Raw genomic sequence first — 224,894 nt, 5'->3', positions numbered from 1 at the left:
GATGGACCAGCAGGACGAGCAGCAGGCGACCATCTCACGGATCACCACCGGGATGCCGGTGATCGACTCAGCCGGCACCGAGGTCGGGACCGTGGACCTCGTCCAGCGGGGTGACCCGAACGCGGTGACCGTCCAGACATCGACCGCCGACCCGGGCAGCAGCCTGGACGAGCTGATCGAGGCGACCGCGGTCGAGGAGCCCGACGTCCCGGCCGATCTGGCGGCGCGGCTGCTGCACAGCGGCTATCTGAAGGTCACGACCGACCTGACCCGTACCGGCGCGGTCTACGTGCCGGCCGACCGGATCGGGTCGGTGGCCGACGGACGGGTGCTCCTGGCCGTCGGTGTGGCCGACCTGCCGCCCGAGGAGTGACCCCACCGCCCTGATCGACCCCGGGTTCACGGAAATCGGGGCGTCCGGAGCCTCGGGACAACCCGACGTCATGAAACCCGAGTGGATCTCTCCGGCGCCGCGGGAGCGGGCTGGTCTGGCACCGCGGGAGCGGCGTGGTCCGGCGCGGCGAGGGCGGGCTGGTCCGGTGCCGTGCGGGTGGGCTGGTCGGGCGAAGGTGGGGCGGGTGGGCGGCGGTGGAAGAGCAGCAGCATCAGGCAGCCCGCGATCAGACCCCAGAACGCCCCGCCCACGCCGATCAGGGTCACCCCGGAGGCGGTCACCACGAAGGTGACCACGGCGGCCTCCCGGGTCGCCGGATCGGTCACCGCCGCGGCGAGCGCGGTGGCGAGGGCGCCCAGGAGGGCCAGCCCGGCCACCGCCTCGATGAGGATCGGCGGGGCGACCGCGACCAGCGCGGTTGCCACGCCCGCACCGAGGCCGAGCAGGGCGAGCCCCGCACCGGCGGTGACCGAGGCGACCCAGCGGCGCTCCGGGTCCGGATGGGCGTCCGGGCCGGCGGCCAGCGCGGCGGTGATCGCCGCGAGGTTCACCGCGTGCCCACCGGCCGGGGCGGCGAGCAGGCCGGCCAGGCCGGTGGCTCGCAGCGCGGCGCCGAACGGCGGCCGGTAGCCGTAACCGGCAAGCACCGCCATGCCGGGTACGTTCTGCGCGGCCATGGTGACCAGGAACAGCGGTAGCGCGAGGCCGACAAGCGCCGACGCGTCCCAGGCCGGCGCGGTCAGGGTGATCGACGGGGCCAGCGCGGCGCCGGCCAGTCCGGCCGGCGGCGCGGTCAGCGCGATCGCGACCACCGCCACCAGCAACGCGCCGGGCACCGCCCAGCGGCGGGCGAACCGGTGCAGCAGCAGCCAGCCGATCACCACCGGACCCGCCACCCGGGGCAGCTCCACAAGTGCGCGGACCGGGGCCGTGCACAACGGGAGCAGCACCCCGGCGAGCATCGCGCCGGCCACCGGCTTGGGGATGGCGGCCACCGCACGGCCGAGTGGCGGAAACAGCCCGGCCGCCACGATCAGCGCACCGGAGACGAGGAAGGCGCCCACCGCGACCGGCCAACCGCCAGGCGGCGCGCCGGTGGCCACCAGCAGCGCCGCGCCCGGCGTGGACCAGGCCACGCTCATCGGTATCCGGTGCCGCCAGCCCAGCCAGGCTGCCGCGAGCCCGCACGCCACGCAGAGGGCGAGCAGGCCGGAGGCGGCCTGCGCGTCCGACGCGCCGGCCGCCCGGAGCCCGGCCAGGACGACTGTGAACGAGCTGGCGAAGCCGACCAGGGCGGTCACCACGCCGGCCAACACCGGTTGGACGCGTCCGGCCATGTCCACCCTCCCGGAGTGTTCCGTTTACGGAACAACAGTCTGTAGCACGATAGCCGGGTGCCGCAGCCACCACCAGCCCGCCGCCCCGGCCTCGACGTGGATCCCGCCGTCGTCGGCCGCCGCGTCCGCGCCCTGCGCGAGGAGCGGGGGATTTCGCTGTCCACCCTGGCCCGGCTCGCCGGCATCGGAAAGGCCACCCTCTCCGGCCTGGAGCACGGCACCCGCAACCCGACCCTGGAGACGCTCTGGGCGGTTACCGCGCAGCTCGGCGTACCGTTCACCGCCCTGCTGGCCGAGCCGACCGCCGGGCCCACCGCGCAGGGCACCGCGGTCACCGCCACCCTGCTGGAGGTGTTCACCGACACCGACGCGACCTACGAGCTGTACCGGATGCGGGTCGCGCCCGGCCCCGGGCAGGTCTCCCCCGCCCACCAGCCCGGGGTCACCGAGCACGTCACCGTCTTCGCCGGGGTGCTGCGCGCCGGTCCGACCGACGCGCCGCTGACCGCGCCTGCCGGTGGTCACCTCCGTTGGGTGTCCGACGTCCCGCACAGCTACGCGGCGGTGGGAGACGAGGAGGTCGCCGCCAGCCTCCTGCTGCGCTACCCGCGGCGCTGAAGGCTCGGCCGATCGGTCACGCACCGTTGGGTTCGTCGACGAAAATCGCAATCATTTCTCGACGCACGCAGGAGGCGTAGAGACGAAGGCGGGGTGTTCTTGGCAAGCTTGACCCCATGACGCTGATCCTCCGCTCGGTCATCCTCAACGACATCGGCCTGGTCCGCACCAACAACGAGGACTCCGCCCTCGCCGGTGACCGCCTGATCGCCGTCGCCGACGGCATGGGCGGGCTGCCCGCGGGCGAGGTGGCGAGCGAGATCGTGATCCGGATCCTGGACGAGCTGACCCCGCCCACCGACCCCGACGGCGCCGCCGACGCCCTGCGTGCCGTGGTCAGCACCGCCAACCAGCGCATCCACGCCGCCATCACGGTCGACCCGAGCCGCGACGGGATGGGCACCACGCTCACCGCGGCGCTGCTGGCCGGCGAGACGCTGGTCCTGGCCCAGGTCGGCGACTCCCGCTGCTACCTGTTGCGCGACGGGGAGCTGACCCAGCTCACCCGGGACGACACGTTCGTCCAGGCCCTGGTCGACCAGGGCACCCTCGCCCCGGAGCAGGCCCGCCACCACCCGCAGCGGTCCCTGGTGACCCGGGCCGTGCAGGGCGCCGACACCCCACCGGCGGTCGGTGTGCTCGCCGTGGTCCCCGGCGACCGGCTGTTGCTGTGCAGCGACGGGCTCTCCGACTACGTCGAGGACGACGCCATCGCGGCGACGCTTGGCATGTACGCCGACCGCCAGCAGTGTGGCGAGCAGTTGGTGAAGCTCGCGCACCACGCCGGCGCACCTGACAACGTCACGGTCGTGGTCTCCGACGTCGTCGCCCGCTGACCGGGACGGCTCCCTCGGCGGCTCACCCGAACCAACCGGTTCGGGTACCGCCGGCCATAGTAGGTAGTTGTGCCATCTAGCTTGCACCGCTACTGTCCGACGCGTGGATTCCGACAGGCGCGGGCAGTGGCTGCGGGGGGTGCTCGACATCTGCGTGCTGGCCCTGCTGGCCGACGGCGAGTCCTACGGCTACCAGCTCGCCCAGGCGCTCGACGCCGCGGGCATGGGGCCCATCCAGGGCGGCACGCTCTATCCCGTGCTGCTGCGCCTGCAGAAGACCGGCCTGGTGACCGCGCGGTGGCGGGAGGGCAGCGCCGGTCCGGCCCGCAAGTACTACCGGCTCACCGACGACGGGTACGCGGCACTCCGCGCGGGCGGCAGCGCCTGGCTCACCTTCGTCCAGCCGGTGAACGACATCGTCACGAAGGGGGTCACCCGGTGAACGCCGACGATTGGCTGCGAACGCTCACCGCCGAGCTGCACCAGCGCCGGGTCGCGGCGGACGCCGCCCGGCACGTGGTCGCCGAGGCGGCCACACACCTGCGCGAGGGTGGTGGCGACCCCTGGGTCGTCTTCGGCCCACCCCAGCAGTACGCGGGCGCGGTCGTGGAGAGCATCGGTACCGCGCCCGGACCACGCCCCGGACCGGTCCGGCTGCACGCCGAGGGCATCACCAAGCGGTACGGACGACAGACGGTGCTGCACGACGCCACGCTCACCGTCCGGGCCGGACAGATCGCCGCCGTCGTCGGGGCGAACGGCTGCGGCAAGAGCACCTTCCTGCGGATCTGCGCCGGCCTGATGTCACCCGACGCCGGCGAGGTGACCGTCTCCGGCCGGCTCGGCTACTGCCCGCAGTCCGGTGGCACCGCCGACTTCCTGCTCGCCGACGAACACTTCGTGCTCGTCGGCGCCGGTCGGGGCGTGGCCCGCGGGCCGGCGCGCCGGGCCGGTCGGGCGGCGGCGCGGCAGCTCGGTTGGGAGGCCGGCGGGGACGTGCAGGCCCGCCACCTGTCCGGCGGCACCCGGCAGAAGCTCAACCTGACCATGTCCACCCTCAGCGCCCCGGACGTGCTGCTGCTCGACGAGCCGTACCAGGGCTTCGACCAGGGCACCTACGTCAACCTCTGGGACCAGCTCAGTCGGTTGCGCGACGGCGGCGCGGCAATCGTCGTGGTGACCCACCTGCTCAACCAACTCGACCGCGTGGACCTCGTGCTCGACCTGACCCCGACGCAGGAGGCCGGGTGGCACGCGCCACGTGTCCAGGGAGGCCGCCGGTGAACCGGCTCGTCGTCGTCGCCGAGATGACCCTGCGGGAGCTGCTGCGGCGTCGGGGCGTACTCCTGCTGTTGTTGTCGATGCCGTTGACCTTCTACCTGATCCGGCGGGACGCCTACCTCGGGCAGTCGGTCCGCTCGCTGCTGCTGGGCGTGGGCTGGGCGGTGAGCACCGCCGCGCTGTTCGCCACCACCGCGGCCCGCGAGTTGGAGCCGAGGCTGCGGCTGGCCGGCTACCGGCCACACCATCTCTACCTCGGCCGGGTGCTCGGCCTGTGGACGGTGGGGCTGGTCATCTCCGTGCCGTTCTTCCTGCTTCCCATGCTCGACGGCGCGGACCTGCGGTACGGCGGTCTGGCCGCCGCGCTGCTCTGCTCCGTCGCGGTGGCGGCGCCGTTCGGGATGCTGATCGGCGCGCTGCTGCCCCGCGAGATGGAGGGGACGCTGCTGCTGCTCACCGTGGTGACGGTGCAGATGTTGATCGACCCGGCCGGGTCCGGGGCGAAGCTGACGCCGTTCTGGTCGACCCGGGAGATCGCCACCTGGGCGGTGGACCACACCGACCAGGGCTACCTGTCCCGTGGCGTGCTGCACGGTCTCGCCGTCACCGCCCTGCTCGTCATCGGTGTGGCCGCGGTGGTCAGCATCCGCCTGCGCCGCCGCCGGCACCTGCGGCACCTGCCGGTCGGATGACCGGCGCGGATACCGCGAATCCGGTTGCCGGGGCCTGCACGGCAGGTTGAGATGGGCGGATGACCATCCGCCGGGTTACCGCCGACGAGCGTCTCACCACCAGCTTCCCGCTGGCCGCGTACGCCTTCGAGTCGTCGCCGCTCGGTGCTGCTCGAACCGAGGAGTTCCGCGACTACCTGCCCTACAACCAGGGCAACCGGACGCTCGTCGCCGAGGAGGGCGGCGTCACGCTGGCCGCCGTCTCGTCCATCCCGATGCGACAGAACCTGCGCGGGGCGGTGTTGCCGATGGCGGGCGTCGCCGGGGTCGCCACCCACCCGCTGGCCCGCCGGCAGGGGCACGTACGGGCGCTGCTGCACCAACTCCTCGACGAGGTACGCGACGAGGGGCACTCCCTCAGCGCGCTCTACCCGTTCCGGCCCAGCTTCTACGCCCGGTTCGGCTACGTCGGGTTGCCCAAGGCGCGCAGGGTCACCTTCTCCCCGGCCCACCTGGGCTCGCTGCTGCGCGTGGACCTGCCCGGCGAGGTGGGCTGGGAGCGCATCGCCGCCGGCTACCCGGCGTGGCGCGCGTTCACCGAGCGTTGCCTGCGGGAGCGGCACGGCTTCGCGCTCTTCCCGGACTACCGGGCGAACGGAATGCGCGACCGGGACGAGTACTGGCTGCTGACCGCCCGCGTCGACGGCGAGGTCACCGGCGCGGTGACCTACCGGATCGACGAGCACGGCGGCACAGTGCACGGCAACGAGCTGCTGGTCAGCGATCCGCTCGCGCGCGTGCTGCTGTTGCAGTTCTTCGCCCGGCACGTCGACCAGGTCGAGCGGGTCACCGTCCAGATCCCGCCGGACGAGCTGCCGGAGCTGTGGTTGACCGACCTGGACGTGCACGTCGAGGCCAAGACAGCGATTCCGGGTTCGTCCGCCCCGATGGCCCGGCTGTTGTCGCTCGACGCATTGAGCGGGTTGCCGGCCGGTCCCGGTCGGGTGCGGGTCGAGCTGACCGGGGACCGCTGGCTGGCCGGCACCCATCTGCTCGACGGCACGACCGGCGCGCTGGAGCTGGTCGCCGACACCGCCGGCCGCGCGCCGACCGCCACCCTCACGGCGGCCGGGCTCTCCGCCCTGGCGTACGGGGTGCTCGATCCGGCCGAGCTGCCGTTGCGGGATCTGGGTGTGGTGCCGGTGGACGCCGCCGCGGAGTTGCGCAGCATCTTCCCCCGCCGCGTGCCGTACCTCTTCGCCGACTTCTGAGTCACCCTCACGATCGGGTTTGTCGGCCCGGCGGCCGTGGGTAGGGTCCCGCGAATGCCGGAGTGGTTACAGGCGGGTGGGTGGGGGCTGCTGGCCGGGTCGGCCCTGCTGGTCGGGGCGGCGGTCGGTTGGTTCGCGCGGGTGCCGCAGCGCGTCATCGCGTCGATCATGGCGTTCGGGGCGGGGGTGCTGCTCTCCGCCGTGTCGTTCGAGCTGATCGCCGAGGCACACGCGCAGGGCGGGCTGCTGCCCACCGCGCTCGGCGCGGGCGGCGGCGCGCTCGTCTACACCCTGGCCAACCTGGCCCTCGCCCGGCACGGCGCGCGGCACCGGAAGCGCTCCGGCGACCAGCAGCCCTCCGAGGGTGAGCAGCCCGGCTCGGGGTCGGCGATCGCGGTGGGCGCGCTGCTGGACGGCGTACCGGAATCCGTGGTGATCGGCGCGAGCCTGCTCGGCGGCGGCGCGGTAAGTCTGGTCACGGTGGCGGCGGTCTTCCTCAGCAACGTGCCGGAGGGGCTGTCCAGCGCGGCCGGCATGCGTCAGGCGGGCCGATCCCGGCGGTACGTCTTCCTGCTCTGGATCGGGATCGCGCTGGTCAGCGGGGTGGCCGCGCTGCTCGGCAACACGTTGCTGGGCGGTGCGCCGCCGGAGGTGCTGGCCGGAATCACGGCGCTGGCCGCCGGGGCGATCCTCGCCATGATCACCGACACCATGATCCCGGAGGCGTTCGAGAACGCCCACCTGCTCGTCGGTCTCATCACGGTCGCCGGCTTCCTGACCGCCTTCGCCCTCTCCCACGCCTGACCGCCGGCCCCGGCCCCCCGGGGTCCGGCCAGTTCTGCTGAAACAGGCCTTAGCATCACGGGGTGCGCATGACGTCGGTTGCCGCCCTGCTCGTCCTCGGTGTCGCCACCGCGACCCTGCCCGCCTGCGCGTCGCCCGCCGAGCCGGCCCCCGCCCTCCAACCCGGCTCGTCTGCCTCGCCGGTGGTCGCGCCGACGGTTGCCCCGACCGAGGTGCCGCAGACCCGCGACGGCCTCGGTGGCCCGGGAGCCAGCGCGAGCCCGAAGCCCGCCGCGAAGGTGCTCGCGGCCGGTAACCCGAACGGCAGGGCCACCGTGCCGGCCGAGGCGCGGGCGGTGGACACCTCGAAGCCGACCCGGACCATCGGCACCGGCACCCCGGCGAGCTGCACCTCCGCGGCGGTCGTGAAGGCCGTCGCGGCCGGCGGTGTCATCACGTTCAACTGCGGACCCGCCCCGGTGACGATCAAGATGACCGCCACCGCGAAGGTCCGCAACGCCAACGGGCCGAAGGTCGTGCTGGACGGCGGCGGCAAGGTCACCCTGAGCGGCCAGGGCCAGCGCCGCATCCTCTACCTGAACACCTGCGACGAGGCCCAGGGCTTCACCACCTCGCACTGCCAGAACCAGGACCACCCGCAGCTCACCGTGCAGAACCTGACCTTCGCCGACGGCAACTCCACGGGCGAGAAGGCCGAGGGTGGCGGCGGCGGGGCGATCTTCGTACGCGGCGGGCGGTTCAAGGTGGTCAACTCGCGCTTCGTCCGCAACCGCTGCGACCGCACCGGCCCCGACCTGGGCGGCGCGGCCATCCGGGTGCTGAGCCAGTTCGAGAACAAACCGGTGTACGTCGTGAGCAGCACCTTCGGCGGCGCGTCCGGCCAGGGTGGCTCCTGCTCCAACGGTGGCGCGTTGAGCAGCATCGGCGTCTCCTGGGTGGTGCTGAACAGCGTGCTCAGCCACAACGAGGCGATCGGCAGCGGCGCCAACCCGGCCAAGTCCGGCACGCCCGGCGGCGGCAGCGGCGGCGCCATCTACTGCGACGGCAACGAGTTCACCGTACGAATCGCCGGCACGATCATCGAGAACAACAAGGCCAACGAGGGCGGCGGTGCGGTCTTCTTCGTCAGCAACAACCGCACCGGCACGATGAGGATCGAAAGCTCGACCCTGCGCCGCAACCCCAGCGGGAAGTTCGAGACGCGGGGCTTCCCCGGCATCTTCTTCCTGGGCGCCCAGAACCCCACGGTGACCGGCTCCACGCTCTCCTGACCGGAGAGGTTAGTAGGGGTTCCCCTCGCCGGGCGGGCGGGCGTGGAGGAGGGCGGCGGGGCGGCCGGGCAGGTCCCGTGCACCTGACATCGGTGGGCTTGCCGTGTGGTCGCCGTCGGCCATTCCGGCGAAGAGTTCCTGGAGCGCCGTCAGCGCACTGATCCTGGGCTGCCAACCCAGCTCGGTCTCCGCGCGCTCGCTCGACATCAGCGGCGCGTTCAGACCCAGCTCCACCCAGCCCGCGTCGACCGGCTGCAACCGCGCCCGCCAGGTCAGCGCCGCCGCCACCCGCAGCACCGGCGCGGCGACCGGCACCGTCCAACCGTGGAAATGCCGAGCCACCAGCTCCGGGGTGAGCACCGGGTCCGCGGCGACGTTGAAAGCGCCGCGCACATCACTCACGACCGCCCGGGCGTACGCGTCGGCCACGTCGTCGGCGTGCACCGCCTGCATCCGCAACCGGCGGTTCGTCGGCACCAGCGGGATCCGGCCGAAGCGCAGCAGCCGCACCGGCGCCAGCGGGCCGAGGAAGTAACGGGTGATCTCCGCACCGGCGGCCCGCTGGAAAATCAGCCCGGGTCGCATCCGCACCACCCGCAGCGTCGGGTGATCACGCTCGATCCCGTCCAGCAGCGCCTCCACCTCGGCCTTGTGCTCGCTGTACGACGAGCCGGGCACCCCCGTCGCCGGCCACCGCTCACTGATCGGGTGGTCCTTCGGGCCAGGGGCGTAGGTGCCTACCGACGAGGCGTACACCAACGCCGGCACACCGGCCCGGATCACCGCCTCGAACACCGCCCGACTGCCCTCGACGTTCGTCCGCCGCAACACCCGCTGGTCGTGGCTGGGCTGGATCTGCCAGGCCAGGTGCACCACCGCGTCCGCACCCGAGAACACCTCGACGAGCTGCGCCGCGGCGCCCGGTGCGCCGACGTCGCAGGAGTGCCACCGCACCTGGTCGTACGGCTCCGCGGCATCCGGGGCGGGCAACCGCCGGACCACCCCGGCCAACTCCACGTCCCGCTCCTGGCGCAGCCGCCGCAGCACCGCCGTACCGACATTGCCGCTCGCCCCCACCACCACGATCCGCATACTCGACCCCGTACCCGCCCAGCAGCCGCTCAATCGCCCACGCCGCCCGTGCCGGCGGCCTCGCGAGCGCCTCGCGGGCGGCCCGCGGCTTGATCCACTCGGCTTCCGGAAAGTCGCGGTGTCACGGCGGGCCGGACAGCCCGATTTCCGGCATCGCGAGTCGATCAAGGGCGAGGGGAGCCGTGCCGTCCGGACCGGCCGGGCACAATTGGGCCGTGGAACGTCACGAGTTCGGTGCCGCGGTGCGCCAGTTGCGGGAGAGCACGGCGCCTGCGGCTGTCGGGCTGCCGATCGGTCGTCGCCGGGTGCGGGGGCTGCGGCGGGAGGAGCTCGGCGAGCTGGCGGGGATGTCCGCGGACTACGTACGCCGGTTGGAGCAGGGTCGCAGCCATCCGTCGGCCGGGGTGGTGAACGCCATCGCCCGAGCGTTGCGGATCGGGCGGGCGGAGTACGAGCGGCTCTGCGCGCTGGCCGGGTACGCCGCCGCGGACGGGCAGGTGCCGAACGAGATCGGTCCGGGTGCGCTGCGGCTGCTGGAGCGGTTCACCGACACTCCGATGTTCGTCTCCGACGCGGCGATGAATCTCGTCGCCGTGAACAGCGCGTTCCTGGCCCTGGGGCACTGGGATCTCACCGGGCGACCCTGGGAGTGGAACATCGCGTGGCGTACGTTCTGCGAGCCGTTCCATGGCTTCGAGCAGTCGACGGATGACGCGACCGATCATCAAGCGATCCTCGCGGCCCGCCTGCAGGGCGCGCTGTTGCGCTACCCCGCCGACGCGTCGCTTGCCGCGCTCGTGGACGAGATGCGGAGCCGAAGCCGCCTGTTCGACACCCTGTGGCGCGCGCCACGACCGGTGGCGGCCTACGAGAGCAGCGCCGCGTTCATCCATCCGGACGGCGGAGCCGTCACGCTCGTCGGCAGCCTGCTCGCCATCCCGGGCGACGACCTGGCGGCTCTGATGCTCACCGCCGCGCCCGGCTCGGCCGACGCGGCGCGTCTGGCCGAGATCGTCGACGTTGCCGGGGAACCGACGATCACCAAGGTGGGCCAGCCCGGCCCAGGCTAACCGCGCCGGATCCTGTGAGGGTGAGTGACGTCTGAAGCACATCAACGGCGCTCACAGAGGCAGGTTCAGCGATGAAGGCAGTACGTTTCCACGAGTTCGGCGGTCCTGAGGTCCTCCGCTACGAGGACGTCGAGCAGCCCACCCCCGGCGCGGGACAGGTCCGGATCCGTGTCGCCGCGACGTCGTTCAACGGCGTCGACGGCAACATCCGCGCGGGCTACATGCAGGGCCCGATCCCGGTGGAGCTGCCGCACACTCCCGGTCTCGACGTTGCCGGCACGGTCGACGCGCTCGGTGACGGCGTGGACGACGTCGCGGTCGGTGACCGGGTCGTCGGCTTTCTGCCGATGACGGGGACCGGGGCGGCCGCGGAATATGTGATCGCGCCGGCGGAGATCTTGACGGGGGCACCCAGGAACATCCCGTTGGCCGACGCGGCGGCGTTCCCGCTTGTGGGTCTGACGGCGTGGCAGGCCCTGTTCGACCACGGCAAGCTGACCGCCGGTCAGCGGGTGCTGATCAACGGCGCCGGTGGAGCGGTCGGCGGATACGCGGTGCAGTTGGCCAAGGAGGTCCGTGCCCACGTGATCGCCACGGCCAGCCCACGCAGCGCCGAACGGGTCAGGGCTGCCGGCGCCGACGAGGTGATCGACCACACCACCACCGACGTGACCGCGGCGGTGACCGAGCCGGTCGACCTCGTACTCAACCTCGCGCCCGTCTCCCCGGACCAGCTGGCCGCGCTGGTCACGCTGATCCGGGACGGCGGCACCCTGGTCAACACCACCGTCTGGATGCCCGCCCCCTCCGACGAGGCGCGCGATGTGCGTGGCGTGGACCTGTTCGTCCGCAGCGACGCCGACCAACTCGCCGACCTGGCCGCTCGGATCAGCACCGGTGAGTTGCGTGTCGAGGTCGCCCAGCGGGTGGCGCTGGCCGAACTGCCCGCACTCCACGCGCGGGCCGGCGCGGGCGAACTGCCGGGCAAGACCGTCGTCCTCACGCCCACGGCCTGACCCACCCGATGACCGACAGCCGCACGAACCCGTCAGGCACTCCGGCCATACCGCTGCTCATCAGCCCGACCGACCGCACGGTTTCGATCACGGTCCAGCAACGCACCCGGGTGGCGCCCGCCACCGCGTTCCGGGTGATCGCGCCGATCGACCTGCCGAGCGTCTTCCACCGGGTCGGGCCGTTCCCCGGCGTCAGGGGCGTGGCCAACCAGACGGAGGCCTGGGATCACGTCGGCCCCACCCGTAACCCGCAGTTCGAGGACGGGTCACAGGCCAACGAGCAGTTGACCGAGTACACGGAGGGTTCGATCTTCGCGTACCAACTCACCGGGTTCACGAACGTCCTCTCTCGCCTCGCGGCCGGAGTGCGGGGCGAGTTCAACTTCAACCCCGACGGGGACGGCACCCTGATCCGCTGGACCTACGAGTTCAAGCCGCTCCCCGGCCGGCGCCCCATCCTCGCCGGTCCCTTCGCCCCCCTGTGGCGCCGGTACATGGTGGCTGCCCTGCGCCGGTGCGTGCAGGTGGTCGAGGCGCAGCAGCCGCAGCGGTAACAGTCCCGGCCAGCCACCGGAAAGCACGCGAGGTGGCGGGCTCTCCACGAGGATCAAACGAGCGGCCCCGTCGAATTGCCTCCGTGGCACGCGCCGTTGCCCACCCGATCGAACCAACCGACCGCACACCCCAGGAGACGATCACGATGATTCCCGACGACGATCCCACTCGCTCGCTGACCGTGGCGAACCCCGACGATCCCGACACCACCTACATCTCCCTGGTGGGGAACACCTACGGCATGTTGATCACGGGCGAGCAGACCAACGGCGCGTACTGCCTGATCGACATGCGCGTCCCCGACGGCGGCGGCCCGCCGCCGCACCGGCACGACTTCGAGGAGATGTTCACGATCCTCGAGGGCGAGATCGAGTTCACTTTCCGCGGCGAGAAGCACGTCGTGCGGGCCGGCTCCACGATCAACATCCCGGCCAACGCGCCGCACAACTTCCGCAACACCTCAGGTGCGCCGGCCCACATGCTCTGCATGTGCACCCCGGCCGGGCAGGACGAGTACTTCACCCGCATCGGCGACGTCGTCGCGGGCAGGGACGCACCGCCGCCGCAGCTCTCACCTGACGAACTCGCCGAACGCCGTCGCCGCGGGGCGGAGCTGGCCTCGACCTATCGCAGCGAGTTCCTGTGAGCGGCCAACCGCCGGCGCTCTGACGATATCGAGCCCGAGCAGCAGCACCCGTCGGGCTGACTGCGGAAGGGGTCCGAGCCGCAGGTATGCGGCTGGGACCCCTCGCGGCCTGCGTTTTCCCAGTTCACCTGGCGTTGGTGGGCCGCCTGGGACTCGAACCCAGAACCTAAGGATTAAAAGTCCTCAGCTCTACCATTGAGCTAACAGCCCTCTGCGCTTCAGGCTACCCGACCACCTGTGCCCGGGTTGATGTCCGCCCCCGGTCCAGACGAGCGAAGCTGATCTACGTTGGCCGAGGTTCGTAAGCGATGATGACGGGCAGCCGCGCGCCGGGATGAGGTGCGGATGACCCTCGCCGAGAAGCACGCCGCAGTGAGGGACGAACATCGCCGCTACGTGACCGCCCTCAGTCATCCCCGTATTCGTCCACGTCCAGCTCGGCCCCGGTGCGCTGGAGGAACGCCACGGCTCGGCGATCGAGGTGCCAGCCGAGACGTTGATGCTGGGCGCCATCGTCGTCACCGAAGTAGCGCACCACCTGGAGTGTCGAGGTTAGGCCCTCCCCCTCCGACTCGTCGATCGCTCTGACGAGGGCCGCGATCTCATCAGCGATAGGCTCAAGGCGGTCGATCAGGCGGTCGACCTGCTCATCGACCGTCAAGCCGCTGTCCCGACACACCACCCTCCACGAATGGACGCGCGGCACCGGGGGGTTCGCCCTCCTGCTCCCCTTGACGCTTGTCTCGTCCGGCTCCATGCCTAGCCGCGTCGCCATCTCGCGCGCGGAGAGCTGGTCCGAACGCAACGAGAAGTACGCGTACTGGTGTACCCGCATGACTTCGCCTACCAGCCCTTACTCTCGCCTCGTGGCCAGGCGGCGAGCGCCGCTACGACAGCACAGAGCATCAGACAACTGAACCCGGCGCAGAGAAACATGCCGAGTCCCCGCAGGGTCCCCTCCATTTCGACGATGGTAAGCACTCGATCAACAGTCGCCCGGCAGCCCTGCTACTCGGGAAGCTCGTCGCCGGGTGGCCGTTCCACTCAGGACCCGCGCCGGTCGAGGGACGCCGACCAGGCCGGCGACCGTAAAGGCGCGCGTCGGCCCGTGCCCACTACTCGCTGCCGGATGCCAGCCAGGTGACGATGAACGGCGCGGCGGCGGCCACCAGACCACCGAAGAAGGCGACCACGCTGGCGGCGACCCCGATCCGGCGTCGCCACGAGCGTCCCTCCGACGTTCGCCGCAGGTACGCGAGCGCCGCGGCACCGAACAGGACTCCTCCGAGCATGAACCAGGGACCCCAGAACATCGCGTACCAGCGGAGTTCGGTGGTCATCGTCTCACCCGTGAACAGGGCGCTCAGTCCGAAGCCAACGAACGTGCCACCGTGGGCCAGCAGCAGGGCGGAGGCGCCCGAGCTGGGCACGAGCAGCAACCAGTTCGGGACCCGTCGCTTCGCCAGCACCGGCACCCACTGCGGAAACACCAGGCCGTACGGACGCACGAGCGCCAGGCCCAGCACAACGCCGAACAGCTCCAGCACCACTGTCATCCACAGAGCCGCGAAGAGCATTCGGTCGCCCTGCGCGTGCAGGTCCTTGATCCCCTCGGAGAGGGTCGCGAGCCCGACGCTGCCGCCGAGCGCCCAGTAGATGCCGCGAATGGCGAACAGCAGGGCCCAGATCGCGGCGGCATAACCCGCCCAGACCGACCTACGGCGAGTGGGAGCCTCAGTGCCAGTCGTCGACTGAGTCATCGAGCGTCGAAGCTCCCGGTGCTCCGGTAGACGCCTGGCTCGAATTCCTGACTCACGACCCCGCGCCCGGTCAGGACGACTTCGGTGGGCTGCTCGGCCACGACAGCCACATCCTGCGGCTCCTGCGCCGCGGGCACCGAGGGCGATGCGGGCACTGCGGACGGTGCGGGCGCCGAGGGCGGTGCCGGCGGCGCGGACGGTGCCCGGCGCGGGTAGAGATTGCGCAGGTACCTCTCCACCGGGTGTTCGACCCAGCGGTAGCAGGCCCAGGCCAGGGCGATGCCCAGCACCGTCCAGATCAGGAGGACCTTGAGGTTCGTCCAGCTCGCGGGGCCGGCCTTCACCGTGCCCATCAGCCAGTGGATGACCGACAGGTGGACCAGGTAGAAGGCGTAGGACCAGGCGCCGAGGGCGACGAGTGGTTTGCTCCGGAAGATCGAGGGGCGTCCGGAGATGTCGCGGATCGCTGCCGCGAGCACCACCAGTACGCAGGCGGGCACCAGGCCCTGCTGCGACCAGTGCGCACCCCACCAGCCCAGCTGCGCACCCCACCACAGCAGCAGCACCGAGGCGGGCACCGTGGAGAGGGCGACCCAGAGATTGAGTTTCGGTCGCCAGCCACGGAGGAGTGCGGCGGCGGCGATCATTCCCAGCAGGAATTCGATGAATCGGATCGGCGGGAAGCGGAGGAACCAGGAGAGCTGGATCCAGTACTCCTTCGGGTCGATCAGATCCTGCACGAAGAACCAGTACGCCCACTCGACGAACAGGCCGGCCGCCGCGATGATCGCGAGCGCCGGCAGCCGCAGCCGTAGCAGCGGCCGGATGACGAACGGGAAGAGCAGGTAGAAGAAGGCCTCGCAGGAGACCGACCAGGCCACCGGGTTGGCGACGAGATGCGCCGCCGGCGGGAACCACGACTCGGTCAGCGACAGGCTCAGCAGGGTGCGCTTCCAGGAGTCGTGCCAGACCTGGTCGAAACTGACCCAGGCGATGGCGGTGCTGACCACGAGCGCGGGCCAGACCCGGGCGAAACGGCGCCAGTAGAACGTCCCGGTGCCCACCGTGGGAGAGAACGACCAGGTCAGCACGAAGCCGGAGAGAACGTAGAAGAACGTGACCCCGGCGTCACCGAATCGGAAGAAGTCGCCGAGCTTGATGCCGTAGACCGTGGGCAGCTTGATGATCTGGTTCGCGTGGAACAGGAACACGGCGAAGGCGGCGAACCAGCGCAGCCCGGTCAGTGACTCGACCCGAGGCATGCGTTCTTTGTGAGAATTCATCGTGATCTGGCACCTTTTGGGCATCGGCCTGACCGAGGGTCGGCTGGCGCTCCAGGCATAATGCCAGGCTTCCATCTGCCGTGGCAGAGGGGCCGGTCCGCGACCCGGCCGTCGAGGAAGTCGACCAAAAGCCCTGACGTGCGGAGGGTACGCGCCAACCGGGCGGCACGCTGGTCGCCGCGTCCCGTACCGGCGTTGACGCAGTTATCCTCTTCAGGTGCTGGTCCGTGTGCGGCGCGCTGACACGGGTCCGGCATTTCGAAGGGACTATCGACATGCCCCGTGTGGTATCGGCGGTCATCCGCGCACTCGACATCCTCGAACTGTTCCTGGACCATCCCCAACTGTCGGCCCGTCAGGTGATGGAGCGGCTCGACCTGCCCCGCACCACAGTTCACGAACTGCTCGTCACGCTCGAGGCCCGCTCGTACCTGATCTCCGTACCGGGCCAGCCGGTGCAGTATCGGCTCGGCATGCCGCTGTTCCAGCTCGGCGCGGCGTTCGCCGGCCGTCTTGATCTGGTCCGCGAGGCGCAGTGCGTCGCGCGGGACGTGGCCGCCGCGTGCGACGAGGCGGTCCACGTGGCCGTGCTCGACGGCGCCGACGTCATCTACCTCGTCAAGTTCGACAGCACCCACCCGGTCCGGATGGTCTCCGCGGTCGGGCGGCGACTGCCGGCGCACTGCACGGCGGTCGGCAAGATACTGCTGTCGGGGCTCGATCAGGCCGCGCTGGACGAGGTCCTGAAGAAGGGCGACCTGCCGGGCATGACGCCGGACAGCATCACCGACCCGGACCGCCTGCGCGCCCATCTCGAACGTGTCCGGGAGGAGAGCGTCGCGGTCGACGTCGGCGAGTCGGACAGCGCCATGCGCTGCGTCGCCGCGGCGATCCGCGATCATTCCGGTACGACGATCGCCGGGATGAGCCTGTCCGCGCCGATCATCCGCTGGACACCCCAGGCGCACGTGCGGTGGACGGGGTTGGTTCGCGAGGGTGCCGCCGCGCTGTCCGCCCGGATGGGCTACCGGGCTCAGCCTCGATAGCCAGCCTCGCGCTTTCGGTTCGAAACACCATCGAAACATTGACATCTGTCAGAATGCTGCTCTAGCGTCGCGACCACTCGATACGGTATCTCGAACTCAGTTCGAAATCTCGAACGGTGGTGGTCCCGTGGCCCGACCGAACTGGAACGTCATTGCCACCTTCTCGGCCCGGTCGCCGACCACCCCAACCCCGACGTGCCACCCGGCGAGCGGCACGCGACATCTCTCCCGCGGCTCGCTCGGACGCGCACGCGGAGCGTGCACGAACGGACTTCCGACGGTGAACGGCGGCACGGGCGGGCCCGACGCCACCGTGGCAACCCCACCAGCTCCGACGACGAGTACGCGATCGCACTGATCGATGCGGCGACGTGCCCGCGGTCGCCGACCAGAGACACACCTTGGAGCACGAGCATCGCACTGTTCGCCATGCACTCCTTCGGCGTCCAGCGGTGCCGAAACGAAGGAGGCGATGGTCCATGGAGGACAACCCGGCGTGGTCTCGGCGCGGCTTTCTCGGGATGGGGGTGGGGTTGCTCGGCGCGGCCGGTCTGGCCGCGTGTGGGGGCGGCTCCGAGTCGAAGAGCAAGGTGCAGCCGGAGGTTCCGCAGGAGCTGATCGACGCCGCGGCGGCGATGAAGGGCTCCTCGATGGGGATGCTGTCGCAGAAGCTCTACTCGACGGCCGCGAACGAGGCACTCGACAGCTCGATCAAGAAGTTCGCCGACACCACCGGCACGAAGATCGAGAACAGTCTGGTTCAGGCCGACGCCGGTGACGTGGTGGCCAAGATCGACGCCGAGGTCAAGGGCGGGGTGGCGCGCGACCTGGCGTTCATGACCGACTCCCGGTTCGTCGCACAGTTCCAGGCGCTCGGTGACCTGGAGGACGTGACGGACGTCGTGACGGCGCTGACCGCCAGGTACGGCGAGCCCTGCGCCGAGGCCAAGAACTACTGCGTCTTCGACGGCAAGTGGTTCGCGATCCCGTACCACTTCATCGGGATCGGGTCGTTCCTGCGCAAGGACTGGATGCAGGACAAGGGCATCACTCCCAAGGACATCTACAGCTGGGAGGAACTGCGGGATCTGTGCCTGGAGATCTCCGATCCGACCAAGCGCCGGTTCGGCTGGGGCATGACGGTGAACCGCTCCGGTGACGGCAACGGCATGATCGAGGCGCTGATCAACGCGTACGGCGGGTCGATCGCCTCCAACGACGGCCGGAAGGTCACCTTCAACTCCCCGGAGACGGTGCAGGCGGTTGCCTTCCTCGGTGACATCTACACAAACCCCAAGTACAAGCCGATGTTGCCTCCGGGGATCGCGAGCTGGACCGACACCAGCAACAACGAGAACTGGCTCGCCGGAATCCTCGGCTACACCCGCAACCAGTTCAGCGTCTACGCGGACTCGCGGACCAAGAAGAACCCGGTGCACGCCAACACCCACGTGTTCTCCGACTGCATCGGGCCGGCGACCGACAATCCGCTGCTCCTCGGCCAGTCGCAGGGCTTCGTCGTCTTCAAGGGCGCCAAGAACCCGGCGCTCGCCAAGCTCCTGGCGCAGTACCTGGTCAGCGCACCCGCGCTGCTCGGGGTGGCGAAGGAGGCGCCCGGCCTGGTGATGCCCGCCTGGGAGAAGGTCTGGGATGCCGACCCGTTCTTCACCAGCGGCGACGCGGCGTTCCCCATGCTGCGCAGAATCACCGAACTGAAGCTGCCGCTGAACACGAAGAACGGCCTGGCCTTCCCGCAGAAGGCCAGCGCGGGCCAGCAGGCGGTGGGGTCGGCCTACGTCCTCACCGACATGATGCAGCAGGTCGTGCAGGGAGCGGCGCCGCAGCAGGCCGTGACGGCCGCCCACGCGAAGATGGTGCAGATCTTCAACCAGCAGGGGCTGCGGCAGTGAGCTCGCTCCGTCCTGCGCGGGTCCCGGCGGCGCGGAAGTCCTCGCCGCCGGGGCCTGGCTCCCTCACGGCGGTCCAGCGGCGACTGGGGCGTGACTGGCGGCTGGCGGCACTGTTCCTGGCACCGATGGCCGTGCTGGTCGGCGGGCTCGTTCTCGTGCCGATCGCCCGGTCGATCGTGACCAGCACCACCGAGCGGCACGGGCAGGACAGCGTGTTCGTCGGCCTGGACAACTACCTCGCCCTCGCCGGCGACGAGCAGTTCCACACCGGCGTGGTGAACTCGTTCGTCTTCACCGCGTACGCCGAGGTTTTCAAGGTCGTGCTGGGATTGGCCGCGGCCCTGCTGCTACACCATCGACGCCGTGGGCGGGCCGTGCTGGCCGGGTTGCTCCTGGTGCCGTGGGTGGTGCCGACGGTGGTCACGGCGTTCAGTTGGCGCGCGCTGCTCGACCCGATCTTCGGCAGCGTCAACACGCTGCTCACCGCCACCGGGATCGGGCCGCTGCTGGCCAGCGCGCACCTGGTCGACAGCTGGCCGGCGGGCTGGCTGTCGGACCCGGAGCTGGCCATGCCCTCGGTGATCCTCGTCAACGTCTGGAAGGGAGTGCCGTTCTTCACCGTGTGTTTCCTCGCGGGGTTGAAGGCCATCCCGGCGGACCTCTACGAGGCGGCGACAATCGACGGCGCCTCGGCGTGGCAGCGGTTCAGAAACGTGACGCTGCCCGGACTGCGTCACGTGATCACCGTGACGGTGACCCTGTCGTCGATCTGGACGTTCAACAACTTCGACCTCGTCTGGTTGCTGACGCAGGGCGGTCCGGGCGACGTGACCGCGCCGTACGTGCTCATCGCCTACTCGAAGGCGATCCTGCAACTCCAGTACGGCGCGGGCGCGGCGGTCACGCTCGTCATGCTGCCGATCATCGGCGGGCTGGTGTTCGTCCTGGTCCGGTTGTTGCGCCAGGACACCAACATCAAACTGCCCCGGCGGCGCCGAGGGACAGCACTGTGGATCGGGACCCGGCGGTGGGCTCCGACGGCGCGGAAGGCCCTGCCGTGGGTCGTCGCCGCGCTCGTCACCGGTCTGCTGGCCTGGGCCTCACCGCAGATCTTCTGGAAGGCGGCGGTGGTCCTCGGGGTGATCCTGCTGATCGCCGCGGCGGTCGGCCGGGTCGTCTCGACCCTTCAGTCCCGAGGCGGTCGCCGGTCGTCGTCAGTGGTGTCGGGCCTGGGTTCCTGGACCGCGCTGGCCGGGTTGCTCTTCTTCGTGCTGGGCCCGCTGTACTGGATCGCCGTCACGGCCTTCAAGTCCGAGGGCCAGGTCGTCATGCGTACCGACGACCTGTGGCCGACGCCCTGGACGCTCGAGCAGTTCGGCGCGCTGTTCGACAACCAGCCGTTCGGCCGCTGGTACCTCAACACCCTGCTGGTGTCCGCGGCGTCGACAGCCGTGGCGCTTGTCTGCGCCGCCCTGGCGGGCTACGCGCTGGCCCGCCTGCGGTTCCGCGGGGCGCAGGGCTTCACCGTCACGGTGCTGCTCACCTACGTGATGCCGGGCGCGCTGCTGTTCATCCCGCTGTACCAGATGCTCATCGGCGCCCGGCTGACCGACTCGTTGTGGTCCCTGGTGGTGACGTACCCGACCTTCACGCTGCCGTTCGCCACCTGGCTACTGGTGGGGTACTTCTCGTCGATCCCCGTCGAGTTGGAGGAGGCCGCGCTCGTCGACGGTTGCAGCCGCATCCAGGCGTTCGGCCGGGTGGTGCTGCCGCTGGCCAAGCCAGGCCTGCTGGCGGTCGCGCTCTTCACCCTGACCAACGCCTGGAACGAGTTCCTCTTCGCATTCGTGTTCATCACCAAGGACGAGTACAAGACGCTCCCCGTGGGGATGCAGTCGATGATCGCCGGAGATGTGGTGCCGCAAGGCCAACTCGCCGCCGCGTCGCTGCTGGTCAGCATCCCCGTGGTGGTCATGTACGCCTTCGGGCAGCGCTTCCTCACCGAAGGGCTCACCGCAGGCGCGGTGAAGGGCTGATCGAGCGTACGAACGGGCCGCTGGCGCCGATCGGGCACCAGCGGCCCGGCACCGGAGACCCACGACGGCTCCGCCTGCGGCGGATCAGCGAGTGGCGTCGCCCGTTTCGACATCCGTCCCGATCATCGAAAAGACGGCCAGGTCGCCGCCACTCACTGCCAGGCCATGTTGATGGCCCGTTCGAAGTTGACGTAGCCGGCGCGGGCGAACGCCGCCGCCATGGGCACGTTGCCCAGGTCGGTGGCGGCGCGAATGCGGGGGACGTCCTCGGCGGCGAGGATTCGGGTGCCCTCGGCCAGGAGGCCGTCGACGTACCCGTGGCCCCGGTGCTCCGGTACGACGCCGAGGTAGGCGATCACCGGGTGGTACGCGTTGCGCGCTGGGATGACGAACCCGACCGGCTCACCGTGCTCGCCCACCGTGCCGATCCGCCACCATTCGCGAGGACTGGAGTACGTGGCGAGTTCCTGCTCGTAGTGCTTGACCGCGGCCTCGTGCGGCGACATCAGCCCCAGGTCGGTACGGCTGTGCGCGTCCAGGGTGCCGTCCAGCGCACGGGTCATCAGCGCGACCAGCTCGTCGGTGTCGAGGGCCGGACGGAAGGCCAGGCGCGGGTCGGGTGCGGGCAGACCGCTGTCGGGACTCCACTGGAGGCGTAGTCGTTCGACGGTCAGGCGTGCACCGGTGCTCTCCAGGACGCTCATCCTCGTGCGCACCGCCCGGTGGGTGTCCGGGTCCGCACGCCAGTCCGCCGGGATGAAGCGGCCGTACTCCGGTGGGGTGCCTCCCGCTGGCAGGACCTGCTTCGCGGCCGTCTCGTACAGCGCCCGCGCCACCTCGGTCAGGTCTTCGGCGCCGTCGTCGACGTCGAGGATGTCCAGGAGCAGCGGGCTGCTGTCGCCGTCGCGGCCCCACCAGGCGACCCTGGCGAGCAGGCGGTCCCCGTGCAGCGCCACCCACATCCACTCCGGTCGGCGGCGGTGCGCGGCGAGGTCGTCGGCGAGTTCGTGGTTGATGGTGTACGGCAGACGGTTGAACAGCGCGATCTCGTCCGGCCCGGTGATGGGACGGATCGTGAGGATGTCGGGGAGTGTGCTCATGCGGACTCGTCTCCGGTCTGGGCGTGCGTGTAGGTGAGGAAGAGCGCGCCACTGTCCAGGACGGTGTGGTCGGTCAGACGCCAGGTACGCGGTGCGAAGGCGGCGTCGCGGCCGAAGAGCGGGATGCCGGCGCCGATGGTCAACGGGGCCAGCTTGACGATCAACGTGTCGATCTCGGAGTAGAGTGCACCGGCCAGGGCCCCGCCGCCGATCACCCAGACGTCCTTGCCGTCGTGCCGCTTGAGCTCTCGTACCGTGGCGATGGGGTCGGTGGCCAGGACCTCGACGGCCGGGTCCGGGCTGTCGCCGAGCGTGCGGGAGAACACCAGGTGGCGCAGGTGCGGGTACGCGTCGGTCATGCCGGCCCGCAGACCCACCTCGTAGGAGTGCCGCCCCTCCAGGACGGTGTCGAAGCGGCTGCCCTCGTCGGTGATACCGAACGCCTGCCGGGCCGGGCCGGGCAGGGTCTCCGGATACTCGGCGACGAGGTGGTGCAGGTAGTCGTCCGGGATGGGCCAGAATCCGTCCGGGCCGGTGGGGTCGGCGCCGTCCGGACCGGCGATGAAGCCGTCCAGGGTGGCGGCGATGTAGTAGACGAGCTTGCGCACGAGCATCTCCTTGGCTGAGGCGTGTTCCTCGCTCCGACGTCGACAAGCCTGCGCGGTGACAACCTCGTCCACAAGATCAATTCTGGTAAGGTGCCATAACCCTTCGCTAATTCACGAGACGAGATGAGCGGTGGAGCTTCGGGACATCGAAATCTTCCTCACCCTGGCGGAGGAGCTGCATTTCACCCGCACCGCGCAGCGACTGCACGTGACGCAGGCGCGGGTCAGCCAGGCGATCAAGAAGCAGGAACGGCGGATCGGCGCCCCCCTGTTCGAGCGGAACAACCGACGGGTGGCACTGACACCGATCGGCCAGCGACTCTTCGACGACATCCAGCCGATGTACCGGGGCCTGTGCGAGGGGATGGATCGGGCCAGGCGCGCCGCCCGCGGCAGGACCGGGGTGCTGCGGGTCGGCTCGATCGCCGTCAACCTGCACGACTTCCGGGAGTTGTTCACCGCGTTCGCACAGGGCCACCCCGAGTGCGAGGTACAGCTCCGGCACGTCGACTTCGGCGACCCCTTCGGTCAGCTCCGCGCCGGCGACATCGACGTGCAGATCGTGTGGTTGCCCGTCCAGGAGCCGGACCTCACCGTCGGCCCGGTCATCTACACCGAACCCATCGTGCTGGCAGTCGGGGCGAGCCACCCGCTCGCCGCCCGTGAGTCGGTCTGCTACGAGGACCTGGCGGACGTGACGGTGATGGGCGGGGCCCGGCCGGACTACTGGCGGGAGATCCTGGTGCCCCTGCGCACACCGAGTGGGCGTCTGATCCGCATCGGCCCGTCCGTCTCCAACTTCCAGGAGATGATCCCGATCCTCGTCACCGGCGAAGCCGTCTCACCGGTCCACGCCCAGGCCGCCCGCTACTACGCGCGGCCGGACATCGCGTACGTGCCGATTCGCGACGCCCCGCCCGGCCGGTGGGGCCTGATCTGGCGCACCGGCAACGAGACGGAGCTGATCCGCTCGTTCGCCGACACCGCACACCGCCTCAGCTAGCTTCATCTGCTTCTCGAAAGGCGAGCGCTACCGGTTTGCCACGAGGAAGTCCTCCAGGATCTCGGTGAACCGCACGGGCTGCTCCTCGGCCACGTAGTGGCCGCAGTCGTCGACGATCACGCCGGTGACGTCGTCGGCCGCCAGCCGCATCGTCTCGGCGGGCGCCGCGCCGCTGTACCGCGCCCCGCCGACGGCGAGCACCGGCAGCGTCAGCCGGGTCTTCCTGCGCTGCTCGTTCTGCGCGATCGTCTCGTCCAGTGCCCGGTAGTACCCGAAGCTCGCCGGCAGCCCGCGCGGGTCCGCGACGATCGCGTCGACGTAGACGTCCACGGCGTACGCGGGGATCGCGTCCGGGGTGGCGGCCTTCTTGGCGAACTGGTAGCCGAAGAAGAGTTGCTCCCGCCCCCGGACCAGTTCCTCGTTGAGGTCGGTGAGCCGGTTGAAGCCGAAGTGCCAGAGCCGCTGGTTGACCGCTGCCGGGCTGAAGACCGACGGGGTCGGCGTGAGGCCGGGGATGATGGCGTCGACGACGGCGAGCCGGTCCACCCGTTCGGGGTGATCGGCAGCGAGGGCGTATCCGGTCCACATGCCGATGTCGTGGCCGACCACGTCGAACCGGTCGTGCCCGAGCGCGGCCATCAGCGCGACCAGGTCGGCCGCGAGGGTGCCGGCGTCGTAACCGTCGTCGGGCTTGTCGGAGAGCCCGGCGCCGCGTGAGTCGACGGCGACGACGGTGTGCTGGCGGGCAAGCGCGGGCATCACGTGCCGCCAGGCGTACCAGGTCTGCGGCCACCCGCCGACAAGCAGCAGCGGCGGGCCGTCCCCGCCGGTGACGGCGTGCAGCCGCAGCCCGTTCACCTCCACGAGGCGACTGGTGAAGACGTCGGTGAACCCGTCGGGCAGCCGTAGCGAACTCAGGTATGTCATGTCGGCCACCCTACGCATGTTGGAACGATCAGTACAAGACCTTTGGAACGATCGGTACAAGATGTGTAGGCTGACGAACCATGGCGGGCCGCAAGCAATTCGACGTGGACGAGGCGCTACGACGCGCGATGCACGTCTTCTGGCGCTGGGGCTATTCGGAGGCGTCGATCGATCGCCTCACCGAGGGCACGGGCCTGGGTCGGGGCTCGCTCTACGGCACCTTCGGCGACAAGAGCACCCTCTTCCGCAAAAGCCTCCAGCGGTACGCGCAGACCTACCACCCGCTGTACGAGCAGGCCCTGTCCGGCCCCCACCCGAGCCCGAGCGCCGTGGTGGCCGCCTACCTGCAGGTCACCCTGAACCGCATCGCCGACCCGTCGGTCCCGGACGGCTGCCTGCTCACGGTGTCGGCAACGCAGTTTCCGGCCCTCGACGCGGAGGGTCAGGCGATGGTCCGCTCCATGATCGACGGTTTGCGGGCGATGCTGCGGCAGGCGTTGCTGGCGGCGGGGGCCGGTGAGCAGGAGGCGGCAGAGTTGGCGTTGTGCACGCTGGCGACGAACAAGTCCCTGGCGGTGCTGAGCCGCACGGGCTTCTCGAGCGAAGACCTGGCAACCGTCGCCGCAGCCGCCGCCCGTAACCCCTCCCCGGCACCCGCTGCCACTGATGGCCGGGGGTCGCATGAGCCCGGAGCCCATCCGTCTGACGTCAGTCAGGATTCTTGATCCGGCGATAGGAGCGGATGCCGGCGTGGTCCAGGACGACCACCGTGAGCACCACCCCGGTGGCGACCGCGCTGACCGCCAGCAGCGGCAGCCGCAGGACGACCGCCGCACCGGACAGCACGAACAGGGCGGCGACCCGGGGCCAGGAGAGTCGCCGGTGGATCGCCACCGAGAACAGGGTCCGCCCGAGAAGGAACAGCGTCGGACCGCCCAGGATGACGACGGCCGAGGTCAGGTCACTCGCCTCCGTGGGGTGGGCGATGCTCAGTTCGGCCCCGACGGCGGTGACCACCAACCCGGCGACCATCACGAGGTGCAGGTAGCCGGTGATGACACCGAGCCGGGCTGGGTCGGCGCGCTCGAGAGCCGGGCCCAGGCGCTGACCGGCGGGCGTCACGTAGAGCAGACCGATCAGCACGGCGGCGGCGAAGACCAGCAGGAAGGCGGCGGTCTGCGGGGGGTCGAGGTGGGTACCGGAGTACGAGAGGCCGGCGACCAGGACGAGTTCGCCGAGCGCGATGATCATGATTTGCTGGTACCGCTCGGCGAAGTGTTCGCTGGCGAGGCGCAGTTCCGGCCGGGACGTCCGTCCCAGCCGGGGAGTGGGCCAGCCGATTCGTGGGCCGGTGAGGTCGATCGCGAGAGCGAACAGCCAGAGCGGCACCCGCCACTCCGGCCGGAGCCCACCGACCAGCCACGGCACGGCGGAGACGCTGAACCAGCAGAGGATCCGCAGCGCCCTCTTCTGTCGGGGGTGACCACGCAGCGCGAACGCGGTCACCGCGCCCCGGGCGATGTGGACCGCGACGTACGCACCGGCGAAGAGCAGGCCCCGCCCGTCCAACGCCTGCGGAATCGCCACCCCGGCCAGCAGGCTGCCCAGCGAGGCAGCGACCAGCAGCCACCGGACCCACGGGCTGTCCGGGTCGTACCAGTCGGCGAACCAGGTGGTGGTCACCCAGATCCACCACACCCCGGCCAACAGCAGGGCGGTACGCAGCGCCCCGGGCAGGGTGAGGTCGTGCAGCAGATGCTCCGCGAGCTGACTGAGGGCGAGCACGAACGCCAGGTCGAAGAACAGCTCCAGGAACGAGGCGCTCAGCGGTGCGTCATCGCCCCGGAGCACCCGTTCGGGCCTGCTCGCCATCGGCGCTCCTCCCGGTGGCCCGCCCTGCGTCCGTCGTACCACCTCGGGTGGGCCGCCGGAGGCGAAAGCGGGTCAGCGGGGACGACCCGCCGACCCCTCGTGTCGTTGATCCGGCAGCGCCCACAGTCGTCGCTGACCACGGTGGGGGCACCTACTCAACGAGGGGGACGACGATGACCGCTCAGCGGGAGACCGTGCATGTCGACCACGACCTGTTCCGCGCGGTGTACGACTCGCCCGCGGCACTGCCCGGCCGACACCGCTGGACCACCCCGGAGTCGGACGTCCGGCGGCTGGAAAAGCTGCTCGGCATGCCGGCGCGCAGCATCGGCGCCCCGCTCTGGGTCAGCGGCGACGAACCCGACTGCCCGAAGTGCGGCCGACGGATCACCTGGTACGACATCGTCTCGTCGGCGGTCTCCGGCCTGCACGACAAGGCCATGATCGCCACCGTCATCCTCGGTGAGCGCAAGTACGTCAACACCGAGATCCCGGCAGCCATCGCCGGCGTGCGCTGCTCCGACTGCCACACCGCGATCGACGGCCTGCGCAGCTTCAAATGCCACAACTGGGCGTACGCCTTCGAGGCGCTGGAGGCCGTCCGCGAGCGCATGGCCGGCCACCCCGGGCCGACCTGAGCCTTCCGCGCGAACCCGGGCCGGGCCGGCGTGACTCAGCCGGCCGAGCGGCGGGTGGGGCGGCGACCGGGCGGGGAGAGCGGCTCCGGCCCGGGATCGGCCACCTGCGGCATCGGCCGGGTGACCGGCTCGGCCTCGGTGATCCGCAGCGACTCACCGTGGTGCCACAGCTCGACCTCGGCGTCCGGGCCGGCGCCGGGCAGCTCGTAGCGGGCCTCGGTCGGAGTCACAGTGACTCGCAGCCGGTGGCCACGCCAGCGCAGGCTGAACGCCAGCCGGTCGATCTGTCGCGGCAGCCGGGGGTCGAAGGAGAGCACACCCCGGTCGTCGCGCAGCCCGCCGAAGCCCCGCACCAGCGCCAGCCACGCACCGGCCAGCGACGCCAGGTGCAGCCCGTCGGCGGTCTTGTCCCCCAGGTCCGCCAGATCCTGCAGGACCGACTCGGCGAACAGGTCGTACGCCAGATCCAGATGCCCGACCTCGGCGGCCAGCACCGCCTGCGGGGCCGCCGACAGCGACGAGTCCCGGACGGTACGGGCCTCGTAGTAGGCCAGGTTGCGGGCCTTCTCGGCGGCGCTGAACTCGCCGGGGCAGAGCTGCATGGCGAGCACCAGGTCGGCCTGCTTCACCACCTGCTTGCGATACAACTCCAGGTAGGGGAAGTGCAGCAGCAGGGGATAGTCGTCGTCGCCCGTGTTCGCGAAGTCCCACTCGGGCTGCTCGGTGAACCCGGCGGACTGCTGGTGCACCCCGCGCTCCCGGTCGTACGGAACGACAACCGCATCGGCGGCGGACCGCCAGTGCGCGATCTCGTCGCGGTCCACACCAAGTCGGCCGGCCAGGTCGGGGTGGCGCTCGGCGGCGTCCGCCGCACCCCGCAGGTTGCGCCGGGCCATCAGGTTCGTGAAGACGTTGTCGTCGACAAGCGCGGCGTACTCGTCCGGGCCGGTCACCCCGTGCAGGTGGAAGCGCGAGTCGTCCGACCAGTGCCCGAAGCCGTGCCAGAGCCGGGCCGTCTCCACAAGCAACTCCAGCCCCGCCTCGGCGAGGAACCGCTCGTCATCCGTGGCGGCCAGGTAGCGCAGCACCGCGTCGGCGATGTCGGCGTTCACGTGCAGCGCGGCCGTGCCGGCCGGCCAGTAGCCGGAGCACTCCCGGCCGCCGATGGTGCGCCACGGGAACGTCGCGCCGGTCAACCGTAGTTCCGCGGCCCGCTCGCGGGCCTCGGGCAGGTGGGCGTGCCGCCACCTGAGGGCCGAACGGGCCACCGCCGGGGCCAGGTACGTGAGCACCGGCAGGACGTAGGTCTCGGTGTCCCACAGGACGTGCCCGTCGTAGCCGTTGCCGGTCAGCCCCTTCGCCGCGATGGTCCGGTCGGAGTCCGGGCGGCCGGCCTGGATCAGGTGGAACATCGCGAACCGGACCGCCTGCTGAAGCTCCGGGTCACCGTCGAGCTGCACGTCGGCGACCTGCCAGGCCGCGTCCAGGGCGGCCCGCTGGTCGGTGAGCAGCGCGTCGAAGCCGTCCGCCCGGGCCGCGTCCGCCTCGGCGGCGACCAGGGCCGCCAACTCGTCGGCCGAGGTGGCGTCGACCGCCGCCCACTCGTACGCCGCGAACTTCGTCAGCCGCAGCCGCTCCCCCGGGCGCAGCCGATCCGCCACGGTCAGCCGTACCCGGTCCGGGGTGCAGTCACCGGTGCTGGTGACCGTGCTCGGCCCGTCCACCAGGTGACTGACCGCGACCGCGACACGCTGGCCGCTGCGCTCGGTGCGGTGCACAAGCAACCCGTCGAGATCATCCGCCCGGTACGCCTCGGCGGTCAGCGGGTTGTCGGGCACCGAGGCGGCCCGGGGATCGTCCGAGCGCTCCGGCACCGTCTCGTTGGCCAGCAGGTCCGAGCAGACCCGCACCTCGACGGGACCGTCCAGCGGCTCGACCTCGTACTGGACGGCGGCCACCGGGCGGCGCGGCAGGGACACCAACCGGGTGCTGCGGATGCGTACTCCCCGCCCGGCCGGCGAGATCCACTCGGTCTCCCGGCGCAGCACACCGGCGCGCAGGTCGAGCACCTGCTCGTGCCCGCGCAGCGTCCCGGTGCGAATGTCCAGCGGCTCGTCGTCGACCCAGAGCCGGATCAAAGCGGCGTTCGGCGCGCTGATCACGGTGTCGCTGGCCTGCGGAAACGCGTACCCCTCCTCGGGATAGCCCAGCTCGCGCCGCTCGTGGAAGCCACTGACGTAGCTGCCCGGCATCCCGCACGGCGCACCCTCGTCGAGAACGCCACGCCAACCGACCCACCCGTTGCCCACCGCGAAGATCGACTCAGTCTCGCCGAGCCGGTCCAGGTCGGCCTCCGTCCGTCGGATCCGCCAGGTCTCGTCGTACGCCGTTCCACCGGCGGGCGGCGGCTGGTCGGTGGCCGAACTGGTGTGCACGAAGCCTCCCGTGAATGCCGACGTCCTGGACAAGCCAAGCAGATCCGGCTGAACGAACCCTGGACGAAGGTCGGGAGACCCGACCGACCTTCGACTGCTCCGCTACCCGCTGCCGCGTTCCTAGGGTGTCCCGGAGATGAACAAGGTATGAACGTGAGGTGAGGTGATGCATGGCCGCCAACGGCAGCATGGACGTTCCGGAGATCAGTGCTGAGTGGTACCGCGATGTCGTCGACGCCGCCGCCAGCAGCCCAGAGCCGGTGCAGTGGTTCGTCGGGCACGCCACCGAGGGGGTGATCCTGCTGCTCGGCGCGCTGCTGGTGCTGGCCGCGCTGACCCGTCGGTCCGGCGGTCCGCACGACCGGGCCCTCGCCCTGGTCGCGCCCCTGCCGGCGCTGCTCGCGTACGCCGGCAGCGAATGGCTCAAGACCGTGGTGGACGAGGAACGCCCCTGCCGGACCGTCGGGCGGGCGATCATCGCGGGCGCCTGCCCACCCCCGGGCGACTGGTCGTTCCCCAGCAACCACGCCACGATCGCCGGCGCACTGGCGGTGACCACGCTCCTGCTCTCCCGCCGACTCGGCTTGGTCGCGCTGCCGTTGGCCGCGCTGGGCGCCTTCTCCCGGATCTTCGTGGGCGTGCACTACCCGCACGACGTGATCGCGGGCGTGCTGTTCGGCGCGCTGGTCGCCGTGCTGGCAACCCCGCTACTGGCGCGCCCGGCCGCCGAGGCGCTACGCCGTCGGACCGACCGCGCCGAGCGCCCGGTCCCGAAACTGGCGAGCCGCACCCGCCAGTGACCCCCCGCGCCGTCCACGATCACGCTCGATCCTGGTTGTCAACGCCGTTGCGTCAGCGCCGTGGCCGACAGGTCAACACGTGCTGGATACGGGACTCCTGAAGAGTGCAGCTAGATCAGAGTGCGTCTCGCGAGAAGTTCACGCGATCTTGCAGTTTCGGTTGTCGATATAGATGATATGCCCCTTTATGTCGGGACAGAAAGTACAAGATCGCCGAGCGGAGGCAGTCCAGACCCGGCAACCACCTAGTCCTGGTGCCGGGTTTGGGGCCTCATAGGCGTTCTGTTGCACGCCACAACTCCGTGATCGGCAAGGCAGCGCGGTTGACGAGCAATGGTTCCGCCCACAGCAACGGCGTTGTCCTGGATCTCCACGTGGTTGCGTTGGCGCTGCGGCCGGCCAGGTACGACCTCGATCACCAACCGCCCCGTCGGGCAAGGTGCACGAGTCGCCCGTCCTTTGCTCTGCACCCCAATAGGCACCGGTCACAGACCGTAGCCGTCGCACCCACGGGTGCAGAGCAAAGGACCTCCGACCACCCCCGGACACGCAGAGCCTGCCCCGCCAACCGGCACCCCACGCACCCCTGGCCGATCAACCCGGGTCGGGGGACAAGACCACCCCGGCACAACAGCATGATCGGCGAGACAGTGCCCATTGACGAACAACCGCTCGCCCTAACGCAACGACGTTGTCCTGCTTGTAGTGGCCTCCGGTCGCCGCGATACCACTCGATCCAGGATCGAGCACGATCTTGGAGGCGAGCGGTAGGCGGCGGGCGGCGAGCACGCAGCGGCGGGCGGCGGGCGGCGTCAGCCGGTTAGTAAAAGCGCGCCTACCGTGCCGAGCAGCAGGAACGGGCCGAACGGCAGGTGCGTGCTCCAGCGGGCCCGACGCGTGGCCAGCAGGCCCACGCTCACCAGCGCGGACAGCCCGAAAGCGAGCAGTAGCCCGAGCAGCAGCACCGGCCAGCCGTACCAGCCGAGCAGCGCCCCCACACCGAGCGCCAGCTTGGCGTCACCCAGCCCGAACCCGCGGCGGCCCAGCAGCAGGGTGGTGCTGGCGAAGAACAGCGCCAGCCCCGCGCCGCCGACGGCAGCCCGCAGCCACGGCCCCGGCTCGCCGGCAAGGGCGGCGGCGACGCCGAGCAGCAGCCACGTACCGGCCGCCGCCGGCAGGGTGAGCCGATCCGGCAACCGGTGCACGGCCAGGTCGACGAAGACCGCCGGGATCGTCCAGCCGAGCCACCAGGCAAGCGCCGGCAGCGCCCCGCCCGACGGGCCGACGAGTGCCAGCAGCAGCACCGCGCCGAGCCCGGCCAGCTCGACCGTGCCCGGCGGTGGGCCGACAGGTGCGCGGCAGCGTCCGCACCGGGCCGCCGGGCCCAGCGCGGGCCAGGGTCGGGTCAGGCTCACCGGGGCGCCGCAGGCGTCGCAGCCGGTCCGGTCCGGCAGGCCCGGGGGTACGGCGTAACGCAGCGCGGCCATCCGCAGTAGCGGGCCGACCGTGAGGAACGCGAGCACGGTCGGGACCCGGACGCGAGCCACGGCCGCGGCGGGTGCCGTCAGGCCACCGGACGGCGGGGACGCCAGGCCACCGGACGGCGGGGACGCCGGGCCACCGGACGGCGGGGACGCCGGGCCACCGGACGGCGGGGGCACCGGTCTCCGATCGGGTGGGTTTTCCCGACCGGGGACGGCCGCGGGGGGGCCGGTCAGCGCCATGTCCCCGCCATTGCGCACAGGGGTCGCCCCGGGATGGCGAACACGGATCGTGACGGAACGATCGCTGCGGTGTGGCGGATGGCGCGGAAAGCGACCTGCCCACCCGACCACCGCACGGCACCCTCCGCCGGATCGGGGCCGGGCACTCCGTCGGGCGGGGCCTGTCGTCGACAGGTCGACAAACCCGCCGGGATGCCGGGATGAGGCCGCGATGTCCCACTCCCAGGGTCGGTGACGAGACTCCGCCGGGCCGATCCGGCGCGACGCCGCCCGGCCACTGACGATCGCTCGCACCACAATTGCGCCGGACGTAGCGCGGGCACCTGTCACCACCACCCATCATCACGCAGAGTGTTCGGTTGAATTGCCTCTGTTGCATCGGCGAGCGTCAGCCTATGCTCGCCCCTTGGGTGTGACGCAAGCCTCACCTTAACCACCCGAGGACATGGGACCTGCATTTGTAGAAGATCCGTAACGGTGAATGCGGAAGCGCAATGATCGGCTCCGGATGTGCTGATCCGGGCGCGCTTCCGCATGCCCTGCGGCGGTGATCCGTCACCACGCCGGGCGACCACGAGGAGGCTCGACGGTGCGCGGACGGCAGCTCAGACGAGCGGCGATCTGCCTGCTGGCGGTCGTGGCGGCGGCGCCGGTCACCGCCTGCGCCAGCGGGCGGGAGGCCGTCGAAAGGCCGGCGGCGGCCCAGGACGACGGGCAACAGGCAACTCCCGACGGTGAACGACACGCTGCCGAAAAGGCGGCGCTCGACGCGTACGCCGGTTATCTGGCGGCCTCGCGGACGGCGAGTGGACGCAGTGATCCGCGCGCGCCGGAACTGTCCCGATTTCTCGCTGATCCACTTCTGACCCGTGTGCAATTGTCCATTCGCGACGCTAAGGAGCACGGTGCCGTGCGTACCGGGACGTTGAAGTCGGACCCGACCGTGACCGCCGTGAGCCTGGACGCGAACCCGGCCACCGTCGAGATCCAGGACTGCCTGGACCTGACCGGCTACCGGCTGGTCTACGCCAAGGACAAGCGTGTCGTGCCGGGCAGCGGGGGCGGCAGGCACCTCTCCACCGCCACGGCGACCCGGTATCCCGACGGCCGCTGGCTGATCAACTCGGGCGCGTTGCACCGGGAGCAGCCGTGCTGACCCGGGCCGGAGGGGACGTTCTCACCCGTACCCCCCGGGCCTCGACAGCTCGGCGGGCCCTCGCCGGGATCGGGCTCGCGCTCCTCCTGGTGGTCGGCACGACCCTGCCGGCCGCCGCCGCTCGGCGCGCCGGCCCGGGGGCAAACTGCCCGCCCGACCAGCCCGACTGCAGCGTCTGGGACGACGAACCCGGCAACCCGGGCGGCGGCGGCGACAACGGCGGTGGCGGCGACGACGATGACGGCGGCGGTGGCGGTGGCGGTGGCGTCTGCCGGTGGGAAGGGCGGACCGTGCCCTGCTACGACGACCTCAAGGGCTGGTTCAACAGCGCCGACGGCTGCTACTACGAGCTGGCCGAGCCGCAGAACGAGGCACCCGAGGGTCAGCACTGGTACGTACAGACCTGCAACGACGGCACGGACGTCGGCAACATCACCGTGGTGCTGCGGGAGGAGCCGCCCGGCTTCGGCGCGCCTCCGAACCCGGCGGAGTTGGCCCGACGCGCCCTGGCGAAGATCACGCTGGAGCGGGCGCCGCTGGCGGTCGCACCCCGCAAGAAGAACGGCCCCGGCCTGGTCGGCCTGCCGGTGTGGATGTGGTCCGAGCAGAAGACCGCCTACTTCGGCCCGCTTTATTCCGACGAGACCGATCGGGACGTCAGGGTCGACATCACGGCGGAGGTCAGCGAGATCGTCTGGGACATGGGCAACGGCGATCACGTGTCCTGCCCCGACGCCGGCACCCCGTACGTCGCGACGGACAAGGACCTTGCCGGCCGCACCTCCCCGACCTGCGGCTACCACAAGGGCTACCAGAAGGCCGGTAAGTACGACGTCACCGCCACCACGCACTGGAAGGTGACCTGGAACGGCGGTGGGCAGAGCGGAGAGATCCCGGTGACCCGGAACAGCGGCGTCGTACCGATCCAGATCAACGAACTCCAGGTGGTGACCCGATGAGCCTCGCGACGCGCAACGGAACCGGGTCGGTCGACGCACCCGTCAACCCGCCCAAGGTGGTCCGGCAACGTCGGGTCCGCCCCGGGTTGCTCGGCCTCGCCGTACTCCTGATCGCCCTCGGTGGGCTGGGCGCGGCGTTCGCCGTCACCTCGGTCCGGGCCACCGGCAGCTATCTCGCGGTCGCCCGGCCGGTGGAGGTGGGCCGGGAGGTCAGCGCCGCAGACCTGATCACCGTGCAGGTCGCCGGCGGCCACGGGCTGCGTCCGGTGCCCGCCGGCCGGCTCGACGAGGTGGTCGGCAAACGGGCCGCAGTGAAGTTGGTCCCGGGCACCCTGCTCACCCTGGGGCAGGTCACCGCCGATCCGCTGCTCGGCCCCGACCAGCAGCAGATCGCGCTCGGCCTCAAGACCGCCCAGGTGCCGGCCCGGCAACTGCACCCCGGGGACAAGGTGCTGCTGATCAGCACCCCGGACCGCAGCACCAACGGGGACCCGGCCGCCGTCAGCACCAGGTTCCCGGCCACCGTGATCGACATGGTCAGCCCGGCCAACGACGCCAAGGTGCTGTACCTGGCGCTGCCCACCCGGGACGTGCCCGCGGTGGTGGCCCTCACCGCGCAGGCGCGCATCGCCGTCGTGCTGACCGAAGCGGCCTGAGCATGGCGATCATCGCGCTGGTGTCGGCGAAGGGTTCGCCCGGCGTCACGACCTCCGCGCTGGCCTGCACACTGGCCTGGCACCGACGGCTGGTGCTCGCCGAGTGCGATCCGGCCGGCGGCTCGATCCTCGCCGGCTACCTCGGCGGCCAGTTGGACGGCCCCCGCGGCATCGGTGAACTGGCCGTGGGGGAGCTGCGCGACGGCAACCTGGAGACCGCGTTCTGGTCGCAACTGGTCGACCTGGACGCTCCCCGCCGGGAACGACTGCTGCTGCCCGGGCTTGTCGACCCGGCCCAGGGTGGCAGCGTCACCCCGCTCTGGCAGCGGTTCGCCGACTACTTCACAGCCCTCGACCGTGGCACCCCCGGCTACGACGTCCTGGTCGACTGCGGCCGGTTGCACGTGACCGGACCACCGTGGCCGGTGCTGCGGGCGGCCTCGGTGGTGCTGCTGGTGACCCGGGCGCACCTGCCGGACCTCTCCGGCACCCGCGCGGTGGTCACCGCGATCGAACGGGACTTCGCCGAGCACCGGGTGCCGCCCGGCACCCTGCGGCTGCTGCTGGTCGGCGCCGGACACGGGCGAGCCGAGATCAGCCGCGCCCTGAAACTGCCTGTCATCGCACGGCTGCCACACGATCCGCGTACCGCCGGGGTGCTCGCCCTGGGCGGGACCGTGCGGACCGGACGGCCGCTGATGCGCGCGGCCGCCGCGTTGGAGGTGCCGATCGGCGCGCTCCTGGACCGGCGGCAGGCCCGGTTGGCGTGGCCCGTGCAGCAGGGGGTCCCGGATGCGGTTTGAGCCGGTCTCCACGGATCCTCGCCAACAGCCACCGGGCGCGACCTCCACCGAGCCGCCGCTGGCCGGGCCGAACGGCCGGCACCAACAGCCCGTGCCGATGCCGCAGCCGACGCCCGCCGCCACACCGCCGACGGCATCGGCGCCGCGGCCCCGGATGGACTTCCAGGTGGTCCGGGAGCTACGCCGGGAACTCACCGAACGGCTCACCCTGTGGCAGCGCGGCCGGGAGTTCACGGCCGACGAGGAGGACACCGAACGGGCCCGGCTGGCCGTCACGGTGGTCGCCCAGTACGCGGACTTCGTCCGCCGGGCCGGCACCCCGATGGCTGCCGGTGACGAGCGTCTGCTGCTCGACCAGGTGACCGCCGAGCTGGTGGGGCTCGGTCGGCTACAGACGCTGCTCGTCGACGACACCATCGAGGAGGTGCACATCCTCGGCTGCGACCAGGTGCGCATCACCAGGCACGGCGGTGGGGTGGACTGGGCCGAGCCGATCGCCGACAGCGACGCCGAACTGGTGGAGATCCTCCAGGCGGCAGCCCGCCGGGCGGGCGCGACCGAGCGGTCGCTGTCCACCGTGAAGCCAACCCTCGACCTGCAACTGCCCGACGGCAGCCGGCTGGCGGCGGTGTTCCTGGTCAGCCACCGGCCGTACGCGGTGATCCGCAAGCACAACACGCTGGACGTGAGCCTCGACGACATCGCGGGCACCCGGGGTGACCTCGACGAGATGATCGATCCGCTGCTGCGCGACTTCCTGCGCGCGGCGATGCGCGCCGGGTTGAACATCATGGTCGCCGGGTTGGCCGGCGCCGGGAAGACCACGATCATCCGGGCGTTGATGAACGAGATCCCGCCCGACGAGCCGTACGTGCTGCTGGAGGAGAGCCGCGAGTTGTTGCCGGCCCGCCGCCGGGAGCGGCACCGGGCGGTGATGAGCTTCGAGGCCCGGGAGGGGCACGGGGAGCGCGGCTTCGACGGCCGTCCGGCCGGTGAGGTGACGATCGCCGACCTGATCCCCCTGTCGCTGCGGATGGGCGTGTTGCGGATCATCGTGGGCGAGGTGCGGTCCCGGGAGATCGTGCCGATGCTGCAGGCGATGACCACCAGCCGGGGCTCGATGTGCACCATCCACGCCCGTACGGCCGCCGGGGTTGGCGAACGGATCGTCGAGCTGGCGTTGGCGCACGGCCGCGAGATGACAGTCGACCAGGCCCGCCGGATGGCCGGCAACGCCCTGGACCTGATCGTCTACGTCACCATCGAGGACGAGACCGCCATCGGCGGGCGGAAACACCGGTTCGTCTCCCACGTGGAGGAGGTGATCGGGGCCGGTGAGGCCGGTCGGATCACCACCACCACGGTCTTCGGGCCCGGCCCGGACGGTCGGGCGGTCCCCCGGCACCTGCCGGAGCGGGTCCGCGACCAGTTGCTGCGTGTGGGTTACGACGTGCGGTTGCTGACCCGGTGGGTGGAGGCCGGCGCCGGCGCGTGGCGACGCCCCCGGCAGACCCGACTGGCCCGGCGGTGACCTGATGCTGGCCAGCCTTGAGTTGATCGCGGTGGTCTCCGGGGCCGCCTGTGTGGCCGGGTTGCTGTTGGCCGTGGTCGCGCTCGTCGGCACCCGCCGGCCACCCGGGCCTCGTCCGGGAGCCGGGCCGGGTCTCGGTCGACTGTGGCGTGGGCCGGGCGCCACCGTGGCCGAGCAGCGGGCCTACCAGACGCTGCTTGTCGCCGCGCTCGGTGCCGGCGCGTTGGCGTTCCTGCTGACCGGGCTGCCGGTGGTGGGTCTGCTGGTGGCGGTGGCGGTGCCCGGCACCCCGTGGCTGTTCGGGGTGGGCAGGGCCGAGCAGAGGGCGATCGCCCGGATCGAGGCGGTGGGCGAGTGGACCCGCCGACTCAAGGACGTCTCCGGCACCGGGCAGGGCCTTCAGCAGTCGATCATCGGCACGATCGGCAGCGTGCCACCCGGCATCGAGGACGAGGTACGACTGCTCGCCGCCCGCCTACAGGCCGGCTGGCTGGCCCGATCCGCGCTGCTGGCGTTCGCCGACGAGATCGCCGACCCGGTCGGTGACCAGGTGGTCGCGGCGCTGATCCTGCACCTCTCGGACCGGGGCGAACGGCTGGGTGACGTGCTGGGCTCCATCGCCGGCGCGGCATCCGCCGAGGTGGCCACCCGCCGGGAGATCGAGGCCAAGCGGACGCAACCCCGGTTCGCGGTCCGCTTCCTCACCGGAATGACCCTGGCCACCCTGGCGTACGGGCTGCTCAACGCCGAGTACATCGAGCCGTACGGCTCGCCGGTGGGTCAGGTGGTGATGGCCGCCCTCGGCGCGGCCTTCATCGGCCTGCTGGCCTGGGTGCGGTCGATGAGCCAGCCGCAGCGGCCGTCCCGGTTCCTGCCGGCGCCCGACCCGGACGAGGTGATCGCGTGAGCGCGAGGAGTGCAGCGCAGCGGAGCCCCGCAGTCGCGAACGAAAGGCGGCTCCCATGATGCTGAACTGGCAGCTCGCCATGGCGGTCTGTGGTGGTGCCGGCATCGGGTTGGGCGTGTTCCTGGTGGTCCGGGAGTTGGTGCCGGCGACCCCGGCGCTCGGGCCGGCGCTGCGCCGGCTGCACCAGCCGCCGGGCACCGGCCGGGCCGCCACACCCGCCTCTCGGCGACTGGACTCGCTGACCGGGTTGTCCCGCTGGTTGCGACCGCCGCACCGGCAGCTCGCCCTGATCGGCCAGACTCCCGAGCAGTACGCGCTGTCGGTGCTGCTCTCCGCACTGATCGGGCTGGCCACGCCGACCCTGCTCGGGGTGGCGCTGCTGGTGCTCGGCGTCTCGTTCCCGCTCGTCGTACCTGTGCTCGGCAGCCTCGGCCTGGCACTGATCGGCGGGCTGTTGGCACACCGGGCCGTACTGACCAAGGCCGAGGCGGCCCGGGCCGAGTTCCGCGCCGCCGTGTGCACCTACCTCGACCTGGTGGCGTTGCAGCTCTCCGCCGCGCACGGGCCGGTGCAGTCGCTGGAGCGGGCCGCGGCGGTCTGCGACGGCTGGGTGTTCGATCGGCTCCAGGAGTCGCTGCGGATCGCCCAGATGCAGATGCACGCGCCCTGGGACGAGCTGCGCGACCTCGCCGACAAGATCGGCATCCCGGAGCTGGGCGACGTCGGCGCGATCATGCGCTCCTCCGGCAGCGAGGGGGCGCAGGTGCACGAGACCCTGCGCAGTCGGGCCGACTCGTTGCGCGACCAGATCCGCACCGACAACCTCGCCCGCGCCGAGGGAGTGACCAGCCGACTCGACATCCCGGGCGCACTTCTGGTCTTCGTGCTGCTCGGCTTCGTTCTCTACCCGTTCGTCGCCCGTGTTTGAAACCCTCCCCCTGAAGGAGAACGCCATGTCCATCCTCAGCTACCTGCACGTCGTGCTGACGACGCGCCTGGCCGAGCTGCGCCGCGACGGTGAGCGCGGTGACAGCCCGGTGCCCACCGCGGTGATCATCGCCGGCCTGGTCGCCGTCGCCATCGCCGTCACCGCCCTGGCCCTGACCAAGGCCGACAACTGGATGACAGGTATTCCGAACCACCCAGGCACCGCCCCCGGCGCCGGCGAAGGCGCGGGCGGGTAGCCGGGATGCGCCGAGCCCTGTTCCCCGGGTGGCGCCGGGTGGTCACCGCCACCCGGCGCCGCCTCACGGGCGGTGACCGGGAGCGGGGCGCCAATCCGGTGGAGCTGGCCGTGATGATGCCGCTGATCCTGGTGCTGCTCTTCGCCTCGGTCCAGGTCGCGGCCGTCTTCCTCGCCCGCTCGACCGCCCTGCACGCCGCGCAGAGCGGTGTCAACGCACAACGGTCGTACCAGGCGCCCAACGGTGCCGGCGTGGACAGCGCGACCCACTTCCTCCAGGTCGCCGGCGGCTGGCTGGTGGGCTGGGACAGCGCCGGCCCGACCTGCGTGATCATCGACGAGATCGAGGTCACCTGCACGGTGCACGGCAGGTCCCTGTCGGTCGTGCCGGGCGTGGACTTCGCGATACGGCAGACCGCCCACGGAACGGTGGAGCGGGTGACCGAGCCGTGAACCGCACCGCCGAGCGGGGCTCGGTCTCCATCGAGGTGGCGGTGCTCGCCCCCGCGTTCATCGCGCTGATGGTGCTGGCCGGCGTCGTCGGGCGTACCGCGGTGGCGGCGGAGGCGATCGACGCCGCGACACACGACGCCGCCCGCGCCGCGTCGATCTCCCGGGACTCGGTCACGGCCCGGCAAGCCGCGCTGAAGGCCATCCAGGATCAGCTGGACTGGCGTGGGTTGGCCTGCGCCAACGATCTGGAGCCGGAACTCACGGCCAGGGTGGGCGGCAGTCCCACCCCGTTCGACGACGCCTTCACCAGCGGGATCGGTGCGGACGCGACGGTGACGGTGACACTCGTCTGCCTGGTGTCGTTCCGGGACATCTCGCTCGACGTCCTGCCCGGCATGCCGGGCGAGCGGCAGATCGAGGCGACCTTCACCTCACCACTGGACCGTTACCGGGGCCGGGAATGACCGCGGATGTCCGGCGCCCCCGCTCGGGCGAACACGGCCGGGTGAGCATCTTCCTGGCGGTGACGATGATCGGCGTGCTGGCCATCGTGGGTCTCTCCTTCGACGGCGCCGGCCAGCTCCGCACCCTGCAACATGCCGAGAATCTGGCCGCCGAGGCGGCCCGCGCCGGTGGTCAGGCCATCGACCGGGCGGCCGCGATCGATGGCCGGCCGACCCGGATCGACAGGGACGACGCGGTGGTGGCGGTCGCCAACTACCTGACCGCCGCCGGGGGCACCAGCGGCCACACCGTGAGCTTCCCCGAGGTCGCCGGGGAGACCCTGATCCGCGTCACCGTCACGATCACCTACAACCGCTCGATGCTCGGACCCTTCGTCGGCGACAAGTCGGTCACCGTCACCGGCGATGCGACCGCGCGCGCCATCACCGCAGCAGCACCGTAGGAAGGAAGGCAGCCATGCCCGTAACGGCTGGGTCCGTCGTACGGCGGACCGGACGCGTCCTCACCGGCCTCGGCGCACTGGCCGTGCTCTGTGCGCTGCTGGTTGGCGCGCCGATCGCACTGCTGGCCTTCGCCGGCAATCCCCTCCCTGATCACCTTCCCACCGTCGCCGAGATCGGCACCACGCTGACCAGCAGAGACGACGGCCAGCTCTTTCTGCGGGCACTGGCGGTGGCCGGCTGGTTCGGCTGGGCCACGTTCGCCTTCTCCGTCCTCGTGGAGTTGGGGGCGCAGACCCTGCGCCGCCCGGCGCCGAAGCTGCCCGGGATGAGTCGCCAACAGAAGGCCGCCGCCGCGCTCGTCGGCTCGGTCGCGCTGATCCTCGCGGCCAGTCCGGCCGCCGCCAGCGCCGCGGCCGTCTACGGCGCCCCGACGTACGCGAGCACGAACGCACCGGCCGCCGCCACCCTGGCCGCGCCGACCCGGGTGGGCGCGACGCCCGACACGGCGGCCCCGCTGGCGCAGAGCGGGCTGATCGGCAGGGCCGAGACGGGGTTCGCCGCACCCGGTGGCACGAGCGCCAACGACGGGGCCGCGCCTGTGTACCGGGTGGCCCGGGGCGACTACCTCGGCGAGGTCGCCGAGCGTTACCTGGACGAGTTCGGCGACTACCGGCAGCTCGCCAAGCTGAACAAGCTCGACGACCCGGACCGCATTCGCCCTGGTCAGCTGCTCCGACTGCCCACGGAGGCCACCGACCAGGGTGCCCGGCAGCACGCCACCGGACGGCTCGTCGACCGGCCGGCGGCACCGAAGCCACCCGCGCCCCGGCCGGCGCCCGAACGGGCCGCACCGCAGCGGCCGGCCCCACCACCGAGCAGCGGTACGGATTCGGCGGGCCAACCGCCCGCGATGACCGTCGGCGCGGCCCGAGCCGGCACCGAGGACCGGGTGAACCGGCCGCTCGCCGTCTCGGCCGTACTGGCGGTGGCGAGCATCGTCGGCGCGCAGATCGGCGCGGTCCTGGGGCTGCGCCGCCGCCCGGCCACCGCCGGCGCGGCTCCCCGGCTGGCCGCGTCCGCCCGCGGTACCCGGGGCGGTGCGGCCCGGAGCGCCGGCGCGAGCACGAGCCGGGGCGGCAGCGCGGCGCGGACCGGTGGGTCGGCGGGAAGTGGTGTCGCCTGGGCCGCCAGGCGGGCGGCCGCGGCCCTCGAAGCGCCAGCGACGCGTGACAACGGCACGGCACCGACACATCCTCGCGACGGCGGCGCCGCACCGAACGGCAGCGGGATCGCACCTCCCGGCAGCGGGACAGCGCACACTGGCGCGTCGGGCTGGGGTGGCGACGAGGGCTGGGCCGGCCGCAGCCCCGACGGCGGGTTGTTCGACGGCGGGCACGGCCTGGACTCGGTACCGGACGGGCCGTCGGTCGGTCGACACCGACGCGGCTGACCCGCACGTCGAGCACGAGCTGTCGGGAACTGGGCGACGGCGGTCGCGGCGCAGCGGCATCGAGCCGGCGGTTCAAAGCCGGCGGTTCAAAGCCGGCGGGTCAGGGCCGGCGGGTCAGGGCCGGCGGGTCAGGCAGGCGGGTCAGGGCCGGCGGTTCAGGGCCGGCGGTTCAGGGCCGGCGGGTCAGGGCAGGCGGGTCTGGAGCACGCCGTTCTGGATCCGGGTGGGCAGGATCTGCTGGTCGTTGCCGGAGGGCCCCTGCATGACCTCGCCGCCGTTGAGCCGGAACGCGCTGCCGTGCCACGGGCAGACCACGCAGGCGTGGCCGTCGATCTCCTGCACCTCGCCCTCGCCGAGCGGACCGCTCTGGTGCGGACAACGCTCCAACATCACTGTCACCTCGTCACCGTGCCGGTAGAGGATGACCGAGATGTCGTCGTCCACCTCCCGGGTGATCAGGGTGCGCTGCGGCAACGTCGCCATGTCGGCGAGCGAGTGCCAGCCGTCGGTCATCCGATGCAACTCGGAGACGCTCTGGTTGACCTGTGCCCCCTGCTTGTACGCGAGGTGACCCCCGACGTACGCCCCGAGGCTGACGGTCGAGAGCCCGAGGAAGCCGAGCGCGCGGCCGACGCCGTGCCGACCGGACAGCCGTGCGGCCAGCGAGCCGGCGTACAGCGTCAGGCCGACGGTGTTGGCGGCGGCGTGCACGAGGCCCACCCGGCGCTGGTCCCGGGCGAGTGCCGCCCAGTCGTTCAGCCCGGCGACCGCCGCCGGCAGCGCGCTGACGGTGCCCAGGCCGACAAGCACGGTGGCGGGTCGACGTTGCCCGGGCATGAGGTCCAGCACCGCGGCGCTGATCCACGCGCCGACCGGCACCTGCACCATCGCCGGGTGTAGCGGATGCCCGAGGGTCACCCCGTGCAGCAGGTCCCGCAGCCGCCGCGGACGCAGCGTCCCCAGGACGACCTTCTGCAACCGGTCACCCGCGCGGTCCAGCCGGGCGTCCTGCTCAACTTTCGTCAAAAGTGCTCGCACGGGTACCGACTTCCCGGCGATCGCCGTCGCAAACCGGTCGGCGGGAACAAACCTGCCGGACCGCCCACACCGCCGATCTTGCAGTTTCTGTCCCGACAATCCGGGGCACAAGCCGCGAACCGGCAACCGAAAGTGCAAGATCGACGGAGATCGACGGAGATTGTCGGGGGTGGGGCGGGGCGGGCATGCTGGCGGGATGGGTGTGCGGGTGGAGCGGGTCGGGGCGGTCAGCACCGTGGTGCTCGACCGGGGGGACGTTCGCAACGCCGTCGACGGGCCCACGGCTCGGGCCTTGGCGGACGCGTTTCGGGCCTTCGAGGCCGACCCGGACGCCGCGGTGGCCGTGCTCTGGGGGGCCGGTGGCACGTTCTGCGCCGGAGCCGACCTCAAGGCCCTCGGTACGCCGAGCGGCAACCGGGTCGAGCCGGAGGGGGACGGCCCGATGGGCCCGACCCGGATGACGCTCAGCAAGCCGGTGATCGCGGCGATCTCCGGGTACGCGGTGGCGGGTGGGCTCGAGTTGGCGCTCTGGTGCGATCTGCGGGTCGCCGAGTCCGACGCGACGCTCGGGGTGTTCTGCCGCCGCTGGGGGGTGCCGCTGATCGACGGTGGCACCGTGCGGTTGCCCCGGTTGATCGGCGAGAGCCGGGCCATGGATCTGATCCTCACCGGCCGCCCGGTGCCGGCCGAGGAGGCGTACTCGATGGGGTTGGTCAATCGGTTGGTGCCGCCCGGCCAGGCGCGGGCCGCGGCCGAGGAGCTGGCGGCGGCGATCGCCCGGCACCCGCAGACCTGCCTGCGCAACGACCGGGCGGCGGTGCTGGCCGGCGCCGGACGGCCCGAGCCGGAGGCGCTGGCTACCGAGTTGGCGTACGGGATGGATTCGCTGGCCACCGACGCGTTCGCCGGTGCGGCCCGGTTCGTGGCGGGCGAGGGCCGACACGGCACGATGCCGCCGGGAGGGGTGCACCTCCCGGCGGCATCCGGTGCTGGCTAGATCAGTTGCGGTTGATGGTGAAGGTTGTCGTGGGGTTCTGGATGTCCACCGCGTTGTTGCTCAGCCGCAGGTTGGTGAAGGTGACCGACCCGACGGCCGGCCCCTGCCCGGCCTCCGGCATCGGGTTGGCCCAGACGGCGAAGCCGGACTTGGCGTCGTAGGCGTCACCGCTCTTGCGCGCACCGCTGATCGAGACGTTCGTGAAGACCGTGTCGGTGATCGGGTTCTGCGGCTGCCCGCCGACGTAGTTGGTCTGGAACATGATGCCGCTGTAGGTCGGATCGACGATGTCGACGTCGCTGACCCGGATGCCCTGGAACACCTTCGAGGCGGAGAAGACCCAGATCGCCGGGAAGGTCTGCCCACCCCAGAAGTGCCCACCGGCCCGCACGATCGAGATGTTCTCGAACCGGGTCGGCGGGTTGGCGCCGAAGCCGTTCATCGGGTAGCCGAAGTCGAGCGAGCTGATGGTGATGCCCGAGTAGACCAGGGTGTCCGCGATGTAGATGTTGCGGAACGTGTTGCCGTAGCCGCCGTAGACGGCCACACCGGCGGCCCGCCAGGTGAGGGTCGAGGTCAGGTTCTCGTAGACGTTGTCCTTCATGTCGGCGCCGCCCGCGTCGATCGCCGAGAACAGCGCGAAGCTGTCGTCGCCGGTGGCCCGGGCGTCGTTGTTGCTGACCAGGTTGTTGGTGCTGCCGTTTGTCATGTTGATGCCGTCGGCGAACATGTTGCGGATCCGGGAGTTCTTGATCGTCATGTAGTCGGTGTTCGCGCCCCAGTAGAGGCACACCATGTGCTCGTTCCAGATGTTGTCGATCACGATGTTCGACACGTTGGAGAAGTCGAACACCTTGCCCGGACCGTCGATCCGCGAGGTGTAGTTGCCGAAGTAGGCGAAGTTCTTGAAGGACGAGTTCGCCGCCGAGTTCTCGGCCCGGAAGCCGATGTCGGTGTTGTCCTGGCCCGACGGGGCGTTGAACCGGGTGTACCAGGGGCCGGCGCCGGTCACCTGCACCGCCTTGCCGTACACCTGGAACTTCGACGAGGTGGAGTAGTTACCGGCCGGCAGGTACACGCCGACCAGGTTGCCGGTGGTGTCCATCCGCACCCGGTCCAGGGCGTTCTGCACGTCCTGGTGGGTGAAGCCGCCCGGCGTGGTGTAGCGCGTCGGGTCCGGGTTGGCGATCGGCGACACCTGCTCGGTGTTGATGAAGTCGATCGCGTAGTTGGTGGTGTTGGCCGCGTCCTTCTGGAGGCGGATCTTGCTGCCGGCCGGGACCGTCGAGTTGAGCATGACGTTGGCTTCGTCGTAGATGTGCCGCGGCCCGCCCGCGCTCGGCGAGTTGCCGGGGCTGGCCTCGCTGCCGTAGAGCCAGGCGTACCGGGACGTCAGGTCGATGGCCTTGTGGAACGTGCCGTTGACGTAGACGTTCAGCGTGGAGTTGATCCCACCCCCGCCCGGTGCGTCCGGGATGGAGAAGCGGGTGACAAGCGTGTTGGTGCTGGCCCGGGTGGTGAACTCGACGTAGCTGCCGGTCGAGTTGAGGGTCACCGCCCGCCGACCCGACGCCTCGCCGGCCAGGTCGCCGATCTCCCGGTTCGGTCCGACGACGCTGGCGCCGCCGCCGACCGCGCCGTCCTCGGCCTCGTACATGTCGTACGGCATGTTGGCGCCACGACCGACGAAGAGCGGACGGTCGCTCGTGTTGTTGCCCTGCTTGACCGGCAGCTCGTTGCCGTCGGCCGCGAGCACCACCCGCACGGTGTACTTGCCGTTCGCGGCGGTCCAGGTGCCCAGGTTGACCGGGCCGACCGTCGCACCGGCGTTGATCACACCGGAGTACGAGCCGGTCAGGGTACGGACCACGGTGCCGGACTCGTTGAGCACGGTGAGCGTGATGCCGTGCGAGCCGGACGCGGACGCCACACTGCCGGCGTTGCGCACCGACACCGAGAAGGTGACCGTGTTGCCGGCCGACGGGTTGCCCGGCGACCAGGCCACCGACGAGGCGACCAGGTCCGACGTGGCGACCGCGCTGACCACCAGTGGGCTGGGGTTGGAGTAGCTGTTGTTGGTGTCGTCGGACTCGACGACGGCGTTCGACTCGTCGACCTTCGCGCTGAGCGGGTAGCTGCCCGCGTCCCGGGTGCCGATGCTGGCGCTGACAGTTGTCGACGCGCCGGCAGCGAGGCTGCCGACCGACGCGGTGCCGACCCGGGTGGAGCCCAGGTAGAAGGTGACGTTCGTGGCGCCGGAGGCCGTCGAGCCCGCGTTCCGCACGGTCGCGGAGAGCGTGATGGTGCTCGTCTCCACCGGTGCGGACGGGCTGAACGACATGCCGGTCACGGTCAGGTCCGGGTTCGGCGCGGGGGTGCCGAAGACCTGGAACTCGGCCACCTGCCCGGCCGGGGCGCCGGTGTTCGAGGCGATCGAGAGCCGGACGTCTGCCGCCGCGCCGGAGACCGGGATGGTCACCGTGTTGCCGCTGCCCGGGTTGAAGGAGTAGTTCGCCGCGCCCACGAGCGTGGTGAAGGACGACGAGCCCTGGTCCCGGCCGAGCACCGTGATGTTCTGCGTACGGGAACCCCAGGCCGAGTCCGGGTTGAGCTTCACGACGACCTGGCTGAGGCTGGCGTTCGCGCCGAGCTGCACGGTCAACGTGCTCGGGTTGCCGTTGCCCTCCCAGTAGGTGGCCACGTTGTTGTCGTTGGCGTTCGTGGCCACGAACGTGTGCACGAACCCGGAGGCGGTGATCGGCTTGCCGACCGCCAGGTTGCTCCCGGTCGGCGGGTTGCCGGTGCCGGTCCGGGTCACGGTGTTGCTGTTCGCCGACTGGTTGCCGGCCGCGTCCCTGGCCCGCACGTAGTACGAGACCGTGGCGCTGTCCGCCTGGCTGTCGGTGTAGGTGAGCGTCGAGCCGTTGACGCTGCCGCGCAGCGCGCCGCCCGCGTACACGTCGTAACCGGTGACCCCGACGTTGTCCGAGGACGCGGACCAGGTGAGCCGGATCTGCCCGCTGGCGGGCTGGGTGTAGGCCAGGTTGCCGGGAGCGCTGGGAGCCTGGGTGTCGGTGCTGCCGGTGGCCCCGTACACCTCGACCTCGGAGAGCTGCGCGGCCGGCCAGCCGGTGTTGCCGGTGACCTGCACCCGCACGTAGCGGGTGCTGGCGGCGGTGAAGCTGACGGTCGCGGTGTTACCGCTGGCCGGGTTGAAGGTGTAGCCGGCGGACGCCTTCAGGGTGCTGAAGGACGAGCCGTTGGTGGAGCCGAGCACCGACAGCGTCTGGGTGCGGGTCTGCCAGTCCGACGACGGCGGCAGCTTGAGCACCACCCGGTCGACGTTGACGGTGGCGCCCAGGTCGGCCTGGATCCACTGCGGGAACGCGTTGTTGGCGCTCTCCCAGTAGGTCGACGCGTTGCCGTCGTTGGCGTTGCCCGCCACGTAGTTCTGGTTGTAGCTGCTGGCGGTCATGGTGGCCGAGAGCCCGGCGAGCAGCGCCGCGCGGGCGGACCCGGCCGGGGCCGGAGCCGGCGTGGCCGCCGGTGCCGCGGTCGCGGGGGTGAGGGCGGGGACCGCGGCGAGGAGCAGTCCGGCGAGCGCGCCGGCGACCAACCGGCGAGGGGCCGGCAGCCGGCCGCCTCGGGGGACGGGACCGGGCGAGCCGGTACGTGGGGTGCCTCGGGTGGGGCCGTTTCTCGACATGGCTGGCTACACCTCTTTCGGGGGTGGTGTGGGTGCGTTGCCCGGTGACGGGTGCAGGGGTACGCCCGTCGTGCCGCGACAGGTGGGGGACGGTGCGGTGTGGGGGACGGGGTCGGCGGGCCGGGGCCGCGTCGCCCCGGACCGCCCGGATCGGGTGGCCCCCGCCCTGGGCGGACGGGGGCACCCGAGCTAGCTGGAATAGACCTCGAACTCGCTGAGCTGACCGGCTGGCCAGCCGGTGTTACCGGTGACGGTCAGCCGCAGGTACCGCTGGCTGGTCGCCGTGAAGGTCACGGTGACCGTGTTGCCGCTGGACGGGTTGAAGGTGTAGCCGGCGGACGCCTTCAGGGTGCTGAAGGACGAGCCGTTCGTGGAGCCGAGCAGCGCGAGCGTCTGCGTACGCGTCTGCCAGGCCGACGACGGTGGGAGTTTCAGGACGACGCGGGACACCGTCCGGTTGGCGCCCAGGTCCACGGTCAGCGACTGCGGGAAGGCGTTGTTGGCGCTCTCCCAGTAGGTGTTCGCGTTGCCGTCCACCGTGTTGGCGGCGGCGTACACGTCGGAGTGGCTGGTCTCGGTGACCGACCTTCCGGCCGCCAGGTTGCCGCTGGGCGGCGGGGTCGTGGGCGGCGCCGTGGTCGGGGGTGCGGTCGTGGGCGGTGCCGTGGTGGGCGGCGGGGTGGTCTGCGTGCCGCCGTACACCTCGACCTCGGACAGTTGGGCCGCCGGCCAGCCGGTGTTGCCGGTGACTGTCACCCGGAGGTAGCGGCGGTCACCGGAGGGCAGGCCGATCGACACGGAGTTGCCCGAGCCGGGGGCGAACACCCGACCGGCGGACGACGCCAGGGTGGCGTACGAGGATCCGTCGGTGGAGCCGAGGACGGACAGGGTCTGGGTGCGTTGCTCCCAACCGCTGGGCAGTTTGAGCACCACCCGGTCGACGGATCGGGCCGAGCCCAGGTCGACGGTGACCGACTGCGGGAAGGCGTTGTTGACGCTCTCCCAGTAGCTGGCCGCGTTGCCGTCCACCACGTTGGCCGCCGTGTAGCTCTGGTTGGTGCTGGTCGCGGTCGCCGACCGGTTCAGCGCCAGGTTCCCCCCGCTGGTCGGCGGCGGCGTGGTGGGCGGCGGCGTGGTCGGTGCCGCCGTGGTCGGTGCCGGACTGGTCGGCGGCGGCGTGGTGGGTCCGCCGCCCCACTGCGGGTCCGGCCACGGGCCGCAGTACGGGGTCGACGTGTACCAGCCGGAGTTGCCGCTGCCCTGGGTGATCTGGAAGCCACCGCCCACGCAGTTGTGCATCGGGTTGCTCTGCGCGATGTTCGTGGCCCGCACGTTCGTGAAGGACACCTGGCTGGGTGCCTGCACCTGGAGCGCGTACGTGCCGGCGCCGTCGATCCGCACGTTCGTGAGGTTGATGCCGCTGGTCTGGCCCTCGATCCAGTGCAGCGCCGCGTACGAGCTGTCCAGGATGTCGGTGTCGGTGATGTTGATGGTGGCCTGCTGGAACGACTCGTTGAGGGCGGAGAACCAGATCGCCCCGACGCCGAAGTTCCAGTTGTAGTCCGAGTTGCCGTTGCGGATCAACGTGTTCCGGGCGATCGTCCAGGTGCCCCGGACCGCGGTGTCGCCCTGCACGCCCGGATAGCGGTTGGCGACGTGGATGCCGCCGCCGTTGGTCAGCGAGTCGGCCGTCACGTTATCGGTGATCTTGATGTCCCGACCGCCGTAGCTGACCAGGTGGTTCGCCAGCAGGGTCACGCCGATGGTGTTGTGGGTGAAGGAGTTGTTGACGTTCGGCACGCTCTGCGCCCACATCGCCAACGCGTCGTCGCCGGTGTTGCGGACGAACGTGTTCGTCACCGTCGAGTTGGTCACGCCGGTGTGGAAGTTCACCCCGTCCGCGGTCTGGTCCAGGATGCGACTGTTGCGGATCGTGAAGTTGTCCATCGGGCCGTCCATCCACGCCCCGACCTTCGTGTTCTCCAGCCACAGGTTGTCGACCACCGAGTTGGTCATCGCCCCACCCAGGGCGTTCACCTGGTCGTCGTCGATCCGCTCGCGGATGTCGCCGATGATGGCGAAGTCCCGCAACGTGACGTTGCGGCTCGGGCCGTTCGCCTCGTGCGCGCGGACCGGGCCGGTGTAGCCGCCACCGGGGACGTACTTGCCGTAGATGCCCACCGACCTGTTGCGCTCGGTGGGGTGCCGGCCGCCGAGCACCGAATACCAGGGGCCCGCGCCGCGCAGGGTCACCCCGTCGACCACCACGTGGTCCCAGAGGGTGAACGTGCCGGTCGGGATCCAGACCGCCCGGCCCTGGGCCTTACCGGCGTCGACGGCCGCCTGGAACTTCGCGGTCGAGTCGGTCGCGCCGCTCGGGTCGGCGCCGAAGTCGGTCACCACGTCGAGCACACCGGAGGGCTTGCTGATCGCCGGGGCGACCAGCTCGAAGTCGGCCAGGTCGATGGTGAACGAGGGCGACTGGGCGGTCGAGGAGACCTGGAACCGGATCTTCGTGCCGGCCGGCTGGGTGCTGCCGAACATCGCCCGGGTCTCGTCGTAGAAGTGGTGCGGGTTCGTGTCGCCCGGGTTGTTGTTGAACGGGTATCCGCCGTAGTACCAGCCGTACCTCGACGTCACCGGGACCGACTTCAGCAGCGACCCATTGGCCCGCAGGTCGATGGCGGCGTCCCGGCCGGTCCCGGACGGGCTGTCCGGCAGGCTGTACCGGAAGGTGACCGCGTTGGCCGGAGCGGTGAGGGTGAACTCGACGTACTCACCGACGCTGTCGAGGGTGACCGCCTCCCGGCCGGACGCCTCGGACGGCAGCGTGCCGTAGCGCCGGTCCGGGCCGATCTTCGAGCCGTTGTGGGCGGCCTCCTCCGCCTCCTGCTCGACGAACGGGACGGTGGCGCCCCGGCCGGAAATGTCGAAGGGGGACAACCCGGCCGCCGAGGCCGGAGTCGCGGTGCCGGTGACCGCGAGGACTGTCACCGAGGTGGCGGCGAGCAGGGTGGCGGCGATGGCGGCCAACCCTGCCCGGGTCGGGTGTCGGAGGTGGTGCGGGGTGCCGGTGGTGTGGTTGGCCATGAGCTGCGCTCTCCCTTTCGTCAGGCAGGCCAGATCCCCCCGTGTCGGTGCGGTGTGACGCGTTCCCCCCGGTCCTCCTTTCCGCGGGTGAGGTGGTGCCGGCGGCCGGGACGAGCCGCCGGCACCACGGCGAGCAGAGTCAGGTCAGGCCGGGCCGTCCGCCGCGCGCGGCACGTCGGTGGATTCGGCGGTACGCAGCCAGACCGCGGTGTCCGACGGCAGCAACCCGTCGTCGAGTGGTCCGCTGGCCAGCAGCAACTCCCCCTGCACTGGCATCGGCACCGCCTCGGCGGACAGGTTGACCAGGCAGCTGAAGCCACCGCCACGGCTGAAGGCGAGCACGCCGTCCGGGGCGGGCAGCCAGGTCAGCTCACCGTCACCGAGCGCCGGGTCGGCCTTCCGCGCCTGGATCGCCGCCCGGTACAGCTCCAGCATCGAGGCGGAGTCGCCGGTCTGCGCGCGTGCCGTCCGGTCCTTCCAGTCGGCCGGCTGGGGCAGCCAGGGCGCCGCCGCGCCGGCGGGGCTGAACTCGAACGGCGGTTCGTCACCGGCCCAGGGCAGGGGTACGCGGCAGCCGTCCCGGCCCGGGTCGATCCGGCCGGACCGCTCCCACATCGGGTCCTGCCGCAGCGCGTACGGAATGTCCTCGACCTCGTAGAGGCCCAGCTCCTCGCCCTGGTAGACGTAGGCGGCTCCGGGCAGCGACAGCGAGAGCAGCGCGGCGGCGCGGGCCCGACGGGTGCCCAACTCCAGGTCGGTGGGGGTCCCCTCGCGCTTGGCGGCGAAGCTGAACCGGGTGTCCGCCCGACCGTAGCGGGTGACGTGCCGGGTGACGTCGTGGTTCGAGAGCACCCAGGTGGCCGGTGCGCCGACCGGCGCGTGCGCGCTCAGCGTCCCGTCGATGCTCTCGCGCAGCGCCGAGGCGTCCCACGCGCAGCCGAGGAAGTCGAAGTTGAACGCGGCGTGCAACTCGTCCGGGCGCAGGTAGTTGGCGAAGCGCTGCCGGTCCGGCAGCCACACCTCACCGATCAACGCACGGTCGGCGTACTCGTCGGCGACCCGACGCCAGCCCCGGTAGATGTCGTGCACGCCGTCGAGGTCGTGGAACGGGTGCGGGTGGTCCGGTCGGACCTCGGGCAACTCGCCGTCCTTGACCAGGAGCCCGGCCGAGTCGATCCGGATGCCGTCCACGCCCCGGTCGAACCAGAACCGCAGGATGTCCTCGAATTCCGCACGTACCCGGGGGTGGTCCCAGTTGAAGTCCGGCTGCTGCGGGGCGAACAGGTGCAGGTACCAGTCACCGGGGGTGCCGTCCGGGTTCGTGGTGCGGGTCCAGGTCTCGCCGCCGAACTCGCCGACCCAGTCCGTGGGCCGCTGGTCGCCGTTCGGGCCCCGGCCCGGCCGGAACCAGAACAGGTCTCGTTCCGGCGCTCCGGGCCCGCCGGCGAGCGCCGCCTGGAACCAGGGGTGCGCGTCGGAGCAGTGGTTCGGCACCACGTCGACGATGGTCCGGATGCCCAGCGCGTGCGCCTCGGCGATCAGCGCCTCGACCTCGGTCAGGCTGCCGAAGACCGGGTCGATGTCGCGGTAGTCGGACACGTCGTAGCCGGCGTCGGCCATCGGCGAGGGATACCAGGGACTGAACCAGATCGCGTCGACGCCGAGCGCGGACAGGTGGTTCAGCCGGGACCGGATGCCGGCGATGTCACCGATGCCGTCGCCGTTACCGTCGGCGAAGCTGCGGGGATACACCTGGTAGATCACGGCTCCACGCCACCACGGACTTCTGTCAGCTGTGGACACGAGCACCTGCTTTCTGCGTCAGTACGTCGGCGGGTTCGCCGGACCTGGTTATGTGTCGGGCGAACTGTCGTTGTTCGCCGCGCGGGAGGATGCGGTGCCGGCTATCCCTTGATGCTGCCCGTGGTCAGACCGGACATGATGTTGCGTTGGAAGATCAGGAAGACGATAACTGTCGGGATCGCGGCGATGACCGACGCGGCGATCACCACGTTCTCGGGGGTTCCGCCCGCGAAGGAGTAGATGCCGACGCTCACCGTCCGGGTCTCCGGCGAGGGCATGACCAGCTTCGGCCAGAGGAAGTCCTTCCAGACTGCCGTCATGGCCAGAATCGCGACGACGCCGAGGATCGGGCGGGACATCGGCAGGATGATCGACCAGAGCGTACGCAGCGACGTCGCCCCGTCCACCAGGGCGGCGGCCATCAACTCCTCCGGAATCGAGTCGAAGAACCGCTTCAACAGGAAGATGTTGAATGCGTTCGCCACCAGGGGCAACCAGATAGCGAACGGCGAGTCGAGCAGGTTGAGGTGCACGATCGGCAGGTCGATAACTGTTACGTACTGCGGGACGATGAGAACCATCGCCGGGATCATCAGCGTGCCCAGCATCAGCGCGAGAATCACGTTGCCGAAGATCGGCCGGAGCTTGGACAGGGAGTACGCGGCTGCCGCATCGAAGACGAGCTGGAACAGCACCGCGCCGATCGCGTAGTAGAACGTGTTGAACAGCAGCTTGGCGAGTTCCAGGTTGTTCCAGGCGTCGATGTAGTTCTGCGGCTGGGGGTCCTTCGGAAACAGCGTCGGTGGGGTCTGCGCGATCTCCTGGCCGGACTTGAGCGCGCCGGTCACCATCCAGTAGAGCGGCCCGAGGAAGACGAGAGTGAATCCCGCCACGACGACGACCAGCAGCGTCCAGTAGATGATCCTGCCGCGCCCCCGACTGAGCTGGGCATGGGAGATGAGGGTCCGGGTGCCGGATTCCTGTGCCATTCCTCGCCGTCCTAGTCCTGTTTCGCACTCAGCCGCAGGTACACGGCGGAGAAGCCAGCCAGCACCACGAGCATGATCACGCCCAGTGCGGCGGCGCCGTTGAGGTCGTTCTGGAAGAACCCGTGCTGGTAGATGAGGTACGCCACGGTGGTCGCGGAGTCCTCCGCGCCCGCACCGTTGGCGAGGATCAGGGGCTCGATGAAGAGCTGCATCGTGGCGACGATCTGGATCATCGCCAGGAGCGCGAGGATCAGCCGGGTCTGCGGGATCGTCACGTGACGGATCCGCTTCCAGATCCCGGCGCCGTCGAGTTCGGCCGCCTCGTAGAGCTCACCGGGGATGCCCTGCAGGGACGCCAGGTAGATGAGAACGGCGCCGCCCATGTTCATCCAGGTCGACGCGATCACCATCGCCGGCATCGTCATCTCCGGCGACTGCATCCACTGCGAGGTGGGCAGGTGCAGCGCCTTGAGGATCGCGTTGAAGAGCCCCGCCTCGCTGGGGTCGTACGCGTAGAACTTGAAGAGGTAGAGCGCGGAGGCGGGCGGCAGCATCACCGGCAGGTAGACAAGGATCCGCAGGTACCCCTTGGCGTGCCGGAACTCGTTGAGCAGGACCGCCACGAAGAACGGCACCACGTACCCGAGGACGAGCGCGAGCACCGTGAAGTAGAAGGTGTTCTGCCAGGCCGTCCAGAAGCTGGGGTCGTCGATGATGCGGGAGTAGTTGTCCCAGCCCACCCAGGTCGTCTCGCCGCGCCGGGTCCGCTGGAAGCTCATCACGACGCCGCGGACCATCGGGTACCAGGAGAAGACGACGAAGCAGAGCACCGCGCCGATCAGGAACGCGTGCCCGGTGAGGTTGTCCCGTACCTTGCGGCCGAGGCTTGTGCGCTGCGGCCCCGCCGAGTACGGCGACGGCGGGCGGCCCGGTTTCCTGGGGGTCTCCGGGACGGTGGTGATCGCCAAGGCAACTCCTGGTTGAGTCGGTGACGTCGACGACGTGGTGCGGACGGTGTGGGGGCCGGGTCGGCGTCCCGGCCCCCACACGATCGGTCAGCTCTCCGCGGCGAGGAGCTTGTTGACCTTCTCCTCGGCGGTCTTGAGCAGCGCGTCGATGTTCGCGTTCGGGTTGGTCAGCACCCCTGACATCGCGGCATCCAGCACCGCGTAGACCGCCTGCGCGTTGCGCGGCTCACCCTTGATCGGCACCGGGGTGGCCTCGAAGAGCGCGAAGTTCGCCGTGTCGACGTTCGCGTTCGCCTTGCGCAGCTCCAGCTCCTGCTTCTGCGCCGCACTGCCGTTGGCGAAGAGCAGCGGCTGGGGCAGACCCACCGGGTAGTTCTGCGGCTTGGCCCGCACGTAGTCGAACTGACCCTTGCCCGGCGTCAGCTTCTGGTACGCGATCCACTTCATGCCGGCCTTGACCTGCTCGGGGGTCAGGTCCTTCTTGAAGAAGTAGCCCTCTCCGCCGCCGAGCGTCCCCTTCGCCGCACCGTCCTGGCCGGGCAGCGGAGCCATCGCCCAGTCCTGGAACTTGCCCTGGAACTGGCTGACGATCGCCTGGGTGGCGTCCGGTGCGCCGATGAACATGCCGACCTTGCCCGCGCCGGCGTTGGTGAGCAGGTCGCCCCACTGCAGCAACTGACGGGCGCCCATGCTGTTGTCGCCGTACCGCATGTCCTTGATGTTCTGTAGGACCTGCTTGCCCTGGGCGTTGTTGAAGTCGGCCTTCTTGCCGTCCTCGGTCAGCACCCGGCCGCCCTGGGAGTAGAGCAGCGAGGTGAAGTGCCAGCCGCCGGTGTTGCCGGCGCTGTACTCCGAGTAGCCCGCGATGCCGTTGCCGAGTGCGGAGATCTTCTTGGCGGCGGCCCGGACGTCGGCCCAGGTCTTCGGCGGGTTGTTGACGTCGAGCCCGGCCTGCTGGAACAGGGCCTTGTTGTAGACCAGACCCATCGAGTAGTTCTTGACCGGCACGGCGTAGAGCTTGCCGCCGTCGGTGAAGACCTCCTTGATCGCCGGGTCGACGCTGTCCCAGGTGGAGATCGTGTCCTTGTTGGCGTACTGGGTGATGTCCATCGCCTGGCCCGAGTCCAGCACCTGCTGAAGGTCGGTCATGTAGCCGTAGAACACGTCGGTCACGGTGCCGCCGGCGAGGCGGGCGGTGAAGTCCGGCGGGTTGTTGCACTGCTCGCCGACGCTGACGCTCTTGACGACGATGTCCGGGTTCTGCCGCTGGAACTCGACGACGTCGTCGTTCCAGTTCTTCAACAGCTCTTTCTGGGCGCCGACCGGCTGGCAGTCGACCGTGATGGTGACCTTGCCGCCGGCGGTCGTGTCCTTGTCGTCGCTCTTCGTGGAGCACGCCGTGAGACTGAGCCCCAGGCCGGCCACGAGCGCAACCGCCGCAGCCTTTCGGTATTGCGGTACGGACATCTGTCCATCCCTTCGGGAACGGGTGACTCCAATGACCTTCGCTGATCTGCGGTGATACGACCTGACGCCCAGTAGCTGCGTCGGAGCCAGGTGTGAGTGGAGTCACTGTAGCGAGGAGGACTCATTTCGGCAAGGTATCGACCCTGTTCCGAAAGGACACGACGTGATTACGGCAGATGTTGGCAAGCTCGTGAAAGCAGCCGGATATGACGGCTTTTGATCCCTTATGGCGGGCCATTCGGGCAGGTCGATGCTGCTCGCCGTACGCAGCGACGAAAACGGCCGCCGACCGCCTGGAGCGGTCGACGGCCGAAGCGTCGGGTGGAACGGGGGGCGGTGGTCGCTAACGACCGGGGGCGGGGGCGGTCGAGCCGCGGACCACCAGCTCGGGCTCGAACAGCAACTCGTCGTGCAGCACGCCGGCACCCTCGATCTGGGTGACCAGCAGGTCAACGGCAGCCTGCCCCATCGTCTCGATCGGCTGCCGCACAGTGGTCAGCGGCGGGTCGGTGCACGTCATGAACGCGGAGTCGTCGAAGCCCACCACCGACACGTCCGCCGGCACCGAGCGCCCCAACCGCCGGGCCGCCCGGATCGTGCCCAACGCCAGGACGTCGCTTGCGCAGATGATGCCTGTCACGCCCCGCTCGACGAGTTTCGTCGCGGCGACCCGCGCACCCTCCATCGAGAAGCTGGACCGCTCGACACACTCGGCGTCGGCCTCGTCCCAGCCCGCGGCACGGATCATCGCGTCCAACTTGCGTCGGGACGGCACGTGCCCCTCCGGGCCGAGCACCATCCCGATCCGTTCGTGCCCGAGCGAGCGCAGGTGCCCGTACGCCTGCTCGACCGCGACCGCGTCGTCGGTGGAGACACGTGGGAACCCCAGCTCGTCCACGCCCGCGTTGACGAGCACGACGGGAAGGCCCCGGTCGGTCAGTCGACGGTAGTGGTCGTGTCGTGCGTCGGCGAGCGCGTACGAGCCACCAGCGAAGATCACCCCGGAGACCTGATGGTCGAGGAGCATCTCCACGTAGTCCATCTCGGACACCCCGCCGATGGTCCGGGCGCAGAGAGCCGGGGTGTAACCACGCTGGGCGAGCGTCCCGGTGACGACCTCGGCCAGCGCCGGGAAGATCGGGTTCTGCAACTCGGGCAACACCAGCCCGACCAGCCGGGCGCGTTCGCCACGCAGCTTGGTCGGCCGCTCGTAACCGAGCACGTCGAGCGCGGTCAGCACGGCGGTCCGGGTCGTCTCGGAAACCCCGTCACGGCCGTTGAGCACCCGGCTGACGGTGGCCTCGCTGACGCCCGCCTTCTTGGCAACTTCAGTCAACCGCTTGGTCACGGTCGCAATCGTACGTCACCGCACTGAAAGAAATGAACAGCAAAATGCGCAGCGATTGCCGTCCGGCTGCCGCAATCTTCCGTTCGTCGTACGGGGGGCATCGGCCGACGAGGCCCGCAAGCTGGTCGTACGCCAGATGCCACCGAGCGCGCCACGGCTTTGCAGGGTCGGGGCAGGCGACTGATGGTGCTCCACTGTGTGAGTCGGGGTGCCTGCGCCATCCCAGCTCAGGGCTTTGTCAACGCCCGGGATGACCGCGGGCCCGTTACCCCCGGCACCGGGGGTAACGGGCTCATCTGCGAGCTGGTCTACCCGAGACAGATGGCGACGGCCGTCAGGTTCTGAGCCGTCGTTCCCCGGTTGGAGCCTCGTACCGCCCAGCCGTTGCCCGACGCGAACGAGTCAGTGAGGAAGATGTCGAACCCGGATGTCTGTCCGCCTCCTCCGGTGATGATCGTGCCAGCGGGGCAGGTAGCGAAGGAGATGTTGTTCGCTCCCGCCAGCACTGTTACGGAAGTCCCTGTCGTTTGAGACAGTGCAGTCATCCCGGACGGCTTCTTACTCGAGGCGGGACTGGTGTCAGCCGCGTTCGCCCCGCTCAGAGGAACGACCAGCAGAAGACCACTGACCGATATTGCCGCTGCGCTGCTGATGAACAACTTCTTCTTCTGCACGCCTAGTTCTCCCATCGATTGCTGAACACGAGAGACATTCGACCGGACGGTCCGCAGCAGACTACTAACAGTCAGTGATCAGTTGCATCGTCAGATGTAGATCTAAAGATGGGCCAAAGTTCGACGCATGACCCCGGCAGGCAACAAAGACGTGACAGGCCTCGACCTTCCACCCACTCACCGACTTTGGCACCGGGGCCGGATCCGGCGCCAGCATCAGATCCACCCCGCCGCAGCGGAAGCCCGAGAGTCGATGTGCGACCCCGGCGCCCAGGTAAGGCTCCCAACTCCACGACCCGCACGCGCCCGGGTACACCCCCCGCATCAACTGCGCCACTCCGGGCTGACCCATCTGGCTGCCAAGGCTGGCGCCCAAGATTCGCAGCAACATCAGGGATGTTGCTGCCTCACGCAGGCCGGAGGCAGCAACATCCGGGAAGTTGCTCGGATCTTGGGCGAACGGCGCGAGGCGCACGGCGCACGGCGGGCGTCAGGACAGGTCGCGTAGTGCGGACTCGATGGCGCGGTGGAAGGTCGGGTAGGCGTAGATCATGTGCCGGAGCTGACTCAGCGGCACCGCCGCGTGCACCGCCACCACGAGTGCGGAGAGCACCTCGCCGCCGGCCGGGCCGACCGACGTCGCGCCGATCAGCACGCCCTGGTCGGCGTCCGCGACGAGCTTGATGAAACCGTCGTCGCCGACCCGGTGGATCCAACCTCGGGTGGAGCTGCCGAGCTTCGTGAAACCGACCTGCACGTTGATGCCCCGCTCGCGGGCCTGCCGCTCGGTGAGCCCGACCGCGCCCACCTCGGGATCGGTGAAGGTCACCCGGGGAAGCGCACGGTAGTCGGCTCGCGGGACGGTGCCGGCCGAGCCGCTCGACCCGCTTGCGGCCAGTGAGCTGGACGCACCCATCGCGCCACCGACCACGCTTGACGTGCCGCTGGCGTCCGCTCCCGCCGCTGCCTGTCGGGCGCGGGCCAGGATGTCGGCGATCACGATGCCCGCCTGGTACATGGCGATGTGGGTGAAGGCGCCCTCGCCGGTCACGTCGCCGACCGCCCAGACGTCGTCGGTGACGTGCAGACGGTCGTCGACCGGCAGGTAACGCTGGCCGGCGTCCACGCCTATCGTGTCCAACCCGAGTTCTTCCAGGTGGGCCTTGCGCCCGGTGACCACCAGCAGCCGGTCGGCGGTGAACTCGACGCCGCCGCCACCGTGCAGGGTGAACCGGGTCCCGTCGTGCGCGACCCGCTCGGCGCGTACTCCCGTGTGGATCTCCACGCCGTCGGCGCGCAGCGCCGCGGCGGCGACGTCGGACGCTTCCGGCTCCTCGACGGCCAGCACCCGGTCGAGTGCCTCCACGACGGTGACGCGTACCCCGAAGCGGGCGAAGACCTGGGCGAGTTCCAGCCCGATCGCGCCGCCGCCGAGCACCAGCAGGGACTCCGGCAGTCGGTCGGCCTCGATCGCCTGGTGGTTGGTCCAGTACGGGGTGTCGGCCAGGCCGTCGATCGGCGGCACCGACGGACGGGTGCCGGTGCCCACCACGACCCCGTGCCGGGCCTCGAACACCTGGTCGCCGACGCGGACCCGGCGCGGGCCGTCGAACCGGCCGCTGCCGCGCACCAACCGACCGCCCAGGCCCGTGAACCGGTCGGCCGCGACCGTGTCGTCCCAGGTGTCGGTGGCCTCCTCGCGGATCCGCTTCGCCACCGGCGCCCAGTCCGGCTGGACCTGCGCCGTCCCGGCCAGGCCGTCGACCCGACGGGCCTCGGCGAGCGCGTTGGCGGCCCTGATCATCATCTTGCTGGGAATGCAGCCCCAGTACGGGCACTCCCCACCGACCAGGTCCCGCTCGACGCCGACAACACTCAGGCCGGCCTCGGCGAGTCGCTCGGCGACCTCCTCGCCGCCGACCCCGAGTCCCACCACCACAACATCCACCAACTCCGGCTCCGCCACCGCAACAGCATCCCCCAGCGACACCGCCGCAACCACCGGGGCGGACGAAAAGTCGGCGCGCTCACCGGTCCGGGGCGCCTACGGTGACGGGATGCACGCACGCTTCGCTCCGGTCCGGGACTGTTTCCACGACCTGTTCACCTCCGGCCGGGAGACCGGCGCCGGCCTCACCATCTGGTACGACGGACAGCCGGTCGTCGACCTGGTCGGCGGTTTCCGGGCCGGCGCCGGGCCGGACGGCGAACCGTGGCGGCCGGACACACGTGCCAACGTCTACTCGGTCGGCAAGCCGGTGGCCGCGCTCTGTCTGCTGATGCTCGTCGACCGGGAGCGGGTGGACCTCGACGCGCCCGTCGAGCGGTACTGGCCCGAGTTCCGCACCCCCGCCACCGTGCGCCAGGTGTTGTCGCACACCGCCGGGCTGCCGACCTTTCCGGTGCCCCGGCCCGCCACCGCGGTCGCCGACTGGGCGCTGCTCGCCGGCGACCTGGCCGCCGCCGACCCCGAGTGGTCGCCGGGCTCGGTGGCCGGCGAGCACGCCTGGACGTACGGGCACCTGGTGGGTGAGCTGGTCCGTAGGGTCGACGGGCGGTCGGTGGGCCGGTTCCTGGCCGAGGAGATCGCCGGTCCGTGGCGGCTCGACCTCGGTTTCGGGCTGGCCGAGGCGGACCAGCGCCGCTGCGCCGAGATGCGCTACGGCGACCCGGGGTGGCCGGTTCGGAAGCTCGGCGAGCCGGGCTCGCTGCGGGCGCGGGCGATGGGCAACCCGGCCGGTGGACTGGACGTGGCCGTGCTGAACAGCCCGCTGTGGCGGGGCGCCGAGATGCCGGCCGTCAACCTGCACGCGACCGCGTCCGGCCTGGCCCGCCTCTACGCCGGCCTGCTCGCCGGCGGCACCCTGGACGGCGTTCGGCTGTTCGGCGCGGAACTGGTGGCGGAGGCGACCCGGGTCCAGTACGACGGGCCGGACCTGGTGCTGGACCGCCAGGCCCGCTGGACGCTGGGCATGCAGTGGGAGCCGGACGGCAGTTGGGGCATGGGTGGCCTCGGCGGCAGCAGCGCGTGGGCCGACCCGGAGCGCGGCTACACCATCGCGTACGCCACGGCGCAGCTCGCCGAGCACGACCGGGTCGACGAACTGGCCGAGGCGCTGCACTCGGTGCTCTGATCAGCGCAGCCAGACGGGGTCGGTGCCCGGCACCGCGAGCGGCGGCGGATAGTCCAGGCCGCGCCGGAGCTGCTCGGGCAACTTCCAGGGCTGGTGGATGGCCTTGCCCTGCACGGTCGCCAGCTCCGGCACCCACCGGCGCACGTAGTCGCCGGCCGGGTCGTACCGTTCGGCCTGCCGGACCGGGTTGAACCCCCGGTACGGCTTCGTGTCGTTGCCGGTGCCGGCGACCCACTGCCAGTTGCCGGAGTTGTTTGCCACGTCGCCGTCGAGCAGCCAGCGGAAGAACACCTTCACCCCCGCACGCCAGTCCTGCCCGAGGTGCTTGGTCAGGTAGCCGGCGGTGATCAACCGGGCCCGGTTGTGCATCCAGCCCTGCGTACGCATCTGCCGCATCCCGGCGTCGACGATCGGCATCCCGGTCCGTCCCTCGGTCCAGGCGGCCAGCGCGTCGTCGTCGTAGCGCCACTGCTCGGTGGCACCCCGCCGGTACGCCGCGGTGGAGATCTCCGGGAAGGCGGCGGTGACCTGGTAGTAGAAGTCCCGCCAGCAGATCTGCCGGACGAACGGCCCGGACCGGTCCCCGGCGCGGTTGGCCACCGCCAGCGGGGACACGCAGCCGAAGCGCAGGTACGGGCTGAGTCGGGAGGTGTCGTCGCCGGCCATGTCGTCGTGCTGGTCGCCGTAGCGGTCCAGGTCGGGCAGCCAGTCGGTGAGCCGCTGCCGGGCGATCCGCTCGCCGCCGGCCGCCGCGTCCGGCGAGTCCCCGGCCGGCGGCTTCGGCAGGCTGCCCACGCGCACACCGCCGGGCAACGTCACCCGGCGCGGCGCGGCCAACTCCTCGCGCCACCGGTTGGCCGCCCAGGCCCGGTGGTACGGGCTGAACACCCGGTAGTGGTCACCGCCGCCACCGGGCCGCAACGCGCCGGGCTCGACCACGGTCAGCCCGGGAAACGATCGCAGGTGCAGCCGGTGGCGCTCACACTCGGCGCGCAGCCGCCGCTCCCGACGGCGGGCGTAGTTGCTGACGTCGGCGGAGAGCGCGACGGCTGTGGCACCGACCTCGCCGGCCAGCCGGATCGTCTCGGCCACCGGGTCACCGTGGCGTACCACCAGGTCGCCGCCGCGCTCGCGCAGCTCGGCGCGAAGGTCGGCGAGGGCCTGGTGCAGGAACCGGGTGCGGTTGGCGGACAGGTCGGCCAACTCCGGGTCGAGCACGTACAGCGGGACCACCCGGTCGAAGGCCGCGCAGGTGGTGGCCAGCGCCGGGTGGTCGTGTACCCGCAGGTCGCGGGTGAGGAGCACGATGGCGGTGCCGGCGGTCACCGGGCCTCCGGGTCGACGGTCGGCCCGGGGATGGTGACCGGCGTACCGGTCGAGGTGAGCAGGGCGCGTGCGGCCACCGCCATCCGTCGCCGCTGCGGCACCACGGCGCGCCGGGCGAAGACGTCGTAGTCCTGCGCGGCGACCTCGTCGAGGATGCCGCCGTAGAGGGCGTACGCGGTGCGCATGCAGGCCTGCGAGGCCGGCGCCAGCATGGTGATGCCCGGCGCGGCGGCCGCGTAGTGCGCCTGGGCGCGGGTCACCTCGTACTCGATCAACTCGCGGGTCCGGGGCGTGCCGCGGCCCCGGGCGCGGGCCTCGACCAGTTCGTCGCGGGTGACCCCGAACTTCGCCAGATCCTCGTCCGGCAGGTAGGTGCGGCCCCGGTCGAGGTCCTCCGCGACGTCCCGGATGAAGTTGGTGAGTTGGAAGGCGAACCCGAGCTGTCGGGCCGGCTCCCGTGCCGCCGCCGGGTCGGAGCTGCCCAGGATCGGCAGCATCATGGTGCCGATGACCGCCGCCGAGCCCTCCATGTAGTCGAGCAGGTGGTCGTAGGTCGGGTACGCGGTGACGGTCAGATCCATCGCCATGCTCTTCAGAAACGACGCAAAGTCGTCCCGGTCGAGATCGAAGACGGCGATCGTGTGCAGCACGGCCGGCAGCAGCGGGTCGACGACCGACGCGCCGCGCAGGCCGGCGACGAACTGGCTGGCCCAGTCGTCGAGGCGGGCGGCCCGCTCGGCCGGCGGCAGGTCCTCGGTGCGGTCGACGATCTCGTCCGCGTAGCGGGTGAACCCGTAGAGGGCGTGCACATGTCGTCGTTTCCATGCGGGCAGCAGTCGGGTGGCGAGATAGTAGGTGCGGCCGTGACGTTTGTGCAGCTCACGGCACCGGTCATAGGCAGCGGTGAGATCAGTTTCCACCGGCCCTCCCTCATTTATCGACGCACCAATCGACGCAACTCGTAGCCTAGGGTACGCTCAGCCGCATGGCCAACGACGCAGTTGCGGGCAATGCGACTCGTATGGCGGCGGCAGCGCAGGCCGACCGGGACGACCCGGTCCGGGCCGTGCTGGCCGCGTACACCCATGAGCTGGTCACCGCGGTCGACGAGACCCTGACGGCCTTCCTCGACGCCGAGGTCGACTCCCTCACCGAGATCGACACCTCGATGGGCTCCTTCGCCGCCTCCGCGCGAGAGGCAGTCCTCCTCGGTGGCAAGCGGATCCGGCCCACGTTCGCCTACTGGGGATGGCGCGGGGCGGTCGGCGGCGCCGAGGCCCTGTCGCCCGTGCTGCCCGCGCTCGCCGCGCTGGAGTTGCTGCACACCTTCGCCCTGGTGCACGACGACGTGATGGACGCCTCCACCACCCGTCGCGGCCGGCCCACCGCACACGTCGCGCTCGCCGACCAGCACGTCCAGGCCGGCCACCGCGGTGATCCCGGGCGGTTCGGCGAGGCCGTGGCCGTGCTCATCGGCGACCTCTGCATGGTCTGGGCCGACCAGTTGCTGGCCCACGCCACGGTGCCGTCGGCCCGACTGTTCGAGGTGCGGCGCTGCTACGACCAGATGCGGGTGGAGACGGTGGCCGGGCAATATCTCGACGTGCTCGGCGAGAACGACCCGGCGAGTTGGTCGGTCGACCGGGCGCTGCGGGTGGCCCGCTACAAGACCGCCAGCTACACGGTCCAGCGCCCACTGCTCTTCGGCGCCTGCCTGGCCGGGGTGCCCGCCGACGACCCGCTGGTCTCCGCGTACACCCGCTATGGCCTGGCCGTCGGCGAGGCGTTCCAGCTCCGCGACGACCTGCTCGGCGTCTACGGCGACCCGGCGGCCACCGGCAAGCCGGCCGGTGACGACCTGCGCACCGGCAAGCCGACCGCGCTGCTCATGCTGGCCCGGGAGCTGGCCACACCGGCCCAGCTCACGGCGTTGGATCGGGCCGCCGACGGACCGGTCGACACCCTCGCCGAGCTGGTCGCCGAGACTGGCGCGGTGACCCGGGTGGAGCAGATGATCGCCGAGCGGGTCGGCGACGCGCTGGCCGCGCTCGACGCCGCACCCGTGGACGAGACGGCGCGGACCGCGCTGACCGGGCTGGCCACCGCCGCTGCCAACCGGCGGGCCTGATGAGCGACTTGGACGAGGAGGTGGTCACGTGCGGACGGTGACAGGACGGACGGACCGGGTGGTGGTCGTCGGGGCCGGCCTGGGCGGGCTCGCCTGCGCGCTGCACCTGGCGGGCAGCGGGCGACAGGTCACCGTGCTGGAGCGTGAGCCGGTGCCCGGCGGGCGGGCCGGCCGGCTCGCCGTGGACGGCTACGAGTTCGACACCGGCCCGACCGTGCTCACCATGCCCGACCTGATCGCCGAGGCGCTCGGCGCGGTCGGCGAGGAGCTGCGCGACTGGCTCGACCTGACCCCCCTCGATCCGGCCTACCGGGCGTACTACCCCGACGGCTCGACCCTGGACGTGCTCACCGACACCACGCGGATGGCCGCCGAGATCTCCCGGGTCTGCGGGCCGCGCGAGGCCGACGGTTACCTGCGCTTCGTCGAGTACGCCCGGGAGCTGTGGCGGCTGGAGCGGACCGACTTCATCGAACGCAACCTGGACGCGCCCACCGACCTGATCACCGGCAACCTCCTCAAGCTGCTCGGCGGCGGGGCCTTCCGACGCCTCCAGACGAAGATCAACCAATTCTTCCGGGACCCGCGTACCCAGCGGATCTTCTCCTTCCAGGCCATGTACGCGGGCCTCGCGCCGCACGACGCGCTCGCCATCTACGCGGTCATCGCGTACCTCGACTCGGTGGCCGGGGTCTACTTCCCGCGCGGCGGCATCCACGCCGTCTCCAAGGCCATGGCGGGCGCCGCCGAGAAGCACGGCGTGCAGATCCGGTACGACACGACGGTGACCCGGGTGGAGACGGTGAACGGCCGTGCCACAGGTGTGCTCACCGCCGACGGCGAGCTGGTGCGGGCGGACGTCGTGGTGCTCAACCCCGACCTCCCGATCGCCTATCGGGACCTGCTCCCCGCCGCGCCACGGCGTCGCCTCACCTACTCGCCGTCCTGCGTCGTATTGCACGTCGGGTCCCGACAGGCCTATGCGAAGATCGCCCATCACAACATCCATTTCGGACGCGCGTGGAAGGGCACCTTCGATGAGGTCATCCGGCGGGGCGAGTTGATGACCGACCCGTCGCTGTTGGTGACCAACCCGAGTCGGACCGACCCCACCGTGGCCCCACCGGACCGCCACACCTACTACGTGCTCGCCCCGGTGCCCAACCTGCACCGGGCCCCGTTCGACTGGCGCGGCGACCTGACCCAGCGCTACGGCGACCAGCTGATCGGCACCCTGGAGGAGCGCGGCTACGTCGGTTTCGGCGCCGGGGTCGAGGTGCTGCGGGCGATCACCCCCGCCGAGTGGGAGGAGCAGGGGATGGCCGCCGGCACCCCGTTCGCCGCCGCGCACACCCTCTTCCAGACCGGCCCGTTCCGCCCGTCGAACCTGCACCGCGACCTGCCGAACGTGGTCTTCGTCGGCTCCGGCACCCAGCCCGGGGTGGGCGTGCCGATGGTGCTCATCTCCGGCAAGCTCGCCGCTGGCCGGATCACTGGGGAAGGCCGATGACAAGCCGCGAGGAGCACCTGGTCGAGCTGGTCGACGAGACCGGCAAGGCCCACGGCGAGTTGACCGTCGCGGCCGCACACCAGCCCCCGGGGCACCTGCACCGGGCCTTCTCGGTGCTGCTGGTGGACCCGGACGGCCAGGTGCTGCTCCAACGCCGGGCCGCCGTCAAGACCCGGTTCCCGCTGCGCTGGGCCAACTCCTGCTGCGGCCACCCCCGGCCGGGCGAGTCGCTCGCCGAGGCGGCCAACCGGCGGCTGCGTGAGGAGTTGGGCGCGGGCCCGGTCGAGTTGACCGAGGTCGGCGTCTACGTCTACTACGCCGAGGATCCGGCCACCGGTCGGGTCGAATTCGAGTACGACCACGTGCTGCGGGGCGATTTCCTGCCGGCGGCCCCACTGCTGCCGGACCCGGACGAGGTCGCCGAGTTGCGGTGGGCCGACCCCGCCGCGCTCGAAGCCGAGCTGGACCTCGACCCGCGGTCGTACGCGCCCTGGCTGGGCGGGGTGGTGAACCGGCTACTGCACCCCTCGGGCGCCGCGTCGGGCGTACCCGGTCCGGCCGTGACCCCGCCCGGATCGTCGGCGGATGACACGGCGGAGCGGTCGGGTGGTCGATGAGGCGCTGAGCGCGGGCGCGGTCGCACGCCGGCTGGGGGTCGCGGTGACGACCCTGCGCACCTGGCATCAGCGCTACGGGCTCGGGCCCAGCGAGCACATCCCCGGTCACCACCGCCGGTACACACCCAACGACCTGGCCCGCCTCGAGATCATGCGACGGCTCACCGCCGAGGGGGTGAGCCCCGCCGAGGCGGCCCGCTGGGCCCGCCAGACACCGGATCCGCTGCCCACCGACACCGTCGCCCCCACCCGGATCCAGCGACCGGGCCGGGACGGCGGCGGCTCCATCCCGGTGGGCCGCGCCGGACCGGCAGCCCGCGGGTTGGCCCGCGCCGCCATGCGGTTGGACGCCGCGGCGATCAGCGAGACCATCGCGCACGCCCTGGCGGCTGGCGGGGTCATCACCACCTGGGAGGGCCTGCTGCGCCCGGTCCTCGCCGGCATCGGCGAACGCCACGCCGCCACCGCGGGCCTCATCGAGGTGGAACACCTGGTGTCCCGCTGCATCTCGGAGGCGCTCGCGGCGGCCAGTCGGGCCACGGTTCCCACCGGGCCGGCCCGCATCCTGCTCTCCTGCGCGGACGAGGAGCAGCACACCCTGCCGCTGGAGGCGTTGGCCGCCGCGCTCGCGGAGGCCGGGGTCAGCTACCGGACGCTCGGCGCCCGGGTGCCGGTCGCCGCCCTCCTGGAGGCGGTCAACCGGACCGGACCGGCCGCCGTGGTGCTCTGGTCGCACACCCGGGCCACCGCCGACCCGGGTCAGCTCAGCGCGCTGCTGGCAGCACCCCGCCGCCCGTTGCTGGTGCTCGCCGCCGGCCCCGGTTGGCGCGCCGACACCCTGCCGGCCGGGGTGGTGCGGCCGATCGACCTGGCCGAGGCCGTCTCGCTCGCCGTCGCGGTCCGTGACTCGCTGGATCAGTCGAGGCGTGACTGACCGCACTGTCGCCCGAGAGACGGCGTGAACTACCGTCGGGGTTTCCGCCTACCCCCGACCCCTCCGGGAGCAAGCAGATGCAAGCCCGCGCCGTTCTGGCGTCCGTTCTCGCCATGGCGCTGGTCTTGTCCGGTTGTGCCCAACCGGACCGCACCATCGCAGCCGCCGGCTCACCGCAGCCGGTGGAATCGATCACACCCAAACCGTCGCCGCACCCCACCGTCGCCAAGCCGCCCAAGGCTCCGCTGCGGCCGCTGCCGGCCAAGCTCCCCGCCGGCCTGCGGCGCAACACCGGCGCGCGCCCGGTGGTCCTGACCTTCGACGACGGGCCGAACCCGGCCTGGACGCCAAAGGTGCTCGACCAACTGCGGGCCTCAAAGGTGACGGCCACCTTCTGCGTCGTCGGTCGCGAGGTGCAGCGTCACCCGGAGCTGGTCCGCCGGATCGTCCGCGAGGGACACCAGCTCTGCAATCACAGTTGGCGGCACGACCTCGACCTGGCACGGCGACCGGTCGCCGAGATCAGGGCCGACCTGGACCGCACCAACAGGGCCATCCAGGCGGCGGCACCCGGGGCGAAGGTGTCCTTCTACCGGCAGCCGGGCGGCCGGTGGACGTCGGAGGTGCTCGGGGTGGCGAAGGATCTCGGCATGCGCCCCCTGCACTGGTCGGTCGACCCACAGGACTGGGACAAGCCGAGCGCGGCCACGATCGGCAAGCGGGTCCACGCCGCGGCGCGCCCCGGAGCCATCGTGCTGCTGCACGACGGGGGCGGCGACCGGGCTGCGACGCTCGCCGCCTGCCCCGGTCTGATCGCGGACCTGAAGCAGCGCTTCGGCGTCGCCCAGCTCCACTAGACCATCGTTGACCTGCGGTTATGACCCGATCCAAGCCCCTGCCGATACCGATTTTGTTGACCGACCAGGCATCACGTATGCTTTCCAAGCCTCCGGCGGGGCCGGATGGGAGCAAGTCCGCTTGAAGTTGCAAATGTGCAATGATGGCGGGGCCGCCCTCATCGTCTAGCGGCCCAGGACGCCGCCCTTTCAAGGCGGTAGCACGGGTTCGAATCCCGTTGGGGGCACGACCGGCGCAAGCCGGAGCAACACAAGCTAGGTCCTGTGGAGCAGTTGGAGTGCTCGCCGCCCTGTCAAGGCGGAGGTCGCGGGTTCAAGTCCCGTCAGGACCGCAGCGCTAGACGCCGCGCCTCGCGCGGCGTTCTGCGTATCGGAGCATGTCTCCCTGCCGCCGGTTCGTCCGGTTGTTGGGTAACATGGGCCGAGCGACACGGCCAGGTAGCTCAGTTGGTACGAGCGTCCGACTGAAAATCGGAAGGTCGGCGGTTCGACCCCGCCCCTGGCCACATAGCCTTTCGCCGGGCTACAGAGGTCCCCACCAGCGGAAACGCAGGTGGGGATCTTGCTGTTCTGGCGCCTTTCTCGCCGGCCCGCCGAAATGTGATCCACTCGACTTCCCGGATATCGCGGTCTCCGAGTGCGCGGGATGCCACGAGATTGCCAAACCCGAGTCGATCACGAGTTGATGTCGGGTCCGGATGCCCGGCCGTTCAGTCGTCGCGTCCCTGCTGGCGATGCTGGGCCATGCCGCTCTGGATCGCCTCCCACACGCTGCGCCCGGCCTGTCGCAGCGTCTCCCCCGCCTGCTCGGCGAGCTGAGCCGCGCTCTGCGCCGCGGCCTGCGCCCCACCCAGGGGGCCACTACCGCCGTCACCAGCACCGGACGGGCTCGGCCCGGTGGCGGACGGCTGACCGGGTCGGTTGCGGGCTGGCCCGGTCGACGACCGCGCCGGGCCCTCGGCGCCCCGACCCGACCCCGACGACGACTCCGCCCGGCCCTCGGCGCCCCGACCCGACCCCGACGGTCGCTGCCCATCGCCCGGGCCTGCGAGTCGCTGCCCATCCGGGTGGTGCCGCTCCCCGTGTCGCCGGCCTGTCGGGTGGTGGCCCTGCGTACCGTCGGACTCCCGTCGTGGCTGGTCGCCTGGCCCACTGCCACCGGCTCGGAACCCGGGTCCCCCGGCGCTGGGTCCCGGGCCACCAGCGTGCGGCTCAGGGCCTCCCGCAGGTGGCCCCGAACCCGGCCGACCCGCTCCCGGCCGACCAATACCCGGCCGACCCGCTCCTGGCCGACCCATCCCCGGTCGATCGGCACCCCCTTGGTCGCCACCCGACCGATCGCCACCCAACCGATCGCCGCCGGACCGATCGCCACCCAACCGATCGCCACCCGACCGATCGGCTTCCGCTCGGACCGGGCCGACGACGGTGCCGGTGGAGCCCACCTGCTGGTCCGACCCGCCGGGTCCGCCGCCGGAGCGGCGCGCCGACGCCTCGACCGCCCCGGCCCCCTGGGCCGACTGCTCCGCGCCGCGGTTCACGTCGTCGAGGGTGGTGACAGCCGTCCGCGCGAGCGCCTCGATGATCTGGGGGTTGTGGTCGAGGGTGTCGAGCGCTCGCCCGAGGATCCTTGTCAACTGCTCCAACCGCACGCGTAACTGCGCCTCGGCGTGCACCCCGTTGATGTCCAGCTCGCCACCGCTCAGGTGCACCCGTACGCCGGCGTCTACCTGGATCAGGTTGGCCACCCGGGCCCGCAGCGACAGGTCGGCGTCCAGGCCGTCGACCGCCAGCCGGATCGAGTCGACGGAGACCTTCGGAATGTCGAGCAGGACGTCCGGGTCCACCCGGCCCGGCTCCCGCTGCTGCGCGCTCTCGCTCATGCTCTCCCGCCCGCCTGCACACCGGCCCGGTCGTCCGTGCCGTTCGGCGCGGTTACCCGCTTTCCGGCCGGGCATCCCGTCCGTGGCGGATCGACAACGGCCTGTCCGGAAAGCAGGCAGGGCACGAAGCTGCACACGCGGGCATCAGACGGTATGGTCCGGTCCTATGGGACAGGAAGAGACTGATCCGGCCGACATCCGGCAGGACGTCGACCGGTTCTCCTTACGGTGCAGCCTCCACGTCCCGGTCTCCGCCGAGCGCGCGTTCGCGGTCTTCACCGACGAGCTGACCGACTGGTGGGTCACCGAATACACCTGGTCCGGCCCGGATGCCCTCGCCGAGTTGGGCATGGAGTCGCGGGCCGGCGGGATGCTCTACGAGATCGGCCCGTACGGCTTCCGCGCCGACTGGGGTCGGGTGCTCACCTGGGACCCGCCGCGCCGGTTGGTCTTCGTCTGGCAGATCGGCCCCGACCGGGCGCCGGTGCCGGATCCGGCGCGCGCGAGCGAGGTCGAGGTGCTGTTCCAGGCCGAGGGGCCGGAGCGCACCCGGGTCGAGCTGGAGCATCGACACTTCGACAGGCACGGCGAGGCAGCCGAGGGATATCGCGAGGCCCTCACCGCCGGCTGGCACGAGTTGCTCACCCGCTACGTCGCGACGGTGTCACGCCACCAGCCCACCACCCCCGCCTGACCGTCGCCCCAAGGGTCGTCAGAGCCCGAGCCCCCGACCACCGAGCCACCGGCGGTCAGCAGCGGCCTGGGCACCGGCCCTGAGGGTCACGCGGACGTCAGTGGCCGAGTTGCCGTGCCGGTCTGGTGGTGCCGCCGAGGTCCCGACCACCCAGGTCCGCGTGGCGGCCGGCCTCCGCACCCGACCCGAAGCCGGTGCCGCCCAACCTGCGTGGCGGTGCGGTGCGCAGCCGTGGGTACTGCTCGGCGAGCCGCCGCTGCACCCGGTCGGACCGGTCGGCAAGCACCAGCGCCACCGACGGGGCCCCCGACTCGCTGGCCGCCGCCGTCTCCGCCGCCCAGAGCCGGCCCCCGATCACCTCCGCGAAACCGGCCAGCCACGACCGGCGGAAGGCGGCGGGATGGTCGTCGGCCGGTACCGCGGTTGCGGCCAGGCCGTGCGCCGCCTGCACGAGCAGTGAGGTGAAGAGCAGGTCCACCCGTTCCAGATCGCTGGCGAAGCCGAACAGGTGCAGCGCGAAGCCGTTGTCCTGCCGGCGGCGGACGCAGCGGCAGCGCAGTGGTTCGGCGACCGCGGCGAGCAGGCCGACCTTGTCGCGGGCGTACGGGGCGACGACGTCCAGGACCCGATCGCCGACCGGGTCGGTGGTCGGATCACGGGCGGCGAGCAGCGCCCGGTCCACGCCGTAGCGGGCGATCAACTCGGTCGCCTTGGCGGTGAACGCCTCCGCCTCGGCGGGCGTGCAGGCCGGGTCCTCGGCCTGGGCGAGCAGCTTACGCACCTTGCTCAGCATGGCCTCGGACATGACTACAGAGCTATCACACGGGTCGGACACCACCGGGGCCGCGCCGCGATCGATCAATCACCATCATCGTCACGATCAATGATCGGTCCTGTACGGACAGTCAACCTCCCACCCAACTCGGGCTGGACCACGGTGGCGACGAACGTCCGGGACGGCGTGAACTTCCAGGTCCGCTTCGAGAACCTGCGGTACGAGTACGAGCCGCTGATCGCGTACCACGCGTTCTGAGTCACGCCGCGCGGGCGCGGCGTCCGTCCCGCCGGACGTCGCGACCCGACGGGTGTCACTCGGCGCGGCTGCGCAGGGTGGCGATCGTCGAGCCGGCGAGGGTGAGCAGGCAGTCCGGGAGCAGCCCGTCGGCCGCCGCTGCGCCGAACAGCGCCTCTCCGGTCGGTTCGTCCCGATTGGCGTACGCGCTGACGAAGCGGGCCACCCAGCGGGTGTCGTAGTCGGCCTGATCGATGCCCGGGAAGTCGAGCGCCGCCCCGCTGGCGGCTGGCGCGTCGCCGACCATCGTCGCGGCCAGGCACCAGGCCACCCCGTACGCGCCGCTGAGGCCAGCTCGGTCGACGACCGCGTCGAATGCTCCCACCACCGCGTCCCCATCTCCGGTCAGCGCCGAGCGGAGCACGGCGGTCGCGTCGTCGAACGTCTGCTGTGGTAGGTCCGTCACGCAGCGCACAGTAGGACGGGCGGTCAAGCGACCCCGGCGCTCGTCACTGTCCGTGTTCAATGCGAGCTACCTGCGCTTTACGCCACCTCCACGGTCCCGCCGATGGCCTCGGCACGCTAATGTGCGCAGCGGACCTTCGCCGGAGGAAGGACGACCATGTTCGTATCACGCCGCTCGCGGGTAGCCTCACTGGCTGCCTGCGCGACGATCCTGCTCGCCACAAGCGCTTGCGGGGATGACAAGGCCAAGGAGTCAAGCGCCCAACAGGTGCGCCTCTATGGCACGGACGGCAACATGCTCAACTCCTACCCCGCGGAGTTGAAGGATCGCGCAAGTCTCGTCGACGGGATGAAGGGCACCACGCCACTCGTACCGCTGCCCGACGATTTCAAGAGCCGACTGAAGGCCGTCAATCCGGCGCTGACGGACTACGTGTACTCCGCCGAGACGTACGACGCGGTGGTTGTCGCCGTGCTCGCCGCCCAACTGGCCGGCAGCACCGACCCGGCGGCGATCGCGAAGCAGATCGTCGCCGTGACCAACGACGGTCAGCGCTGCGAGGACCCGGCCAGTTGCCTGGCGCTGGCCCGCAACGGGCAGGACGTCGAGTACCGCGGCGTCTCGCTGACCCGAGCGGGCTTCACCGACAAGGGCGAGCCGGCCACCGCGAGTTACGCCACGCTGACCTTCGACGGGCAGCAGATCAACGACGGCAAGACCGAGTTCGTCGGCGCGGGCATCGAGTCGGCGGCGAGCACCAAGACGCCGCCGAAGCCGAAGAAGCAGCGGCCGACCGTGGACCCGGACCAGCCGCCGCTGATCCTGGGCGGCCTGTTGCCGAAGACCGGTGACCTGTCGATCGCCTACCCGCCGATGGCGGCCGGCGCCGCGCTGGCGATCCGGGAGATCAACGCCGCCGGTGGCGCGCTGGGCAAGCCGGTGACGTGGGTGGAGGGCGACGACGGCACCAACCCGGCGGTGGCCAAGGCGACGGTGGCCAGGCACGTGGCCGGGGGCGTCAGCGTGATCATCGGCGCGGGCGGTTCGGGCATCTCCCGGGCGGTGCTGCCGGACGTGGTGCAGGCCGGGAAGATCCTCTTCTCCCCGTCCAACACCGACAGCAGCCTGACCGACGTGGACGACGGGGGCCTCTACTTCCGCACCGCGCCGCCGGACAGCCTCCAGGGCCGGGCGCTTGCCGATGTCATCCTCCGCGACGGATCGCAGAAGATCGTCATCGTCGCCCGCAAGGACTCCTACGGTGAGGGCCTGCAGGGCACCGTCCGTGACGAGTTGGAGAAGGCCGGCATCACGAGCGACCGCCTCAAGCTGCTCAACTACGAGCCGCCCGCCGACGCCAAGGCTCCCCCGGTGGACTTCACCGCTGGCGCCAAGGAGATCAAGGACTTCGGCGCGGACGCCGTACTGATCATCGGCTTCGTCGAGTCGGCCTCGGTGATCCGTTCGCTGGCCGACAGCGGGGTGCAGATCCGGCAGTAACACCACAGGCGAGAAACGGCCGCACCGGCGCGAGCGTCGGTGCGGCCGTTTCGTTTCCGGGAGTCAGCGCGGCCGGCGGCGCTCCAGGAACTCGGTCATCCGCCGGTGCTTCTCCTCGTCCTCGAAGAGCACCGCCTGGCTGACCAGGTCGAGATGTGGGTGCGCGGCGGCCGGCGCGTCCACTGCCAGCTTGGTCAGCCGCAGCGCCAGCGGGGAACCCAGGGCGATCTCGTCGAGCACCGCGTGCGCCACCGTGAGCAGCTCGTCGGGCTCGTCCACCACCCGGTTCACCAGACCGATGCGCAGCGCCTCTGCGGCGTCCACGCGGCGGCCGGTGAAGAGCAGTTCCTTGGCCCGGCCCTCACCGATCAACGCGGGCAGCCGGTGCGTCGCGCCCGCGCCGGCCAGGATCCCCAACCGCACCTCCGGCTGACCGAAGACCGCCCGCGCCGTGCACACCCGCAGATCACAGGAGTACGCCAGTTCCGCGCCACCGCCCAGCGCCGGGCCGTCGACGGCGGCCACCGTGGGCATCGGCAACGCCCGGATCCGCGCGAAGGCGGCGGAATTGATCGCGGCCAGGGCGTCCGTGCGGCCCCGCTCCCGAAGCTGGGCGATGTCGGCGCCACCGGCGAAGATGCCGGCCGTGCCACCGGTGAGCAGCAGCAGCCGGGGGTGCGCCTCCAACTCGGCGCAGACCTGGTGCAGCTCGGCGATCAGGTCGGCGTCGATGGCGTTGCGCTTCTCCGGCCGGTCCAGGGTCACCACCAGCCGGTCCGGCCGCTCCTCGATCCGCAGCCCGCTCACTGCGCCCGCCTTCCGTTCGCGACTGCGGGGCTCGCGAGCTCACTGCTCGCGCTCACTGCTTGACCCCGTCGTTCCACACGTAGAAGCCGTGCCCCGACTTCTTGCCCAGCCGCCCCTCGTCCACCATCCGCACGAGCAGCGGCGGCGGCGCGAAGCGGTCCCCGTAGGCGGCCTGGAGGGTACGGGCGATGTCCAGCCGCACGTCGAGGCCGACCAGGTCGGTGAGTTCCAGCGGGCCGATCGGGTGCCGGTAGCCGAGCACCATCGCCTTGTCGATGTCGGCGGGGCTGGCCACCCCGTCGGCGACCATCCGGATCGCCTCCAGCCCGAGGGTGACCCCGAGTCGGGAGGTGGCGAAGCCGGGCAGGTCGCGTACGACGACGGGGTCCTTGCCCAGCCGGCCGGCGAGCGCGACGGCCGCGGTGGTGGTCTCCTCGGCGGTGGCCGGGCCGACCACGACCTCCAGGAGGGCCATCGCCCAGACCGGGTTGAAGAAGTGCAGGCCGAGGAAACGCTCGGGCGCGTCCAGCCCGGCCGCCAGCTCGCCGATGGCGATGCTCGAGGTGTTGCTGGCCAGCAGCGCCGGGCGCAGCGCCGCGGCGTCGCGCAGCACCGCCCGCTTCAGGTCGAGCCGCTCCGGCACCGCCTCCACGATCACCTCGGGGGCCGGGGCGACCTCGGCGAGCGTCGGGCGCAACGTGACCCGCTGCCGGTGCGCGGCGGCCTCGTCGGCGCTGAGCTTCCCGCGTTGCACGGCCCGTTCCCACAGCTCGGCGAGCCGGTTCAGCGCGGCCCTGCCCCGCTCCGGGTCCACCTCGACGAGTTCGACCGTGTGCCCGGCCCCGGCCGCCACGTACGCGATGCCGAGCCCCATAGTGCCGGCGCCGACGACCACGAAACGTTCGCTCATCACGCCTCCCTGTCCCGCCGGCCGGCGCGCGGGGTCCCCGCCACACCGAGTCGGCTGTTTCGCCCGCTCCGCTCCCTCATGCTGCGACCCTAGACAGCCGGAAGATCCGGCCCATGCTTGGGGGAGCGCGGGATCGGGTAATGACGGCCCGACAATCGAGGGAAGGACCAGTCGACATGAGCCAGGCACCGGAGAGCGTCACCGACTCCGCGATCGTGGAGACCCGGGGCGACGAGCGGGTCGAGCTGCTGCGCGCGGACACCAACAACGACGGCAAGACCGATGTGTGGGTGGTGGACACCGACGGCGACGGCAAGGCCGACCTGTTCCAGTTCGACACCGACGGTGACGGCAAGGTGGACATCACCATGGTCGACATCGACGAGGACGGCCAGCCGGACGAGGTGGTCGACGGCGACGGCGGTCTCCCGCCCGAGCAGCTCCCCCCGACCGTCCAGGTCTGAGCGGTACGACGACCCCTGCGCTCGCTGGCGCAGGGGTCGTCGCTCACTCGGCGAGGCGCAGGGTGGCCAGGTAGTAGGGGGCGTCCCGGTCGTCCACATCGGTGAGCTGCCAGCCGGTGCCGTGCACGAGCGCGGCGAACTCGTCGGCCGAGCACACCAGGTAGTCGAACCATTCGGTGCTCAGCTCGCGGTAGCGCAGCCGGAGCCGGAGCTGACCCCCGAGCCGGCCCCGACGGCGGTTGCGCTCGTGGTAGCTGGTGTGCAGCGGGTCGCGGGTGCCGTACGGGTCGGTGCCGTGCGCGATGATCTGCGCTCCCGGTCGGGCCAGCGCGGCGAGCGCGGCCAGGAACCCGGGGGCACGTTGCGGGCCCTCGAACAGCCCGAGGTTGTTGCCGAGCAGCAGAAACGTGTCGTACCGCCGACCGTCGGCGACGTGGGTGTCGACGGTGCCGTGCACCAGCCGCCGGACGCCACGACGCCGGCTGACCGCGAGCGCGCCCGCGGAGGTGTCCAGCCCGGTGACCGGTACGCCGCGCTCCTGCAACAGCAGCGCGATCCGGCCGGCGCCGGTGCCGATGTCCAGTGTCTCGCCGCGCGCCCGGTCCACGGCCCGGTGGTCGTACGGCTGCCACTCCTGCGGCCCGTCCAGGTAGTGCGCGGCCGGAGCGCCATTGATCAGACCGTCGTCCCGCTCGATGATCTCGATGACCGGCCGGGGTAGTCGGCCGCCGACGAGCGGTCGAGGGCCCACCCCGGTGGCCACGGCAAGCGTGTCCCGCAGCAGTTCGCCGATCACGTCACCGATTTGAGGCTCACCCGTCACGACGTTCACGCTATCCGGCCACTGGGTGGCCCGCAGCGGTCGTATCCTGGCGGGCGTGACCGTGTTGGACCGGCTGTCCGCCGAGAAGTATCTGCTGCTCACGACCTTCCGCAAGGACGGTCGAGCGGTGCCGACCCCGGTCTGGGCGGTCCGTGACGGTGAGGCGTTGGCGGTCTGGACCCGAGCCGACTCGGGCAAGGTCAAACGGATCCGCAACAACGGCGAGGTGACCCTGGCGCCGTGCGACGTGCGGGGCCGGCCGCATGGCGCGGAGGTGCCGGCGCACGCGACGATCTGCGGCAGCGGAGACACCGGTCGCATTCGCGACCTGCTCAAGCACAAATACCGGGTGATCGGCCGGTTGAGCCTGCTCGGCAGCCGGCTGCGCCGCGGCGAGGGCGGCACTGTCGGCATCCGGGTGACGCCGGTCGAGAGCCGGCGCTGACGCTGGCCGAGGGCCGGCGCTGAGGTCGGTCGGACCTCGCCCCCGGTCATGGAAAGGGGCGGCGGATCGAGATCCACCGCCCCTGACCGGAAAAACTTATGCCGCTCAGTCGCCCTGCCGCTGCTGCGGGATCTGACCCTGCAACAGCGCCCTGACCTCCGACTCGCGGTATCGACGGTGACCACCCAGGGTGCGGATGGCGCTGAGCTTGCCCGCCTTGGCCCACCGGGTCACCGTCTTCGGGTCGACACGGAACATCGACGCCACCTCGGCCGGCGTGAGTAGCGGCTCTGGTTCGTGCGTTCGCGATGCCATCGGTCACTCCTCCACATGTATAGACATCGGCCGGGGTCCCGCCGGCCGACGCGTCTCCCATGGTCCGGCTAGTCCCCGATGTCCGACATGGGCCGAACGGATGAAGGTCCCTAGACGGACGGATGAACCATGCCCGATTTTTACGACTTTTACACGGCAGAATCTACCTTATTCGGACTCATGATCACGGTTCGTGATGCGTCAACTACGAGCACACCTCACCTTGGGAGCGCTCCTACGACCATTTGTCCTAGTTGCACCGCTCCAGCAGCTGCACCGCGCGCCACCGGGCCACCAACGTGTCGTACGCGGCGGACGCCTCCTCGGCCTCACCCCGCGAGAGCCCCGCCAGGCCGGCGGCGACCAGCTCGGGCGAGTCGTCCGCCGCGAGAGTCTCGTCGGAGAGCAGGTCGACAAGGCCGCCGTAGTCCAGTTCGACAACCGACCGAGGATGGAACTCCTCCAGCCAGCGAGCCGCCTCCTCCACCGCCTCGGTGATCGGCGCCTCGCCCACCGACTTGCGCAGCACGGACAGCGCCCGGGACGACCGCCGGCGGGCCTTGGAGATCTCCGTGCGGTAGCGCAACCACCGCCGGCCCGGCTGGGTCACCAGGTCCCGCTCGGCCGGCTCGAAGAGCACGAACCAGCGCAGTGGCACGCCCCACGTGGCGATCTGCTCGTGCACCCGGGGCACCCCGTGCTCCAACACCCGGGCCCCGCTGCGCCAGTCGTCGATCACCGCCCTCGCCTGCCCGGCGAGCACCGGCGGCACGAAGGCGTCGGCCAGCACCGAGGGCACCCCGTCTCGGGCGCTGAGCGCCGCCTCAGCGACCCGGATCCGCAGGTTCCACGGGCAGACCAGCAGGCTGTCGTCCGTCTCCAGGACGTACGCCTCCTCCGGCAGGTCCGGCAGCCGGGTCCAGCCGGCACCCAGCGCCTCGATCACCGCCGTCCGCTGCCGGCCGGGACCCTCGACCGGGGCCACCGCCCGCCCCTCCGAGACATAACGGCGCCAGTAGCTCTGCCGGTCTCGGTCGAAGGCGGTCAACGGTTCGTACACGCGCAGGTAAGAAGCGAAGAGCGACGGCACGGCGCGATCCTCCCACGAACCGCACCCGTACGCGGTCAGCGGCCGGACCACGCGCGCCGCAACGTGGGACGGCGGCGGCGCGTCGAGCACTCGTACGGCGGCCGATACTAGGCTCGATCACACCGGCAGCATCCCGCCGGCGTCCAGCAGGTCCGCGTCCCACAAGGGCGCACACCACTCCAGGAGCCAACAATGGGTGTATTCGCGAGCACCGACGACCCGATATCGACAGGTCACGAACAGGTCGTGTTCTGCCAGGACAAGCAGAGCGGCCTGAAGGCGATCATCGGGATCTACTCCACCGCGCTGGGGCCGGCGCTCGGCGGCACCCGCTTCTACCCGTACGACAGCGAGGAGGACGCCCTCGCCGACGTGCTCGACCTGTCGCGCGGGATGGCGTACAAGAACGCGCTCGCCGGGCTGGACCTGGGCGGTGGCAAGGCCGTCATCTGGGGTGACCCGGAGCAGATCAAGAGCGAGGCGCTGCTGCGCGCGTACGGTCGCTTCGTGGAGTCGCTCGGCGGCCGCTACTACACCGCCTGCGACGTGGGCACGTACGTGGCGGACATGGACGTCGTGGCCCGGGAGACCCGCTACGTGACCGGGCGCAGCGTGGAGCACGGCGGAGCCGGCGACTCGTCGATCCTCACCGCCTGGGGCGTCTTCCAGGGCATGCGGGCGGCCGCCGAGCACGTCTGGGGCACGCCGAGCCTGCGGGGCCGACGGGTCGGGGTGGCCGGGCTGGGCAAGGTCGGCAAGTACCTCACCGGGCACCTGCTCGACGACGGCGCCGAGGTGGTCGCCACCGACGTCAACCCGAAGGCGCTGGCGTGGGTGCGCACCAACCACCCGCAGGTCACCCTCCTGGACGACGTCAGCGCGCTGGCCGCCGCGGACATCGACGTGTACGCCCCCTGCGCGCTGGGTGGCGCCCTGAACGACGAGACCGTGCCGGCGCTGCGCGCCAAGGTGGTGGCCGGCGCGGCGAACAACCAGCTCGCCCACCCGGGCATCGAGAAGCTGCTCGCCGACCGGTGCATCCTCTACACGCCCGACTACGTCGTCAACGCGGGCGGCGTCATCCAGGTGGCCGACGAGATCGAGGGCTTCAACTTCGACCGGGCGAAGCTGCGGGCGACCCGGATCTACGACACCACGCGCGAGATCCTGCGCCTGGCTGACGCCGAGGGCGTGCCGCCGGCGGTGGCCGCCGACCGGCTGGCGGAGCGACGGATGGCCGACATCGGCCGGCTGCGCTGGATCCACCTGCGCTGAGCGTTCCCGGAGGCGGGTCGACGGGATCCGCCTCCGGGCCTCCGTGGCCGGCTCGGCTGGGTAAGCTGAAGTCGGGTCAACTTTGATGCGGTTTGTCCGGTGTCACGGGTGCTAACCGTTCCGCTCCTTACCCGGTACACTGGGTGACGGCCGGATCGACGCGACGCGCAGAGCCGGCTGACGGTAACCCGAGGTGCCGAACGATGGCATCCCCATGTACCGTAAGAGCCACGAGAGATGCCTGACGTCATCGGGGCCCGCCTTCGGGCTGCCCCGCATTCTGTGCGAGGGGGTCGAGCCATGGGGCGCGGCCGTGCTAAGGCCAAGCAGACGAAGGTGGCGCGGGAGTTGAAGTACCACTCCCCGAACACCGACCTCACCGCCTTGCAGCGCGAACTGGCGGGTGCTGGTAAGTCTGAGCACCACTTCGACGACGACTCGAAAGAGTCCGTCGACGACGATGATGAGGATCACGCGGAGGACGACCCGGATCCCTGGGTCCGTCCGACCCGCTGACCTCTCGACGCAACTGAGCACGCGGTAAGTCCGCGTGCTCACGCACGTTCCGTGCAGGTGTAGTAGCCGACGATCAGGGGCCTGACCCCGACCGGAGTCAATCCGGTCGCTCGACAGGCCCCCGGTCGTGGCTCGACTCAGCGTGGGCGATTGTTCCAGTTGTAGAACGTCGGGATGTTCTCGAAATGGTTCCAGGCGCAGACCGCGCTGGCGCCGTCGCTTCCCGAAACCTCGGAGCGCAACCTCCGCGCGTCTTCGGCCTCCTGCAGCAGCGCGACGAGCGCGGGACCCGCCTCCCGCACCCGTTCGGTGACGCCGTCGTCCGCTTCGCGCTCAGGGCGCCGGTGACCTGTGGTCTCGGGCATGCTCCAACACTCCCTCCAATAGGCGGATCTTGCTGTTGCGGCAGTGCTCGGTCTCGGTACCGTCAAAACGCCCCAGCTCGAAGTAACGGTTGGCGGCATGGCCGCCACCGCAGAAGCCGAAGTACGGGCAGGAGACCCGACACGCCTCCACCCCGGCCAGAAACTCCCCGACCCACGGCGTCGCCGCCGCGCCGGCGAGAATCTCCGCCAGCGGGGCCCGCAGCACGTTGCCGCTGCTGAAGTCGCCGTACCGAGGGTCGCTGAAGCCGGCCAGCTCCGGGGACAGCACGATCACCGAGCCGTCGTGGCCGATCGTCGGGATGGGGTCGAGTTGGCGGGGCAGCACCCCGTCCGCCGAGTCGTCGAGCACGGCCGCGGCGTAGCGCAGCGACCACTCGATCTCGCGCAGGTGGATCCGGGGCTCCCGACGCCAGGCCGCGACCAACTCGGCCCAGAAGCCGGTCACCGCCGCCGGGTCGTGGCTGTTGTCGCGGGTGTTGACCCCCTCGGTCTCCTCGATGTTGACGCCCAACACGTCGCACCCCAGGTCGAGGAAGTAGTCGTACAGCTCGGTGGCGAGCCCCGGCTCCGGCCGGGACACCACGGCCAGCGCGGAGAACGGCAGGCCGTGCCGACGCAACGAGGCGACACCCCGCAGGATCCGGTCGTACGCCGGCTGGCCGCCCCGGTTGACCCGGTCACCGTTGCGCGCCCGGGGCCCGTCGACGCTCACGCTCACCCGCATCTCGTGCCGGGTGAAGAAGTCACACCAGTCGTCGTCGATCAGGGTGGCGTTCGTCTGCACGTGATGCTCGACCTCGGGCCCGAACGGGGCCATCAGGTCGGCCAGGTGCTCCCGGCCGGCCGCCAGCGGCTCCCCGCCGTGCCAGACGACCGAGAACCGGCCTGCGGCCGCCCAGGGGTTGACCGCCGCCGCGACCGCCGCGGCCACCGCCACCGGCATCCGCTGGTCGGTGGCCCGAAACGGCAGGTAGCAGTATGTGCAGTCGAGGTTGCAGAGGGTGGTCGGCTGCATGACGACGTACGACGGGACGGCCGCCAGACCGCGCATCCCGCTGAACGTCTGTCCCCGAGCAGCCATCGCCCTCCTCCGCCTAGCCTGAGCCCTTCAGGCTAGGCGGCATTGGCCACTCGGGTGAAGCCCTGATCAGGTGCCCGTACGATCACCAGCGCGTGATCAACCGCGGGTGTGCTGACCGACCATCTGCACGTTGCCGGTGCCCTCGATGATCTCGCCGGCCTGCCACGCCTCGACTCCACGGCCGGTCAGGGTGGCCAGCGCGCGGTCAGCGTCCTCGGCCGAGACGATCGCGAACATGCCGACGCCCATGTTGAAGGTCGACTCCATGTCCTGGTCGTCGATGCGACCCTTCGACTGGATCAGGTCGAAGATCGGCTGCGGCTTCCAGGTGGACCGGTTGACCACGGCGTCGACGTGCTCCGGCAGCACCCGGACCAGGTTGCCGGGGATGCCACCGCCGGTGATGTGGGACAGCGCCCGCACCTCCGCCTCGGCGATCAGCTTGAGGCAGTCCTTGGCGTAGATCTTGGTCGGCGTGAGCAGCTCTTCGCCCAGGGTCCGCTGCCGGCCGAAGTCGTCGATCACGATGTCCAGTCGCATCCGGGCGGCGCCGAGCAGCACGTGCCGGACCAGCGAGTAGCCGTTGGAGTGCAGGCCGGACGAGCGCATGGCGATCACCACGTCGCCCACCTCGACCCGCTCCGGGCTGAGGATGTCGGCTTCCTCGACCACGCCGACGCCGGTCGCGGAGATGTCGTACTCGTCGGGGCGTAGGACGCCGGGGTGCTCGGCGGTCTCCCCGCCCAGCAGCGCGCAGCCGGCGTAGCGGCAGCCGTCGGCGATGCCCGCGCCGATCTCGGCGACCTTGTCCGGCACGACCTCGCCGGTGGCGATGTAGTCGAGCAGGAAGAGCGGCTCGGCACCGCAGGCCACCAGGTCGTCCACGACCATGGCGACCAGGTCGATGCCGACCGTGTCGTGAATGTCCATCTGCTGAGCGATCACCAGCTTGGTGCCCACCCCGTCGGTGGAGGACGCCAGGATCGGGCTCTTGTACTTCTTCGTGTCCAGGCGGAACAGGCCGGCGAACCCACCGAGGTCACCCATCACCTCAGGGCGACGGGTCTGACGCACCTTCGACTTGAGCAGCTCCACCGCGCGGTCGCCCGCGTCGATGGAGACTCCGGCGTCGGCGTACGAAACCGAACGCTTGCGGGCCTGCCGGCTGGTGCCGGCAGTCCAGGGCTGTCGGTCGCCGCCGGCGCCGGTCGGGCTGCTTCCTGCGCCGTTGCGCTCGGACACGTGCGTCACGGTTCTCCCCTTTGGTTCTCGGTGCCGCGCCGACGGTGGCCGGGCCGCGCCGGTTGGTGCTACGGGCGGTTTGCGGTAACGCCACCCGGAGTGGCGACGGACGTGCCGTTTGTGTGCGGGGCTTCCGGCGTCGAGTTCGCGACCCGTCGACCCACCCCTTCGAGCACGTGCTTGCCGATCAGGTTGCCGGCCGGCAACTCGATCGGGTACTCCCCATCGAAACATGCCCGACACAGCCGGGTCTTCGGCTGCTCGGTTGCGGCGATCAGGCCAGGAAGGGAAACGTAACCCAGCGTGTCGGCGCCGATGGAGCGCCGGATGCCGTCGTTGTCCAACCCGTTGGCCAGCAGCTCCGCCCGGGTGGCGAAGTCGATGCCGTAGAAACACGGCCAACTCACGGGCGGGGAGGAGATCCGGACGTGCACCTCAAGCGCCCCCGCCTCACGCAGCATCCGGACGATGGCGCGCTGGGTGTTGCCCCGGACGATCGAGTCGTCCACGACCACCAACCGCTTGCCCCGGACGTTCTCCCGCAGCGGGTTGAGCTTGAGGCGGATGCCGAGCTGACGCAGGGTCTGCGACGGCTGGATGAACGTGCGACCCACGTACGGGTTCTTCATGAGGCCGGCACCGTAGGTGATGCCGGACGCCTCCGCGTAGCCGATCGCGGCCGGGGTGCCGGACTCCGGCACCGGGATCACCAGGTCGGCCTCGACCGGGTGTTCCTTGGCCAACTGCCGACCGATCTGCACGCGCGCCGCGTGGACGTTGCGCCCGGCGATCGTGGCGTCCGGGCGGGCGATGTAGACGTACTCGAAGAGGCAGCCCTTCGGCTCGGGCGCGGCGAACCGGGTCGAGCGCAGCCCGTTCTCGTCGATCGCGATCAGCTCGCCCGGCTCGACCTCACGGACCACGCTCGCGCCGACGATGTCCAGTGCGGCCGTCTCGCTGGCCACCACCCACCCGCGCTCCAGGCGGCCGAGCACCAGCGGGCGGACGCCGTGCGGATCGCGGGCCGCGTAGAGGGTCGACTCGTCCATGAAAACGAAACTGAACGCGCCGCGCAGTTGCGGCAGCACCTCCAGTGCGGCCGCCTCGACCGACAGATCCGGTCGGCCGGCGAGCAGCATCGTCACCAGTGAGGTGTCGTTCGTCGAACCGTCCGCGACGAGGCCGCGCTCGGCGACCTCCTTCTCCAGCTCGGCGGTGTTGACCAGGTTGCCGTTGTGGGCCAACGCGATGGTCGTGCCGGAGGTGGTGGACCGGATCGTCGGCTGGGCGTTCTCCCAGTTGGACGCGCCGGTCGTGGAGTAACGGGCGTGCCCGATGGCCAGGTGGCCGCGCAGGCTCGCCAGGGTGGGCTCGTCGAAGACCTGGGCCACCAGGCCGAGGTCCTTGTAGACCACCACGCCCGAGCCATCGCTCACCGCGATGCCCGCCGCCTCCTGGCCGCGGTGCTGCAGGGCGTAGAGGCCGAAGTAGGTCAGGTTCGCGACCTCTTCGCCAGGCGCCCAGACGCCGAAGACACCACAGGCGTCTTGGGGGCCAGGTCGTTGGGGGTCAAGGTCGTGGCTCAGCCGGCCGTCGCCTCGGGGCACCTACCGCTCCCTCATGCTGGTCTGGACCGGCTGGGCGGGATCACGGGTGGATCCACACTCGTCTGCCGGGACCACTCTCATCGCCTGACAGTGTACGCGAATCGCCATCGACACAGATAGTCACGTCTTCCATGCTGAGCGTCACGGGGAGTGGGACATCGGACGATCAGAGGGGCAGATAGGCCGAGAGGTCCGCCCGGACACCACTCATCTGGACGCGACCCTCGGCGACCGCCTCCGCCCACCCGATCCGCCCGGTGGCCAGCTCCAACCAGGTGTCGGCGGCCATCTCGACCACGTTTGACGGGTTTCCCCTGGTGTGTCGAGGTCCGGGTACGCACTGGATCGCCCCGTATGGTGGTACGCGCACCTCCACCGATCGGCCGGGGGCGCGCTCCGCGAGGATGGCCAACAGCGACCGGACCGCCTCTCGGAACACCGGCCGTTCGGGTGTACGCCCCTCGTCGAGCGCCGACAACGCGGCCGCAACGGCAGCGGACTTAATGTGCGGAGAGGACACGAAGGGACGATACGACCCACGGGCCGAGCACCTGACGTTGGCCCTGGGTCGCGCCGATCCAGTCGGACAAGGCATAGTTGCCGACGGCGTATTCGAACCGTGATGATCCCCGGCCCGGCGCCCCGCCGGTCAGAGGGAAGTCAGCCCGGAAGGCGGTGGACGTGTCAACACACCGACGTGCCTGGAACCAGCGGGCCGGTGTGGTCGTAGCGCTGGTTGCCGGCGCTCTGCTCGCCGTCCCCGCCACACCAGCAATGGCCGCCAAGATCAGCACAGCCGACAACTCGGTCACGATCGACGCGGGCAAGAGCAGCACCGTCAACGTGGTCGTCCGACCGGACCAGGACGAGAAGTCCGCGGACATCGACGTCACCGACCTGCCCGACGGCGTCACCTGCGGGGGTTGCGGACCGATCAACTTCGGCGACTCGACCGAGCCGAAGTCGGTGACGTTGACCCTGACGGCCGGGGCCGGCGCGCCCGCGGCCAACGGAAGCTCGGCGAAGATCACGGTCTCGGGAGACGGTAACTCCCGCACGCTGCGGGTCACCGTCAAGGCGGCCGCCGCGCCACCACCGCCGCAGACGCAGACCGTGCAGTCGGTCTCCGGCAAAGTGGTCAGCCAGGCCGACAGCAAGGCGGTGCCGAACGCGGTGGTCATCCTGCTGGACAGCACCGGCAAGCGCTTCGACACCACGAGCGACGGCAGCGGCAACTTCCGTATCACCGGCAGCTCGGGCAACCCGATCACACCGGGTCGGCTCGACCTGGGTGCCACGTTCGACAACGTGCAGGCCCGCAAGACCCTGAACGCCGCTGCCGGGCAGGCCATCACCGGACAACGGATCAGCCTCGCGCTCAAGGTCGAGGTGTCGCCAAGCGTCACGCCGTCCACCACCGCCGAGGCCACTCCCAGCGAGGACCCGGCCGATGAGGGCGCGGCCGACCAGCCCACCGACGGCGCCAGCGCGGGCCCTCCGGCGAACGCCTCGAAGACCGACGAAGGCGGCAACGGCGCGGGCTCGTACCTGATCATCCTTCTCGGTGGTCTGCTGGTGGCCGCCGGTGTGGGCACGATCGTCCTGCTCTGGATGAAGCGCAAGGAGAACGGCGGCGACGACGACGCCCCGGCCGCGGCCGGTGGCGGCGCTGTGGTGCCGCCGTCGCGGGGCGGTTTCCGGGGCCCCGACGACCAGACCCGGATGGCCGGTGGCCGGCCCGTCGGCGGGGCGGACCCGACGATGGTCGGCGGTGCCGCGCTGAGCGAGGCGCCGACGATGATGCACCGCCCGGTGGTCGACGACGTCCCACCGGACCCGTACGGCGCGCCGGCACAGGCCTACGGCGGCGCGGGGCAGCAGGGTTGGGGCGGTGCCGGCTACGGCGACGAGCCCGCACCTGGCGGCTACGGGGCCGGCGGCTACGGCAACGCTCCCGCCTCCGGTGGCGGTTACGGCAACGCCCCCGCGTCGGGTGGCGGCTACGGCAACGCTCCCGCGTCCGGTGGCGGCTACGGCACCCCGGCAGGCGCCGAGGGCGGCTACGGCGCCGGTGACGGCTACGGTGCGGCGCCCGGCTCCGGTGCTGGTTACGGCGGCGCTCCCGCCCCGGCTGGCGGCTACGGCAACGCGCCCGCGTCCGGTGGCGGTTACGGCAACGCGCCGGCCTCCGGCGGTGGCTACGGCAGCCGCGACTACCCCGCCCAGGGTGGGGGGACCGCCGCCTACCCGCCGGCTCCCGCTGGTGGAGCCGCCTACGGCGAGCGGTACGACGAGCCGACCGGCCGGTACACCGGCGACAGCACCCAGTACCCGGCACCGGCCGACCCGTACGCCACAGGCGTCTACCAGCCGGAGCAGGGCCAGGGGTACGGCCAGCCCGACCAGGCCCCGTACGGCGGCCGGGCCGCCGAGCCGACCTCCGGGTACGGCGGCCAGCAGGCCGGTGGCTACGAGCAGGGCGGCTACGGCCAGCCGGCCGGCGGATACGAGCAGGGCGGCGCCTACGGCCAGGAGCCTCCACCGCAGCAGCGCGGCGGCTACGACGACCGGGGATACGAGCAGGGCGGCGGCTACGGCCAACCCGCTGGCGGATACGAGCAGGGCGGCGCCTATGGCCAGGAGCCTGCACCGCAGCAGCGCGGCGGCTACGACGACCGGGGATACGAGCAGGGCGGCGGCTACGGCCAACCCGCTGGCGGTCGTCCCCGCCCGGAGACCCCGCCGGCGACCGACCGGGGCGGCCGACGTCTCGACTGGCTGGACGACTGACCGACCACAGCGCACGGAAACGGCCACCCGCACCTCCGGGTGGCCGTTTCGCATTCAGGATCCACCCGTAGTCAATGAAGTCGCGGTGTCCCGCATGCCCGGACACCCCGACTTCAGGCAAGCCGGGTCGATCACCGAAGGCGCGGCCCAGCGCGCGGCCCGGCACGGCCCCGCGCGGCCCAGCGCGCGGCCCGGCACAGCCCCGCGCGGCCCAGCGCGCGGCCCGGCGCGGGTTGAGCGTCGCTCAGGCGGCGGAGAAGACACCCTGGTTGAGCACCGGCACGACGTCCGACACGCCGACCCGGACGGCGATGTTCACGTCCTCGGCAAAGCCGCTCTCGGTCAGCTCCCGCCCGGAAACGCTCCCCCGCACCGCGGCGGGCACGTCCGGAGTGCTCGCCAGCGCGGCAAGCGCCATGGCGGCCTCCACGGACAGCCCGCCCGGGACGCCGGAGAGGGCGTCGAGCACCGAGGCGGCACCGAGTTGGTCCTCCACCGACGGGCGCAGCGACCCGTCCGGCCATCGTTCCCCGGAGGCGATCACGCCGATCGGAGCGTCCACCGTGCCGTACCCCTGGCGGCGCAGCCAACCCCCGACGGCCCGTGCGTTACGCAGGCACGCCGCCACCACCGGCAGGCCGGTGGCACTCGCGGCGGCGCTGATGGCGGAGCCGTTGGGCGAGGGTAGGACCAGATCCGCGACCACCGGTGCGGTGCTCAGTGCGGCGGGCGAGAGCGACCACGGATGGTCCGCGCTCACCCGCCGTCGGCCCACCGCGGCGACCGCGCCGACGCGCACGGCGTACTCGGCGGCCTGCTCACCCCACGGGAACGGGTGCACCCGCATGCCCCGGGCGACCGCCACCTCCACGGCGGTGGTGAACGACAACACGTCCACCACCACCAGCGCCGCGCAGACCCGGCCGAGCTCGGCCGCCCCGGTCAGCCCCCAGTCGAACCGGGCACCGGAACCGGGTTGGCCGTAGACGGCGGCCGCCAACGCCTCAGCGCTCGTCAGGCGACGGTTCGGTGACACCGGTGTCAGACTCGGACGACCGCCCGGGCTGTGCCGGACCGATCGGCTCGACAGCGCCAGTCTGCGGGGAAGGCCCCGAAGTAGCGATCGGCTCGGAGAGCACCTCAGCCGGGTCGATCCGCTCGGCCTTGGCGACCGGCAGGGGGACGGCCTCGACCGCGCCCGCCACGCCGGCGGCCGGCGCGGGCACCTCGACGGCCGCCGAACCCCCGAAGAGGCGCGGCAACGTCTCGGTGTGCGCCCTGCGCAGCTCGTCCAGGTCGATCCGGAACTGACCGTGTACCTCGAGTGCGCCACCGGACGGGTCGGTGACACCGATCAACTCGAACGGCACCCCCCGCTCGGCGCAGAGCGCCGCGAACGCCTTGTCGTGGCCGCGCGGCACCGACACCAACGCCCGCGTGGCGGACTCGCTGAACAGGTAGACGAACGGCATCGAGCCCTCGGCGAACTGCTCCGGCACCGCGACCCGGGCACCGACGCCGCGCCGCAGGCAGGACTCGACCAGGCTCTGGGCGAGACCGCCGTCGGAGAGGTCGTGCGCGGAGGCCAGGTGACCCACCCGGGCCGCCTCGGCCAACAGGTCGGCCAGGGCCTTCTCGCGGAGCAGGTCGACCTGCGGCGGGATGCCACCGAGGTGCTCGTGCGTCACCCAGGCCCACTCCGAGCCGGACAGCTCCACGTTCGTCTCGCCGAGCAGGTAGAGCTGGTCGTGGTCGCCACCGGCACGCGGGACGAAGCCCATCGGCACCCGGTCGGCGACGTTGTCCAGCACACCAAGCACACCGACCACGGGGGTCGGGTGGATGGCCGCCGCACCGGTCTGGTTGTAGAAGCTGACGTTGCCGCCGGTCACCGGAATGCCCAGCTCCAGGCAACCGTCCGCCAGGCCGCGCACGGCCTCGGCGAACTGCCACATCACGCCCGGGTCCTCCGGGGAGCCGAAGTTGAGGCAGTTGGTCACGGCGATCGGCTTCGCGCCGGTCACCGCCACGTTCCGGTACGCCTCGGCCAGGGCCAGCTTGGTGCCGTTGTACGGGTCCAGTCGGGCGTACCGGCCGTTGCCGTCCAACGACAGCGCCACACCGAGACCGGTCCGCTCGTCGATCCGGATCACGCCGCCGTCCTCCGGCTGGGCGAGCACCGTGTTGCCCAGCACATAGCGGTCGTACTGCTCGGTGACCCAGGTCTTGTCGGCCAGGTTCGGCGACGCGATCATGCGCAGCACGGTCTCCCGCAGCGCCTCCGGGTCGGCCGGGCGGGGCAGCGTCTCGGCCCGGTCGGCCTGGAGCAGGATCAGGTCGGCCGGCTCGCGCATCGGCCGGGCGTAGACCGGGCCGTCGTCGACGAGCGAACCCGGCGGCACGTCGACGACCAGGTGGTCCTGCCAGGTGATCGTCAGTCGACCGGGGCGGCCGTCCGGCTCCGGTGCGGTGACCTCACCGATCGCGGTGGCGAGGACGCCCCACTTCTCGCAGGTCTTGAGCACCGCGTCGAGCTTCTCCGGCTCGACGACCAGCAGCATCCGCTCCTGGGACTCGCTGGCCAGGATCTCGTGCGGGTCCATCGACGGCTCGCGCAGCGGCACCCGCTCCAGCCAGACCCGCATGCCGGTGCCGGCAGCGGCGGCGGTCTCGGTGAGCGCGCAGGTCAGACCGGCGCCACCGAGGTCCTGGATGCCGACGACAAGTTGGCCGTCGTACAGCTCGAGGCACGCCTCGATCAGCAGCTTCTCGGTGAACGGGTCACCGACCTGCACGGCGGGCCGGCGGGCCTCGCTGCCCTCGTCGAAGGTGGCGCTGGCCAGCACCGAGACGCCGCCGATGCCGTCGCGGCCGGTCTTGGCGCCCATCAGGACGACAACGTTGCCCGGGCCGGCGGCGGCCTTGTTCTGCAGCCGGCTGACCGGCAGCACACCCAGGCAGAGCGCGTTGAGCAGCGGATTGCCCTGGTAGGAGGGGTCGAAGACCAGCTCGCCGCCGATGTTGGGCAGGCCCAGGCAGTTGCCGTAGCCGCCGACGCCGGCGACCACGCCGGTGAGCACCCGGGCGGTGTCCGGGTGGTCCGCGGCACCGAAGCGCAGCGGGTCCATCACCGCGACCGGGCGGGCGCCCATGGCCAGGATGTCCCGGACGATGCCGCCGACACCTGTCGCGGCGCCCTGGTACGGCTCCACGAAGCTCGGGTGGTTGTGCGACTCGACCTTGAAGGTGACCGCCAGCTCGTCGGAGACCTGCACGACGCCGGCGTTCTCGCCGATGCCGGCGAGCATCCGGTCGCTGTGCGGGGCCTTCTCACCGAACTGGCGCAGGTGCACCTTGCTCGACTTGTAGGAGCAGTGCTCGCTCCACATGATCGAGTACATCGCCAGCTCGGACTGCGTGGGCCGGCGGCCGAGGATCTGCCGGATCCGGTCGTACTCGTCGTCACGCAGGCCAAGCTCGGTGTACGGCTGGAGCTCGCCCGGGGTGCCACCGGCACGCGGCACGGTGTCGACGCCCTCGGTCCACACGGCGGTGGCCAGCGGGGCCGGAGCGGCCGGCTGCGCCGGGCTCGGCTCGGCCGGCTGCGCCGGGGCGGAGTACGCCTCGGGCGTGTCGCGTACCGGGTCCGGATGGGTGGTCATGACCTCTCCTCGCTGCGCTCGTGCCCGCCAGAGATGCGGTTGAGCAGACCGATGATCGTGTCGCCGGTCATGCCGGCGCCCCCACCAGGTGCTTGAGGACCGACGTGAAGAAGCCGAGGCCGTCCAACGAAGGACCGGTGAGCGCCTCCACCGCATGCTCGGGGTGCGGCATGATGCCGACCACGTTGCCCGCGGCGTTGGTGATCGCGGCGATGTCCCGCTGCGACCCGTTGGGGTTGCCGCCGATGTACCGGGCGACCACCCGGCCCTCGGCTTCGAGCTGGTCCAGCGTCGCGGTGTCCGCGACGTAGCAGCCCTCGCCGTTCTTGACCGGGATGAGCACCTCCTGGCCGGGCTGGAACGCGTTTGTCCACGCGGTGCCGGCCGACTCGATGCGCAGGACCTGGTCCCGGTTGCGGAAGTGCAGGTGCTGGTTGCGGGTGAGCGCACCGGGCAGCAGGTGCGCCTCGCACAGGATCTGGAAGCCGTTGCAGATGCCGAGCACCGGCAGGCCGCCCTGGGCGGCGTCCACGATCGTCTCCATCACCGGGGCGAACCGGGCGATGGCACCGCAGCGCAGGTAGTCACCGTAGGAGAAGCCGCCGGGCAGCACGACCGCGTCCACCCCGTGCAGGTCCGGGTCACCGTGCCAGAGCCGGACCGGCTCGGCGCCGGCGATCCGGACGGCCCGGGCCGCGTCCCCGTCGTCGAGCGAGCCAGGGAAGGTGACGACACCGACCCGGGCGGTCACGAGCGGGCGTCCGCGGTCTCGTCGGCCTCGACCAGGCGAATGGTGAAGTCCTCGATGACCGGGTTGGCGAGCAACTTGTCGGCGATCTCCCGAGCGCGGTCCAGGTCCGGTTCACCTGTGAACTCGATCTCGATCCGCCTGCCGATCCGAACCGAGGCGACGTCACCGACGCCGAGCCGGGGCAGCGCGTTTGCGACGGCCTGGCCCTGCGGATCAAGGATCTCGGGCTTGAGCATGACGTCGACGACGACGCGAGGCACTGGGCACTCCTGACTGTGTACGCAGTTGGGTGCCGACCCACAACGGGCGAGCGCAGCCAGCGTACCTGGCAGATATCGCCACGGGCGCACCGGCCGGGTGCAGTTCAGGCAGTGATCGACATTACCGGCACCCAGGGTGGCCCGGGGAGCGCGACAGGCGGCCTCAGCAGGACATATACGGCGCTTGCGGTAGCCGAATCGTTACATTGATCAATCCCGATCACAATCTTGATAACGATGACCTCGGGCCCTATCGTACATCGATGCAAGTCGATTCGAGCGGTGGCGGGAACCCCGGCTGCCGCCCTCCCGCACCCGGCGACCCCGGGTCCGCCCGCCCAAGGAGCCCACCCGATGCGCATCCGCCGCCACCGTGCGGGTGACAAGCAACAGCGTCACCGACGCGTACGGCGGGCAGGCCATCCGCAGCACCGAGATCAGCGGCAACGTCTGGCGGGGCGACTCGGGCGGTCCCCAGTTCTACAACGGCCAGCAGGTCGGCGTCGCCTCCACCGCCGACGGCTACCGCATCCAGAACTACGGCAGCGTTGCGTACAACCGGGCCTGGATCACCTCGGTGGCCGGTGTCTGACGGTTAACACCCCGGGCGGCGCGGATGGTCGGCCCCGGGTCGGCCGTCCGCGCCGCGCTGTTTTGCAGCATCCGATCAGGTGAACAATGCACCCGATCGGGTCAGGCCACTCCTGACAGCATCGGAACCGTGCTGGTCGTGACGACAGAGCAACTGCCCGGCTACGAGATCCGCCAGATCCTCGGTGAGGTCGTGTCCTCGATGGCCCGGACCCGCAACCCGTACCGCGAGGGGGTCAAGAACCTGCGCGGCGGCGCGTACGACCCGATGGCCCCGGACAACCTGACCCGCTGGCGTACCGACTCGGTGTCGCGGCTCGGCGAGGAGGCCCTGCGGCTCGGCGCGAACGCGGTGATCGGCATGCGCTTCGACAGCCGCGACTGCGGCGAGATGTGGATGGAGATCTGCGCGTACGGAACGGCGGTGGTCGCCGTACCCAAGATGCCCGAGGTCATGCCGGCCGACCAGCCGGCGGTCGCGGCGGAGACCGCGGAGGTCGCGGGCTTCACGGAATCGCCGGGCGGAATCGCCGAACCGGCGAGCGCCCCCAACCTCCGCACATCCGCCGAAACCGCAACCGGCGACTAACCCACCCACCCCTGCCCACCCTCCCAGCCCCGCCCTCCCCACCCTCCCAGCCCCGTTGATCATGAGGTTATTGCCCACCACCTCGGCGTGTCGTGGCAATAACTCCATGATCAACGGCAGGCAGGGGGAGGGAGGGGTGGGGGTGGGGCAGGGGTTAGAGGATTGGGGGTGGGGAGTAGCTTGCGGCGTTTGGGTGGGTTTGGACTACCTTCGTGATTCGGCGGGTGATCGCTTCTACCTGTGCGGCGGCGGCGCCGACGAAGGCCGAGCGGTCGGCGACGAGCGCGTCGATGTCGGTGCGGGACAGGCCCAGCCGGCCGTCGGCCGCCAACCTGTCGAACAGGTCGTTCTCCGGCGAGCCCTGCTCGCGCATCGCGAGGGCCACCGCGACCGCGTGCTCCTTGATCACCTCGTGGGCGACCTCCCGGCCGACGCCGCGCCGGACCGCCGCCACCAGGATCTTCGTGGTGGCCAGGAACGGCAGGAACCGCTCCAACTCCCGGTTGATCACCGCCGGGTACGCGCCGAACTCGTCGAGCACGGTGAGGAACGTCTGGAACAGCCCGTCGGCGGCGAAGAACGCATCCGGCAGGGCCACCCGGCGGACCACCGAGCAGGACACGTCCCCCTCGTTCCACTGGTCACCGGCCAACTCGCCGACCATCGACAGGTAACCCCGGATGATCACCGCGAAGCCGTTCACCCGCTCGGACGAGCGGGTGTTCATCTTGTGCGGCATCGCGCTGGAGCCGACCTGACCGGGCTTGAAGCCCTCGGTGGCCAACTCCTGGCCGACCATCAGCCGGATCGTGGTGGCCAGCGACGACGGCGCCGCGGCGGTCTGCGCCAGCGCGGCCAGCACGTCGAAGTCCAGCGAACGCGGGTAGACCTGCCCGACGCTGTCCAGCACCCGGGAGAAGCCGAGGTGCTCGGCGACCCGCCGCTCCAACTCGGCCACCTTGTCGGCGTCGCCGTCGAAGAGGTCCAACTGGTCGGCCGCCGTGCCCACCGGGCCCTTGATCCCGCGCAGCGGGTAGCGGGCGATCAACTCTTCCAGCCGCTCGTATGCGATGAGCAGTTCCTCCGCCGCCGACGCGAAGCGCTTGCCCAGCGTGGTGGCCTGCGCCGCCACGTTGTGCGAGCGGCCGGTCAGGACCACCTCGGAATGCTCGTGGGCCAGCCACGCCAGCCGGGCGAGGGTGGCCACCACCCGGTCCCGGATCAGCTCCAGCGAGGCGCGCACCTGAAGCTGCTCGACGTTCTCGGTGAGGTCCCGCGAGGTCATCCCCTTGTGCACGTGCTCGTGCCCGGCGAGCGCGCTGAACTCCTCGATCCGGGCCTTCACGTCGTGCCGGGTGACCCGCTCCCGCTCCGCGATCGAGGCGAGGTCGACCTGGTCGAGCACCCGCTCGTACGCCTCGACCACACCGTCCGGCACGGCCACGCCCAGGTCGCGTTGGGCGCGGAGCACGGCGAGCCAGAGCCGCCGCTCCATCCGGACCTTCTCCTCCGGAGACCAGAGGGCTACCAGTTCGGGCGAGGCGTACCGGTTGGCCAGCACGTTGGGGATCGTCGTCACGTACCTCATTGTCCCGCACCCGCTGGTCGACGCCGGGACCGGGCCGGGCTGCCGAGGCGGTCAGGGGCGGCTGACCTCGTAGACGGTGACCGAGCCGGCGACCAGCCGAACCTGAGCCAGCCGGGCCAGTTCCGGCGACACCGCGCCCGCCCTGGTGTCGGCGAACAACCACCGGACCCGGTGCCGTGTGCGGAGGCGGTCCAGGTCGGCGACGGTCGGCGCGGTGAACACGCCGTCGTTGAGCGCGAGCAACTCCGGATCGGGGAAGCTCTGTCGGGCGTACCCCAGGTTGTCGACGCCGTGCGCGGCCACGACCGCGTCGGTGTAACCCCAGCTCTCCACCACCGTCCGGTGGCCGCCCAGAGCGGTCACCCAGAACGCCCGGGCATCGCAGTGCGGGGTGGTCCGCACCGGCCGACAGTGCACGTTTGTCGCGACCACGTCGTCGTCGGCGGCGTGCTCGTCCAGCCACAACGCCGCGCGCATCTCGTCGACGGTCAGCGCGTACGGCTGCGGCCCGGTCGCCGGCACCGGCTCGGTCAGCACCGAGCGGACGACCCCGCCCACGGCGACGGCACCGCTGGCACCGAGCATCGCGGCGGTGACCCCGGCCACCGCGATCGTCGCCGCCCGCCGACGACCCCCCGGCGACCGGACGCGCCGCCGCCACAGGGCTGCCACCCCGACGGCGAGCGCGGCGGCCACCGCCACGAACAGCACGTACCGGAGGGCCGAGGCGCCCAGCACCCGCAGCCATCCCTCGATCGTCGAGGTGTAGGGGGTGCCGGGACGGGCGATCCGCGGCCACGCGAAGCCCGGCACCGTGCCGGCCGTGGCCAGCGCCGCCAGCGCACCGGCCACGGCGGTTACCGCCAGCGCCGGCCAGGGTGCCCGGGCCGCGGCGAGCGACCAGGCGGTCAACACGGCGCCGACCGGGATGACACCCATCCAGAAGTAGATCTGGCTGATCGACGGGTGCTGGAAGACCCAGGTGGTGCCGGCTCCGGCGAGCACCGTGCCGGCGAGCAGCCAGACGGCCGCGTCGGCCCGGTGCTCCCGCTCGGCCAGCAGGGTCATACCCACCCATCGCGGCGCCTGGCCCAGCACCCACCAGGCGACCACGGAGAACGCCAGCAGCCAGCCGAGGGCGCCGCCGTCGTTGATGCCGGGCGGCAGCGGCGCATCCGGCCAGATTCCGTCGCCACCACCGAGCGTTTCGGAGTAGGGGCCGATGAAGTGCAGCAACGCCAACGCCTGCACCCGCAGCGTGGATGCCCCGCCGCCGGCGAACAACCGGAAACCGAGCGTCATCGCCGCCACGAGACAGGCCAGCGCCACCAACGCGGGTCGCGGCACCCGCCGCTCCCGCCACCAGAACACGACAGCGGTGAGACCCAGGCCGGCGATCAGCGGGGGCAACGCGCTGGACTTCGCCCCCGCACAGACCAGGCCGAGCACCGGGACCAGCGCCCAGGCCAGGCCGAGGGACCGCCCTCGCGCCACGTCGACACAGAGGCCGACGAGCAACAGCAACGGCACCAGCACGTACGTCTGCGACGGGCTGGCGTAGGCCAAGGGCATCTCACCGGACGCGCCCACGGCCGAGCCGAGCGTGACTGTCGTCCCGACGAAGCCCGCGACGGCGACCACCGGCCCGGCCCACACGGCACCACTCAGGTCGCGGGCGAGCCCGGCCGCGAGCACCACCGCCGTGCCGACCACCGGCACCAGCCAGAGTCGCAGCAGCACCGTCGCCGGCGGGATGTCGGTGACCATGCTGGCGCTGGCGATGTGCGCGTCGGAAAGGTAGTGGTAACGCAGCCCCTCACCCGCGACGTGCGGCAACTCGAACGGCATCGCCCGGGTCAGCTCCTGCACCAGCCCCAGGTGGTAGAGCAGGTCCTGGTAGTAACCGCCGGACACCGGAGGCAGCGGCACCATCCGCCACTGGATGTAGCCCCAGGCCACCACCACCAACAGCGCCACGCCCATCGCCCAGTGCCACACGACCGGCAGCGGACGGCGCTCGCCGAGCCGCCAGTGCCGGCGTAGCCGGGGGACGGCGGCGAAGGCGACAAGTACCGGCAGCGGCCACCAGCGCAGCAGGGACTGCTGGCCGGTCGCCGCGGCCAACGCCCAGGCGACGATCTCGAGCAGCAGGCCGGTGGCCGCGCCGTAGGCGAGATCCTCCGGAAGGTTGCCCCGGCCGCCGCGCAGTGCGCGGTGCACAAGGGTTCCGGGGAGCACCAGGGCGAACACCCAGTACGCGGAGAACCGGGCAAGGTCGGGGGCCGGCACGTCGCCGCGTGCCCAGACCACGAGCAGGGCGGCGATGGCGAGCGCCCACGGGAGCGTGGTGAGGACCGGTAGGAGGGCGTTCCGACGTGCCGCCGGGGCCGAGGTGTCGATCCGCTCGGCCAGCAGGGTGTCAGCCACGGGCGTTGACCACCGGTCCGAAGTCGGCCCGGCTCTCCGCCACCGTCTCGGCGGCCGGCACCTCGTCCCGTGAGTCGAACCCGACGTGGAAGGCCGGCCGGTTCTGCACGGTGGCGTAGATCCGCCCGACGTACTCGCCCAGCAGGCCGAGGCAGACCAACTGCACCCCGCTGAGCAGCAGCACCGCGACGAACATCGAGGTCCAGCCGGGGATCGTGGCACCGGAGACGTGGACGACGACGCCGAACACGATGAGCGCGAGGCAGAGCAGGAAGCTGGACATTCCCAGCCAGGTGGCCAGCCGCAGTGGCGCGGCGGAGAAGTTCGCCGCGCTCTCCCAGGCCAGGGCCACCATCCGGCGCAGCGGATACTTCGTCTCACCGGCGGCGCGCGCCGCGCGGTCGTAGCGCACCTCGGCGCTGGGGAAGCCGAGCGACGGCACCAGCAGCCGGTAGACCGGGGCGCGTTCGGGCAGTCGGCGCAGCACCTCGACGACGTCGCGGCTGAGCAACCGGAAGTCACCGGCCTGGGCGGGCAGGTCGGCGCCGACGAGCCGGCGCATCAACCAGTAGTAGCCGCGGGCGGTGTTGCGCTTGAAGACCGTGTCGGTGCTGCGGTCGGCGCGGACGCCGTAGACCACGTCCACACCGTTCTCGCGGGCCACCCTGAGCATCTCGGCGATGGTCTCCGGTGGATCCTGAAGGTCGGCGTCGAGGCTGATCACCCACCGGCCGACGGCACGGTGGAGGCCGGCGGTCAGCGCCGCCTGGTGGCCGCTGTTGCGCCGCAGCCGGAGCACCCGCAGCTGCGGCCAGTGCCGAGCGTGGTCGAAGAGCACCGACACGGTGTCGTCCCGGCTGCCGTCGTCGACGGCGACCACCTCGTAGTCGACGCCGAGTGCGTCCAGCACCGGCCGCAGCCGGGCGACCAGGGCAGGGATGACAGCGGTCTCGTTGAACATGGGGATGACCACCGAAAGGATGGTCGTCCGTGGCAAGACGGACTCCATGGTGTTACGGCCCCGTTCCGCACGCAGGAGCGATCGATGACGCGCCCAGGGCGCGGTAAGGATCACCATCACGTGGTAAACCCTCCACCAGCGGGCCGGCTCCTGAACGAGCCGTTAACGCCTGCTGGCGGACATTCCCATAAGGGGCGATCCGCGCGGTCAGCGCTCCAGGATCGCGGTCACGCCCTGGCCGCCGGCCGCGCAGATCGAGATCAGCCCGCGTCCGCTGCCCTTCTCGGCGAGCAGCTTGGCCAGGGTCGCCACGATCCGCCCGCCGGTGGCGGCGAACGGGTGCCCGGCGGCCAGCGACGAACCGTTGACGTTGAGCCGGTCGGTGTCGATCGCGCCCAGCGGCGCGTCCAGGCCGAGGCGGTCCTTGCAGAACTCCGGCGACTCCCAGGCGGCGAGGGTGGCCAGCACCTGCGAGGCGAACGCCTCGTGGATCTCGTAGTAGTCGAAGTCCCGCAACGTCAGCCCGGCGCGGGCCAGCATCCGGGGCACCGCGTAGGCGGGGGCCATCAGCAGCCCCTCGTCGCCGTGCACGAAGTCGACGGCGGCCGTCTCCGACCAGCTGAACCAGGCCAGCACCGGCAGGTTGCGCGCGGCGGCCCACTCCTCGCTGGCCAGCAGCACCGTGGACGCGCCGTCGGTGAGCGGAGACGAGTTGCCGGCGGTCATGGTGGCCTGCTCGGCGTCCGGGCCGCGGGTGCCGAAGGCCGGCTTGAGTCGGCCGAGCTTCTCCAGGCTGGTGTCGGGGCGGAGGTTCGCATCGCGGGTCAAACCCAGGTACGGCGTCATCAGGTCGTCGAAGAAGTTCCGTTCGTACGCGGCGGCGAGCCGCTGGTGTGAGCGCAGCGCCAGCTCGTCCTGGGAGCGTCTGTCGATCTGCCAGCGCAGCGCGGTGCGGGCGGCGTGGTCACCCATGGACAGCCCGGTACGCGGTTCGGCGTTGCGCGGGATCTCCGGCTTGAACGGTTGCGAGGGGCGCAGCTTCGCCGCGACCTTGAGCCGTTCGCCGAGCGTGCGGGCCGAGTTGAGTTTGAGCAGCGTGCGGCGCATCTCCTCGTTGACGGCGAGCGGCGCGTCGGACGTGGTGTCGACGCCGCCGGCGATGCCCACGTCGAGTTGGCCGAGGGCGATCTTGTTGGCGACCAGGATCGCCGCCTCCAGGCCGGTGCCGCAGGCCTGCTGGATGTCGTACGCCGGGGTGTGCGGGTCGAGCCGGGAGCCGAGCACCGTCTCGCGGGCGAGGTTGAAGTCACGGGAGTGTTTGAGCACCGCCCCGATCACCACCTCGCCGACCCGCTGACCGGCCAGTCCGTAGCGGGCGATCAGGCCGTCCAGCGCGGCGCCGAGCAGGTCCGAGTTGGACGCGTCCGCGTAGCGGGAGTTGGAACGGGCGAAGGGGATGCGATTGCCCCCGATGACCGCGACCCGCCGAATGCTCTGCACGATCCGTCTCCTCCGAGATGTGTCACTCGAACCTACTCGCCAGTAGGCTACGCCCATGACCGACAGGTACGCGAGCTTCGTCCAATCGGCCGCCGGCCGCGCGCTGGTCAAGCGCCTCGGGCTGCCCGACCCGCCCCGACTGCGCCGGCACCACCCCGGCGACCCGCTGCTGCCCGGGCCGGCCCTGCTCGGCGCGGCCAAGGGCGGCCGGCTCGCCGAGTCGCTCGCCACGATCCTGACCACCGCCGGGGTCGAGCTGCACGACACCACCACCACCGCCGCGCCGCAGGACCGGTTCGGCGCCCTGGTGTACGACGCCACCGGGATCACCGACTCGACCGACCTGCGCCAGCTCTACGACTTCTTCCACCCACGGGCTCGGGCGGTGCTGCCCAGCGGCCGGGTGATCGTGCTCGGCACCCCGCCGCAGGAGTGCGCGACGCCCCGCGAGGCGACCGCGCAGCGTGCCCTGGACGGGCTGGTCCGCAGCATCGGCAAGGAGTTCGGCCGCGGCACCACCGCGCAACTCGTCTCCGTCACCCGCGCCGACGGGGACCCCCACACACTCACCAGCCTCGAATCGACACTCCGCTTCCTGCTGTCCGGCCGGTCCGCGTACGTGTCGGGCCAGGTCATCCGGGTCGGCGTCGGCGCGGCGAGCGCACCTGCCGACTGGGACCGCCCGCTGGACGGCCAGGTCGCGCTTGCCACAGGCGCAGCCCGGGGCATCGGCGCGGCGCTCGCGAGGGTGCTCGCCCGCGACGGCGCGCAGGTGGTGGCGCTGGACATCCCCGCCGCCGGGGACGCCCTCGCCGCGGTGGCGAACGACATCGGCGGTACGGCCGTGCAGCTCGACCTGACCGCGCCGGACGCGCCGACCCGGCTCGCCGACCACCTGGCGAGCCGGCACGGCCGGGTCGACGTGGTGGTGCACAACGCCGGTATCACCCGGGACCGGACACTCGGCCGGATGGACGCCGACAGGTGGGACCAGGTCATCGACGTCAACCTGTCCAGCCAGGAGCGGATCAACGACGTGCTGCTGGAGCGCGGGCTGATCCCGGCCGGCGGGCGGATCGTCGCGGTCTCGTCGATCGCCGGGATCGCCGGCAACCGGGGGCAGACCAACTACGCGACGAGCAAGGCCGGCGTGATCGGGTTGGTCGACTCGCTCGCCCCGGCCCTGCGCGAGCGGGGGATCAGCGTCAACGCGGTGGCCCCGGGCTTCATCGAGACCCGACTGACCGCGCGTATCCCGCTCGTGGTCCGCGAGGCGGGCCGACGGATGAACAGCCTGGCCCAGGGCGGCCTGCCGGTGGACGTGGCCGAGACGATCGGTTGGTTGGCCTGGCCGGCAAGCGGTGCGGTCAGCGGCAACGTGGTCCGGGTCTGCGGCCAGAGCCTGCTGGGGGCGTGATGGGCGCGCGGAGAGAGCCGGACGACGACCTTTCCCTGCACGAGCTGATCGACGGCCCGACGGAGACACTGTCGGCGGAGACGCGGGCCAGGGCGTTCCAGCCGGAGTCCGGTGGCCGTACCCGGATCGAGTTGGCGCGAATGCCGGCGTCCGGGGCGCTGCACCGGCGGGCGGTGCTCGGCGCGCTACCGGGTCTGGGCGGCGGGCGGCGTGGCTCCGGCCTGCCGGCGGCCGAGTTGGCCGTGGGCGGGGTACGGGTGGACCGGGCGCACCTGGCCGCGTACGACCGGGTCTGCGGTTTTCGGCTCAGCGACCTGCTGCCCGCGACGTTTCCGCACGTCCTGGGCTTCCCGCTGGCCCTGCGGCTGATGACCGAGCCGGCGTTTCCCATCCCGGTGACGGGCTTGGTCCACATCGGCAACCGGATCACCGTGCACCGCCCGATCGGCGCCGACGAGACCCTCGACTTCACGACGTACGCGGAGAACCTGCGCCCGCACGACCGGGGCCGGCAGGTGGACGTGGTGCTTGTCGGCTCGGTCGACGGCGAGACGGTCTGGCGCGGCGTCTCGACGTACCTGGGTCGGGAGCGCAAGCCTGGCGGGGGCGAGCGGGGTGAACGCCACACCGCACCCACCGCCACGGCTCGCTGGCGTGTCGAACCCCGCGTCGGTACGACGTACGCGCGGGTCTCCGGGGATCACAACCCGATCCACACCTCGCTGCTCGGTGCGCGGCTGTTCGGCTTCCGTCGGCCGATCGCGCACGGCATGTGGAGCAAGGCCCGCTGCCTGGCCGCCATGGAGAACCGGTTGCCGGACGCCTACACCGTCGAGGTGGCCTTCAAGGCGCCCGTGTCGCTGCCGAGCACCGTGGACTTCACCCTGCTGCCGGACGGCGGGTTCGCCCTGCACGACTCGCGCGGGCGTCCGCACCTGGCGGGTTTCCTGCGCTGACGAGTTTCCGGCTTGGCAGGAGCGTCCTCGTGCGTTAGGTTGTTCTCAGAGAGAGATATTCTCAAGCTGAGAGAGACACGATGAACGAGCAGGAGTTCCTGGAGGCGTACGACCCACGGGCCTACCCGTCGGTCGCGGTGACCGTCGACGTGGTGGCGCTGACCATCCGCGACGGCACACTGCACCTGCTGCTGATCCAGCGCGGGCAGCCGCCCTTCGCGGGGCACTGGGCGCTGCCCGGCGGCTTCGTCCAACCCGACGAGGACCTGATCGCCGGCGCCCGACGGGAGCTGGCCGAAGAGACCGGGCTCGGCGGCGACCGGCTGCGCCGCGTACACCTGGAGCAGTTGGGCAGCTATGGCGCCCCCGAGCGCGACCCGCGGATGCGCGTCGTCTCGATCGCCCACCTCGCGTTCGCCCCCGACCTGCCCGACCCGGCCGCCGGCACCGACGCCGACGCGGCGATCTGGCTGCCGGTCACCGCGCTGACCAGCCGGCAGCTCGCCTTCGACCACGGCCGGATCATCGACGACGGGCTGGAGCGGGCCCGGTCCAAGCTGGAATACACCCCACTCTCCACGCGCTTCCTCGACGCCGAGTTCACGATCAGCGAGCTGCGCACCGTCTACGAGACGGTCTGGGGTCACCCACTGCACGCCGGCAACTTCCACCGCAAGGTGCTCTCCGTGCCCGGCTTCGTGGAGAGCACCGGCACCAGCACCGAACGCGGCGGCACCCGCGGCGGCCCCCGTGCCCGGCTCTACCGGGCCGGCGACGCCCGACTGCTGCACCCGGCGCTGCTGCGCCCCGCCCGCGAGGAGACGGTGCGATGAAAACCGCGGCGGCCATCGGTCTGGTCACGGCGGCCCACAGCGACGCCGACCTGTTCGGCACGGACCAGCCGGCCCGGCGATACCGCGAGCTGGTCGCGGCCTTGCACCCCGACCGCCTGCCGGCCGACCCGGCGGTACGCGCCGAAGCCCTCGACGCGTACATCCACGTCACCACCAGGTGGCGGGCCCGGCAGGTCACCGTCCTCGGTGACTACCGACTCGGCACCCCCGCCCACTCGGGTGACCTCGCCGACCTCTACGACGTCGGCCACGATCGGCTGCTCAAGCTCCCCCGCCGGCCCACCGACAACGACCTGATGGCCCGCGAGGCACACGCGCTGCGCACCATCGCCGAGCGCGGCGACCCCCGCTACCTGCCGTACGTGCCCCGGCTCGTCGACGAGTTCCCGCACCGGGACGCGGCGACAGGCGCCGAGCGGCGGATCAACGTGCTCGCCACCGCACCCGGGCTGCACGACCTCGACGAGGTGCGGCGCGCGTACCCCGACGGGCTGGACGCCCGGGACGCGGCCTGGATCTGGCGGCGGCTGCTCGTGGTGCTCGGCCTGGCCCACCGGGCCGGCGTGGTGCACGGCGCGGTCCTGCCCCGACACGTGCTGATCGAGCCGGACGCCCACGGCGTGGTGCTGATCGACTGGTGCTTCTCCGCACCCGTCGGGGGCACGATCCCGGCGCTCGTGCCCGGCCACGGCTGGGACCCGGAGGAGGTCCTCCAGAAGCGGCCCTGCGGTCCGGGCACCGACATCGCGATGGCCAGCCACTGCATGAGCTGGCTGATGGGGCCGCGCGCGCCCCGCGAGCTGCACACCTTCGCGCAGGGCTGCCGGCAACGGTCCCTGGACGCCCGGCCCGCCGACGCCTGGCTCCTGCTCCGCGAACTCGACCAGGTGCTGGACCGGCTCTACGGGCCACGCACCTTCCGTCCCTTCACCCTCACCCCCTAAGGAGCTGTCATGGGCAGTGGAATCTGGTCCACCGACGTGTACGACGCCGCCGACCGCTACCGGCGCTCCACCGGCCGCAGCGCGTTCTCCTACAGCGACAGCGGGGCGCGCACCGTGCACGCCGCGCTCGACCCCCGCGACGCGATGCGCGAGAGCCGCGACTCCGACGAGCACCCGCGCTCGACCCCCGTCGCGGTGCTCTTCGACGTGACCGGCTCGATGCGCAACGTGCCGCGCGTCCTGCAGACCAAACTGCCGCAACTGCTCGGCCTGCTGCAACGGCAGGGGTACGCCAGCGACCCGCAGATCATGTTCGGTGCGATCGGCGACGCCACCTGCGATCGGGTGCCGCTGCAGGTCGGCCAGTTCGAGTCGGACAACCGGATGGACGACGACCTCGGCCGGATCGTCCTGGAGGGCGGTGGCGGCGGGCAGATGAGCGAGTCGTACGAGCTGGCCATGTACTTCATGGCCCGGCACACCGCCACCGACAACTGGGAGAAGCGCGGCCGGCGCGGCTACCTGTTCATCATCGGCGACGAGCTGGCGTACCAGCAGGTGAAGGCCCGGGAGGTGGCCCGCCTGATCGGCGACGACCTGGCCGAGGACGTGCCGCTGCGGCAGGTCGTCGACGAGGTGACCCGCCGCTGGGACACCTACTACCTGCTCCCCGCCGGCAGCCACTACGCCGGCAACGCCAAGGTGCTCGACTTCTGGCGGGACCTGCTCGGGCAGAACGCCGTCGTGCTCGACGACCTCGACGCGGTCTGCGAGACCATCGCGCTCACCATCGGCCTCGGCGAACAGGCCATCGACCTGGACGAGGGCCTGCGCCACCTGGACCACGCCGGCTCCAGCGCCACCGGCACGGTGTCGAAGGCCCTGGCCCGCCTCGGTCGCGGCCGGCGAGCCGAGGTGGCGACGCTGCCCACCTTCACCGACACCACAGGTGGGGTGACCCGGCTGTGAGGCACGTGGCGGTGGTCGACCTCGGCTACGGGGACGCCGGCAAGGGCACGGTGGTGGACTGGCTCTGCGCCACCCGAGACGTGCACACGGTGGTCCGCTTCAACGGGGGCGCGCAGGCGGCGCACAACGTCGTGCTGCGCGACGGGCGGCACCACACGTTCGCGCAGTTCGGGGCCGGCACGTTCCGCCCCGGGGTCCGTACGCACCTGTCGCGACACGTGGTGGTGGACCCGCTGGCGCTGGCCGCCGAGGCCGACCATCTCGCCACCGTCGGGGTGACCGACGCGCTCGACCGGCTGACCGTCGACTCCGACGCGCTGCTGGCCACCCCGTACCACCGGGCCGCCAACCGGGCCCGGGAGATCGCCCGGGGAGCCGACCGGCACGGCTCCTGCGGGCTGGGGGTGGGCGAGGCCGTCGCGTACGGTCTCGCCCACCCGGACGACGCGCCCCGGGTCGGCGACTGCCACCGCCCGGCGCTGCTGCGCCGCCGGCTGACCGCCCTGCGGGACCGGCTGACCGCCGAACTGGGCCCACTTGACGCCCCACCTGTCGAGGACTGCCTGCCCGCGTTCACCGGGTTCGCCGGGCGGGTCGCGATCGTCGACGGGAGCTGGCTGGCCGGGGCATTGCGCGCCGGGACCTGCGTCTTCGAGGGCGCGCAGGGGGTGCTGCTCGACGAGTGGCACGGTTTCCACCCGTACACCACGTGGAGCACCACCACCTTCGCCAACGTGGACGGCCTGCTCGCCGAGGCGGGCCGGTCCGGCGACGTGACCCGGGTCGGGGTGCTCCGCGTGGTCACCACCCGACACGGCGCTGGCCCGTTGGTGACCGAGGACCCGGGCCTGCCGTTCACCGACGCGCACAACGCCACGAACCCGTGGCAGGGCCGGTTCCGGTTCGGCCACTTCGACGCGGTCGCCCACAGGTACGCCCTCGCGGCGGCCGGCGGGGTCGACGGCCTGGCGTTGACGCACCTCGACCACGCGTACCCCGGCCTGCGGATCTGCCGCCGCTACGACACGACCGACCGCCTCACCCCCGGCCCACCCGGTGACCTGGACCGGCAGGCCGCGCTCACCGCCAGCCTGCTGCGCTCCCGCCCGCTCTACGACGACCCACCGCCCAACTGGGCCGAGGCGATAAGCACGGAGCTGGGCACCCCCGTGGTCCTGACCTCGCACGGCCCCACCGCCGACGACAAGCTGACACACGGCCCACTGCTCACCCCACCAACCCTGGTCCACGCGGCCTAACCCCACCCCCACCCCCACCCCCACCCCCAACCCCGCCCCAACCCCGTCGATCTTGCACTTTCGGTTGTCGCTTCGCGGCTTTTGCAGGGGTTGGTTCCGACAGAAAGTGCAAGATCGGCGCGGGGAAGGGTGGAGGTCATACCGCCGCTTCGGCACCGGGACGGGTCGTGCCCGGCGAGCATGGGGGCATGGACTCCGCGCTCGACCTGCTCCGACAGCTCGTCACCTCACCATGGGTGTACCTGCTGATCTTCGGGCTGACCGCGGTCGACGCGTTCTTTCCCGCCGTACCCGGCGAGGCGGCCGTCATCACCGCCGCCGTGCTCTCCACCGGCGGAAATCCCAACCTGGCGGGGGTGATCGCCGCCGCCGCGGTGGGCGCCTGCGCCGGCGACCACATCTCGTACGCCATCGGGCGCGGCGGCGGCGCGAACCGGCTCGCCGGGTTTCCCGACGGCAGCCGACGGCGGGCCAGCTCCGAGTGGGCCCGACGCGCGCTGGACCGGCGCGGAGGGCTGATCCTGACCACCTCCCGCTACCTGCCGGGGGGCCGGACGGCGGTCACCCTCACCATGGGCGCGGTCCGGTATCCCCGCCGGTCGTTCCTGCTCTACGACGCGATCGCGACGGTCACCTGGGCCCTGTACTGCGGGCTGCTCGGCTACTTCGGTGGGCTGGCCTTCGAGCGCCACCCCATCAAGGGCGTCCTCGCCGGGCTCGGCCTCTCGGTGCTCGTCACGCTGGGCATCGAGGGCATCCGCTGGATACGCCAACGGGCGCGCCGCCACGCCTCCTCCCGGCGCTGACCTGCCTCCGGCCAGCTCACAGCAGGTCCGCGTCGTACACCAGGATGGCCAACTGCACCCGGTTGCCGGCCTGAAGCTTGGCCAGCGCGCGACTGACGTGCGCCTTCACGGTGGCCTCGCTCATCGTCAACCGCCTGGCGATCTCCGCGTTGCCGTGCCCGCTGGCCACCTCCCGGACGACCTCCCACTCCCGCGTGGTGAGCGACGCCAGCCGCTCCCGAGCAGCCTCCCGGCGGGCCGGACCACGCTCGGCGAACGAGCTGATCAGGCGCCGGGTGACAGTCGGGGCGAGCATCGCGTTCCCGGCGGCCACCGTGCGGACGGCGGCGGCCAACTCCCGGGGCGGGGTGTCCTTGAGCAGGAAGCCGACCGCCCCGGCCCGCAGCGCCCGGTGCACGTACTCGTCCAGGTCGAAGGTGGTCAACATGATCACCTTGGGTCCGGCGGCGACCACGTCGGGCGCGACGGTCAGCCCGTCGACGCCCGGCATCCGCACGTCGAGCAGCACCACGTCGGGACGCAACCGCTGGGCCTGCTCCAACGCGCCGACGCCGTCCGCCGCCTCACCCACCACCGTGATGTCCTCGGCCGCCTCCAGGATCAGCCGCAACCCGACGCGGAGCAGTTGTTCGTCGTCGACAACCACCACCCGGATCACGCCACACCCGCCACCGGGATCAGGGCGCGGACCAGGAAGCCGCCGTCCACGGGCGTCGCCTCCAGCCGCCCGCCGAGCAACTCCACCCGCTCGCGCAGCCCGAGCAACCCCTGTCCGGCACCGGGCAGGGACCGGCCACCCTCGGACGGGCCGTTACGGACCCGCACCTCCAGCCCGTCGGGCAGGTAGCGCAGACACACTGTCGTCTCGGCGTCGGCGGCGTGCTTACGCACGTTTGTCAGCGCCTCCCGGACCACCCGGTACGCCGTACGCCCCACCGTCGCCGGCAACGCCGACGGAACTCCCTCGTCCCGCCGGTGCACCAGCAGCCCGGCGACACGGGACTCCCCGATCAGCTCGTCCAGCGCGTCGAGCCCCCGCTCCGGCAGCACTGCCGGACCGGCCTGCCGCAGCACACCGAGCACCTCGCGCAGGTCGGTGAGCGCCTCCCGTCCGATCGTCCGGATCAGCGCGGCCGCCTCGACCGTCGCCGGGTCGACAGCGGTCACCTCCAGCGCCCCGGCGTGCACCACCATCAGCGAGACCCGGTGCGCGACCACGTCGTGCATCTCGCGGGCGATCCGGGTCCGCTCCTCCGCGCGGACCCGGTCGGCGCGGGCCTCCTGCTCGCGTTCCAGCCGCTCGGCCCGGTCCCGCAGGGCGGCGAGCGTGTCCCGGCGTGCCCGCACCCAGAGACCGAACACCAACGGAAGCCCGACCAGACCTGCGGCAAGCAGCACGACGTTGCCGGTGGTGGCGGTGGTGATCCGGCGTACGCCACCCACCGCCAACCCGACGAGCATCCCGCCGGCCAGCACCACCGCCGCACCGACGAGGTAGCCGACGAGCCGGCGACCCCGCAACCGCAACCCCGCCTGGTACGAGGCGACCACTCCGGCGGCCGCGGCGGCGAGCACCAACCAGCCGACCGCCGCGGCCAGGAACAACGGCCAGCGACGGGTCCGGGCCATGCTGGCGGCCCAGCCCGAGCCCACCGCGATCAGCAGCGCGACCGCGCCCGGCAGCGGCGAGCGGACCCCCAGGTCACCTGTCGCGCTGCCCCACACCGCCGTGACGACCAGGACGGCGAGCAGCAGCGGGGCGAACCGCTCGACGACCCGCCGGAGGGCGACGGCACAGGGGGCCACGTGGTGAGCGTAGGACTCCGCCGCCGGCTCGGATCGCCCCACGCCGTCGAATGCGGGTGCGGTGGGGGATGACCCCGATCCGGCGTCCGGGCCGATCCAGACCTAAGTAGTGGCGTCCCGCTGACCACTGGCCGATGGCGGGAGCCACCGCTCGCACCAGCATCGGGGGCATGGATCTGCTCGATCTGCTGCACGAGACGATGTCCTCGCCCTGGGTGTACCTGGCGATCTTCGCGATCGCGGTGCTCGACGGCTTCTTCCCGGTGGTGCCGAGCGAGACGGCGGTGATCACCGCCGGGGTGTTCGCGGCCTCCGGTGCGCCGTACCTCCCCGCGGTGATCGTGGTGGCCGCGTCCGGTGCCCTGATCGGGGACCACATCTCGTACGCCATCGGCCGGGGCGGTGGCACCCGGCTACTCGACCGGCTACCACCCGAGGGTCGGCGCAGGGCCGCCATCGAGTGGGCCCGTCGAGGGATCGCCACCCGGGGCGGCCTCATCCTCACCGTGGCCCGCTATGTGCCGGGCGGTCGGACGGCGGTCACCCTCACCATGGGCGCGGTCCGGTATCCCCGCCGGTCGTTCCTGCTCTACGACGCGATCGCCGCCGGCTCGTGGGGGCTCTACTCCGGGCTGGTGGGCTACCTCGGCGGGATGGCCTTCGAGCAGGACCCGCTGCGGGGGCTCCTGCTCGGTCTGGGCCTCGCCCTGGGGGTGACGACGATCGTCGAGGTGGTCCGCTGGCTCGGCCGGCGTCGCCGATCCGGGCGGTCGGCGTCGACGACCGAGCCGGCGAGCCGGGTGCCGGTGCCGTGACCTCGGGCGGCCGGGTTGGTGCGCTGACCCTGGACGGCCGGGTTGGTGCGCTGACCCTGGACGGCCGGGTTGGTGCGCTGACCTCGATCGGCCGGGCGGTGCGCTGACCTCGGGGCGGTCAGTCGGCGGCCGGACGCCAGACGGCGCCGTGCAGGAGTTGGCCGGCGCCCAGCCAGGCCACGTTCATCATCCGGGTGGCGGTCTTCTCCGGATCGGCCTCCGGGTGGTCCGCGAGCCAGTCGGCAAGCGACTCGGTCGCGCCGACCAGGGCGTACGCGACGACCTCCAGGTCGACAGCGGTGATCTCCCGGCCCTCGGCGCGCAGGGCGTGGTCGAGCATCCCGGCGACGACCTCGACCAACCGGGCCCGCATGGTGGCCAGTTCACCGGCGAACGGCTGCTCACCCCGCGCCTGCCGGTAGAGCACCGCCCAGCCGTCGCGGTACGCGCCCACGAAGCCGAAGAACGCCTTCAACCCGCGCCAGAGTCGAACGTCTGCCGGCAGGTCGGGGGCGGCGGCACCGGCGATGGCCTGCATCATCCGGGTGCCCTCCCGGTGCAGACACGCCACGAAGAGTTCCTCCTTGGTGCCGAGGTACGCGTACACCATGGGCTTGGAGATGCCGGCATCCTCGGCGATCTCGTCCATGCTGGCGGCGTGGTAGCCGCGCCGGGAGAAGACCTTGACGGCCGCGTCAAGCATCTGCTGCTCACGAACGGCACGTGGCAGGCGCTTGAAGGCGGGCGGCGTGGACACCTTGCGAGCATACCTACTCGTGCGTAGGGTTACGCACGAGTAGCCATATCTTCCGGAAGGCGCACCTGATGACTGACTTCGACCCGGCCAACTTCGCCAACGTCGGCCCCAAGGAGTTTGCCCAGCTGGTCAAGTCCACCCCGGACGACAAGATCGCCCAGGTGATGTCCGGTGACCTGCGTGGCAAGGTCCTGGGCGAGGTGTTCGGCCGGATGCCGTCGCTGTTCCGCGCGGACCGGGCCGGCTCCACGAACGCGGTCATCCACTGGATCATCACCGGTCGGTCGGATGGCGGCAGCGACACCTACGAGGTGGCCATCGCCGACGGCAAGTGCGTGGTGAACGAGACCCCGCAGCACGACCCGAAGCTGAGCCTGACCATGGGCCCGGTCGAGTTCCTGAAGATCGTCTCCGGTGGCGCCAACCCGGTGATGATGTTCATGACCGGCAAGCTGAAGGCGAAGGGCGACCTCGGCCTCGCCGCCAACATCGCCAACCTGTTCGACATCCCCAAGGCCTGACATGGCCGAGTTCTCGCTCGACCTGAACGAGGAACAGCGGGATCTACGCGACTGGGTGCACGGCTTCGCGGCCGAGGTCGTGCGCCCGGCCGCCGCCGAGTGGGACGAGCGCGAGGAAACCCCGTGGCCGGTGATCAAGGAAGCCGCCAAGGTCGGCCTCTACGGCTTCGAGTTCCTCGCCACCTGCTGGGCCGACCCGACCGGGCTCTCGCTGCCGATCGCCAGCGAGGAACTCTTCTGGGGTGACGCCGGCATCGGCCTCTCCATCTTCGGCACCTCGCTCGCCGTCGCCGCCATCTACGGCGCGGGCACCCCGGACCAACTGGTCGAGTGGGTGCCGCAGTGCTTCGGCGACGTCGACTCGCCCGCCGTCGCCGCGTTCTGCTCGAGCGAGCCGGAGGCGGGCTCCGACGTCGGCGCCATGCGCACCCGGGCCGTCTACGACGAGGCCACCGACGAGTGGGTGCTCAACGGGCAGAAGGCGTACGCCACGAACGGCGGGATCGCCGGAGTGCACGTGGTCACCGCCTCGGTCGACCCCACGCTCGGCTCCCGGGGGCAGGCGGCGTTCGTCGTACCCCCCGGCACCCCCGGCCTGGCCGCGACCCGCAAGCTGCGCAAACTCGGCCTCCGCGCGTCCCACACCGCCGACGTCTTCCTCGACGGGGTACGCGTGCCCGGCCGCTGCCTGCTCGGCGGACGGGACGCCCTGCTGACACGCCTGGACCGGGCCCGCAGCGGTCAGCGGGCCACCGGGCAGGCCGCGATGCGCACCTTCGAGCTGACCCGACCCACCGTCGGCGCGCAGGCGCTCGGCGTGGCGCGGGCCGCCTACGAGTACGCCCTGGACTACGCGAAGGACCGGGTCCAGTTCGGACGGCCGATCATCGAGAACCAGGCGGTGGCGTTCGCGCTCGCCGACATGCGAATGGAGATCGACGCGGCGCGACTGCTGGTCTGGCGCGCGTCGTGGATGGGCCGCAACAACCGCCCGTTCACCGCGGGCGAGGGATCGATGTCCAAGCTCAAGGCCGGCGAGGTGGCGGTGTCGGTCACCGAGAAGGCGGTGCAACTGCTCGGCGGTGCGGGTTTCCTGCGGGACCACCCGGTCGAGCGCTGGTACCGCGACGCCAAGATCTACACCATCTTCGAGGGCACCTCCGAGATCCAGCGACTCGTCATCTCCCGCGCGATCTCCGGGATGCAGATCCGCTGACCGGCCCGCAGCTCGCCCGGCCCGCCTCGGCGGAGCCGGGCGAGGAGGCCGCGGCACCCGCATACCGTGCTGCCACCGGATTCCACGATCTGTGCCGTGTTCATCACCCCGCGCGGGCGTGAGCTGGGCCTTCCGCCGCACCCAGTGCATGATCAAGGAAGACGCCCTGCTGGACGGGGAGATCCGCTGCCCCGTCCGCGCACCACCCCGAGGAGGTCTGCGGCATGGACCTGCCGTTCATCATCGCCACGCTGACCCGTCGTGGACTGCTCACCCCCGGCAGCCCCGTCCGGGTCGCCGCGCAGCTCAACGCGTTGCGGACGTGGGGATGGAGCCTGGGCGGCGAGTTGCGCCAGGCAGCCGCCCGGGACCCCGGCCGGCCGGCGGTCATCGACGAGAACGGCGTCGAGCTGACGTACCAGGAGCTGCTCGACCGGGCCGAACGGATGGCCCGCTCGATGCGGGCGGGGCTCGGCGTCCAGGCCGGCGACCGGATCGGCGTGCTCTGCCGCAACCACCACGGGCTGATCGAGACGATCGTCGCGGCCACCCTGCTCGGCGTCGACGCCGTGCTTGTCAACACCGGGCTCTCCGCCGCCCAGTTGGGCACCGTGGCCGAGGAGCAGCGGCTGCGGCTGCTGGTGCACGACGACGAGTTCGCCGACCGGGTCCTCGGCCTCCCCGCCGAGCTGCCACGCCTCGACGAACGGGCCCGCGACGAGTTGGTCGCCGGGGCGATACCGGGTGACCTGCAGCCGCCGGAGCGGGACGGTCGGATCATCGTGCTGACCTCCGGCACCACCGGCACCCCCAAGGGTGCCCGCCGACCCACGCCGAGTGGCTTCGGCCCGCTGGTGTCCATCATCGACCGCATCCCACTGCACGCCCGGGACCGGGTGATGATCGCGGCACCGATCTTCCACACCTGGGGGCTCGCCGCCCTGCAGGTCTGCCTGGCACTGCGGGCCACAATCGTGCTGCACCGGCGCTTCGACCCGGTCGCCACGCTGGCCGCTCTCACCGCCCACAGGTGTGACGCGCTGTTCGCCGTACCGGTGATGGTGCAGCGGCTCCTGGAGGTCCCCGCGCCCGACCCGCGCCCTCCGCTCAAGGTCGTCGCGGTCAGCGGTTCCGCCCTGCCCGGCGGGCTCGCCCCGAGGTTCATGGACGTCTACGGCGACGTCTTGTACAACCTCTACGGCTCCACCGAGGTCTCCTGGGCCTCCCTCGCGGCTCCCCAGGACCTGCGCCAGGCGCCCACCACGGCCGGCCGGCCACCCCACGGCACCCGACTGGAACTGCTCGACGACAACGGGCAACCGGTGCCGCCCGGCCAGGTCGGGCGGATCTTCGTCGGCAACGAGATGCTCTTCGAGGGATACACCTCCGGCGCCAGCCGGGAAACCCACGACGGCCTGCTCGACACCGGTGACCTCGGCCGACTCAACCCCGACGGCCTGCTCTTCGTCGACGGCCGGGCCGACGACATGATCGTCTCCGGTGGCGAGAACGTCTTCCCGTCCGAGGTGGAGGACCTGCTCGCCCAACTGCCCCAGGTCCGCGAGGCGGCGGTGATCGGCGTACCCGACGCCGAGTACGGCCAGCGGCTGTCCGCGTTCCTCGCCCTGCACCCGGGCGAAACGCTCGACCCCGAGGCGGTACGCGAGTACGTCCGGCACTACCTGGCGCGATTCTCCGTCCCCCGGGACGTGATCCTCGTGAAATACCTGCCGCGTAACGCCACCGGCAAGGTGCTCAGCCGAGAGCTACGCCGCTACTACGGCTGACCGCCCCGGACCCGTCGGCGAAAACCGGCGAGTGCCGGGGCGGTGACCGCCCCCGTCAGTCGACGATCAGCGAGGGCCGCCAGTCGCGCTTGGCCCCGGCGAGGTCGAGGTGCGGGAACAGGCCCTTCGTGCCCTGCTCATCGAGCGCGCCGCGGCGTGCGTCCATCCGGACCACCATCCCCCGCACGTCGAGCACCTCCAGCCTCTCCGACCAGTCCGGATCGGCGGCAGCGTAGAAGGACGCCTGATGGCCGTCGATGGTGGTGTTCGGCGGCTCGTACAGCACCTTCCCGTCCAACTCGGCGCGGATCTTGTCGGTCATCACCACGTACGGGGAGAAGCTGACGTCCAGCGTCTTCGCCCCCGCCTTACTGTGAGCCGCGGTGGAGGTCTCGGCGCTGTACGTGATGCCGGCGTACCACCGCCAGCCGTCCGGGGTCAGTGGCCCGTCCACGCTGGCATAGATCGGCCGCAGATGCTGCGGCAACCCCGTGACCTGGGCCGGCATCCGCAGCCGCTCGGTCGTACTGAACCTGAGCGTCTGCGCCACGTGCAGGGCGGTCTCGCGGACGTCCTGCCCCGCCGCCCAGGGCGTGACATCGACCTGGGCCCAGCCGTCGGGGGCGTACTGCCAGCGGAGGGAGAGCCGGTCGGTGTCGCCGTCGACGTCGTACACGGTGAAGGTCGCCGCCTCGCCCCGCACATCGGGTGCGGGCGCAGTGTCCACCACGGGTGCCCGTTGGTCGATGCCCATGACCTGCGGCGCCTTCGGCGTCACCCCCTTCGGGTAGAGGTGGACCGAAACCCCCGCCCAGCTCTGCTTGTCACCGTCATCTCCGCCCAGAATGACACGCGTGTCACCCTGCGACAGACCCGCCGAGTAACTCAGCCTGGCCAGGCCCGACGGCAACCAACCGAACCGAACGTACTGAATGGTCGGATCGATCGTCTCCAACGCGGCCGGGATCCGGGACGTGTCGGGCGACGACGCCTCTCCGGTGGCCGGCTCCAGCGGGGCCGGGGTGTCGAGCGGGCCCAGTGACGGCGACCCATCCGTCGGCGCAACCAGGCCCGGCACCGTGACAGCGCCGACAACCACCGCGACCACCGCCAGTGCGGCGCCCGCACCGCGCGCGTACCAGCGCTGCCGCCGCCCGGCGGTAATCGCCCGCTCGACGTTCACCACGGCGGACGGCGGCTCGGCCGCCTCGAACTCGGCGCGCATCAACCGCGCCAGATCCATCTCATCGATCATTGCCAACTCCCGTGGGCCAACACGTTGGACGGCATGCCACTCGCCGTGCCGGTCCGCATGGCGGTCGGCACGTCATTTCGGACGGGGGCGAGCAGTCCTCGCAGCGTCGCAAGCCCCTTGGCGGTCTGGCTCTTGACGGTGCCCGGCGCGCAGCCCAGCGCCTGAGCCGTCTCCTCCACCGTCAGGTCCTGAAAGAACCGCAGCACCAGGACGGCCCGCTGCCGCGGCGCGACCTGGCGCAACGCCGCCACCAGATCGAGCCGCTCGGTGGCATCCGGGGCGGTCGGTGCGGGCCGCTCCGGCAGCAGGTCGGTGAGCAACACCCGAGCCCAGCCACGTCGCCGCTCGTCGATCAACCGCCGCATCAACATCGTCCGGACCAGCGCATTCAGGTTGTCGGCGCGCCGTGCCCGGGACCAGTTGCGGTACAGCTCGGTGAGCACCCGCTGCACGATGTCGTCGCCCTGATGCCAGTCACCGCACATCAGGTACGCCGTCCGGCGCCACTGCGGCAGACCGACCCGAACACACTCGGTGTAGTCGGCGTCGGCCGAAGACCGCTCGACCGGTATCCGGCTCAGTGGCATCCTCGGACCTGTCCTCCCACCGGCAACCAACAGCACGGTGATCGTCCGCAAACCCGCATCTCCACTCCTCCCGTCGCTGTGCCTCCGACACCGCTAAGTCGTGGCCGGAGCAACGCCGGGTTGCCCCTAGGGGCGACAACCTCACCAGACTGGCTCAGCTACCCCTTCGGTCGACATGCTCGACCAGGTCGATGATCGATCGATACGGCACGTGGATTGTCGGCGGGCCGTGGTGGTGGCAGATCGCACGGGGACGGCTACGACGCCCAGCTTGTCGTTCAGCGGCGCCTTCAGCGAACACGCTGTCCGCGCACGCCGATCCGCTCCGCGGGCGCGGAGGCATCGCGCTACGGCCCGGAACCGGGGGTCGAACTCTCCATCAGCCCGACCGCACCGCGGGCGTTCGCGGTCGAGGCACCCACCTCGACCCACACCCGCGGGCGTTCGCGGTCGAGGTACCCACCCACCGACGCGGGGAGTCAGCTCGGGATCGTGATCCGGCCGTCGATCGCGGCGGCGGCGATGTCGGTGCGGTGCTGCGAGCCGGCCAACTCCACCCCGTCCACAAGCACGTACGCGGCATCCCGCGCGGCGGCCAGATCGGACCCGGTGGCCGTACCGCAGAGGACCCGGCCCCCGGCGGAGAGCAACGCGCCGTCGCTGGCCCGGCGGGCGGTGCCCGCGTGGATGATGCCCGGTCGGTCCGCGCCGGTGATGACGTCGCCGGTGCGCGGCGCGGCCGGATAGCCCGGCGCGGCCAGCACCACGGTGACCGCGCTGCCGTCCCGCCACCGCAGCGGCGGATGCTCGGCCAGCGTGCCGGTGGCCGCCGCGTGCAGCAGCCCGCCCAGCGGGGTCTCCAGGAGCGCGAGCACCGCCTGCGTCTCCGGGTCACCGAAGCGCGCGTTGAACTCGATCACCCGAGGGCCGGCGGCGGTGATCGCAAGCCCGACGTAGAGCAGGCCGGCGAACGGGGTGCCCCGGCGCCGCATCTCCGCGAGCGTCGGGTGGACCACGTCGCGCATGACGTCGTCGACCAGGCCGGCGGGAGTCCAGGCCAGCGGCGCGTACGCGCCCATGCCACCGGTGTTCGGCCCGGTGTCGCCGTCGCCGAGCCGCTTGAAGTCCTGCGCCGGCAACAGCGGCAGGGCCGCCTCGCCGTCGGTGACCACGAAGAGGCTGACCTCCGGGCCGTCGAGGAACTCCTCGATGACGACTCGTCCACACTCGGCGGCGTGCGCGAGGGCGGCCGACCTGTCGGCGGTCACCACCACGCCCTTGCCGGCGGCGAGACCGTCGTCCTTCACCACGTACGGGGCACCGAACTCGTCGAGCGCCCGAGCGGTGCTCTCCTCGTCCGTGCAGACGTACGCCCGGGCGGTCGGCACGCCGGCGGCGGTCATCACGTCCTTGGCGAACGCCTTGGAACCCTCCAGCTGAGCTGCCGCACCGGAGGGGCCGAACACGGCGATCCCCTTGGCACGTAGCGCGTCGGCGACCCCGGCGACCAGCGGCGCCTCCGGACCGATCACCACCAGGTCGGCGGCTGTCTCCACAGCCAGCGCCGTGACCGCGGCCGGATCCGTCGGAGTCACGGTCCGCAGCTCAGCCACCGAACCGATCCCCGGGTTGCCCGGCGCGGCAGTCAGCGCCGAAACAGCCGGATCACGCACCAGCCCGAGCGCGAGCGCATGCTCCCGCCCGCCACCACCCACCAAAAGAACCCGCACGACCCCGCATCCTACTGCCCACCGCGCCAGCCCAGTTGATCATGAGGTTGGCGAGCCTTTGAGTGATCCACTAGCCCGTCAACCTCATGATCGACGGGAATGAGCGACTGCGATTGCCTGGCGGACCGTGTGGGGGATGTAGTCAGGGTGGAGAGTGTCCTGCCAGGTGAAGCGGAGGATGGTCCAGCCGGCATTGACCAGGCGGTTCTGGCGGCGGCGGTCGGCGAAGACGGCCTCGGGTGAGCCGTGCGCATCTCTGCCGTCCGCTTCGGCGATCACCTTTGGGCCCCTCCAGCCCAGGTCGCCGATGCCGAGCAGATACCCGTCGTCGTCGCGCACTTCCAGTTGGAGGGTGTCTGGGGGAACCCGCCCGTCGACACATCGCAGCCGCGAGCGGGTTTCCAATGGCGACTGTGCCCGACCATCAGCCTCGGCAAGGTAGACACGTGCTGCGACCGCGCCTCGCCGACCACGGATCAACGCTGGGATGATTGCCAGGCATTCGGTCGTGAGTAGCCCCCGATTGAGCGCGGAGTCGAGCACCGAGACCGCCGTGTAGCGACGTTCCCGCAAGATAACCTCGGCGACGGTCAGCCGTGGCTCCGTAGCCGCGACCCCGTTCACCTGCATCACCGCGCTTGGAGCGCGTTCGAGTTGATGCAGCACGACCGCAGGATTCGACACTCGCGCCAGCTTGGCCGCCCGACCCGGCAGCCCCACATGAATCTCGTCCCGGCGCGGCAGTCCGGCGATGCCGTGCAACTCGGCCGCAGTGTCGAACACCGCGTGAGCGTGCCGGCCCAGCGAGAGCAACGCGGCACGAATTAGACACCGGCGAGCAGGTGGTGCACCGCACCGACCACGCGTCAGATAGACCGCTCGAGCGAGTGGCCACCACCGGCCCACGGCCACCAGGTGATCTATTTCGTGCCGACTGAATCCGGCTTTCTGTGCCTGCACCCGACTGATCAAGCCATCCTGAGCGGCCGCCATCGAGTGGACAAGGTCTGCGCGATCCACAGGAACCACGCTGACCGCCCATCCAACCAGCCACCACCCCTGTGGATAACCCTGTGGAAAACAGCGCCCATCCGTCGCGCGTGATCATGAGGTTGACGGGACCTTTGTCGATCGAATAACCCGTCAACCTCATGATCACCGGGGCGGCGGGCTAGAGGAGGGGGTGGAGGACTACGTTTTCTTCTCGGCCTGGGCCTACGCCTACGACGCTTACCTTGGTGTTGCAGAGTTCTTCCACCCGGGCGATGTAGCGGCGGGCGTTCTCCGGTAGGTCTTCGGCGGTCCTCGCCTTGGTGATGTCCTCCCACCAGCCGTCGAGTTCCTCGTAGACGGGCGTGGCGTGGTGGAAGTCGGTCTGGCTCATCGGCATGTCGTCGACCCGGACGCCGTTGATCTCGTAGCCGACGCAGAGCGGCACCTTGGGCAGGCCGGTGAGCACGTCCAGCTTGGTGATGACCAGGTCGGTGACGCCGTTGAGGCGGCAGGCGTACCGGGCGACGACCGCGTCGAACCACCCGCACCGACGCTCCCGACCGGTGGTCGTGCCGTACTCCGCACCGATCTTGCGCAGGTGATCGCCGTTGGCGTCGAACAGCTCGGTCGGGAACGGTCCCGCGCCGACCCGGGTGGTGTACGCCTTGCTCACCGCGATCACCTTGTTGATCGCGGTCGGCGGGATGCCGGCGCCGACGCAGGCACCACCGGCGGTCGGGTTGGACGAGGTCACGAAGGGGTACGTGCCGTGGTCCATGTCGAGCATGGTGGCCTGCGCGCCCTCCAGCAGCACCGTGTCGCCCCGGTCCAGGGCGTCCCAGAGCATCGCCCGGGTCTCCGCGATGTACGGCTTGAGCCGCTCGGCGTACGCCAGGTACTCCTCGACGGTCGCCTCGAGATCGATCGCCTTGCGGTTGTAGACCTTGAACAGGATCTGGTTCTTCTCGCGCAGCGCGAGTTCCAGCTTCTTGCGCAGGATGCCGGGGTCGAGCAGGTCCTGTAGCCGGATGCCGATCCGGGCGACCTTGTCGCCGTACGCCGGGCCGATGCCCCGGCCGGTCGTGCCGATCCGCGACGAGCCGAGATAACGCTCGATCACCCGGTCCAGTGCCCGGTGGTGCGGCATGATCAGGTGCGCGTCACCGGAGATCCGAAGCCGGGACACGTCGACGCCGCGCTCGGCCAGGCCGTCGATCTCGGCGAGCAGCACCTTCGGATCGACCACCACACCGTTGCCGATGACGATCATCGCGTTCGGCGAGAGCGCTCCGGACGGCATCAGGTGCAGCGCGTACTTCTGGCCGTCAGGGGTGATCACCGTGTGGCCGGCGTTGTTGCCACCGGAGTAGCGCACGACGTAGTCGACCCGCTCACCCAGCAGGTCGGTAACCTTGCCCTTGCCCTCGTCGCCCCACTGAGCGCCGATGAGCACGATCGCTGGCATCTTTTCCGCCTCCAGAAGGCTCGGGTGCCAGGTGGCGACCGGTTGGCGAGCCCGGGGTGTCAGGTTAACAAGTAATGACGGCGTGGCCGGCAGGGGTCGCGTCGAGAGGCAGGAGGCTCCTTCCGTGTACGACGTGGTGCTGCTCACCCTCGGTTCGGAGCGGGACGCTCCCGGGGGCTGTGGCAGCGGCGGGGCCTGCTGCGGCGGCGCGACCGAGTCCGCAACCGACCCGACGAAGCAGACCGACAGTGGCCCGGCTTCCCCGGCCCAGACCGACGGCGACAACCAAGCCGGCGGCGACATCGAGACCGGCGGCGGCACCCGGGCCGGCGGCGATACCGAGGGGTGCGCCACCGAGCGGCCCCGGGTGCCGGTGCTGGCCTGCTCGGACGCGCTGATCGCCAGGGGCGCCCGGGTGGAGATGGTCACCGCCCGCTCCGACGCGGAGATCGACGCGGTGCTGGCCCGGCTCGACGGTCCGGCCCGTCCGGACGGCCTCACCTGGCCCGACCTGGACGGCAAGACCCGGCTGGTCGTCGCCACGGCGAGCGACGGGCAGTTGCGCGCCGTGCTGCGCCGGCTGGTCCGGCGGTACGCTCCCGCGCCGAGCAAGCGACCTGCGGATCTGCCCGGCAACCGGACCCTGCCCGACCTGCCGCCGGTGGCCGTACTCCCGCTCGATCCGGCCCGTGGCGGCACCCACCGGGACCTGGCGGCGCAGCTCGGGCTGCCGCGTGACCCGGCGGCGGTGGCCGCCGCGGTGGTGGACGGCACGGCACGGCGACTGGACCTGCTGCGCAACGACGGTGGCTCGGTGACCCTGGACGGCGCGCTGCTGGGCGCCGCCGACGACGCCGGCCGGCCGCTGCACTGGCGGGCCCGGGTGGAGGTGGACGACACCGTCCTCAGCAACGGTGACGAACCGCTGCTGGCCTGCGTGGTCGGCAACGCCGGCGGGTACGCGACGCTCGACGACGTGCTGCTGCTGGCCGCGCCGGACCCGGCCGACGGCCAGATCGAGGTCGCGGTGGCCGTGCCGGTGGTCGTCCGCTCGGCGCTGGGCCGCAAGCGGGTCCGTCTCGAGGTGCGGCGGGCCCGCGGGCGGGCCGTTTCGGTGCTACCCCGGGAGGGGAAGGTCCCCTACCTCGACGATGGTGTCGAGGCTGAGCTGACCCGAAAGCGTTCCTGGTGGATCGAGCCGGGCGCCTGGGCGGTCTGGTCGATCTGATCCTGGCCCGTGCCGAGCGGCGGCCCGACTGCGGCGACGGCCCCGTCCGGGTGGATGGGCCTATCCTCGCAGGAGGACTGGGAGGGGCCGTAATGGACGAGAACGCCGACCGAGCGCAGGTGCACGGCCAGCAGCCGGTGCCAGAGCGGGACATCGAACCACTCTGGCCACCCGATCCGGCCGACCACGGCACGGGTGACCCGGTGCCGCCGTGGGCGGCGGTCGCCCAACAGCGGGGTGCTCCGTCGTCGGTCGCGCCGGGGCCGGTGACGCCGCCGGTGGCCGCGCCGCCGATCAGCCGGTCGCCGGTTCCCGGGCAACCAGGGGCCCCGGCCCAGCCGCCGCCCTCGCCCTCCGACTACCCGTCGCTCTCCGGTGCCGTCCCGGCGCCCGGCGGCTGGGGCGTCGGCGGCTCGTCCGCCGCCGGGTCCGGCTGGGCACCAGCTCAGCCCAGTTGGCCGCCGCCGACTGACCCGGGGGTACCGGCCGCCACGTCGACACCGCCGACCCCGAGCATGCCGCTGCCCCCCGGCACGCCGCTCACTCCCGGGGCACCCGGCACTCCGGCCATGCCAGCGGCACTCGGCCCGACGGCCACGTCCGGGGCACCCGGCACTCCGGCCACGCCAGGGGCTCACGGCCCGACGGCCACGTCCGGGGTGCCCGGCACTCCGGCCACGCCAGGGGCGCTCGGCACCACGGGCAGGCCAGGGGCGCTCGGCACCACGGGCAGGCCAGGGGCGCTCGGCACCACGGGCAGGCCAGGGGCGCCCGGCACCTCCGCGACCAGCACTGCGGGGAGCAACGGCGGCCCGGCCGGCAGTGGCACCGCCCAGGCACGTGCTGTGACATCACAGACCGGCACCGCGTCGCCGGAGCGCCAGCCGGAGACGACGAGCCCCGCCGCCGGGACGACGAGCGGCGCGGCCGGAGCGCCCAGCAGCGCGGCCGGAGCGCCCAGCAGCGCGGCCGGAGCGCCCAGCAGCGCGGCCGGGGCGACGCAGGGACCGGCTGAGGACTGGGGTCCGACCGCCGTCGCCTCGCCGATCCCTCCGGGGGGCGTGGACCTGGACCTGCCGTTCACCCTGGATCACCCCACCGCAGCCTCGACGCCCGCCGACCACCCCACGGGACCGCGCACACTCGCCGGCCACCCCACGGGCGCGAGCACACCCACCGACCACCCCACGGGCGCGAGCACCCCCACCGACCACCCGAACGGCGCAACCCCGACCTCCGCAGACCCGGCAGCGGCCGGGCACGCGGCGGCAGGGCCCGTGCCCCAGGTCGACGGGACCGGACTGGACGGGTCTGCCGGCGGGGTGGGACGGCCGACCGAGTCGCCCTGGGCCTACCCGCCGCAGCGTCCCGCGTCAGCGTCCGCGCCGGCCCACGACGAGGCCGCCGCCGCGATGCCGCCGCCTCCCGTGCCGCCCGGACCGCAGCCGCCGCACTCCGGTCCCGATCCGGCGTACCCGGGCCCGTCGGTCACCCCGGTGATCCCCGGCCAGGCCGGCCCCGGGGAGATTCCGCCGCCGCCGGACCTGACGTACTTCAGCAACCTGGCGCAGCAGGCTGCCCAGCAGGCCGGGCCGGCGACTCCACCGCCCGGGCCGTTTCCGCCGTCTCCGGGTTGGTACCCACCGCCGTGGCAGCAGGGCGCGCCGGGCGTCCAGGCTGGGCAGCCCTATCCGGAGGCCGATGGAGTGACCCGGGTGCCCGCCGCCGGGTACCCGGAGGCGGCCGCGTACGCGGATGCGAGTTGGACGCCGGAGGAGACAGCGGTACCAACCGCCGAGGACTTCACCCGGCGCCGGCAGGTCCGGCCCGCCGACCCGGTGGCGACGATGGGTGTCCGCGCGGTGGTCAACAAGATGGGGTTGCTCCGGCTGTCTCCGGGTCGGCACGAGCAGGAGCTCAAGCGCGACATCGAGATGGTGCGCCGCAACTTCGGCGGGCTGCGACAGGTGACGGTGGTCAACCCGAAGGGCGGCGCCGGTAAGACGGTGGCCATCCTGCTGCTCGCCATGACGTTCGGTCAGAAGCGCGGCGGCTACGTGCTGGCGTGGGACAACAACGAGACCCAGGGCACCCTGGGGATGCGCGCCCAGCAGGACTTCCACTCCCGCACCGTGCGGGACATGCTGCGGGATCTCGGGCAGTTCCAGGGCGCGCACGGGCGCGTCGGTGACCTGTCGCAGTACGTCCGCTCGCAGGGCGAGGGAATGTTCGACGTGCTGGCCTCGGACGAGTCGGCCACCGGTGGCGAGATGCTTACCGCTGCCGCGTTCGCCGAGATCCGCGAGGTGGTCAGCCGGTTCTATAAGTTGATCTTCGTGGACACCGGCAACAACGTACGGGCGCAGAACTGGCAGGCCTCGATGGACGCCACCGACCAGTTGGTGGTCACGATGTCGGCCCGTAACGACTCGGCGGAGACGGCCGCCCGGATGCTCGACCACCTGGAGCAGAGCGGCCGGCAGCGGCTGGTCCGCCAGGCCGTGACCGTGGTGTCGATGCCGCCGTCGCGCAAGGAGATCGACCTGCCGGCCATCCAGGAGCACTTCGCGGCCCGTACCCGGGCGGTGCTGCTGGCCCCGTACGAGCGGCTCATCGACACCGGCGAGCCGATCCGGTACGGCGGGCTCTCCTCGGCCACCCGCGACGCCTGGTTGAAGATCGCCGCCGCGGTCGCCGAAGGGTTGTAGATGGCCGACGGCCGGCCCGATGTCGGGCCGGCCGTCGGATCGGGGTCAGTTGCTCGCGAGCGCGTCCGCCGCCTCCGGGTCGCAGTCACGCAGGAACTGGGCGCAGCGGGCCGCCTCGTCGGCCTCGCCGATCTCGTCCGCCGCGCGGGACAGCACGTAGAGGCAGCGGAGGAAGCCCCGGTTGGGCTCGTGTGACCACGGCACCGGGCCGTGCCCCTTCCACCCGCTGCGACGCAGCTGGTCGAGGCCCCGGTGGTAGCCGGTGCGCGCGTAGGCGTACGCCGTCACCACCTGGTCCTGGGCGAACGACCGGGCCGCGAGCTCCGCCCAGGCCGCACTGTAGGTGGGGAAGCCGGCCGCGACGCTTGCGTACGCCTCCTCGGTGCCGGCCTCCTCGGCGGCAGCCAGGGCGGCGTCGGCCTCGTCGTTCGCGGGCAGGCGGGTGGCCGGTGGCTCTGGCAAAAGGTTCTGCATCGCCCCATTCAACCCGCTGGACAGGGCGACGCGCGAGCGGGTCGGCCTGCGCGTTCGGCTGAACGGCTGAGGAGTTCATCACGCCTGCGGCCTATGCCGCTGCCGAGTGTTTTCCACTACAACTAATGGTCCGGAGCCTCCCCAGGAACCGGTTATGCAGGAGCCCGGTGGCCACGGTCACCGGGCTCCTGTCGGTTTCACCCCAGGCCCGAGGTTTGGGGGCCCGCGGCGGACGGGCAGGATGGCCTGGTGCCGACCCCACCTCCCGCGGACGTCATCGAGCCGCACCTGCACGCCGACGAGATCCAGACCCGCGACGAGTTCGATCGGCAGTTGGCCACCGGCCGACTGACCGGGCTGACCGTGCAGGGCCTGCGCCTCGACCTGGCGCCGGTGCCCGACCTGAGGGGCATCGAGGTCGCCGGCACGCTGTTCGTGGGATGCCGGTTCGCTTCCCGGGACGTCGGGGCCGACCTGGTCCGGCGCGGCGCGAACGTGGTGCCGCCGTTCTCGGGGCTGCCGTACCCGACCCAGCCGTCGCACCTCTACACCCCGGAGGATCTGGCCGCCGGGTTCGCCGAGGGCGGGTTCGCCGGGATGTACGACACCCGGGTGTACGACCACTTCCGGGCGCACGGTGGCGCGCTGCCGGACGTCCGGGAGGCGCTGGGTCAGCGGCTGCACGACCACGGCGTGGACAACGCGCTGACCGACGCCACCCGGGCCTGGCTGGCCCGACACGGGCCGCAGTCGGTGGTGGGCATCATGGGCGGGCACGCGGTGCGGCGGGGCAGCCCGCCGTACCGGATGGCTGCCGTGCTGGGTTGGGAGCTGGCGCGGGCCGACCGGCTGGTGGTGACCGGCGGCGGTCCGGGGGTGATGGAGGCGGCGAATCTCGGCGCCTACCTGGCGGACCGACCGGCGGCCGAGTTGACCGAGGCGATCGACAGGTTGTCCGGGGCGCCCGACTTCACCGACCACCACAGGTACACGGCCACGGCGTTGGCGGTGCGGCAGCGCTACGCGGGCGTGCCCCGGCAACGTGGTGACGACCTCGGCTGGGCGCGGGCGGGTGGGCTGGCCATCCCGACCTGGCTGTACGGACACGAGCCGGCGAACCTGTTCGCCGGGCGGATCGCCAAGTACTTCTCGAACGCGATCCGGGAGGACACCATCCTGCGACTGGCCCGGGGTGGCATCGTCTTCGCGCCGGGGCGGGCGGGCACGGTGCAGGAGGTGTTCCAGGCGGCCACCAAGACCTACTACGGCACCGACGGCGCCAGCGGCGCGTACATCTTCCTGGACCGCGGCTACTGGACCTCCGAGCTGCCGGTGGAGGCGTTGTTGCGCCCGCTGCTGGCCGCGTCGCCGTTCGGTGACCTGTCCTCGACGATCCACCTCACCGACGACGTACACGAGGCCGTCCGCCTGCTCACCGCCTGAACGACGACGGCCGGCTCCCCGCGGGGGAAGCCGGCCGTTCGTGGTGCGTCGTTACTTGGTCATCGTGGTGCCGGTGGAGCGCAGGTGCTCGCACGCCTCGACGACCCGGGCGGCCAGGCCGGCCTCGGCGGCCTTGCCCCAGGCGCGGGGGTCGTACTGCTTCTTGTTGCCGACCTCGCCGTCGATCTTCAGCACGCCGTCGTAGTTGCGGAGCATGTGGTCCGCGACGGGCCGGGTGAAGGCGTACTGGGTGTCGGTGTCGATGTTCATCTTCACCACGCCGTAGTCGAGAGCCTCCCGGATCTCGCTCAGCAGGGAGCCCGAGCCGCCGTGGAAGACCAGGCTGAGCGGCTTGTCCTTGCCGTACTTGGCGCCGACAGCCTCCTGGATCTGGTTGAGGATCTCCGGACGGAGCTTGACGTTGCCCGGCTTGTAGACGCCGTGCACGTTGCCGAAAGTCAGCGCCGCCATGTAGCGGCCCTTCTCGCCGAGGCCGAGCGCCTCGACCATGGCCAGGCCGTCATCGGTGGTGGTGTAGAGCTTGTCGTTGATGGCGTTCTCGACGCCGTCCTCCTCGCCACCGACGACGCCGACCTCGATCTCGAGGACGATCTTGGCCTTGGCGGCCTCGTCGAGCAGCTGGGCGGCGATCTGGAGGTTCTCCGCGACCGGCACGGCCGAACCGTCCCACATGTGCGACTGGTACAGCGGCTCGTCGCCGCGCTGCACCCGCTCCTGCGAGATGGCCATCAGCGGACGGACGAACTTGTCCAGCTTGTCCTTCGGGCAGTGGTCGGTGTGCAGGGCGATGTTCACCGAGTACTTCTTGGCGACCTCGTGCGCGTACGCGGCGAACGCCACGGCGCCGGTGACCATGTCCTTGATCGAGGGGCCGGACAGGTATTCGGCACCACCTGTGGAGACCTGGATGATGCCGTCGCTCTCCGCGTCGGCGAAGCCCTTGAGCGCCGCGTTCAGCGTCTGCGAGGAGGTCACGTTGATCGCGGGGTACGCGTACCGGCCAGCCTTGGCGCGGTCCAGCATCTCCGCGTAGGCCTCGGGGGAAGCGATGGGCATGTGATGCGCTCCTTACTTACCACTCTCGGCCGTGCTGGCCGCTGTTGTTCGTTCGTGCGCCGGACCGCGCTGTCCTCCGCCCGGAAGTATCCCGTAGGTGAGGTGTGCCGGAACAACCGACCCGGGTGCTAGCCGTTCACCGACGGTCCAGGTTGTCCGGCACGATGACGCTGATCAGCCAGGTGGCCACTGTCATCACGATGGCGCCCCAGAACGCCGCCCAGAAACCGTCCACCTGGAACGGCAGGTCGAGCCCGCGCGCGATCCGGTCGGTGAGCAGGAACAGCAACGCGTTGACCACGAGCGCGAACAGGCCCAGGGTCAGCAGGTAGAACACGCAGCCGACCACCCGGATGATCGGTTTGAGCACCGCGTTGATGACACCGAAGATCAGCGCCACCACGATCAGGGTGAGCACTGTGTTGCCACCCGAGCGGCCGTGCACGTCGACCCCGGGCACGATCAGCGTGGTTATCCACAGAGCGACCGCGGTGATCGCGAGTCGGATGAGAAAGCCCACCGCACCATCCTGGCACCGGGCCGCGACGTCGAGGGCTGATTCCGCCTACTCCGCTTCCGGGCGCGGTGCCGGCCCAGCCCGTACGGTGGGTGGGAACCGTGCCCCGAGACCCCCCGGGAGGGACGATGGGTCAGCCCGACGAGGACTTCACCCCCGGCGACCACCTCGCTCCGGACGAGCGCAACCCCGAGGCCGAGCCGGCCGACGCGGTCGAGCAGGCCACGGCGGTCGGCCCGGCCGACGGTGACGGCACCCCGCAGCGCGGCCTGGAGGTCGACGACTGGGACGCGATGGAGCAGGCCCGGGTGGTCACCGGCGACGAGGACGACTACCGCTGAGCGTTCAGCGAGCGCCGTCCACGAGCTTCGGGTGGCGGGCCACCCAGTCGCCGAGCCGGTCCTCGCGCAGCGCGGTCAGGAGCTCCGGGGCGAGCGTCGGGTCCGCCTCCAGATAGTGGCTGGGCCCTTCCGCCTCGTGCACCGGCAGGCTGAGCCCCACCGGCTCCACCGAGCGCAGCGTCGGGACGAGCCGCAGCAACTCCAGCATGGTGGCCTCACCCGGTGACACGGCGAGACCCGGTCCGACGGCGCTCAGCAGCGTGGCGAGTCGTACCGGATTGGTGAGCACGTCCTGATCGGAGGCCGAACGGATCAGCCCGGTCGCGAAGAGCCGGGCGTTGCGGTCGCGGTCCTGGCTGCCCTCGGACAGCCCGTAGCGCTGGCGGAGCAGGTCGACCGCCCCGGCGCCGTCGAGACGCTGGCACGCGGCCGGGAAGACCCGTCGGGTGTGGGCCGAGCGCACCTGCTCGGGCAGGCAGACCGACACCCCGCCCACCTCGTTCGTCAGCGTGCGCAGACCGGGATACGTCAGCACCAGGCCGGTCTCGATCCGGGCCCCGGTCAGCTGCGTGATCGTCGAGCGGGCCAGCTCGTACCCCTTGGCCGTCTCCCGGCCGGTGGGGCCGGCGCCCAGCGCGAACGCGATGTTCAACTTGTCGGTGCCGTGGCCGGGAACGGGCACCCTCAGGTCGCGGGGTAGGGAGACCAGGTACGGGCGGCTGCGGTCGGCCGGGATGTGCACGAGCAGGATCGAGTCGGCCAACTGTTGCCGTGGCGCGGTGCTGTCGATGCCGAGCAGCAGGACTGTCACAGCTCCCGTCGTCAGGGGCCGATCCGACGCGTCGGCCACCCCGGCGACCTGCGGCGACCCGGCTCCCTCCGGAGTGAACAGCGGCACCCCGACGCCCAGTACGCCGAGCACGGCCAGGGCCGTGCCCCCGGCCTGCCAGCGACGCCGACGCTGCCGGCGACGTACCGCCAGGCGGTCGATCGCGGCACGCAGCGGGCCGGTCGACGGGGTGAGCGTCTCGTGCCGGGTGAAGGCGGCACGCAGGTCGTCCTCGATCATTGTCATACCTCCACGTACTCGGCCCGGAGCGTGGCCAGGGCTCGGGAGATGGACGAACGGACGGTCCCGACGGCACAGCCGAGGATGTCGGCGATCTCCGCGTCGGGCAGGTCCTCGTAGTAGCGCAGCACCAGGGTGGCGCGCTGCCGTCGCGGCAGCCGGGACAGCCAGGACCAGATCTGGTCGCGGTCCACGGCGGACTGGGTGTGGTCGGTGGGCACCGGCACCGTCGTGTCGGCCTCCCCGCGCAGCAGCACCCGGCGGACCCAGGAGCCGCGCCGCCAGTCGACGTACTGGTTGGTGAGCATCCGGCGCACGTAGTGCTCGGGGGAATCCGCGCGGGCGACCCGACGCCAGTTCAGTTGGACCCGGACCATGGTCTCCTGGACCAGGTCCTGGGCCTGGTGCGGATCACCGGTGAGCATCACCGCGTACCGCAGTAGCGGGGCCAGCCGCGTGTCCGCGAACTCCTCGTACGTCACTGCACCTCCCGGGGCTCCTACCCAGACGACGGAAGCGGGCGTACGGAACATTGCACCGAGCCGGGTCAGCCTTTTGGATCGACTTGTCGGGCAGGCGGGTCGCCGGGGCTGCACTCGGACTTAACCGTTCCTTAAGATCCACGGGCTCCACCTGAACCCCCAACTGGAGGAACCCCCCTCATGCTCACCCACTCCACCCGGCGTTGGCTCGCCGGACTGGGCGTAGCAGGCGCGTTCGTCGCAGCCTCCGCCACTCCGGCAGCCGCCGCCAAGGAAGCGCCCGTCGAACTGGGCGTCTACTTCAACGACACCACGCTCGCGGCGGGGTCCGAAGGCAAGATCGATTCACCCCTGCTGTTCGCCTCCGAGCCGGTGTTGGTCGAAGGTCTCACCGCCCGGTACGACTACCGCGGCCTCAGCGGCAAGGTCCAGCTCAAGCCCGAGTCTGAGTACGGGTGCGAGTCGCCGGAGGCCGGCGTGCTGGTCTGCACCGAGTCCTTCCCCTCGGACCTCTACGAGTGGTCCACGGGCGGCTACTTCAACGTGGTCATGACGCCGACCGCGAAGGCGGCGGACGGTGACGCCGGCAACCTCACGGTCACCGTCAGCGCCGAGGGCATCGCCCCGGTCAGCCACACCGCCAAGCTGCGGATCGGCGAAGGGGTCGACCTGGCGGCTCCGGGTGAGGACACCGAGCTCTCGTCCTCTCCCGGCGGCACGTTCAGTGCTCCGCTGACGCTCAGCAACGCTGGCCGGACCACCGCCAAGGGAGCTGTCGCGCTCTTCGACCTGGACCACGCGATCCGGCCCGAGAAGCAGTACAGCAACTGCACCTACGAGGACGGTCACCTGCGGACCTGCACCTTCTCCGAGGGGATCGCCGGCGGGGAGACCCGCTCGGTGTCGATGCCCTACGCCCTCGGCAAGGACACCTACGCGCCGGGCAACGAGTACGGCTACTACAACTGGATGACCGTCGCCGAGTTCGAGGACTTCAGCGCCTACCTCCGGGCCCGGGGCACCTCGGCGGGTCAGCCTGGCGACGGCCCGGTCCTGAGCCTGCCGAAGGCTCCGTCCAAGATGGCGGCGCGCGGCTTCCAGGCCGACACCGACCCCATGAACAACTGGTCCGGCATGACGGTCAAGGTGAAGGGCACGAACGGCACGGATCTGGTGGCGATCGGCGACAAGCTGACCGGCAGGGCCGGTGACGTGGTCAAGGCCACCGTCGGAGTCCGCAACGACGGCCCGGCCGCCCTGGACTTCAATCGCTTGGGTTCGCCGGTCACCAAGATCGACATTGCTGTCCCGGAGGGCACCACCGCGGTCGAGGTTCCCGAGGTCTGCGCGCCGCTCACCGGCGACGGGCAGGACTGGCAGAACTCCGGCAAGCCCGGTGCGAAGCTCTACCGCTGCTACCCGGACATCTTCATCGGCGTCGGTGAGGTGCAGACGGTCGAGATCGGTCTCCGGATCGACAAGGTGATCGAGAATGCCGCGGGCACCGTCACCATCAACGCCAAGTGCGAGTGCGAGGGCTTCGCCGCCGACCTGAAGCCGGCCAACGACATCGCCAAGATCCTGGTGAACGCCACCAGCGACAACGGCGGCGACGACAACGGCAACGGCGGTTCGGGCGACAACGGCGGCAACGGCGGCACGGGCGGCACCGGCAACGGCGGCACCGGCGGCGGCGACAGCGGTGACGGCGGCAGCCTGCCGATCACCGGTCAGTCCACCGGCCTGATCGCCGGCCTCGGCGCGCTGCTGCTCGTCGCGGGCGTCGGCGGATACCTGGTGGCCAAGCGCCGCCGGACCCGCTTCGTCGCCTGACCCCACCCGCACCACCGGTGCCCCGCCGACCACCCAGGTCGGCGGGGCACCGTCGTTGGGGCGTCCCACGACGCGGGCGGGTGGCGCGGTGCCGGTCCGGCGCGGCCCGGACCCTGGGCTTCGGTACCCTTTGTGGCCGTGGACACAGCTGAGAAGACCCGCGCTCTCATGGAGAGCGTCGCCCTGAACCCGCTCGATCCCAAGGATCTGTTGCAGACCTTCGGGCTGATCGGCGTGTGGGTGATCCTCTTCGCCGAAACCGGCCTGCTGGTCGGCTTCTTCTTCCCGGGCGACTCACTGCTGTTCCTCGCCGGGGTGGCCTCGTCGCCGGTGGCGGACGCGATCTTCGGTGACGGCACTCGACTGTCCCTGGTCGGCCTGCTGATCGGCGGCCCGATCTGCGCGATCGCCGGCGCCCAGCTGGGGCACTGGCTCGGTTCCCGGTATGGCCGGCCGATGTTCGAGCGGCCGAACTCCCGCCTCTTCAAGAAGGAGTACGTGGAGAAGGCCGAGTACTACTTCCAGAAGTTCGGCCCGGCGAAGGCCGTGGTGCTGGCGCGCTTCATCCCGATCGTCCGGACGTTCCTCAACCCGGTCGCGGGCGCGCTCGGCATGCCGGCCCGCAAGTTCCTGCTCTGGAACATCGTCGGCGCGGTGCTCTGGGTGGACGGCATCCTGCTGATCGGCTACCTGCTCGCCGAGCAGATCTACGAAGCCATCGGCGACAAGATCGATCGTTACATCCTGCCGGTGGTGGCCCTGATCATCCTGATCTCGGTGCTGCCGATCTTCTTCGAGTTCCTCCGCGACAGGCGTGCGCGTAAGCGCGGCGAGGCGGTCGCGGTGGTCGCGGCGGCCAGCGCCGCCGGCGCGGTGGAGGCGGCCCGCGAGGCGTTCGACCACGACCGGCACCAGCACGGCCGGCACCGCCCGGAGCACGGCCAGGATCACTGAGCCCACGTACGACGACGACGGCCGGCCCCTGGTGCGGGGGTCGGCCGTCGGCATGTCGGACCCGGCCTCCGGCGGTGCGGCCGGGGACGAGCAGGTGTTACCCACCGATGGCGCCACCCCTGGCTCGCCACCGGACGCCGTCCCGGAGCGGGACGGCGTGCAGTGCCTACGTCAGCGGGCCTTCTTGGTGGCCCGCTTACGCGGCGGGGTCAGCAGGTCGGCGATCGTCGCGATCGCACTCGGGACCAGGCTGTAGTACGCCCAGACACCGCGCTTCTCCCGCTGCAGCAAGCCCGCCTCGGTGAGGATACGCAGGTGATGACTGACCGTCGGCTGAGAGAGGCCGAGCGGCGCCGTCAGGTCACAGACGCACGCCTCGCCCTCGGGGGCCGACTGGATCAGGCTGAGCAGCCGCAGCCGAGCAGGATCCGCAAGGGCCTTGAGGACCCCGGCGAGACGCTCGGCATCGGCACGTTCGATCGGCTCGCCGTTAAGCGGCGAGATCTGAGGCATAGTCATTTCGGCCAACGCAGTTCCCACGTATTCCATCCTTCCACCAGCAGCATCGATCCGCCTGCATATCAGCAGATCCGAATCGGCAAACTTTTACGCCACAAGGCCGAGGTCAGCCAACGTATAGGCCGCCCGGTAAGGCAATCCGGCGGCTCGCACCGCGTCGCCGGCGCCTCGATCAACAATAACCGCCACGCCCACGACTTCCGCCCCGGCCTCGCGAAGCGCCTCGACAGCGGTCAACACACTTCCGCCCGTCGTGGATGTATCTTCCACCGCCAACACTCGGCGGCCGGCCACCTCCGGTCCCTCGATCCGCCGTTGCAGACCGTGTGCCTTGCCCGCCTTGCGCACCACGAAGGCGTCCAGGGCACGGCCGGTCGGAGCGGCGGCGTGCAGCATCGAGACCGCGACGGGATCCGCGCCCAGGGTGAGGCCACCGACCGCGGCGTAATCCCAGTCGGCGGTGAGGTCGAGCAACACCCGGCCGACCAGAGGAGCGGCCTGGTGATGGAGCGTGACGCGCCGCAGATCCACGTACCAGTCTGCCTCCCGCCCCGAGGAGAGCACGACCCGTCCGTGGACCACGGCCAGGTCGGTAATGAATTTACGCAGGTCGTCGTGGTCCCCCATGGCGATAGAGGTTACTGCGCAAGTCTGGACGGCGTGTGCGGGGTCCACCCTGACCAGCCCGATGAGGCACCGATGGTTGGCGATGTACCACTACGCTCAGCGACCGTCCTGACAGCGGCGCGCCAACGTCTCCGCACCGGCCACCGGGTGCCGACGGGCCCGTCGGGGCTCAGTGCTCGTCGCGACCGATCCGGCCGCGAGTGTCCCGGGCGACCGCCTGGAGCAGCCGACGCGGCGCGTGCCGCATGCCGGCGACGACCACCTTGTACTTCCATGCCGGGACACTGACCATCTTGCCTTTGCCCAGGTCACGCAGGGCTTCGTCGACCACATCCTCGGCCCGCAGCCACAGCCACTCGGGTGTCTTGGACATGTTGATGCCGGCCCGCTCGTGGAACTCCGTGCGGGTGTAGCCGGGGCAGAGGGCCATCACGCGGACCCCGAACGGCCGGGCCGACAGACCAACCGACTCACTGAAGTTGGTGACCCACGCCTTGCTGGCCGAGTACGTCGATCCGGGCATGGCCGTACCGAACCCGGCGACCGAAGAGACATTTATCACTGCCCCATTCCGGCGGTCGGTCATCGGTCGCAACGCCGCCAGGGTCAGCCGCATGACCGCGTGCACGTTGAGCCGCAACAGCCGCGCCTCGTCCTCCGCGGTGGACCGCAGGAACGGTTTGTTCAGGCTGATCCCGGCATTGTTGACGAGCAGGTGCACCGGGCCGCCGTCGGCGAGCCGCCCCTCCACGAGGGCGCACCCGTCGTCGGTGGACAGATCCGCCGGGATCGTCTCCATCTCGCGGCCGTGGGCGGAACCCAACTCGCCGGCCAGCTCGGCCAACCGGGCCGCGTCGCGGGCGACGAGCACCAGATGCCAACCGTCGGCGGCCAGCCGCCTGGCGAACGCCGCGCCGATGCCTGCGGTCGCCCCGGTGATCAGGGCCCGGCGCTCGGCAGTGGTGGGGTCGAGCGGCACGGGGCGGTCCTCACCTGGGCGGGTACGGGGGCGCGGGCGGCGCCGACTGCGGATAGTGCGGGACGGACGTGAACGCGGCCGGCGCGGTCGAGCGGCGGCGACCGAACCAGGCGTTCGCCGCCGGCAGGGCCAGCAGCACGGCTACTACAAGGTAACCGAGCACCTGCCCGACGGAAAGGCCGGCGTTGAGCGGGATCCACCAGGACGGGTAGGCGTCACCGATCAGGCCCAGCAACTCGGCGAAAGCCTGGTCGTCGGCGCCCAGTTGCAGCGGCGCGGCCCGTTCACCGATGAGCACCGCCACGCTGCAACAGCCACCGAGCACACCGAGCCCACTGACCACCCAGGTAGCCACCCGGACGCCGTTGCGGGCCGCCAGCAGCCCGAGGGCCAGGCCGGCGAGCACCAGCGCGTAGAGCGCGGCCAGCACCGCCGACAGCACGGCGGACGCGCGCAGCAGGGTCACCGCGTCGTCGATCTGCTCCGGACTGGCCGAGGTGTCCCGGGCCGCGGAGCGGAACGCGTCGACAGTCCCGCCCAACACCACCAGGTCGACAACCGTGTACACGAGCGAGGCCACCGCCATCACCCACAGCACGGTTGCGGCCGACAGGACGACGGCAGGCCGGCGAGCCGATGCCGATTCGGGGTACGACACGACGAATCCCTCCGGTAGGCGTCGGGTTGCAACCTACTCGGAGGGATCGTCGGCGTCGTGCTTACCGGGCCGTCAGCTCGTCGACGGTGGGGTCGACCCGGGCGGCGTGTCGTCCGGCCGGTTCGCCGGCGGGTAGCTCGGCTCCCCACTCGACGGGTAGCCCGGCTCACCTGACGACTGCGGGTAGCCGGGCTGACCCGGGGTCTGCGGGGCACCCGGGTAGCTGGCGCCCGGGGCCGGCGGCTCCCAGGCCGCGGTGGCCTTGCGGAAGAACGGGTGGGCCTTCGGAAGCGCCAGCAGGATCAGCGCGGTGAGCAGCGCGATCAGGCTGAGCGCTCCGAGCACCAGGTTGGCCGGGACGACCCAGGAGGGCAGGGCGTCCTCCAGGTGGCGCTGGATCTCTTCGGTGCTCGGCGCATCGCCGGTGCCGCCGCCGGTGTTGAAACCGCCGCCCGCGTTGCCGAGCAGGCCACTGCCCAGACAGCAGACCATGATGCCGCCGACGACCCAGGTGGTGATCCGGGCGCCGTTGCGGCCCCGGTTGTTGAACAGGGCCAGGACGACAAGCGTGACCGCGAGCAGCAGCAGCACGATGCCGCTGACGAGGCCGATGGCGGCGAAGACATCGGCCGTCTGGTCGGCGTCGGCGGTGCCCGCGTACGCCTCGCGGACGGCGTCCCGCGTCTTGCTGAAGGTGCTGAGCGAGATGATCAGCGTGATCACCTGAAGCGCCGCGAACAGGAAGAGCAGGTAACTCGAAATCGACACGATGGATGGCCGCTGACGGGCCGGCGTGCTCTGGGAATCGACCATGATTCTCCTTCCCTCAGATCGATCACACCGTATCGGGAACCGGCCGTTTCGGCATGCCGTGGCGAGCCGGCACGCCCACCCGGCTCGGGCTCAGCGCTCTCCGGATCGGGGAAGGATCGTCAGGTCAGCGGGGTGGAGCAGGTCACCGCGGGCCACTCGCCAACCCTCTTCGCCGTAGGCCTCGAAGGACAGCCGTGCCCCGCCACCGGACTGGTAGTCGTGGTAGCGCATCGTCCCGGCCGGCGGCAGCCCGACCTCCTCGGTGGCGGTGTAGCGCGCCTGCCCCGTCTCGGCCCAGGTGTAACGCCGCCGACCGAGGTCGATGGTCGGGGCACCCGGTGTCACGCTCGCGCCCGGCTCGGCCGTCCAGAGCACCAACTCCAGTTCGGTGCCGTCCTCCACGGAGAGCCGGTAGCGGGTGCCGGTGTCGTCGTCGAGCAGGTGCTGCACCCAGCTCCAGTCCCCCTCGACCAGGCGGATGGTGCCGCTCACCGCGTACTCCCGATTGCGGATCCGCACGCGGTCGCCCAGGGCCAGGCGAAGCGGGTCGCCGCGCAGCGACTGCGCCGTGGCGTCCGACGACCGCCCGCCGGGCCGGGTCGCCGCCGACCGCCGGACCCGCACGGCGATGACGATGACGACCGCCGCGAGTACGGCAAGCGCCACCACCAGGTACGTCACTGACCTGCCCACCCGACCATCTCCCCAGGTACCTCGGCGCAGACGGTAACAATCCTCGGCTCCGGTGCGACCCGTACCGTGACCGACAGCTCAACTACCGACGGCAGTCGCGGCATCGCCTGTTGTGCACGATCGCACTGTGGACGGCCGGGTGGGCGGTGGTTCGTCCGTGTCCGCAGATGGATCAAGATGTGGCGAGCCGTTGGCTGGCGTAGTTGCCAAGGGTTTCGCGGCCCATCACACAGCCGACGAATGTGGTGAACTCGGTCGGGTCGTCCCGTAACGAGGTCCAGGCTGCTCGGGCCGCCGCCGGGTCGAGCCGTTCCAGCAGCGTGGCCGCGTACGCCCGGCCGGCGGGTGTGCCGTCGGCCAGCACGCGGTCGAGCTGCCGGCGGACCTCGTCGGGATGGTCGTCGAGCGCGGCCTCGACAGTGTGGAACGCCTCCGTCACCGGCAGCAGGGCCCCGGCGATGCCAACCCCACCGAAGGCGAGCGTGTCAGCCGCGACCAACGTGTCGACGGCTGCACCAAGGTCCCGCTCCCACTTCTTCCCAATCCCAAACATGCTCCAACTCTTTCCCCACCCACCCCATTTCGACCCCGGTGATCATGAAGTTATTGTCCCGACACGCCGTGCAGTCGGGCAACAACTCCATGATCAACGCAGGGAAGCAGCCGGGGTGGGGGTGGTTAGGCGGGGGTTACCGTGAGGGTGTTGGGTTCTGGGGACTGGTCCACCTTCACCGTTTGGCCGTCGCGGATCTGGCCGGACAGCAGGGCCTTCGCCAACTGGTCTCCGATCGCCGTCTGGACCAGCCTGCGCAGTGGGCGGGCTCCGTAGATCGGGTCGTAGCCGTGCTCGGCCAACCAGGCCCGAGCGGCATCGGTGATCTCCAGGCCGAGCCTGCGGTCGGCCAGGCGCCGCCGCATCCGGTCCAGCTGGATGTCGACGATGGTCCGCAGGTCGTCCCCACGCAGCGAGGCGAAGACCACGATGTCGTCCAGCCGGTTGAGGAACTCCGGCTTGAAGTGCGACCGGACCACCGCCAGGACACCCTCCCGGCGCTGCTCCTCGGCCAGCGTCAGGTCGCCGATCACCGACGACCCGAGGTTGGACGTGAGGATCAGGATCGCGTTGCGGAAGTCCACCGTGCGGCCCTGGCCGTCGGTGAGCCGGCCGTCGTCGAGCACCTGGAGCAGCACGTCGAAGACGTCCGGGTGGGCCTTCTCCACCTCGTCGAGCAGGATCACCGAGTACGGCCGGCGGCGCACCGCCTCGGTGAGCTGGCCGCCCTCGGTGTAGCCGACGTAACCGGGCGGGGCACCCACCAGCCGGGCGACCGAGTGCTTCTCGCCGTACTCGCTCATGTCGATGCGGACCATCGCCCGCTCGTCGTCGAAGAGGAACTCGGCGAGGGCCTTCGCCAGCTCGGTCTTGCCGACGCCGGTGGGGCCGAGGAAGAGGAAGCTGCCGGTCGGGCGGTCCGGGTCGGCGATGCCGGCCCGGGCCCGGCGGACCGCGTCGGAGACCGCGCCGACGGCCTCGGCCTGGCCGACCACCCGACCGCCCAGCGACTCCTCCATCCGCAGCAGCTTGGCCGTCTCGCCTTCGAGCAGCCGGCCGGCGGGGATGCCGGTCCAGGAGGCGACCACCGCGGCGATGTCGTCCGCGCCGACCTCCTCCTTGAGCATCGCGCCGTCGGCCTGGAGCTGGGCCAACTCCTCCTCGGCCTGCGTCAGCTCGACCTTGAGGGCGGGGATCCGGCCGTAGCGCAGCTCGGCGGCGCGCTCCAACTCCCCGTCGCGCTCGGCCCGCTCGGCCTCGCCGCCGAGACGTTCCAGCTCCTCCTTGGCCGTGGAGAGCTTGGTGATGTGGCTCTTCTCCGTCTGCCAGCGCTCGGAGAGCACGGTGAGCTGCTCGCGCTTGTCGGCCAACTCCTTGCGCAGCCGCTCCAACCGTTCGGCGGAGGCCGCGTCCGGCTCCTTCGCCAGCGCCATCTCCTCGATCTCCAGCCGGCGGACCGCCCGCTCGATCTCGTCCACCTCGACGGGCCGGGAGTCGATCTCCATCCGGAGTCGGGACGCGGACTCGTCGACCAGGTCGATCGCCTTGTCCGGCAGGAACCGGTCGGTGATGTAGCGGTCCGACAGGGTGGCGGCGGCGACAAGCGCGGCGTCGGTGATCCGTACGCCGTGGTGCACCTCGTAGCGCTCCTTGAGCCCACGCAGGATGCCGATGGTGTCCTCGATCGTCGGCTCGCCGACAAGCACCGGCTGGAAACGACGCTCCAGCGCCGGGTCCTTCTCGATGTGCTCGCGGTACTCGTCGAGCGTGGTGGCGCCCACCATCCGCAGCTCGCCACGGGCCAGCATCGGCTTGAGCATGTTGCCGGCGTCCATCGAGCCCTCGCCCTTGCCTGCGCCGACGACCGTGTGCAGCTCGTCGAGGAAGGTGATGACCTGCCCGTTGGAGTTCTTGATCTCTTCCAGGACGGACTTCAGCCGCTCCTCGAACTGGCCCCGGTACTGCGCGCCGGCGACCATCGCCCCGAGGTCCAGCGAGATCAGCTTCTTGTCGCGCAGCGACTCGGGCACGTCACCGGTGACGATCCGCTGGGCGAGGCCCTCGACGATCGCGGTCTTGCCGACGCCGGGCTCGCCGATCAGCACCGGGTTGTTCTTCGTACGCCGGGAGAGCACCTGGATGACCCGGCGGATCTCGGCGTCCCGACCGATCACCGGATCGATCTTGCCGTCCCGGGCGCTGGCGGTCAGGTCGACGCCGTACTTGGTCAGGGCCTGGTAGGTCTGCTCGGGGTCGGCGGTGGTGACCCGGCGGTCGCCACCGCGCACGGTCGGGAAGGCCGCGACCAGGGCCTCCTCGGTGGCGCCTGCCGTCTTCAGCGCACCGGACACGGCCCCACCCACCCGGGCCAGGCCGGCGAGCAGGTGCTCGGTGGAGGTGTATTCGTCGCCCAACGGCCGGGCGATCTGCTCGGCGGCGCCGATGGCGTTGACGAACTCCCGAGCCAACGTCGGCTCGGCGATGCTCGAACCGCGGGCGGCCGGCAGGGCGTCGACCGCGCGCTGGGCGGCCCGGCGCAGCTCGGCGGGGTCGGCCCCGACGGCGCGCAACAGACCGGTGGCGGTCGAGCCGTCGGTGTCCAGGAGTGACAGCAGCAGGTGCCAGGGCTCCACGGTGGCGTGGCCACGCTGGTTGGCCAGCGCGACAGCGCCCGTGATGGTCTCGCGGCTCTTGGTGGTGAGTCTTTCGGTGTTCATGGGCTCCCCCGGATCGGCGTTGTCCACTGAGAAGGACACAACCAGAGTTGAGCGTATTCCACTCAACCTTAGCGCGTGACGCCCATCACTCCCGAGGACGCCACCGCCAGTCGAACTCCCCGGCCGCCGGAGCCGGGCCGGGCAGCGGGTCCGCGTCCGGCGCCGTCGAGAGACCCGCCAGCAACACCGCGAGCTGCCGGCGGCGCAACTGCCCGGTCCGCTCCGGATCGGGTACGCGCACCGCCGCGCACGACTCCAGCAACAACCCGAGATCCGGTACGACCACGTCGGGGCGCAGCCGACCGCTGGCGCGGGCCCGTTCGAACAGGGTCGTGGCCAGCTCGTTGGCGCGCATCGCGTCCCGGCCCATCTCCTCGGTCGGGGTGAAGGTGCCGGCCAGGTGAACGGTGAGCGAGTGCACGTCGGCGTCGACCACCCGGGCCAGAAACCCGGCGAACGCCGTCCAGTCGTCCGGCTCGGCGAGGGCCGATTCGGCCTCGGCGACGTACCGGCGCAGCCCGTCGTGGCAGAGCTGACGCAGCAGGTCCTCCTTGCCCGCGTACCGCCGGTAGAGCGCACTGATGCCGACGCCCGCGCGTTCGGCGACGGCGGCGATCGGCGCCTTCGGATCGTCGAGGAAGACCGCACGTGCGGCTTCGAGGATGACCTCGTCGTTGCGGGCGGCCTGGGCGCGGCGACCGCCAAGCGTCTTGCCGGAAGTCGTGGACATGCCCCCAGCCTAGCAGTGGAACGGATCGTTCCGGTCTGCTACTGTGATTACAGAACGAAACATTCCGTTCCGAAGGAGTTCCGAGATGACCGGCACCGCGATCCGCCCGTTCCGCGTCGAGATCCCGCAGACCGACCTCGACGACCTGGCCGCCCGGCTCGGCCGCACGAGCTGGCCCGCCGAGCTGCCCGGCGCGGGCGACGCCTACGGGATGGGCACCGATCGGGTGCGTGCCCTCGTCGACAGGTGGCGCGACGGGTTCGACTGGCGCGCCGTCGAGGCCCGGCTGAACGCCCACCCCCAGTTCGTCACCGACATCGACGGCGAGCAGATCCACTTCCTGCACGTCCGGTCGTCCCGGCCGGACGCCACCGCGCTGGTGCTCACCCACGGCTGGCCCGGCTCGGTGCTGGAATACCTCGACGTGATCGCCCCGCTCACCGAGCCGACCGACCCGGACGCGCCGGCCTTCCACGTGGTCATCCCGTCGCTGCCCGGCTTCGGTTTCTCCGGCCCGACCCGCAGCGCCGGCTGGAACCGGTTCCGCATCGCCCGCGCCTGGGCCGAGCTGATGAACCGCCTGGGGTACGACAGCTACGGCGCGGTCGGCAACGACGCCGGCTCGATGGTCGCGCCGGAGGTGGGCCGGATCGACCGGGAACACGTCCTCGGCGTCCACGTCACCCAACTCTTCTCGTTCCCCTCCGGCGACCCGGCCGAGTTCGCCGGGCTCTCGGAGGCGGACCAGGCCGCGCTCGGGCACCTCCAGTGGTTCTACGAGAACAAGTTCTCCTTCAACCAGGTGCACAGTCAGCAGCCGCAGACCCTGGCGTTCGGCCTGGCCGACTCGCCGGTCGGGCTGCTCGCCTGGAACGCCCAACTGTTCGACGAGAGCCTGGACGCCGACTTCGTCCTGGCCAACGTGGCGCTCTACTGGTTCACCGGCACGGCCGCCTCGGCGATCCGGCTCTACTGGGAGGACGCGCACGCCGGCGAGCCCCCGACCGAGCCGACCACCGCACCGACCGCGCTCGCCATGTTCCCCGGCGACTTCCAGTCCATCCGCCGCTTCGCCGAGCGGGACCACGCGAACATCGTCAGGTGGACGGCGTACGAGACGGACGTCGAGGGCCGCGGTGACGTCGGCGGTCACTACGCCGCCCACCAGGCCACCGAGGTGCTGGCCGCCGACATCCGCGAGTTCTTCGCCAGCCTCCGCTGACCACGGCGTGCCCAGGTGCCCGCACCCGCTCGGCCGGGGCGGGCACCGGCGCGTCCGGCCCCGACGCGCAGCGCGTCCGGCCCCGGCGCGGTTGATCCACTCGCCCTTCAGGAAGTCGGGGCATCCGGACCGCCAGGACACCGCGACATCCTGAAAACCGAGTCGATCACGGTCTTGTGCGGCCCCTACGCGCCGATTCGCCGGGGCAACCGCGCGGTGCACGGGGTTTCGTGGTCGGCGCGGAGCACGCAGCGACGGCCACCGTCCAGCCGCCGGTCGCAGAAGACCCAGTGCCGTACCCCTTGGTCGTCCTCGGTCGAGACGGTGATCCCGCCAAGGTCGATCCGGGCGAGAAAGGCCAACGACCGACCGGCGGTCCGCCCCAGCATCTTGGCGCGGGCCAGGTCGGGCGCGGATATCGGCAGGTGGATGACGAACCGCCCGCTCATCGCCACCACCCTCGGCCCACCATCAGCGGCGCTCCTCTCCTGGGGGTCGGGCGCTGACACGGCCGTTTACCCGAGGGGAGCACACGGCCGCGCCAGCGGCAACGCGGACGACCCGGCCGAGGAGGCCGGTTGCCTACCAGGCTTTCCACACCCCGAGTGCCCGCCCCGCCAACATGCAATGCAAAGCATTGCAGGACAAGCAGTGACCATGCTTAGCACGCGAAGTGTTGGCTCACCCGCCGACCGCATGGGAAGATCTTGGGGCCTACCAGGAGTTGCCCCATGCCCCGAGTTTCGGACCGCCAACGAATCGCGCAGGACATCCGCGACAAGATCGCTTCCGGCGAGTACGCGCCAGGCGACAAGCTGCCCTCGTTGCGTGAAATGACCGAGCACTACGGCGTGTCCGCCGAGCCGGTCCGTTCAGCGCTGTTGATCCTGCAGGCCGAGGGTCTGACCGAAGGGCATCAAGGCAAAGGCACCTACGTAAGCGACCCGAAGTAGATCCACTCGCCTTTCAGGAAGTCGGGGCGTCTCGCCACGTTGGATACGCCGACTTCAACGAACCCGAGTGGATCACGACCCTTGCACTGCGCCGGGGCCGCCCGACGGGTTGCCGTCCGTCCAAGATCTGCGCTTTGTTCACCAAGCGGTAGCCTTAGCCTGTGCGAGTACGTGTCGAGCAGACCGCCCTACCCGGGATCGGGGTACGTCACGATCTGGTGACGGAGTCCGGACGTCGCCTGGGCGTCGTCTCCCACCGCAACGGCCGCCGAGATCTGGTCCTGTACGACCCGGACGATCCCGACTCCTGCCAGGCGGACATCCCGCTGACCGACGACGAGGCGGAGGCGCTGGCCGACATCCTCGGCGCGTCGCTGATGCTCGGCCAGCTCTCCGGGCTGCGTGAGCAGGCCGCCGGTCTGCTCACCGAGCAGATCGCCATCTCGGCCGGCTCGCCGTACGTCAACCGCAAGCTCGGCGACACCAAGGCGCGTACCCGCACCAGTGCCTCCATCGTGGCGGTGCTGCGTGAAGGCGAAGTGATCGTTTCGCCACTCCCCTCCTTCCGCTTCGCAGCCGGCGACGTGGTGGTCGTCGTCGGGACCCGCAGGGGTCTCGACGGCGTGTCCGCCATCCTCGCCGACAGTGACCCGGACGGCTGAGGCGGATGCACGACTCCACCACACTGCTCGTCGAAGTCGGCGCGCTGCTGCTGCTGCTTGGTGTCCTCGGCCGGCTCAGCCGCCGGGTAGGCCTCTCACCGATCCCTCTCTACCTGCTGGCCGGGCTCGCGTTCGGGCACGGCGGGTTGCTTCCGCTCGCCGCCAGCGAGGAGTTCTTCGCCGTCGGCGCCGAGATCGGCGTCATCCTGCTGCTGGTGATGCTCGGCCTGGAATACTCGGCCAACGAGCTGGTCGGCAACCTCCGCTCGGCGGCGCCGGCCGGGCTGATCGACGGCCTGTTCAACGCGCTGCCCGGCGCGGCGTTCGCCCTGCTGCTCGGCTGGGACTGGGTGGCCGCCCTGGTGCTCGGCGGCATCACCTGGGTCTCCTCCTCGGGGGTGATCGCCAAGGTCCTCGCCGACCTGGGCCGACTCGGTAACCGGGAAACTCCGGTGATCCTCTCGGTCCTGGTCATCGAGGATCTGGCGATGGCGCTCTACCTGCCGCTGGTCACCGCGGTACTGGCCGGCACCGGCCTGCTGGGCGGCGGCATCGCACTCGCTGTCGCGGTGGGCACCGTGCTGCTCGTGCTGGTGGTCGCCATCAGGTACGGCCACCTCATCTCGTCCGCCCTGTCGGCGAAGGACCCGGAGGCGCTGCTGCTGGGCGTACTCGGTCTGACCCTGCTGATCGCCGGCCTCGCGGCGAAGCTGCAGGTGTCGGCGGCGGTCGGCGCGTTCCTGGTCGGCATCGCGCTCTCCGGCCCGGTGGCGCACCACGCCACCGAGTTGCTGTCCCCGCTGCGGGACCTGTTCGCCGCGGTGTTCTTCGTCTTCTTCGGCCTGGTCACCGACCCACGGGACATCCCGCCGGTGTTGCTGCCGGCGCTCGCGTTGGCAGTTGTCACCATGGCGACGAAGACGCTCACCGGCTACCTCGCGGCCCGCCGGGTCGGCATCGCGGAACCCGGTCGGTGGCGGGCCGGCCTGGCACTCGTACCTCGCGGTGAGTTCTCCATCGTCATCGCCGGGCTCGCGGTGGCTGCCGGGAGCGTCGAGCCGCGGTTGGCGGCGCTGGCGGCGACGTACGTCCTGATCACAGTGGTGACCGGGCCGATCCTCGCCCGGCTGCCGGACTTCCCGTGGTTCAAGCGGTGGCTGCGTAACCGCGCGGCGGCCCAGCGGCGGGAGTCGACCCCGGTCGTCGACTCAGTGCACTGAGCTCCACCTGAAGGCCGCGGCCGCGTGGGTCGCACCCTCGCGGAGGTAGAAGCGATGCGCCTCGGTCCGGGCGAGGCCGGACTCCAGGAAGACATAGTCGGCTCCCTGGTCGTGCGCCCACGCCCTGGCCGCCGCCAGGAGGCGGGAACCGACACCCCGGGAACGCCACTCGGGGTGCACGGCGAGATCCTCGATCGAAGCCCGACGGCCGAAGCGCACCGAGAGGATGTCCAGGTAGACGCTGGCCACGCCGACCACATGATCCTCCTGCGATCGCGCGGCGAAGAGCGCGGTGTTCTCGTGGTCGAGTACCCGCGCGGTGCGCTCGACGGCGCGGTCGCGGTCCCAGTCCGCGGGACGGCTGCCGGGAGGGGCGAAGAGCCACTCCAACCCCGAGACGAACTCGGCCTCGGCGCCGCGCCGCAACCGTCGTACGTGGATTGTCATAGGAGCATCATCGGCAACGCCGTCGATGCCGTGAACCCGGCCATGCCAACGGTTGCGGAATTGCTCCTCGCGGGTACTACCGCAGCACCCGACGGCGGGTTACCGTTTCGCCCCAGCAGCCAGGGTCCGTAGGCAGCGTTGCCACACGCGGGCGAGAGCGGAAGGTTGGCCGGTGAGCGTGCAGGAGTCGACGTTCCACGGCTTCGCCAACCCCGTCGATCCGAGTCCGGCGGAGTTGCGAGCTTGGGCGTACAAGCCCGATTCGGTGCCGTTGGCTTCGATGCCACCCGACTGGGACCTGTTGGTCTCCGGCGACCGGCTGGTGTTGACCCTCTTCGAGTTGGCGATGGATCCGACCTGCCCGGCGCGGCGTTTCGCGCTGCACTGCCTCTACATCTACGCGGCCGACGGCATCCGGACGAACTTCCGCGCCCATCCCAAGCGCCGCTTCCGCAAGCTCGTCGAGCAGGCCGAGCGGGACGGCGACGAGCTGATGAAGATCTGGGCGCACAACGGACGGGTGCTGCTGGCCCGCCCGGACCTCTTCGTCTACCGGGACTGGTGCGAGGGCGGCCTGGTCCGCGAGAACCGCCGCCTCGGCTGAGGGCCGGCCCGCACTCTGACGGCGAACGGGCCGGGACCCCCGCCACGGTGACACCGCGTCCCGGCCCGCGCTCTGACGGGCGAACGGGCCGGGACCCCCCGTGGGTCCCGGCCCGCACGTCGGTCACCGGTCAGTCCTGCTTGCGCTCGGTTTCGGCTCGGCTCTTGTCGCCGCCGTGGTCGCCCTGTTCGGCGAACCGGCCCTCGACGACCCGGTCCCGGTAGGTCCCCTCGGTCACCTTGTCGAACTTCTTGCGGACGGTCTCGGCCAGGTCTTCCAACCGTTCTTCCGTCTGCTGGGCGACCTTCTTCGCCGGTTCCGCCATCGCTCCCCCTCGCCATGCCGGTAGGTCCGTATTAAGCCGATTGGACCCGTATCGACAGGCTAACCGAAGCGGCCCGGACCGCGCCGGGGAATCCGGTGCGGTCCGGGCCGAGGAAAAGCTCCGGGTGTGTGGCAGGTCAACGATCGGGAGTACGACGGGGTCGCCAGACCACGAGCGCGGTGGACGTGCGATTGGTCGGCACCAGATCCCGACCCGGAAAGCGGGCGAGGGATTCCAGCTCGGCGACCCGCCGGTACGCGGCGTCCAGCTCCGCCTCCAGCCGGGCCACCCGCTGCTGCGCCTGCTCCAACAGCCGCTCCAGCCCGATGATCCGCTTGACGCCGGCCAGGTTGATCCCGTCGTCCTGGCTGAGCCGCTGCACCTCGCGCAGCAGCACCACGTCACGGACGCTGTACCGACGCCCGCCTCCAGCGGCCCGGCCGGGCTGCACCAGCCCCAGCCGGTCGTACTGGCGCAGGGTCTGCGGGTGCATCCCCGCCATCCGCGCCGCAACCGAGATCATCAGCACCTTGGCCTCGTAGGCAGGGTCACCCGAACCGAGGAACTCGCCCGACATCCCGCTCACCTCCGCGTCCCTTCCACCGGACTAACTGACCCGACGCACCCGCGCCTCGAGATGTTCCCGGGCGGCTGGCGGGCTCTGCTCGGCGAACGCCTCCAGCGCGGTGCGCGCTTCGTCGGACAACCGGGCCGGCACCACCACGTCCAACGTGACAAGCAGGTCGCCGGCCTGCCCGTCGCGGCGCACCACACCCTTGCCCCGGGCGCGCAACACCCGCCCGCTGGGCGTACCCGGCGGGACCCGCAGGGTCACCGCGCCGTCGAGCGTGGGCACCCGCAGGTCCGTGCCGAGCACGGCCTCCGCGAAGGTGATCGGCACGCTCAACGTCAGGTCGTCGCCGGTACGCCCGAACAGCTCGTCCGGCCGAACCTTGACGTGCACGAACAGGTCACCAGCCGGGCCGCCGCGCTCGCCTGGCTCACCGCGCCCGGTCAGCCGGATGCGCTGACCGTCGGACACGCCGGCCGGGAAGCGCACGTTCATGGTGCGTGTCTTCGTGACACCGCCGCTGCCGTGGCACTCGGGGCACTTCTCCTCGACCACCGTGCCGACGCCCTGGCAGTTGCGGCACGGCTCGGAGAAGCTGAACGACCCCTGGTTGCGGGTGGTCACGCCGGCACCGTGGCAGACCTGGCAGGTCCGCGGTTGGGTGCCGGGCTTGGCCCCGTTGCCGTGACAGGTCTCGCAGACGCCCGGCGCGCGCAGCGTCAGGGGCAGCGTCACCCCGCGTACCGCGTCGCCGAAGTCAATTGCCACCTCGGTCTCCACGTCCCGGCCACGGCCCGGGCCGCGTGGCGCCGCCTGCCCACCACCCTGACCACCCGTGAAGATCGAGCTGAACAGGTCCTGGAAGCCGGCGCCTCCGAAGCGGCGGTCGCCGCCCCCGCCGCCGCCGAACATGTCGGAGACGTCGAAGGGCATGCCGCCCGGTTGACCCGCGCCGCGGGCGCCGCGCCGGAACGCGCCCGAGCCGAACAGCGAGCGCATCTCGTCGTACTCGCGACGGCGGCCGGAGTCCGACAGCACGTTGTACGCCTCGGACGCGGCCTTGAACCGCTCCTCCGCCTTGGCGTCGCCCGGGTTGTGGTCCGGGTGCGACTCCCTGGCCACCTTGCGGTACGCCTTCTTGATGTCATCGGCCGAGGCGGCCTTGTCCACGCCGAGCACGGCGTAGAAGTCCTTCTCGATCCAGTCCTTGGAACTCACCGGTCCACCCCCTCTCGACCGTCGCGGCCCGGCCGTCTCGCCCACCGACGCGCGGTGGGCGAGACGGCCCGGTCACTGCTTCGCACTATTCCGGGTCCGCGACCGCGACAAGCGCGGGGCGCAGCAGCCGCTCACCGAGCTGGTAGCCGCGCCGCATGACCTGTACGCAGGTCGGCTCGGTGACCTCGGCCGAGGTCTGGTGCGCGACCGCCTCGTGGCGGGTCGGGTCGAACGGGTCGCCCTGTTCGCCGAAGGCGTTCAGGCCGAACTTGCCGAGCGCGGTGGTGAGCTGTTCCGCCACCGTGCCGAACGGCCCGACCAGGTCGCCGTGTTCCCGAGCCCGGTCCAGGTCGTCGAGGATCGGCAGCAGTGCGGCCAGCACCGAACCGGTCGCCTGCTCCTGCACCAGGTTGCGGTCGCGGTCGACACGCTTGCGGTAGTTGGCGTACTCCGCCGACACCCGCTGCACGTCCCGGGTCCGCTCGTCCAACTCAGCCCGGAGCGCCTCCAGCTCGGCGCCGAGCGACGTGCCGGGGCCGGCGCCGTCCACCGGCTGCGCCGGGGCGTCCACCACCGGCGGGCCGGACGGCTCCGGACCGTCGGTGGCGTTGACCTCGACCTCGATCTCGTCGACCACGACCTCGGCGTCCTCGACCAGGCCCTCGGCCGGCACACCGGTCTCCGCGTCAGCGGCGGTGCCCTCCGGCTCCGCCGTGTCGACGAGCTTGCGCTTGTTGCGGATGACGACCCGCTCCCCGTCGCCGGTGGTCGGCTCCGTGGGCGCGGAGCCACCCGGCGTCGACCCGGTGTCGCTCGGGTCGGCGGCTCGTGGCTTCTGCGTCATGCGGCTACCCCATCCCCTTCGCCGTGGACACGTGTTGGAGGCCGACGGTCACTTCTTGCCGTCCTCGTCCACGATTTCCGCGTCGACCACGTCGTCGGCGCCGCCGGACTGCGGGCCCGGCTGTGCGCCGGCCGCACCCGGGCCGGCCTCGCCACCCGGCTGCTGACCCTGCTCGGCCTGAGCCGAGTAGAGCAGCGACCCGGCCTCCTGGGAGACCTTCGCCAGCTTCTCGTGGGCGGACTTGATCTTCTCGATGTCCTGACCGCCGAGGGCACCCCGCAGCTCACCGAGCGCCTCGTTGAGCTGCTCCCGGTTTTCACCGGGCAGCTTGTCGCCGCTCTCGGCGAGGAACTTCTCGGTCTGCCACTGCAGCGCCTCGGCCACGTTGCGAGCCTCGGCGTCGTCGCGGCGACGCTTGTCCTCCTCCGCGTGCTCCTCGGCGTCCCGGCGCATCCGCTCGATGTCGTCCTTCGGCAGCGACGAGCCGCCGGTGATCGTCATCTTCTGTTCCTTGCCGGTGCCCAGGTCCTTGGCGTGCACGTTGACGATGCCGTTGGCGTCGATGTCGAAGGCGACCTCGATCTGCGGCACGCCGCGCGGCGCCGGCGGGAGGCCGGTCAGCTCGAAGGTGCCGAGCTTCTTGTTGTAGGCCGCGATCTCCCGCTCGCCCTGGAAGACCTGGATCAGCACCGACGGCTGGTTGTCGTCCGCCGTGGTGAAGACCTCGGAGCGCTTGGTCGGGATCGTGGTGTTGCGCTCGATCAGCTTGGTGAAGATGCCGCCCTTGGTCTCGATGCCCAGGCTCAGCGGGGTCACGTCGAGCAACAGGACGTCCTTGACCTCACCCTTGAGCACACCGGCCTGGAGGGCGGCGCCGACGGCGACGACCTCGTCCGGGTTGACGCCCTTGTTGGGGTCGCGGCCGGTGAGCTGCTTGACCAGGTCGGTCACGGCGGGCATCCGGGTCGAACCGCCGACCAGGATGACGTGCTCGACGTCGGAGATCTTGATCCCGGCGTCCTTCACGGCCTGCTCGAACGGGCCCTTGCAGCGGTCCAGCAGGTCCTGCGTCATCCGCTGGAACTCGGCGCGGCTCAGCGTCACGTCGAGGTGCAGCGGGCCGGCCGCGCCGGCGGTGATGTACGGCAGGTTGATGTTCGTGGTGGTGGCGGCGGACAGCTCGATCTTGGCCTTCTCGGCGGCCTCACGGAGGCGCTGGAGGGCCATCTTGTCCTGACCGAGGTCGATGCCGTGCTCACCACGGAACGTCTTGACCAGGTGGTCGATGATCCGCTGGTCCCAGTCGTCGCCGCCGAGGTGGTTGTCACCGCTCGTCGACTTGACCTCGATGACGCCCTCGGCCAGCTCCAGCAGAGAGACGTCGAAGGTGCCGCCGCCGAGGTCGAAGACCAGGACGGTCTGCTCCTTGGAGCCCTTGTCCAGCCCGTACGCCAGGGCGGCCGCGGTCGGCTCGTTGACGATCCGCAGCACGTTGAAGCCGGCGATCTCACCGGCCTCCTTGGTGGCCTGCCGCTGGCTGTCGTTGAAGTAGGCCGGAACGGTGATCACCGCGTCGGTGATCTGCTCGCCCAGGTACGCCTCCGCGTCCCGCTTGAGCTTCATCAGCGTCCGGGCCGAGATCTCCTGCGGGGTGTACTTCTTGCCGTCGATGTCGACGGACCAGTTCGTGCCGACCTCGCGCTTGACCGAGCGGATCGTCCGGTCCGGGTTGGTCACCGCCTGGCGCTTGGCGACCTCACCGACGAGCACCTCCCCGTTGCGGGCGAACGCGACGATCGACGGGGTCGTCCGCGAGCCCTCAGCGTTGGCGATGACGGTGGGCTCACCGCCCTCGAGAACGCTGACGCAGGAGTTCGTCGTGCCGAGGTCGATACCGACCGCACGTGCCATCTTCGCTTCCTCGCTTCGTAAGGTTGTGCAGGTGACGGGCACTGCCCGTGGCTGCTTGGCGGACACCGCCCGCAGCGGGCCCCACCACAAGTTGAGTGAACTGGACTCAATAGTGCCACGCGTTGGCGAATCGTCAAGTCGAGTTGAGTCACCCCGACGCAACCCAGCCTTTCCTACCGTCCGGTTGTCTTCCCTTGCATCGGTCGGGCACGCTTTAGCGGTGACGACGCCCGGCGATTCCGCCACCCGTTCCGGCGCGCCCGCCGTCGCAGCCCGCACCGGTCCGCCGGACGCCGCGGAGGAGCCGCCCGCCACCACCGGGGACGACGGCCTCCCCGGCGCCCTGTCGGGCCTCCGGGAGGCGATCGGCGCGACCCGGTACCCTCTCGCGCTGCCCTCCGCCGGCCCCGCCCGGCACACCGCCACGGCCCTCGGCGATCAGCTCGACGACTATCTGCTGCCCCGGCTCGCCCGGCTGGACGCCCCGCTTCTCGTGGTGGTCGGCGGCTCCACCGGCGCCGGCAAGTCGACCCTGGTCAACAGCCTGGTCAAGGCCCGGGTCAGCGCCGCCGGTGTGCTCCGGCCGACCACCCGCTCCCCGGTGCTGGTCTGCAACCCGTCCGACGCGGCGTGGTTCCGGCAGGGTGACCTGCTGCCCGGTCTGACCCGCACCACCGAGCCGAGCGACGACCCGCGCGCCCTGCACCTCGTCACCGCCCCCGCCCTCCCCGCCGGGCTGGCCTTCCTCGACGCGCCCGACATCGACTCGGTTGTCGACGCCAACCGGGCGCTCGCCACCCAACTGCTGGCCGCCGCCGATCTCTGGCTCTTCGTCACCACCGCCGCCCGGTACGCCGACGCGGTCCCCTGGGAGCTGCTGCGCAGCGCCCGGGCGCGCGGCGCGGTGATCGCCATGGTGCTGGACCGGGTGCCCGCCGAGGCCACCGACGAGATCGCCGCCCACCTGGCCGAGATGCTCGCCGAACAGGACCTCGGCCGGGCGCCGCTGTTCGTGTTGCCGGAGACCTGGGTCGACGGGCAGGGGCTGCTGCCCGAGGGCGCGACCGCGGCGCTTGCCGACTGGTTCGCCCGGCTGGCCGGCGACGCGGACGCACGGTCGGCGGTGGTCCGCCAGACGCTGGACGGGGCGCTGGCCGCGCTCCACCCCGCCGTCGAGGAGCTGGCCGACGCCGCCGACGAGCAGGTCACCGCCGCCGACGAGCTGGACGACCGGGTGCGGGCCGCGTACCGGGGCGCCGAGCGCACCGTCGAGCAGGGGCTTCAGGACGGCCGACTGCTCCGGGGCGAGGTGCTCGCCCGCTGGCAGGAGTTCGTCGGCACCGGGGAGTTCTTCCGCACCCTGGAAGCACGGATCGGCCGCCTGCGGGACCGGGTCGTCGCCGCCGTCACCGGTCGACCGGCACCCGCCGTCGAGCTGCGCAACGCCATCGAGTCGCAACTGGTCACGCTGCTGCGCGGGGTGTCCTCGGAGGCCGCCGAATCGGCGTACACGGGTTGGAAGGCGCACCCGGCGGGCAGCGGGCTGCTCGATCCGGCGCTCGCCCACCCCAGCAAAGACCTGCCCGAGCGCGCCGAACGGATGGTCCGGGACTGGCAGCGCGGGGTGTTGGAGCTGGTCCGGGTCGAGGGCGGCGACAAGCGGTTCGTGGCCCGCACGGCGGCGTACGCGGTGAACGCCACAGGCCTGGCCGTGATGATCGCCGTCTTCGCCTCCACCGCGTTCATCCCGACCGGGTTGGAGCTGGCCACCGGGGCCGGCACCACAGTCGCCGCGCAGGCCGTGCTCCAGGCGATCTTCGGCGACCAGGCGGTGCGTACCCTGGCCGCCAAGGCCCGCACCGACCTGCTGGCCCGGGTGCGGACGCTGCTCGACGCGGAGGCCGACCGGTTCCTCGGCCGCACCGTCGACGCCCGCCCCGCCGCGGACGCCGGCGACGGACTGCGCCGGGCCGCCGGCCGGGTCGAGCTGGCGCGGCACCGCAGTGGTCTGTCCGCTGGCGGCGACACCCGACCGGCCCGCGACGAGGAGGGCTCCCGGTGACAAACCTCACCGGCCGGGTACGCGAGGCGTTCCGCGGCGACAAGCGGGTGGACGCCGACGCGCTCGTCGCCCGGCTGGACGCGGTCCGGCGCTTCCTGACCGCGGTGGACGGCCTGCTGCCCGACGCCGAGCTGGTGCCCGCGCACACCCTCGTCGAGCGGGCCGGCACCCGGCTGGCGCTGTCCCGGGACCACACGGTGGTCGCGCTGGCGGGTGCCACCGGCAGCGGCAAGTCGAGCCTCTTCAACGCGTTGGCCCAACTGGAGCTGTCGCCGGTGGGGGTCCGCCGGCCGACCACAGGCGTCACCCACGCCTGCGTGTGGGGGCCGTTGGCGGGTGCGAACCAGCTGCTCGACTGGATCGGCGTGCTGCCCCGACACCGTTTCGTCCGGGAGAGCGCCCTGGACGCGGACGACGAGACGGCGCTGCACGGGCTGGTCCTGCTCGACCTGCCCGACTTCGACTCGGTGCAGCGCTCCCACCGCCTGGAGGTGGACCGGCTCCTCGGCCTCGTCGACCAGGTGGTCTGGGTGGTCGACCCGCAGAAGTACGCCGACCGGGTCATCCACGACAGCTACCTGCGCGAGTTCCACAGGCACCGCGACGTCACGGTGGTCGTGCTCAACCAGGCCGACCGGCTGTCCCCGGCCGAGGTGCCCCGGGTCCTGGACGACCTGCGTCGGCTGCTCGACTCGGACGGGCTGACCGGTGTGCCGCTGCTGTCCACCACCGCCGTCGACCCGGCCGGCATGGTGGGGCTGCGCGGCGCGCTGGAACGGACCGTCGCCGAACGGCAGGCCGCGCTGCGCCGACTCGCGGGTGACGTCGACACGGTTGTCGCCGGCCTGGACGAGCTGGTCGGCTCGGCCCGACCCGCGGCTGGACCGGACAACCCGACGGTCGACGGGCTGAACCGGGCGCTGGCCGGAGCGGCCGGCGTGCCCGCGGTCAGCAACGCGGTGGAGCAGGCGTACCGGCATCGGGCCGGCGCGGCCACCGGTTGGCCCGTGGTACGGGGTTGGCGGCGGCTGCGACCCGACCCGCTGCGTCGGCTGCACCTGCCCGGCCCGACCGGTGGCCGGGACGACCCGGCGGAGAGCCTGGTCGCGGCGACCTCGGTCCCGGAGCCGTCGGCCGCGCAGCGCTCGGCGCTGGGCCTCGCGATCCGCGCCGTGGCCGACCGGTCCGCCGCCGACCTGCCCGCCGCCTGGCCCGGCGCGGTGACCTCGGCCGCCCGGTCCCGCCTCGGTGACCTGCCGGACGCGCTGGACCGCACGATCGCCGGCACCGACCTCGGCCTGGACCGTCGACCGCTGTGGTGGCGTGTCGTCGGCGGTGTGCAGTGGCTTGTCACCCTCGCCGCCGTGGTCGGGCTCGGCTGGCTGGCGCTCGGGTACGCGCTGCGGGCGCTGGGCCTGCCGGCGCTGGACAACCCGACTGTCGGTCAGGTGCCGCTGCCCACCCTGCTGCTGCTCGGTGGCCTGCTGGCCGGGCTGCTGGTGGCGGCGCTGACCCGGCCGGTGGTGCGCTGGGCCGCCCGGCGCGCCCGAGCCCGTGCCGAGGAGCGGCTGACGGCGAAGGTCGCCCTGGTCGGCGACGAATACGTGCTGACACCGGTACGGACCGTGCTCGACTCGTACGCGCAGGCACGCGACGCGCTGCGGGACGCCTCCAGCCGCTGACGCGCTGCCCGGTCCGCTACCGCTCTCCATCGGCGCTGGGCGGCGTAGGGTCGGAGCATGGCCACGCCTGAGACCCCCTACGACGCGGTGCTGCACGCCGCACGCGACGTGACCAAGCTGGAGTCCGCCCTCGACGCCGAGATGCTCGGCAGCGCGCTGCTGGGCAGTGTCTACGCCATCGCGGAGACCGACCGCGACACCGCCGTACGGGAGTTCGTCACCGGGTTCCTCGCCGCCACCGCCCGCCGTCGGATCGCGGCGGCGACCACCATCCGGCAGGTCTTCGCCGCGCTCGTCCCGAACGCCGAGGGCACCGAGCGGGTCCGTCCGGGCAGCCAGGCGCCCGCCTGGTCCGGGCAGCTCGGCCGGGTGCACCTCACCGGCACCTGGGCGTACGGCGACGTGTACGGCGACCAGACCTCCTACCTCGCCACCTTCGCCTACGACGACGCGTCGGGTGGCACCGAGCACGCGTTGGTGGCCCTGGTGGACCACAACATCGGGATCACCAAGGACATCTTCGTCGGCGGGCCGGCGGAACGGATCCTGGACCAGGTCCGGCAGATGTGTGCCGACGACGAGTTGACCTGGTTCCGGACCGAGAACCCGGCCCGGCTCCGCGGTGAGGTGGCCCGCCACCTCTCGGTGACCGACGACCTGAGTGAGCTGCCCGGCGAGGGTTCCCTCGCGACCGACCGGGCGCTTGTCGGTGCCCGGCTGGCGATCCTGCCCACCGCGGCCGAGCCGACCGGCCCGGCGGCGGTCGAGCCGCTCTCCGCGGCCGAGCGCACCGACCTGGTCCGGCAGTTCCTCGCCGCGCCGGAGGCCGCCCGCTTCGGGCTGGACGCCGTCGACGGCGCGGAGTTGGCCTCCCTGCACTTCTGCCTGAGCCTGGTGCTGGACCACTCGGCGAGCTTCCCGGACGGCGACCCGATGCGCTGGAGCCCGGCGGTGTCGGGGCTGTTCCTGCTCGACTGGGTGCACCGCCGCGCGGTGCTGGACATGGACGACGCGGCGATGCTGCCCCGGGTGCTGCGCGCCTGGGCGCGGTACGCGTCCCGCCAGCGCGGGCTGCCGGAGGCGGCGGCGACACGCACCGACGAGGCGATCGAGGAGATGGTGCCGGAGTTCGCCCGCCTCTACTCGACCGGTGAGCGGCGCAGCCCGGCGACCGCCGCGGTGGCGCAGCTCATGGCCGACGGGGTGGACCCGGACGACCCGGCCGCTCTGGACGCCTGGATCGAGGCCAACCGGCACCGCCTCGCCGACGACGGCGCCTGACGGTTTCCGGGGCGGGTGGCACGCCGTCCGCCCCGGGTCACCGGTCAGCGCAGCGCGCCGAAGACCACCGCGGCGATCAGCGCGCCGAGCACACCGCCGGCGAGCACCTGCGCCACCGTGTGGTCCCTGAGCCGCACCCTGGACCAGCCGACAAGTACCAGCAGCGGCGCGGCGACGATCAGCCGCGTACCGAAGGTCAGCATCAGGATGACGAGTGTGCCGGCGGCCACCGCCGAGTGGATCGACATCTTCCACCAGTGGCTCACCGACACGGTGACCACGAGACCGACGAGCCCGGCCACGGCAAGCGCCAGCACCGGGCGGGGCGCGCCGAGCACGACGAGCAGGGCGAGCCCCGCCGTCACCGAGGCGAGGCCGACCAGCAGCGGCGCCCGGCGCTGCTCCCGGCGGCCGACGTGGTGGTCGGTGAGGCGGCCACGGCGTACCCCGCCGACGACGTAGGCGAACGGAATGCCGATGACGAAGAGCGTGGCGAGCAGACCCCAGATCAGGCCCTGACCCGGCCGGCGTGCGCTGTGCCAGCTCACGGTGACGATCAGCAGCGACACGAGCACGGCCGGCGCGCTCACCTCGGTGACCAGCCGGGCGATCCGCAGCCCCGGGCCGGGCCGGGTGACGACCGGGCGGAGTCTCGCGCCGCCGCCCACGCCACCCCCTCCGGTACGTGCCTGACGCCGGCACACCGCCGGCACCGGATGGGTCACGCCTGAGGGTCACCGTACCGTCGCGGCGGCAAACGGTGGGATGCGTTGGTCAGGCCAGCGGGGCGCGACCGCCCGATGGCATCGACGAGACGCCGGTGGGGGCCGGGACCGCTGGGCCGGGCTGGCTGGTCGGTGTGGCCGGGGCGGCGGTCGGCCCAGGGGTGGTGACCGGCGCAGACGGCGCCCTGGTCGGCACGGCGGTCGCGGTGAGGGCGTCCGTCGGCGTCGGGCGCGGGCTTGTGGTCGGGTCGATGGTCGGCGTCGGGTCGGACGGGTCCGACGTCGGCGTCGGGTCGGACGGGTCCATGGTCGGCGTCGGTTCCGACGTGGGCGTCGGGTCCGTCGTCGGCGTCGGTTCCGACGTGGGCGTCGGGTCCGTCGTCGGTGACGGGTCCAGCGTCGGGGTCGGCTCGGGATCCGTCGGGTCGGGATCCGTCGGGTCGGGATCGGTGGGGTCGGGGTCGGGGTAGGGGTCGGTCGGCTCGGAGTCCGGAGGGTCGGTCGGCGGACCGGGCGGGGGGACGGCGGGCCAGGTGCCGCGGGTGGGCTTCGGCGCCAGCGGCGGGTAGGTCGCCGGCCGGCCGGGCCCGGGGCCGGTCACGGTCTCCGAGGCGGGCCGGTCCGAGGTACGCCGGGGAGCGGCGGGCAGCCAGCCACTTGTCGGGCCGACGCTGGGGGTGCCGGGTGGCGGGAGTGCCGGCTGGCTGGTCATCGGCATCGGGATCACCACCGGCCCAATCGACGGGGTCGGGATGAACGGGGTGCTGTTGTCGGGCAGCGCGGTGCTGCCCGGGGTGGCCGAGCCCGCGCTGATGGCGGCGAGGATGGGCATCGACGCGGTGCCGGCCAGCAGCGCGACGGTGAGCAGGTAACCACGGGTGGGGCCGCCCGCGCCGGGGGCGCGGTGGACGCCGACCACGCGGCGGTAGCCACCGGCGGACCGATGCCGGCCGAGTGCTGGTGTGCCGGGACCGTCACCTGGCTCGTGCACCGCACACCCCTTGTCGTCGGCCGTCGGAGGACACCTGTGGACGCCGCGCGAACGCCTGGCCGCCACCGCCGCCGGGCTTCGCCGCCGGCAGCCACAAAGCCGGCATATAACCCGACAAACGTGATCCTGCGGGAATCAGCCTGGCCCAGTTACCCTCCGTCAGCCAACCTCCACGGCGTGTCGACACGCCGGGCTGACCGAACCGTGACGAATCATCGCCGGAACGCCTCGGAACGGCAGGCCGGCAGGAGGGCGACAAACAGCGGCAAAGGGTGGGCGGTCGGAATCCGGGGCGGGCGTACTGTGGGCGCGCTCACCTGCTCTGCGAATATGGAGCACGACGGCAACGCAGCCGTGACCTCCGCGCACCCACGCGGCAGGCGCGGCCCGGCGCCGGCGCTCCCGATCCGGGTTCGGCCAGAACCCGGCTCATGCCGTGCGGCAACCCCCACCGGGGCTAGGCGCGGCCGCCAGGAACCGGTCCGGCAAGAGCCGGGCAGGCGCACGAGTTGCGTGGCCGGGTGACCCCCCGGTGCCGACGCAGACACGACAGGGAGAGACCGATGGCAAAGGGCGACCCCGGGGGCACCACCCGCGGCAGGCGGGCGGCACCCCGCTCCAAGAAGGGCACGGCCGGCGACCCCGAGCTGGTGCAGCTGCTCACCCCCGACGGCGAGCGGATCGACAGCGTCACCGGGCCGGACGGCACCGAATACCGCGTCGACTTCACCGATGAGGAATACCGCGGGCTCTACCGCGATCTGGTGCTGGTCCGCAAGCTGGACGCCGAGGCGACCGCTCTCCAACGCCAGGGCGAGCTGGGCCTCTGGGCCAGCCTGCTCGGCCAGGAGGCCGCGCAGGTCGGATCGGGGCGGGCGCTGCGGACGCAGGACATGGCCTTCCCGACCTACCGGGAGCACGGCGTCCTCTACTGCCGGGGCATCGACCCGATCATGCCGCTCGGTCTGTTCCGCGGTGTCGACCAGGGCGGTTGGGACCCGAACGAGTTCAAGTTCAACATGTACACGATCGTCATCGGCGCGCAGACCCTGCACGCGACCGGCTACGCCATGGGCATCACCATGGACGGCAAGACCGGCACCGACGACGGCGAAGCGGCCATCGCCTACTTCGGCGACGGGGCCACCAGCCAGGGCGACGTGAACGAGGCGTTCGTCTGGGCGAGCGTGTTCAACGCCCCGCTCGTGTTCTTCTGCCAGAACAACCAGTACGCGATCTCCGAGCCGCTTGAGCGGCAGACCCGCGTCCCGCTCTACCAGCGGGCCGCCGGCTTCGGCTTCCCCGGCGTACGGGTGGACGGCAACGACGTGCTGGCCTCGTACGCGGTCACCCGCACGGCACTCGACAACGCCCGCCACGGGCAGGGCCCGAGCCTGATCGAGGCATACACCTACCGGATGGGCGCGCACACCACCTCCGACGACCCGACCCGCTACCGCATCGCCAGCGAGGTCGAGGCCTGGCAGGCCAAGGACCCGATCACCCGGGTCAAGGCCTTCCTGGAGAAGCAGCAGATCGCCGACGCGACCTTCTTCGCCGAGGTCGACGAGCAGGCCCGCCGCGAGTCGGTGCACCTGCGCGAGCGGGTGCTCGACATGCCCAACCCCGAGCCGGTGACGATGTTCGACCACGTCTACCCGAACGGCTCTCCGCTGCTCGACGAGCAGCGTGCGCAGTTCAGCCGCTACATGGAGTCGTTCGAGGGGAGTGCTCACTGATGGCCACGGAGACGCTCACCATCGGCAAGGCCCTCAACACCGGCCTGCGCCGCGCCCTGGAGAACGACTCCAAGGTCATCATCATGGGCGAGGACGTCGGCAAGCTCGGCGGCGTCTTCCGGATCACCGACGGGCTCCAGAAGGACTTCGGCGACCAGCGGGTGATCGACACCCCGCTGGCCGAGTCCGGCATCATCGGCACCGCTGTCGGTCTCGCCATCCGTGGCTACCGGCCGATCTGCGAGATCCAGTTCGACGGCTTCGTCTACCCCGCGTACGACCAGATCGTGTCGCAGGTGGCGAAGATGCACTACCGCTCCGGCGGCCGGCTCAGCATCCCGATGGTGATCCGAATTCCGTACGGCGGTGGCATCGGCGCGGTCGAGCACCACTCCGAGTCGCCCGAGGCGTACTTCGCGCACACGGCCGGCCTGAAGGTGGTGACCTGCGCCAACCCGCAGGACGCGTACGTGATGATCCAGCAGGCCGTCGCCTCGGACGACCCGATCGTCTTCCTGGAGCCCAAGCGGCGCTACTGGGAGAAGGGTCAGGTCGACCTGGACGCGCCGTTGTCCGAGGCGTACCCGCTGCACTCGGCCCGCGTGGTGCGGCCCGGCACGGACGTGACGGTGCTGGCCTACGGGCCGATGGTGCGGACGTGCCTGGAGGCGGCGACCGCCGCCGCCGAGGACGGCCGTGAGCTGGAGGTCATCGACCTGCGTTCGCTGTCCCCGCTGGACCTGGCGGCGGCGTACGAGTCGGTGAAGCGCACCGGCCGCGCGATCGTGGTGCACGAGGCGCCGTCGAACATCGGCCTGGGCGCCGAGTTGGCCGCCCGGATCACCGAGGAGTGCTTCTACTCGCTGGAGTCGCCCGTGCTGCGGGTGACCGGCTTCGACACCCCCTACCCGGCCGCCCGGGTGGAGGAGGAGTACCTGCCCGACCTCGACCGGGTGCTCGACGCTGTCGACCGCACCTTCGGCTGGTGAGCGACATGTCCCGGATCAAGACGTTCAACCTGCCCGACCTGGGCGAGGGGCTGACCGAGGGCGAGATCCTGGCCTGGCTGGTCAAGGTCGGCGACACGATCGAGCTGAACCAGCCGATCGTCGAGGTCGAGACGGCCAAGGCGGCGGTGGAGATCCCGGCGAAGTGGGCCGGGCAGGTGCAGGCGATCCACCACCCGGAGGGCACCACTGTCGAGGTCGGTACGCCGATCATCGCGATCGACACCGACCCGGGCGCCGGCCCGCTGGAGTCGACGTCGACAACTGCCACGCCGAGCGCCGACCTGCCCACCCCGTCGGCGGCGTCGCTGGCGGCGGTGGAGGTGGCCCCGGCCGAGGGCATGGTCGAGCCAGGTCTGATCGGCGGCGCCGCTCCCGGTGGCCGAACGGCGGTGCTTGTCGGCTACGGCCCGCGTACGACAGCCGCGAAGCGCCGCCCCCGCAAGGGCGCCGTCCCGACGCAGGCCGAGCCGCCCGTGGTGGCCGACGAACCGGCTGCTACCCCCGCACATCCGGCACCCCAGGTCCATGAGCGACGCAATGGGGCGAGCGGCGGGTTGGTGTTGGCCAAGCCGCCGGTGCGCAAGCTTGCCAAGGATCTCGGGGTCGATCTCGGCACGGTGACCGGGTCGGGGCCGCTCGGCTCGATCACCCGGGAGGACGTGCAGCGGGCGGTGAGCGCTGCCGTCGTGGTGGCGGAGCCGGTCGCGGCGACGTCGACGACTGCCCCCAGCTTCGGCGCGGACCGGGAGCAGCGCATCCCGGTCAAGGGGGTCCGCAAGCTGACCGCCGAGAACATGTCCCGCTCGGCGTTCACCGCCCCGCACGTGACGGAGTTCCTGACCGTCGACGTGACCCGGGCGATGAAGGCGCTGGACCGGCTCCGGGGTCGGCGGGAGTGGCGCGACGTGCGCGTCTCTCCGCTGCTGCTGGTGGCGAAGGCGGTGCTGTTGGCGGTACGGCGGCACCCGATGGTCAACTCGACGTGGGCCGGCGACGAGATCGTGGTGAAGGAGTACGTCAACCTCGGCATCGCGGCGGCCACCGAGCGCGGTCTGATCGTGCCGAACGTCAAGGACGCCGGCCGACTCTCGTTGCGGGAGTTGGCGGACGCGCTGACCGACCTGGTGCAGACGGCGAAGTCCGGGCGTACCTCGCCCGCGGCCATGTCCGGCGGCACCCTGACCATCACGAACGTCGGGGTGTTCGGCGTGGACACCGGCACGCCGATCCTGCCGCCGGGTGAGTCCGCGATCCTGGCCTTCGGCGCGGTGCGGGAGATGCCCTGGGTGCACAAGGGCAAGGTCAAGGTGCGTCAGGTCACCACGTTGGGGCTGAGCTTCGACCACCGGATCATCGACGGTGAGCTGGGTTCGAAGTTCCTGCGCGACATCGGCGACTTCCTCGCGGATCCGGAGGCGGCGCTGCTCGCCTGGACCTGATCGTTCGAGACGCCAGCCACGGCCGGTGTGCCACGGGTTAACGCCCGGCACACCGGCCGTGTCGTTTAGACGACGGAAGCGTCGGCCAGACGGCCTGTTGACCTTTGATTGTTAGGCAGGTGTCCCAGCTCACCTAATAATCGATGGAAGTTGGCGGGGTTCTGCTGTTGAATAGAGGCATCAGGGGCTGACAACCGAATAGCTAGGGGGACCCACCAATGAGCATGATCGAGCGAATCCGCAACCACCGCGACGCCACCCGCCGCGCCCGTGCCATCGAGCACGCGCTGCGCTCGGCGAACTCGCCGGCAGTTCGCGAGGAACTCCTCGTCATCGCCCAGCGTCACATGAGCTGACGCTCCACAACTTTCCTCACCTCCTCCAGATCGATGGCCCACCCGGCTCACCGGGTGGGCCATCGGCGTTCCCGGCCACCCGCCACCGGGATTCCGCCCTGCCGCAGCGCCCGGTACGGTGGGCTTCGGTCGCCGCCCGCCGACCCGGCAGAGGCCGAGCACACCGAAGCTGCTCGACACCGACCGGCCACGGGGAGTGACGACCGGTGCTCCTTGGACGTGCCGTGCCACCACCCGATACCGTGCGGGGAGCCGGCACAGCGGTACGCCGGTGACGCCGGCAGCCATGCCGAGGAGACCGATCGGCACCGGCGAGCCGACATGTGATGGAGGAGGCGCACCCATGACGTCCGAGGGCCCGCACCGCACCGGCCATGAGCCGGACGAGGTGTCACCGGGCGCCGGCGGACCGGCGCCGTACGGCGACCGCCCGGCGCAGCCGGACAACGGCAACAACGCTGCCGGCCCCGACCTGGGCTGGGCACCCCCGCCACCGGCGCGGCCCGACGCGTCGACGCCGGCATGGGCGACCCAGTCCGAGCAACCGCCGGCCCCCGCCTGGGGTGCCGCCGCCGCCCCGCAGCCCAACGACCCGCCGCAGCCCGCCTGGGGCGCCGCCCCCGCGGCGCAGCCCAACGACCCGCCGCAGCCGGCGTGGGCGGCCGGCGGTGGCACGAGTGAGCCGCCGCAGCAGCAGCCCGGCACCTGGCCCGGCAGTGAGGGCGCACCAGCCCCGGCGCAGCCGGCCTGGGCCACACCGCAACAGCAGGGCTGGACGCCGGCTGAGCAGAGCACTCCCGCGCCCACCTGGACTCCGAACGCCGCCGAGCAGCCCGACTGGGCCCAGCCGCCCGCGCGGGGCGCCGCGCAGGTGCCTCCGGCCACCACCGCCTGGCCCGCCCAGGAAGATCCGGCGAATGCCGGTGGCTGGGGTGGCCCGGCACCGACCAACCCGCCCACCGCCGAGTGGCGCGGAGCCGAGGCCCAGCAGGCCGAGCCGCAGCAGGCCGCCAACTGGTCCGGCGGCGCTCAGCAGAACGAGACGCCCGGCAACGGCGGCTGGCCCGCGACCACGGCCGGACGCGACGACCAGCCCGTGTGGACGCCGGCGGAGCAGTCGCCGCCGACCTGGGGTCAGCCCGCCGAACCGGCCGAGCAGTCCGCCCCCTCGTGGGGTCAGGCCGCCGCGCCCAGCGCGGCCCGTGGCGCGGCCCAGGTGCCGGCACCGCCGACGAACTGGCCCGGACAGGACGACCCGGCCCGCTCCGGTGGATGGGCCGCGCAGCAGCAGCAGGCGCAGCCCGCCGGGTGGGGTGACGGCGACGCGCGGCAGGAGCAGCCCGCTCAGCCGGCCGCCTGGGGCGATGCCGAGAGCCGTCCGCAGCAGCCCGATTGGGTGCTCTCCCCGCAGGACCAACCCGCCGAGCGACCGGAGCCGGTCGGGTGGACGCCCGCCGAGCAGAGCGGCCTGCCCTCCCGTGCCAGCGTCAGCGTGCCCGGCAAGGATGGGCCGCCCGAGGTCGAGCCCTGGGCGCCCGGCGAGGTGTGGGGTCGCGCCGAGGCGGAAGCCGCGCAGGCCCGCGGCGGCTGGGAGGCGGACCGGGGCGACGAGGCGCCGGCCTACCAACCCGGACCCGCGCCGGGCATCTCACCGGCGAACGCGGTGCCGCTGCCTCCCCAGGAGCAGCGCGTGCCGGGCGCCAGCCTGGCGGCTGCCCCGCCCAGCGACTACGCACCCCAGGCCCAGTTCGCACCGATCCCCGAGCAGCCCGCGTACGCCGAGCGGGAGACCCCGGACGCCCCCGCGCAGTACGAGGCGGACCCGGCCGGTTGGGGCCGCGCCGAGGACGCCCCCGCGAGTGGCGCCGTGGTGCCCGCACCGCGTACCTCTCCGGAGTCCGGAGCGGGCCGCGCGGTGGTGCCGGTGTCGGACGCCGAGTCGGCGGCCGGCGCGGCGGCGGCCCGGGCAAGCGCCTCGGTGCCGCTGGCCAGCCGGGTGATGCCCCCGACCGACCAGGCCATCCGTCCGACCGGCACGGCCACACCACAACCCCGGGTGTACGGCCGGCCAGCTCGACCCGAGCCGGAGAACGAGCCGGAGCCGGAGCCGTTCCAGGTCGACGCGGGTGCCGACCGCCAGCCTGTGCCGGAGTGGCAGAGCGACTCCCAGCGGCAGGCCGCACCGGACTGGCAGAACGACTCCCAGCGGCAGGCCGCGCCAGACTGGCAGAACGACCCGCCTCGCCAGGCGGCCCCGGACTGGCAGAACGACCCGCCCCGCCAGGCCGCACCGGACTGGCAGAACGACTCCCAGCGGCAGGCCGCACCGGACTGGCAGAACGACCCGCAGCGTCAGGTTGGCCCCGGCTGGGGCGGCGAGCCTGCCGCCGAGCCGCGCTTCGACGACCGACAGCCCGCCCCGAACGCGTTCGGTGAGGCTCCGCCACCGCCGCCCGCGTTCCCGCCCGGCGTGCCGTCCTTCGTCGACGCGCCCGGCAACAACCGGCCGGTGAACGGCACGCGGCCGCACGGCGGTGCCGAGCGGCCGGCCGACCAGTTCGGCGGCCCCGGGTCACCGGCCGCCGGCACCGCCGCGGTCGGCAGCGCGTCGACCTTCGGCGCGCCGAACTTCGGCGGACCGGGCTCCGGCGGGCCAGGCTTCGGCGGGCCCGCGATCGAGTCGGGACCGGGCGGCAGCTTCCCGCCGGCCTTCCCGCCACCGCCGCAGCCCGCGCCGTCCTGGGGCCAGGAGCCCGGCCAGTCGGATCAGGGTCGATTCGACGCGTTCAAGCCGGACGCCGCCGAGAGCCCCAAGGCGGAGCCACCGACGCCGAAGGTACGCAACGGTCGCGTGCTGGCCGCGGTACTGATCGCCGCGGTGCTCATCCTGGCGGTGCCGCTCGGCCTGCTGCTGCTCCTCGGGAAGGTCGACCAGAAGGAAACCCCAGCCTTCGACCCGGCCGTCGGCACCTGCGTGAAGCAGGCCGGCGAGGGTGGCGCCTCGGCAGCCAACTGCGGCGAGGCGGGATCCTTCACCATCGTCTCCAAGGTGGACGCGAAGGAGAAGTGCGCCGACCCGACGCAGCCGCACGTGGTGCTGCCGGGTAGCGGCGCCAACCGGGTGCTCTGCCTCAAGCCGGCCACCAAGTAACTCCACCGACGGCGGGGCCACGGGCAACCGTGACCCCGCCGTCGTCGTACCCGGCGCAGCTCCGAACACGAACGGCGCGGCACCCCGTAGGACGTGAAGCGCCCGCCCCGGCATCCGGGACGGGCACTCTCGTGCGTCTGGGGCCGGTTACGACCGCTCGGCGACCTGGCCGACGAACGCGACCCACGCGACCGGCGAGAAGGTCAGCGCCGGACCCGACGGGTCCTTCGAGTCGCGCACCGCGACGACGCCTGAAAGGTTGTCGGCAACCTCGACGCAGTCGCCGCCGTTGGCGCTGCTGCGGGTGCTCTTGCGCCACAGGGCGCCGATGTCATGGGTTTGTCAGAAACCAAGGATTAGCTGGGGTGTCTTCGGGACGAGTTGTGCCTCCGTACGGGCACTGACAGCAGGAACCGCGCGTACAGGTCGACCACCGGCACCGCAGGAAGATCGTTCACGGCAGTCACGAACTGACTTGCGAGATAGGTCGCCGCCGCCCATGGGTCTCCAGCGGCGAGCGTGGTCCGGGCGTCGGGGCATGGGTACGGCTGTTCGCACGCTTCGCAGACCCACGCCGGACGTTGCGGCCGGTGGTCAGTCACCAGTGCTGCCCAGCGTTGGCTCGGTACGCCTGACCTCGCTTCAACCAAGGCGCGCGGCCGCGCTGCGGGTAGGCGTCGGTCGGCGCACTCGCCCAGTCCGGGCGCGGGGGTGGCGGCTCGGCCGGCTCCGGCTTCTGGCTGCGGTCTGGGCAATGCCGCCAGCGCAAGCCGCAGACACAAACGCGGGACCACCACTGGCGGCGGTGAACGAGATCAGACGGAATGGGCTCTGTTGCTCGGCGTAGAGGCATAGCCTCGACTGTGACTGACCCGTTGGCAGGTCGTCAACCCCTCCGGTGACAAGTTGCCTACCCGTGCCACCGGATGGTCCGACCGTGCGCGTAATGGCCCTCTCGGAGGTCGCCGACTACCTCGGCGTCTCCCGCCAGCGCGCCGCGATCCTGGTTGATCGCCCAGACTTCCCGGCACCAATCGAGACGTTGACTGTCGGCCGGATCTGGGACGCGGTCGAGGTCCGCGAGTACGCCGCGAAGCGTCGAGAGCGCAACGAGGGCGGCGCCGGCTAGGACGCCTCCGGGTCTGTCGTCGGGGTCACGGCGGTTGGGACTGAGGCGTGGCAGGCTGACAGGCATGGGAACGACAGCGCGTGTACGTGCGCCCGAACTGCGGGGCCGCCAGTGGCTCAACACGGGCGGACGGAACCTGACCTTGCAGGACCTTCGCGGCAAGATCGTGATCGCGGACTTTTGGACGTTCTGCTGCATCAACTGCCTCCACGTGCTGGATGAGCTGCGTCCGCTGGAGGAGAAGTACGGCGACGTGCTCGTCGTGATCGGTGTGCACTCGCCGAAGTTCGAGCACGAGAAGGACGCCGACGCCCTCGTCGCGGCCGTCGAGCGGTACGGGGTGCACCACCCCGTACTCGATGACCCCGAGATGGACATGTGGCAGCAGTACGCGGCCCGTGCCTGGCCGACCCTCTCGGTGATCGACCCGGAGGGTTACGTGGTGGCCACCATGGCCGGCGAGGGTCATGCCGAGGGGTTGGCCCGGTTGGTCGACGAGTTGATCGCCACTCACGAGGCCAAGGGCACCCTGCACCGGGGTGACGGCCCGTACGTTCCGCCGCCGGCCCCGGAGACGGCGCTGCGCTTCCCGGGTAAGGCGGCGCTGCTGCCGAACGGCAACCTGCTGGTCTCGGACTCGGCCCGACACTCCCTGGTCGAGGTGGCCCCGGACGGCGAGACGCCGGTGCGCCGGATCGGCTCGGGCGAGCGGGGCCGGGCCGACGGGCCGGGCGCCGCGGCGACGTTCTCCGAGCCGCAGGGGGTGTGCCTGCTGCCCACCCATGTCGCCGAGGTCGCCGGCTACGACCTGGTGGTGGCCGACACGGTCAACCACCTGCTGCGTGGCGTACGGCTGGAGTCCGGCGAGGTGGTCACCGTGGCCGGCAGCGGCCGGCAGTGGCGCGCCGAGGTCGACGACCACGCCCACGACGCGCTCGCGGTGGACCTCTCCTCCCCGTGGGATCTGGCCTGGTACGACGACAAGCTGATCATCGCGATGGCCGGCATCCACCAGCTCTGGTGGTTCGACCCGATCAAGCGGACCGCCGGCATGTACGCCGGCACCACGGTCGAGGCGCTGCGGGACGGCCCGTTGGCGGAGGCGTGGATGGCGCAACCGTCGGGGCTGTCCGTCTCCACCGACGGCGTCCGGCTCTGGATCGCCGACAGCGAGACCAGTTCCCTCCGGTACGTCGAGAACGGTGTGTTGGGCACCGCCGTCGGGCAGGGCCTGTTCGACTTCGGGCACGTGGACGGTCCGGCCGAGTCGGCGCTCCTGCAACACCCGCTGGGTGTGTGCGCGCTGCCGGACGGCTCGGTGCTGATCGCGGACACGTACAACGGCGCGGTTCGTCGCTTCGACCCGGCGACCAACCAGGTCTCCACCGTCGCGGACGGGTTGGCGGAGCCGAGCGACCTGGTGCTCAACCCGGCCGGCGAGGTGCTGGTGGTGGAGTCCGCCGCGCACCGGCTGACCCGGCTCGCCCCGGGTGCCCTGTCGGCGGCGGGCGCCAGCACCGTCGACGGTCCCCGGCACCGTACCGAGCGCAAGCCGACCGACGTCGCGGCCGGTGAGGTCACCCTGGACATCGTCTTCACCCCGGCGCCGGGGCAGAAGCTGGACGAGACGTTCGGGCCGTCGACCCGGTTGGTCGTCTCCGCGTCACCGCCGGAGCTGCTTGTCGACGGTGCCGGCACGGGCACCGAGCTGACCCGTCGGCTGGTGCTCAACGCCGAGGTAACCGCGGGGGTGCTTCAGGTGACCGCCCAGGCGGCGACCTGCGACGCGGACGTCGAACACGCGGCGTGCCACCTGACCCGGCAGGACTGGGGCGTACCGGTCCGGGTCGTCGACGGCGCCGTGACCCGCCTGCCGCTGGTGCTGCGCGGCCTGGACGCCTGAGGTTTCCGGAGGGGCCCACCCGGGCCCCTCCGGCCTCACGCGAACGGGGCCAGCGTGATGTTGGCGTCGATCAGGCTGGCGCGGACCAGTTCGGCGGCGGAGACCGCCCCCGGGGTGTCGCCGTGCACGCAGATCGAGTCGACCGAGCAGGGAATGGCGGTGCCGTCGACCGCCACCACGATCCGTTCGGTGGCCATCCGCGCCGCCCGTTCGGCCACCTGCTCCGGGTCGGTGATCACCGCGCCGGGTGTGCCGCGCGGCACCAACGCCCCGTTGGGCAGGTAGGCACGGTCGGCGAAGGCCTCCGCGACGACCGGCAGGCCCGCGCCGACGGCGAGTTGGGCGAGCGTCGAGCCGGGTAGGCAGAGCACCGGCAGCTCGGGGTCGTAGCCGGTGACCGCCGCGACCACCGCCGCCGCCTGGGACTCGTTGGTGCTGGCCGCGTGGTAGAGCGCGCCGTGCGGTTTGAGGTAGCGGACCCGGGTGCCGAACAGCCGGCAGAACGCGTCAAGCGCCCCCAACTGGTAGGTCACCTCGTCGCGTAGCTCGGCGAAGTCGTACGCGATGTGCCGCCGGCCGAAGCCGGCCAGATCCCGGTAGCCGACCTGCGCGCCCACCGCGACCCCGCGTCGCGCGGCGCCCTCGCAGACCCGCCGCATGGTGGACGGGTCGCCACCGTGGAAACCGCAGGCGACGTTGGCGGAGGTGACGAGGCTCAACAGCGCCTCGTCGTCGCCGAGCCGCCAGATGCCGAATCCCTCGCCCAGGTCAGCGTTGAGGTCCATGGAATCTGACGGTAGTACCTGGGCGGGCCTGCGCGAGCGCGGTCACGTCGGTGACCACTCCGATGACCGGGTATCCACCTGTGGTCGGATGGTCGGCGAGGAAGATCAGGGGCTGTCCGTTCGCCGGCACCTGCACCGCGCCGAGCACGATGCCCTCGCTGGGCAGTTCGCCGGCCACCGCGCGGGGCAGCGCCGCGCCGGCGAGCCGCGCGCCGACCCGGTTGCTCACCGGGCTGACGGTGTACGCGGTGCCGAACAGCCGGTCGAACGCGGCCGGCGTGAACCAGTCGTCCCGAGGGCCGGGTCGCAGCGTCAGGTGCACCTCTTCAGGCGGCGCGGAGCAGACGGTCAGGTCCACCGGCGCGGGTGGGCCGTGTGGCTCGCCCAGCGGCAGCCGGTCGCCGTCCCGAAGTGGCGCCGGGCCGAGCCCGGACAGGGTGTCGGTGGCCCGACTGCCGAGCACCGGCGGCACGTCGATGCCACCCGCCACCGCCAACCAACTCCGTACGCCCCGACGAGCCGGGCCGATCCGCAGCACCGTCCCGGCCGGCACGGTGAGCGGTCGTCCGGTGTCACCGGGCCGATCGCCCGCCCGGACCGTCACCTCGGCTCCGGTGACCGCCACCGTGGTGGCCCGGGTCAGCCGCAGTGTGCAGCCGGACAGGGTGACCTCCAGGCCGGCGGCGTGCTCCGGGTTGCCGACCAGTCGGTTGGCCAGCCGCAGCGCCGCCGGGTCGAGGGCGCCGGAGCGCGGTACGCCCAGGTGCGCCCAACCGGGCCGGCCCAGATCCTGCACTGTGGTGAGCGCCCCGGCGCGGAGCACCTCGACAGCGGCCGCACGGGTCATGCCGCCACCATCCGCACCCGGGCGCCCGGTCCGAGTCGGGCCGGCGGGTCGGCGTACACGTCGAAGAGAACCAGCTCGGTGCGGCCGACCAGCAGCCAACCGCCGGGAGAGGCGCTCGGGTAGATCCCCGCGTACGGGCCGGCCAGCGCCACCGACCCGGCCGGTACCCGAGGGCGAGGCGTGGCGAGCCGGGGCAACGCCAACTCGTCGGGCAGCCCGGTCAGGTAGGGAAACCCGGGGGCGAACCCGCAGAACGCGACCCGGAACCGGGTGCCGGTCAGCCGGCGCAGCACGGCGGGCACGTCCACACCCCAGTGCTCGGCCACCACCGGCAGGTCCGGCCCGTCAAAACAGACAGGTACGACCACCTCCGCCGCGCCGCCGTCGCTGTCGCCGCCCTCGGCTGCGGCGACGCCGGACGCCCATCGGGTCAACTGTTCGGCAGTGGTGGTCGGGTCGGGCAGGCCGTCGAGCAGGACGGTGCTCGCCGCCGGCACGATCTCGACGGCGATCAGGTCACCCTGCGCCCGACGCCGCCACAACTCGGCCCGCCACGCTTCCACGAGCGCGGCGTCGGGAACGCCGGCGGAGGCGGTGCAGTCGAGGAGCAGGGCGTGCGCCCCGACGGGTCGGATCCGCATCCGCTCATCCTCGCCGATGTCGCGCCGATACGGAGTTCACGATGACGGTGCCGGGTGTCACCAACGCCACTACTTCCAAGTAACCTACGGTGCCGTAACCTGTTCACGTGAGTACCTCCGCCCCGCTTCGCCTGAAGCCGGTCGACATCGGTAAGCCCCGGATGCGCGGCTGGCTGCACACGTACGCCTTCTTCGTGGCCCTGGTCTGCGGCGTCGTGCTCTGCTCGATCGCCGCCACCCGGCCCGGATGGGCGCCCCTGGTCAGTTGCCTGATCTACAGCGTCACGGTGTGCGGGCTCTTCGGCACCAGCGCGCTCTACCACCGTCGAGTGTGGTCGGAGCGCGGCTTCCAGGTGATGCGCCGGATGGACCACTCGATGATCTTCGTGTTCATCGCCGGCACGTACACACCGCTCTGCACGATGCTGCTCGCGCCCCGGCCGGCCACCGTGATGCTGGCCCTGGTCTGGGGTGGCGCGCTGGCCGGAGTGGCGGTCAAGGTGATCTGGCCGCACGCGCCGCGCTGGGTGTCCGCGCCGCTCTATCTGGCGCTGGGCTGGGTGGCGGTGGCCATGCTGCCGGAAATCCTGCACGGCGGCGGCGTCGCGGCACTGGCGCTGCTGATCGCCGGTGGCCTGATCTACAGCGTCGGCGCGGTCTTCTACGCGTTGCGCCGGCCCAACCCGTGGCCGACCGTCTTCGGTCACCACGAGTTCTTCCACGCCTGCACCCTGCTGGCAGCGCTCTGCCACCACATCGCGATCTACTTCGCGCTGTTCGCCTGAGCTGCCTGAACCGACGAACCCAACCGCGAGCAAGCCGGGGACCAGGCGCGACGCCGGGCCTGAACGCGAGCCGGGGCCCCGCGACGCTGCGGGACCCCGGAGTTCGCGGGCGAGGATCAGACTGGGCGGCCCGGCCGACGCACCTCGCGGTACTCCTGCACGACCTGGTTGTCCTGGACCGGCACGACCCGGTCAGCCACCACGCGCTCCTCGCGGACCGGCGCGGCGACCACCGGGCGGCGGCGGCTGTTCCAGAAGTAGAGGGTGGTGATCAGGCCCGCGACGCCGGCCAACATCAGCACCCAGCCGACCACGGACAGGTTCAGCCAGCCCAGATCGGCCTCTACGGCGAATGCGAGGATCGCGCCCAGCGCGATCAAGAAGATGCTGCCACCAATGCCCATGTCTCGCTCCTCGGCTCTTACCTGGCGTAAGGACGCGCCGCGGCCGTCGGTAGGGGTGCGGCATCCATCGACTTACCCAGGCACGGAGATCGCCAATCGGGCAAGCTGGGGTCATGACGGACGCCGACCCCGAGACGCGGACACTCGTGTTGCTGCGCCACGCGAAGGCCGAGCAGGGCAGTGACGCGGCAGATGACGCCCAGCGCCCGCTCAGTGCTCGCGGGCATGCGGACGCGGCAGCGGCGGGCGCCTGGCTGGCGCACCACGGGTTGCTGCCCGACGTGGTGATCTCCTCGACGGCGCTCCGTACCCGGCAGACCTGGCACGGGGTGGCGATGGGGATGACGGGCACACCACCGGAGGGCGGCCCGGCCGGTGCCCGGCCGACGGTTCGTTACGAGCCTGGCGCGTACGACGCCCACCCGGAGGAGTTGTTGGCGCTGGTCCGTACGGTCGACGCGGCGGCCCGGACGGCACTGCTGATTGCCCACAACCCGGGCATCTCGCTGCTCTCGGCCCTTCTCGACCCGGAGGGTGCGCCCGATGAGGGTTTGCGGACCGCCGAGTTGGCGGTGCACCGTGGCCGGTTCGCCTGGGCGGAGTTGAGCCGGGCGGGAGCGCCGGTCGCGGCACGGCACATCGCACGCGGCTGAGCCGCCCGTCGATGATCGACGGGCGGCTCAGGGGTACGTGCCGGCCTCAGGACGGCGGCGCGGTCGGTGGTGGTGGGTCTGGCGGTGGCGGCATCATCGCCGTCGGATGGGAGAGCCGGTTCTCCTCCACGATGAGGGTCCGGGCCCGCTTGCGTCGGTCCTGCCAGAACCAGACAGTGGTCAGCAGTACGGCCAGCCCGGCCAGGATGAACACCCAGCCGACCGCCCGTACGTCGATCCACCAGACGTTGGCCCTCAGTGCGAAGGTCAGGATCGCGCCGATCGCGATGAGAAAAATGCCGCTTCCTACACCCATGTGCGCTGCACTCCCCCGTGCGGTGGCTCTGGGCGTTCCCTTTCGAGGTCACGCGACGGTTACCCGCCACGCCAGCGGCATACCCGACCGGGCTCGGCCAATACGTGCCGCCGCCGGGCGGGGACGGCGACGGCCGGCGGGGCAGAAGCCCCACCGGCCGTGGCAGGTGCCGGGTGGTGCGACCCAGCACAGGACCTAGAAGGCCTCCTCCGGGAGGTCCATGATGTCGAGGTCGGTGCTCTCGATGATCCGCCGGTCGGCGCCGATGCGGGGCAGCACCTCGCGGGCGAAGAAACGGGCGGCAGCCACCTTGCCGGTGTAGAACGCCTTGTCGCTTGCGGTGACCTCGCCGGCCAGCGCCTTCAGCGCCACGTCGGCCTGCCGCTGGAGCAGCCAGCCGACCACCAGGTCGCCGAGCGCCAGCAGGAACCGCCGGCTGCTCAGCCCCACCTTGTAGAGCGCGCGGGTGTCGCCACCCTGCGCCTCACCCAGCCAGCCGGTCAGCACACCGAGGATGGTCTGCACCTCGGCGAGCGCCTTGCCGAGCGCCTGCCGCTCCTCCTTGAGCTGGCCGTTGCCCGCCTCGGAGGAGATGAACTCCTGGATCTCGCCGGCGACCGCCAGCAGCGCCTTGCCGTTGTCCCGGACGATCTTGCGGAAGATCAGGTCCAGGCTCTGGATGGCGGTGGTGCCCTCGTACAGGGTGTCGATCTTGGCGTCGCGGACGTACTGCTCCAGCGGGTAGTCCTGGAGGAACCCGGAGCCGCCGAAGGTCTGCAGGGCCTCGTGGCCGAGCATCTCGTACGCCCGCTCCGAACCGACGCCCTTGACCAGCGGCAACAGCAGGTCGTTGACGCGCTTGGCCAGCTTGGTGGCCTTCTCGTCGCCGGCGGCCTCGGCGATCGCGACCTTGTCCTGCCAGGTGGCGGTGTAGAGGACAAGGGCACGAAGACCCTCGGCGTACGACTTCTGCAGCAGCAGCGAGCGGCGGACGTCCGGGTGGTGGGTGATGGTGACCCGCGGGGCGGTCTTGTCCGCCTGCTGGATCAGGTCGGCGCCCTGCACCCGGCTCTTCGCGTACTCGAGGGCGTTGAGGTAACCGGTGGAGAGGGTGGCGATGGCCTTGGTGCCGACGAGCATCCGGGCGTACTCGATGATCATGAACATCTGCCGGATGCCGTCGTGCTTGTCGCCGAGCAGCCAACCCTTGGCCGGTACGCCGTGCTCGCCGAAGGTCAGCTCGCAGGTGTTGGAGACCTTCAGGCCCATCTTGTGCTCGACGTTCGTGGTGTAGACGCCGTTGCGCTCGCCCAGCTCGCCGGTGGTCTCGTCGAAGTGGAACTTCGGCACCACGAAGAGCGAGAGGCCCTTGGTGCCGGGGCCGCCGACGCCCTCCACGCCGACCGGGCGGGCCAGCACGTAGTGCACGATGTTGTCGCTCAGGTCGTGCTCACCGGAGGTGATGAAGCGCTTCACGCCCTCGATGTGCCAGGAGCCGTCGGGCTGCTGGGTCGCGCGGGCACGGCCGGCACCCACGTCCGAGCCGGCGTCCGGCTCGGTGAGGACCATCGTCGAGCCCCACTGCCTGTCGATGAAGAGCTTGGCCCACTTCTTCTGCCGCTCGGTGCCCTCGACGTGCAGCACGTGCGCGAAGGACGGGCCGGAGGCGTACATCCAGATCGGGGCGTTCGAGCCGAGCACCAGCTCGGCGAGGGCCCACCAGAGGGCGCGCGGCGCGTTCGTGCCGCCCAGGGCCGGCGGAAGGTCGAGCCGCCAGAACTCGGAGTCCATGAATGCCTGGTAGGACTTCTTGAACGACGCCGGCAGCGGCGCGGTGTGCGTGGCCGGGTCGAACACCGGCGGGTTGCGGTCACTGTCGGTGTAGCTGGCGGCCAGGTCCTCGCGTGCGAGGCGGTCAAGCTCGGCGAGGAAGCTGCGGGCGGTGTCGGCATCGAGATCCGAGTACGGCTCCTGGCCGAACGACCGGTCGGCACCGAAGACCTCGAACAGGTTGAACTCAAGGTCCCGCAGGTTGCTCTTGTAGTGGGTCATGCTCACTGGCCCCGCTTCCGGACAGGTGTTACCGATCAGTAACCCCGACTGTATTACTCGCGGGTAGGCAGCGACAAGCGGATCACCCAAGTGACGGCGATTACACACCTGTGGGCCGGTCAGCTCTCGGCGGCACCGACCTCCCAACTCGGGACCGCCACCGCCGCGCCGGTACGGGCACCGACGTACTCCATCAGGACCAGGGCGATGTCGTCGTCGAGCCGGCCGTGCACCCACTCAATCAGGGCGGTCTCCAGCGAGGCCAGCCCGTCGGCGACCGTGCCGTGACCGAGCAGCCGCCAGGCGCGGTCGGCGGTGGGAAAGAACTCACCGTCGCGTCGCGCCTCGCCGAGGCCGTCGGTGAACAGCAGCAGCCGGTCTCCCGGCTCCAGGCGCTCGACCCGAGGGCGGACCACGGGCATGAACCCGAGCGGGGGTGCCGGCGCCGGCGGTTCCAGCGAGATCACCGCGCCGCGGCGCAGCAGCAGCGGCGCCGGATGCCCGCAGTTGACGATGGTGAGCGTGCCGCCGCGCTCCTCGACGAGTGCCGCGGTCACGAAGTCCTCGTCGCCGACGTTACGGGCCACCGCGCGGTCCAGGTCGGTGACGACGGCGCGCAGGTCGGCCCGCTCGTACGCCACGTGCCGGTAGGAGCCCAGGACGATGCTCGCCAGCCGGACCGCGTCCAGACCCTTGCCGCGCACGTCACCGATGATCATGCGGACGCCGTAGGGCGTGTCGATCGCCTCGTACAGGTCACCGCCGATCTCGGCGGTCGCGGTGGAGGAGATGTAGCGTCCCGCGACCGAGAGCGTCCCGACCTGCGGCCCGAGCGGACGCAGCACCGCCTGCTGGGCCACCGACGCGAGCTTGGTCAGCTCGACGATCTGCTCCGCCTGCCGCTGCCGGACCGACGCCACCGCCACCGCCAGTCCGGTGCAGACCGCGACCGCCACCACGCTGACCGAGGTGATCATCGACATCTTCGGCTCGATCAGGGCGAAGCCGGCCCCGGTCAGCGTCGCCACGACGCCCACCCCCAGCACCACCGGCCAGGACGCCACGGCGGCGGCAAGCAACGGCACGGCCGACAGGAGCGCGACGTAGTGCACGTCACGGCCGTCCGCCGCCTCCACTGCCGACACGATCGCGAGCAGGACAAGGGCCGCGCCGAGGCCGGCGCGGGATCCGGGGCTCAGCGGGCGACGGCCCGACTGGAGGAGTCGCGTGGGTACGCCTGACAGTTTGCCTGATCCAGGTGAACCGGTGAATGAATCTGACCCGTCATCCAAGAATGTTCTGTCCGGCCGGCCCGGTCGACCGGCCGAATCGGCGCGACCCGACCCGGTCAGCCGAGGACCTCGTAGCGGACGGTGAGCGCGCCCACGTCGACCGAGGCGATGGTGGCGAACGCGGCCCGGGAGAGATCCAGGCAGCGGCCGTCGATGAACGGGCCACGGTCGTTGATCCGCACGACGACCGACTTGCCGTTGGCCGGGTTGGTCACCCGGACCTTCGTGTTGAACGGCAGCGTCTTGTGGGCGGCGGTCAGCGCGCTCGGGTTGAACGACTCACCGTTTGCGGTCAGTTGCCCGTCGGAGTAGAACGACGCGCCACACGAGCCGCTCTCCAGCACCTTCGGCGCCGGAGTGGTCTTCTTCGCGGTCGGCTTGGGCTTCGGCGGCGCGGTCCGGGTCTTGCCCCGGGAGGCGGCCTGCTGCGACCGGATGGCCGACGGGCTGGCGGACACGCTCGGCGAGGGGCTGGCGGTCGGGGAGACGGCCGGGGAGCTGGGGGTGAGGCTGCTGGCGGCGGTGGTCGGGGTGAGGTCGAGGGTCGCCTGACCCGACTGCGCGGAGCCGGAGGTGAGCTGCACGGCACCGACCGTGCCTCCGACCGCGAGGGCGACGCCGACCGCCGCGGTGGCCACGATGCCCGCCGGAGAGGAGAAGATGCGGGTACGGGAGTGCTTGGCTGCCACCGGCCCGGTCCTTTCGTCGTCTGAACAAACCGGGTCGGACCGTAACGAGAGAAGCACTTCCGACGTCAACGTGATCATTGTGGTATGCCCGCATTTGCACTGGTACGTGTAGCCGATCATCCGACCCGGGGTGGGCCGCCCGGCCCGGGTGCCGACACGCCTGCCACCGGTGCCGCAGGATGAGCGGATGTCCGCCGATCTGACCGCACGCCTGGCCGCCCTGTTCCAGTGGATCGACCCCGGACCGGACGCCACTCACCTGGTCAGCGACATCTCCGGTTGGTGGCGGGACCCGGCGGTGCTGGCCGAGCTGGGACCGGCCCTGGTGGCGCCGTACCGCGCCGCCGGGCCGACCGTGGTGCTCGCCCCGGCGGTCACCGGGCTGCTGCTCGGGCCGTTGGCCGCCACCGCCCTCGGGGTCGGCTTCGTGGCCGCCCACAAGTCCGGCGACGGTCGGTTGCCGGCCGGGCCGCTCACCTGGGCGCAGAGTCCACCGGACTACCGGGGTCGGCGGGTCGACCTGGCCGTCCGGGACCGGCACCTCGGCCCCGGTGACCGGGTCCTGGTGGTGGACGACTGGGTGCGTACCGGCGCTCAACTCCACGCTCTCTACGACATCTGCTCCGCACGCGGCGCCGAGGTGCTGGGCACCGCCGTGGTGGCCGTCGACTGCCCGCCGGAGGTCGCGGCCGCGCTACGCGTCACCGGCCTGATCAACGCGGCCGAGTTGAACGCTTGACCTGAACCTCGGTTCACGTTCGACGATCGATTGATGAGTGACGGCGTTCTTGACGAGGCGTACGAACGGCTGCATCGCACCGGCCCCGAATACCAGGGCTGGCTCTCCAACCACGGGCCGATGGCCGTCGAGGCGTTGGCCCGGCACGGGCACCAGCGACAGGTGCACCGTTGGCTCGACGACTACCTTGGCCGACTCGACGACCTGCCCCGAGGGCTGCGCCCGATCGACGACTGGCGGGCGGCGCTCGGCGATCCGAAGCGGGCAGGTGACTGGCTGGCGTACTTCGACAGGCAACTGCGCGAACACCCGTGGCGCGACGTGCTCGGCACCTGGTGGCCCCGCCTGCTGCCGGGCATCGCCGCTGGCGCCACCCACGGGGTGATCCGGGTCGGGCACGCCGTACGGGCGCTCGAAACCGACGACACGAACCCCCATCGGCTCACCGAACTGGCCCAGGCCCTCGGCTACTGGGCGGCCCGCTGGCAGCCGATCCCGGGCGCCGACCGTGCTCTCGACAGCCCCTCGGCCGGCCGGGAGCAGATGGACGTGGACGCCGCGCTGGCCGGGCTGCCCCGGATCGACGACCAGACCGGCGGCGTCCGGGATCGGCTGGGCCAACTGCCGGGCGTACCCCGGTGGGAGCCGGCGCTCGCGGCGCTACGCCCCGCGCGGAGCCCGGAGGAGGCGAAGCGCGGTCTCAGCACGCTGGTACACCGCGCCGGCCTGGACTACCTGCGCTTCGGACACGCCGAGCCGGTCATGCTGGTGCACGCGGTCACCGCGCCGACCGCGGTGCTGCGTACCCTGCCGGCCCTGGACCGGGCGCTGTGGGCGCCGAGCCTCGCCGCGGCCTGGGCCGCGACGGCGGCCATGACCTCGGTGTACGCCCCCGCCGACGGCATCGCCCCACCGATCGTGACCGCCCTGACCCCGGCGGAGGTGTTCGCCCGGGCGGCTCGGCACGGCGACGCGCACGTGGTGAAGCTGGCCGACGCGGTGCTCGACGCGCACGCGGCCAGTGGCGACGGACTGCTCCTCACCGCCGCCGGCTACGCCGGTCAACTGATCTGAGCAGGACCCCGGCGCAATGCGGAGGCGGTACGGGTCGCGCTGGCCTAGCCTCGGCAGGATGTGGCCTCGGATCGGTGAACTGCGCACCCTCGCCCTCGGCACCCCGGGCGAGCTGCGGGCGACCCTCAACACCCTCGTGCTGGCCGGCGTGAAGACCGCGACGGCCGGGCGGCTCGCCTACTACGCGGAAGAGGGCGAGGAGTTGGAGCACGTCGGCGAACGACTGGCGCTCGTCGACGACGACAACGCGCTGGCCGGCGTGGTGGAGATCACCGAGATCGAGGTGGTCCGCTTCGCGGACGTGTCCTGGGACTTCGCCCACGCCGAGGGCGAGGGTGACCGCTCGATCGAGGAGTGGCGGGCGGGGCACTCGGCGTACTGGGCGCGGCTCGGCACCCCGGTCGACGGCGACACCCCGATCGTCTGCCTCCGCCTACGGCTGGTCTCCGGCGGCGAGGGCGGCGTGGCCGGCGGCGACCTCGGCACCTGACCGGACCACCTCAGCCGCGCAGCTCCGGGAGCAGTCGGGTCGCCACGTCCACCAGGACGGCCTCGTCGCCCGCGTACCAACTGCTGGCACGCGGCCAGTGCGTCACCACGTCGGTGAAGCCGAGGTCGGCGGCCCGGCCGACCTGATCGGCGAAGAACTGCGCGCTGCTGAGCGAGAAGACGGGTGCGGCGTCCAGCGAGAGATAACGGTCCAGGGTGGCCGGGTCACGGTCGGCCTCGTCCAACGTCCGGTCCATCCGCGCCGACAGTGCCGCCACGCTGTCCCACCAGCCGGCCAGGTCGTCGTCGTCACCGGTGCCGGTGGTCACCCAACCCTGACCGAAGCGGGCCACCAGCCGCATCGACCGGGGCCCGTTGGCGGCCATCACGAACGGCACCCGGGGCTGCTGTACGCAGCCGGGGTTGTTGCGGGCGTCCACGGCGGCGAACCAGTCACCACGCCAGGTGGTGCCGTCCTCGCGGAGGATCAGATCCAGCAGCTCGGCGAACTCGGCGAACCGTTCGACCCGCTGGCGCGGCGGCAGCGTCTCGCCGCCCAGCACCGCCGAGTCGAAACCGATGCCGCCCGCGCCGAGGCCGAGCAGCAGCCGACCGGCGGAGACGTCATCCACAGTGGTGATCTGGCGGGCGAACGCGGCGGGGTGCCGAAAGTTCGGCGACGCGACGAGGGTGCCCAACCGGATGCGGGAGGTCACCGAGGCGGCGGCGGTCAGCGTGGACATCGAGTCGAACCACGGGCCGTCGACGAGGTCCCGCCAGCCCAGGTGGTCGTACGTCCAGGCGTGGTCGAAGCCCCACTCGTCGACCTGCCGCCACCGACGCTGTGCCTCCGCCCACCGCTGGTCCGGCAGGATCACGATGCCAATCCGCATGATCGCCAGCCTAGTCCTGCCCGACCGAGGTGCCTTAGCATCGCGGTGATGCGGAGGACCGGGCCGACGGTACGACCGGCGGAATTGTCAGATGTGCCGGCACTTGTGGAACTGCGCCTGGCGAACGCCGAAGCCCACCTCGCCCTGGACCCCGACGTCTACCGGCTGCCGCAACGCGAGGCCGTCGCCCACCACTTCACGACCACGCTTACCGACGGGAGCGGCCGGGACGCGATCCTCGTCGCGGAGATGGGCGGGCAGGTGGTCGGGATGGTCGAGGTGCTGCGCCTGCCCGAACCGCCGGCGCACCAGATCCTGCGCCCGGAGCGGTCAGCGCAGATCCACACCGTGGTGTCGGGTACGGCCCGGGGGCGCGGGGTCGGCTCGGCGCTGCTCGACGCGGCTGACCGGTGGGCGACCGAGAACGCGATCACCAGCCTGTCGGCGGGCATCCACCACCGCAACGACGGTGCGGTGCGCTTCTACCGCCGCCACGGCTACGCGCCCGCGGGCACCTCGCTGAACAGGCAACTCAGCGGCTAGTTCGCTGCGCCACCGCGCGGGGCGCCACTCGGGCGCGGCTCCCGCTACCGTTCCGCTGTGGACCTACAGGCGCAGCGGGTAGACACCGTACGAGCGTTCGGCACGGTGTCGCTGGTGGCCGGCTTCATGACCTCGCTGATCACGATGGCGTCCGACTACAGCGGGCTTGAGCCGCACATCTTCGCCACCTTTCTCATCCTGACCGGCCTCGGCCTGCGGATCGAGGCCGCGATCCTCAACCGGAGGGCGTAGCCTCCCCTCCGGAGTGGCAGGTGACGTGCATCACACTGGCACCCGGTAGGGTCATCGCGTTCGGGTCCGACCTCTCCCTGAGCAGGCACCGATGGTGCGTCCGAGGAGAGGAAAGACCCGAGATGACGAAGGTGACCGCACAGCTGTCGGTGTCGATGGACGGCTTCTACGCCGGCCCACAGTTCGACGGGAACGGCAACTGGATGGACTCGGCGGAGAGCGCCGGGTTCTTCCGGGTGACCCGCTGGGCGACCGAGGCGGCGGCGTGGCGGGAACGGCAGGGCTTCGCCGGCGGGGAGCAGGACACCAACTCCGACGTCGTCGCCGAGTCGTTCGGCGCCGCTGGCGCGTACGTGATGGGGCGCCGGATGGCCGACGGCGGTGAGGTGCCCTGGGGCGAGGAGCCGCCGTTTCGCGCGCCGGTCTTCGTCGTCACGCACCGCCCCCGTCCGACCCTCCTGCGCGGCGGAGGCACCAGCTTCACCTACGTCACCGACGGCGTGGCCAGCGCCGTCGAGCAGGCGCGCGCCGCGGCCGGCGGTAAGAACGTGGCCGTGGCCGGAGGCGGTGGCCTGGTGCGGCAGGTGCTCGGGGCCGGCCTGCTCGACGAGTTGGAGCTGCACGTCGTACCCGTCGTGCTCGGCACCGGTCTCCGGCTGTTCGACGCGGACCTCGACCTCGGCGAGAAGGAGGCGATCGAGCTGACGCCGACCCGGGTCATCCACACTCCGCAGGTCACCCACATCCGGTACGAGGTGAACGGTCGGGCGCCGCTCGTGCTCGACGATCGGGGTCGCGGCGGTGGCCCGACGGCGACCACCAACTGAATCCGACAGGTCGATCCGAGAGGAGATCCCCATGCCGCAACTGTTGCGGGTGCAGTGCTTCAACGTGTCGCGCGACGGGTTCGGCACCGGAGAGGGGCAGACCCTGGAACGGCCCTTCGGCCACGCGGACCCCACCCCGCTGTTCTCCTGGCGGGCCGCCACCGCCAGCTTCGTGTACCGCACCGAGCCGGGCGGCAGTCGCGGCCTGGACGATTACCTGACCCGCGACGCCGAGTGCAACATCGGCGCGGAGATCATGGGTCGCAACAAGTTCGGCCCCCAGCGTGGCCCCTGGGAGAACCACGACTGGCAGGGCTGGTGGGGGGAGAACCCGCCGTTCCACACGCCGGTCTTCGTGCTCACCCACCACGTGCGCCCGTCGTTCAGCCTGTCCGACACGACGTTCCACTTCCGCGACGTCAGCCCGGCCGAGGCCCTGGCCGAGGCGAAGCAGGCAGCCGACGGTCGGGACGTACGCCTCGGTGGTGGGGTCGACACCATCCGCCAGTTCATCGAGGCCCATCTGGTCGACACGATGCACATCGCCGTCGCGCCCGTTGACCTCGAGCGGGGCGAGCGGTTGTGGGACAGCCCCGACGAACTGCTCGACCGCTTCCACCTCGAGTCGGTGCCCAGCCCCAGCGGAGTCACCCACCTGCTGTTCTGGCGACGCTGACCCTAGGACAGGCGGGACAGCACGAGCATGCGGTTGCCGTCGGGGTCGGTGACCCGGGCGGAGCGCTCGCCCCACGGCTGGTCGACCGGCTCCTCGGTGACCGATGCGCCCGCCGAGCGCAGGGCGGTCACGGCGGCGTCGCAGTCGTCGGCGTAGACGCACAACTCCCAGCGGTACGCATCGGCCGGCCCGCCAGCCTCCGGGTTGGCGGCCAGGCCGAGCTCACTGTTGCCCAACCGGAGTGCGACGAACTCGGGCTCACCCTCTTGCGGGAACCGGTAGGTCAGCTCGAAGCCGACCACGTCCCGGTAGAACCCGATCAGTCGTGGCAGGTCAGGTGTCGTCACGATCGGAAAGGCTTCGGTGAACACGGACCACCTCCATGCCGGACCCTAGCCGCGTCACGGCCGCCGCGGAACTACAACCGTCGATACGGTCCCGTCATTCTGTCCGCAACTCTTGCGCAGGATGGTTTGCGGTGCAAACCTATTGGTAACGCAGCAGTGGCAACGGCCTGGAGGTCACCGTGACGGAGCAATCGAGCACCGCGCCGCACAGCAGAGACGACCCCGGGGAGCTCCTCGCGTCGGTGGCCGCGCTCCGTCGGCGTACCCGGGTCACCCGGCACGCCTACTGGTTGCCGCTTCTGCTGTTCGGTCTCCTGATCGCGGCGGCGGCACCCCTGTACGTGGAGTCCGTCGACCCACCCGCCCTGCGCCCCAGGCCGAACAATCCCGCGCTGACCGGCCTCGGTGGGGACTTCCTCGACCGCTCGACGGGCCTCGGGTGGTACTGGTTGGTGGCGCTCATCGGCGGCTACCTGCTCAGCCTCGGGTGGTATCGGTGGCACGGCGCACGGGTGGGCGTGCGGACGCCGACCCGGACGTACGTCGTCGCCGGCATCGTCGGCACGCTTGTCGGGCTCGTGCTGCCGTTCGTGCTGCGGTTCCTGCTCCTCAACTCGGCGACGTCGGTGTCGAGTGCGACAAGTTGGCTGACCACACCGCTGTTGGGCATCTCCAACCGCGGCATGTTTCCGCACCTGGTCATCGCGGTGGGGCTGCTGGTCCTGGCCCGACTGGAACGCAGTCGCGGCCTGACGGCCGTGACCGGGTGCTACGTCGTCGCGGTCGTCCTCGTGAACGTCTACTTCCAGACCGTGGACTTTCAGCCCGGTGACCTGAACCGCCACAGCTTCCTGCTGGCGGCCCTGCTGCCGGCGCCAATCCTGCTCGTCGGTGGCATCATCGCTCTTTTCACCACCGGTAAGAGGTCGACATGAGCAGCGGCACCGGGTCCGGCGGGCACCCGACGAACGGGCTCAGCGACACCGTTCACCAGCGCAACCGGCTCGGCATCCTCACCATCGCCGCCGAGGCCGAGCAGGTGGAGGTCGCCTACCTGCGCGACGCGCTCGAACTCACCGCCGGCAACCTCTCCCGACACCTCGCGGTGCTGGAGGAGGCGGAGCTGATCCGGATCGACCGGGGCTATCACGGCCGCAGACCCAAGACCTGGATCAGGATCACCGAGCAGGGGCAGGCCGCACTGGCTGCCGAGATCAACGCGCTACAGGAGCTGCTCCGCCGCCACCGGGAGTTGGGCGGCCCTTCGCGGCCAACCGGGTAGGAGCCTGTCGTACGGCCCGGGCTTGCCTATCGTCCCCAGGGCTCGGCGGGTCGGCAGTCGCCTCCCGGCTCGCCGTAGACGATGGTGCCGGAGGAGTCCACGTAGCAGTTGTCGAACTCGTCCGAGGGACGAAACAGCAGGCGGCGGTCGATCTCGGCCCCGGTGGTGTCATAGCTGACCAATTCGGCGTCCTTGGTGACGCTGGCACCCTCGGAGAGCAGGCCGAACACCCCGTTGACCATCCGCGCAGTGGTCGTGTGCCCGTCTCCGTGTTCGAGCACCAGCCGGTGCACGCGAGCGCTGACCCGGCCGGTCACGGCAACGTCACCGCCGTCGAGATCGGTCGACGTAAGGAGGAGCCGCTGGATCGGGCCGGGCAACCACTTACGTTGCGGCCAGACACGTTCACCGCTGGTACCCCCACTGGGCTCCCCATGTGGTGGTCTCGAGACATCACAGGTGAAGTACCCGGTTTCCGTCATGAACAGTGCCAGGACACGGTGATCCTGCTCGGCAGCCACCGCCAGATCGTCCATCGACACCGGAAGCCGTTCGTGCTGCGCGTTCCACTTCAGGCACTGCTTCATCGCCTGGTGCAGCGTCGGTGACAGTTCACCTGAACCCATCGCCAGGTGCCCTGCCTCCCCGTCGTTCGGCACCATCGCCACGCCGGCCACCACCGCCGCGGCCGTCGCCACGGTGGCGATGCCGAGTCGTACGGCCCCGCGGCGCCGAGGCCGGCGGATCGACGTCATCAGGTCCGCACGCATTCGTGCCGCACTGGCGGGCGGCAGTTCACGCTCGGCAGGCGTGTCGAGAATGTCCTTCATCGCTCTTCCTCCTGCTTGTTGCCGTCGGTAACCATCCGTGCCAGCCGAGCCCGTGCGCGGCTCACGCGCGAACGCAGCGCGCCTTCGCTGATGCCGAGGACCGTCGCCGCCTCGGCGTAGGGCACCCCGGACCACAGACACAGGGCCACCGCCTCCCGCTCCGCGCGAGGTAGTCGGCGGACCACCGCCAAGATCTTCGTCATCTGCCGTTCGTCATCGAGCCGCGCGACGATGTCGCCGGCCGGGTCCGTGTCCGCCTCCCGCTCCGGTGGCAACCTCCGCAGGGCTGCCCACCACCGCCGGGCCGAGCGCCACTCGGTGCGGGTCGTATTGGTGGCGACCACCAGCAGCCACGGCAACACCAACCCGTCCACCAGGGCCGCCGCTTCGCCGCGCCTACGCCACGCGACCAGGAAGGTCGACTGCGTGACGTCCTCGGCGAGCGTCCAGGAGCCGGTAAGCCGGAACACGTGGTTGTAGACCGCACCGGCATACCTGTCGAAAAGCCGGGCGAAGGCGACCTCGTCACCGGCCGCGATCGTCGACCACAGGTCTTGGTCAGACGGTTGTATCTGGCTCGTCACACCTGACTATTGCCGGCCGGGACGAATCTGTTGCAGTCCCGCGCGAAGTCGACGCGGAACGAGGTGGGACACCGTGTCAGTGGCCGTGTCACCGTCGCGTCAGAGCGGTGACAGACCGGCCGCCGATGGTAGGCGCATGACGAGTTCAGCGATTGCGGTCTCCGGGCTGCGAAAGGCGTACAAGGACAGGGTCGTGCTCGACGGCATCGACCTGGATGTCCCCGCGGGCACGATCTTCTCCCTGCTCGGCCCGAACGGGGCGGGCAAGACGACGACGGTGAACGTGCTGACCACATTGGTGAGGGCCGACGGTGGGACCGTGCGGATCGCCGGACACGATGCCTGCCACGCCGAGTCAACCAGCGCGGTTGGGCCGGGTGGTGTTGTCGTACGACTCGCGGGCGTCGAGCAACTGGTCCCAGTGCCTCTCGGTCCAGGCGCAGGCAACCGCGATCGGTTCGAGCATGCTGCGCCCCACCGGCGTCAGCTCGTACTCCACGTGCGGGGTGACCTCGGTGAAGACGGTGCGCTTGATCAGCCCGTCCCGTTCGAGGGAGCGCAGCGACTGGGTGAGCACCTTAGGGGTGACGCGGCGAAGCGGCACGCGCAGCTCCGAGAACCGGCGAGGCCCCTGCTCAAGACAGCGGATGATGAGCGCCGCCCACTTGTCGCCGAATCGGATCGGATTGAGCGAGGACGGGCACAGCTCGTCGAACATGTCGGCGGGCAGAGATTGCCTCATCGCCAAACAATAACCGGTATCCCGGTGGTAACCACGACCCTCGATAGCGTCGGCGAACCGGCCGGGCGCACGGGCTCCGGCCTCTGCGGAGAGGCGTAACTCATGAAGATCGTGGTCTTCGGCGCGGGCGGCCGGGCCGGTCGGCGGACCGTCGCCGAGGCGCGTCGGCGCGGCCATCAGGTCACCGCCGTGGTGCGCGACCCCGCAGGCCACCGTGACCTGACCGATGTGCAGCTGGTGGCCGGCGACGTCACCGACGCCGTGAGCATCGCGCAGGCGGCGGCCGGGCACGACGCCGCCATCAGCGCCGCCGTGGACCTGTCGGCAGCACCGCACGACTTCTTCACCGCATCGTCCCGCGCCCTGGCCACCAGCCTGGCGGAAGCCGGCGTACGTCGGCTGGTGGTGGTCGGGCTCGCCTCGATCATGCCCGGGGCGTCCGGCGCCGCCCTGATGGACGAGCCCGGCTACCCGAACGAGTACCGGTCCTTCTACCTGGGCCACGCTGCGGGTCTCGCGGAGCTTCGAAACTCCGACCTCGACTGGGCCTACCTGGCCCCCGCCGGCGACTTCGACCACGACGGCACGCGTACCGGCCACTACCGTTTTGCCGAACACGGCGACCCAGCCAGCCGGATCAGCTACCCGGACTTCGCGATCGCACTGCTCGACGAGATCGAGGCGCCCCGCCACCACCGTGCCGCCGCGAGTGTCCGGGAGGTGTGATGCCCGAGGTCCACGACAGCCCACATTCCTGGGTCGCGGAGCACATCCGCCGGTTCGAGGAGACCGGCGGCCGGCCCCGGCCCGGCGTGAACGACCTGCTCCTGACGACCCGAGGCCGCAAGACCGGCGAACTGCGCCGCACCGCACTCGTCTACGAACGCGACAACGACCGCTACGTGCTTGCCGCCTCCAACCGTGGCGCAGACCACCATCCCGCGTGGTACCTCAACCTGCTCGCCGATCCGTACGTCACGGTGCAGGTGGGTACGGAGACCTTCGGCGCGTACGCGCGCACCGCCACGGCCGCGGAGCGCCCGCATCTGTGGCGCCTGATGGTGTCGGCCAGGTCGGAGTACGCCGCCTACCAACAACGGATCACGCGGGAGATCCCCGTGGTTCTCCTGGAACCCGTCTCGAAATGAGATGCGTACGGACCGGCGGCCCGGTTGGATCTCGGCATGACGCATGAGCTTGTTCGTCCTCGTAAGGCCCGACCCGGGGACAAGATCGCGATTCTCTCGCCATCCTTCGCCGCGGCCGGCGCCTTCCCCGAGATTCACGAGCAGGCCATGCGACGGCTCGCCGACCTGACCGGCCTCGTCCCGGTCGAATACCCGACCACCCGCCAGGTCGGTGCGACAGCGGCGGCGCGGGCGGCGGACATCAACGCCGCCTTCGCAGATCCCCAGGTACGCGGCATCCTCGCCGTCCTCGGCGGCGACGACCAGATCACCGTCGTCCCGCATCTGGACGCGGATCTCGCCCGAGCCGACCCGAAGCCCTTCCTCGGCACCAGCGACAACACGAACCTGCACCACTGGCTCTGGGGTCTCGGCGTCGCCAGCTTCTACGGCGGCTCCTCCCAGGTGCACCTCGGCCCCGGACCGGCCGTGGACGACATCCACATCCGGTCGCTGCGAGCGGCGTTACTCACCGGGGAGCGGCTGGAGATCACCGACCCGGGCGAGTCCGAGGACATCGGGATCGACTGGGCCGATCCGCGGGCGTTGACGTCCTTCGGGGAACGCGAACCGACGGAACCGTGGAGTTGGTACGGGCCGCGCCGCGCGGTCACCGGCCCCACCTGGGGCGGGTGCCTGGAAGTCATCCAGTGGATCCTGACGGCGGGACGCTTCCCCTTTGCTCCGGAGGTGCTGCGGGGCGGGGTGCTCGTCATCGAGACGTCGGAGGAACTCCTCCCCGCACGAGACGTCGGCTTCATCGTCCGCTCCCTCGGTGAACGCGGCATCCTCAGCGCCGTCGACGCCGTCCTGGTCGCCCGTCCGCCGACCTCCGACCAGACGCGCCGACCCGCCGCCGAGGATCGGGCACGGCTACGCGAGCAGCAGCGCGACACGGTCGTCGACGTGGTGACCCGCTACAACCCGGAGGCAGTCGTCTGCGTCGGCATCCCGTTCGGCCACACCCGACCGCAGTGGATCCTTCCCCACGGCGGCCCGGTCACCGTCGACGGCGTGGAACGCCGGGTGTTCGCCGACTATCGATAGCGGCGGTTGCCCCTAGCTGTCGGTGCCGGGCCCCGCGTCGAGCGCGGCACGGACGCGTGTCCGCAACTGGGTCACGACCGCCAGGAGGAGCAGCAGCACCGCGCCCCCGGCACCGACGAGGACCGCGTACGGCGCGACGACGTCGAGCACCTTGACCCAGGTCGGTGTCCCGCTGTCGTGGACGATGCCCAGTTGCTTCGGGTCGCTGCCGTCGTTCGGCGGGCCCGACACCCCGACAGCGCCGAAGGCGGCCAGCACCCCGCAGACCCACCCGATGGTCCCCGGCCACCTCGATCCGGCGACGCCGACCCGCCGCGCCCCGATCCACAGGATCGGCACCAGCACCGCTGTCAGGGCCAACCCCAGATAGGACAAGGATTTTTCGATGACGCCGGCGAGCGACCCGCTCATGCTGTTGCCATAGTTGAACAGCTCGGTGAAGTGGAGTAGATCCCAGACGGTCACGGCGGCACGGAGCAGCAGCCCGACGGTGAGCACCGCGATGGGGAGCGGCATCCAGGCGACGTGCTGTCGATGTCGGGGCAGCGCGGTGCCGGTCACGACGACCAATCTATAAGGCAGTCGTACGTAGCTGGCGCTGCCGCCGACTCGATGCGTAGCTTCCAGCTACTCCTGATCTGAGCGCTGGTGCCGGAGCAGCAGCACGGCTGAGGCCAGGTGGCCAACGGCAAGACACCTCCCAGGAGGAAACCCTGCTTGGGTGTCTTCGTTGTCTGCCACCACGGGTTACCGGCCGTTCCCACATCTGCGATCCTGCCATCGTCGAATGCGAATGAGCCAGGTCGAGAACGGGCAGTCAAAACCTCGAGTGAGGGTGGCAATCTAGAGCCAGCGGACGAGAGCACGCTCGATGTGTCCTCGTTGCCGCATTCGTCTGATCCACAGGGCGCCACCGAGTGCCAGGACCAAGCCCGCCCACTTCGGTGCACCTGCCTTCCACACGAGCCCCCCGACGAGGACGGCGGCCAGGAGCAGAACCCACTCCACCCTGCCGGGAGTTACCCACCTGGCGAACCCTGCGCGAGTCATGAGCACACCGAAACACAAACGCGGTCTTCTCACCTCGAACGTTCCGGCGAGGGCGAACACCGGAGGGACGACGTAACGTCTTCGACGCCGCTTCTCCGCACCGCATGGCTCACCGATTGGACGGCCAGATGAGGATTCCGCCGATCGCGTTCAGGCTGCTCCATCGCCTGCGCGGGCTCTACTGGCGGATCGCCAAGCCGACCACCCACGGCGTGCAAGCGCTGATCATCCACCCGGTCGACGCCGACCGAGTCCTCCTCGTTCAACACAGCTACGGTGACCAATCCCTGTGGCGCCTGCCCGGAGGCGGATACAAGCCAGCCCGAGAAACCCCTGAACAGGCGGCCAGGCGTGAGTGCGTCGAGGAACTGGGCGTCACGTTGGACTCGTCCGCTCTCGTGCTCGAGGAGCACGTGACGACCAGCGGGGGCAAAAAAGGGTACCTGACGGTCGTACGCCTGCACGCGCTCTCCGACGAGATCGCCCCGAACGGCGAGATCTCCCAGGCCCGGTGGGTAGCCGTCGACCTTACGGACCTACCCCACGACTCGGCGGTCTCCAAGCGGGTGGGTTCGGCCCTGGAAACGCATCTGGGCCGGCCCCCCAGATCCGGTTTCCGGTGACCGATGATGCTCGTGATGACGACACCGCGAGGCGAACGCGATCAGGCCAGCCTTCGGCGGCGGCTGGAGGTGTTGAAGCTGCCGGTTGTGCCACTGGGACGCCATGGATTTCTGACACGCTCGGACCGCGTGGATATGAAGCGCGAGCCGGAGGCGGTCGGCGTCGGGCCCGATGGCACGGCGTTCGCCGTCTGGTCACACCGGTTGGACTCCCGCCGCAAGCAGGTGACCTGGCATCTCGGTGGCAGGGGGATCCGGATCGTCGGTGCCATCGAGGTGGAGACCGACCTTCGCGTGTCGTTCGTGCAACCGCTGCCGGAGGGGCGTGTCCTGCTGGCGGCGGCCCGCACCGGGCGTGACGCGCTCAACGGTGAAGTGTGGACCCGCGACGGCGATCTGGAGTGCCGAGGCCATCTCGGTGATGCCATCAAGGAACTCCAGACAACGCCGTCCGGCAAGGTATGGGCCGGATATTTCGATGAGGGAGCGTTGGGCGGGAGCGGGCCGGAGGGACACGGCCTTGCCCGGTTCAACCAGGATCTGACCGTCGACTGGCTCTACCCGCACGATGCCGGGCTCCCGTACATCTCCGACTGCTACACGCTCAACCTGCACGGCGAAACCGCGCACTTCTGCCCCTACACGGATTTCCATGTCCAGTCGGCGTCAGGTGACACGGTCACCGATTGGGGGGCGTCTCCCTATCAGTCCGCGCACGGCATGCTGGTCAGCGGCGCAGACCGAGCTCTTCTGACGGGCTGGGGCTCCGAGTACGACGTCGTGACGCTGCTGCGCATCAGCCGAGAGGGCTTGCACCGCATCGGCGGGCAATGCCGCCTCGTGCTACCCGACGGCATCGAAGCACAGCGTCTCCGCTACACCTGCCGGAGCGGCGACCTGCACGCCTTCGCCCGGGGCACCTGGTACCGCACCACCATGGACGAGCTACAGGCTGTCGCGTTCCACTCGTAGCGGAGGCGGACAGCCGAGCTGTTGTCAGCGAGTCAATCACGTCGAAACTGATCGTCGGCTGACGAAGGGGCTTCCCTGCGTTCGTCCTGTACGTGGATCTCCTGTCTGGACCGGTGGGCACCAGGGTTGCCCGGCAGAACACTGTCCGGCCTAACGGCACGCCTCCGCGGGCTCCTCAGCGGTGGGCCGTACTCGCTCCCACTGCGGGTCGTAGCAGACCAGACCGTGAGCGGCTGCCATCCGAGCAGCCTCGGTCGAGACTTCCTCGCACACGCTGTACCGCATCGTGAAGTAGACGAACGGGCCAGACGCTTCATCCATCAGCGGACCAGCGGACCACGGGCTGGCATCGTCCTTGTCGTCGGAGGACAGGTCTACCCACCGCTCCAACAGGGCGAGGACGTAGGCCCGGATGCGTGGGGTCGGGGGTAGTTGCTCGCCCTCCGCGTACGTGGCATAGAGCCGGTCGTAGACCTCACCCGCAGCGGCGTCGTCAGCCGGCTGCTCACCTTCCCAGACCGCCAAGTCGTAACTCATGGCGGCAGTCTGCCCGCGGGGCCCGACAACCCACGCGGTTGAAGCGCCAACCCGTCCTGGCCGAGGGGGCCGGTCGGGAGATCACGGCGGTCTCCGGCGGCGAGCCGGTGCGTCGCATGGTGGAGACGACCGCCGATCCATTCAATTGACAGGCATTGATTGGTACGGTCAACTGGCGACGCCCGTAGCCCACGGCTCACCCAGGAGGACCCTCTTGCGTACGCTCCTGACCCTCGCCGCGGCCGCCGTCTGCGCCGCCGGTGCACTGGCTGTCCCCGCGGCGGCGGCGCAGGCCGATCCGGCCGGCACCGCCCCAGCCGGCGCGACCGTCCCGGCCGACACCTGCGCCGGTACCGTCCAGATCCAGTCGCTCACCTTCGACCCGCCGCGGGTGGTTCCGGGCCAGGTCGTCAGGGCCACGGCCGTCGGGCAGAACTGCACAGCCCAACAGCAACAGGTCGGCACGGCGATCTACGGCCGGTTCGTCGGCTCCACCCCCGGCATCCCCACCGGCTGCCCGGCCCTCCCCTCGCTGCCGGGCTGGGCGGTCACCGTCGATCCGGGCGCGACCTTCAGCTGGAGAGAGGGTTACTGGGTGTCCGCCGACTGTACGGCCACCGGCCTGGAGGTCACGGTCCTGCTAGAGGACACCGCCACCGGCACCCGGCTCACCCAGACCGCCACGGTGCCGATCGACCCGCCGCCGGCGGCGCCCTGCACCGTGAGCTACCGCACCGGGAGCGAGTGGCCGGGAGGCTTCACCGCCCAGATCACCATCAAGAACACCAGCACCGTGCCGGTCGACGGTTGGGCGCTCAGCTTCACCTTCCCCGGTGACCAGCACATCGTCCAGTCCTGGTCCGCCACCGCCCAGCAGAGCGGTGCCACCGTCACGGCCCGGAACGCCAGCTACAACCCCCAGGTGGCGCCGGGCGCCTCGGTGGTCTTCGGCGTCCTGGGCACCTGGCAGGCCAGCGACGCCGTGCCGATTGCCTTCACGCTCAACAACGTCAGCTGCGCCGCCGGGTAGCCCGCCTACCGGACCCGGCAACACGCTCGCGTCGCGGGCGCCCGGCGCCAGCCTGCGAGACATCATGGCCGGATGGGCCACGACAGTCCCCGCGCGGCGCTGATCTATCAGTACGCCAATCGGGAGGCCGACCAGGGTCTATCAGCACGCCAATCGGGAGGCCGGCCAGGTCATCGCCGGCGCGATCGACAAGGCCGTCAGGGCGGCCTGACGCAAGCCGAGCAAGCGTCGGACACGACCGGTCGCCGAGGACTAAGGGACGGGCGCCGAGGCGGGCTAATGGCACAGCGCCCTGTTTCAGCTATCTGGAACGGAGGAAGCCCTGGCGGGACCATTGGTCCTGACCAGGGCTTCCGCGTGTGGAGCGGGTGACGGGAATCGAACCCGCACTGTCAGCTTGGGAAGCTGATGTTCTGCCATTGAACTACACCCGCAAGCGGCACCACTGTACCCGAGTCGCCGTGCCCGTGCATGCACGCACCCCGACCCGCGGCTTGCCCGCGTGCCGCTCTGCCCGCTCCGCCCGCTCCGCCTGCTCCGCCCGCTCCGCCCGCTCCGCCCGCTCCGCCTGGTTCGGCCAGGGTTCGGCCCGGCTTGATCCACTCGGGTTCCTGAAAGTCGGGGTGTCCGAGCGGCCGGGACACCGCGATTTCATGAAAAGCGAGTCGATCATGCGGGGCGACGCTCCCAGGCCGGCGCGCGGGGGCGCCCCCAGGCCGGCGCGGGGCGGCGCGGGGCGGCGCGGGGGCGGCGCGGGGGCGGCGCGGGGGCGGCGCGGGGGCAGCGCGGGGGCGGCGCGGGGGCAGCGCGGGGGCAGCGCGGGGGCAGCGCGGGGGCAGCGCGGGGGCAGCGCGGGGGCAGCGCGGGGGCAGCGCCGGGCGTACGGCCGAATGCCGGCTCCCTTACGACGGAGCCGGCACCGACTGTCTCTGGGCCGTGGTGGTCAGGCGGCTGTGCACTGGACGTCACGGCTGCGGCGGGTCGGGCGGGTCTGCGGCACGGCGAGCGGCGCGGCAGCCACCGCCGAGGGGGCCCGCGGGTCGAGCCAGACCCGGACGGCCGGCCGGGCCGGGGCGAGGCCCGGGATGCCCGCGATGTGCTGCTCGCGGCGAGTCAACATCGCCACGTCGACGGTGAACTCGAACAGTTGCCAGTCGACCTGTGGCTCCGCGCGGGCGCCCTGCGCCAACCGGGCGATGCGCACCGGATCGGTCACCGGGCGGGCACGCCCCGCCACGTACGCCTCGTCGTCGCTCTCCTCCGGGGGGAACGAGTGCAGCGCGTAGCGGCCGTCGCGTTCGAGGTCACGGCGCTTCGGGGAGTCGATGATGAAGCAGAACAGACCCTCGTCGGTGATGACCGGGGAGACCGGATGGACCCGGGGCCCGCCGTCGGCACGGACCGTGGCCAGGTAGCCGAAGCCCGGCCCGTACTGCTGGAGGAGAACGCGGATCCCGTCGGCGAGTCGGGGCTCGTCGGCGGCGAATTCGGACCAGGAAGCCATGCGAGCATTCTATCGAACAAATGTACGAGTAGCGACCTCGACGCGCTGGTCACCGGCACCGAATCCGGTGGGTTTTCGGGCCGCCGCTATGGTGGTCCGATGCTGCTCTCCGACCGCGACCTGGTCTCCGAGATCAAGGCCGGCACGCTGGGCCTGGAGCCGTTCGAGCCCACCCTGGTCCAACCCTCAAGCATCGACGTGCGGCTGGACCGGCTGTTCCGGGTCTTCAACAACCACCTTTACACACACATCGACCCGGCGATGCAGCAGGACGACCTGACGTCGGCGGTCGAGGTGCCCGACGGGGAGCCGTTCGTGCTGCACCCCGGGGAGTTCGTGCTCGCCTCGACGCTCGAGGTCATCTCGCTCGGTGACCAACTCGCCGGCCGGCTGGAGGGCAAGAGTTCACTGGGGCGGCTCGGGCTGCTCACGCACTCCACCGCCGGCTTCATCGACCCCGGCTTCTCCGGGCACGTCACGCTCGAACTCTCGAACGTGGCGAACCTGCCCATCACCCTCTGGCCGGGCATGAAGATCGGGCAGCTCTGCATCTTCCGGCTCTCCTCGCCAGCCGAGCACCCGTACGGCTCGGCGGTCTACGGCTCGCGATACCAGGGGCAGCGGGGGCCGACGCCGAGCCGCGCCTGGCAGCACTGGCGCACCTGGCCCACCCGCTGAACCGCTGACGACGAGGGCCCGCCGCGACGAATCGCGACGGGCCCTTCGATCAGCACGATCGATCAGCCTGGACGGCCGTAGCTGTGGACCTGACCGTCGTCGGCCCTCTTCATCTTGACCGGTTCGCCGGCCTGCGAGGCGTGCACCACCCAGCCGCCACCGACGTACATCCCGACGTGGTGGATGTCGCTGTAGTAGAAGACCAGGTCGCCAGGTCGCAGGTCGGCCTTGCTGACGTTCTTGGTGACGCGGCTCTGGGCTGCGGCGTTGTGCGGCAGTGACACCCCGGCCTTCGCCCAGGCGGCGAGCATGAGTCCGGAGCAGTCGTACGAGTTCGGACCCTCGGCACCCCAGACGTAGGGCTTGCCGATCTGCGCGCAGGCGAACTTGACCGCGGTGCCGGCGGCGCCACCGGGATAGCTGCCGGGGCAGGGCGCGGGGCGCAACGGACCGCCGCCACCGCTGCCGTACACCTTGAGGCGCAGCTTCTGCAGCTTGTCGATCTCCTCGTTGATCTGCTTCTTCTTCGCCGCCAGCTGGGCCTCGGTACGGGTCAGCTGGGCCACCATCTCGTCGAGCGGCGCCTTCTGCCCGGCCAACTCGTCGCGCAGGTCGGCCACCTCGCGGACGTCCTGCTGCTGGTTGTGCGCGAAGCGGTCGAGCAGTTCGAGCTGACCGACCACCTCACTGGGTGACCGGCTGCCCAGCACCGCGTTGACGGTCAGCACGTTCTCACCCTTGTACGCGCGCACGGCCAGGGCACTGACCTTGTCCATCGCGGCGTCGACCTGGCGCTCCAGCGGGGCGATCCGGGCGGCCAGCGCCTGGGCCTGCTTGCGCTTGGCGGCGAGGTCGGTCCGGGTGGCGTTGTGCTGTTCGATGATCGGTTCGAGTTTGTTCCAGTCGGCGTCGATCTGGCGCTCGATCTCGGCGACGGACGGGTCGGCGTGGGCCGCCGTAGCGCTGCCGGTCAGGACGACGGCGACGCCGGCCAGTGCGGCGAGCGCGGTGGTGAAGCGGGACCAGCGTGGGCGCGGCGCAATCGACATCGGGCCGGCTGTTGCCGACCGCTCGGACGACGGCCGCGGGGCATGGAGTGCCACCGGGGTTCCGTACTCCTTCTTCCTGACCGCCTACCGGGTTAGCTGACGGGTTCGGGCGGGAAGTCGGCGCCCTACCGCAGTGGCTGCGGATTCACCCCGGGGGACATGGGTCCCCGGTTCGTTCGGAAACGACTCGGCGGTGTCGGTCCGTTACCGCCCGGGCTGGACGGAGCTGCTATCGGGCCGACGAATGACCAGAGTAGAGACGCTTGTTACCGCTCCGCAACCCGTGCGGCCGTGACACTCCGTACCGATCGGAGAGGATCACCGACCCGTACGTGAAGATTTATTTCCTGGCAGGTCGACACATGGAAAGGTATTGACGCGGACTCCCGGCCGGCGCGAGGGTGGCGTCATCCACACCCGCGAAATCTAGGGGGTTCGATGCACCATCCAACCCTGCTGCCCGGCCGGCGTGCGCTGCTCGCCGTCGCCGTGCTCGCCGCCGCGACCGCGGTCGGAGCACCCGCCCACGCCGCCGCACCCACCGTCGACCGCCAGCAGCGGTACGCCGCCGCGGCCGCCGAGTACGGCGTACCGACCGACGTGCTGCTCGGCGTCTCCTACCTGGAGTCCCGCTGGGACAGCAACGCCGGCACACCCAGCACCAGCGGCGGCTACGGCCCCATGCACCTGACCGACGCCCGACACGTGACCGCTCTGCCCGTGCGTGGTCACCACGACACCGGCGCCGAGGACCCGCGCGGCGACGACTCCCGTACCGCGCTGGCACCCGTACCCCGGACGGCCCAGGACCCGGCGCCACCCGCCGCCGCGTCGCAGACCGTGGATGCCGCCGCCGCGCTGACCGGCGCGACTCCCGACGCGCTGCGCACCGACGCCGACGTCAACATCCGGGGCGGGGCCGCACTCCTGGCCTCGTACCAGCGGGAGTTGGGCGCCCCGGTCGGTGCCGGCACCGACCCGGCCACCTGGTACGGCGCGGTGGCCCGCTACGCCGGCGCGGACAGCGCGGACGCCGCGGCGGCCTTCGCCGACGAGGTCTTCACCACCATCGGCGCCGGCGCGTCGCGGGTGACCGACGTCGGCGAGCGGATCACGCTGCCGGCCCGCGCGATCCGCCCGCAGCGCTCCTGGCTGGACCGGCTGGGTCTGCGCCGGCTCGACCGCCCGGACGGCCTGGAATGCCCCCGCACCATCTCCTGCGAGTGGATCCCGGCGCCCTACGCGGCGTTCGGCGACGGTGACTACGGCAACCACGACCTGTCCGACCGTCCCGACCGGCAGAAGATCGAGTACATCGTCATCCACGACACCGAGGGGAGCTGGGCCACCACCCTGCGGCTCGTGCAGGATCCGACGTACGTGAGCTGGCACTACACGCTGCGCTCGGTGGACGGGCACGTCGCCCAGCACGTCCGCACCAAGGATGTCGCCTGGCACGCCGGCAACTGGTACGTCAACGCCAAGGCGGTGGGGCTGGAGCACGAGGGCTACGCGGCGCAGGGCACCTGGTACACCGAGGCGATGTACCGGACCTCGGCGAAGCTGGTGCGGCACCTCGCGCTGCGGCTGGGCGTCCCGCTGGACCGCCAGCACATCATCGGCCACGACAACGTGCCCGGCACCGTCGCCGCGAACGTCCGTGGGATGCACTGGGACACCGGCCCGTACTGGGACTGGACCCACTACTTCGAACTGCTGCACGCGCCCCGGCTGGACACCGGCACCCCGTCCACCGGTCTGGTCCGGATCGACCCGGACTTCGCCACCAACCAGCCGGCGTTCGTCGGCTGCGTCACCGTCGGCGTCCCGTGCGCGCCACGCGGCTCCTCGGCGGTGGTGCTTCGCTCCGCGCCGGCCGCGGACGCGCCACTTGTGAACGACATCGCGCTCCGCCCCGACGGCACCCCGAACACCATGGAGGTGTCGGATCACGGCGCCCGCGCCTCCGCCGGTCAGACGTACGCGCTGGCCGGCCGGCAGGGCGACTGGACGGCAATCTGGTACCTCGGGCAACGGGCCTGGTTCCACAACCCGGCGTCCAGGCCCACCGCCAGTTGGACCGTCGGTGTGGTGGCCACCCCGAAGCCCGGCCGGGCCACCATTCCGGTGTACGGGCGGGCCTACCCGGAACAGGCGGCCTATCCGGCCGGCGTGCCCTACCAGACGATCTCGCCACTGCAGTACACCCTGGCCGCCGGGCAGCGGTACGCCGTCGGCGCGGTGCTGCCGGGCGAGTACTACCGGGCCAGCACCGTCGACGGCTCCTCGCCCGGCGACTGGACGGTGATCCGGGGCAAGAACCGGTACGCGCAGATCCAGTTCGGCCACCGCATCATGTATGTCGACCTGGCCGACGTACTGCTCCTGCCGTCCCCGGTGGGCGCACCCCGCTGACAACGACGACGGCCCCCGGTCGGTGACCGGGGGCCGTCGTGTCGAACGGTGTGGATCAGGGTCTGCGGAACCCGGCGACGGGCATGGTGTTGATGCTGGACACCTGCACCGGTTTACCGGCACGTGGTGCGTGCACCATCTGGTTGTTACCCAGATACAGCCCGACATGACTCAGGCCGGAGTAGAAGAAGACCAGGTCACCGGCACGGGCCTCGGCTCGCGCCACGGCCTTGCCCTCGTTCCACTGGTCTCCGGTGTGGTGGGTCAGGGAGATCCCGGCCGACTTGTAGGCGTACTGGGTCAGCCCCGAGCAGTCGAACGAGTTCGGGCCGACGGCGCCCCAGACGTACGGATCGCCGACCTGTTGGCAGGCGGTCTTGATCGCCTTCTGGGCGGCCACTGAAACCACACCGTTGATGGTCGGGCAGCCGGCGGTCTTGACCGTGGTCTTCGGCATCGACGCCTCAAGCTGCTTGATCTCGGCGTCGATCTGCTTCTTCTTGGCCGCCAGCTCGTTCTGCTGCTTGGTCTGGGTGACGATCAGGGCGTCCAGCTTCTGCTTCTCGCCGTCGTACTTGTCCCGCACGGCGAGGACGCCCTCGACCTCCTTGCGCTCCTGCGCGGCCAGGCGGTCGAGAATGGTGAGCTGCTCGGTGAGCGTGTCCGGCTTGGCGCTGACCAACAGCGCGCCAATGTCGTGCGACGGGCCCGAGATGTAGTAGCGCGAGGCGAGATCGCCGACCCGGTTGAGCGCCAACTCGCTCTGCAACGCCAACGGCTCGATCTTCTTCTGCAGGTTCACCGACTTCTGCCGATTGACCTTCAGCTGCGCCCTGACCTTGTTGTACTGCTCGATAGTGGGCTCCAACTGCTCCCACTTCTTGTCGATCTGCGCCTCGATCTCGTCGACCGTCGGCGCGGCGTGCGCCGGGGCGGTGAGCAGGCCCGCGCCGACCACCGCGGCGGCGACCAGGACGAGCAGACGGCGACCAGCCCGGCGCAGACCACCCGGCCGAGCAGACGCAGACAGGTCGTGACGATGAGGGGGCATGGTTGCCACCGGCACCGACTCCTTTGCAACCGACCGCCGGGCGCCTCGCGTGAGGGAAGGGCCGAGGCAGACGACCCACAGCGGTCGGTGCCCCACATTAGGGAAGCGCGGGGCGGTAATCAAGGCGAACGGGATAACCGTCACTGTCGTGCAACCGCTTGCACACCAAGGGTATTGGCGGATCAACCAACGATAGCCGTCAATACATCATCAAGAGTGACCACACCGAGCGGGCGCCGGCCGTCGCTCACCAGCACCATGTGCCGCCGTTCGCGGCGCATGGCCAGCAGCAGGTCCGCCAGCGTACGCTCCGGCGGCACCACCGCCAGCGGCCGGTAGACCTGGGCCGGCACCGGCGACCGACGACCCTGCCCGGCGTACCCCAGCACGTCCTTGACGTGCACGAACCCGAGCACCCGACGGGTCGACCGCTGCACCACCGGGAACCGGGACCGTCCGGTCCGGGTCGCCAACACCTCCAGCGATGCCGGTGAGACGTCCTCGGCCACCGTCACCACCGTCGACCACGGCTGCAGGGCGTCCGCCGCCGTGCGGCTGTGCAGGGCCAGGGCACCGGTGATCCGGACATGCTGCTCCTCGTCGAGCAACCCCTCGGTGCGCGCCTGCGAGACGAGCCCGGCCAACTCCTCGGCGGTGAACACCGTCTTGACCGCCTCGGACGCCTCGATCCGCCAGATCGCGAGCACCCGGCGCGCCGCCCACTTCATGGCCAGCAGCAGCGGCTTGGTGGCCACACAGAACGCCAGCATCGCCGGGCCGAGCCAGAGTGCGGAGACCTCCGGCCCGGCGAGCGTGATGTTCTTCGGCACCATCTCCCCGACGACCGTGTGCAGGAAGACCACCACGCCCAGGGCCAACACGAAGGCCACCGGGTGCACCGCCCGCTCGGGCAGGCCGGCCGCGTGGAACGGCGGCTCCAGCAGGTGCGCCAACGCCGGCTCGGCGATCGCGCCCAGGCCCAACGAGCAGACCGTGATGCCGAGCTGCGCGCCAGCGATCATCAGCGGGATCTGGTTCATCGCCGACAACGCCCACCGGGCGCGTTTCGACCCGGCGGCCAGCGGCTCGATCACCGTCCGGCGGGACGCGATGAGCGCGAACTCACTGCCCACGAAGAACCCGTTGCCGAGCAGCAGCAGGACGGTCACCAGCAGCTCAGTCATCGTCGTCCGGTTCCGCCGGGCGTAACACCCGGACCTGCTCGATCCGGTGCCGCTCCACCTCGACCACCGTGAACTCCCAGCCGTCCGCCTCGACCGTCTCGCCGGCCAGCGGGATGTGCCCGAGCTGGGCCATCAGGAAGCCGGCCAACGTCTCGTAGGGCCCCTCGGGCAGCCGGAAGCCGGTCTGCTCGGCCACCTCGTCGGAGCGGAGCACCCCGTCGACGAGCACGGTGCGCTCACCGCCCGGCACGGTCAACTCGACCGGGTCGGCGTCGTCCACACTCGCCGGGTCGAACTCGTCGGCGATCTCCCCGACCAGCTCCTCGACGAGGTCCTCGATCGTCACCACGCCGTCCGTGCCGCCGTACTCGTCGACCACGATGGCCAGGTCGGCGCCGGCCGCCTTCAACGCGGCCAGCACGCCGTCCAGGTTGAGGCTTTCCGGCACGTACACCGGCTCGCGGGCCACCGAGCCGACAATCGTCGACGCCCGGTCGGCGAGCGGCACGCCCAGCGCGTCGGGCACCCCGGCCACGCCCGTCACCAGGTCCAGGGTCTCCTCGTACACCGGGAACCGGGTCCGCCCGGTCTGCCGGGACTGCTCAAGCAGCTCGGCAACGGTGGCCGTGGCGCGCAGCGCGACCACGTCCACCCGGGGGGTCATCGCCTCGGCGGCCCGCTTGTCGCCGAAGCGGATGGTCCGACGCAGCAGCATCGCGGTGTCGGTCGGCAGTGCGCCGGCCCGAGCCGAGATGGCCGCCAACAGACCCAGCTCCTCCGGCGAGCGGGCACTGGCCAGCTCCTCCTGCGGCTCGACACCGAGCGCCCGGACCAGCCGGTTCGCGGAGCCGTTCAACCCCCGGATCAGCCAGCCGAACGTGCGGGAGAAGGTGTGCATCGGACCGGCCGTGGCCAGCGCCGCCGGCATGGGCCGGGCCAGCGCCGCGTTCTTCGGCACCAACTCACCGAAGAGCATGGAGAGCAGCGTGGCCAGGGCCAACGCCAGGAACGGGGTGAACCGCTCGGTGCCCTCCCCGGCCACCGGCCGCAGCAGCGGGGTGAAGAGCCGCGCCAGGGCCGGCTCGGCAAGGTAGCCGGTGAGCAGAGCGGTGATGGTGATGCCGAGCTGCGCTCCGGAGAGCTGGAAGGAGAGGTCGCGCAGCGCCGCGCGTACCGTCAGGGCGGCCTGGTCGCCGGCGGCGGCCCGCCTGTCGATCTCCGCACGGTCGACCGTGACCAGGGCGAACTCGGCCGCCACGAAGAACGCGTTGCCCGCGGTCAGCGCAGCGAACCCGACCAGGGGCAACAGCGTCATCAAGAGCAGGCCGTCGATGTCGCCTCACCTCGGCGAGATTCTTGCACGGGCTGCCCCGCGTCCTCGGGGCACGCCCCCGGGTGGGGTGGTCGAGCGGAGTTAGCGTGGAAGTCATGGATGCACTGACGCTCGCCGATGAACTGGCCCTGCTGGCCCACGACGACGCGGGCACCAACCGGCTCGGCTGGCCCGGCCTGGACCACGGTCTGGCCGGCGCCCTGCTCCTCGACCTGGCCGTCGCCGGCCGGGTCGAGCTGGTCGACGACCGGCTGGTGGTCACCGACCCGGCCCCGGTGGGCCGGCCGCTGCTGGACGACGCCCTGGCGCGGATCGCCGGGGAGCGCAAGCTTCGCAAACCCCAGGACTGGGTGACCCGGCTCGCGAAGGACCTGCCGAGGCGGGTGCTGGACGGGCTGGTCGCCGCCGGTGTGCTGCGCCGCGAGTCCGACCGGGTGTTTTGGGTGGTCCCGCGTACCCGCTATCCCTCGCCGACCGGCACCGAGCCGGCGGTGGAGACCGAGGCCCGGCAGCGGATGTGGGCCGCGATCGTCGGCGACGGGCCGGTGCCGCCGCGGACCGCCGCGCTGCTCGGTCTCACCCGCGCCGTCCGGCTGCACCGCACGCTCTTCGGCGACCTGCCCCGGCAGCGGGTGGAGCGCCGGCTCGACGAGATCGGCGCGGGCGACTGGGGGTCGGCCGCCACCCGCCGGGCGATCGAGCAGACCCAGGCCGCCCTCCTGACAGCCACCACGGCCGCCACCGCCGCCGCGATCGCGGGAGCCACCGCAGCCGGGGCCTGACCACGCGACGGCGGTGGCACCCCAGGAGGTGCCACCGCCGTCCAGGATCCTTCGGGGGTACGCGCCTCAGCCGCCGACCGGCGCCGTCTGCTTGCCGCCCTGTGGCTGCTCCGGCTTGACCGATCGGAGCAGCACGCTCGCCACGTCGATGACCTCGACCTGCTCGCCGGCGCCCTTGCCGTTGACCCCGTCGTTGAGCATCGTCGAGCAGAACGGGCAGCCGACCGCGACGGTCTTCGCCCCGGTGGCCATGGCCTCCTCGACCCGGTCCACGTTGATCCGCTTGCCGATCTTCTCTTCCATCCACATCCGGGCGCCGCCGGCGCCGCAGCAGAAGGAACGCTCGCTGTTGCGCGGCATCTCGGTCAGCTCGCCGGCGATGGCGTCACCGAGAACCTCCCGGGGGGCCGCGAAGATCCGGTTGTGCCGGCCGAGGTAGCAGGGGTCGTGGTAGGTGACGCCGCCGTCGACCGGCTGCACCGGCGTGAGCTTGCCGGTGGCGACCAGGTGCGCGAGCAGTTGGGTGTGGTGGACCACCTCGAACTCGCCGCCGAGCTGGCCGTACTCGTTGCCCAGGGTGTTGAAGCAGTGCGGGCAGGTCGCCACGATCTTGCGCTTGGCCTTCTCGCGGCCCTCGAACGCCTCGTTCAGCGTCTCCACGTTCTGCTGGGCGAGCATCTGGAAGACGAACTCGTTGCCGATCCGCCGCGCCGGGTCGCCCGAGCAGGTTTCGCCCTCACCCAGGATCGCGAACGACACGCCCGCCTCGTTGAGCAGCGTGGCCACCGCGCGGGTGGTCTTCTTGGCCCGGTCCTCGAACGCACCGGCACAGCCGACCCAGAACAGGTACTCGAAGTCGTCCAAAGCGCCGACCCGGGGCACCTCGAAGTCGAGGCCCTTCGTCCAGTCCTCGCGGGTGTTCTGCGGCGCGCCCCACGGGTTGCCCTTGTTCTCCAGGTTGCGCAGCATCACGCCGGCCTCGGAGGGGAAGCTCGACTCGATGAGCACCTGGTAGCGGCGCATGTCGACGATGTGGTCCACGTGCTCGATGTCCACCGGGCACTGCTCGACGCAGGCGCCGCAGGTGGTGCAGGACCAGAGCACGTCCGGGTCGATGACACCGCCCTCCTCGGCGGTGCCGATCAACGGCTTGTCGGCCTCGGCGAGGGCCAGCACGTCCAGGTGCGCGAGCTGCGCCTGGGTGGCCTTCTCCTCGCCGGTCAGGTCCTTGCCGCCGCCGGCCAGCAGGTAGGGCGCCTTGGCGTACGCGTGGTCGCGCAGGCTCAGGATGAGCAGCTTGGGCGACAGCGGCTTGCCGGTGTTCCAGGCTGGGCACTGCGACTGGCAGCGGCCGCACTCGGTGCAGGTGCTGAAGTCCAGTAGGCCCTTCCAGCTGAACTGCTCGACCTGGGCGACGCCGAACTGGTCCTTCTCCGGGTCGGCCTCCTCGAAGTCGAGCGGCTTGCCCTGGCTCGTCATCGGGCGCAGCGCGCCGAGGCCGGAGCCGGCCGGCCTGGCCGGCTCGCGCTTGAAGAAGATGTTGGGGAACGCCAGGAAGCGGTGCCAGGCGACACCCATCGTGACGTTCAGCGAGATGACGATCAGCCAGGTCATCGAAATGATGATCTTGATGGCCGCGGCGACGCTGACCCCGTCCGCCCAGTCGGGCAGCACCGCACCGACCGCGTGACTGACCGGGGTGGCCCAGAACGGGAACTCGAAGTGGTCCGTGGCGACCTTGAATCCCCGGATCACGAACCCGAAGATCAGGACCAGCAGCACGATCCACTCGACGAAGTAGCCCTGCCACATGGTCGAGCCGGTGAACCGGGACCGCCCGCCCGGCCGGGTCGGCCGGTTACGCAGCCGGATCGCCATCAGCACCACGATGCCGACCAGGCCCAACACCCCGATGATCTCGGTGACCAGGCCGAAGATCGTCCAGTGCCCGATGACCGGGAGGCCACCGTCGGTGGTGACCACCTCGAAGTACGCCTCGAGCACCAGCAGCGACAGCACGACGAAGCCGACCATCACGAACCAGTGCGCGGCGCCCACCACGCCCCACTTGAGCATGCGGGTGTGGCCGGCGGTCTCCACGAGCATGGTCCTGGCGCGAGCGACCTTGTCGGTGAACCGTTCCGGCGCGGGCTGCCCGAGCCGGATGACTGCCACCATCTTCAGGACCGCACGCACCGCAAGCCACACCGCCACGGCGGTGATGGCGGCCGCGAGGATCGTGGTGACGATCTGGACGCTGCCCATCGAGTTGGCCTCCCCGGTCTGCTGCCTGATGACCTCGCTTCGCTCGGTCATGCAGTGCAGCCTACGCGAAGGTTACCCAGCAGTAACGTGAGTCATCTCGCAGTAGGCCGCGCTGCCTGCGGACACCATAGGGGCCCCCACCCGATCCTGCCGGGCAGGGGCACGGTGGGGTGACGCGGAACCGCCGACGCGACGGCCCCGAAGCCGGCTCAGCGCCAGCGGGAGAGCAACCCCAGCGAGGCGACCATCGCGCCGAAGCCGACCGCGAGGTTCCAGTAACCCCACGCCGCGACCGGGTACTCCTGCTCCGACAGGTAATAGAGCACCAGCCAGCCGATTCCGACGACGATCAAGGCGACCGCGGTGGCCGGCAACCACACCGGGCTAGGCTTGCGCGTCGACGCCGCCGTCGTCGGACGGACGTCCGTCGGCGGGGTGTACACCTTCTTCTTGCGGACCTGAGACTTGGGCACGACGCTCTCCAGAGGGGTGACGACCTCGTCCGGCCTGACAACCGGGCGCGGGGGCGACGGTCCATGGCCAATAATGTTCGACAGCTAGCGTAGTCCCGATTGCCCGTCCGGACCATGAATGGGGTCAGGCCGGTGCACGGAGTGACCGAAAAAGGCGGGACTGTTCGCATCACCGGCCCAGCCGGCGCGGACCGACCCCCGACACGCGGAAGGAACGCTCGGTGGAGTACACATCCGGCGCAACCTCCTGGCAGAAGGTCCTCCGACGGGCCGCCGCCGGGCTGCTGCCCCGGCGACCGCGTCAACGCCGACCTGGCTGGTCGATCGGTGTGCCCCTGATCGCCGCCGCGGCGGGGCTGCTCTTCACCACCACCGCGACCACCGCTGGCGGCACCGCGCTGCGTGAGGACCGACGGCCGCAGCTCAACCAGCTCATCGAGGACCGACGCGAGCAGGTGGCGGCGAGCGAACGCCGGGCCGCCACACTCCGCGACGAGGTCCAACAACGGACCAACACGCTGGCCGGCTCGGACGCCCCGATCAAGGATCAGCAGGATCGCGCCCAGGGCAGCCTCCAGGCCGCCGGGTTCACCGCCCTCGGCGGGCCCGGGGTCACGGTCGAGCTGAACGACGCGCCGCAGCTCGACCAGACCCAGTCGGACGCCGACAACGACGACCTGGTGGTGCACCAGGCGGATGTGCAGGCAGTGGTCAACGCGCTCTGGGCCGGTGGAGCCGAGGCCATCTCAATCATGAACGTCCGCGTGCTCGCAACCAGCGCGGTACGCTGCGTCGGTAACACCCTGCTGCTCCATGGCCGGGTGTACTCCCCACCGTTCAAGATCGTGGCGATCGGCGACCCGGCTGCCCTTCAGCAGGCACTCGCCAGCTCTCAGGGAGTCCAGTGGTTCAAGGACGCGGTCGACGACTACCAGCTCGGCTACAAGGAGACGGCAGGCACGGTGCGGGTCCCCGCGTTCGAGGACTCGACGGCCCTACGCTCGGCCACGGTGCCTAAATGAGCACGCCGGACGAGCGTCGCGACGGGCGGCACCGTAACCAGACCGACGATCCGACCGCATTCCTGCCCAAGGTCGACCGGCCCGAGCCGGCGCCGGACCGGCCGACCACGGCCGGCAACTGGCCCGAGCCGACGCTGCCCGCCCGGCCCGGTGCCCCGCGCCCGCCGGCCACGCCCGAGCCTCCCCGCCCGACCGACCCGACCCCCGGCCCGCGAGGTGTCGACGCACCCCCGCCGTGGCCAGGCAGCGCCGTCCCCCGACCGAGCCCGCACGCAGGGTCCGACGGTCCACCGGCGCCCGGCCGACCGGCCGCGCCCACCCCGAGCCCGGTACGACCCGCTGCCCCGGTAGACACCCCGACCCCACCGGTTGCCGACTCACCGACCGCGCTCATCCCCCAGATCGCCGCCCGGCCCCCGCGCCCGACCGGCTCCCCGGTCGCTCCGTCCGCGCCCGGCCCGGATGCCTCCTCCTCCGCCGGGCCGACAGGTGTCCCGCCGACCGGGCCGACAGGTGTCCCGCCCACCGCGCCGGGCCGTGTGCCACCGACCGCGCCGGGCCGTGCTCCCGCCGCCGGGCCGGATCGTGGCGCCGCCGCCGGTCCGGATCGTGGCGCCGACCCGGCCGCCACCGCGTTGATCCCCGCCGTGCCCGGCACCCCCGCCACCCGCCCACCGACAATGGACTCGACAGCGCTGATGGGTGCCGTCCCCCGCACAGGAGGCCCTCAGGAGCCGACCGGCGGCGGCGACAACCCCGGTGAGCCGCCCCGGCCCCGGCGCGGCGAGCGGGTGGTCCAACTCCGGCCGCACCAGACCGGCGAGGGCTACAAGAGCGTCTACTCCGAGCTCACCCGCCCGTCGCTCGGCTCCCGAATCCGCACCGGCGTCCGTGTCACAGGCGAAATCCTGATCACCTTCGGCCTGGTGGTGCTGCTCTTCGCCGGCTACGAGGTGTGGGGCAAGTCGGCCATCGTCGATGCCCACCAGAACGACCTCAACAAGGCACTGACCCAGCAGTGGGGCCCGACCGACGACCCGACTGTCGCTCCGTCGGCCGGCCCGAGCGTCAAACCGTCGCCCCCGGTACGCGGCAAACCGCTCGCCGGCCTCTACATCCCGAAGATCGACAAGAACCTGGTGGTGGTCGAGGGCGTCACCCAGGAGGACATCCGCTACGCCCCGGGCCACTACCCGACGAGCGCGATGCCCGGCCAGGTGGGCAACTTCTCCGTCGCCGGGCACCGTAACCGGGCCACCTTCTGGCGGCTGGACGAGTTGGGCGAGGGCGACGCCATCGTGGTCGAGAGCAAGACCGACTGGTACGTCTACCTGGTGTCGCAGTCGCGGATCGTCCGACCCACCCAGGTCGAGGTGGTGGCACCGGTGCCCGGCGAGCCGAACAAGAAACCGACCAAGCGGATGCTCACCCTGACCACCTGCAACCCCAAGTGGGACAACTACCAGCGGCTGATCATCCACGCCGAGCTGGACCGCACCCAACCCAAGTCGGCGGGCCGCCCGGCGGAGCTGGGGGGCTGACCCGATGTACGCGTTCATCTGGCGCAAACTGCCCTTCGGCGTGGCCGGAAAGCTGATCGGCTCGGTACTGCTGGTGGCCGCCACGGTGGCCCTGCTCTGGTATGTCGCCTTCCCCTGGGCCGAACCCCTGCTGCCCTTCGACGACGTGCAGGTCGAGTCCCCCGCGGACTCGGGCGACGTCGGCCCGGCGACCGGCGACGCCCCGGCCGGCGACGAACACGACCTGCCGTACGACACCGACCAGAACAACCCCGCGCCGCCCTCCCCGAGTAGGTGACCATGCGCATCCTGGTGATCGACAACTACGACTCGTTCGTCTTCAACCTCGTGCAATATCTGGGCCAGCTCGGCGTGACCTGCGAGGTCCGCCGCAACGACGAGATCGACGTCGCCGAGGTGGGCAGGGTGGGCGCGGCCGGCATCCTGCTCTCCCCGGGGCCGGGCAGCCCCGACCGGGCCGGCATCTGCCTGGACGTCATCCGGCAGTACGCAGGCGAGCTGCCGATCTTCGGCGTCTGCCTCGGTCACCAGGCGATCGGCGAGGCGTTCGGGGCGACCGTGACGCGCGCACCCGAGCTGCTGCACGGCAAGACCTCCGAGGTACGGCACCAGTCGGTGGGCGTACTCGCCGGCCTGCCCGACCCGTTCACCGCCACCCGGTACCACTCGCTCGCCGTGCTGCCCGACACGCTTCCGGACGAGCTGGAGGTCACCGGCTGGACCGGCTCCGGCGTGGTGATGGCGATGCGGCACCGGACCCTTCCCATCGAGGGCGTCCAGTTCCACCCGGAGTCGGTGCTCACCGAGGGCGGCCACCTGATGCTCGCCAACTGGCTGGCCGACTGCGGTCACCGGGAGGCGTTGGAGCGCGCGCCCGCACTGGCCGCCGAGGTCGACGCCCGCCGCCGGTCGGCCTTCGCCACCACCTGAGACGCCGCTCGATCACCGGGCCCGGGACGGCACGCTGGCCGGATCAGCCGCGCAGCGCGTTCCGCACCGCCGGATCCTCGGGCGAGCGGACCGCCGGCGGGCGACCAAGCACCATGTCCCACGCCGCCTTGCCGCTGGCGAGGTAGTCCCGGACCGACTTCTCGGCGAGCAGCAACGGGCCGCACTCGTCGCACCGTGCGGTGACCCCGTCGACGTCGAGGCCGAGATGCCGGCACAGCGTCACCGCCCGGGACAGGTGGAAGGACTGGGTCACGATCAGGGCCCGCTCGACGCCGTACACCTCGCGCGCCCGGGCGCAACTGTCGTACGTGTCCAGGCCGAACGGGTCGGCCACCACGCGACGCGCGTCGACGCCGAGTTCGGTGAGATACGCCGTCATCACCGCGGGCTCGTCTCCCGACGTGCCACCCCCGTCGCCCGACACGAGCACGACCTTTGCCCGCCCGCTGGTCACCAACTCGGCGGCGGTCTCCAGGCGGCCGGCGAGCCGTTCACCGGGCCGTTGCCGATCGGGTGCCACGGCGGTGCCGAGGACGATCACCACGTCGGCGGCTGGCGCGTCGGCCTCGGCGTACACGTGGTCGCGGGCGGCGAGCGTCGTCCACAGCCACGGAAGACTGGCGAGCATCAGCGCGGCGACTCCCAGGACGGCCACGCGTCGGCGGCGTCGAGGACGCGGACTCACCACCGAAGCGACGCCGGACACGTCGGCGTCACTCGTGCCGCCGCCCGGGCTGGCCGCCGGCCGGCCCGGGGCTTCGGACACGCCTAGGGCCTAGTCCTCGGGGAGCCGGCTCGGCGGGGGCGGGAACGGCAGGCCGACGCCGCCGCCGCCGCCGGGCGTGGTCGGCGTGACCGACGGCGTGCTGGTCGGCGTGCCGGACGGCGGCGGGGTGACGACCTTCTCCGGGACACCGATCTCGAGGGTCACGGTCTTGTCCTTGGCCAGTGAGGTGCCCGCGTTCGGACTCTGCTTCTGGACCCGACCGACCTGGTCCGCCGACACCTCGTCACCATCGCGGAACTCGACGTTGTAACCCGCCTCGCGAAGCTCCTGGGCGGCCTCGTCCTTCGTGGAATTGACGACATTCGGTACCTTGCCGACGTTGCCCCTGGAAACGTCGACGATCACCGTGCTGCCCTGCGGGACGGTGGTCCCCGACGGGGGAGTCAACTTGAGCACGGTGCCCTTCGTCGCCGCGTTTTCCACCTGCTTGTCCTGGACGTCCAACCCCTGGCCCTCGAGCTGGGACTTGACCAGCTCGTACTGGGAGTTGACCAGATTCGGAGGGATCTTCACGTCGGGCTTGCCGCCGCAGAGCTGGATGGTCACCGTCTCGGACTGCTTCAGCTTGGTGTTCGGCGGCGGATCCTGCTTGGCGACCGTGTTCTTCGTGCAGTTGTTGTCCAGGACCGGTTCACCCAGCTTCGGCTGGAGTTTGGCGTCCTGGATCGCGGTGAACGCGACCGCCTGGCTCTTGCCGACGAGGCTCGGCACCACCTTGTTGGCCTTCTCCTGCTGCTGGTTCCAGAGCAGGGCAGCGACAAGGGCGACAACCGCCAGCACGCCGACCGCGCTGAACGTCGCGATCAGCCAGGAGGACGCCTTGCGCTGGCGCGGATCGCCCACCCGGGCCATCTGCCCGGTCTGCGGCCCACCGGCGGGAGCCGGGTAACCGCCCCGGCCGCCGGCCGGGGCCATCGCCACCGTCTCCGCCTCGCGCAGCACCGGAGTGGCCAACACGGGCCGACCGGCGGCGGCGCGGAGCAGGTCGGCCCGCATCTCGCCGGCGCTCTGGTAGCGGTTGAGCGGGTTCTTCGACAGCGCCTTCAACACGATCGCGTCGACCGCCGGGGTGACGTCCGGGTTGATGTCGCTCGGCGTCGGCGGCGTCTCCCGTACGTGCTGGTAGGCGACGCTCACCGGGCTGTCACCGACGAACGGCGGGTGCCCACAGACCAACTCGAAGAGCACGCAGCCGGCGGCGTACACATCGGAGCGGGCGTCGACGGCCTCGCCGCGCGCCTGCTCCGGGGACAGGTACTGCGCCGTGCCGATCACCGCGCTGGTCTGCGTCATGGTGGTCGCGCCGCTGGCCAACGCGCGGGCGATGCCGAAGTCCATCACCTTGACCTGGCCGGTCTGGGTGAGCATCACGTTGCCGGGCTTGATGTCCCGGTGGATGATGCCGTGCCGGTGGCTGAACTCCAGCGCGGCGCACATGTCGGCGCAGATCTCCAGCGCCCGGCGCGGCTGCAGCCGGCCCTCGGCGCCGAGGACCTCCTTCAGGGTCCGACCGTTGACGAACTCCATCACGATGAACGGCAGTGTCTCGCCGGTCGGCGCGGTCTCCTCGCCGGTGTCGTAGACCGCCACGATGGCCGGGTGGTTGAGCGAGGCGGCGTTCTGTGCCTCGCGGCGGAACCGCATCTGGAACGTCGCGTCCCGGGCCAGGTCGGTCCGAAGCATCTTGATCGCGACATCCCGACCGAGCCGGAGATCGCGACCGCGGTGCACCTCGGCCATGCCGCCGTAGCCGAGCAGCTCGCCGACCTGATACCTGCCACCGAGCAGGCGGGCCTGCGCTGTCATCGCGTCTGTCGTCCTTCGCTCGTCGTCGTCCCGCCGTCGCCCGGCTGGAGTCGTATCTCCCGACGGTACGACGTCTGGGTCGGATCGTCGCGTCCGTCGAGTCGCAGCGCGCCGGCCGGCGTGGTGCCCGCACTCGTGCCGACGGGTTCACCGGCCTGCGACTGCTTCAGGTTGTAGGAAATCACGCCGGAGCAGAGCAGGACCAGAACGGCCAGCAAGATGGCGAGGAGCACCAGGCCGGGCCGGGACCTCCGGGGCTCGGGGGACGGCGCCGACGGCACGGCCTGCCGGGCGTACGCCGCCGGTTGCTGCTGTCGGGGCGGTGCCGATGGCACCGCCGCGGCACCGCGCGGGTATCCGTTCGGTGCGGCCGGCGGCCGGGCGGACGGGACGGACGGCGCGACGGCGGTGGGGCGCGGCTGCTGGGCCGGCGCGACGGTTGTCGGCCGCGGCCCGACGGCCGGGGGGCGGGCAGCCGGCGGGCGGGCGACCGGCGGGCGCATCTGGTGCGCCTGCGGCACCTGGGCCCGACCGGGCGCGGCCGGCGAGGCCGGCGCCGCGGAGACCGGCCCGGGGTTGCCACCGGCCCTGGCCTGCTGGGAGAGCGCGGCCTTGAGTTGACGGGCGACCCCGGCGAGAGCGGCGGCGCTCGGCCAGCGGGCGGCCGGGTCCTTGGCCAACGCCCGTTCCACCACCGAACGGACCTGCGGGGGGATGTCGGCGGGCAGCGGCCGGGGCGTCTCCCGCACGTGCCGCATCGCGATGTCGAGCGGGTTGTCGCCCTCGAACGGACGCCGTCCGGCAAGACACTGGTAGGCGACCACGCCGAGCGCGTACACATCCGAGGCCGGGGTGGCCACGCCGCCGGTGGCCTGCTCGGGTGAGATGTACGAGGCGGTGCCGAGCACCGAACCAGCGGCGGTGAGCTGGCCGACCAGGTCGGAGCGGGCGATGCCGAAGTCGGTGAGGACGAGCGTGCCGTTGGGCCGGACCAGCAGGTTGCCCGGCTTCACGTCGCGGTGCACGATGCCCTTCTCGTGCGCCGCGTGCAACGCGTCCGCGGCCTGCGCGACCAGGGCCATCGTCCGGGCCGGGGTGAGCCGGCCGACCCGGCTCAGCGTGGACGACAGGGCGTCGCCCTCGATGTACTCCATGACCAGGAAGGCGATCTGCTGGTCATTGCCGAAGTCGTAGACGTCCACCACGCCGGGATGGTTGATCGTGGCCATGGTGCGGGCTTCGCCACGGAACCGCTCGCCGAAGTCCGGGTCGTCGAGCAGGGCGGGGAGCAGGCTCTTGACCGCGACCGTCCGGCCGAGCACCTGGTCGGTGCCGCGCCAGACGTCGCCCATGCCGCCGCTGGCGATCCGCTCGTCGAGGCGGTAGCGGTTGCCGAGCTGGACGCCGGGGCTGAGCATGTCAGCGACCCCCGGGGTCGGCGATGGCGGCCTTGATGATCTGGCCGGCGATCCGCGCCGCCTCGCCGCTGCCGCCGGGACCGGCCTGCTCGAGCATCACGCAGACCGCGGAGATCGGGGTGCCGTTCTTGTCCAGCGCGAAGCCGATGAACCAGCCGTGGTCGGGCCGGTCCGGCGCGGACTGCGCGGTGCCGGTCTTGCCACCGACCGTGTAACCGCTGACCGCGGCCTTCCGTCCGGTGCCGTTCTGCACGACGCTGACCATCATCTCGCGCAGGTCGGCGGCGACCTGCGGCTCGACGGGCTGACGCAGCTCCCGCGGCTTCGCGGTGAAGTAGCTTGTCGTCCGGTCCGGGGCGAGCAGCTGCTGCACCAGGTACGGTCGCATCTGGCTGCCGTTGTTGGCGATCGCGCTGGCGATCATGGCGCCTTCGAGCGGCGTCATCCGGACGTTGTTCTGGCCGATCGAGGACTGGGCCAGTGCGGCCTGGTCGGTGCTGCCGTCCGGGTTCTGGATGTCCCCGGTCCGGCTGGCAGCCGTGGGCAGACCGTCCTCGCCGAGGTGACCGACGGTGAGGTCCTCCTGCTCGAAACCGAACTGCCGGGCCTTCTCCTTGAGAGTGTCGGCCCCGAGCCGCACGCCGAGCTGGGCGAAGCCGGTGTTGCACGACTCGGTGACCGCGTCCAGCAGGGTGACCTTCGCCTGCGGGCAGATCGACGGATCGGCGTTACGGATCGGGGTGCCGGAGGTGGGCGGCGTGTAGCTGGGGCCGGCCGGGATCTGGGTGCTCTTGCTGACGCCGTTCTCCAGCGCCGCCGCGGCGACCACGATCTTGAACGTGGAGCCCGGCGGCAGCGTCTCGCTGAGCGCCCGGTTCTTCAGAGGGCCCGCCGGGTCCTGATCCAGCTTGTTGAACGCCGCGGCCGCCTCCTTGTCGGTGTGGCTGGCCAGCGGGTTCGGGTCGAAGCTGGGCATGGAGACAAGCGCCTGCACCGCCCCGGTGCGCGGGTCGATGGCGATGGCCGCGCCCCGCTTCGCCCCCACCTGGTTGTTGCGTAGCTGGTTGTACGCCGCGTCCTGGGCCTTCTTGGAGAGGCTGAGCAGCACGTTGCCGCCACCGCTCTCGTCGCCGGTGAACATGTCCTTGATCCGGTCGCCGATCAGCTGGTCGCTGGTGCCGGCCAGGAAGTCGTTCTCCACCTGCTCGATGCCCTTGTCGGCCAGGCTGACCGGCTTGTAGCCGAGCACGTGGGCGTACTCCGCACCGCCCGGGTAGGTGCGCTGGAACTTCAGCTTGCCGGTGGTCTCCTTGCTGGTGGCCAGGGCCGTGCCGCCAGCCTCGATGTTGCCGCGCTTGCGCTTGTAGTCGGCCACCTGGACGCGGCCGTTGTAGTCGCTGGTGCGGTACTCGTCGGCCTTCTGGAACTGCACCCAGTTGAGGTTGGCGAAGAGCAGGCCGAACAGGACCATGACGACGACGCCGACGCGGCGCAGTGGTGCGTTCACGGCTTGATCACCTCCGTGGGAGCACCGTGCAGCTGCTCCGGGGCACCACCGGTGGGTCGGGCGGCCTTGCTGGCGCTCCCGCCGACCGGCCGACGGGCACCGTCGGAGACCCGCAACAGCACCGCGATGAGCAACCAGTTGGCCATCAACGACGAGCCACCGGCGGACAGGAACGGGGTGGTCTGACCGGTCAACGGAATGAGCTTGCTGATCCCGCCGACGATCACGAAGACCTGGAGGCCGAGAGTGAACGCCAGACCGCCGGCGAGGAGCTTGCCGAACGAGTCCCGGACCGCGAGCGCGGCCCGCAGCCCACGCTCCACGATCAACAGGTAGACGACAAGCAGGGCGGAGAGGCCGAAGAGGCCGAGCTCCTCGCCCATGCCGGCGAAGATGAAGTCGTTCTGCACCTCGGGCAGGATGTCCGGCTGACCGCCGCCCGGCCCGGCGCCGAAGAGCCCACCCGTGCCCAGGGCGAGCAGGCCCTGGACGAGCTGGTAGCCCTTGTCGGTCGGGTCGGCGAACGGGTCGAGCCAGATCTCCGCTCGGACGTAGAAATTGGCGAACGGGCCGCCGACCGTCGAGCCGAGGACGTAGGCGAGGTAGGCCCCGCCGAAGAAGAGGACGAGACCGATCAGCAGCCAGCTGACCCGTTCGGTGGCGATGTAGAGCGTCACCACGAACATGCCGAAGTACAGCAGCGACGTGCCGAGGTCCTTCTCGAACACGAGCACCAGGAGGCTGACCAGCCAGACGCCGACCACCGGGCCGAGGTCGCGCCCGCGCGGGAAATCGATGCCGAGGAAACGTCGGCTCGCCAGCGAGAGCACCTCGCGCTTGCGGACCAGGTAGTAGGCGAAGAAGACCAGCAGCGCCAGCTTGGCGAACTCACCCGGCTGGATGGAGAAGCTGCCGAGATCGATCCAGAGCTTCGCGCCGTTTCTCTCGGAGATGCTCGCCGGCAGCACCGCCGGGAGCATCACCAGCACGATGCCGGCCAACCCCAGGGTGTACGCGTACCGCGAGATCGACCGGTGGTCGCGCATGATGGCGAGCAGGCTGGCGGCGAGGATCACCGCACCGAGCGTCCAGGCCAACTGGCGCCCGCCCTGCCCCGCGAAGATGGCCAGACTCTCCCGCTCGGCCACCGGGGCGTCGCCCAGGTCGATCCGGCGCAGGAAGCCCACCCCGAGCCCGTTGAGCAGGGCCACCGCCGGCAACAGCGCCGGATCGGCGAACGGGGCGAGGAATCGGATGACCAGGTGCAGACCGAGGAAGACCGCCCCGAGCGCGGCGGCGGGCATCCAGAAGTCCGGGGTGACGGTGTCCAGCAGGTTCGCCTCGACGGTCGCCCCGTACGCGGCCACCAACGCCATGGCGAGCAGCAGAAGGGACAGCTCGGCGTTGCGGCGCGACCGCGCCAGGCGTACGCCGGACTGCTCGCCCGCGGTGGCGGGCGAGGGTGCCGGTGTGGCCGCTACGGTCACAGGTGGAATCCTCGGGATCTCAGCCGACGCTCACTCAGGAGATCGGCAGGCGGCCGGGTCGAGCGCCGGCGTGGCCGAGTCGGAGGGCGTGTTGTCGGGCGTGGTGGACGAACCGGTCGCACCGACAGCGGCGGTGTTAGCGACTGTCGGGCTCGCGCCGACAACCCCGTTGGAGGTCGGCGACGCGATGATGCTCGGGCTGCCGTTCGGGCTCGGCGAGGAATCGGGGGGTGCCGGCGTGCCACCCGTCGGTGCGGTCGGATCGAGCGGGCAGAGCGGCTTCAGGTTGGGGTTGCTCGGGGTGTCGCTCGTCAGCTCGGCGAGCTGGCGTTCGGCGTCCGGCTCGCTCTTGGCCCGGATGCCGACCCGGACGGTGTCCTGCGCCGCGACCGTGAGGTCGTCGAGCCGGGTGCCGCTGCGGCGGTGCACGGTGGAGAGGTCCATCCCGGCGATCTCACCCTGGACGCCACGGAAGACGGCGACCTGGCCCTCCTCGGTGGCACCCACGTAGTACTGCCGCTGGGTGTACGTCCAGCCCCCGAAGGCGCCGCCACCGACGATCACCAGTAGGGCCGCCGCCATGGCGGCGGTCCGCACCGGGCGGCGCTTCGGCCGGTCCGGTTCGTCGTCCGAGGCTGCTGGCTCCTCGGGCACGGCCGGACGCGGCGCGGCGAGCGCCGAGGCACGGGCGGCCGGAGTCGAGTTGTCCGCGGAGGTCGCCATCCCCCGGTCGCGGGCGGCGGCACCGCCGACGATCGGGCTCGCCTCGACGATGTCCTGGTCCGTGGCATCGGCGATGATCACGGTGATGTTGTCCGGTCCGCCGCCGCGCAGCGCGAGCTGCACCAGCCGCTCGACACACTGCTGCGGGTCGGTGTATTCCCGCAGGGTCTCACCGATGGTCTCGGCGCTGACCACACCCGACAGGCCGTCGCTGCAGATCAGGTACCGGTCGCCGGGCAGCACCTGGCGCACCGAGTATTCCGGGTCGATGTCCCGGCCGTCGAGGGCCCGGGTGAGCAGCGACCGCTGCGGGTGGCTACTCGCCTCCTCGGCGCTGATCCGGCCCTCGTCGACGAGCATCTGGACGTACGTGTCGTCCTTGGTGATCTGCGCGAAGTCGCCGTTACGGAGCAGATAGGCCCGCGAGTCGCCGATGTGGACCATCCCCAGCTTGCTGCCGGTGAAGAGGGTCGCCGTCAGCGTGGTGCCCATCCCCTCCAACTGCGGGTTGGCGTCCACCGTGTCGCGGAGTTGTTGGTTGGCGGTGCCCACGGCCGAACGCAACGCGTCGACGAGAGCGTCCCCTGGGACGTCCTCGTCGAGCGGCGCCATGGCACCGATGACGATGTTGCTGGCGACGTCACCGGCGGCCATGCCGCCCATGCCGTCGGCAACGGCGAGTAGCCGCGGCCCGGCGTAGACGGAGTCTTGATTACCGTCTCGGATCAGACCGCGGTCGCTGTGGGCCGCGTAGCGCAGGGTCAGAGTCATGGCCGTAATTCGAGGGAAGTGCGGCCGATCCGGATCGGCACGCCGAGGGGGACGGGGGTTGGTCCGGTGACCTTAGCGCGATCAAGGTACGTGCCGTTAGTCGAGCCGAGGTCCTCGACGTACCACTGCCCGTCACGCGCCAAGAGCCGGGCGTGTCGCGCGGAGGCGTAGTCGTCGGTGATGACCAGGGTGGAATCCTCGGCTCGACCAATTGTGATCTGCGCGTCACCCAGAGTGATTTTGGTGCCGGCCAGCTGACCGGCTGTCACTACCAGCTGGTGCGCCGCCCTGCCCCGTTTCGCCTTCGCCGGCTTCGCCGCCTGCCCCGTCGAGGCGCCGACCGCGCGTGGCGCGGCCACCAGACGACCGGAGCGGGCGCCCGCGAAGAGATCGCGGCGAATCACGCCCACCACCGTGAAAACGAAGATCCACAGCAGGATCAGGAATCCGAACCGGGCAACGGTGATGACCAGTTCCGGCAAGGCGGATCAGCCGTCCACGCGGAAGGTCAGCGTCGTCGTCCCGAGCTGGACCATGTCACCAGGGTTGAGCGCGACAGCGGAGACCCGCTGCCCGTTGACCATGGTGCCGTTGGTCGACCCCAGATCGGTCAGCACGACCTGGCCCCCGTCGAAATCCAACCGGGCGTGTCGCCGGGAGATGCCGACGTCGGGCAGACGCAGGTTGGCCTGATCGCCGCGACCGATCACCGTCGACCCCATCTGAAGGGGGTAGGTGCGACCGTCACCGGAGACCAGCCGCACGTTGCGACCGCCACCGTGCCCGGGCGGAGGGCCGTAGCCACCACCCTGGTCGTACGCGGGGTAGGCGGGCGGGCCGGCGTCGTAGCCGGGTGCCGACACCGGGGCGACCTCGCCGCCGGTGTAGACCTCGGCCGTGACACGGAACATGCCCGTGTCCAGGCCCTCGCCTCGCTCGATCTCGACGATCACGTCGCCATAGACCGTCCAGGCCTGCTCGCCGATGAACTCCGCCTGCGACTGGGCCAACTCCTGGGCCAGCGCAGCGGCGTACGGCGCCAGCCGACTGTGGTCGAACGGCGAGAGATCGATCACGTAGCGGTTGGGCACCAACGTGCGCCCACCGGCCAGGATCGCCTTGTGCGCCTCGGCCTCCCGCTGCATGGCGTTGAGGATCTCCACGGGGTGGACCACCCCTTTGAAGACCTTGGCGAAGGCCCCTTCGACCAGGCCTTCCAGACGCTTCTCGAAGCGTTGCAGCACGCTCACCGGCTCCTCCTCGGGTCCCGAGGACATGATGGTATCCGGCCGGCGCGCGCGCAGCTCACACGCCGCTCGGCCACCTGCTCCCGACCCGTTCGGAAGGGCCGGGACTGCCGTGCTAATCTTTCGTCCGCCACGAACGGTAATCGTTCCTGGCGAGCGTCTGGGACAGCGTAGTATTCCCGAGGCCGCTGGAGACAGCGGGGCCGGGGCGGCTACAGTGTTCCGGGTCGTGCCACGGGGATGTGGCGGAATGGCAGACGCGCACGGTTCAGGTCCGTGTGCCCGAAAGGGCGTGGGGGTTCAACTCCCCCCATCCCCACCACCGACGAGGGCTCCGCTTACCGCGGGGCCCTTCCGTCATATCGGGGCGGGCCGGGCGCCAAGCTATGCTGCGATGGATTCTGTCTCCGATGGACCAGGAGTGGCGTGTGAGTGTCGCGTTGGTGACAGGGTCGGGTGGCCTGATCGGCTCCGAGGCGGTCCGGCACTTCGCCGGCCTCGGTCTGGACGTCGTCGGCATCGACAACGACATGCGCCGGTATTTCTTCGGCGAGGACGGCTCCACATCCTGGAGCCTGGAGCGGCTCGCTCGTGACCTGGGCAACTCGTACACCCATTTCGCGGTGGACATCCGGGACCGGGACGGCCTGGAGCAGGTTTTCAAGAAGTACGGCTCGGACATCGCCGTGGTGATCCACAGCGCCGCTCAGCCGAGCCACGACTGGGCGGCCAAGGAGCCGTACACGGACTTCGACGTCAACGCCGGCGGCACGCTCAACATCCTGGAGAACACCCGCCGCCACGCCATCGACGCGCCGTTCATCCACTGCTCGACGAACAAGGTCTACGGCGACCGGCCCAACAGCCTGCCTCTGGTCGAGCTGGAGACGCGGTACGAGCTGCCCGAGGACCACCGCTGGTACCAGGGCATCACCGAAGAGATGTCGATCGACCACTCGCTGCACTCGGTCTTCGGCGCCTCGAAGGTCGCGGCGGACGTGATGGTCCAGGAGTACGGGCGCTACTTCGACATGAAGACCGCCTGCTTCCGGGGCGGCACGCTCACCGGCCCGGCACACTCGGCCGCCGAGTTGCACGGGTTCCTTGCCTACCTGATGCGCTGCGTGATGGAGGGCCGGACATACAACCTGTTCGGCTACAAGGGCAAGATGGTTCGGGACGCGATCCACTCCCACGACGTGCTCACCGCGTTCGAGGCGTTCTTCCGGGCCCCGCGATCCGCCGAGGTCTACAACCTCGGTGGCGGCCGGCACTCCAACACCTCCCACATCGAGGCGTTCCGGATCGCGGAGGAGATCACCGGCCGCGAGGCGCGGATCAACTACGTCGAGCAGAACCGCACAGGCGACCACCAGTGGTATGTCAGCAGCATGGCCCGGTTCGAGGAGCAGTACCCGGACTGGAAGATCACTTACGACGTGCCGATGATCCTGCGGGAGATCTACGAGGCCAACGTGGGTAAGTGGGTATTCAAGGCATGACCGCGCGGACCAAGCGCAACGTACTCGGCGTCCTGGTCGACGCCACCGACTACGCGACGGCGACCGATGCGGTGGTGACCGCTGCGCACGAGCGGCGTCCGCTCGCGCTCACCGCGTTGGCCGTGCACGGCGTGATGACCGGGGTGCTCGATCCGGCGCACAACGCGCGGCTCAACTCCTTCGACGTGGTCACGCCGGACGGGCAGCCGGTGCGGTGGGCGCTCAACCTGCTGCACCACGCCGGGCTCTCCGACCGGGTCTACGGGCCGACGTTGACCCTGCACGTGCTGTCGCGGTTCGCCGACGAGGGGCTGCCGGTCTACCTGTACGGCTCGACCGAGGAAACCCTCGGCCGGTTGATCCCGGCGCTGGAACGGATGTTCCCGGCCCTGAAGATCGCCGGGGTGGAGCCGTCCAAGTTTCGGGCCGCCCAGCCGGGTGAGGACGTCGAGATCGCCGACCGCATCCGATCCAGCGGCGCCCGGCTGGTCCTGGTCGGGCTGGGCTGCCCGCGCCAGGAGGTCTTCGCGTACGCCATGCGACCGCTGCTGGACATGCCGTTGATGGCGGTCGGGGCGGCCTTCGACTACCACGCCGGGTTGCTCCGCCAGCCCCCGCGCTGGATGCAGCGCGCCGGTCTGGAGTGGTTCTGGCGTCTCGGCCTGGAGCCGAAGCGGCTCTGGCGCCGCTACGTCATCCTCAACCCGGCCTACCTGAGCCGGCTCGCCGCCCAGAAGATCGGCCTGTGGAAGGCCCGCCCGCCGGCGCCGGCCAGCGAGCGGATGACGACCTTCTCGGTCTGATCCGATCCGTACGGCACGAGGCCCCACCCGGTCCACCGGATGGGGCCTCGGTCGGGTCAGACGGTCAGACGGTCAGGGTCCAGGTGTTGATGTAGCCGGTGTCGGCCGAGTAGGTGTCCCGCACCTGGAGCCGCCAGATGCCGTCGGCGGCCTCACCGGAGACGTTCACCGAGTAGGTGGCGTTCACGTTGTCGGCGCTGTCCGAGGTGCTGCTGTTCTTCAGCCGGTACGCGCTGCCGTCCGGGGCGAGCAGGTCGATGACCAGGTCACCGCGGTAGGTGTGGACGATGTTCACCGCGACGGTGGAGGCCGACGAGGCGTTGCGTCCGCAGCCGGAGATGGTGATGGAGCTGGTCACCGCCGCGCCGGCGTCCGGGATCGACACGTCGGAGCCGTTGGTGCCGGTGCAGCCGGTGGGCGGCGGCGGGGTGCTGCCGGTGCCCACGTAGAGCAGCAGGTTCGGTGAGCCCGAGCCGGGGTTGCCGACCACGTTGGCCGTCGCGTTGGCCACCAGTTGGTTGCGGACCTGCGCCGGCGTCCAGCTCGGGTTGGCGCTGGCCACCAGGGCCGCCGCTCCGACCACGTGCGGAGTGGCCATCGAGGTGCCGCTGATCGTGTTTGTCGCGGTGTTGCTGTTGTACCAGGCCGAGGTGATCGACGAGCCCGGCGCGAAGAGGTCCAGGCAGGTGCCGACGTTGGAGAACGACGAGCGGGCGTCCGAGCTGGTCGTCGAGCCCACCGTGATGGCCTCCGTGGTACGTGCCGGCGAGGTGTTGCACGCGTTCGCGCCGTTGTCGTTGCCGGCCGCCAGGCCGTACGTCACTCCCGAGGCGATCGAGTTACGCACCGCGTTGTCGAGTGAGGTGTTCGCGCCGCCGCCGAGGCTCATGTTCGCCACCGCCGGCTTGATCGCGTTCGCGGTGACCCAGTCGACGCCAGCGATCACGCCGGCGTTGGTGCCGCTGCCGGAGCAGTTCAGCACCCGTACGCCGACGATCTGGACGGCCTTGGCCACCCCGTAGCTGGACCCGCCGACGGTGCCGGCGACGTGGGTGCCGTGCCCGTTGCAGTCATCGGCGGACCCGCCGTCGACGGCGTCGTAGCCGGAGGTGGCCCGGCCGCCGAAGTCGTTGTGGGAGAACCGGATGCCGGTGTCGATGATGTAGGCGTGCACGTTGCTCGCCGTGTTGGGGTAGGTGTAGGAGCTGTCCAGCGGCAGGTTGCGCTGGTCGATCCGGTCCAGGCCCCAGGAGGGCGGGTTGGCCTGCGTGCCGGAGATGGACACGGTGTGGTTCTGCTCGACGTACGCCACCGCCGGGTCGGCCGCGATCCGCGCCGCCGCGCTCGCGCTCACCGTGACCTCGAAACCGCGCAGCGCCGCGCCGTAGGTGCGGGCCACCGTGCCGCCGTGGCGGCCGGAGAGCCGCTTCGCGGTGTCGCCGACCCGGTCCCGGGCCACGGCGCTGTCCTTGAGAACGACGATGTAGCTGTCCGGCACGGCGGTGGCTCCGCCGGCGGCCCTGACCACACCGACAGGTTCGGCGGCCAGGGCTGGCGTGCCGACGGCAAGCACCGTCGCCATGGCCACCCCGACCAGTACGGACCTTCGTGGAAGACCCATCTCCAACCTCCCTCTGACCGGTGGCGGAACGTGACCACCGGTCCCAACATCAATCGACTATCGCCGATCTAGCTGAGGGTAAGTCAGCGACCGGGCCATTGGACATGCCGGATCATCCATATCTCCGTGCGATGACCCCTACGGGCCGGGCGTCCGGGCTGAACGGGGGACCGGCCCGGATTCGCTCCGCCGTGATTCGGGAAAGACTCTCGAACATGGAGAGTCACCTCACCATCCTGCTTCCGATCGCCGCCGTCTGGCTGGCTGCCGGCGTCGTCGCCGACGGGCTTCCCCGGCTGCGCAACACCCGCATGCTGCGCCGGCGTACCGGATGGTTGCTGGTGCTGGCCCTCACCGGCGTGGCGCTCACCGCGGCCGTGCTCGGCGGCGGTCTGCTCAGTGCCGGCAGCGCGCCTGTCGACCGCGCCGCCGCCGGGCTCTCCCTGGCCGCCGGTCCGGCGCTGGTGACGACGGTCTGCTCCCTACGGCGGATCCGCCGGCTGCGGGCCGGGGCGGGCGCGTTCGCAAGCGCTCCCGGCACGCCCGCGCCACACGGGCTGCGCGCCGCCGCGGCCCACCCACTCGTCGGCCTGCCGCTCCAGGTGACCGCCCTGGCCACGGCGCCGGCGGTGATCGCGGCGATCGGCACCGACCTCGGAGCCGACCCGGGGGTCACCGGACCGGCGATCACCGTGGGCGCGCTCGCGGTGATCGCCATCGGGGTCCGGCACGCGCTACGGCACAGCCGGTTCGCCGAGCGGGCACAGCCCGCCGCTCCGCGATCAGCGCGGACGGCCGGCCCCCTGCACGTATAGCAGTTCCAGGATCGCCCTGGTCGCCTCGAACCAGCGGTCCAGCCACTCCGACGACGGCAGGCTGCCCTTCGGCGGCAACTCCATCAGCAGACCGCGGAGCAGCGGATGGTCGGCCAGCGAGCCGCTGGGCTCCATCGGCCAGCCGGTGGGCGGAAACGACGGCTCCACAAGCGGGTTCGGGTCCAGCGAGGGCAGTGAGAGCGCCTCGGGGGCCGACGTGTCCCGCCCGCCGATCTCCTGGTCGGTCGACACCACCTCGGTCAACACGCTGTCCCGACGCGCTCCGCGGTACTTACCACCGAACCGCTCCGGTTTGGCCGCACCGCTGGTGAGATTGTCTGACCCGATCGTCGTCATCCGTCTCGCCTACCTCGCTCGGTTGCCGGTCGGTGCGACGGGTCGTCGACCTGCGCCGTACCGACCAGTTCAACGAGACGGGCGGCCTGTGGCGACGGGAATCCCGGCGGAACCTCGCCGGCCCTTCCCGGCCCGCCCGGACCGCCCCGGACACGGCAAGGCCTCCGTCCGGATCCGGATCCGGACGGAGGCCTCAGTTGACCACTCGGTCAGACCGCGTCGAACGCACCGCCTCGGGTGCCGCCGACGAAGGCGTGCCAGTCACTCGGTGCGAAAACCAGGGCCGGGCCCGCCTTGTCCTTCGAGTCCCGCACTCCGACCGCCCCCGTCACGTACGCCACCTCCACGCAGTTGTCACAGTTCGGCCCGCTCTTCGAGCTCTTGAACCATGCTGCCTGCGTCAGGTCCACGGGGAACCCTTTGGTCGCCATTTCCACAACGGCTCCTCTGCCAGTTTTGCGATGTGTGCGACGGACTCCTCTGGACGTATGGCCGCAGCGCGGATGTGATCGAAGATGAAGCTGTACTTCTGCAGTTCGTCGCTCTTCTCGAGGAAAAGCCCACCCGTGGCGTTCTCCGCGTACACAACATCCGGATCACCGGGCTCAGGGAAGCTGAGGATCGTGAAGGTGCCGTCCATGCCGGCGTGCGCGCCCACCTCGAAGGGCAGGATCTGCAACGTCACGTTCGGCAACTCGGCCACCTCGACCAACCGCTTGAGTTGGCCACGCATCACCTCGTCCCCGCCTACCGGCCGACGTACCACCGCCTCATCGAGTACCACCCACAGATCGACCGGATCGTCCTGGGTCAATAACGACTGACGGCCCAGACGGACACGCACCCTCTGGTGGACCTGATCGGCGGTGAAGTCCGGCCGAGCCGCGCGGATCATCGCCCCGGCGTACTCCTCGGTCTCCAGAAGGCCCGGCACGACCTGCTGTTCGTACGCCCGGATCGAACTCGCCGCCGCCTCCAGCCCGACGTACGCGCCGACGAGCACCGTGCTGTACGGATGCCACCAGCCCTTCTGTCGGGCCTCGCGCGCGATCTGCACGAGTTCGTCGCTCTCGGCACCGACCACCCCGTAGATCCGCAGCATGTCCCGGACGTCGCGCGGGGTGGCGGTGGTGTGCCCGGTCTCGATCCGGGAGACCTTCGACGCCGAGCACTCCAACTGCTCGGCGACCATCTCGATGGTGATCCCGGCGGACTCACGCTGGCGGCGCAGCTCGGCACCGAGCCGCCGCCTTCTGATTGTGGGACTGCGCCGCTCACTCATCGCGCAACCCGTGAGTCGCTGATCCCCGCCGCTGGTTGCTCGACCCCACCCGGGCTACCTCCGGTCGACGCGCCACTGGCTGACACCCGCCGGGGGCGCGACCG

Annotated in this window: 215 protein-coding genes, 6 tRNA genes, 4 pseudogenes and 1 riboswitch; of the genes and pseudogenes, 113 read left to right on the top strand and 112 right to left on the bottom strand. The window is 71.3% G+C overall.

Translation table 11 applies throughout. The features are described from left to right. Window position 1: 1 nt before the first annotated feature. Window positions 2–373, top strand: coding sequence for a hypothetical protein (locus ACPXBU_RS07215; RefSeq protein ID WP_425757281.1), 372 nt, complete (start codon window positions 2–4; stop codon window positions 371–373). A 68-nt stretch (window positions 374–441) separates the two neighbouring features. Here ACPXBU_RS07215 and ACPXBU_RS07210 read toward each other — a convergent pair whose 3' ends face one another. Beyond that, a complete protein-coding gene (locus ACPXBU_RS07210) occupies window positions 442–1,731 on the bottom strand; it encodes a benzoate/H(+) symporter BenE family transporter (RefSeq protein WP_425757279.1) in 1,290 nt (429 codons plus the stop codon). Between the two features lie 57 nt (window positions 1,732–1,788). Between ACPXBU_RS07210 and ACPXBU_RS07205 the strand changes: the two genes are divergently transcribed. The 8 genes from ACPXBU_RS07205 to ACPXBU_RS07170 all read left to right on the top strand — a co-directional run bounded on the left by ACPXBU_RS07205 (window position 1,789) and on the right by ACPXBU_RS07170 (window position 8,483). After that, the gene (locus tag ACPXBU_RS07205) at window positions 1,789–2,349 is read left to right on the top strand and encodes a helix-turn-helix domain-containing protein (protein WP_425757277.1); all 561 of its coding nucleotides are present in this window, start codon (window positions 1,789–1,791) and stop codon (window positions 2,347–2,349) included. A gap of 116 nt (window positions 2,350–2,465) precedes the next feature. Continuing rightward, window positions 2,466–3,185, top strand: coding sequence for a PP2C family protein-serine/threonine phosphatase (locus ACPXBU_RS07200; RefSeq protein WP_393365500.1), 720 nt, complete (start codon window positions 2,466–2,468; stop codon window positions 3,183–3,185). A 103-nt stretch (window positions 3,186–3,288) separates the two neighbouring features. Then, window positions 3,289–3,627, top strand: coding sequence for a PadR family transcriptional regulator (locus ACPXBU_RS07195; protein WP_425757275.1), 339 nt, complete (start codon window positions 3,289–3,291; stop codon window positions 3,625–3,627). Further along, complete coding sequence (locus ACPXBU_RS07190; protein ID WP_393365496.1) at window positions 3,624–4,469, top strand: ATP-binding cassette domain-containing protein; 846 nt, start codon at window positions 3,624–3,626, stop codon at window positions 4,467–4,469. The genes ACPXBU_RS07195 and ACPXBU_RS07190 overlap by 4 nt, the downstream gene beginning before the upstream one ends. Further along, window positions 4,466–5,158 (top strand): ABC transporter permease, encoded by a 693-nt coding sequence (locus tag ACPXBU_RS07185; RefSeq protein WP_393365495.1) that lies wholly within the window; start codon window positions 4,466–4,468, stop codon window positions 5,156–5,158. The genes ACPXBU_RS07190 and ACPXBU_RS07185 overlap by 4 nt, the downstream gene beginning before the upstream one ends. 59 nt (window positions 5,159–5,217) lie before the next feature. Then, a complete protein-coding gene (locus ACPXBU_RS07180) occupies window positions 5,218–6,408 on the top strand; it encodes a GNAT family N-acetyltransferase (RefSeq protein WP_425757272.1) in 1,191 nt (396 codons plus the stop codon). A gap of 54 nt (window positions 6,409–6,462) precedes the next feature. Next, window positions 6,463–7,212 carry a ZIP family metal transporter gene (locus ACPXBU_RS07175; RefSeq protein WP_425757270.1) on the top strand — a complete coding sequence of 250 codons (750 nt, stop codon included), beginning with the start codon at window positions 6,463–6,465 and terminating at the stop codon, window positions 7,210–7,212. A gap of 68 nt (window positions 7,213–7,280) precedes the next feature. Beyond that, window positions 7,281–8,483 carry a hypothetical protein gene (locus tag ACPXBU_RS07170; protein WP_425757555.1) on the top strand — a complete coding sequence of 401 codons (1,203 nt, stop codon included), beginning with the start codon at window positions 7,281–7,283 and terminating at the stop codon, window positions 8,481–8,483. Window positions 8,484–8,492: 9 nt separating this feature from the next. Here the strand turns inward: ACPXBU_RS07170 and ACPXBU_RS07165 are convergent, their stop codons facing one another. Continuing rightward, entirely contained in the window at window positions 8,493–9,575 is a 1,083-nt protein-coding gene (locus ACPXBU_RS07165) for an NAD-dependent epimerase/dehydratase family protein (protein WP_425757268.1), read from the bottom strand. A 215-nt stretch (window positions 9,576–9,790) separates the two neighbouring features. Here ACPXBU_RS07165 and ACPXBU_RS07160 point away from each other — a divergent pair, with 215 nt between their 5' ends. The 4 genes from ACPXBU_RS07160 (at window position 9,791) to ACPXBU_RS07145 (ending at window position 12,862) form a co-directional block, all read left to right on the top strand. After that, window positions 9,791–10,645 (top strand): helix-turn-helix domain-containing protein, encoded by an 855-nt coding sequence (locus ACPXBU_RS07160; RefSeq protein WP_393365488.1) that lies wholly within the window; start codon window positions 9,791–9,793, stop codon window positions 10,643–10,645. 71 nt (window positions 10,646–10,716) lie between these two features. Continuing rightward, window positions 10,717–11,661 (top strand): NADP-dependent oxidoreductase, encoded by a 945-nt coding sequence (locus ACPXBU_RS07155; RefSeq protein WP_425757266.1) that lies wholly within the window; start codon window positions 10,717–10,719, stop codon window positions 11,659–11,661. Between the two features lie 8 nt (window positions 11,662–11,669). Further along, window positions 11,670–12,215, top strand: a complete 546-nt coding sequence (locus tag ACPXBU_RS07150) for an SRPBCC family protein (protein ID WP_425757265.1) — start codon at window positions 11,670–11,672, stop codon at window positions 12,213–12,215. An 83-nt stretch (window positions 12,216–12,298) separates the two neighbouring features. Continuing rightward, window positions 12,299–12,862: a cupin domain-containing protein gene (locus ACPXBU_RS07145; protein WP_425757263.1), complete on the top strand. Its 564-nt coding sequence runs from the start codon at window positions 12,299–12,301 to the stop codon at window positions 12,860–12,862. A 135-nt stretch (window positions 12,863–12,997) separates the two neighbouring features. On the opposite strand, the gene ACPXBU_RS07140 is transcribed toward ACPXBU_RS07145, so the two are convergent. The 4 genes from ACPXBU_RS07140 to ACPXBU_RS07125 form a co-directional block, all read right to left on the bottom strand. Continuing rightward, a tRNA-Lys gene (locus ACPXBU_RS07140) sits at window positions 12,998–13,072 on the bottom strand. Window positions 13,073–13,268: 196 nt separating this feature from the next. After that, window positions 13,269–13,697 carry a DUF4279 domain-containing protein gene (locus ACPXBU_RS07135; protein ID WP_425757261.1) on the bottom strand — a complete coding sequence of 143 codons (429 nt, stop codon included), beginning with the start codon at window positions 13,695–13,697 and terminating at the stop codon, window positions 13,269–13,271. Window positions 13,698–13,977: 280 nt separating this feature from the next. Then, window positions 13,978–14,622 (bottom strand): DUF3995 domain-containing protein, encoded by a 645-nt coding sequence (locus ACPXBU_RS07130; protein ID WP_425757260.1) that lies wholly within the window; start codon window positions 14,620–14,622, stop codon window positions 13,978–13,980. Next, window positions 14,619–15,905 carry an acyltransferase family protein gene (locus tag ACPXBU_RS07125; RefSeq protein WP_425757258.1) on the bottom strand — a complete coding sequence of 429 codons (1,287 nt, stop codon included), beginning with the start codon at window positions 15,903–15,905 and terminating at the stop codon, window positions 14,619–14,621. Before ACPXBU_RS07125 ends, ACPXBU_RS07130 begins: the two co-directional genes overlap by 4 nt. A 275-nt stretch (window positions 15,906–16,180) precedes the next feature. Here ACPXBU_RS07125 and ACPXBU_RS07120 point away from each other — a divergent pair, with 275 nt between their 5' ends. From ACPXBU_RS07120 to ACPXBU_RS07110, 3 genes are all read left to right on the top strand, one after another. Continuing rightward, window positions 16,181–16,951 (top strand): IclR family transcriptional regulator, encoded by a 771-nt coding sequence (locus ACPXBU_RS07120; protein ID WP_393365476.1) that lies wholly within the window; start codon window positions 16,181–16,183, stop codon window positions 16,949–16,951. Between the two features lie 479 nt (window positions 16,952–17,430). Further along, window positions 17,431–18,861 carry an extracellular solute-binding protein gene (locus ACPXBU_RS07115; RefSeq protein WP_425757256.1) on the top strand — a complete coding sequence of 477 codons (1,431 nt, stop codon included), beginning with the start codon at window positions 17,431–17,433 and terminating at the stop codon, window positions 18,859–18,861. Beyond that, a complete protein-coding gene (locus ACPXBU_RS07110) occupies window positions 18,858–20,897 on the top strand; it encodes an ABC transporter permease subunit (protein WP_425757254.1) in 2,040 nt (679 codons plus the stop codon). The genes ACPXBU_RS07115 and ACPXBU_RS07110 overlap by 4 nt, the downstream gene beginning before the upstream one ends. Window positions 20,898–21,049: 152 nt before the next feature. Here ACPXBU_RS07110 and ACPXBU_RS07105 read toward each other — a convergent pair whose 3' ends face one another. Together ACPXBU_RS07105 and ACPXBU_RS07100 are read right to left on the bottom strand one after the other, a co-directional pair. Further along, window positions 21,050–21,997 (bottom strand): GNAT family N-acetyltransferase, encoded by a 948-nt coding sequence (locus ACPXBU_RS07105; RefSeq protein ID WP_425757252.1) that lies wholly within the window; start codon window positions 21,995–21,997, stop codon window positions 21,050–21,052. Continuing rightward, window positions 21,994–22,677: a dihydrofolate reductase family protein gene (locus ACPXBU_RS07100; RefSeq protein WP_425757250.1), complete on the bottom strand. Its 684-nt coding sequence runs from the start codon at window positions 22,675–22,677 to the stop codon at window positions 21,994–21,996. The genes ACPXBU_RS07105 and ACPXBU_RS07100 overlap by 4 nt, the downstream gene beginning before the upstream one ends. Window positions 22,678–22,735: 58 nt before the next feature. Here ACPXBU_RS07100 and ACPXBU_RS07095 point away from each other — a divergent pair, with 58 nt between their 5' ends. Then, complete coding sequence (locus tag ACPXBU_RS07095; protein WP_425757248.1) at window positions 22,736–23,608, top strand: LysR family transcriptional regulator; 873 nt, start codon at window positions 22,736–22,738, stop codon at window positions 23,606–23,608. 27 nt (window positions 23,609–23,635) lie between these two features. On the opposite strand, the gene ACPXBU_RS07090 is transcribed toward ACPXBU_RS07095, so the two are convergent. Continuing rightward, complete coding sequence (locus tag ACPXBU_RS07090) at window positions 23,636–24,535, bottom strand: alpha/beta fold hydrolase (RefSeq protein WP_425757246.1); 900 nt, start codon at window positions 24,533–24,535, stop codon at window positions 23,636–23,638. A gap of 80 nt (window positions 24,536–24,615) precedes the next feature. On the opposite strand from ACPXBU_RS07090, the gene ACPXBU_RS07085 reads away from it, so the two are divergent. Then, window positions 24,616–25,260, top strand: a complete 645-nt coding sequence (locus tag ACPXBU_RS07085) for a TetR/AcrR family transcriptional regulator (protein ID WP_425757244.1) — start codon at window positions 24,616–24,618, stop codon at window positions 25,258–25,260. Here ACPXBU_RS07085 and ACPXBU_RS07080 read toward each other — a convergent pair. Continuing rightward, window positions 25,244–26,407 (bottom strand): low temperature requirement protein A, encoded by a 1,164-nt coding sequence (locus ACPXBU_RS07080; RefSeq protein ID WP_425757242.1) that lies wholly within the window; start codon window positions 26,405–26,407, stop codon window positions 25,244–25,246. The two genes, ACPXBU_RS07085 and ACPXBU_RS07080, sit on opposite strands and share 17 nt — an antisense overlap. Before the next feature lie 173 nt (window positions 26,408–26,580). Here ACPXBU_RS07080 and ACPXBU_RS07075 point away from each other — a divergent pair, with 173 nt between their 5' ends. Further along, window positions 26,581–27,045: a hypothetical protein gene (locus tag ACPXBU_RS07075; protein ID WP_393365459.1), complete on the top strand. Its 465-nt coding sequence runs from the start codon at window positions 26,581–26,583 to the stop codon at window positions 27,043–27,045. Window positions 27,046–27,080: 35 nt separating this feature from the next. Here ACPXBU_RS07075 and ACPXBU_RS07070 read toward each other — a convergent pair whose 3' ends face one another. After that, window positions 27,081–29,480, bottom strand: a complete 2,400-nt coding sequence (locus ACPXBU_RS07070) for a glycoside hydrolase family 65 protein (RefSeq protein ID WP_425757239.1) — start codon at window positions 29,478–29,480, stop codon at window positions 27,081–27,083. 170 nt (window positions 29,481–29,650) lie between these two features. Between ACPXBU_RS07070 and ACPXBU_RS07065 the strand changes: the two genes are divergently transcribed. Further along, complete coding sequence (locus tag ACPXBU_RS07065) at window positions 29,651–30,280, top strand: phosphatase PAP2 family protein (RefSeq protein ID WP_425757237.1); 630 nt, start codon at window positions 29,651–29,653, stop codon at window positions 30,278–30,280. 812 nt (window positions 30,281–31,092) lie between these two features. On the opposite strand, the gene ACPXBU_RS07060 is transcribed toward ACPXBU_RS07065, so the two are convergent. Beyond that, entirely contained in the window at window positions 31,093–31,767 is a 675-nt protein-coding gene (locus tag ACPXBU_RS07060; RefSeq protein ID WP_425757554.1) for a prepilin peptidase, read from the bottom strand. 826 nt (window positions 31,768–32,593) lie between these two features. Between ACPXBU_RS07060 and ACPXBU_RS07055 the strand changes: the two genes are divergently transcribed. The 12 genes and pseudogenes from ACPXBU_RS07055 to ACPXBU_RS07000 form a co-directional block, all read left to right on the top strand. Continuing rightward, entirely contained in the window at window positions 32,594–33,160 is a 567-nt protein-coding gene (locus tag ACPXBU_RS07055; protein ID WP_393365453.1) for a hypothetical protein, read from the top strand. Next, on the top strand, window positions 33,154–34,119 hold the full coding sequence (locus ACPXBU_RS07050) for a hypothetical protein (protein WP_425757235.1): 966 nt from the start codon (window positions 33,154–33,156) through the stop codon (window positions 34,117–34,119). Before ACPXBU_RS07055 ends, ACPXBU_RS07050 begins: the two co-directional genes overlap by 7 nt. Beyond that, window positions 34,116–34,775, top strand: coding sequence for an SAF domain-containing protein (locus tag ACPXBU_RS07045; protein ID WP_393365449.1), 660 nt, complete (start codon window positions 34,116–34,118; stop codon window positions 34,773–34,775). The genes ACPXBU_RS07050 and ACPXBU_RS07045 overlap by 4 nt, the downstream gene beginning before the upstream one ends. Window positions 34,776–34,777: 2 nt before the next feature. Next, window positions 34,778–35,578, top strand: a complete 801-nt coding sequence (locus ACPXBU_RS07040) for a ParA family protein (RefSeq protein WP_425757233.1) — start codon at window positions 34,778–34,780, stop codon at window positions 35,576–35,578. Next, window positions 35,568–37,109: a CpaF family protein gene (locus ACPXBU_RS07035; RefSeq protein ID WP_425757231.1), complete on the top strand. Its 1,542-nt coding sequence runs from the start codon at window positions 35,568–35,570 to the stop codon at window positions 37,107–37,109. Before ACPXBU_RS07040 ends, ACPXBU_RS07035 begins: the two co-directional genes overlap by 11 nt. Further along, a pseudogene (locus tag ACPXBU_RS07030) lies at window positions 37,070–38,016 on the top strand (type II secretion system F family protein). The gene ACPXBU_RS07035 and the pseudogene ACPXBU_RS07030 overlap by 40 nt, the downstream one beginning before the upstream one ends. Before the next feature lie 58 nt (window positions 38,017–38,074). Further along, window positions 38,075–38,944: a type II secretion system F family protein gene (locus ACPXBU_RS07025; RefSeq protein ID WP_393367035.1), complete on the top strand. Its 870-nt coding sequence runs from the start codon at window positions 38,075–38,077 to the stop codon at window positions 38,942–38,944. Window positions 38,945–38,969: 25 nt separating this feature from the next. Continuing rightward, a complete protein-coding gene (locus tag ACPXBU_RS07020) occupies window positions 38,970–39,200 on the top strand; it encodes a hypothetical protein (protein WP_425757229.1) in 231 nt (76 codons plus the stop codon). A 5-nt stretch (window positions 39,201–39,205) separates the two neighbouring features. Further along, window positions 39,206–39,652 (top strand): TadE family protein, encoded by a 447-nt coding sequence (locus ACPXBU_RS07015; RefSeq protein WP_425757227.1) that lies wholly within the window; start codon window positions 39,206–39,208, stop codon window positions 39,650–39,652. Further along, window positions 39,649–40,116 carry a TadE/TadG family type IV pilus assembly protein gene (locus ACPXBU_RS07010; protein ID WP_425757226.1) on the top strand — a complete coding sequence of 156 codons (468 nt, stop codon included), beginning with the start codon at window positions 39,649–39,651 and terminating at the stop codon, window positions 40,114–40,116. Before ACPXBU_RS07015 ends, ACPXBU_RS07010 begins: the two co-directional genes overlap by 4 nt. Continuing rightward, window positions 40,113–40,559: a pilus assembly protein TadG-related protein gene (locus tag ACPXBU_RS07005; protein WP_393365438.1), complete on the top strand. Its 447-nt coding sequence runs from the start codon at window positions 40,113–40,115 to the stop codon at window positions 40,557–40,559. Before ACPXBU_RS07010 ends, ACPXBU_RS07005 begins: the two co-directional genes overlap by 4 nt. Window positions 40,560–40,573: 14 nt before the next feature. Beyond that, window positions 40,574–41,653, top strand: a pseudogene (locus ACPXBU_RS07000) (LysM peptidoglycan-binding domain-containing protein); the annotation flags it as partial. 540 nt (window positions 41,654–42,193) lie between these two features. Here the strand turns inward: ACPXBU_RS07000 and ACPXBU_RS06995 are convergent. Continuing rightward, the gene (locus ACPXBU_RS06995) at window positions 42,194–43,048 is read right to left on the bottom strand and encodes a DUF2231 domain-containing protein (protein ID WP_393365436.1); all 855 of its coding nucleotides are present in this window, start codon (window positions 43,046–43,048) and stop codon (window positions 42,194–42,196) included. A 196-nt stretch (window positions 43,049–43,244) separates the two neighbouring features. Between ACPXBU_RS06995 and ACPXBU_RS06990 the strand changes: the two genes are divergently transcribed. After that, entirely contained in the window at window positions 43,245–44,045 is an 801-nt protein-coding gene (locus tag ACPXBU_RS06990; RefSeq protein WP_425757224.1) for a crotonase/enoyl-CoA hydratase family protein, read from the top strand. A gap of 1 nt (window position 44,046) precedes the next feature. On the opposite strand, the gene ACPXBU_RS06985 is transcribed toward ACPXBU_RS06990, so the two are convergent. The 9 genes from ACPXBU_RS06985 to ACPXBU_RS06945 form a co-directional block, all read right to left on the bottom strand. Then, on the bottom strand, window positions 44,047–47,751 hold the full coding sequence (locus ACPXBU_RS06985; protein WP_425757222.1) for a discoidin domain-containing protein: 3,705 nt from the start codon (window positions 47,749–47,751) through the stop codon (window positions 44,047–44,049). Between the two features lie 189 nt (window positions 47,752–47,940). After that, entirely contained in the window at window positions 47,941–50,841 is a 2,901-nt protein-coding gene (locus ACPXBU_RS06980; RefSeq protein WP_425757220.1) for a discoidin domain-containing protein, read from the bottom strand. A gap of 144 nt (window positions 50,842–50,985) precedes the next feature. Continuing rightward, window positions 50,986–52,605 (bottom strand): glycoside hydrolase family 13 protein, encoded by a 1,620-nt coding sequence (locus ACPXBU_RS06975; protein WP_393365429.1) that lies wholly within the window; start codon window positions 52,603–52,605, stop codon window positions 50,986–50,988. Between the two features lie 140 nt (window positions 52,606–52,745). Then, window positions 52,746–53,633: a carbohydrate ABC transporter permease gene (locus ACPXBU_RS06970; protein ID WP_425757218.1), complete on the bottom strand. Its 888-nt coding sequence runs from the start codon at window positions 53,631–53,633 to the stop codon at window positions 52,746–52,748. An 11-nt stretch (window positions 53,634–53,644) separates the two neighbouring features. Then, window positions 53,645–54,601, bottom strand: coding sequence for a carbohydrate ABC transporter permease (locus ACPXBU_RS06965; protein ID WP_393365425.1), 957 nt, complete (start codon window positions 54,599–54,601; stop codon window positions 53,645–53,647). 87 nt (window positions 54,602–54,688) lie between these two features. Continuing rightward, window positions 54,689–56,068, bottom strand: a complete 1,380-nt coding sequence (locus ACPXBU_RS06960; protein WP_425757215.1) for an ABC transporter substrate-binding protein — start codon at window positions 56,066–56,068, stop codon at window positions 54,689–54,691. Between the two features lie 343 nt (window positions 56,069–56,411). After that, on the bottom strand, window positions 56,412–57,416 hold the full coding sequence (locus ACPXBU_RS06955) for a LacI family DNA-binding transcriptional regulator (protein ID WP_425757213.1): 1,005 nt from the start codon (window positions 57,414–57,416) through the stop codon (window positions 56,412–56,414). Between the two features lie 308 nt (window positions 57,417–57,724). Further along, a complete protein-coding gene (locus tag ACPXBU_RS06950; protein ID WP_425757211.1) occupies window positions 57,725–58,090 on the bottom strand; it encodes a hypothetical protein in 366 nt (121 codons plus the stop codon). Between the two features lie 490 nt (window positions 58,091–58,580). Further along, the gene (locus tag ACPXBU_RS06945; protein WP_425757209.1) at window positions 58,581–60,056 is read right to left on the bottom strand and encodes a dihydrolipoyl dehydrogenase family protein; all 1,476 of its coding nucleotides are present in this window, start codon (window positions 60,054–60,056) and stop codon (window positions 58,581–58,583) included. A 91-nt stretch (window positions 60,057–60,147) separates the two neighbouring features. Here ACPXBU_RS06945 and ACPXBU_RS06940 point away from each other — a divergent pair, with 91 nt between their 5' ends. Then, window positions 60,148–61,224, top strand: coding sequence for a serine hydrolase domain-containing protein (locus ACPXBU_RS06940; RefSeq protein WP_393365417.1), 1,077 nt, complete (start codon window positions 60,148–60,150; stop codon window positions 61,222–61,224). On the opposite strand, the gene ACPXBU_RS06935 is transcribed toward ACPXBU_RS06940, so the two are convergent. Then, the gene (locus tag ACPXBU_RS06935; protein ID WP_425757206.1) at window positions 61,225–62,550 is read right to left on the bottom strand and encodes a cryptochrome/photolyase family protein; all 1,326 of its coding nucleotides are present in this window, start codon (window positions 62,548–62,550) and stop codon (window positions 61,225–61,227) included. Continuing rightward, the gene (locus ACPXBU_RS06930) at window positions 62,547–63,470 is read right to left on the bottom strand and encodes a phytoene/squalene synthase family protein (RefSeq protein ID WP_425757204.1); all 924 of its coding nucleotides are present in this window, start codon (window positions 63,468–63,470) and stop codon (window positions 62,547–62,549) included. Before ACPXBU_RS06930 ends, ACPXBU_RS06935 begins: the two co-directional genes overlap by 4 nt. 65 nt (window positions 63,471–63,535) lie before the next feature. Between ACPXBU_RS06930 and ACPXBU_RS06925 the strand changes: the two genes are divergently transcribed. The 8 genes from ACPXBU_RS06925 to ACPXBU_RS06890 all read left to right on the top strand — a co-directional run bounded on the left by ACPXBU_RS06925 (window position 63,536) and on the right by ACPXBU_RS06890 (window position 69,102). Continuing rightward, window positions 63,536–64,678, top strand: a complete 1,143-nt coding sequence (locus ACPXBU_RS06925; RefSeq protein WP_425757202.1) for a polyprenyl synthetase family protein — start codon at window positions 63,536–63,538, stop codon at window positions 64,676–64,678. Between the two features lie 28 nt (window positions 64,679–64,706). Further along, complete coding sequence (crtI, locus tag ACPXBU_RS06920) at window positions 64,707–66,188, top strand: phytoene desaturase family protein (RefSeq protein WP_425757200.1); 1,482 nt, start codon at window positions 64,707–64,709, stop codon at window positions 66,186–66,188. Beyond that, complete coding sequence (gene idi, locus ACPXBU_RS06915) at window positions 66,185–66,805, top strand: isopentenyl-diphosphate Delta-isomerase (RefSeq protein WP_425757199.1); 621 nt, start codon at window positions 66,185–66,187, stop codon at window positions 66,803–66,805. Before crtI ends, idi begins: the two co-directional genes overlap by 4 nt. Then, window positions 66,795–67,739, top strand: a complete 945-nt coding sequence (locus ACPXBU_RS06910) for a MerR family transcriptional regulator (RefSeq protein WP_425757553.1) — start codon at window positions 66,795–66,797, stop codon at window positions 67,737–67,739. Before idi ends, ACPXBU_RS06910 begins: the two co-directional genes overlap by 11 nt. A gap of 113 nt (window positions 67,740–67,852) precedes the next feature. Beyond that, entirely contained in the window at window positions 67,853–68,596 is a 744-nt protein-coding gene (locus tag ACPXBU_RS06905; RefSeq protein ID WP_393365406.1) for a polysaccharide deacetylase family protein, read from the top strand. 154 nt (window positions 68,597–68,750) lie between these two features. After that, a tRNA-Glu gene (locus ACPXBU_RS06900) sits at window positions 68,751–68,823 on the top strand. 31 nt (window positions 68,824–68,854) lie between these two features. Further along, a tRNA-Asp gene (locus tag ACPXBU_RS06895) sits at window positions 68,855–68,928 on the top strand. 100 nt (window positions 68,929–69,028) lie between these two features. Then, a tRNA-Phe gene (locus ACPXBU_RS06890) sits at window positions 69,029–69,102 on the top strand. A gap of 204 nt (window positions 69,103–69,306) precedes the next feature. Here the strand turns inward: ACPXBU_RS06890 and ACPXBU_RS06885 are convergent. Beyond that, window positions 69,307–70,479, bottom strand: a complete 1,173-nt coding sequence (locus ACPXBU_RS06885) for a hypothetical protein (RefSeq protein WP_425757196.1) — start codon at window positions 70,477–70,479, stop codon at window positions 69,307–69,309. 166 nt (window positions 70,480–70,645) lie between these two features. Between ACPXBU_RS06885 and ACPXBU_RS06880 the strand changes: the two genes are divergently transcribed. Continuing rightward, window positions 70,646–71,173: an SRPBCC family protein gene (locus ACPXBU_RS06880; protein ID WP_393365402.1), complete on the top strand. Its 528-nt coding sequence runs from the start codon at window positions 70,646–70,648 to the stop codon at window positions 71,171–71,173. Window positions 71,174–71,270: 97 nt separating this feature from the next. Here ACPXBU_RS06880 and ACPXBU_RS06875 read toward each other — a convergent pair whose 3' ends face one another. Next, window positions 71,271–71,978 (bottom strand): DUF2786 domain-containing protein, encoded by a 708-nt coding sequence (locus tag ACPXBU_RS06875; RefSeq protein ID WP_425757194.1) that lies wholly within the window; start codon window positions 71,976–71,978, stop codon window positions 71,271–71,273. Window positions 71,979–72,056: 78 nt separating this feature from the next. Between ACPXBU_RS06875 and ACPXBU_RS06870 the strand changes: the two genes are divergently transcribed. After that, window positions 72,057–72,206, top strand: coding sequence for a hypothetical protein (locus ACPXBU_RS06870; RefSeq protein WP_425757192.1), 150 nt, complete (start codon window positions 72,057–72,059; stop codon window positions 72,204–72,206). Between the two features lie 55 nt (window positions 72,207–72,261). Here the strand turns inward: ACPXBU_RS06870 and ACPXBU_RS06865 are convergent, their stop codons facing one another. Continuing rightward, window positions 72,262–72,651 carry a hypothetical protein gene (locus tag ACPXBU_RS06865; protein ID WP_387189626.1) on the bottom strand — a complete coding sequence of 130 codons (390 nt, stop codon included), beginning with the start codon at window positions 72,649–72,651 and terminating at the stop codon, window positions 72,262–72,264. A gap of 156 nt (window positions 72,652–72,807) precedes the next feature. On the opposite strand from ACPXBU_RS06865, the gene ACPXBU_RS06860 reads away from it, so the two are divergent. Then, window positions 72,808–74,151, top strand: coding sequence for an ABC transporter substrate-binding protein (locus ACPXBU_RS06860; protein ID WP_393365398.1), 1,344 nt, complete (start codon window positions 72,808–72,810; stop codon window positions 74,149–74,151). Between the two features lie 63 nt (window positions 74,152–74,214). Here ACPXBU_RS06860 and ACPXBU_RS06855 read toward each other — a convergent pair whose 3' ends face one another. Together ACPXBU_RS06855 and ACPXBU_RS06850 are read right to left on the bottom strand one after the other, a co-directional pair. Next, window positions 74,215–74,958 carry an enoyl-CoA hydratase/isomerase family protein gene (locus ACPXBU_RS06855; protein WP_425757190.1) on the bottom strand — a complete coding sequence of 248 codons (744 nt, stop codon included), beginning with the start codon at window positions 74,956–74,958 and terminating at the stop codon, window positions 74,215–74,217. 52 nt (window positions 74,959–75,010) lie between these two features. Continuing rightward, the gene (locus tag ACPXBU_RS06850; protein ID WP_425757189.1) at window positions 75,011–75,868 is read right to left on the bottom strand and encodes a 3-hydroxyacyl-CoA dehydrogenase family protein; all 858 of its coding nucleotides are present in this window, start codon (window positions 75,866–75,868) and stop codon (window positions 75,011–75,013) included. Window positions 75,869–76,044: 176 nt separating this feature from the next. Between ACPXBU_RS06850 and ACPXBU_RS06845 the strand changes: the two genes are divergently transcribed. Beyond that, window positions 76,045–76,332, top strand: coding sequence for a hypothetical protein (locus ACPXBU_RS06845; RefSeq protein WP_357243566.1), 288 nt, complete (start codon window positions 76,045–76,047; stop codon window positions 76,330–76,332). 43 nt (window positions 76,333–76,375) lie between these two features. On the opposite strand, the gene ACPXBU_RS06840 is transcribed toward ACPXBU_RS06845, so the two are convergent. After that, window positions 76,376–77,155 carry a class I SAM-dependent methyltransferase gene (locus ACPXBU_RS06840; RefSeq protein WP_393365390.1) on the bottom strand — a complete coding sequence of 260 codons (780 nt, stop codon included), beginning with the start codon at window positions 77,153–77,155 and terminating at the stop codon, window positions 76,376–76,378. A gap of 55 nt (window positions 77,156–77,210) precedes the next feature. Between ACPXBU_RS06840 and ACPXBU_RS06835 the strand changes: the two genes are divergently transcribed. Continuing rightward, window positions 77,211–77,600, top strand: coding sequence for a PPOX class F420-dependent oxidoreductase (locus ACPXBU_RS06835; RefSeq protein ID WP_393365388.1), 390 nt, complete (start codon window positions 77,211–77,213; stop codon window positions 77,598–77,600). Between the two features lie 105 nt (window positions 77,601–77,705). Here ACPXBU_RS06835 and ACPXBU_RS06830 read toward each other — a convergent pair whose 3' ends face one another. Both ACPXBU_RS06830 and ACPXBU_RS06825 read right to left on the bottom strand, forming a co-directional pair. After that, a complete protein-coding gene (locus ACPXBU_RS06830) occupies window positions 77,706–77,915 on the bottom strand; it encodes a BldC family transcriptional regulator (protein WP_007073996.1) in 210 nt (69 codons plus the stop codon). Between the two features lie 250 nt (window positions 77,916–78,165). Then, window positions 78,166–79,005, bottom strand: coding sequence for a hypothetical protein (locus ACPXBU_RS06825; RefSeq protein ID WP_393365386.1), 840 nt, complete (start codon window positions 79,003–79,005; stop codon window positions 78,166–78,168). Between the two features lie 192 nt (window positions 79,006–79,197). Between ACPXBU_RS06825 and ACPXBU_RS06820 the strand changes: the two genes are divergently transcribed. Both ACPXBU_RS06820 and ACPXBU_RS06815 read left to right on the top strand, forming a co-directional pair. After that, on the top strand, window positions 79,198–80,280 hold the full coding sequence (locus ACPXBU_RS06820) for a Glu/Leu/Phe/Val family dehydrogenase (RefSeq protein ID WP_425757187.1): 1,083 nt from the start codon (window positions 79,198–79,200) through the stop codon (window positions 80,278–80,280). Between the two features lie 300 nt (window positions 80,281–80,580). Then, window positions 80,581–80,796: a DUF3073 domain-containing protein gene (locus ACPXBU_RS06815; RefSeq protein WP_393365383.1), complete on the top strand. Its 216-nt coding sequence runs from the start codon at window positions 80,581–80,583 to the stop codon at window positions 80,794–80,796. Between the two features lie 137 nt (window positions 80,797–80,933). On the opposite strand, the gene amcA is transcribed toward ACPXBU_RS06815, so the two are convergent. The 5 genes from amcA to ACPXBU_RS06790 all read right to left on the bottom strand — a co-directional run bounded on the left by amcA (window position 80,934) and on the right by ACPXBU_RS06790 (window position 85,632). After that, entirely contained in the window at window positions 80,934–81,161 is a 228-nt protein-coding gene (gene amcA / locus ACPXBU_RS06810; protein ID WP_393365381.1) for a multiple cyclophane-containing RiPP AmcA, read from the bottom strand. Then, complete coding sequence (amcB, locus tag ACPXBU_RS06805; protein ID WP_425757552.1) at window positions 81,130–82,233, bottom strand: cyclophane-forming radical SAM peptide maturase AmcB; 1,104 nt, start codon at window positions 82,231–82,233, stop codon at window positions 81,130–81,132. Before amcB ends, amcA begins: the two co-directional genes overlap by 32 nt. A 126-nt stretch (window positions 82,234–82,359) precedes the next feature. After that, on the bottom strand, window positions 82,360–83,514 hold the full coding sequence (gene purM / locus ACPXBU_RS06800) for a phosphoribosylformylglycinamidine cyclo-ligase (protein WP_393365379.1): 1,155 nt from the start codon (window positions 83,512–83,514) through the stop codon (window positions 82,360–82,362). Between the two features lie 59 nt (window positions 83,515–83,573). Continuing rightward, the gene (purF, locus tag ACPXBU_RS06795; RefSeq protein WP_393365377.1) at window positions 83,574–85,112 is read right to left on the bottom strand and encodes an amidophosphoribosyltransferase; all 1,539 of its coding nucleotides are present in this window, start codon (window positions 85,110–85,112) and stop codon (window positions 83,574–83,576) included. 166 nt (window positions 85,113–85,278) lie between these two features. Beyond that, window positions 85,279–85,632, bottom strand: a complete 354-nt coding sequence (locus tag ACPXBU_RS06790; protein WP_393365375.1) for a sterol carrier family protein — start codon at window positions 85,630–85,632, stop codon at window positions 85,279–85,281. Between the two features lie 161 nt (window positions 85,633–85,793). Between ACPXBU_RS06790 and ACPXBU_RS06785 the strand changes: the two genes are divergently transcribed. Next, window positions 85,794–87,902 carry a hypothetical protein gene (locus ACPXBU_RS06785; protein WP_425757186.1) on the top strand — a complete coding sequence of 703 codons (2,109 nt, stop codon included), beginning with the start codon at window positions 85,794–85,796 and terminating at the stop codon, window positions 87,900–87,902. 244 nt (window positions 87,903–88,146) lie between these two features. Here ACPXBU_RS06785 and ACPXBU_RS06780 read toward each other — a convergent pair whose 3' ends face one another. From ACPXBU_RS06780 to purS, 4 genes are all read right to left on the bottom strand, one after another. Further along, a complete protein-coding gene (locus ACPXBU_RS06780; RefSeq protein ID WP_425757551.1) occupies window positions 88,147–88,902 on the bottom strand; it encodes a 2-phosphosulfolactate phosphatase in 756 nt (251 codons plus the stop codon). A gap of 4 nt (window positions 88,903–88,906) precedes the next feature. Continuing rightward, entirely contained in the window at window positions 88,907–91,564 is a 2,658-nt protein-coding gene (gene purL / locus ACPXBU_RS06775) for a phosphoribosylformylglycinamidine synthase subunit PurL (RefSeq protein WP_425757185.1), read from the bottom strand. Between the two features lie 67 nt (window positions 91,565–91,631). After that, the gene (purQ, locus tag ACPXBU_RS06770; RefSeq protein ID WP_425685115.1) at window positions 91,632–92,315 is read right to left on the bottom strand and encodes a phosphoribosylformylglycinamidine synthase subunit PurQ; all 684 of its coding nucleotides are present in this window, start codon (window positions 92,313–92,315) and stop codon (window positions 91,632–91,634) included. Continuing rightward, window positions 92,312–92,575: a phosphoribosylformylglycinamidine synthase subunit PurS gene (gene purS, locus ACPXBU_RS06765; protein WP_184180400.1), complete on the bottom strand. Its 264-nt coding sequence runs from the start codon at window positions 92,573–92,575 to the stop codon at window positions 92,312–92,314. The genes purQ and purS overlap by 4 nt, the downstream gene beginning before the upstream one ends. A 367-nt stretch (window positions 92,576–92,942) precedes the next feature. On the opposite strand from purS, the pseudogene ACPXBU_RS06760 reads away from it, so the two are divergent. Together ACPXBU_RS06760 and ACPXBU_RS06755 are read left to right on the top strand one after the other, a co-directional pair. Then, window positions 92,943–93,167, top strand: a pseudogene (locus ACPXBU_RS06760) (trypsin-like serine protease); the annotation flags it as partial. A gap of 24 nt (window positions 93,168–93,191) precedes the next feature. After that, entirely contained in the window at window positions 93,192–93,755 is a 564-nt protein-coding gene (locus ACPXBU_RS06755; RefSeq protein WP_393365366.1) for a YbjQ family protein, read from the top strand. Window positions 93,756–93,909: 154 nt separating this feature from the next. Here the strand turns inward: ACPXBU_RS06755 and purB are convergent, their stop codons facing one another. The 4 genes from purB to ACPXBU_RS06735 all read right to left on the bottom strand — a co-directional run bounded on the left by purB (window position 93,910) and on the right by ACPXBU_RS06735 (window position 100,231). Continuing rightward, a complete protein-coding gene (purB, locus tag ACPXBU_RS06750) occupies window positions 93,910–95,334 on the bottom strand; it encodes an adenylosuccinate lyase (protein WP_425757184.1) in 1,425 nt (474 codons plus the stop codon). A 60-nt stretch (window positions 95,335–95,394) separates the two neighbouring features. Beyond that, the gene (locus tag ACPXBU_RS06745) at window positions 95,395–97,770 is read right to left on the bottom strand and encodes a hypothetical protein (protein WP_425757183.1); all 2,376 of its coding nucleotides are present in this window, start codon (window positions 97,768–97,770) and stop codon (window positions 95,395–95,397) included. Then, window positions 97,763–98,743, bottom strand: coding sequence for a glycosyltransferase family 2 protein (locus ACPXBU_RS06740; protein ID WP_425757182.1), 981 nt, complete (start codon window positions 98,741–98,743; stop codon window positions 97,763–97,765). The genes ACPXBU_RS06745 and ACPXBU_RS06740 overlap by 8 nt, the downstream gene beginning before the upstream one ends. Window positions 98,744–98,938: 195 nt before the next feature. Further along, window positions 98,939–100,231 carry an acetyl-CoA C-acetyltransferase gene (locus ACPXBU_RS06735; protein WP_425757181.1) on the bottom strand — a complete coding sequence of 431 codons (1,293 nt, stop codon included), beginning with the start codon at window positions 100,229–100,231 and terminating at the stop codon, window positions 98,939–98,941. A 55-nt stretch (window positions 100,232–100,286) separates the two neighbouring features. Between ACPXBU_RS06735 and ACPXBU_RS06730 the strand changes: the two genes are divergently transcribed. From ACPXBU_RS06730 to ACPXBU_RS06700, 7 genes are all read left to right on the top strand, one after another. After that, window positions 100,287–101,648: a 3-oxoacyl-ACP reductase gene (locus ACPXBU_RS06730; protein ID WP_425757180.1), complete on the top strand. Its 1,362-nt coding sequence runs from the start codon at window positions 100,287–100,289 to the stop codon at window positions 101,646–101,648. A gap of 140 nt (window positions 101,649–101,788) precedes the next feature. Continuing rightward, window positions 101,789–102,604, top strand: a complete 816-nt coding sequence (locus ACPXBU_RS06725) for a MaoC/PaaZ C-terminal domain-containing protein (RefSeq protein WP_425757550.1) — start codon at window positions 101,789–101,791, stop codon at window positions 102,602–102,604. 80 nt (window positions 102,605–102,684) lie between these two features. Continuing rightward, a complete protein-coding gene (locus ACPXBU_RS06720) occupies window positions 102,685–103,437 on the top strand; it encodes an NUDIX hydrolase (protein ID WP_425757179.1) in 753 nt (250 codons plus the stop codon). Then, on the top strand, window positions 103,434–104,402 hold the full coding sequence (locus ACPXBU_RS06715) for a serine/threonine protein kinase (protein WP_393365354.1): 969 nt from the start codon (window positions 103,434–103,436) through the stop codon (window positions 104,400–104,402). Before ACPXBU_RS06720 ends, ACPXBU_RS06715 begins: the two co-directional genes overlap by 4 nt. Window positions 104,403–104,411: 9 nt before the next feature. After that, entirely contained in the window at window positions 104,412–105,371 is a 960-nt protein-coding gene (locus ACPXBU_RS06710; RefSeq protein WP_425757178.1) for a hypothetical protein, read from the top strand. Then, window positions 105,368–106,630, top strand: a complete 1,263-nt coding sequence (locus ACPXBU_RS06705; protein WP_425757177.1) for an adenylosuccinate synthetase — start codon at window positions 105,368–105,370, stop codon at window positions 106,628–106,630. Before ACPXBU_RS06710 ends, ACPXBU_RS06705 begins: the two co-directional genes overlap by 4 nt. A 188-nt stretch (window positions 106,631–106,818) precedes the next feature. Continuing rightward, window positions 106,819–107,436: a DedA family protein gene (locus ACPXBU_RS06700; RefSeq protein WP_393365348.1), complete on the top strand. Its 618-nt coding sequence runs from the start codon at window positions 106,819–106,821 to the stop codon at window positions 107,434–107,436. A 16-nt stretch (window positions 107,437–107,452) separates the two neighbouring features. Here the strand turns inward: ACPXBU_RS06700 and ACPXBU_RS06695 are convergent, their stop codons facing one another. After that, window positions 107,453–108,094 (bottom strand): response regulator, encoded by a 642-nt coding sequence (locus ACPXBU_RS06695; protein ID WP_425757176.1) that lies wholly within the window; start codon window positions 108,092–108,094, stop codon window positions 107,453–107,455. Continuing rightward, window positions 108,091–109,242: a sensor histidine kinase gene (locus tag ACPXBU_RS06690; protein WP_425757174.1), complete on the bottom strand. Its 1,152-nt coding sequence runs from the start codon at window positions 109,240–109,242 to the stop codon at window positions 108,091–108,093. The genes ACPXBU_RS06695 and ACPXBU_RS06690 overlap by 4 nt, the downstream gene beginning before the upstream one ends. Window positions 109,243–109,412: 170 nt before the next feature. Here ACPXBU_RS06690 and ACPXBU_RS06685 point away from each other — a divergent pair, with 170 nt between their 5' ends. Then, on the top strand, window positions 109,413–110,057 hold the full coding sequence (locus tag ACPXBU_RS06685) for a DedA family protein (protein WP_425757173.1): 645 nt from the start codon (window positions 109,413–109,415) through the stop codon (window positions 110,055–110,057). A 118-nt stretch (window positions 110,058–110,175) separates the two neighbouring features. On the opposite strand, the gene ACPXBU_RS06680 is transcribed toward ACPXBU_RS06685, so the two are convergent. Further along, window positions 110,176–110,814, bottom strand: coding sequence for a TetR/AcrR family transcriptional regulator (locus tag ACPXBU_RS06680; protein ID WP_393365341.1), 639 nt, complete (start codon window positions 110,812–110,814; stop codon window positions 110,176–110,178). A gap of 68 nt (window positions 110,815–110,882) precedes the next feature. On the opposite strand from ACPXBU_RS06680, the gene ACPXBU_RS06675 reads away from it, so the two are divergent. The 3 genes from ACPXBU_RS06675 to ACPXBU_RS06665 all read left to right on the top strand — a co-directional run bounded on the left by ACPXBU_RS06675 (window position 110,883) and on the right by ACPXBU_RS06665 (window position 114,338). After that, entirely contained in the window at window positions 110,883–111,335 is a 453-nt protein-coding gene (locus tag ACPXBU_RS06675) for an SCP2 sterol-binding domain-containing protein (protein ID WP_393365339.1), read from the top strand. A gap of 1 nt (window position 111,336) precedes the next feature. After that, on the top strand, window positions 111,337–112,551 hold the full coding sequence (locus ACPXBU_RS06670; RefSeq protein ID WP_393365337.1) for an acyl-CoA dehydrogenase family protein: 1,215 nt from the start codon (window positions 111,337–111,339) through the stop codon (window positions 112,549–112,551). A gap of 224 nt (window positions 112,552–112,775) precedes the next feature. After that, window positions 112,776–114,338: an AMP-binding protein gene (locus ACPXBU_RS06665; protein ID WP_425757170.1), complete on the top strand. Its 1,563-nt coding sequence runs from the start codon at window positions 112,776–112,778 to the stop codon at window positions 114,336–114,338. Between the two features lie 55 nt (window positions 114,339–114,393). On the opposite strand, the gene ACPXBU_RS06660 is transcribed toward ACPXBU_RS06665, so the two are convergent. The 5 genes from ACPXBU_RS06660 to ACPXBU_RS06640 form a co-directional block, all read right to left on the bottom strand. Next, on the bottom strand, window positions 114,394–115,593 hold the full coding sequence (locus tag ACPXBU_RS06660; RefSeq protein WP_425757168.1) for a hypothetical protein: 1,200 nt from the start codon (window positions 115,591–115,593) through the stop codon (window positions 114,394–114,396). Beyond that, window positions 115,590–116,180 carry a SigE family RNA polymerase sigma factor gene (locus tag ACPXBU_RS06655; protein ID WP_425757167.1) on the bottom strand — a complete coding sequence of 197 codons (591 nt, stop codon included), beginning with the start codon at window positions 116,178–116,180 and terminating at the stop codon, window positions 115,590–115,592. Before ACPXBU_RS06655 ends, ACPXBU_RS06660 begins: the two co-directional genes overlap by 4 nt. Window positions 116,181–116,659: 479 nt before the next feature. Beyond that, complete coding sequence (purD, locus tag ACPXBU_RS06650; protein ID WP_425757165.1) at window positions 116,660–117,910, bottom strand: phosphoribosylamine--glycine ligase; 1,251 nt, start codon at window positions 117,908–117,910, stop codon at window positions 116,660–116,662. A gap of 84 nt (window positions 117,911–117,994) precedes the next feature. Next, a complete protein-coding gene (locus ACPXBU_RS06645) occupies window positions 117,995–118,693 on the bottom strand; it encodes a hypothetical protein (protein WP_425757163.1) in 699 nt (232 codons plus the stop codon). 388 nt (window positions 118,694–119,081) lie between these two features. Further along, window positions 119,082–120,368 (bottom strand): adenylosuccinate synthase, encoded by a 1,287-nt coding sequence (locus tag ACPXBU_RS06640; protein ID WP_393365326.1) that lies wholly within the window; start codon window positions 120,366–120,368, stop codon window positions 119,082–119,084. Window positions 120,369–120,492: 124 nt separating this feature from the next. Here ACPXBU_RS06640 and ACPXBU_RS06635 point away from each other — a divergent pair, with 124 nt between their 5' ends. Continuing rightward, window positions 120,493–121,596, top strand: coding sequence for a hypothetical protein (locus ACPXBU_RS06635; RefSeq protein WP_425757161.1), 1,104 nt, complete (start codon window positions 120,493–120,495; stop codon window positions 121,594–121,596). Window positions 121,597–122,441: 845 nt separating this feature from the next. After that, window positions 122,442–124,304, top strand: coding sequence for a chromosome partitioning protein (locus ACPXBU_RS06630; protein WP_425757549.1), 1,863 nt, complete (start codon window positions 122,442–122,444; stop codon window positions 124,302–124,304). A gap of 45 nt (window positions 124,305–124,349) precedes the next feature. Here ACPXBU_RS06630 and ACPXBU_RS06625 read toward each other — a convergent pair whose 3' ends face one another. After that, window positions 124,350–124,778 carry a DUF3151 domain-containing protein gene (locus ACPXBU_RS06625; RefSeq protein WP_393365317.1) on the bottom strand — a complete coding sequence of 143 codons (429 nt, stop codon included), beginning with the start codon at window positions 124,776–124,778 and terminating at the stop codon, window positions 124,350–124,352. 249 nt (window positions 124,779–125,027) lie between these two features. Here ACPXBU_RS06625 and ACPXBU_RS06620 point away from each other — a divergent pair, with 249 nt between their 5' ends. Beyond that, entirely contained in the window at window positions 125,028–126,221 is a 1,194-nt protein-coding gene (locus tag ACPXBU_RS06620; protein WP_425757159.1) for an LOG family protein, read from the top strand. Between the two features lie 51 nt (window positions 126,222–126,272). Here the strand turns inward: ACPXBU_RS06620 and fbaA are convergent, their stop codons facing one another. Then, the gene (fbaA, locus tag ACPXBU_RS06615) at window positions 126,273–127,298 is read right to left on the bottom strand and encodes a class II fructose-bisphosphate aldolase (RefSeq protein ID WP_357555146.1); all 1,026 of its coding nucleotides are present in this window, start codon (window positions 127,296–127,298) and stop codon (window positions 126,273–126,275) included. A 136-nt stretch (window positions 127,299–127,434) separates the two neighbouring features. Then, window positions 127,435–127,818 (bottom strand): phage holin family protein, encoded by a 384-nt coding sequence (locus ACPXBU_RS06610; RefSeq protein ID WP_393365313.1) that lies wholly within the window; start codon window positions 127,816–127,818, stop codon window positions 127,435–127,437. A 125-nt stretch (window positions 127,819–127,943) separates the two neighbouring features. Between ACPXBU_RS06610 and ACPXBU_RS06605 the strand changes: the two genes are divergently transcribed. Further along, window positions 127,944–128,156, top strand: coding sequence for a hypothetical protein (locus ACPXBU_RS06605; RefSeq protein ID WP_425757156.1), 213 nt, complete (start codon window positions 127,944–127,946; stop codon window positions 128,154–128,156). A gap of 4 nt (window positions 128,157–128,160) precedes the next feature. On the opposite strand, the gene ACPXBU_RS06600 is transcribed toward ACPXBU_RS06605, so the two are convergent. Further along, entirely contained in the window at window positions 128,161–129,225 is a 1,065-nt protein-coding gene (locus tag ACPXBU_RS06600; RefSeq protein ID WP_425757154.1) for an LCP family protein, read from the bottom strand. A gap of 2 nt (window positions 129,226–129,227) precedes the next feature. After that, window positions 129,228–129,707, bottom strand: coding sequence for a SigE family RNA polymerase sigma factor (locus ACPXBU_RS06595; RefSeq protein ID WP_425757153.1), 480 nt, complete (start codon window positions 129,705–129,707; stop codon window positions 129,228–129,230). Window positions 129,708–129,887: 180 nt separating this feature from the next. Between ACPXBU_RS06595 and ACPXBU_RS06590 the strand changes: the two genes are divergently transcribed. After that, a complete protein-coding gene (locus ACPXBU_RS06590) occupies window positions 129,888–131,540 on the top strand; it encodes an LPXTG cell wall anchor domain-containing protein (RefSeq protein WP_425757151.1) in 1,653 nt (550 codons plus the stop codon). A gap of 168 nt (window positions 131,541–131,708) precedes the next feature. Beyond that, complete coding sequence (locus ACPXBU_RS06585) at window positions 131,709–132,494, top strand: DedA family protein (protein WP_425757548.1); 786 nt, start codon at window positions 131,709–131,711, stop codon at window positions 132,492–132,494. A 171-nt stretch (window positions 132,495–132,665) separates the two neighbouring features. On the opposite strand, the gene ACPXBU_RS06580 is transcribed toward ACPXBU_RS06585, so the two are convergent. From ACPXBU_RS06580 to ACPXBU_RS06540, 9 genes are all read right to left on the bottom strand, one after another. Next, entirely contained in the window at window positions 132,666–133,043 is a 378-nt protein-coding gene (locus ACPXBU_RS06580; protein WP_030332125.1) for an ArsR/SmtB family transcription factor, read from the bottom strand. Between the two features lie 57 nt (window positions 133,044–133,100). Further along, on the bottom strand, window positions 133,101–133,640 hold the full coding sequence (gene pyrE / locus ACPXBU_RS06575) for an orotate phosphoribosyltransferase (protein WP_357373246.1): 540 nt from the start codon (window positions 133,638–133,640) through the stop codon (window positions 133,101–133,103). 169 nt (window positions 133,641–133,809) lie between these two features. Further along, window positions 133,810–134,619, bottom strand: a complete 810-nt coding sequence (locus ACPXBU_RS06570; RefSeq protein ID WP_425757148.1) for an SDR family NAD(P)-dependent oxidoreductase — start codon at window positions 134,617–134,619, stop codon at window positions 133,810–133,812. A 10-nt stretch (window positions 134,620–134,629) separates the two neighbouring features. After that, window positions 134,630–135,277 carry a hypothetical protein gene (locus ACPXBU_RS06565; protein WP_425757146.1) on the bottom strand — a complete coding sequence of 216 codons (648 nt, stop codon included), beginning with the start codon at window positions 135,275–135,277 and terminating at the stop codon, window positions 134,630–134,632. A 72-nt stretch (window positions 135,278–135,349) separates the two neighbouring features. After that, on the bottom strand, window positions 135,350–136,090 hold the full coding sequence (locus ACPXBU_RS06560; RefSeq protein ID WP_425757144.1) for a hypothetical protein: 741 nt from the start codon (window positions 136,088–136,090) through the stop codon (window positions 135,350–135,352). A gap of 90 nt (window positions 136,091–136,180) precedes the next feature. After that, window positions 136,181–136,783 carry a DUF4178 domain-containing protein gene (locus tag ACPXBU_RS06555; RefSeq protein ID WP_425757142.1) on the bottom strand — a complete coding sequence of 201 codons (603 nt, stop codon included), beginning with the start codon at window positions 136,781–136,783 and terminating at the stop codon, window positions 136,181–136,183. Between the two features lie 172 nt (window positions 136,784–136,955). Next, window positions 136,956–137,336, bottom strand: a complete 381-nt coding sequence (locus ACPXBU_RS06550; protein ID WP_393365298.1) for a hypothetical protein — start codon at window positions 137,334–137,336, stop codon at window positions 136,956–136,958. Between the two features lie 125 nt (window positions 137,337–137,461). Then, window positions 137,462–140,053 carry an ATP-dependent chaperone ClpB gene (gene clpB / locus ACPXBU_RS06545; RefSeq protein ID WP_425757140.1) on the bottom strand — a complete coding sequence of 864 codons (2,592 nt, stop codon included), beginning with the start codon at window positions 140,051–140,053 and terminating at the stop codon, window positions 137,462–137,464. 85 nt (window positions 140,054–140,138) lie between these two features. After that, window positions 140,139–140,783 (bottom strand): TetR/AcrR family transcriptional regulator, encoded by a 645-nt coding sequence (locus ACPXBU_RS06540; RefSeq protein WP_425757138.1) that lies wholly within the window; start codon window positions 140,781–140,783, stop codon window positions 140,139–140,141. Between the two features lie 85 nt (window positions 140,784–140,868). Here ACPXBU_RS06540 and ACPXBU_RS06535 point away from each other — a divergent pair, with 85 nt between their 5' ends. Further along, window positions 140,869–142,005 (top strand): epoxide hydrolase family protein, encoded by a 1,137-nt coding sequence (locus ACPXBU_RS06535; protein ID WP_425757136.1) that lies wholly within the window; start codon window positions 140,869–140,871, stop codon window positions 142,003–142,005. A 185-nt stretch (window positions 142,006–142,190) separates the two neighbouring features. On the opposite strand, the gene ACPXBU_RS06530 is transcribed toward ACPXBU_RS06535, so the two are convergent. After that, a complete protein-coding gene (locus ACPXBU_RS06530; protein ID WP_425757134.1) occupies window positions 142,191–142,454 on the bottom strand; it encodes a hypothetical protein in 264 nt (87 codons plus the stop codon). A 282-nt stretch (window positions 142,455–142,736) separates the two neighbouring features. Between ACPXBU_RS06530 and ACPXBU_RS06525 the strand changes: the two genes are divergently transcribed. The 3 genes from ACPXBU_RS06525 (at window position 142,737) to ACPXBU_RS06515 (ending at window position 144,840) form a co-directional block, all read left to right on the top strand. Beyond that, a complete protein-coding gene (locus ACPXBU_RS06525; RefSeq protein WP_425757132.1) occupies window positions 142,737–142,958 on the top strand; it encodes a winged helix-turn-helix domain-containing protein in 222 nt (73 codons plus the stop codon). Window positions 142,959–143,119: 161 nt separating this feature from the next. Then, complete coding sequence (locus tag ACPXBU_RS06520) at window positions 143,120–143,620, top strand: cation:proton antiporter regulatory subunit (protein ID WP_393365287.1); 501 nt, start codon at window positions 143,120–143,122, stop codon at window positions 143,618–143,620. Between the two features lie 5 nt (window positions 143,621–143,625). Continuing rightward, window positions 143,626–144,840: a cation:proton antiporter gene (locus ACPXBU_RS06515; protein ID WP_393365285.1), complete on the top strand. Its 1,215-nt coding sequence runs from the start codon at window positions 143,626–143,628 to the stop codon at window positions 144,838–144,840. On the opposite strand, the gene ACPXBU_RS06510 is transcribed toward ACPXBU_RS06515, so the two are convergent. Further along, entirely contained in the window at window positions 144,829–145,287 is a 459-nt protein-coding gene (locus ACPXBU_RS06510) for a GNAT family N-acetyltransferase (protein WP_425757130.1), read from the bottom strand. The genes ACPXBU_RS06515 and ACPXBU_RS06510 overlap by 12 nt on opposite strands. 172 nt (window positions 145,288–145,459) lie before the next feature. Here ACPXBU_RS06510 and ACPXBU_RS06505 point away from each other — a divergent pair, with 172 nt between their 5' ends. After that, on the top strand, window positions 145,460–145,891 hold the full coding sequence (locus ACPXBU_RS06505; RefSeq protein WP_357809076.1) for a hypothetical protein: 432 nt from the start codon (window positions 145,460–145,462) through the stop codon (window positions 145,889–145,891). A 130-nt stretch (window positions 145,892–146,021) separates the two neighbouring features. On the opposite strand, the gene ACPXBU_RS06500 is transcribed toward ACPXBU_RS06505, so the two are convergent. The 5 genes from ACPXBU_RS06500 to dnaK form a co-directional block, all read right to left on the bottom strand. Then, the gene (locus ACPXBU_RS06500; RefSeq protein WP_425757128.1) at window positions 146,022–146,216 is read right to left on the bottom strand and encodes a hypothetical protein; all 195 of its coding nucleotides are present in this window, start codon (window positions 146,214–146,216) and stop codon (window positions 146,022–146,024) included. A gap of 136 nt (window positions 146,217–146,352) precedes the next feature. After that, window positions 146,353–146,793 carry a heat shock protein transcriptional repressor HspR gene (locus ACPXBU_RS06495; RefSeq protein ID WP_030332087.1) on the bottom strand — a complete coding sequence of 147 codons (441 nt, stop codon included), beginning with the start codon at window positions 146,791–146,793 and terminating at the stop codon, window positions 146,353–146,355. Between the two features lie 30 nt (window positions 146,794–146,823). Beyond that, the gene (dnaJ, locus tag ACPXBU_RS06490) at window positions 146,824–148,005 is read right to left on the bottom strand and encodes a molecular chaperone DnaJ (protein ID WP_425757126.1); all 1,182 of its coding nucleotides are present in this window, start codon (window positions 148,003–148,005) and stop codon (window positions 146,824–146,826) included. Between the two features lie 85 nt (window positions 148,006–148,090). Beyond that, on the bottom strand, window positions 148,091–148,849 hold the full coding sequence (gene grpE, locus ACPXBU_RS06485; RefSeq protein WP_393365278.1) for a nucleotide exchange factor GrpE: 759 nt from the start codon (window positions 148,847–148,849) through the stop codon (window positions 148,091–148,093). A 48-nt stretch (window positions 148,850–148,897) separates the two neighbouring features. Then, window positions 148,898–150,760, bottom strand: a complete 1,863-nt coding sequence (gene dnaK, locus ACPXBU_RS06480; RefSeq protein WP_393365276.1) for a molecular chaperone DnaK — start codon at window positions 150,758–150,760, stop codon at window positions 148,898–148,900. 220 nt (window positions 150,761–150,980) lie between these two features. Here dnaK and ACPXBU_RS06475 point away from each other — a divergent pair, with 220 nt between their 5' ends. The 3 genes from ACPXBU_RS06475 to ACPXBU_RS06465 are packed head-to-tail and all read left to right on the top strand — an operon-like array spanning window position 150,981 to window position 155,785. After that, a complete protein-coding gene (locus ACPXBU_RS06475; RefSeq protein WP_425757123.1) occupies window positions 150,981–152,822 on the top strand; it encodes an ABC transporter in 1,842 nt (613 codons plus the stop codon). Continuing rightward, on the top strand, window positions 152,819–154,504 hold the full coding sequence (locus ACPXBU_RS06470) for a GTPase (RefSeq protein WP_425757121.1): 1,686 nt from the start codon (window positions 152,819–152,821) through the stop codon (window positions 154,502–154,504). Before ACPXBU_RS06475 ends, ACPXBU_RS06470 begins: the two co-directional genes overlap by 4 nt. Before the next feature lie 57 nt (window positions 154,505–154,561). Continuing rightward, window positions 154,562–155,785, top strand: a complete 1,224-nt coding sequence (locus ACPXBU_RS06465; RefSeq protein ID WP_393365270.1) for a hypothetical protein — start codon at window positions 154,562–154,564, stop codon at window positions 155,783–155,785. Between the two features lie 44 nt (window positions 155,786–155,829). On the opposite strand, the gene ACPXBU_RS06460 is transcribed toward ACPXBU_RS06465, so the two are convergent. Together ACPXBU_RS06460 and ACPXBU_RS06455 are read right to left on the bottom strand one after the other, a co-directional pair. After that, on the bottom strand, window positions 155,830–156,510 hold the full coding sequence (locus ACPXBU_RS06460; RefSeq protein ID WP_425757119.1) for a phosphatase PAP2 family protein: 681 nt from the start codon (window positions 156,508–156,510) through the stop codon (window positions 155,830–155,832). A gap of 49 nt (window positions 156,511–156,559) precedes the next feature. Continuing rightward, window positions 156,560–157,501 carry a hypothetical protein gene (locus ACPXBU_RS06455; RefSeq protein WP_425757117.1) on the bottom strand — a complete coding sequence of 314 codons (942 nt, stop codon included), beginning with the start codon at window positions 157,499–157,501 and terminating at the stop codon, window positions 156,560–156,562. A 563-nt stretch (window positions 157,502–158,064) separates the two neighbouring features. On the opposite strand from ACPXBU_RS06455, the gene pdhA reads away from it, so the two are divergent. The 5 genes from pdhA to ACPXBU_RS06430 all read left to right on the top strand — a co-directional run bounded on the left by pdhA (window position 158,065) and on the right by ACPXBU_RS06430 (window position 165,196). After that, window positions 158,065–159,240, top strand: coding sequence for a pyruvate dehydrogenase (acetyl-transferring) E1 component subunit alpha (gene pdhA, locus ACPXBU_RS06450; protein WP_425757115.1), 1,176 nt, complete (start codon window positions 158,065–158,067; stop codon window positions 159,238–159,240). Beyond that, window positions 159,240–160,229, top strand: a complete 990-nt coding sequence (locus tag ACPXBU_RS06445) for an alpha-ketoacid dehydrogenase subunit beta (protein WP_425757113.1) — start codon at window positions 159,240–159,242, stop codon at window positions 160,227–160,229. The genes pdhA and ACPXBU_RS06445 overlap by 1 nt, the downstream gene beginning before the upstream one ends. 5 nt (window positions 160,230–160,234) lie before the next feature. After that, window positions 160,235–161,689, top strand: coding sequence for a dihydrolipoamide acetyltransferase family protein (locus ACPXBU_RS06440; protein ID WP_393367025.1), 1,455 nt, complete (start codon window positions 160,235–160,237; stop codon window positions 161,687–161,689). Window positions 161,690–161,907: 218 nt separating this feature from the next. After that, entirely contained in the window at window positions 161,908–162,045 is a 138-nt protein-coding gene (locus ACPXBU_RS06435) for a hypothetical protein (RefSeq protein WP_167454674.1), read from the top strand. Between the two features lie 343 nt (window positions 162,046–162,388). After that, entirely contained in the window at window positions 162,389–165,196 is a 2,808-nt protein-coding gene (locus tag ACPXBU_RS06430; protein WP_425757111.1) for an LppU/SCO3897 family protein, read from the top strand. Between the two features lie 147 nt (window positions 165,197–165,343). Here the strand turns inward: ACPXBU_RS06430 and ACPXBU_RS06425 are convergent, their stop codons facing one another. Beyond that, window positions 165,344–165,526, bottom strand: coding sequence for a DUF397 domain-containing protein (locus ACPXBU_RS06425; protein ID WP_425757547.1), 183 nt, complete (start codon window positions 165,524–165,526; stop codon window positions 165,344–165,346). A gap of 616 nt (window positions 165,527–166,142) precedes the next feature. Between ACPXBU_RS06425 and ACPXBU_RS06420 the strand changes: the two genes are divergently transcribed. Together ACPXBU_RS06420 and ACPXBU_RS06415 are read left to right on the top strand one after the other, a co-directional pair. Further along, window positions 166,143–166,325 carry a helix-turn-helix transcriptional regulator gene (locus ACPXBU_RS06420; protein WP_278143316.1) on the top strand — a complete coding sequence of 61 codons (183 nt, stop codon included), beginning with the start codon at window positions 166,143–166,145 and terminating at the stop codon, window positions 166,323–166,325. A gap of 64 nt (window positions 166,326–166,389) precedes the next feature. Further along, the gene (locus tag ACPXBU_RS06415) at window positions 166,390–168,228 is read left to right on the top strand and encodes an NHL domain-containing thioredoxin family protein (protein WP_425757108.1); all 1,839 of its coding nucleotides are present in this window, start codon (window positions 166,390–166,392) and stop codon (window positions 168,226–168,228) included. 35 nt (window positions 168,229–168,263) lie between these two features. Here ACPXBU_RS06415 and ACPXBU_RS06410 read toward each other — a convergent pair whose 3' ends face one another. Genes ACPXBU_RS06410 through ACPXBU_RS06400 form a run of 3 tightly spaced genes read right to left on the bottom strand, consistent with a single transcriptional unit; the run spans window position 168,264 to window position 170,501 of the window. Next, the gene (locus tag ACPXBU_RS06410; protein WP_393365252.1) at window positions 168,264–169,013 is read right to left on the bottom strand and encodes a LamB/YcsF family protein; all 750 of its coding nucleotides are present in this window, start codon (window positions 169,011–169,013) and stop codon (window positions 168,264–168,266) included. After that, window positions 168,997–169,860: a biotin-dependent carboxyltransferase family protein gene (locus tag ACPXBU_RS06405; RefSeq protein ID WP_425757106.1), complete on the bottom strand. Its 864-nt coding sequence runs from the start codon at window positions 169,858–169,860 to the stop codon at window positions 168,997–168,999. Before ACPXBU_RS06405 ends, ACPXBU_RS06410 begins: the two co-directional genes overlap by 17 nt. Next, window positions 169,857–170,501 carry a 5-oxoprolinase subunit B family protein gene (locus ACPXBU_RS06400; protein ID WP_425757104.1) on the bottom strand — a complete coding sequence of 215 codons (645 nt, stop codon included), beginning with the start codon at window positions 170,499–170,501 and terminating at the stop codon, window positions 169,857–169,859. The genes ACPXBU_RS06405 and ACPXBU_RS06400 overlap by 4 nt, the downstream gene beginning before the upstream one ends. 107 nt (window positions 170,502–170,608) lie before the next feature. Here ACPXBU_RS06400 and trhA point away from each other — a divergent pair, with 107 nt between their 5' ends. Continuing rightward, window positions 170,609–171,286 carry a PAQR family membrane homeostasis protein TrhA gene (gene trhA / locus ACPXBU_RS06395; RefSeq protein ID WP_425757102.1) on the top strand — a complete coding sequence of 226 codons (678 nt, stop codon included), beginning with the start codon at window positions 170,609–170,611 and terminating at the stop codon, window positions 171,284–171,286. 116 nt (window positions 171,287–171,402) lie between these two features. On the opposite strand, the gene ACPXBU_RS06390 is transcribed toward trhA, so the two are convergent. Beyond that, a complete protein-coding gene (locus ACPXBU_RS06390) occupies window positions 171,403–171,690 on the bottom strand; it encodes a DUF6458 family protein (protein ID WP_425757100.1) in 288 nt (95 codons plus the stop codon). A gap of 113 nt (window positions 171,691–171,803) precedes the next feature. On the opposite strand from ACPXBU_RS06390, the gene ACPXBU_RS06385 reads away from it, so the two are divergent. Next, a complete protein-coding gene (locus ACPXBU_RS06385) occupies window positions 171,804–172,343 on the top strand; it encodes a SixA phosphatase family protein (RefSeq protein WP_425757098.1) in 540 nt (179 codons plus the stop codon). Window positions 172,344–172,389: 46 nt separating this feature from the next. Here the strand turns inward: ACPXBU_RS06385 and ACPXBU_RS06380 are convergent, their stop codons facing one another. The 4 genes from ACPXBU_RS06380 to ACPXBU_RS06365 form a co-directional block, all read right to left on the bottom strand. Next, on the bottom strand, window positions 172,390–172,659 hold the full coding sequence (locus tag ACPXBU_RS06380; RefSeq protein ID WP_030487564.1) for a DUF6458 family protein: 270 nt from the start codon (window positions 172,657–172,659) through the stop codon (window positions 172,390–172,392). A gap of 195 nt (window positions 172,660–172,854) precedes the next feature. Further along, complete coding sequence (locus ACPXBU_RS06375; RefSeq protein WP_425757546.1) at window positions 172,855–174,711, bottom strand: acyl-CoA dehydrogenase; 1,857 nt, start codon at window positions 174,709–174,711, stop codon at window positions 172,855–172,857. Window positions 174,712–174,830: 119 nt separating this feature from the next. Next, entirely contained in the window at window positions 174,831–175,955 is a 1,125-nt protein-coding gene (locus ACPXBU_RS06370) for a PP2C family protein-serine/threonine phosphatase (protein WP_393367020.1), read from the bottom strand. Window positions 175,956–176,059: 104 nt separating this feature from the next. Continuing rightward, window positions 176,060–176,692, bottom strand: coding sequence for a septal ring lytic transglycosylase RlpA family protein (locus ACPXBU_RS06365; protein WP_393365241.1), 633 nt, complete (start codon window positions 176,690–176,692; stop codon window positions 176,060–176,062). Window positions 176,693–176,879: 187 nt separating this feature from the next. Between ACPXBU_RS06365 and ACPXBU_RS06360 the strand changes: the two genes are divergently transcribed. The 3 genes from ACPXBU_RS06360 to ACPXBU_RS06350 are packed head-to-tail and all read left to right on the top strand — an operon-like array spanning window position 176,880 to window position 178,995. Then, window positions 176,880–177,431: a phosphoribosyltransferase family protein gene (locus ACPXBU_RS06360; RefSeq protein WP_425757095.1), complete on the top strand. Its 552-nt coding sequence runs from the start codon at window positions 176,880–176,882 to the stop codon at window positions 177,429–177,431. A 33-nt stretch (window positions 177,432–177,464) separates the two neighbouring features. Then, window positions 177,465–178,505: a questin oxidase family protein gene (locus ACPXBU_RS06355; protein WP_425757093.1), complete on the top strand. Its 1,041-nt coding sequence runs from the start codon at window positions 177,465–177,467 to the stop codon at window positions 178,503–178,505. Between the two features lie 58 nt (window positions 178,506–178,563). Next, window positions 178,564–178,995 (top strand): ASCH domain-containing protein, encoded by a 432-nt coding sequence (locus tag ACPXBU_RS06350; protein ID WP_425757091.1) that lies wholly within the window; start codon window positions 178,564–178,566, stop codon window positions 178,993–178,995. A gap of 10 nt (window positions 178,996–179,005) precedes the next feature. Here ACPXBU_RS06350 and ACPXBU_RS06345 read toward each other — a convergent pair whose 3' ends face one another. Next, window positions 179,006–179,887 carry an LLM class flavin-dependent oxidoreductase gene (locus ACPXBU_RS06345; protein WP_425757089.1) on the bottom strand — a complete coding sequence of 294 codons (882 nt, stop codon included), beginning with the start codon at window positions 179,885–179,887 and terminating at the stop codon, window positions 179,006–179,008. A 48-nt stretch (window positions 179,888–179,935) separates the two neighbouring features. On the opposite strand from ACPXBU_RS06345, the gene ACPXBU_RS06340 reads away from it, so the two are divergent. The 4 genes from ACPXBU_RS06340 to ACPXBU_RS06325 all read left to right on the top strand — a co-directional run bounded on the left by ACPXBU_RS06340 (window position 179,936) and on the right by ACPXBU_RS06325 (window position 182,185). Next, window positions 179,936–180,430, top strand: coding sequence for a GNAT family N-acetyltransferase (locus tag ACPXBU_RS06340; protein WP_425757087.1), 495 nt, complete (start codon window positions 179,936–179,938; stop codon window positions 180,428–180,430). Between the two features lie 57 nt (window positions 180,431–180,487). Next, window positions 180,488–180,682 carry a hypothetical protein gene (locus ACPXBU_RS06335; protein WP_393365233.1) on the top strand — a complete coding sequence of 65 codons (195 nt, stop codon included), beginning with the start codon at window positions 180,488–180,490 and terminating at the stop codon, window positions 180,680–180,682. 122 nt (window positions 180,683–180,804) lie between these two features. Further along, window positions 180,805–181,509: a dihydrofolate reductase family protein gene (locus tag ACPXBU_RS06330; protein ID WP_393365231.1), complete on the top strand. Its 705-nt coding sequence runs from the start codon at window positions 180,805–180,807 to the stop codon at window positions 181,507–181,509. A 31-nt stretch (window positions 181,510–181,540) separates the two neighbouring features. Continuing rightward, window positions 181,541–182,185, top strand: coding sequence for a dihydrofolate reductase family protein (locus ACPXBU_RS06325; RefSeq protein ID WP_425757084.1), 645 nt, complete (start codon window positions 181,541–181,543; stop codon window positions 182,183–182,185). Window positions 182,186–182,187: 2 nt separating this feature from the next. On the opposite strand, the gene ACPXBU_RS06320 is transcribed toward ACPXBU_RS06325, so the two are convergent. Continuing rightward, window positions 182,188–182,556, bottom strand: coding sequence for a VOC family protein (locus ACPXBU_RS06320; protein ID WP_393365227.1), 369 nt, complete (start codon window positions 182,554–182,556; stop codon window positions 182,188–182,190). Between the two features lie 155 nt (window positions 182,557–182,711). On the opposite strand from ACPXBU_RS06320, the gene ACPXBU_RS06315 reads away from it, so the two are divergent. Both ACPXBU_RS06315 and ACPXBU_RS06310 read left to right on the top strand, forming a co-directional pair. Then, window positions 182,712–183,467, top strand: a complete 756-nt coding sequence (locus ACPXBU_RS06315; RefSeq protein WP_425757081.1) for a hypothetical protein — start codon at window positions 182,712–182,714, stop codon at window positions 183,465–183,467. Next, window positions 183,464–183,814 carry a transcriptional regulator gene (locus tag ACPXBU_RS06310; RefSeq protein WP_425757079.1) on the top strand — a complete coding sequence of 117 codons (351 nt, stop codon included), beginning with the start codon at window positions 183,464–183,466 and terminating at the stop codon, window positions 183,812–183,814. Before ACPXBU_RS06315 ends, ACPXBU_RS06310 begins: the two co-directional genes overlap by 4 nt. A 26-nt stretch (window positions 183,815–183,840) precedes the next feature. Here ACPXBU_RS06310 and ACPXBU_RS06305 read toward each other — a convergent pair whose 3' ends face one another. Together ACPXBU_RS06305 and ACPXBU_RS06300 are read right to left on the bottom strand one after the other, a co-directional pair. Continuing rightward, the gene (locus tag ACPXBU_RS06305; protein ID WP_425757077.1) at window positions 183,841–184,644 is read right to left on the bottom strand and encodes a hypothetical protein; all 804 of its coding nucleotides are present in this window, start codon (window positions 184,642–184,644) and stop codon (window positions 183,841–183,843) included. Then, complete coding sequence (locus ACPXBU_RS06300; RefSeq protein ID WP_425757075.1) at window positions 184,641–185,228, bottom strand: RNA polymerase sigma factor; 588 nt, start codon at window positions 185,226–185,228, stop codon at window positions 184,641–184,643. Before ACPXBU_RS06300 ends, ACPXBU_RS06305 begins: the two co-directional genes overlap by 4 nt. Before the next feature lie 136 nt (window positions 185,229–185,364). On the opposite strand from ACPXBU_RS06300, the pseudogene ACPXBU_RS06295 reads away from it, so the two are divergent. Continuing rightward, window positions 185,365–185,578: pseudogene (locus ACPXBU_RS06295) on the top strand (ATP-binding cassette domain-containing protein); the annotation flags it as partial. A gap of 5 nt (window positions 185,579–185,583) precedes the next feature. On the opposite strand, the gene ACPXBU_RS06290 reads toward ACPXBU_RS06295, so the two are convergent. Next, window positions 185,584–185,970 carry a winged helix-turn-helix transcriptional regulator gene (locus tag ACPXBU_RS06290; RefSeq protein WP_425757073.1) on the bottom strand — a complete coding sequence of 129 codons (387 nt, stop codon included), beginning with the start codon at window positions 185,968–185,970 and terminating at the stop codon, window positions 185,584–185,586. 102 nt (window positions 185,971–186,072) lie between these two features. Here ACPXBU_RS06290 and ACPXBU_RS06285 point away from each other — a divergent pair, with 102 nt between their 5' ends. The 3 genes from ACPXBU_RS06285 to ACPXBU_RS06275 are packed head-to-tail and all read left to right on the top strand — an operon-like array spanning window position 186,073 to window position 188,204. Then, window positions 186,073–186,696: an NAD(P)-dependent oxidoreductase gene (locus tag ACPXBU_RS06285; RefSeq protein ID WP_393365219.1), complete on the top strand. Its 624-nt coding sequence runs from the start codon at window positions 186,073–186,075 to the stop codon at window positions 186,694–186,696. Continuing rightward, window positions 186,696–187,118, top strand: coding sequence for a nitroreductase family deazaflavin-dependent oxidoreductase (locus tag ACPXBU_RS06280; protein ID WP_425757070.1), 423 nt, complete (start codon window positions 186,696–186,698; stop codon window positions 187,116–187,118). The genes ACPXBU_RS06285 and ACPXBU_RS06280 overlap by 1 nt, the downstream gene beginning before the upstream one ends. Window positions 187,119–187,154: 36 nt before the next feature. Beyond that, the gene (locus tag ACPXBU_RS06275) at window positions 187,155–188,204 is read left to right on the top strand and encodes an LD-carboxypeptidase (protein WP_425757068.1); all 1,050 of its coding nucleotides are present in this window, start codon (window positions 187,155–187,157) and stop codon (window positions 188,202–188,204) included. A 12-nt stretch (window positions 188,205–188,216) separates the two neighbouring features. On the opposite strand, the gene ACPXBU_RS06270 is transcribed toward ACPXBU_RS06275, so the two are convergent. Beyond that, window positions 188,217–188,765: a hypothetical protein gene (locus ACPXBU_RS06270; protein WP_425757066.1), complete on the bottom strand. Its 549-nt coding sequence runs from the start codon at window positions 188,763–188,765 to the stop codon at window positions 188,217–188,219. 617 nt (window positions 188,766–189,382) lie between these two features. On the opposite strand from ACPXBU_RS06270, the gene ACPXBU_RS06265 reads away from it, so the two are divergent. After that, a complete protein-coding gene (locus ACPXBU_RS06265; RefSeq protein ID WP_425757064.1) occupies window positions 189,383–189,877 on the top strand; it encodes an NUDIX domain-containing protein in 495 nt (164 codons plus the stop codon). A gap of 3 nt (window positions 189,878–189,880) precedes the next feature. Beyond that, window positions 189,881–190,849 carry a hypothetical protein gene (locus tag ACPXBU_RS06260; protein ID WP_425757062.1) on the top strand — a complete coding sequence of 323 codons (969 nt, stop codon included), beginning with the start codon at window positions 189,881–189,883 and terminating at the stop codon, window positions 190,847–190,849. Between the two features lie 150 nt (window positions 190,850–190,999). On the opposite strand, the gene ACPXBU_RS06255 is transcribed toward ACPXBU_RS06260, so the two are convergent. Beyond that, window positions 191,000–191,386 (bottom strand): hypothetical protein, encoded by a 387-nt coding sequence (locus ACPXBU_RS06255; RefSeq protein WP_425757060.1) that lies wholly within the window; start codon window positions 191,384–191,386, stop codon window positions 191,000–191,002. 214 nt (window positions 191,387–191,600) lie between these two features. Between ACPXBU_RS06255 and ACPXBU_RS06250 the strand changes: the two genes are divergently transcribed. After that, entirely contained in the window at window positions 191,601–192,416 is an 816-nt protein-coding gene (locus ACPXBU_RS06250; protein ID WP_425757058.1) for a cellulose binding domain-containing protein, read from the top strand. 360 nt (window positions 192,417–192,776) lie between these two features. On the opposite strand, the gene ACPXBU_RS06245 is transcribed toward ACPXBU_RS06250, so the two are convergent. Next, window positions 192,777–192,850: transfer RNA gene (locus tag ACPXBU_RS06245), tRNA-Gly, on the bottom strand. A gap of 509 nt (window positions 192,851–193,359) precedes the next feature. After that, complete coding sequence (locus tag ACPXBU_RS06240) at window positions 193,360–193,920, bottom strand: pyridoxamine 5'-phosphate oxidase family protein (RefSeq protein ID WP_425757056.1); 561 nt, start codon at window positions 193,918–193,920, stop codon at window positions 193,360–193,362. Window positions 193,921–194,019: 99 nt separating this feature from the next. Between ACPXBU_RS06240 and dcd the strand changes: the two genes are divergently transcribed. Then, window positions 194,020–194,598, top strand: coding sequence for a dCTP deaminase (gene dcd / locus ACPXBU_RS06235; RefSeq protein ID WP_285792496.1), 579 nt, complete (start codon window positions 194,020–194,022; stop codon window positions 194,596–194,598). Window positions 194,599–194,660: 62 nt separating this feature from the next. On the opposite strand, the gene ACPXBU_RS06230 is transcribed toward dcd, so the two are convergent. Further along, the gene (locus ACPXBU_RS06230) at window positions 194,661–195,647 is read right to left on the bottom strand and encodes an NlpC/P60 family protein (protein ID WP_425757054.1); all 987 of its coding nucleotides are present in this window, start codon (window positions 195,645–195,647) and stop codon (window positions 194,661–194,663) included. Between the two features lie 67 nt (window positions 195,648–195,714). After that, a riboswitch (cyclic di-AMP (ydaO/yuaA leader) is annotated at window positions 195,715–195,850 on the bottom strand. Window positions 195,851–196,085: 235 nt separating this feature from the next. Between ACPXBU_RS06230 and ACPXBU_RS06225 the strand changes: the two genes are divergently transcribed. Next, window positions 196,086–198,062: an N-acetylmuramoyl-L-alanine amidase gene (locus ACPXBU_RS06225; RefSeq protein ID WP_425757052.1), complete on the top strand. Its 1,977-nt coding sequence runs from the start codon at window positions 196,086–196,088 to the stop codon at window positions 198,060–198,062. Between the two features lie 55 nt (window positions 198,063–198,117). Here the strand turns inward: ACPXBU_RS06225 and ACPXBU_RS06220 are convergent, their stop codons facing one another. The 3 genes from ACPXBU_RS06220 to ACPXBU_RS06210 form a co-directional block, all read right to left on the bottom strand. Beyond that, entirely contained in the window at window positions 198,118–199,128 is a 1,011-nt protein-coding gene (locus tag ACPXBU_RS06220; RefSeq protein WP_425757050.1) for an NlpC/P60 family protein, read from the bottom strand. Window positions 199,129–199,295: 167 nt separating this feature from the next. Further along, entirely contained in the window at window positions 199,296–200,297 is a 1,002-nt protein-coding gene (locus ACPXBU_RS06215; protein ID WP_393323968.1) for a hemolysin family protein, read from the bottom strand. Next, window positions 200,290–201,612, bottom strand: a complete 1,323-nt coding sequence (locus ACPXBU_RS06210; RefSeq protein WP_425757048.1) for a hemolysin family protein — start codon at window positions 201,610–201,612, stop codon at window positions 200,290–200,292. The genes ACPXBU_RS06215 and ACPXBU_RS06210 overlap by 8 nt, the downstream gene beginning before the upstream one ends. Window positions 201,613–201,725: 113 nt before the next feature. Between ACPXBU_RS06210 and ACPXBU_RS06205 the strand changes: the two genes are divergently transcribed. Continuing rightward, window positions 201,726–202,412: a GOLPH3/VPS74 family protein gene (locus ACPXBU_RS06205; protein WP_425757046.1), complete on the top strand. Its 687-nt coding sequence runs from the start codon at window positions 201,726–201,728 to the stop codon at window positions 202,410–202,412. A gap of 66 nt (window positions 202,413–202,478) precedes the next feature. Here the strand turns inward: ACPXBU_RS06205 and ACPXBU_RS06200 are convergent, their stop codons facing one another. Both ACPXBU_RS06200 and ACPXBU_RS06195 read right to left on the bottom strand, forming a co-directional pair. After that, window positions 202,479–204,677: a (Fe-S)-binding protein gene (locus ACPXBU_RS06200; RefSeq protein WP_425757545.1), complete on the bottom strand. Its 2,199-nt coding sequence runs from the start codon at window positions 204,675–204,677 to the stop codon at window positions 202,479–202,481. A gap of 209 nt (window positions 204,678–204,886) precedes the next feature. Further along, the gene (locus ACPXBU_RS06195; protein WP_357243225.1) at window positions 204,887–205,150 is read right to left on the bottom strand and encodes a cell division protein CrgA; all 264 of its coding nucleotides are present in this window, start codon (window positions 205,148–205,150) and stop codon (window positions 204,887–204,889) included. Window positions 205,151–205,371: 221 nt separating this feature from the next. Between ACPXBU_RS06195 and ACPXBU_RS06190 the strand changes: the two genes are divergently transcribed. From ACPXBU_RS06190 to ACPXBU_RS06175, 4 genes are read left to right on the top strand one after another with little or no spacing between them, the layout of a single operon-like run. Beyond that, window positions 205,372–206,172, top strand: a complete 801-nt coding sequence (locus ACPXBU_RS06190; RefSeq protein ID WP_393365189.1) for a DUF881 domain-containing protein — start codon at window positions 205,372–205,374, stop codon at window positions 206,170–206,172. Further along, window positions 206,169–207,713, top strand: a complete 1,545-nt coding sequence (locus ACPXBU_RS06185; protein WP_425757043.1) for a class E sortase — start codon at window positions 206,169–206,171, stop codon at window positions 207,711–207,713. Before ACPXBU_RS06190 ends, ACPXBU_RS06185 begins: the two co-directional genes overlap by 4 nt. A gap of 4 nt (window positions 207,714–207,717) precedes the next feature. Beyond that, entirely contained in the window at window positions 207,718–207,990 is a 273-nt protein-coding gene (locus ACPXBU_RS06180; protein WP_393365186.1) for a hypothetical protein, read from the top strand. A gap of 2 nt (window positions 207,991–207,992) precedes the next feature. Next, window positions 207,993–208,643 carry an aminodeoxychorismate/anthranilate synthase component II gene (locus ACPXBU_RS06175; RefSeq protein ID WP_425757041.1) on the top strand — a complete coding sequence of 217 codons (651 nt, stop codon included), beginning with the start codon at window positions 207,993–207,995 and terminating at the stop codon, window positions 208,641–208,643. Window positions 208,644–208,686: 43 nt separating this feature from the next. On the opposite strand, the gene ACPXBU_RS06170 is transcribed toward ACPXBU_RS06175, so the two are convergent. Genes ACPXBU_RS06170 through ACPXBU_RS06135 form a run of 8 tightly spaced genes read right to left on the bottom strand, consistent with a single transcriptional unit; the run spans window position 208,687 to window position 218,440 of the window. Then, a complete protein-coding gene (locus ACPXBU_RS06170) occupies window positions 208,687–209,430 on the bottom strand; it encodes a SanA/YdcF family protein (RefSeq protein WP_425757039.1) in 744 nt (247 codons plus the stop codon). A 9-nt stretch (window positions 209,431–209,439) separates the two neighbouring features. Then, entirely contained in the window at window positions 209,440–211,257 is a 1,818-nt protein-coding gene (gene pknB, locus ACPXBU_RS06165) for a Stk1 family PASTA domain-containing Ser/Thr kinase (RefSeq protein WP_393365182.1), read from the bottom strand. Beyond that, a complete protein-coding gene (locus ACPXBU_RS06160) occupies window positions 211,254–212,675 on the bottom strand; it encodes a protein kinase domain-containing protein (RefSeq protein ID WP_425757037.1) in 1,422 nt (473 codons plus the stop codon). The genes pknB and ACPXBU_RS06160 overlap by 4 nt, the downstream gene beginning before the upstream one ends. A gap of 1 nt (window position 212,676) precedes the next feature. Beyond that, window positions 212,677–214,182, bottom strand: a complete 1,506-nt coding sequence (locus ACPXBU_RS06155) for a peptidoglycan D,D-transpeptidase FtsI family protein (protein WP_425757035.1) — start codon at window positions 214,180–214,182, stop codon at window positions 212,677–212,679. Further along, complete coding sequence (locus tag ACPXBU_RS06150) at window positions 214,179–215,669, bottom strand: FtsW/RodA/SpoVE family cell cycle protein (protein ID WP_393365177.1); 1,491 nt, start codon at window positions 215,667–215,669, stop codon at window positions 214,179–214,181. The genes ACPXBU_RS06155 and ACPXBU_RS06150 overlap by 4 nt, the downstream gene beginning before the upstream one ends. 30 nt (window positions 215,670–215,699) lie before the next feature. Next, on the bottom strand, window positions 215,700–217,163 hold the full coding sequence (locus ACPXBU_RS06145; RefSeq protein ID WP_425757032.1) for a PP2C family protein-serine/threonine phosphatase: 1,464 nt from the start codon (window positions 217,161–217,163) through the stop codon (window positions 215,700–215,702). Continuing rightward, window positions 217,160–217,645: an FHA domain-containing protein FhaB/FipA gene (locus tag ACPXBU_RS06140; protein WP_393365173.1), complete on the bottom strand. Its 486-nt coding sequence runs from the start codon at window positions 217,643–217,645 to the stop codon at window positions 217,160–217,162. Before ACPXBU_RS06140 ends, ACPXBU_RS06145 begins: the two co-directional genes overlap by 4 nt. Window positions 217,646–217,651: 6 nt before the next feature. Then, window positions 217,652–218,440 (bottom strand): FhaA domain-containing protein, encoded by a 789-nt coding sequence (locus ACPXBU_RS06135; RefSeq protein WP_007454122.1) that lies wholly within the window; start codon window positions 218,438–218,440, stop codon window positions 217,652–217,654. Between the two features lie 206 nt (window positions 218,441–218,646). On the opposite strand from ACPXBU_RS06135, the gene ACPXBU_RS06130 reads away from it, so the two are divergent. The 3 genes from ACPXBU_RS06130 to ACPXBU_RS06120 all read left to right on the top strand — a co-directional run bounded on the left by ACPXBU_RS06130 (window position 218,647) and on the right by ACPXBU_RS06120 (window position 220,715). Then, window positions 218,647–218,732: transfer RNA gene (locus ACPXBU_RS06130), tRNA-Leu, on the top strand. A 64-nt stretch (window positions 218,733–218,796) separates the two neighbouring features. Further along, a complete protein-coding gene (locus ACPXBU_RS06125; RefSeq protein WP_393365171.1) occupies window positions 218,797–219,912 on the top strand; it encodes an NAD-dependent epimerase/dehydratase family protein in 1,116 nt (371 codons plus the stop codon). After that, on the top strand, window positions 219,909–220,715 hold the full coding sequence (locus tag ACPXBU_RS06120; protein WP_393365169.1) for a WecB/TagA/CpsF family glycosyltransferase: 807 nt from the start codon (window positions 219,909–219,911) through the stop codon (window positions 220,713–220,715). Before ACPXBU_RS06125 ends, ACPXBU_RS06120 begins: the two co-directional genes overlap by 4 nt. 64 nt (window positions 220,716–220,779) lie before the next feature. On the opposite strand, the gene ACPXBU_RS06115 is transcribed toward ACPXBU_RS06120, so the two are convergent. After that, window positions 220,780–222,336: a S8 family peptidase gene (locus ACPXBU_RS06115; RefSeq protein WP_425757029.1), complete on the bottom strand. Its 1,557-nt coding sequence runs from the start codon at window positions 222,334–222,336 to the stop codon at window positions 220,780–220,782. 215 nt (window positions 222,337–222,551) lie between these two features. Between ACPXBU_RS06115 and ACPXBU_RS06110 the strand changes: the two genes are divergently transcribed. Further along, the gene (locus tag ACPXBU_RS06110) at window positions 222,552–223,151 is read left to right on the top strand and encodes a hypothetical protein (protein ID WP_425757027.1); all 600 of its coding nucleotides are present in this window, start codon (window positions 222,552–222,554) and stop codon (window positions 223,149–223,151) included. Here the strand turns inward: ACPXBU_RS06110 and ACPXBU_RS06105 are convergent. From ACPXBU_RS06105 to ACPXBU_RS06095, 3 genes are all read right to left on the bottom strand, one after another. Continuing rightward, the gene (locus tag ACPXBU_RS06105; RefSeq protein WP_393365164.1) at window positions 223,119–223,508 is read right to left on the bottom strand and encodes a hypothetical protein; all 390 of its coding nucleotides are present in this window, start codon (window positions 223,506–223,508) and stop codon (window positions 223,119–223,121) included. The genes ACPXBU_RS06110 and ACPXBU_RS06105 overlap by 33 nt on opposite strands. Window positions 223,509–223,717: 209 nt before the next feature. Then, window positions 223,718–223,939: a DUF397 domain-containing protein gene (locus ACPXBU_RS06100; RefSeq protein ID WP_425757025.1), complete on the bottom strand. Its 222-nt coding sequence runs from the start codon at window positions 223,937–223,939 to the stop codon at window positions 223,718–223,720. Beyond that, on the bottom strand, window positions 223,909–224,790 hold the full coding sequence (locus ACPXBU_RS06095; RefSeq protein WP_357243174.1) for a helix-turn-helix domain-containing protein: 882 nt from the start codon (window positions 224,788–224,790) through the stop codon (window positions 223,909–223,911). The genes ACPXBU_RS06100 and ACPXBU_RS06095 overlap by 31 nt, the downstream gene beginning before the upstream one ends. Window positions 224,791–224,894 lie beyond the last annotated feature (104 nt).

Source organism: Micromonospora sp. DT231 (genome assembly GCF_049847025.1).
In the GTDB taxonomy this organism is placed as follows: domain Bacteria; phylum Actinomycetota; class Actinomycetes; order Mycobacteriales; family Micromonosporaceae; genus Micromonospora.
Note: the sequence above shows the minus strand (reverse complement) of the source record. Positions and strands in the feature narration are given on the sequence as shown.

Coding starts and splice junctions, on each gene's coding strand:
- ACPXBU_RS06100 (WP_425757025.1), bottom strand. CDS start 223,939: ATGGCGACCAAAGGGTTCCCCGTGGACCTGACGCAGGCAGCATGGTTC.
- ACPXBU_RS07085 (WP_425757244.1), top strand. CDS start 24,616: ATGGCGGGCCGCAAGCAATTCGACGTGGACGAGGCGCTACGACGCGCG.
- ACPXBU_RS06715 (WP_393365354.1), top strand. CDS start 103,434: ATGAAAACCGCGGCGGCCATCGGTCTGGTCACGGCGGCCCACAGCGAC.
- ACPXBU_RS07035 (WP_425757231.1), top strand. CDS start 35,568: ATGCGGTTTGAGCCGGTCTCCACGGATCCTCGCCAACAGCCACCGGGC.
- ACPXBU_RS06600 (WP_425757154.1), bottom strand. CDS start 129,225: ATGATCGAGGACGACCTGCGTGCCGCCTTCACCCGGCACGAGACGCTC.
- ACPXBU_RS06330 (WP_393365231.1), top strand. CDS start 180,805: ATGACGAAGGTGACCGCACAGCTGTCGGTGTCGATGGACGGCTTCTAC.
- ACPXBU_RS06925 (WP_425757202.1), top strand. CDS start 63,536: ATGGCCAACGACGCAGTTGCGGGCAATGCGACTCGTATGGCGGCGGCA.
- ACPXBU_RS06120 (WP_393365169.1), top strand. CDS start 219,909: ATGACCGCGCGGACCAAGCGCAACGTACTCGGCGTCCTGGTCGACGCC.
- ACPXBU_RS06200 (WP_425757545.1), bottom strand. CDS start 204,677: ATGGGCAGCGTCCAGATCGTCACCACGATCCTCGCGGCCGCCATCACC.
- ACPXBU_RS07105 (WP_425757252.1), bottom strand. CDS start 21,997: ATGAGCACACTCCCCGACATCCTCACGATCCGTCCCATCACCGGGCCG.
- ACPXBU_RS06325 (WP_425757084.1), top strand. CDS start 181,541: ATGCCGCAACTGTTGCGGGTGCAGTGCTTCAACGTGTCGCGCGACGGG.
- ACPXBU_RS06850 (WP_425757189.1), bottom strand. CDS start 75,868: ATGAGCGAACGTTTCGTGGTCGTCGGCGCCGGCACTATGGGGCTCGGC.
- dnaK (WP_393365276.1), bottom strand. CDS start 150,760: ATGGCACGTGCGGTCGGTATCGACCTCGGCACGACGAACTCCTGCGTC.
- pknB (WP_393365182.1), bottom strand. CDS start 211,257: ATGACAGCGCAGGCCCGCCTGCTCGGTGGCAGGTATCAGGTCGGCGAG.
- ACPXBU_RS06880 (WP_393365402.1), top strand. CDS start 70,646: ATGGGACAGGAAGAGACTGATCCGGCCGACATCCGGCAGGACGTCGAC.
- ACPXBU_RS06685 (WP_425757173.1), top strand. CDS start 109,413: ATGGATCTGCTCGATCTGCTGCACGAGACGATGTCCTCGCCCTGGGTG.
- ACPXBU_RS07180 (WP_425757272.1), top strand. CDS start 5,218: ATGACCATCCGCCGGGTTACCGCCGACGAGCGTCTCACCACCAGCTTC.
- ACPXBU_RS06590 (WP_425757151.1), top strand. CDS start 129,888: ATGCTCACCCACTCCACCCGGCGTTGGCTCGCCGGACTGGGCGTAGCA.
- ACPXBU_RS06885 (WP_425757196.1), bottom strand. CDS start 70,479: ATGAGCGAGAGCGCGCAGCAGCGGGAGCCGGGCCGGGTGGACCCGGAC.
- ACPXBU_RS06940 (WP_393365417.1), top strand. CDS start 60,148: ATGCACGCACGCTTCGCTCCGGTCCGGGACTGTTTCCACGACCTGTTC.
- amcB (WP_425757552.1), bottom strand. CDS start 82,233: ATGCGCGGTCTGGCGGCCGTCCCGTCGTACGTCGTCATGCAGCCGACC.
- ACPXBU_RS06340 (WP_425757087.1), top strand. CDS start 179,936: ATGCGGAGGACCGGGCCGACGGTACGACCGGCGGAATTGTCAGATGTG.
- ACPXBU_RS06260 (WP_425757062.1), top strand. CDS start 189,881: ATGATGCTCGTGATGACGACACCGCGAGGCGAACGCGATCAGGCCAGC.
- ACPXBU_RS06560 (WP_425757144.1), bottom strand. CDS start 136,090: ATGGTCGATTCCCAGAGCACGCCGGCCCGTCAGCGGCCATCCATCGTG.
- ACPXBU_RS06725 (WP_425757550.1), top strand. CDS start 101,789: ATGCCGGCGTCCGGGGCGCTGCACCGGCGGGCGGTGCTCGGCGCGCTA.
- ACPXBU_RS06985 (WP_425757222.1), bottom strand. CDS start 47,751: ATGTCGAGAAACGGCCCCACCCGAGGCACCCCACGTACCGGCTCGCCC.
- ACPXBU_RS06675 (WP_393365339.1), top strand. CDS start 110,883: ATGACTGACTTCGACCCGGCCAACTTCGCCAACGTCGGCCCCAAGGAG.
- ACPXBU_RS06540 (WP_425757138.1), bottom strand. CDS start 140,783: ATGTCCACGACTTCCGGCAAGACGCTTGGCGGTCGCCGCGCCCAGGCC.
- ACPXBU_RS06830 (WP_007073996.1), bottom strand. CDS start 77,915: ATGGCATCGCGAACGCACGAACCAGAGCCGCTACTCACGCCGGCCGAG.
- ACPXBU_RS06990 (WP_425757224.1), top strand. CDS start 43,245: ATGGGTGTGCGGGTGGAGCGGGTCGGGGCGGTCAGCACCGTGGTGCTC.
- ACPXBU_RS06115 (WP_425757029.1), bottom strand. CDS start 222,336: ATGGGTCTTCCACGAAGGTCCGTACTGGTCGGGGTGGCCATGGCGACG.
- ACPXBU_RS06210 (WP_425757048.1), bottom strand. CDS start 201,612: ATGACGCTGTTGCCCCTGGTCGGGTTCGCTGCGCTGACCGCGGGCAAC.
- ACPXBU_RS06660 (WP_425757168.1), bottom strand. CDS start 115,593: ATGATCGATGAGATGGATCTGGCGCGGTTGATGCGCGCCGAGTTCGAG.
- ACPXBU_RS06960 (WP_425757215.1), bottom strand. CDS start 56,068: ATGTCCGTACCGCAATACCGAAAGGCTGCGGCGGTTGCGCTCGTGGCC.
- ACPXBU_RS06215 (WP_393323968.1), bottom strand. CDS start 200,297: ATGACTGAGCTGCTGGTGACCGTCCTGCTGCTGCTCGGCAACGGGTTC.
- ACPXBU_RS07090 (WP_425757246.1), bottom strand. CDS start 24,535: ATGACATACCTGAGTTCGCTACGGCTGCCCGACGGGTTCACCGACGTC.
- ACPXBU_RS06180 (WP_393365186.1), top strand. CDS start 207,718: ATGTACGCGTTCATCTGGCGCAAACTGCCCTTCGGCGTGGCCGGAAAG.
- ACPXBU_RS06820 (WP_425757187.1), top strand. CDS start 79,198: ATGGGTGTATTCGCGAGCACCGACGACCCGATATCGACAGGTCACGAA.
- ACPXBU_RS06355 (WP_425757093.1), top strand. CDS start 177,465: ATGAGTGACGGCGTTCTTGACGAGGCGTACGAACGGCTGCATCGCACC.
- ACPXBU_RS07120 (WP_393365476.1), top strand. CDS start 16,181: ATGCCCCGTGTGGTATCGGCGGTCATCCGCGCACTCGACATCCTCGAA.
- ACPXBU_RS06710 (WP_425757178.1), top strand. CDS start 104,412: ATGGGCAGTGGAATCTGGTCCACCGACGTGTACGACGCCGCCGACCGC.
- ACPXBU_RS06655 (WP_425757167.1), bottom strand. CDS start 116,180: ATGCCACTGAGCCGGATACCGGTCGAGCGGTCTTCGGCCGACGCCGAC.
- ACPXBU_RS06435 (WP_167454674.1), top strand. CDS start 161,908: ATGAGCATGATCGAGCGAATCCGCAACCACCGCGACGCCACCCGCCGC.
- ACPXBU_RS06550 (WP_393365298.1), bottom strand. CDS start 137,336: ATGTTTGGGATTGGGAAGAAGTGGGAGCGGGACCTTGGTGCAGCCGTC.
- ACPXBU_RS07175 (WP_425757270.1), top strand. CDS start 6,463: ATGCCGGAGTGGTTACAGGCGGGTGGGTGGGGGCTGCTGGCCGGGTCG.
- ACPXBU_RS06420 (WP_278143316.1), top strand. CDS start 166,143: ATGGCCCTCTCGGAGGTCGCCGACTACCTCGGCGTCTCCCGCCAGCGC.
- ACPXBU_RS06265 (WP_425757064.1), top strand. CDS start 189,383: ATGAGGATTCCGCCGATCGCGTTCAGGCTGCTCCATCGCCTGCGCGGG.
- ACPXBU_RS06515 (WP_393365285.1), top strand. CDS start 143,626: ATGCACGACTCCACCACACTGCTCGTCGAAGTCGGCGCGCTGCTGCTG.
- purL (WP_425757185.1), bottom strand. CDS start 91,564: ATGACCACCCATCCGGACCCGGTACGCGACACGCCCGAGGCGTACTCC.
- ACPXBU_RS06525 (WP_425757132.1), top strand. CDS start 142,737: ATGCCCCGAGTTTCGGACCGCCAACGAATCGCGCAGGACATCCGCGAC.
- ACPXBU_RS06445 (WP_425757113.1), top strand. CDS start 159,240: ATGGCCACGGAGACGCTCACCATCGGCAAGGCCCTCAACACCGGCCTG.
- ACPXBU_RS06530 (WP_425757134.1), bottom strand. CDS start 142,454: ATGAGCGGGCGGTTCGTCATCCACCTGCCGATATCCGCGCCCGACCTG.
- ACPXBU_RS06400 (WP_425757104.1), bottom strand. CDS start 170,501: ATGCGGATCCGACCCGTCGGGGCGCACGCCCTGCTCCTCGACTGCACC.
- ACPXBU_RS06110 (WP_425757027.1), top strand. CDS start 222,552: ATGGAGAGTCACCTCACCATCCTGCTTCCGATCGCCGCCGTCTGGCTG.
- ACPXBU_RS06640 (WP_393365326.1), bottom strand. CDS start 120,368: ATGCCAGCGATCGTGCTCATCGGCGCTCAGTGGGGCGACGAGGGCAAG.
- ACPXBU_RS07130 (WP_425757260.1), bottom strand. CDS start 14,622: ATGACTCAGTCGACGACTGGCACTGAGGCTCCCACTCGCCGTAGGTCG.
- ACPXBU_RS06185 (WP_425757043.1), top strand. CDS start 206,169: ATGAGCACGCCGGACGAGCGTCGCGACGGGCGGCACCGTAACCAGACC.
- ACPXBU_RS07025 (WP_393367035.1), top strand. CDS start 38,075: ATGCTGAACTGGCAGCTCGCCATGGCGGTCTGTGGTGGTGCCGGCATC.
- grpE (WP_393365278.1), bottom strand. CDS start 148,849: ATGACGCAGAAGCCACGAGCCGCCGACCCGAGCGACACCGGGTCGACG.
- ACPXBU_RS07150 (WP_425757265.1), top strand. CDS start 11,670: ATGACCGACAGCCGCACGAACCCGTCAGGCACTCCGGCCATACCGCTG.
- ACPXBU_RS06105 (WP_393365164.1), bottom strand. CDS start 223,508: ATGACGACGATCGGGTCAGACAATCTCACCAGCGGTGCGGCCAAACCG.
- ACPXBU_RS07065 (WP_425757237.1), top strand. CDS start 29,651: ATGGCCGCCAACGGCAGCATGGACGTTCCGGAGATCAGTGCTGAGTGG.
- pyrE (WP_357373246.1), bottom strand. CDS start 133,640: ATGGGGGACCACGACGACCTGCGTAAATTCATTACCGACCTGGCCGTG.
- ACPXBU_RS06415 (WP_425757108.1), top strand. CDS start 166,390: ATGGGAACGACAGCGCGTGTACGTGCGCCCGAACTGCGGGGCCGCCAG.
- ACPXBU_RS07020 (WP_425757229.1), top strand. CDS start 38,970: ATGTCCATCCTCAGCTACCTGCACGTCGTGCTGACGACGCGCCTGGCC.
- pdhA (WP_425757115.1), top strand. CDS start 158,065: ATGGCAAAGGGCGACCCCGGGGGCACCACCCGCGGCAGGCGGGCGGCA.
- ACPXBU_RS06135 (WP_007454122.1), bottom strand. CDS start 218,440: ATGTCCTCGGGACCCGAGGAGGAGCCGGTGAGCGTGCTGCAACGCTTC.
- ACPXBU_RS06440 (WP_393367025.1), top strand. CDS start 160,235: ATGTCCCGGATCAAGACGTTCAACCTGCCCGACCTGGGCGAGGGGCTG.
- ACPXBU_RS06240 (WP_425757056.1), bottom strand. CDS start 193,920: ATGGCTTCCTGGTCCGAATTCGCCGCCGACGAGCCCCGACTCGCCGAC.
- ACPXBU_RS06665 (WP_425757170.1), top strand. CDS start 112,776: ATGGACCTGCCGTTCATCATCGCCACGCTGACCCGTCGTGGACTGCTC.
- ACPXBU_RS07040 (WP_425757233.1), top strand. CDS start 34,778: ATGGCGATCATCGCGCTGGTGTCGGCGAAGGGTTCGCCCGGCGTCACG.
- ACPXBU_RS06580 (WP_030332125.1), bottom strand. CDS start 133,043: ATGGAATACGTGGGAACTGCGTTGGCCGAAATGACTATGCCTCAGATC.
- ACPXBU_RS06755 (WP_393365366.1), top strand. CDS start 93,192: ATGGTCGGCCCCGGGTCGGCCGTCCGCGCCGCGCTGTTTTGCAGCATC.
- ACPXBU_RS06375 (WP_425757546.1), bottom strand. CDS start 174,711: ATGACCCACTACAAGAGCAACCTGCGGGACCTTGAGTTCAACCTGTTC.
- ACPXBU_RS06095 (WP_357243174.1), bottom strand. CDS start 224,790: ATGAGTGAGCGGCGCAGTCCCACAATCAGAAGGCGGCGGCTCGGTGCC.
- ACPXBU_RS06905 (WP_393365406.1), top strand. CDS start 67,853: ATGGCGCTGGTCTTGTCCGGTTGTGCCCAACCGGACCGCACCATCGCA.
- ACPXBU_RS06980 (WP_425757220.1), bottom strand. CDS start 50,841: ATGGCCAACCACACCACCGGCACCCCGCACCACCTCCGACACCCGACC.
- ACPXBU_RS07080 (WP_425757242.1), bottom strand. CDS start 26,407: ATGGCGAGCAGGCCCGAACGGGTGCTCCGGGGCGATGACGCACCGCTG.
- ACPXBU_RS07170 (WP_425757555.1), top strand. CDS start 7,281: ATGACGTCGGTTGCCGCCCTGCTCGTCCTCGGTGTCGCCACCGCGACC.
- ACPXBU_RS07210 (WP_425757279.1), bottom strand. CDS start 1,731: ATGGCCGGACGCGTCCAACCGGTGTTGGCCGGCGTGGTGACCGCCCTG.
- ACPXBU_RS06160 (WP_425757037.1), bottom strand. CDS start 212,675: ATGCTCAGCCCCGGCGTCCAGCTCGGCAACCGCTACCGCCTCGACGAG.
- ACPXBU_RS06305 (WP_425757077.1), bottom strand. CDS start 184,644: ATGAAGGACATTCTCGACACGCCTGCCGAGCGTGAACTGCCGCCCGCC.
- ACPXBU_RS06350 (WP_425757091.1), top strand. CDS start 178,564: ATGTGGCCTCGGATCGGTGAACTGCGCACCCTCGCCCTCGGCACCCCG.
- ACPXBU_RS06310 (WP_425757079.1), top strand. CDS start 183,464: ATGAGCAGCGGCACCGGGTCCGGCGGGCACCCGACGAACGGGCTCAGC.
- ACPXBU_RS07165 (WP_425757268.1), bottom strand. CDS start 9,575: ATGCGGATCGTGGTGGTGGGGGCGAGCGGCAATGTCGGTACGGCGGTG.
- ACPXBU_RS07045 (WP_393365449.1), top strand. CDS start 34,116: ATGAGCCTCGCGACGCGCAACGGAACCGGGTCGGTCGACGCACCCGTC.
- ACPXBU_RS06405 (WP_425757106.1), bottom strand. CDS start 169,860: ATGACCCGTGCGGCCGCTGTCGAGGTGCTCCGCGCCGGGGCGCTCACC.
- ACPXBU_RS06720 (WP_425757179.1), top strand. CDS start 102,685: ATGAACGAGCAGGAGTTCCTGGAGGCGTACGACCCACGGGCCTACCCG.
- ACPXBU_RS06510 (WP_425757130.1), bottom strand. CDS start 145,287: ATGACAATCCACGTACGACGGTTGCGGCGCGGCGCCGAGGCCGAGTTC.
- ACPXBU_RS06125 (WP_393365171.1), top strand. CDS start 218,797: ATGCTGCGATGGATTCTGTCTCCGATGGACCAGGAGTGGCGTGTGAGT.
- ACPXBU_RS07115 (WP_425757256.1), top strand. CDS start 17,431: ATGGAGGACAACCCGGCGTGGTCTCGGCGCGGCTTTCTCGGGATGGGG.
- idi (WP_425757199.1), top strand. CDS start 66,185: ATGACAAGCCGCGAGGAGCACCTGGTCGAGCTGGTCGACGAGACCGGC.
- ACPXBU_RS06175 (WP_425757041.1), top strand. CDS start 207,993: ATGCGCATCCTGGTGATCGACAACTACGACTCGTTCGTCTTCAACCTC.
- ACPXBU_RS06535 (WP_425757136.1), top strand. CDS start 140,869: ATGACCGGCACCGCGATCCGCCCGTTCCGCGTCGAGATCCCGCAGACC.
- ACPXBU_RS07060 (WP_425757554.1), bottom strand. CDS start 31,767: ATGGCCGCGCTGCGTTACGCCGTACCCCCGGGCCTGCCGGACCGGACC.
- ACPXBU_RS06390 (WP_425757100.1), bottom strand. CDS start 171,690: ATGGGCATTGGTGGCAGCATCTTCTTGATCGCGCTGGGCGCGATCCTC.
- ACPXBU_RS06500 (WP_425757128.1), bottom strand. CDS start 146,216: ATGGCGGAACCGGCGAAGAAGGTCGCCCAGCAGACGGAAGAACGGTTG.
- ACPXBU_RS06290 (WP_425757073.1), bottom strand. CDS start 185,970: ATGAGGCAATCTCTGCCCGCCGACATGTTCGACGAGCTGTGCCCGTCC.
- ACPXBU_RS06205 (WP_425757046.1), top strand. CDS start 201,726: ATGGATGCACTGACGCTCGCCGATGAACTGGCCCTGCTGGCCCACGAC.
- ACPXBU_RS06465 (WP_393365270.1), top strand. CDS start 154,562: ATGGCCACGCCTGAGACCCCCTACGACGCGGTGCTGCACGCCGCACGC.
- ACPXBU_RS06145 (WP_425757032.1), bottom strand. CDS start 217,163: ATGACTCTGACCCTGCGCTACGCGGCCCACAGCGACCGCGGTCTGATC.
- clpB (WP_425757140.1), bottom strand. CDS start 140,053: ATGAACACCGAAAGACTCACCACCAAGAGCCGCGAGACCATCACGGGC.
- ACPXBU_RS06495 (WP_030332087.1), bottom strand. CDS start 146,793: ATGTCGGGCGAGTTCCTCGGTTCGGGTGACCCTGCCTACGAGGCCAAG.
- ACPXBU_RS07135 (WP_425757261.1), bottom strand. CDS start 13,697: ATGCGGGTACACCAGTACGCGTACTTCTCGTTGCGTTCGGACCAGCTC.
- ACPXBU_RS06385 (WP_425757098.1), top strand. CDS start 171,804: ATGACGGACGCCGACCCCGAGACGCGGACACTCGTGTTGCTGCGCCAC.
- ACPXBU_RS07215 (WP_425757281.1), top strand. CDS start 2: ATGGACCAGCAGGACGAGCAGCAGGCGACCATCTCACGGATCACCACC.
- ACPXBU_RS06345 (WP_425757089.1), bottom strand. CDS start 179,887: ATGCGGATTGGCATCGTGATCCTGCCGGACCAGCGGTGGGCGGAGGCA.
- ACPXBU_RS06860 (WP_393365398.1), top strand. CDS start 72,808: ATGTTCGTATCACGCCGCTCGCGGGTAGCCTCACTGGCTGCCTGCGCG.
- ACPXBU_RS06430 (WP_425757111.1), top strand. CDS start 162,389: ATGACGTCCGAGGGCCCGCACCGCACCGGCCATGAGCCGGACGAGGTG.
- ACPXBU_RS07015 (WP_425757227.1), top strand. CDS start 39,206: ATGCGCCGAGCCCTGTTCCCCGGGTGGCGCCGGGTGGTCACCGCCACC.
- ACPXBU_RS06380 (WP_030487564.1), bottom strand. CDS start 172,659: ATGGGTGTAGGAAGCGGCATTTTTCTCATCGCGATCGGCGCGATCCTG.
- ACPXBU_RS06625 (WP_393365317.1), bottom strand. CDS start 124,778: ATGCAGAACCTTTTGCCAGAGCCACCGGCCACCCGCCTGCCCGCGAAC.
- ACPXBU_RS07075 (WP_393365459.1), top strand. CDS start 26,581: ATGACCGCTCAGCGGGAGACCGTGCATGTCGACCACGACCTGTTCCGC.
- ACPXBU_RS06225 (WP_425757052.1), top strand. CDS start 196,086: ATGCACCATCCAACCCTGCTGCCCGGCCGGCGTGCGCTGCTCGCCGTC.
- ACPXBU_RS06280 (WP_425757070.1), top strand. CDS start 186,696: ATGCCCGAGGTCCACGACAGCCCACATTCCTGGGTCGCGGAGCACATC.
- fbaA (WP_357555146.1), bottom strand. CDS start 127,298: ATGCCCATCGCTTCCCCCGAGGCCTACGCGGAGATGCTGGACCGCGCC.
- ACPXBU_RS06730 (WP_425757180.1), top strand. CDS start 100,287: ATGACCGACAGGTACGCGAGCTTCGTCCAATCGGCCGCCGGCCGCGCG.
- ACPXBU_RS07155 (WP_425757266.1), top strand. CDS start 10,717: ATGAAGGCAGTACGTTTCCACGAGTTCGGCGGTCCTGAGGTCCTCCGC.
- ACPXBU_RS06670 (WP_393365337.1), top strand. CDS start 111,337: ATGGCCGAGTTCTCGCTCGACCTGAACGAGGAACAGCGGGATCTACGC.
- ACPXBU_RS06605 (WP_425757156.1), top strand. CDS start 127,944: ATGGGTCAGCCCGACGAGGACTTCACCCCCGGCGACCACCTCGCTCCG.
- ACPXBU_RS06870 (WP_425757192.1), top strand. CDS start 72,057: ATGATCGGTCCTGTACGGACAGTCAACCTCCCACCCAACTCGGGCTGG.
- ACPXBU_RS06360 (WP_425757095.1), top strand. CDS start 176,880: ATGTCCGCCGATCTGACCGCACGCCTGGCCGCCCTGTTCCAGTGGATC.
- ACPXBU_RS06410 (WP_393365252.1), bottom strand. CDS start 169,013: ATGGACCTCAACGCTGACCTGGGCGAGGGATTCGGCATCTGGCGGCTC.
- ACPXBU_RS06845 (WP_357243566.1), top strand. CDS start 76,045: ATGAGCCAGGCACCGGAGAGCGTCACCGACTCCGCGATCGTGGAGACC.
- dcd (WP_285792496.1), top strand. CDS start 194,020: ATGCTGCTCTCCGACCGCGACCTGGTCTCCGAGATCAAGGCCGGCACG.
- ACPXBU_RS06875 (WP_425757194.1), bottom strand. CDS start 71,978: ATGTCCGAGGCCATGCTGAGCAAGGTGCGTAAGCTGCTCGCCCAGGCC.
- ACPXBU_RS06255 (WP_425757060.1), bottom strand. CDS start 191,386: ATGAGTTACGACTTGGCGGTCTGGGAAGGTGAGCAGCCGGCTGACGAC.
- ACPXBU_RS06230 (WP_425757054.1), bottom strand. CDS start 195,647: ATGTCGATTGCGCCGCGCCCACGCTGGTCCCGCTTCACCACCGCGCTC.
- ACPXBU_RS07005 (WP_393365438.1), top strand. CDS start 40,113: ATGACCGCGGATGTCCGGCGCCCCCGCTCGGGCGAACACGGCCGGGTG.
- ACPXBU_RS07125 (WP_425757258.1), bottom strand. CDS start 15,905: ATGAATTCTCACAAAGAACGCATGCCTCGGGTCGAGTCACTGACCGGG.
- ACPXBU_RS07200 (WP_393365500.1), top strand. CDS start 2,466: ATGACGCTGATCCTCCGCTCGGTCATCCTCAACGACATCGGCCTGGTC.
- ACPXBU_RS06970 (WP_425757218.1), bottom strand. CDS start 53,633: ATGGCACAGGAATCCGGCACCCGGACCCTCATCTCCCATGCCCAGCTC.
- ACPXBU_RS06700 (WP_393365348.1), top strand. CDS start 106,819: ATGGACTCCGCGCTCGACCTGCTCCGACAGCTCGTCACCTCACCATGG.
- ACPXBU_RS06585 (WP_425757548.1), top strand. CDS start 131,709: ATGGAGAGCGTCGCCCTGAACCCGCTCGATCCCAAGGATCTGTTGCAG.
- ACPXBU_RS06285 (WP_393365219.1), top strand. CDS start 186,073: ATGAAGATCGTGGTCTTCGGCGCGGGCGGCCGGGCCGGTCGGCGGACC.
- amcA (WP_393365381.1), bottom strand. CDS start 81,161: ATGCCCGAGACCACAGGTCACCGGCGCCCTGAGCGCGAAGCGGACGAC.
- ACPXBU_RS06815 (WP_393365383.1), top strand. CDS start 80,581: ATGGGGCGCGGCCGTGCTAAGGCCAAGCAGACGAAGGTGGCGCGGGAG.
- ACPXBU_RS06275 (WP_425757068.1), top strand. CDS start 187,155: ATGACGCATGAGCTTGTTCGTCCTCGTAAGGCCCGACCCGGGGACAAG.